Genomic DNA, 227,269 nt, shown 5'->3' on the forward strand with positions numbered 1-227,269 from the left:
ACGGCACCGACCGGGTTCGGTTTCTCGACGCCGACGGCGACACTATCGACGAGACCGACGCGAACGACGCCTACGACGCGCTCGAGGACCTCGAGTCGGCACCGACGACGATCATCCTCGATACGATCCTCAGCCAACGACTGCTCGATCTGGCGGCCGATCGGGGCGTCGATCGGATCGTCGCACGCTCGCTTGGACAGTTCACTAAGCGGCCGACGGCTGTCCGGATCCACGCGATCGACGACGTGGCGGCGGAACGTCCCGACTCGGAGTGAGCGGAGACTGGTTGACAGACCGATCGCGAGTCGTGGAGAGGCGGTTCCGCAGTGTCTTATTTGTTGCATGCGTGCGTTCCGCTCGCAAACGCGGCTCGGACCGAGATGTTGATATTCGGCTCCCCTTGAGTTCCGCTCGAGATGTCACCACCGCCAATGGCTGCGCTCGTCCTCCTCGGCGTCTGGGTGCTCGTGTTGTTCGCCGCGACCAACGCGGCGGCGTACAGCCAGTGGCGAGCGACCCGTGAGTACGGTGCTGTCGACTCGACGGCCCCCTCGTGTGACGACGCGGCGAATCGGTGGTCCGACGATTCGGTAAGTCGGAACCGTATCGACTCTCAACCCTCGGAGTCGACGGCGCGGGCTCGAGACGATCGATCGACGTGCGGGAGGCGGGACGATGTCGGTGCGGTCGCGGACGATTAGTCTAATTGTGAGATCGTGCTGAATACAGGGCGCGAATGAGGTATAGACTGAGACGGGATCTGCGAGAGGTCGTGACCGGTCAGTACAGGAGCATCATTCCGTAGCAATGTCATTTATCTCAGCATTTTCAAGTTAGTATAGGTGTGAAAAATACAGTAGGAGGCGAAACTTGTGACTGTTAATCCAATGAAACCAAGCAGAGTATCCGCGAGACCACTTCCTACAAAAACAACTCCAACTGCGAAATAGAGTCCAACAAGGCCCACTATCGCGAGTAGTGCGACAAGAATTCGATGGGTGGGAGAAAGAGATTTTCCTGTCTCAGAAGTGCCTTCAGCCATATGTAAAATACCCAACTCGAGGGTGCAAAAGTACTCTGGTGTAGTGAGCAGATAGTTCACCGTTTTCGGCGCGAAACAAACGGGGTCGTTGTGCTGCATTCATCCTCTGTATTCAACAGGCCGTTTCTGACGCCTATTCGGGGGGTGGGGTGGTCGCTCCGGTAACGCCTTCCTCTACGTACTGTCGTTCGTGATCTCTCTCACAACGCGGTCCAACAGCGACAGTTACCCGAATACTGTGAACGCCAGCACCACGAGGGCACAGAACAGCGCGCCCGAGAGGGTCGCCAGGAAGTTGACGCCCTGATTGCTGAGGATGTCGCCCTCGAGCGTCGCGCCAAGCAGGCTGTCGACGGTCATGCCGACGATGCCGGCGGCGACGATGATCGCCGCGCCGACGACGCCGACCTCCGGGAAGAGGACGTAGGAGATGCCGGCGACGACAGTCGCGCCCGCGATACCGGCGATCTCTCCCTGCCAGGTGACGCCGCCGTCGGTGCCGGGTTCGACTGGCTCTAAGGTGGTGATCAGCCGCGGCGTGTCGAAGACGCTCCCGATCTCGCTCGAGAGCGTGTCGCTCATCGCGGTCGAGACGGAGCCCGCGAAGGCGAACAGAAAGAGCCCCGGTTCGGGATCGCCGGGCAGTATCGTCGCCGAACTCGCCGCATAGCCTAACACGGCGACGATCGCGACGGCGGCGTTGCCGAGTACGTTGCCGCTGCCGCGGGCACCGTTGTTGTCCTCGGCAACCCCCAGTTCCGCTTTTTCCTCGTAGCGAAACTTCGAGGAGAGCCCGCCGATGGCGAAAAAGGAGATGAGGACGACGAACCAGCCGTAGCCGCCGAGGACGATGGTCAACAGCCCCAACAGGATGCCGGTGAGCATCCCCGCGATTGAGGCCGTCTCGAGCGCGTAGGAGGCGTAGCCGAGCGCGATGGTGACCCCGAGGGCGGCGACGATCTCCACGCCGTCGAGCGTCAGTGCCGGCTCGAGCTCCGCGAGCAGCCAGCCCAGCAGGCCGACCGAGAGCATGACGATGGGGTCGTCGCGGGCCAGCAGCACGTCCCGGAGCAAGGCGGCGAGTAACGCGGCGCTTGCGCCGAGGAAAATCATCGTCGGAACGGTCGATCCTATCGACTCGAGCGAGGCCGCCCCGTCGGTCAACGACTGCGTGAGCGCTTGGCCGCCGACGGCCGCGACAGTCGCGACCAGACAGAAGACGGCCACGAGGACGACGTCGTGGTCGGTCCGGCGGCGGGCGAGTTGCTCCGCGGCGTTTCCGTAGCCGACGAGGAGCACGGCGGCGACGAAGACGGCGACGGACATCGAGGCCGTGACTGCGATGAGACCGAGCGTGACGGCTGCGAGGACGAACGTGATGAGTCCGTAGAGGCGACCGTCCTCGTAGTCTCCCGGATACGCGAGGAGGTCGAAGAGCGGACCGTCGGTCACGGCGAACGCCCCTCCGATCACGACGGCCGCGATCGCGGCCCCGACCCAGGGGCCGCCGAGGGGCACGGCGAGGACGAGCGTACAGAGGAGCGCAAACGCTCCTGCTCGCCGAACGGGTGCTGTCACGATACTGAGTCCTTTCTGTGGCGTTTACTTGAAGGTTCGTGAACCGTCCCGCGGCCGTTCTCACCGTCGTCAACGCCGCTATCCGGAGAACATGTAACTGCAGAGAAAGACCATCAACTCCGTACGACCGACTGTCTCGGACCGAATACACTCACTGTAACCGGAAGGAAACGTAAGCGGTACCGGTCCCACCGAAGCGGGGCGATTCCGCTGACGCTTCGTAACCGGTATACCAACGCGTCGGAAACGCAAGGCTGTGGGTCTGTACGAACGGTACCTCGCGTTGCGAATCCGCCGCCACGACGGCACGCTGCCCGACCATATCGCCCTCGTCATCACCGAGCGGGACCTCCTCGAGCGCGGCGCCTACGAGACGCTCACGGAGTTTTTCGCGTGGGCGTTCGAGTACGCCTCGCAGGTGACGGTCTACGTGAGCGTCCTCGACGCCGCCGCAGTTCCTGCCTTGCGACGCGAACTCGAGACGATCGACGCGCCGCGAGCGGTGGCGGTTCGGGGACCGGACGATCAGACCCGTGCGGACGCGCCGATCCGGATCGGAATCGGACTCGGTGGCAAACACGAGTTCACCAGCGCCGTCCGAACGCTCGCGGAACGCGTCGACGACGGCGAACTCGAGCCCGACGAGATCGACGACGAGCGGGTCGAGGAACACCTCATCTTCCCGACCGAACCCGATCTCGTGATCAAAACCGGTGCCGAACGGCTCTCGGACTTTATGATTTGGCAGTCGGTCTACTCCGAACTCTACTTTACGGACGTCAACTGGCGGGATTTCCGCAGGCGAGACTTCCTGCGGGCGGTCCGAGAGTACTGCAACCGGTCGCGACGCTACGGTCAGTGAACTGCCACACCCCCCTTCTCCCGAACGCCGAATCTACGTTCCCGGTACGGCCACCGATAGCGGGACGGCGGGACGGCTACTCTTCTGGGTCGCGCGCGTCGATCGATCCGGGTCCGTCGTTCCCCGTCGTCGGCGTGCGAGTATCGGTCCTCGTCGTCGGTCCGCGACCGTCCTTACCCGTCGCGTCCGGAGCCGTGCCGATGGGCTCTTCGAGGCCGACGACCGGGCCGTCGAGGTGGACGGCCTCCTCTTCCAGTTCGTACTCGAGCACACCGTTCGCCTCGAGTTTCGGCAGGACGACGTGGACGAGCGAGATCCGGACCGATGTCGGCGACCCCTCGGGATCCAGTCGGGCGACCGATGTCGCCAGTCGCTCGAGAGATGGACGCGACCCGGCCGTCGATAGTACGTGCAGGGCAACCCGGGTACGGGTACTCGCGAGGAGCGCGTAGGCTGTCTCGGTCGGGACCTCGGCAACTTGCGTGAACCGATCGACGTCGACAGGGATGCGAGAGGGTGCCATACCAACTACACGTGTGGGAATGATCGATAAAATCCTTGCGGTGAACAAACATGTTCGGCCGACCCCGTTGCCGGAGACCAACGATCTCGTTCAGTCCGCGGCCTGCCCGCTCGAGTCGAGTTCCTCCACCTGGCCGCCGTCGACGCCCTCGAGGTCGTCCGGATCGGGCTGTTCGGCCGTCGGCAGCGAGTCGCGGAACCGCTCAACGATCGACTTGGCTTCGACGAGTTCGGGATCGCTGACGGCGCCGAGCAGGGCGATTGCGCGTCGAGCGCGGGTCCGTCGCCAGGACTCCTCGCGGTGTTCGTACGTTCGAATGCCCCGAAGGAAATCGGTCTTCGAGAACTCCGGCCAGTAGGGCGTACAGAAGAAGACGGCGGCCTCGTTGCCGTTAGCGTGCCACGGGAGGAAGTTCGAGGTCCGCTCGTCGCCGCCGGTTCGGATGATCAGGTCGACGTCCCGAACCGGCTGGTCGTAGAGTCGGTCCTCGATCGTCTCGACGTCGATTGCGTCCGGCTCGAGGGTGCCCGTTTCGACGTCGCTGGCGACGCCCTGAACCGCCTCGAGCAGCTGCGAACGCCCGCCGTAGGCGAGCGCGATGTTGAGGACGAACCGATCGTAGCCGCGGGTGCGGCGCTCGGCGTAGTCGACGGCGTCGCGCACCCGTTCGGGGAGTCGCTCGACCTCGCCGATCACCCGGATGCGGACCTCGTTCTCGTGGACGCGATCGGCGTCGGCGAACTCCCGAAGCTTCTCACACAGGAGGTCGAACAGCGCCTGATTCTCCTCGTCCGGGCGGTCGAAGTTCTCGGTCGAGAACGCATACAGCGTCAGCTCCTCGACGCCGATGTCCTGACACCACTCGAGGACGCGCTCGGTCGTCTGGGCCCCCTCGCGGTGGCCGTCGGTCGCGTCGTCTCCCTTGCGGCGAGCGTACCGTCGATTGCCGTCCTGGATCACCGCGACGTGCGTCGGTGCACCGGAAATCTCTCTCGAGAGCACCTCCTCGTAGACCGCGTCGACGCGCTGCCGGAGCCACCGCTTCATTGCTCGGTAAAAGGTCACCTATCCCTATGTGTCTTGTGTGGTGTGTACCAGCATGAGAATCCGAGTATCGCGCTACCAGAGTGGCGTTCGACCGGTCTCCCGGAAATCGTGACGGCTATCCGTTCGGACGCCGTCTGCTCGACCAATGGCAGACGCGATCGACGACGACCTCTATCAGCGGACCAAACGGCTCCTCGAACCGGGCGAGATCGAACTCAACGGCGCGATCGTCCACACCGATCACGACGGGCAGGAAGACGTACAGATGATGCAGGCCACGCTCGACGTCGGCGACATCATCGCCGAGCACTCGGGCCACGAGCCGGAGGACTGCTACGTCTACTCGGGCAACGACGACCCCGACTTCTCCTCGAACCAACACCAGGGGCTCACCCTCGAGGACGAATCGTTCGTCTGGGAGTGCCAGCAACTGCTGCGTCAGGGCAGTTTCGATATCGTCATCTACTACCGAGCGAGCGCCGACCACGAGGCGATTCTCGAGGGCGTCCGCGACCTCGGCTACGAGGTCACGGGCGTCGAGGGCGACTAACGAGCCTATCGAAGAACCGACCGTCCTTTTCGGCGATCGGTCGTTCGAACGGGCCCTCGAGCGGACCGTCCCGGTTCGCTTATGCCACGGGACTCCCGAACGACTAGTATGAGCACGGATGTCGACCTGTCGGAACGCGAACGGGCGGTCGTCAACGCCTTTCAGGGCGGCTTTCCCGTCGTGGAACGTCCCTTCGAACCCGCCGCCGCGGCCATGCGCGACCGCGGAGTCGACATCGACGGGACCGAACTCCTCGAGACGATTCGCGACGTAGACGAGCGGGGCGTCCTCTCGCGCTTTGGCCCGCTGGTCAACGCCCAGGAGATCGGCGGCGCGGCGACGTTAGTCGCCATGCACGCTCCCGAGAATCGGTTCGACGAGGTCGTCGACGCCGTCAACGCCCATCGGGAGGTCGCGCACAACTACGAGCGCGCCCATCCCCACCTGAACGTCTGGTTCGTCGTGAGCGTGGCCGACGAGGAGCGAGTCGAGGAAGTGCTGGCCGAAATCGAAGAGGAAACCGGCCAGGAGACGTACAATCTCCCCAAACAGCAGGAGTTTCGCGTCGAGGCGAAGTTCTACGTCGACGGCCCGTTCGACGGTTCCGGCGACGACGAAGCCGAGACCGCCGGCGTCGACTGCACCGACCTCGGTCCCAGCGTCACCCCGACCGACGAATCGACGCTGACGCCGGCCGAGCGGGATCTTGTCCTCGAGATCCAGGACGGTCTCCCGCTGACCGAAACCCCCTACGCGGACGTCGCTGACGCCATCGAGCAGGACCTCGAGTGGGTCCTCGAGACGATCAAGCGGTTCGAGCAGGAGGGCAAGATTCGGCGCATCGGCGTCGTGCCGAACCACTACGCGCTGGGGTATACAGAGAACGGGATGACAGTCTGGAACGTCCCGGACGACATCGTCAGCGAGGTCGGCCCTGAGGTCGCCGCCCTCCCCTTCGTCACGCACTGCTATCGGCGGCCGCGCCACGACGGCGTCTGGCCGTACAACTTCTTTGCGATGACCCACGGCCGCAGCGAGGAAGAGAGCCAGCGGCGGATCGAACAGGTTCGCGAGACGATGGCCGACTACTGGAACGTCGACGACGGCGACTGGGACTCGCTGTTCTCGACGCAAATACTGAAGAAAACGGGTATTCGTATGGCTGAACGCGCCGAAGCCAACACTGAATCCCGATAACGAACAGGGTTCACAATCCAATTCACAGGATGATTCCACTCTTGCACGATTTCACGGGTACGACGGTGCTCGTCTTCGGCGGCGGCCCGGTCGGGGCGCGGAAGGCCCGTCGCTTCGCCAGCGAAGCCGAGGTACTGGTCGTCAGTCCCGAGTTCGCCGATCGGGAGTTCGACGGTGCCGAACTGGTGCGGGCCGCTCCCGACCCCGCCGATATCGACGATTGGCTCGAGCGAACTGCCCCCGCGCTGGTCGTCGCCGCCACGAGCGACGAGGCGATCAACGAGGCCGTCGTGACGGCCGCTCGAGACCGCGGCGTCCTCGTCAATCGCGCGGATCGCTCCGGCAAGCGCGAACCGGGCAGCGTCGTCGTGCCGGCGACCGTCCGCGAGGATCCCGTCGTCGTCTCGATTTCCACGGGTGGGACCGCACCCGCACTAAGCAAGCATCTCCGGCAGGAACTCGAGGGGACACTCGCCGGAGCGGGCGAGATGGCACGTGTCTGTGGCGAACTTCGTACGGAGCTGAAATCACGGGACATCGATCCCGACCGACGACGCGAGATCGTCATCGATGTCGTCAATTCTCCGGCTGTTTGGACAGCTTTACGTACGGGTGCTTCTAACTGTGGTCAAGTGATTGAGGACGTGTTGGGCGAAGAGTTATATACGAAGGGTGATCGCCCATGATTCCGGCTGGAGTCGTCACTGCGGGACGCGTTACGCACGAAAGTGGTAGCGTCGACGATCTCGCAGCCGCGAGCCCCGAGAGCCAGCGGGCCGGCGTCGCCGACCTGCTCTCCGTTCCATCGGTCAAGGAGGCGTACGTCCTCTCGACGTGTAACCGAGTCGAGGCCTACGTCGTCGCGACCGACGCCGCCGTCGGCCGGGCCGCACTCGAAGAGTTCTTTCTCGACGTAGCTACCGATGCGGTCGTCGTTACCGACCACGATGAGAGTCTGCGCCACCTGCTGTCGGTCGCGAGCGGGCTCGAGTCAGTTGTCCTTGGTGAGGACCAGATCCTCGGACAGGTTCGGACTGCCTACGAGGACGCCCGGACCGCCGGCGGCATCGGCGAGATGCTCGAGGCCGCCGTCACGAAGGCGATTCACGTCGGCGAACGCGCCCGCACCGAGACCGAAATCAACGAGGGTATCGTCTCGCTGGGCTCGGCGGCGACGAAACTCGCTGCCGAGAGCGTCCCGCTCGAGAACGCGACGTCGCTCGTCGTCGGCGCCGGCGAGATGGGGCGACTCGCGGCTCGCAGCCTCGCCGACGCCGGCGTCGAGGAGGTCGTCGTCGCGAACCGAACCGTCTCGCGCGCTGAACACCTCGCGAGCGAACTCGAGACCGACACCAGCGCCGCACCGCTGTCGGCGCTCGACCAGTTCGCGAGCGACGCCGACGTGGTCGTCACGGCGACCGGCAGCGAGGACCCGATCCTCGAGGCGCAGCATTTCGAATCGGACGGCGGTGTCGACGCAGGCAGCCGTGGAGACGGAGATGATGGGACTGAGGATGGTTCCAGCCGAGTCGTCGTCGACCTCGGACAACCTCGCGACGTTGCGCCGACGGCAGCCTCGCTATCGACCGTGACCGTCTACGATCTGGACGACCTCGAGTCGATCACCGCGGAGACTCGCGAGCAACGCGCCGACGCGGCCCGCGAGGTCGAGTCGATGGTCGACCGCGAGTTCGACCTGCTCTGCGAGCAGTACAAGCGCGCCCGAGCGGACGAGGTGATCGCCGCGATGTACGAATCCGCCGAACAGATGAAGAAGCGAGAACTCGAGACGGCACTCTCCCGACTCGAGGGGGATGAGTTCTCGCGGGAACAGCGCGAGATCGTCGAGTCGATGGCCGACGCGCTGGTCAACCAGTTGCTCGCCCCGCCAACCAAGAGCCTGCGCGAGGCCGCCGCGGAGGACGACTGGAGTACGATCAACACTGCACTCCAGTTGTTCGATCCCGATTTCGGCGGCGACGACGGCCCGATCGCACCGCCACTTCCCATCGGCGGCGCGACGGCAACCGAAACCCACCTCGAGGCGACGGACGACGATTAATCGCCTCGGAAACGAGTACGTGTGGGACGCCGACCGTTTTTGACGACGCTCCTCGAGGAGTTGGTGATAGCGACGCCGTCAGTGCCAGAGCTTCGTCGCGTCGACGACCTCGAGATCGTCGTCGGCTTCGACTTCCCAGATCCGGACGACGAGATGAGCCTTACAGTAGTACTCGGTGGTCTCGATCCCGGTGTGCCCGTTTCTGAGGACGAGCTGGCAGGTATCGTCGTTCGAACAATCGCCTGTCCGATCACACATTACACTGCCAGCACGTACTCCGCTCGCCGATAAGTCCCTGTCGGTGGTGTGGGTCTGTGTTGCGGCCAGACGACCTCGCACGGCACAATCATTATTTGATTGGGTTGCGTTCGCCCCACTATGGCCGATCTGCTTTCCGACGACGAAATCGACGACCAGCTCCCCGACGAGTGGACCCAGGAGGGTGACAAGATCGTTCGCAAGTACGGATTTAGCGACTACCTGCGCGGCGTCAACTTCGCCCAGATGGTCGGCGAAATCGCCGAAGCGCAGTTTCACCACCCCGAGATCATCATCCGCTACGAGGAAGTCGAGATCCGGCTCACGTCCCACGAGGAAGGCGGCATCACGGACAAGGACACCGAGATGGCGGAGTTGATCGAGTCGGAAAAGAACGCCTGAGCGATGGAGAGACGGTGACCGATGGAGGCCCGATACGTCTTCCGCGCGGAGATCCGCCTCGAGCCCGACCAGCCGTCGGTTCGCCTCGACCCATCGACGGCCGAGACCACGGTCACCGTCTTTCACGAGGCCCCCGAGCCAGGGCACGAGGGCTGGCTGTTCTTCCGGGACACGCTCTGGCGCGGCGAGGTGGGCGATGCGGCCTACGGTCGCCGACTCGTCGAAGAGTGGCTCGGCGAGCCCGTCGAGTCGGCTTCGTTTCGCGAACTCCAGGTCGACCAGGAGTACTTCGCGGCGATGAAAGACGCGATTGCGGCCGACCTCGAGGCGTTCAACGCCGAGACCGTCTCGGAGGTGCTCTCGAAGTATCTGGGCTCGAGTATTCGCGTCACCGACAGGGAGTGAACCGGGGGATTCCGTGACCAACGAGCACGCAGCCGACACATCTTTAGCCGAGACGCACGTATATCAGCGTCCGATGGACGGCGAGATGGACGACGACGATTCGTACGATTTCTGGCTGCTCGACCTCGACGGGACGCTCGTCGACGTCGAGTGGTCGTACACCCGCGACGTGTTCGACCGGGTGGGCGACCGGGTTGGCCGCGAGTTTACCGACCGCGAAGCCGACATCATTTGGAGCGGTCTGACCGGCTCTCGAGACCGCCAACTCGAGGAGTGGGGGATCGACCCGCAGACGTTCTGGGATGCGTTCCACGAGGAGGAGGATCCGCTGGTGCGGGCCGAACAGACCTATCTGCACGAGGACGCCGAGTTCGTCACCGACCTCGACGTGCCGGTCGGTCTCGTCACGCACTGTCAGCAGTTCCTCTGTGAGCCGGTGCTCGACCACCTCGACATTCACGACTGGTTCGACGCGCGCCTGTGCTGTACCGAGCAGACGGGCTGGAAGCCCGATCCGGAGCCCGTCCAGTCCGTGATAGACGATCTCGGAGTCGGGGACAACGGCCATCAGGGGGTCCTCGCGGGCGACGGCGCCAACGACATCGGGGCGGCCTGGAACGCCGGACTCGACGCCATTCACGTCGAGCGCGTCGGCCACGACCGGCGCGGGCGCTGCGTTCTCGGCGACTACCGCGTTCAGTCGTTCGACGACCTGTTCTGACATCGCCGTCGACTCCTGTCCGTCTCGAATCGGCTCGAGTCCTGAGTAATGCAATACCAAAAAAGATTCAGGAGGCGACTCAAAGCTGGAAGCAGAGACGCGATGAAATACTGCCTCACCTGCGACTGGCACACGAGCGAGACCGACGAGCCCTCCAGCAGCGCTCGCTCGCGCCGAGCGATCGAACACTACGTCGAGACGGGGCACACGATCGACTCGAGCGACGGAGTCGTCCCGCCGCAGCTTCCCGACCTCCCCGACGAGGTCTTCGTCCGAGATCTGCTCCCTTCGCCCTCGAGCGACTGATCGACGGCTCGTCGGTCGCGCTATCTGATACGGTTTTTTTCGGTGACTACGAGGGAGGCCTGCCCTCGATGCGACAGGTCGATTTGCGACTATCTCGACGAGACGATTGACGACGATTACGACGACTTCCACTCCCGTAGTTCGCCGTCGACGACGACCTCGCTGCCGACGTCGTCGAACGTGACGCCGCCGTAGGCGACGCGACTGCCAGGACCCGTGTAGATACCGACAGTGCCACACTCCGCCGCGCGAGCGGTCGTGAGCGTCGCATCGACGTTCTCTCGGAATCGGAACGCTTGGTGTCTGGCTCCCGTCGCCGTGACGGTACTCATTTTCAGGTCGTCCATGTCGTCGAACACCATCGCGTTCGTAAACGCGCCGTCGACGATGACATTCGAGACCTTCGCGCCGTCGAACCCGCTCGCGTAGAGTCCCGATCCGGCGGCCAACCCGTTGTCATCGGTTCTGATCGTGACGTTGTCGATCGTCAACTCCCGCCGACCGCTCTCGACGCGACCCAGCGAGATCCCTCTCGCGTTCTCGATACAGGAGACGCGATCGATCGTCAGATCCGCGATCAGATCGCCGGTGTCGGCCCTGATCGCCGAGTGCTGGCAGCCGGTAACGTAGCCGTCGCTGACGGTGATCGACTCGTTTCCGTCGCGGTGGATGTGAACGCCGTAGTCGGGACCGTTCTCCGGATCGATCTCGAAATCCGTCAGGCGACAGTGTTTCGTCGGCGTGTCGTCGGCCGTCGCTGGGCTGTGGTCCTTGCCGTTCCAGACGCTGTTCCAGCCCGTCCCCGCGTTCTGGTTGTCGAACTGAATCGGGGCGTCCGAACTCCCCTCGCCGCCGCGGGTCGCCCAGTAGCCGTCGACGACGACGTTTTTCGACGAGACGATGTCGATGTGGTGGTAGTAGACCGCGTCGCCATAGATGTTCTCGAGCCGGACGTTTTCCGCGTGTGCAGGCATGATCCCGTTGGACTCCGGCGCGTCGATACGGACGTTGCGGACGCCCCAGTTCGACGCGCCGCCGTAGCCGGTTGCGTCGTACCCCCTGTTGGAGAGGAGCGCCCCTCCCTCCTCGCCGTCGGGGCGTGGCCCCTCGAGGACGGTCGATCGACCGGCACCCACGAGGAGCGTATCGTCACCCACTAGCGGCGTTCGCTCGAGGAGATACCGACCCGGCGGAACGTAGACGATCCCGCCGCCGGCGTCCGCGACGGTCTCGAGGAGTTCGTGGACGGCTTGGCCGACCTCAGTCGATCCGTCGCCCTCGATACCGTGTGCCTCGACGTTCCACACGGGAGTTTCCTCGGACCGCGCGTGGACGATATCCGCCGTGCCGACGCTCGCTGTGTCGACGTTTGCCGCTTCGATCGTTGCCGCGTCGACGCGCGTCTTCTCGAAGTGACTGGTTCCCGGCACCGGCTGATCGGCGCTGCCCCGGCCTCCGAAGTACACCCAGTCGTCGCTCGAGTCGTCCCAGCGCCAGGTGATCCCCTGGTCGGTCGCGTAGAACAGTTCGTCGTCGTACTCGCCCGCCGCCGGACGGTCGGCGATCGGGCCGCGGACGATCGCGTGCTCGTCGAGCGCCTCGACCGTGTCGGTGTGATCCCACTCGTCGCCCGGTTCGTAGGTCCCCAGTCCGAGCCGCGGCGTTTCGTCGGCCATGATCAGTCGGTTCCGTACCCGTAGCCGTAGGCCGTTCCGTATCCCGAGTTGGCGGTGCTGATCTCCGAACAGCCCGCGACCGTCGCGCACCCGGCCGATACTGCGACGAGGAGGTCCCGCCGTCGCAGCGCTGTTCCATTCATACCACCTGACTATCCCGATACGTTATAAAAATAGTCATGCAGCAAGCAGATCCACGAACCGTCGATCACTCCTCGTACCGGAGTATCCGTGCCGTACCGACCTTACGCGTATAGTGACAACTGAAACGATTTACACACTGATCGCACAGCCGTCGTGCGATCAGGTGTGCAGTGACGTTCAGTGGCTACTATAGTGCTCCTCGAGGTAGTCGACGATCTCCTCGCTCTCGTAGAGCGCCTCCTCGCGGTCGGTGTCGACGAGGAACGGAATCGAGTCCTCGCCGCCCAGTTCGGTCATCACCCGTCGGGCCTGTTCGTTGAGTACATCGCCGCCCTCGCCACCGGGCCGTCGCGGGTTGTGGATCACGTACGAGACGCCGAGGTCGGTCAGCTTCTCGCGAACGTCGGCGCTGTACGGACAGTCTTCCGCCTGGTACAGTTCGAGCATGCCACGAAGACCGTCGCCGCCGGCAGGGATAACCGTTGGCCGTGCACACTCAGCCGTCAATTTCGTTCGACGACTCGGCTCGCGGTTCGCGCTCACCGAACGTTCGACTGCTCGCTCGCCGGCTGTAGCTCGTCGTCGACCAGCGTCTCGTAGGCGCGTCGGAACCGTTCGGAGAGCGCCTGATGGGAGATTCCCAGCTCTTCGGCCAGCTCCTCCATCGAGATCCCGCGTGGAATCTCGAAGTAGCCGTGCTCGAGCGCCGCCTCGAGCGCCTCCTGTTGCTGGGGCGTCAGCCGCGTCTCCTCGCCCGTGACGCCGCTGACGTCGCTCACCCGGCGCAGATCGACGGAGATTCCGGACGCCTCGAGGCGGTCGTACGCCTCGACGAGCGTGTCCCGATCGGGAAACCGGACTCTGACCTGCCACCAGCCGTCGGTGCCCCACATCTCGAGGACGGAGCCGCCGTTCGCGAGCAGTTCGTCGCGGAGTCGCATCGTGCCCTCGACGAACGTCACGTCGAACAGCAGGCGCGACTTGGTTTCGACGAGCAGTTCGTACTCGGCGACGGAGGGATCCGTCTCGAAGGCCGCCACGGCCGTGTCACGGCCGACTTCGGAGACCCAAAGCGAGGGACACGTCTTCGAGACCGATGACTCGAGTTCGAACGTGGCTTCGGGCGCGTATTCGAGTGCCGTTCCCAGTGTCGTCTGCGCTGCAGGTAGCCGGAACTCGGCTATCGTCGACATCAAGACCTGTACACCACACTGCCGTAAAAAGCGCTGTTCTGTCAGTTCTGACTGTCTGTCGGGCTGATATCGCCCGGAATCGGTCGGCGGTCACCGACGGTCCGTCATCACGCCCCGGTTGCCGACGGTCAGCGTTCGCTCTCGGTTCGAGTTTCGTCCGCGAGAACTGCCTCGAGTTCGCGGACGCTCTCCTTGCCAGTTCGGTCGGGGTTCACGAGCACCCGCACGGGTTGTTCGCCGACGGAGACGAACGCGAGATCGAGCCGATCCGCGGTCTCGCGCAGTCCCAACCCGACGTCTGCGTCGCCCGCAATGACTTTTCGTGCGGGACTCTCGTGAGCCCGCAACCCCAGCTCGAAGCCGTCGATCGACTCGCGAAGATCGTGGGGAGCAACGTCGCGTTCTGCCGCGAGGTCGTCGACTGCGGCCTCGAGGCTCGAGCGCAGTCCCGAGTCCGTCGTGCGGTTGACGAACCGCAGATCGCGATCGACCAGCTCGGCGAGCTCCTCTACACCGTCGGGATTGCCGGGCCGGACGATCAGCCCCCACTCGCGGCTCCAGCCGCCGAGTTCGTCGGCCTCGAGCTCGCGATCGATTGGTCCCGCGACGACCGCGACGTCCGGCACGCCCTCGCGCAGTCGGCGCAGCCCCGGCCGGGAGCCAACCGACAGGTAGCGCGGGTTCTCGAGACCGTCGAGCAGCCGATTCAGCGTCGGATCGTCCTCGCCGACGCCGAGCAGCGTCGGTGGCCGAACGTCCGGCGAGAAGAGCTGGACGGTGACGGGCTCGCCGGCCTCGAGGTAGTCGGTTTCTGGTCCGACCTCGACGACGCCGTCGGCTTCGGCGAGACTGGTCGTCGCGCCGGAGCCCTTGTCGACAGGGTAGACGAGCGGGTCGTCGTCCGCGTTCTGCACCACTCCGACGGGCATGAGCCGAAGTCGTCCTTCCCCGTACCGTTCCTGACGAGCCATCCGGCCCGATATCGTTGCCGCCTTCGGCTCCGGCAGCCCCGCGGCCGCGCGGATCGCGGGCGCGACGAACGTCCGGAAGACCATCATCGCGGAGACGGGGTAGCCGGGGAGACCGATGTACGCGGAGCCCTGTAACCGGCCGACGAGCATCGGTTTTCCGGGTTTGACGCTGACGCCGTGGAGCAGCAGTTCGCCCTGTTCCTCGATCACCCGGTAGATCACGTCGACCGCACTCGCGCTGGTCGATCCCGAGGAGAGCACGAGGTCGCAGTCGTCGGCTGCCTCGCGGAGGACACGCTCCATTTCGTCCTGTTCGTCGCCGGCGTGGGGGTAGAGCACCGCCTCGCCGCCGGCGTCCTCGACCCCCGCGGCGATCGTGTAGCTGTTCACGTCGTAGATCTCGCCGCGCTCGCTCTCGAGGTCGCCGCCCGGACGGACGAGTTCGTCGCCAGTCGAGACGATCCCCACCGTGGGGCGGCCTCGGACGGGCACCTCGTCGATCCCGAGCGCCGAGAGCAGTCCGATGTCCCGCGGCGTGATCCGGGTTCCGAGACCGAGCGCCCGTTCGCCGGCCGCGACGTCGGCACCCGCGAACATGACGTTGTCACCGGGGGCGACCGAGGTGCGGACCAGCACGTCGTTCGCCCCACCGTCGTCGGTTTCGTCCATATCTGTGCGTTCGACGGGAACCATCGCGTCCGCGCCGTCGGGCATCACCGCACCGGTCGAGATTTCGGCGGCCTGCCCCTCTTCGAGTTCGATGTCGGGCTTCTCTCCCGCGTGGACCTCTCCGACGATCTCGAGTCGTGCCGGGTCGGCCTCGTCCGCGCCGAACGTATCCCGCGCTCGGAGGGCGTAGCCGTCCAGACTCGCCCGGTCGAACCCGGGGACGTCGAGTTCGGCGTCGAGTCGTGCCACGAGCACCCGGCCGCGGGCGTCCTCGAGCGAGACGCGGTCGATACCGCCCTCGAGCGAGAGCGAGTCGATCGCCTCGCGGGCCGCGGCGGGGGAGGCGAGGTCGCGAAACTCCTTGCGTTCCATACTCGCCGTTGGCGGGCCGGGGCTAAAAACGTCGGTCGACCGCGGCCGTGGTGTGTGACGCCCAGACACGACATCGAACGGATGGGTATCCAACGAACGATAATGCTGTAAAATCCTGGGAAAATGCGAACGTCTCCCGGTGCATTCTCCGATATCAAGCCCTTTACCGCCAGAACCCAAACCCGCGTTCGTGTCTTTTCGATGGAGTGATATCCCGAATCCGTTCCGGTGGCTGCTGCTCTCGGTCGGCTCGCTGCTCGCGCGATTCGGGGTGATCGAGCCTCGTCGCGTCGAGCGGACGACCGACCTCGCGTGGCCGCGGATCGTCACGGGACTCGCCCGGATGTCCAAGTCCGCGGCGGACGTCGCGATGGTCGGAATCGCCCTCGGGCCAGCAGCGATCGCTGGCATCGGACTCGCGGCCCCGTTCTGGGGGTTGGCGTTCGGAATCGGCGGCGGGATCGCCGGCGCGACGATCGGGCTGGTCTCCCAGCGCTACACCGGCGGCACCGCCGAGGAGGTTTCGCTGGCGGTGACGACGAGCGGACTCGTGGTCGTCGCGATCATGCTGCCGCTCGCAGCCCTGTACTGGCTGGTCCCCCACCAATTGATCGCCCTCGTCGGCAACGACGCCGCGTCGATCGCCTACGGCGCGGACTACCTCAAGGTTGTCGCGCTCGGAGTTCCCTTCGCGGCGCTGAACCTCATCGGGAGCCGGACGCTCGTCGGTGCCGACGACGCGTGGACGCCGATGATGCTCCGAGCGGGCGGTGCCGTCGTCAACGTCGCGCTCAACGCGGTGTTCATCTTCGCACTCGGGATGGGCGTCGTCGGCGCGGCGATGGGAACCGTCGTCGCGAACGTCGTCGTCCTGGCTGCGTTCGTCGTCGGATTCGCCGTCGGTCGACTGCCGCTGGTCGGCGAGTTCCCGGTCGCCCTCAGCCTCGGCTGGCCCCACACGACGCTCGAGGACGTCCGCGACGTCCTCACTATCGGGACCCCGCTGGTGTTTACGAACGTCGCCCGTCGGGGCGCACAGTTCCCGATGCTCGCCATCGTCGCGCTTTTCGGGCCGAACGTGCTTGCGGCCTACGTCGTCGCTCGACGGGTCCGGGACCTGATGGACACGCCCGGCTGGGGCTTCTCGCTGGCCTCGAGCAGCCTCGTCGGCCAGGAACTGGGCACCGGTGACGAACGGGCCGCGGACAGCTACGGCCGTCAGGTCCTCTGGTTCGGCGTCGGCGTCTACCTCGTCAGCGCGGCGCTCGTCTTCGTCTTCGCCGAACAGATCGGTCGCGTCTTCGTCGACGATCCGTCGATCCTCCCGCTCGTGACGACGTTCATCGTCGTCGCCTGCGTCAGCGTCGTCTTCCGCGGCGTCAGCGGCGGCGCGACTGGTCCGCTGCGCGCCAGCGGCGACACCCGCTGGCCGTTCTACGGCCAACTGCTCGGCCTCTACGTCTTCGCGCTCCCCGTCGCCCTCCTCGGTGCCGTCACCGTCCCGATCCCCGGCCTCGAGGCCGTTACCCCGCTCGGCATCGAAGCGCTGTACGCCGCACTGGTCATCGAGACGCTCGTCCCTGCCGTCGTCACCTACTACCGGTTCGAGACGGGGACGTGGAAGGCGATCAGTCGGTCCTACCGTCCCGACTCACAGCCGAGCGATTAACTCGAGGGACGACGAAAGCCGACCGGGTTTCGGTCGGATCTGTTTCGACCTTTCGATCGGATCTGCTTCGATCGCCATCGGAATCCCAGTTCCCTGACAAACCGTCGCTCGCCGGCTCGCAAAGACTTCGCGCGACTCCGAGTCGCGGTTTACCGTCCGTTCACCACAACTCAGCGCACGCCACCCGCAGTGGTTTGACCGGTCTAATCCGATTCGTCGTTCACTACATTGCACAGACAACAATACCTACAAGTCTGCCGCTGGAGGGTGATGGTATGTCACGACTTGCCGAATCCGATCGCGAGCGGATCGCCGCGCTGTTCGACCGTCACCTCGAGGTGGGTCTCCACCACGGTGCCCAGTTGAGTCTCTACGTCGATGGCGAGGCGGTGCTCGATCTCGCGGGCGGCGTGACGGGGCCGGACGGCGACGACGAGACGTCCGAGACGCGACACGTCCTGTTCTCGAGTACGAAACCGTACGCCGCCGTGACCCTCCACGCGCTCGTCGACGAGGGGGAACTCGCCTACGACGACCGCGTCGTCGACCACTGGCCCGAGTTCGCCGACGACGGAACCGAGAAGGCCGAGATCACCGTCCGGCAGGTGCTCAGTCACACGTCGGGACTCAACCGCGGCGAGATCGACGACCGGCCGGATCTCTGGAGCGACTGGGACGCCGTCGTCGAGCACCTCGAGTCGATGGAGCCGAACTTCCCACCGGGCGAGCAACCGGCCTACCACGCGCTGACCTTCGGCTGGCTGGTCGGCGAACTCGTCCGCCGGGTGTCGGGGACGGCCATCGAGGACGCCGCCGCCGAGCGCGTGTTCGATCCGCTGGACATGGACGATACGGGGATCGGCCTTCGGGAGGACGAGGACGACGATGTCGCGACGCTGGTCGGCTTTGAACCGTTCGACCGCTGTCGCGACCCGGGCGAGGGACTGGGGAAGAACGCCGACGTAGCGGCTCCGTTCAACTCCGAGGCGATCCACCGCGCCGTCATCCCCGCCGCCAACGGCATCGGGACCGCAGGCGACATGGCCCGCTTCTACGCCTGTCTCGCCAACGGGGGCGAACTCGAGGGCACCCGCATCCTCTCGGCCGAAACGGTCGAACGGATGACGACACTCGAGGCCGAGACGGAGGCAGACGGCACGCTCGGCCGCGAAGGCCGGTTCGCCCTCGGCTTCTGGAAGGGCGGGACGACGGTCGCACCGTACGGAACGCTTTCACCCGAGCGGGTGTTCGGCCACGCCGGACTGGGCAGTAGCGTCGGATGGGCCGACCCAGAGGAGAATATCGGCTTCTCGTACGTCACGAACGGGGTTCGAGACGGCTCCTACGAACACGTCGCTCGCGTGAACGCGCTCGCGGATGCGGTTCGACTCGCGCTCGAGTAGCATTCTACTCGAGTAGGGTCGACGGCCCTAGACGGCGAGCCAGAAGACGTCTCTGAGCGCCACGAGGAGTATCCCCGCCACGATTACCAACACCAGGAAGGTAAAGAAGATGATCGCGGCCTGTCGTCCGGTAAGTGACTCCCCTTCGAGGAGTTCGTTCAGTCCCATACGTGCAGAGTAACCAGACAGTGTTATTAATGATGGTGGTCGCGAGCGCGCCGTTCATACGGTCTGTTGTACGTCATTTCCGGTGCAACCGCGACCGTCCTGCGGTTACACCGGTAACTCGGTACAGCAGACCGTATCAGCCGTTCGGCTCCCAGTCCTGTACGGCGACCGTCTCACCAGCCGGGATCCCCTCGCGCTCGTCGTCGACGACCACCCAGCCGTCGGCCAGTGCGACGCTCGAGAGCACGCCCGACCCGCTCGCTCTGGTCGGCGTTGCGGTGTATCGCGGCTCGTTGGCCTCGAGTTCGTCCGTGTCTCCCTCCCGCGGCTCGAGTTGCACTCGCGCGAACGTTCGCGTCCCGGGCTCGCTCGGAATTTTGCGCCCGAGTCGGGCCAGCGTCGTGGGGTGGGGGTCGGGCTCGGTTCCCTCGAGCCAGCGCAGTACGGGACGTAAGAACTGGACGGCGTTGACAATACAGGCGACGGGGTAGCCGGGTAAGGCGAGGACGGGAGTGTCCTCGACGATCCCCAGGCAGACTGGGTGGCCGGGCTTGAGGCCGACGCCGTGGACGAGCACCTCGCCCAGGTCGTCGATCACTTCGGGCAGGAGGTCGCGCTGGCCGACCGAGGAGCCACCGGTCGTGACGACGACGTCTTTCGTCAGATCCCGCTGGATCGCCACGCGCAGTGACTCGGGGTCGTCGGTGACGACGTTTCGGTAGGTTGCGCGGCCGTCCCAACGTTCGACCAGTCGGGAGACGGTGAGTCCGTTCGTCTCGATGACCTCGCCCGGCCCCGGATCGTCCGCGACGAGTTCCTCTCCCGTCGGCACGACGCCGACCGTCGGCCGCTTTGCGACCGGCACCTTCGTGTAGCCCGCAGAGCGCAAGAGTCCGAGATCCGACGGCCGGAGCCGATGGCCCGCCTCGTAGAGCCGTTGGCCCTCCTCGACGTCCTCGCCGACCGGAGCGACGTTTTCCCCCTCCGCGACGGCGTCTTCGACCTCGAGTTCGCCCGCGGACTCGAGGGCCGTCACGCGTTCGATCATCACGACGGCGTCGGCGCCCTCTGGCAGGGCGCTGCCGGTGTGGACGCGGGCGGCGGTGTCGGGTCCGACGCTGGCGTCGCCGCCGGTTCCTTCGGCGATCTGAAGCACTTCAGCCGAGCGATCGCTGGCACCGAAGGTATCCGCGGCGCGGACGGCGTAGCCGTCCATCGCGGCCCGTTGGTAGTGTGGGACGTTCTGTGCGGAGACGACCGGCGTGGCCAGCACGCGGCCGTCCGCGCGCTCGACGTCGATCCGTTCGGTGCCCGTGCGAGGCGGATCGTCGCCACTGGAACCGGCCCCGTTGGCCTGCTCGCTCGCCACGACGGCGTCCCTGAGCGTCCGACGCGCCTCTGCTACCGGGGTCCGAACCTTGAACCCGGACTCCTTGCGCTCGCTGTCGGCTCCGTCCATACCCTGACTCGGGGTGCCGGGCGTCAAAAACGTAGGGTCCGCGACCCGCCCGACCTATCGTACATATTTATATTGAGTGTTGCGTTACTGTCACGACCGTAGATGGTCCTCCAACTCGAGCCGGTTTCGGCCGCGATCCTCGCAGTCGGCGCCGTGGTCGCGGTCGCGTTCTGCTGGTACGGCCTCGGTGAGCTCCGGCTCGCGAACCGAATCCTCCGCTCGCAGCCGGATTCGGTTCTCGATACGACGGACGGCGGCCGAGTCGAACTCCGCGGCACGGCCCGACCGGTCGACGACGGTCGTCTCTGTCGAGCACCGCTCTCCGACGCGCCGTGTCTCGCCTACGAGTACGAGATCGAACAGTACAGCAGTTCGAAAAACGGTTCGAACTGGTCGACGATCGACGCCGACGACGGGTACGTCCCGTTTCGGCTCGAGGACGACTCGGGAAACGTCCTGATCGAACCGCCGGGGGCCGACCTTCGGCTGGAGACCGACAACCGGGTCACCGTCGACGCCGGAACGGAGCCGCCGTCGACGATCGCCCATTTCATCGACGAAACCGAAGCGGTCGACGCTCAAGCGACGGGTTCGAATCGCGGGATCCTCGACCGGCTCACGGGGAGTGATCGTCGGTTCACGGAACGACTGCTTGTCCCCGACGAGGAGGTCCACGTCCTCGGAACGGCTCGATACGATACGGCCGTCTCGAGCGCGCCGGGACAGGTAAATGCCGCCGTCGGTGTCGACGAGGCGGCGTACGCGGACAGCCGTTGGCTCCGGCTTCGTCACGCACTGTTCGGCGATCCGTTCATCATCTCCGACAGCACCGAACGGCGACTCGGACTCCGTGCCGCCACACAGGGGCTCCTCACTGTCGGAATCGGCGCTCTCGCCGCGGTGATCGCCGTTTCGTGGGCATTTTGAGGAGTGTTCGACCGAACGTTCGCCGCCGTTTTTCGCTCGCGCCCGAATCGACCGCTACCGCGGCCTTTTTCGTATCGGCGTTCGAACCAGTAGCTATGTCAGCGCTTCGCGACGCACTGCGGGACCTCTCGGACGACGTCTTCTTCGATCTGCTCGAGAGCGAGGACGCCTACCTGCTCGTTCTCGACGTTCCGGGAGTCTCCGCCGACTCGCTCGAGCTGTCGGTCGACGACGGCCGTATCTCGATCGACGCCCACCGCGAGAAGGAACCCGAGGACGACTATCGCTATCTCGAGGAGAACCGCTCGCTCTTTCTGGACGTCGACCTCCCGATGCCCGCCGACGCCCTCGAGACGGAGGCCGAGGCGGCCGTCGAGCGCGGCGTCCTCGAGTTGACGCTGCCCAAAACGCGGGACGGGGAGATGACGATCGACGTCGTCGAAGAGGATGCCGACTAACGTGAGGTGACCGAGACTGGTCTCCCTCCGCGCCTACAAGCGGTTCGTGCTCGTCGCGTGGCAGTTCCTCCCACTGCTCGTCGCCTTCGCCCGTGACCGGCGACGATTCCTGCTGTTCGGCCGGTCGCGGCGCGTCGACCCCGAGACCCACCGCCACCGCGCGGAGGTCCTCCTCGAGTCGCTGTTGACCCTCGGGCCGACGTTCATCAAACTCGGCCAGTTGCTCTCGACGCGGCCGGACGTGTTGCCGCCGGCGTACATCGACGTGCTCTCGGCGCTGCAGGACGACGTGCCGCCCGCGGAGTGGGACGAGGCGAAGGTCGTGCTGGAAGACGAACTCGGCGGGCCGCTCGAGGATCACTTTACGGAATTCGAGACGGAGGCGATCAGCGGCGCGAGTCTGGGACAGGTGTACCGGGCGCGCGTCGATCCCGACGCTGTAGCGGCCGACGAAGCTGCCGACGGGAGCACCGAACGGACGAGCGACGTCGGTACCGCCGGTGACGCCGGCCGCGAGGTCGCCGTCAAGATCCGGCGGCCGAACATCGAGGAACTGGTGAACGCCGACCTGCGCGTGATCAAGTGGTCGCTCCCGATCCTGCTCACCTTCGTCGACGAGTCGCGGTCGTTCTCGCTCGAGAACCTCGCCGACGAGTTCTCGAAGACGATCCGCGAGGAGATGGACTACGAGCGCGAAGCCGAGATGCTCCAGGAGATCCGCGGAAACTTCGCCGGCGACGATCGGTTCGTCATCCCCGACGTGGTCGAGAGCCACTCGGGACCGCGCGTGCTCACGATGGAGTACGTCGAGGGGACGAAGGTCAACGACGTCGAGGAACTCGAGCGAAAGGGGATCGACCGAACGCGAGTCGCGGAGAACCTGGAGCGAGCGTACCTGCAGATGATCATCGAGGACGGCGTCTTTCACGCCGACCCGCACCCGGGGAACCTCGCGGTGACCGACGACGGCCAAATCGTCTTCTACGACTTCGGGATGTCCGGACGGGTCGACTCGTTCATCCAGGAGAAGATCGTCGACTTCTACGTCGCCGTCGCCAACCAGGACATCGACGGCATCCTCGACGCCCTAATCGAGATCGGGACGCTCAGCCCCGACGCCGATCGCGGGGTGATGGCCGAGGTGATGGAGATCGCGATCCAGGACGCCCGCGGCGAGGACGTCGAACAGTACCGGATCAACCAGATCGTCGGCCAGATCGAGGACTCGATCTACGTCTTCCCGTTCCGACTCCCGAAGAACCTCGCGCTGGTCCTCCGAGTCGCAACCGTCGTCGAGGGCGTCTGTGTCACCCTCGACTCCGACTTCGACTTCATCGACACGGCGACGGACTACCTCACCGAGGAGGGCTACCGCGAGGAGACCGCTCGCCAGTACGTCCGGGAGACCGGTCAGCAACTCCGTCGCAGCGGCGAGTCCCTCACTCGGTTGGCACCCAAAACGGAGCGCACGCTCGACCGACTGGACCGCGATGACCTCTTCGTCCGGATCGGTGTCGAGGACGAGGAGAAGGTGTTCGCCACGCTCGCCAAACGACTGATTTACGGCCTGTTACTGACCATGTCGCTGTTCTCGATGGGCGTCCTCTACGCCCTCGAGGCCCCTGAGGCCAGCGCCGTCGCCGCGATCTTCTCGCTCGTGGTGATGATCCAGCTCTACCGGTCGTTCCGCGAGCGGCGAACGACCCGCGTCAAACCGCAGTTCACCCGCCAGAACCTGCGCCAGCGACGCGACGAGAAGTGAATGTGTCCCCGTCTGCGAACGCGAGTCCCGTCTCGCCTGTGAACCGGGGCCCCGTCGCTGCAACTTTCATTCCCCTGGTCCACGACTAAACCGTATGGACTACCACCGGATCGCCGATCTGTCGCTGTCGATCGACGCGGTGTCGACCGAACGGCTGGAGCGGGAGACCTCGAGCGAGTTCACCCGCGTCTCAACCGAGTTCGCGCTGGCTGGGCCTGCCTCGAACGCCGACGGTGCTCACAATGCCCCCATCGTCGGCCGCGGCGAGGACGTCACCTACGAGACGGACGAACACGACGCGCTGGCCGAGTCGGGACTGCCCGATCTCACTGGAGAGTACACCATCGACTCCTTTTCTGCCCGCCTCGAGTCGGTCAACCTGTTCCCGGCTGGCCCACCCGACCGCGAGGTCTTTCGCAACTACCGCCGGTGGGGACTCGAGAGCGCCGCGTTGGACCTCGCCCTTCGACAGGCCGGAACTGACATCGCCAGCGCGCTCGGGCGCTCGCTCGACCCCGTTCGGTTCGTCGCCAGCACGCGACTGGGCGACCCGCCGACGACCGACCGACTCGAGCAGTTGCGCGAGCGAGTTCCCGGCCTCGAGTTCAAACTCGATCCGATCCCTGAGTGGGACGACGCCCTCGTGACCGAAATCGACGAGAGCGTCGGCGCCGATGCCGTCCGGATTCTCGATCTGAAGGGGCAGTACGAGGGGACCGAGGTCGACGTCCCGACGGATCCGGGGCTGTACCGGCGCGTTTTCGAGGCCTTCCCCGACGCCGTCCTCGAGGATCCATCCATGACCGATGAGACCGAGCCCCTGTTCGAGGACGATTCGGCTCGAAGCCGCGTCTCCTGGGACGCGCCGATCGACAGCCTCGAGGACGTCGAATCGCTCCCGTGGGAGCCCGACTGGCTCAACATCAAACCCTCGCGGTTCGGCTCGCTCGAGTCGCTGCTCGAGACGATCGCCCACTGCGAGGAGCGCGATATTCGACTGTACGGCGGCGGTCAGTTCGAGCTCGGCGTCGGTCGCGGCCACATCCAGACGCTCGCGTCGCTGTACTACCCAGACGGCCCCAACGACGTTGCGCCGCGGGCGTACAACGAGTCCGACGCCGGGACCGAACTCCCGTCGAGCCCGCTCGAGCCACCCGCTGTGCCGGTCGGCTTTCGGTGGGACGGCGACGCGTAGTCGGGCGGGTACCGGGCCGGCGTGAGCGGATGACTGCCGTCTGAAGACCGGCAGCAGCACTATACCCGTTGGCGTCGACTGTCAATTCGATGTCCGATACCGCCGCCGATCCGGTCTACTACGTGATTAGCGACCTCCACATGGGCGGCGACGACCAGTTGGGTGAGATCGACTTCCTCGAGGAGTTACTCGCGTTTCTCGAGCGTCTGGAGACGACCGACGAGAACGCCGAACTGATCATCAACGGCGACGCGTTCGGACTGTGGGAGTACACCGAGACTGAGGGGGTAGCGAAGTTCGACCGTCTCACCGAGCGCTATCCCGATCTGTTCGAGCAGTTGCGCGCGACTGGTGATTCGATACCGATCACGCTGTTGCCGGGCAATCACGACAGCGACCTCGCCGCCTACGACGAGTACGTGAGCCGGCTGGCCGACTACAACGTCGACCTCGTCCAGGAGATGTCGATCGTTCGACCGATCGGCGATCGAACGATCCACTTCGAACACGGGCATCAGCAGGATCCCAACAATCGATTCAGGGACTTCGGCAACCCCTTCGAAACGCCGCTGGGCTATTTTTACAACGCGCTCGTCACGAGCCGAGCCGGACAGCTCTCCGATCGAGGGCGGTTCAACTGGCTGAAAGACGTCCAGGCGGTCACGCCGACCGAGCGGGTTCCGAACTGGCTCCTCTCGAAGTACTTCTACCGCGAGATGAATCCCCTCTTGCGGTACGCCGTGATACCGTTCCTGTTGCTGTTCTACGTTAGCGCGATCGTTGCGGTGCTGGCGGGGCTGGACGTGGCCGGTATCTGGACGATGCCGGTCGAACGAACGGACGCGGTGCTCGACCAACTAGGGCTGGTCGGGGAGGCCGTACACTTTCTCCTCGTCGTCAACGCGGCGATTACTGGCATGATCCTCCTCGTGGGAATTCCTGTCTACTTCGTCTTCCGCGACGTCGGGAAGACCGTCGATCGGTTCGGCGTGTTCGAGACGGACCTCACCGTCGACCCCGAAGCGCCGTACGTCGAGGCCGCCCGCGAGGTGTTCGCCGACCGACCGGAGACGGCGATCTTCTGCTATGGCCACACCCACCGCGCGTCGGTGACCGAGATCGACGGCCGGCTGCTCGTCAACACCGGCACCTGGCTGAAACGTCTCCACCGTCGGGACGTCGTCGCGGGGCTGCTCCCGCCGGTGTTCTACCCGTCCTACCAGCTCTGTGCCGTCCGAATCTCGGACGCTCCCGACGGCGTGGCCGTCGAGTACGAAGAGATCGAGAAGGCAAACCCTAGTTCGGAGGAGATTACCCGCACCGAACGCCTCCTCACGCTGGGACGGGCACCGACGCCGACGCTGCCCGACCGAGCGGTCGTCACCGACGAGGTACCGAGCGCTCGGCACGACATGGATCGAGATGCGGATCGGCCGTGAGTACGTCCGCGCAGTCGGCTCGCAGTTGCGACCTGGCCGGTACGCGGTTCAGTACCGAAAATCGATCAGAAAAGCGGCGCGTCGAGCGTCATCCCTCGAGTCACTCGGAGTAGCCTTCCTGGAGGAACGCGCCGTCGGTCTCGTAGATCGAGACCAGTTCCTCGAGGAGTTCTTCGATGGTCTGGTCCTCCTCGCAGTGGCTGTCGAGTCGGTCCTTCAGGTCGTCGCTGATCTCGATGGTGTGTGTCATGGCTGGAACGAGGCGTCGTCGCTAGTCACGGCAGCCGTCGTCAAATAGTCCGGGGGCGCGTGTCAACAGCCTCGGGGTCAGGCCCCGTGGCATCCGCCTTGTCGATCTGTGAAGCGGGTCGCGCCGGCGGGCGGGATGTTCCTCGCTCTGGACGGCAGGACAGTAATTCGCCCCGGTCACGGACGGTCATTCGTCTGGACTGGCACGGGAAGAGCAGCCGTCCGGACCGGCACGGGACGGCCACGAAGTTATCCCGGCCGTCGTGATAGCCTTCGGTATGACAGCGACACTGTCCGACGACGAGGTCGGCAAGACGGTGATCGACGCGGAAGGGAAAGAGCTCGGAATCGTTGCGCAGGTCGACGGTGGCCGCGCGGCCGTCGATCCGAACCCCTCCGTCGCGGAGCACGTGCTCGCGAAGGTCGGCGTCGAGGGGGAAGACGAGGAGGACTACGTCGTCACGGAAGATATGCTCGAGACCGTCGGCGAGGATATCGTGCTGCGCGGCGAACTCTGACAGGGCAGTCGTCGACGACTGCGACTGTCGCGCGACGATCCGACCGCTGACGGGCTCGAGCCGTGAGACGGGTTCGCAACTCGTCGAACGGTCACGACAGCGATCTCGCCGCCTACGCCGAGTTCGTCACCAGCCGAGTGCTGAGCCCCGCTACCCGTGTCAGTCGTCGAGCGACTGTTCCCGCCAGGTCGTCCAATCGTAGAGGCGCTCGAGTTCGCCGCCCTGTTGTCGGATCGCAACGGCGGTGGTGAACAGGAAGGCGGCGACGAGCGTCGTGCCGACGATCCAGGCGGCGTCGGCGAGGGCGCCGTAGCCGGTGAGGTAGCCCGTTACCAGATCGACGCAGACGACGGCGACCACGACGACGATGGCCGGCAACAGGTGCCGGGTCAGCGCGGCCAGGGTGGTTCCCTCGTGGACGCGAACGGTCTGTACGCCGTAGAGGATCGCCCACGCGGAGGTAAGGATCCAGCCGGCCGCGACGACGGGTCGCGTCCAGTCGGTGTCGACGAGGAAGGTCCCCCACCACGCGGCGACGAAGACCGCGATGACGGCAACATCGGCCCACGCGGGGAGCACTCGAGAACGCCCTTCGCCCGGCCGTTCGGCGTGGTACATCGCTCGAATGCCCAGCGTGAGAAAGAGGATGAAAAACAGTACGGCACCCTCGACGAACAGGCCGAGCCAGTCGGACTCGAGCAGCAACGTACCGATACCGGCCGTGGCGTAGACGATCGCGGCACCGAGACCGACGAACAGGTACCACTGCGCCTCGTTCACATCGGCCGCGAGCACGTCGCGGACGTAGGCGGACGTGTAGTACAGCAGGACGAGCGCCGCGACACCGATCGCGAGGTAAGCGAACAGCTGGCCGATCGCGACCGTCGTTTCCGGGTCGCTGGCGTCGAGCGTGATCGACGGTGCGAAGACGAACATCATCGGGTGAACGGTGATGGCCAGACCGATAAAAGCCCACCTCCGGTTACTGCCATTCGGGAACCAACTGGAGGCGTACGGGACGACGACACGAGCACTGAACGGAGCCGCGTGAAAGCGAGGTGCTAACGCGACGAGCCGCGAACGACCCGTTCAGGTCCCTACTGGTGCTTTGCGAGACCGTTCCGGCCCTGGAGTCTGCCGTCTACCTGAACTGGGGAGCCGGCGGGCCGAGCCGGAGGCAACTGTCGAGCGGCTCTCGGAACTCGAAATCGTCGTTCGGTCGCTTCCCGGTCTCGAGGCGATTCGCGCGTCGGTCCACGCGTTCAACACTCGGGAGGACGTGGACGCGTTGCTCGAGGGTCTGTAGCCGACCGCTGTCGGAAGCCCGATCCGAACGACGGGACCGAGTACCCGTGCCGTCGAACGCCCGTTCGATACTTCCCGACCGGTTGGAACGAGAGATAGCTGTAAGGTGCACCGGGCTGACGAGTACGTATGTTCGACCGGATCCTCGTTCCGACTGATGGCAGTGGCCCAGCGAACGCGGCGCTCGAGTACGCCGGCGAAATCGCCGCCGTAGAGCAGGTAACCGTTCACATCTTATACGTGGTCGATCCGTCCGCGGACCCGGACGACGCGGACGATCCGATCGCCGACAGTCGCGATTGGGCAGGCGAAACCGGCTCCCCCATCATCGAGGAGGTCGAGACCGGCGAGCCGCGGGACGCGATCCTCGAGTCCGCCGTCGAGCACGATGTCGACGCAATCGTCATGGGGACGCGTGGCCGACGCGGTGTCGGTCGACTCCTGCTCGGCAGCGTGACCGAAGGGGTCATTCGCGACGCCGAGGTTCCCGTTCTCGTCGTTCGGGGGGACTCTGAGGTCAGACGGCCGTATCCGATCGAGACGATCGTGGTTCCAACCGACGGCAGCGCGCACGCCGAGGTCGCACTCGAGCGCGCACTGACGATAGCGAGCCACCACGACGCGACCGTTCATATCCTCTCGATCGTCGACGTAGCGCCGGCGGGGATCGAGGATCAGAACGATCTCAGACTCGATCGACTCGAGCGGTTCGCCCGTCGAGTCGTCGACGAGGGTGTCGAACGGGCGACAAACGCGGGCGTCGAGACGGAGGTGACGGTCACGTACGGCTCGACACACCAGAAGATTCGGACGTACACCGACGCCGTCGATGCGGATCTCCTCGTGATGGGGACGCACGGACGCAGTGGGCTCGATCGGCTCCTCCTGGGGAGCGTTACGGAACGGGTACTCCGGACGGCGACGACGCCGGTGCTGACGGTTCGAGCAGCGAGCAAAGAGTGAACGGCTGGCGAGGGGTCGATAATAACGGCGAACCGTGACGCTGGCGTCAGTCGCTGTCAGTCGACCTCGCCGTTCGTCGGGTACCAGCGTCAGTCGGGATCGGCCGCACTCGAGTCCGCCGCGGCTTCGACGAGCGTCTGTCGCTCCTCGAAGTACGCCGGGGCGTCGTGGTCCGCTTCGAACTGAACGACGCGTTCCAGCGCCGCCGTCCCGTCGTCGGCGTCGGACTGCAGTTCCGCGCCGAGATCGGTGTACGCCGCCGCAAGATCCTGAAACGCCTGCATGCGCGTTTGCTTGGCTTCGACGAGGAGCTGTTTCTCCTTGACGTCGTCCTCGAGCGCTTCTAAGGCGTCGATATCGACGTCGCCGGGTCCGGCCGGGGTCGACGGACCGCCGACGCCTTCGACCCCCGTCGCATGCTCCTCGAGTCGGGTCCGGAGTTCGGCCATCTCCTCGTCGATTTCGGAGAGCAGGTCGTCCGCTTCGTCGCGCATCGTCTCGACGCGGCCCGAGAGCAAACCGGCCTGCGTGTGACAGTAGTCGATGAACTCCTCGACGACCAGTTCCGGGCCGCTGTCGTCGCTCATAGCGGTCCGTTCGTGCTTCTACCCGAAGTCAGTTTGGACTGAGCGTCTCGCAACTCGAGGTGCGTTGGCGACTCCTGCGGTACCGATGCAGCAAGGACTTTACTGTGGCTCCAGAAGGTGGTGTCACGTGGCTGCTGACGCCGGCGATGCCGTCTATGCGTGGTCGGTGACCTACACACCGGTGACGATCACCTCGAGGGGCGTTTCCAGGCTGTTCGAACGCTCCGGACGAACGGCGAGAACGTCCTATCGATTGCTCCGGTTCTGTTGCATATTCATTTGCTAGCATAGGCCACGTTACGGCAGTTCCAGACCCGTTAAGTCCCTTCGGCCACTGACTCACTCACAGTGAATCGAGTAGCGAGTCGCGAACATCTGCAGCCACCAGTCACCACCTACACATGAGCAAAGACTACATCGAGGTGCGGGGGGCGGAGGAGCACAACCTCAAGGACCTCGACGTCACGGTCCCCCGCGAAGAGTTCACCGTCGTCACCGGCCTCTCCGGATCGGGGAAGTCGTCGCTGGCGTTCGAGACGATCTACGCCGAAGGCCAGCGCCGGTACATCGAGAGCCTCTCGGCGTACGCCCGAAACTTCCTCGGCCAGATGGACAAACCGCAGGTCGAGACCGTCGAAGGGCTCTCTCCGGCGATCTCGATCGACCAGAAGAACGCCGCGAACAATCCCCGATCGACGGTGGGGACCGTCACGGAGCTCCACGACTATCTCCGACTGCTCTACGCCCGCGTCGGCACCCCCCACTGCCCCGATTGCGGCCGCGAAGTCGGCGAGCAGAGCGCCCAGAACATGGTCGAACGCATCCTCGAGCTCCCCGAGGACACCAAGATTAAACTCGCGGCCCCGGTTGTCCGCGACCAGAAGGGAGCCTTCGAGGATCTGTTCGACGAACTCGTCTCCGAGGGCTACGCCCGCGTCGAAGTCGACGGCGAGGAACACGACCTTACGCTCGACAGACCCGAGTTAGACGAGAACTTCGACCACACGATCGACGTGGTCGTCGATCGCGTCAAGGTCAACACCGAAGCCCGCCCGCGGATCATCGATAGCGTCGAGACGGCACTCGAGGAGGCCGAAGGCGTCCTGAAGGTCATCCTCCCCGACGCGCCGAAAGACGTCGCGAGCGATCTGGGTGACGCGGCCCGTCGAACGGGCGCGCTGGGCGACGAGACCGAGGAGGACGACCGCTTCGTCGTCGAGTTCTCGAAGGACCTCGCGTGTACCCACTGCGGGATCGACGTCCCCGAGATCGAGACCCGATCGTTCTCCTTCAACTCACCCCACGGCGCCTGTCCCGAGTGTGAAGGGCTTGGCGAGACGAAGGAGATCGACGAGAGCCTCGTCATCCAGGACGAGTCCAAGTCGCTCAAGCACGTCTTCGAGCCCTGGAGCTACAATCGGTCGTACTACCAGACTCGCCTCGACGCCGTCGCCGAACACTTCGACGTCTCGCTGTCGACGCCGTTCGAGGAGATCGACGGCGAGATCCAGCAGGCGTTCCTCTACGGTACCAGCGAGAAGGTGACGTTCGAGCGCCACACGAAAAACGGCACTCGACGCAAACGAAAGCGCTTCGAGGGCGTTATCCCGAACCTCGAGCGGCGCTACCTCGAGACCGATTCGGACTCGACCCGCGATCACATCGAGGACTACATGTCGGCGACGGAGTGTCCGTCCTGTGACGGCACCCGTCTCAAGGCCGCGAGTCGAGCCGTGCTCGTCGACGACACTGCGATCACCGAGATCAACGGGTTGAGCATCGGCGACGCGCTCGAGCACTTCGAGTCGATGGAAGCCGACCTCACCGAGCGCGAGAAGGTGATCGCCGAGGAGATTTTAAAAGAGATCCGATCGCGACTCGGCTTCATGTGTGAGGTCGGCCTGGAGTATCTCACGCTCGACCGCGAGGCCGCCACGCTCTCCGGCGGCGAAAGCCAGCGGATTCGACTGGCGACACAGATCGGCTCCGGGCTGGTCGGCGTCCTCTACGTGCTCGACGAGCCCTCGATCGGGCTCCACCAGCGGGACAACGACCGACTGCTCGACACCCTAGAGGAGCTACGCGACATCGGCAACACCCTGATCGTCGTCGAACACGACGAGGAGACGATGCGCCGGGCCGACCAGGTCATCGATATGGGTCCCGGCCCCGGCAAGCGTGGCGGCGAAGTCGTCGCGAACGGACCCGTCGAGGAGGTCAAGACGACCGAGGGATCGATTACCGGCGAGTATCTCTCCGGCCAGCGGCAGATCCCCGTTCCCGACGAGCGACGCGATCCCGACGGCGCGCTGACGATCCGCGGGGCTCGCCAGCATAACCTGGACGATGTCGACGTCGACATTCCCCTGGGCAACTTCACTGCGATTACGGGCGTCTCGGGCTCCGGGAAGTCCACCCTGATGCACGAGGTGCTCTACAAGGGGCTGGCCCGCCAGATGAACGACAACACGAGCGTGATTCCGGGGGAGCACGACGCGCTCGAGGGCCTCGACGAGATCGAAACCGTGCGACTGATCGACCAGTCGCCGATCGGTCGAACGCCCCGATCCAACCCGGCGACGTACACCAACGTCTTCGACTACATTCGCGACCTGTTCGCCTCGACGAAACTCGCGAAACAGCGCGGCTACGAGAAAGGGCGCTTCTCCTTTAACGTCAAAGGCGGCCGTTGCGAGGAGTGTGGCGGACAGGGAACGGTCAAGATCGAGATGAACTTCCTCTCCGACGTGTATGTCCCCTGTGAGGAGTGTGACGGCGCTCGGTACAACGACGCCACCTTAGACGTGACGTACAAGGGCAAAACCATCGCCGACGTACTCGAGATGGAAGTCGAGGAGGCCTACGACTTTTTCGAGTCCTCGAGCCAGATCCGGCGGCGGCTTCAGCTCTTAAAAGACGTCGGGCTGGGCTACATGACGCTCGGCCAGCCCTCGACGACGCTCTCCGGCGGGGAGGCCCAGCGGGTCAAGCTGGCGGAGGAACTCGGGAAGAAGGACTCCGGCGAAACGCTGTATCTGCTCGACGAGCCGACGACCGGCCTCCACAGTGAGGACGAGCGCAAACTCATCGACGTCCTCCACCGGCTGACCGACAACGGCAACACCATCGTCGTCATCGAACACGAACTCGACCTCGTAAAGAACGCCGACCACGTCATCGATCTCGGTCCCGAAGGCGGCGAGAACGGCGGCGAAATCGTCGCGACGGGGACGCCCGAAGACGTCGCCCGACTCGAGGCGTCGCACACGGGACGGTATCTGCGTGATCTGCTGCCGAAGATCGACCTCGAGGGGCCACGCGGCGAGCGCGTCGAACCGGTGTCGGCACCGATGGACGACGACTGAGTTGCTTCGGTTTTCACCCCCACTCTCTCGTGTGGCGTGGCCGGTCGCTCCGAACCCGTCCATGGGGGAGACCGTATATATACCCGTTCGACTACTGACTGAATACTGTCGCCCGGAACCACTGGGGCGGCCATCACCAATGACCGATCGAAACGTACATGACGCGACCGGGTGTCTGAAGTGTAATACGACGATGACTGCGGTCGGCGGCCGACTCACGTGCCCAGCCTGTGGCTGGGGTGAGTGTGCGGGTGCTGACTGATACGGTCTGCTGTAACGTTTTACCGGAGCAACCGCCGGACGGCTCGCGGTTGCTCCGAGAACGATTTACAGTAGTCCGTATGACAGACTACTGTTCCATAGCCGTCTCCGACGGGTGCTCGAATGGACGACGTCAAACTCGTCGGGGCGTATTTTGAGCTAGCAGATATTCTGAAATCAAGAGCCTGCAGCATTCGCTCGAGAGGTTCGTTCTGCTCGATTCAATTACACAACTGTGGGCGCGGAAACGAAAACACAGGACGGATCGGCTACCGATGCCTATCGTTAGCCACCGAGATACAGCTTGGACACTTCTTCATTGTCCAGCAGCGCGTCGGCTTCGTCCTCGAATCGCACGGTTCCCTGATCGAGGACGTAGCCTCGATCGGAGATTCCTAGCCCCTTCTTCGCGTTCTGTTCGACCATCAGGATCGCCGTGTCCATGGCGTTGACCTCCTGAACGTCCCTGAACACGTCGTCAGCAGTGTTCGGTGCCAGTCCCGCGGAGGGTTCGTCGATCAGGAGCACGTCGGGTTCCATCACGAGCGCGCGGGCCAGTGCGAGCACCTGTCGCTGGCCGCCCGAGAGGTTCCGCGCCTTCGCCGAGCGCTTTTCGTCGAGCAGTGGGAACCGGTCGTACAATTTTTCGAGAACCGGCCCGAGGTCGTCATCGCGGGCGACACCGCCCATCCGCAGATTCTCCTCGATCGTCAGCGAGCCGAACACGTTCTCCGTTTGGGGGACGAACCCGATTCCCTCGCGGACGATGTCTTCGGGTGCCATGCCACCGATCTCATCGTTGTGATACCGAACGGCTCCCTCCCACGGCGTCAGCATGCCGAACGCGGTCTTGAGCACCGTCGACTTCCCAGCGCCGTTCGGACCGATCAGGCAGACGATCTCGTCCGTATCGAGGTGGAGCGTACAGTCGTCGAGCACCTGCACCTCGCCATAGCCGCTGTCGACAGCCTCGAGTGCGAGAACGTGATCGCTCATACGCCACCACCTCCGAGGTAGGCGTCGATGACCTGGGTGTCTGACTGGATTTGGTGTGGTTTTCCTTCAGTGAGCACGCTCCCCCGGTCGAGGACGACGATCGGATCGGCGAGTTCCATGACGAACTCCATGTCGTGTTCGATAAGCAGGAACGTCGTCCCCTGCTCGTTCAGCCGCCGAATCTGTTCGGCGAGCTTGTTTCTGAGTGTCGGATTGACGCCTGCAACCGGCTCGTCGAGCAGGAGGACTTCCGGTTCGGCGAGCATCGCACGGGCCAACTCGACCAGTTTCATCTGGCCACCGGAGATGTCCGTCGCGGCCTGGGTTGCGAGGTGATCGATCTCGAACTCCTCAAGAATACGCTCGACGTCCTCGAGGTTCTGCCGTTCGTGTTCGCCGACTGTCTCGGCGTCGGTGAACAGTTTGACGAACGACTCGCCGGGCTGGTTCCGCGGGCCGACGAGCATCGCCTCACGGACGGTCATCCCCTCGAGCTTACGCGGGGTCTGGAACGTTCGGATGAGGCCGTGTTCGGCCACCTCGTAGGGCTCGGTGCCCGTCACGTCGACGCCGTTGACCGTCACGGAACCGCCGTCGGGCTCGTAGAAGCCGGAAATGAGGTTGAACAGGGTCGACTTTCCGGCCCCGTTCGGTCCGATCAGCCCCGTAATCGTTCCACGTTCGACCTCGAAGGTGGCATGGTCGGTCGCGACGAGCGCGCCGAAGGATTTCTGGAGGTCCTCCACCCGAAGGACGACGTCGTTTTTCGCCATGTTGGCGTTCGTCCGAACTGTGCTCGCGTCCGTCTCTGTCGGTTCTTCGATCGCATCACTCATTCGAGTCACCTCCTTTAGCGTCGCGAACGCCCTGTGACGGTCGCGACGGGGCGGCGTTGTCGACCGCGCTCGACCAGATCAGTTCCCGCTGTGGTGGCAAGATCCCCTGTGGCCGGAACCGCATGACGAGGATGATCAACAGTCCGATCGCGAGCAGTCTGACCGGCGCGCCGCTGACCGGGATCCAGCTGAGATCGTTGACGAACCGGGAGCCTTCCCGGATTGCGACCACGACGAACCCGCCGAGCAGCGCCCCGCGGTTCGAGCCGCTGCCCCCGAGAATCACCGCGACCCACACGTAGAACGTCGTGATCGGGTCGAGGTCGCCGGGGTTGACAAAGAGGTTCAGATGCGCGTAGAACACCCCTGCAAGCGCCATAATAAGGCTGCCGAGGACGAACGACTGCATCTTATACGAGAAGGTGTTCTTCCCCAGCGCCTTCGCGAGGTCCTCGTCGGATCGGATCGTCCGGAGCAGTCGCCCCCACGGCGACCGCTGGGCTCGGCGCAACATCGCGAACGTCACCCCGAGAAAGATCAGCAGGAGTCCGACGTTGAGCAGCTGTTGCCAGAAGGCGAATCCGAGGACGACGGCCGACCCCGGGACGAGTTCGATCTCGAGGGCCGGCATGGCGTTCGGAAACGCGCCGAGCACCGGCCACCCTTCGAAGAACGTCGGAATGCCTCGGAGCCCGGCGCTCCCGTTCGTCCACTGGCGTTCGTTGAGCATGAACAGGCGGACGACTTCCGCCAGTCCGAGGGTCGCGATCGCGAGGTAGTCCGCACGCAGTCGCAACGTCGGGATCCCGATCGCGACCGCGACGACCGCCGCGAGCACCAGTGCGATGAGCAGGCCGAAGACGGGGTTGTAGCCGCCGGCGATCGGCGAGTTGCTCGCGGTCATCAGCGCCGCGCCGTACGCGCCGAGTCCGAAGAAGGCGGCGACACTGAAGTTGATCAGTCCGGTAAACCCCCATTGGGAGTTGAGCCCCAGCGAGAGGAGCGCGTACATCCCCGCTAGCCCGAACAGGAAGAGGAAGTACGACGCCCCGAGCAGGCCGGAGAGCAGTGCGAGCACCATCGCGAGAACGACCAGTCCGAGGGCAGCGGTAACCCACTGTTCCGTGGATGTCAGGTCGTCCCAGTAGCCTCGAGGGTCTGAGAGAGCCCCCATCTCACACCCCCTCCCCGTCGATAGCCTCGCCGGCGATACCCGTCGGTCGGACGAGTAACACGGCGACCATGATGAGGAACGCGACCGCGTTCGCGTACTCGATACCAACTGGAATCCCGATATCGCTCAACAGCGGCATCAGCTCGACGACCATCCCGATGAGGAAGCCACCGAGCATCGCGCCGTAGATGGAGCCGATCCCGCCGAGGATCACCGCAGCGAAGATGACCAGCAGGACGTTGAAGCCCATCCGTGGCAGCAGCTGGTTGAACAGGCCGAGGAACACTCCGCCAGCGCCGGCCAGTCCGGCACCGATGATCCACGACCAGAGCCTGATTCGATAGGTTCGAATGCCGCTCGCTCGAGCGAGATCCGGGTTATCGGCCATCGCGCGCATCTTTCGACCGAGGTCGGTGTGTTGTAAGAGGACGTGCAGGCCGGACACGAGCACGGCCGCCGAGAGAACGATCGCGACGTCGTGCTGGGTCAGCCGGATGCCATACGGCAGCAGCGTCTCGATCGGTTGGAGGGTGCCGATGTCGTACCGAATCGAGTCCGCGCCAAAGCCCATCTGGATGAGCGCGCGGTAGACGAACGCGACACCGATCGACGTGATCAGCAGGCCGATCGATCCGATGTCCAGCGGTTCGTAGACGAGTTTCTCCGTGATTACTGCGACAACGGCGGCGACGGCGATGCCGATCAGTAACGCGAGGAAAAAGCCCATCGGCAGTCCGAGGACGCTGAATCCGACGCCGCCGACGATGCCGAAGGCAACGAGCGACGTGTACGCGCCGACGGTCATCGTATCGCCGTGTGCGAAGTTTGCAAAGCCGTTGATACTGTAGATCAACGAGAGGCCGATGCTCCCGAGAACGATGATACTACTATACACCAGCCCGTTGGCAGCGTATTCGATAAGAGACATTGGTGGGAGTATCGATTACGATTCCCGGAACTCGATCGAGGCGTAGTCGTGGTCCTGGACTTCCATCACCACGAGACTGCCTCGCGGATCGCCGTTCTCGTCGAAGTCGATCGGACCGCTGACGCCCTGATAATCGATGTCGTCGGCAGTTCCATCGTCTGCAAGGATCTCGTGTGCTTCCTCGTAGGTGAAGACTTCTTCGCCCTCGGGTCGGGTGACGTCGCGGACGACCTCGCTGAGCGCCTCGCCGGTGAACTCGTCGGCGGCCTGAATCGAGAGCGCTGCGGTGACCACACAGTCGTAGGCGAACGCGGACCACGCCGTCGGCGACTCGCCGTACTCCTCTTCGAACGCCGCCGCGAACTCCTGATAGTTGTCCTGGTCTTCCGGTGCTGCGGGTTCGACGAGTTTCATGCCGTCCATGCTCCCCTCGGGCGTTCCCTCGAGGACGCTGTCGCCCCGGTTCGAGTCGGCGCCGTACAACTGTGGCTCGTAGCCGCCGGAGTACATGTCGTTGACCATCGTCGCGAACTCGCTCTGGTAGGTGATACAGAGCCACGCGTCCGCTCCGGAGCCGTCCATGCTGGAGACGAGGCTGCTGTACGATGACCCTTCTCCGTCGTGGGCGCTGTCGTAGACGATGTCGCCGTCGTACGCTTCCTCGAACGCGTCGAACAGGCTCACGCCGAAGTCGTCGTTGATGTAAGTTGCTGCAACCTCGTCGTAGCCGTCCTCGGCGATGATGTCCGCCAGCGCGATCGACTGCGTGCGCCCGCTGGGTGACATCCGGAGGAGGTCTGGTTGATCCGTCAGATCGAGTCCGGTCGAACTCTGGCTCAACTGGACGACGCCAGTCCCCTCGATGACGCTCTCGTAGATCGACATTGAGACTCCCGACCCCACGGCCCCGATAACGAACGGGACGTTGTCCTGATTGACGAGTTTCTGTGCCGCTGAGACGCCTTGTTGGGAGGTGCTTTCCGAGTCCTCGACGATGATCTCGAGGTCCTGGTCCTTGACGCCGATCTCGTTGATGTGCTCGAGAGCGAGCTCCTTGGCGTTCTGGTTTCGCTCACCGAAATCCGCCAGTGACCCGCTCAGTGAGTCGACCATCCCGATCGTGTAGGCATCGTCGCTCCCCTCTCCTTCCTCCGTCGTGCCGATACAGCCGGCCAGCGCCATTACTCCGAGTGCAGCCCCGCCGGTTAGCACTTCTCGCCGATTTCGTAGTGGTGTGTCATCAACCGTCATAGCTATCCGTTCGATTGGGAACTCCCCCGATTAGTACCACCCCCGACCATGGACGAGATCGCCCCTGAATGCCGGTTTTTGGCACTAATCGAACAAATCTGGCCGTGGACAGTCTCGCGGCGAATCGTCTATGGTCGGGTGGCCGTTTACCCCGATTCCGTTCGAGCATCCGATCATGCTCCTTCCAATTGCGAGAAAATTCGTCGCCGCCGAGGATCAAGCGGGGGCGCTATCGCACGTTGCGGATCTCAACAAGGACGGTATTAGCGGGATTCTGAACTTGCTCGGAGAACACTACGACAATACAGCTGAAGCCACTGCCGACGCCGACGCCTACATCGACATGATCGAGGCCATCGACGACGCCGACCTCGACTGCTGTGTCTCGGTCAAACCCTCCCAGATCGGCCTCGACCTCGGCGATGACGTCTTCCGGACCCACCTCGAGCGAATCGTCGATGCGGGTGTCGAGCACGATGTCTTCGTCTGGATCGATATGGAAGATTACACGACGACCGACGTGACTCTCGACGCGTTCGAACACCACGCACACGAGACAGACGGAAACGTCGGCATCTGCGTTCAGGCGAATTTAAAACGCACCCGGGAGGACGTCGAACGACTGGCCGACGTTCCTGGCAAGGTCCGGTTCGTCAAGGGTGCCTACGACGAACCCGCCGACGTTGCGTACAAACAAAAGGCACGAGTGAACGAGGCCTACCGCGAACTGCTCGCGTTCGCCTTCGAGACGTTCGACGACGGCATCGCCGTCGGCAGTCACGATCCAGAGATCATCGAGCACGTCGAAGGGCTCGCCGAAACCCACGGGACGCCCTTCGAGTTCCAGTTACTCATGGGCGTTCGCGAGGACGCCCAACGCGAGCTCGCGTCGGAGTACGAGGTCTACCAGTACGCGCCGTACGGGCCGAAATATCTCTCCTACTTCTACCGTCGCGTTCGCGAGCGAAAGGAGAACGCGCTGTTCGCGCTTCGGGCAGTGCTCGGGCGGTAGTAGCCACTGAAAGTCGATACACCCCCGATCGCGAAACCGTATGCGATCGGATGAGAATCGTTTCAGTGGCTACTGTAACTCAGTTACGCCCGAGGTCATCGGGATCCAACAGCTTCGATTCGGCTTTTCGAAGGTGGTCGAGCAATGTCGTCTTCGAGATATCGAGTTCGGCCGCGAGTTCCCGCGTTGAGACGCCGCGAGGCCACTGGTAATAGCCCTGGTTACGTGCGAGTTCGAACACTTCGCGCTGCGTGCTGGTGAGCGTATCCATTCGGTGCTTGCGCTCGGGTTCGCCCGTTGGGGTACTCGTGATGGACTCGACGGTGATCTCGGCGTCGCCGTCCTCACAGACGCGGTCGATTTCTGTCTGGACGCCCTCTCGCTCGCCGGCGAACCCGACTTCCCAGTACTCCTGTCCGTTCTCGATTCGAACCGGCGCGCTGTGGACGAATCCGTGCTCGAGCAGCGTCGGACAGATCATGTCCTGCGGATCGTACTCGAGGAAAAACTCCCGAACGACGTTGCCCGGAACCGACGAGGATTGCCGTCGTCCGAACCGCTCCTGCAATTCGAGTACTTCGCCGGCTAGGGGCGACTCGCGTATTTCCTCGATCAACCCTTCGACTTCGTCGACCGTCTGTCCGAAGGCAGTGAACAGTCCGTTGACTGATTCCCCTTCCGTCGTCGGTGCCGTGTAAATCGCGTGTGCCAGAATGCCTCCGCCAACTCGATCGGTCGATTCAATCGCCCAGCAGTTCGGATGCCACAGTTCGAGTGTCACCCGAGTGCCGTGTACTGACTGGCTCTCCCCCATTGTGCTCTCTACCATCGTCTGTGCCTATCACACCAAATAGTCGTCGTTGCACCAATCACCACCCTCCCATGGACGGGTCGCGTTATTCTATACCTGGCGACTGATCGATATCCATGAGTCAGCAAACCACAGAGCAGGTGTACGGCCACCACATCGGCGGCGACTGGACCGACGGCGACGGCACTGAGACCTTCGCGAGCGAAAATCCGGCGACGGGCGAGGAACTCGCCCGGTTCCACCAGGGAACCGAGTCCGACATCGACGCCGCCCTCGAGGCCGCCGAAGACGCGACCGACGAGTGGCGCGAACTCTCCTACATCGACCGCGCGGAGTATCTCTGGGACATCTACCACGAACTGCGCGAGCGCACCGACGAACTGGCCGAAATCGTTACGAAAGAGTGCGGGAAGGAGATCAGCGAAGGCCGCGCGGACGTTGTCGAAGCCTACCACATGGTCGAGTGGGCGGCGGGCAACGCTCGCCACCCCCACGGCGACGTCGTCCCGAGCGAAATCGGGAGCAAGGACGCCTCGATGCGCCGCAAGCCCCGCGGCGTCATCGGCTGTATCACGCCGTGGAACTTCCCCGTCGCGATCCCCTTCTGGCACATGGCCATCGCCCTCGTGGAAGGGAATACGGTCGTCTGGAAGCCCGCCGAACAGACGCCGTGGTGCGGACAGATCATCGCCGAGATGATGGACGACGCCGGCATTCCCGACGGCGTCTTCAACATGGTACAGGGCTTCGGTGACGCCGGCGCGAGCATCGTCGACGACGACCGGGTCGACACTGTCCTCTTTACCGGCTCCGCGGAGGTCGGCCACGAAATTGCGGGGAAAGTCGGCGGCCAGCCCGGAAAACTCGCGGCCTGCGAGATGGGTGGCAAGAACGGCATCGTCGTCACCGAGAAGGCGGACCTGGACATCGCCGTCCACTCCGCCGTGATGTCGAGTTTCAAGACGACGGGCCAGCGCTGCGTTTCCAGCGAGCGTCTGATCGTCCACGAGGACGTCTACGACGAGTTCAAGGAGCGATACGTCGCCGTTGCGGAGGATATCAGCGTCGGCGACCCGCTCGAGGAGTCGACGTTCATGGGGCCGGCGATCGAGCCTGAGCACGTCGAGAAGATCCACCGCGCCAATCAACTCGCTCGTGACGAGGGCGCCGAGGTGCTCGTCGACCGCGCGGAGCTCGACGCCGAGGAGATTCCCCGAGGAGATTCCCGAGGGTCACGACGAAGGCAACTGGGTCGGTCCGTTCGTCTACGAGATCGAGTACGACAGCGACCTGCGCTGTATCAACGAGGAAGTGTTCGGGCCACACGTGGCCCTCATGAGTTACTCGGGTGATATCGAAGACGCCGTCGAGATCCACAACGATACACCGTACGGACTCGCCGGCGCGATCATTTCCGAGGACTATCGCCAGATCCACCACTTCCGAGACCACGCGGAACTCGGACTCGCGTACGCGAACCTGCCGTGTATCGGCGCGGAGGTCCAGTTGCCCTTCGGCGGTGTCAAGAAGTCCGGCAACGGCTACCCGAGCGCCCGCGAGGCTATCGAAGCCGTCACGGAGCGGACTGCCTGGACGCTCAACAACTCCAAGGATATCGAGATGGCACAGGGGTTGTCGGCGGATATCGAGGTCTCGAGCGACGACTGATCGGCGAGGTCGCGCGGGGCGACCGAGCTGCGGTCTCGCTCGAGTAACGGCGACGACTGATCGGCAGACTCACAGAAATGCAAGGAGGATGCCCACGACTTTAGTCGTGAATGCAATCCGACACGACAGAGACGATCGTCCCGAAGACACATCGAAGCGATCCGAACGGTTAACCCCGACGGGTACCGAACGCCGCGCCTATGAACTCGAAGAAGGCCGTCGTCCGACAGGGTCTCGTCGGTGGCGGCTTCGTCACCCTGTTGCTGGCGGGAACGCTCGTTGTCGCGCTCGGCGTTCCGACGACCCCGTCGATGCTCGGCGTGGTGTCGTGGCTCGTTTTCGTCGGCGCAACGATGCTCGCCGCGGGGCGCCGGGAGCGCGTTAGAATCGGCTCGAGAACGGTCGGCTGGCCGCGCGTCGCCGCCGTTGCCATCGCGATGATCGCCGTCGGCTGGGGCGCGATCAGCCTTGGAAGCCTGCTCGCGGGCGACGGCATCACCGGGCTCGGCCCGATCGAAGCCGTCCTCACGGTTGGGATGGTGGGCTACTTCGCGTGGTTCGCCCGCGAGTGCTGGGTCGGCGGGGCACGAATCGACGCGGAGACGTTCGCAGTCGACTGAGCGAGCGACGAGAGACGGACTGTTCCGAGACGGGGAGGGTGTCTTAGTTGTCTCCACGAGGGCTCGAGTCACTACACCGCGTATCGGCTCGATTCGACGACGATTGACGCCGATCGGGCAGTCCACCGAGCGAGCCGTCTGCGTGCTTTTCGGGCTCTTTTCACCGAGGCGGTAGCCGTCCGGGAGTACAACCAAGGCGAATGCGGTTGAACCGACGAGTATGTCGGACGACACCACGACCGATCGGCTCGAGGACGCGGATCGAGAGCGCGAACAGGCACCGATCGACGAGAAACCGACGGATTCGATCGATCTCGAGCACGCGGACCGGGTTCAGGTGGGCGTCACGCGTGGTGAAACCGATCTCGAACTCGGCCCGCCACGGGACTATCCGGATCGGGCCGACGTTTCGGTCCGGCCCGAGTCGGCCGACGGTCATCATCTAATTCTGAGTATCGACGCGATGGCGGGCGATCACGGAACGGGCCACGCGGACGTCGAACTGACGCCGTCGGAGGCGCGTACGCTGTGTGAACAGCTCGACGAGACGGTCCGCTGGATGACCGAAGAGGACGGTCCGGAAGCCGATCGCTGAGCCGTTTCGTCGGGATCCGTTCAATGGCCAGCCCGGACCGACGGCCGACTCGATCGATTTCTCGAGACGTGCACCGCTGGTCGGCGGCAGCGGTAGTCGGTGAAAATCGGCGGCTGCGACTCGTCTACTCCGGACTCGCCTCCGCTGGAGTGTCTAGTCCGGGCTCGGCGTCTCTTCGCGCGAAAGGTATGCCGCCAGATCGGACGTCGTGACGATGCCGATAACGCCCTCGTCCTCGTCGACGACGGGGAGGTGGTGGAAGCCGTGTTCGACCATTAGATCCGCGGCGTCGCGGATGGTCTCCTGTGCCGTCGCCGTGGTGACGTTTCGGCTCATGTACGTCGAGACCGGCGTCTGATCTTTCGGCTTGCGTTCGGCGACGATCTGGACGAAGTCCGTGCTCGTCAGGATCCCCTCGAGTTGGTTGTCCTCGTTGACGACGATGACCGAGCCGATCTCGTTTGCGAGCATCTGTTGTGCTGCCTCCTCGACGAGCGTGTCAGCGCGGACCGTCTCGAGCGACGTGGACATGACCCGCGCGACGAAAATATCCTCCATACGCCTGTGTATTCTTTATACACTATAAGAATTGCCGAAGCGGATATCACCGTCCAGCTGGGGAGACAACGTGGCTATCGTAGCCACTGGAGCTGTTCACACACCGATCGCATAGCCGTCGTGCGATCTGGCGTGCACTGACTTCCAGTGGCTACTATCGGTTCCGAGTGGCCCGTATGGGCGTCCTCTCGACCCCGTCCAGCGCCGCAACCAACGACCAGCTTTGCACTTCGCCTCACATTTAAATACCAACCCGGCCATACTCCGTGACGTATCATCCGATGGCGTCCCCTCCATCAGGTCTCGACGGGACCTGCAAACTGCTCCCCCAACCTGTACCCAGCGACGAGCTATTCGACCGCGTTGCGGCGGAGTACGCCACCCTCGCCGACGAGTACGGTCCCCGGAACGTACTGGTTCTGAAACGCCACCCTGCCGGTCTCGACTCACTCACCGAGGCCCTCGCCGACATCGACGTGACGGACGGCTCGCCCCGGTCGCCGCGCGTCGAGTCCCTCCCGGAGCACGCCTCGAAGGTGCTCGAGGCGTTCGATCCGACGCTGGATCGACTCGAATACGAGGAGCGTATCGAACTCATCTCGCTGGTGATCGACGGTGCCAGCCGCGACGTTCCGGACTACCTCGAGCGGGCGGCAAACCACGAGAGTTTCGCCCGCGACGTCGGGCAACTCCTGCTCGAGGCGACGCGCCAGCAGTTGCGACTCGAGGACGTTGCAGACGACGACCCACACGACTGTCTCGCTTTCCTCTACGCGATGAACGATCGGTTCCACGCGGAACTCGAGTCGCGGGGGTACGTCGAACGAGCCGAGGTGATCCCGCGGACCGTCGAACTGCTCGAGTCGGATGTGGACGGCCTCCGAACGCGCATAACGGACTCGATCGACGCCGTCCTCGCCGTCGAGTTCGAGGAGTACCGCCGACTCGATCGACGCTACCTCGCGGCGCTCACCCGAGACGCGGAACTGGTCTGTTTCGGGGAGCGCCACGCCAGCGTCGAACGCACGCGCGTCGAACCGGGCCGTATCGAGGACCTCGTCGGGGACGGACTCGACGTGAAAGTCGTCGATTCGCGGCTCGAGCGGCCCGACGAAGACCGCCGTACGACACCACCACACCACGCGATTACGCGGCTGTTAGCGACGGGAGCGCCGCTGGAACCGGCAAAAACCGGCGGACAACAGTCGACCGGGACCGGAAACCGAGTCGGACCAGCGGAGCGCGGACGGGCCCGACGCATTCGGACCCGAACCGCCCGCGATCAGGTCGGTGCCGTCGCGAGCGAGATTCAGGCGCTTCGGGATCGCCACGACTGGCGCTTCGACGCGTTCGCCGTCGCCGTCCCGCGGATCGAACGCGTCCCCGAAACCAGACGACAGCTCCGCGAGGCCGGGATTCCGACGGCGACGATCGGCACTCCTTCGCTCGCCGAAGACCCGGTCGTCCACGAACTCTACGCGTTCGTGACTCTCCAGTGCGAACGCGAACGCGACCCCGACAGAATCGACGCCGAACTCGTCGACGCCGTCACCGATCACGCCGTTCGCGGTCGAGAGGGGACAGCGACGGCGGAACCGCGGGACGTCTCGCTCGAGCGACTTCGCGCCCGCGTCGACGACGTGACGCCCGAATTGCTCGCGTCGTGTACCGACTCGAGCGTCGCCCGGTCGCTCGAGCGCTGGATCCGGCTGACGGACCTGAAGGGGCGTATCGCCCGCGAGGAGGCGTGGGTCGACGCCCGCGAGCAGTACGCGAGCGTCCGTCGAGTGCTCGAGATCGCCCGGTTCGTCGAGGAGACGGACCTCGTCGGCCCGGACTGGCAGGGACTGCGGCGGATGCTCCGGCGAACCATCCAGTACGACGCGCCGTACGTCCACGCGGTTGAGGCCCAACCGCCGACTGGCGGCGTCACGGTCTGTGCCGTCGACGACTGCAAGTACGATTCCTGGGAGACCGTCTTCCTACTCGACCTGCTCGACGAGAACTATCCCGGCGAGCAGTTTCTCACACAACTGTTCCCGACGGCGTGGCTGCGCGGAATGGACAGCTATCCCGCGGTCACCGATCCGTCCGTAAGCGACGTTACGCGGACGTTCGCCACTGTCGATGGCGATCCCGGCGACGATTCCGTCGGGGACCCGTTCAAAACGTATCACGCCCAGCGATCCCGGCGACGGCTCGCCCTGGGCACCCGTGCCGCACGAACCCACCTCTACTGTTGTTCGTACGAACGCGGCTCCGGCGGCCTGCGACGGACGTACGACGAGTCACGCTATCTGCAGCTGATCGACGCGACCGACGGACTCGATCTGTCGAACGTCGAAACCGACACTGCGGCGGCGATCCACGGCGAGACGAACGCGCTCGAGGCGCTGCTCGCCCAGCCTCACGGCGAACTCGAGCGAATCCTCCGAGAAGCGAGCACCGGCGGGGAGGCCGACCTCGGCGCAACCGAGGAGCTATTCGAGGAGATCGCGGTCGTGCTCGAGGACGGCGATATCGACACGGAACTGGCCGAAGCCGTCCGTTCGCAGTTCGAGTTCGCCGCGGGGGAGGTGGTCCGCGATGACTGAGGAGCAAGTCGGCCCGGACTCGAGGATTGAGGAGTTCGGAACTGCCAGCCTCGACGTGGACGGTCTCGAAACCTATCTCCACTGTCCCCGGCGGTACGAGTTCGCTCACGTCGACGGGCTTGAGGGAAGCGACGACGAGACGACGATCGACGACCGAATCACCCTCCTGCGAACGGCGATCTGCGACGCGCTGCGACGCGGCGAGACGGGCCGCGAAGCGCTCGCCGATGCCGCACGGGAGCGACTCGAGGTGCTGTGGGCCGACCACGACGAGCGCTTCCACTCGAGGACGCAACGGCGACACGAACGACGGGTGCTCGAGGCGACGCTCGAGGCGTACGTCGAGACCGTCGGCGTCGACCACGCAGCGGGGATCGAACGGCTGGCGGCCGAGTCGACCGACGGCGAACTGATCGGTCCGGATCTCCCGCTCTCGAGTACGGTTTCGCTGCCGGAATTCGAGACGGGAGCGAGAGCGGCCGCGGAAACGAGCGCGGACTCGGGAACCGAAATCGACGTCGAATCGGTCACGATCGACGCCAGCGTTGACTACGTCTACGCCGACGGCCGGTCGATCGTCGGCGTCCAGTTCGTCTCGACCCTCAGGTCGCTCGGGCTCCTCCGATATCGGTCCGACTGGGATCGAGGGATCGCCGAACGGTTTACCGACCACTTCGATCCGGACGCGGACGTCTTCGATCCGTCGTTCGTCGCCTCGCTCTTCGAGACGGCCGTCGTCATCGACGGACTTCGAACCCGCTGTCAGCAGTTAGGACTCGAGGATCGAACCTGTCGGTACGTCCAGATCCCCCTCGCCGATCGCTCGCAGACCGATATCAACTGGGTTCGCGAGACGGTCGAGACGAGCCTCGAGACCAAGGATCTGACTGACGGCTACATCGATCACCACACCTACGGAATGACCCACAAACACCGAAACCGAACGGTCGACGACCGACTCGCAGATGTCGTGAGCGAGATCGCGGGTGGTGCGTTCGATCCGACCGATCGCTGGGACGACATCTCGAACGACGCCTGTCCGGACTGTGGCTACACGGTCTGCTGTCGGGACTACATCGCCGAGGAGGTGCGGTTCGATGGATAATCCGAATCGAGACCGGAATGTCGACACGGACGACGGTAATTCCGAGAGCGACTCGCTCGAGCCCCAGGGGAACCAGCCGGCCGTCATCGACAGCGACGCGGCCTGTACCTCCGTCGACGCCGGGGCAGGAACTGGAAAGACGACGACGATGCTCATGCGGATCGAGCGTGCGATCGAACGCGGCGACGCCGATCCCGAGGACGTGCTCGTCCTGACGTTCGCGAACGAGGCCGCGGGTAGCATTCGGGACGCGGTCGCCGATCGACTCGATCCCGAAGCCGCCGCGGCGATCGACGTCTACACCTACCACTCGTTCTGTTATCGGCTGGTCCGGGAGTACGCCTACTACCTCGGCTATTCGCCGGAGTTCGACGTCGTCACCGAGCGCAAGCGACGCCGGATCGTCGGTCGACTGCTCGCGACCAACGACTACGATTTCGCAACCGTCGGACAGGGCTCGCCGGACGATCTCGCCGCCGGCGTCGATCGATTCATCCAGGCCATGAGCCAGGAGGATATCACGCCCGAGCAGCTGGAAGCGCAGCTTCCGGCGGTACGAACCCTCGAGCTCTGTAACGAGTTCGTCCTCTGGCTCGAGCGGACCGCCGGCGACGAGCTCTCTTTCGACAACGAGGCGCTGCGCTACTTCAACGCGGACGACCACCTCGAGGCGTCGCGCCAGTCGCTGGTCGGCTACGGGAAGCTCATCACCTACTGTCGCGAGAAGATCGCGGAAGCCCCGGCGGAGTTCCGCGACGAAGACGTCGTCCGTGACGTCGACCGCTACCTCCGGGTGCTCCAGCAGTGTGTGACGAACACGATCGACGTGCTGTCGCTCGAGGAGCCGACGACCAAACAGCTACCCCGAGCGCTGTTCGGCAACGAGATCTGGCGCACCGCGACGAGTCGGATCGAGCAGAGCCCGTTCGGTCGCCTGAAACACTACGTCGAGTTCATGCGCCTCGCGCGCCACTACACCGCGGTCTACGCCGACTACCACGAGCATCTCGAGGAGGAGCGGACGCTGGACTTCGACGAACTGGTTCGGACGGCGACCGAGCTACTGACGGACGACGATATCGCGACCGAGATCACGGACCAGTGGACGCAGGTTTATTGCGACGAGTTTCAGGACACCGACGAGACGCAGTTCGCGCTGATCACCGAACTCACCGACGGTCCCGACCGGCCCGACCTGCTCGCCATCGGCGACAAGGATCAGGCGATCTACGGCTGGCGAGGTACCGATCGGGAGGGACTCGACGGGCTCGCCGACGCCTACGACGAGCACGAGGCGATCGAACTCGAACTCAACTTCCGCTCGCGCCAGGAGATTCTGGATCTCACCAACCACTGCGACTACGGGCCACAGTCGTCGAAGACGCTCCGCGAAGTCGGGAGAGCGTCGGGAGAGTACGGAAGCGGGGCGGACGGGGAAAACGAGAACGGAGACGACACCACGGACGAGAACGGAGACGGCGACGCGGAACGGCTCTCGGACCGCGTCGTCAAAGTCGAGAGCGACGAGATCGACCGATCAACTGCCGAACAGGTCGCGACGACCGTCTCGCGGCTGTTGAACGACGAAGCCGAGAACGTCCCCAAACGCTCGCTCGAGGATATCGCGGTCATCGTCCGGACGAACCGTCACGCGCAGGCGGTGGCCGACGAACTCCGCAACCGACAGATCCCCTACGAGATTTCGGGTTCGCCGCGGGGCGAAATATCGCCGGGCATGCAGACGCTCCTCTCGTACTTTCGCGTGCTCGTCGATCCGACGGCCGATGCGCACCTTCGGCGCGTGCTGCTCTACCGGTACCGGTTCACCGAGAGCGATCTGGCAACGCTTCAACAGCGGGACGGTTCGCTGTACGACGCGGTTCTGGACTGCGAGCAGGCCGAACTCGACCATCCTGATCGTCTCGAACGAGTGCGCGACCAGTTCATCGAACTGGAGACGCTGCGCGACGTCTACCCGCTTTCGGGCTTCGTTCGCCGGTTCCGCGAGGTGACTCGCCTCGAGTGGTTCCTCACGACCGACGAGCGCGAGGAGTTCCAGCGCATAGAGCGGTTCGTCGAGGCCTACACCGCCGATTCGGTTGTCCAGACGCTGACCCCGGCGTTCGTCGATGCGCTCGAGGGGACCCTCCGCGGGAGCGGGAGCGAACGGACCCGCGGCACCCAGTCGTCGGACTCGGTCGACGTGATGACCGTCCATCAGGCCAAGGGCCTCGAGTTCGACACCGTCCTCGTCCCGTACCTCTCCGACGAGGAGTGGTGCGTCGATCGCGATTACGCTGAACGCGCGCGCTACCGACTGCTTGCGGCGACGCTCGACGACGACGTTGACTCGCCGCTGCTCGCGGATCTCGCAGCCGAGACGGTCGGCGAGGAGTGGCGCGTGCTCCACGTCGCGCTCACGCGCGCCGAAAATCACCTGTTCATTTTCGGCGCCGAGTACGAGTACGACGGCGACGAGACCGAACTCGGCGTGTCGACCGCCGAGTCGTGTTTGTCGACCGAGATCGAGTGGTCCGTTGCCGGCCAGCGAATGACTCTCTGGACATCGCTGATCGAGAGCTTCCGGCGTGTACGGGAGACCTATCCCAAAACCGTCGTCGACCGGACGGCCGAGATCGGTCGCTCTGCCGGCAGTAGCCCGGGAACGATCACCTACTACGCCGGCTACGAGGATCGATTCGTCGAACCGCTCGAGACACGAGAGGCGATCGAGACGGTGCACCGCCTGGGGCGGCAGTTGCGCAGCGGGACGCTGTTGCCGGCGGCCGACGCGGCGAGCCACGGCGGATCCGCGACTGCCGGCTCTGTAGAGGGATCGACACGGCGGGTTCCGAGCGGCCGTCGGCCGTCGGCGCTTTCGACTGACACCGTCCGATTCCCCGTCGAGACGCTCTCGAACGCGACCGAGGTGCCGGCCGCGTTGCGTCACAGTTACACGGCAATGGAGACCCACGAGACCTGCGCGCGGAAACACTACCTCGATCACGTCGTGCGGGCGGTCGACGATGCGAACGGTTCGTCCGTGGCGTCGACGGACGAGGGGAACGAGGGTGACCACAGGACGGGATCGAGGACCGTCGGCACAGTCTTCCACGACGTCGCCGAAGAGGCCTTCTACCGCGACTATCGAAGCCGCGAGGAGTGGCGCGAGGCGGCCGTTCGGCAGCTGACGGCCCGAGATCTGCTCGAGCACCGCGAGGCCGTCCTCGCCTGTGTCGATCGCTACTTCGAGGCCACCGCACCCGCGTTCGACGAACGAGTTGCCGACTGGGAACAGCTCGCCGCGGAGCTCCCGTTCGCACTCGAGGATGTCTCCGGGGTAGACGGCGAGGTCGTCGGCTTCGTCGACTCCGTTCGGCGGACGCCCGAGGGCGATGTCGTGATTCTCGATTACAAGGCGACGGCCGATCGGATCGATCCCGGCGAGGCGACGCAGTTGGCGCTGTACGCTCGCGCCTGCGAGCGCCTGTTCGACGAATCGGTTGCTGCCGTCGGCTACGTCTACGTCGGCGCGGTCGATGGTCCCCGCGTCGACCTCGTCACACCAGCGGAACTCCCCGCCTGGTCGTCAGTACGCGAGACGCTCGAGGCGGTCGACGATCCGTCCTTCGACGAGACGACGCCCGGCGAACACTGTCGGTACTGTCCGCATCGGTCGCTGGGCTGTGGACCCGAAGCGGACACGGCTGATACGTTGGATATGTCAGGGAGCGATCCTGCTGCCGATGATTGAACGGCGTCGTCAGGCACGTCAGAGGGACATCAGAACCACCGCGAGTACGGCAAAGCCGATCCCCGACAGTTTTCTGAACGTTAGCGACTCCTCGAGTACGAGAACGCCGATGACCGAACTGACTGCGATGAATAGCCCGTAGAGCGGGACGACGACACTGACGGGACCGAGGGCGAGCGCTCGGTAGTACGCCAACAGACCGACGGCGAGCAACACGCCCCAGACGACGATATGTGGCAGTTTCGGATGCGAGAGATACTCCCGGGGGGACTGCCCCTGATGGACCAGCAGACCACCGAGGAGGACGAGCATAATCGTGTTCGACATGAAGACTGCCGTCGTACTCGGAATCGTCTCCATCGCGACCTTCAACAGCGGCGCGACCAGGCTGTACGCGACGAACGCGACGAACGAGAGCAGCAGATACCGTCGGCTCATTACCGATCACCCGCGCTGCAGACGATCGCGATCACAGCACAGACGATACCGGCTGCCCGGGTCGCCGACATCGCTTCGCCGAGAAAGAGGATTCCGAGCACCGAACTTCCGACGATGAACATCCCGAATACCGGGACGACGACGCTTACCGGGCCGTTCTCGAGGGCGGCCGTGTAGGCCAGAATACCGACCGTCAGAAAGGCGCCGGCGACGTAGACGTAGCCGGCTTCGACCGCCACCGCGTGAGCGGGATCGGCGGTTCCGGTCAGGACCATCACGCTGCCCCCGATCAGGAGAAAGACGCATGTCGAGAGAAACAGCCCGGGCGTCGCCGGGACGTCTTGCATGATAACGCTCGTGAGGGGTGCGACGAACGAGTAGGCGAGAAGCGCTATCAGCACCCACAACAGATACTCCATACTACGACGGTACTGGCGGTACGGGCTTAAACGCCACGAGAACGTCGCCAATCGATACTGACACTTTATTTTCCGTCGGCCGAACGAATTCGTATGATCGAAGCGACATTGTGTTTTCCGAGGCGCACGCGCGGTACCGAGAGCGACCCCACGGAGGAGGTACTCCTCATCGAAAAACGACGCGGACTCGGCGACGGCTGGTACAACGGTCCCGGCGGGAAACTCGAGGACGGCGAAACGCCTCGCGAATGTGCAGTTCGAGAGACTCGCGAGGAGGTGGGGCTCGAGATCGATCCCGAGACCCTCGAGAAGGCGGGCGAACTGACCTTCCTCCTCGACGGCGAGAGACACACGTTCTGTCACGTTTATCGGACGCGTTCGTTTTCGGGTGAGCCGACCACGACCGAGGAAGCCCGGCCGGAGTGGGTCCCCGTCGACGACGTGCCCTACGATCAGATGTGGGAGGACGACCAGTTCTGGTTACCCGGCGTCCTCGAGGGGGAGACGGTCGTCGGCGAGTTCCGCTTCGAGGGCGGCCAGCCGCTGGACGAAGCCGAGTTCGTGGGCCACGACCTCGAGTGGAACGAGCACCTCGAGACGACGGACACGTGAGGTGACAGATAATTCGTCACAGATGATCGGATAGAGCGCGTACAACATCGACGATCGGCTGATTCGCTCCGCCCAGTACAGGACGATTACTCTTTTACCCCTTCGTGGTAGCCCGGGTCGACACGATGACCGATATGACTCGTCGGCGGACGCTCGTCGCTGTGGGTACCGGAATTGTCGGCGCACTTGCGGGGTGTCAGGATCTGTCGGCCGACGGCGGTTCCGACGCCGAGACCGACACTGCGGAAGACATATTCTCGGACGAATCGGACGACGACGGCGTCGGGGACGGCGACATCACAGTGGCGGAAGATACCGACGGCGACATCTCGGTCGAGGGGACGGTCGAGGTCCTCGCCGATGTCGAGGTCGACGGTTCGGTCGAAGCCGCCGGCGTGGTTCTCGAAGAGGACGCCGAGATCGATGGCACGATCGACACCGGCGGTACCGTCGATCTCGGTGACGATAGTGAGGTCGACGGCGACATTACTGCAGGCGGTGACGTGAGGACTGCCGAAGACGTCGAGATCGATGGCACGATCGATACCGACGGCGCCGTCGTTCTCGGCGACGAAAGCGAAGTCGACGGTGACGTGACGGCGGGCGGATCGGTGACGACCCGTACGGACGTGGAGATCGACGGCTCGGTCGACGCCGGCGGAGAGGTATATCTCGGGAACGGCACCGAAGTCGACGGCGACGTGAGTGGCGAGTCGGTCGAGGAAGGTGACGACGTCGAAATCGGTGACGACGACGATAGCGGCGATGACGACGATGATGACGGGTTGGGATGGTTCAGCTTCGGCAGTGATGACGACGAGTAAGTCGAGCGGTCTCCTCGATTGGCCGTCGGAAACACCGTTCGAGAGGGGTTAGCAAACACACAAAACGGGGTGGGTACGTCCGTAGCGGACCATTGTTTCCACGCAGCGGGAGAGTCATTCGCCTGAGTACAGCACGAATACTCTTTTAACCCTTCGTGGTAGCCCGGCGGGAGAGCATGACCGATACGACTCGTCGTCGGTTGATCCTCGCAGCGGTAGGTGGAACCGTCGGCACACTCGCGGGGTGTCTGGACGAAACGTTCGACGAGGACCCCGGTGAGGACAGTGGCGACGAAGAGGAAGAGATGTTCGGCGACGACACGGAAAACGTCAGCGCCGACGAGAATGGCGACGACGAGGACGCCGGAGACGGTGACGACGATAGTGAAACTGAGGAGAGCGACGATGACGATACCGACGACGGTGAAGACGATGATGGAGACGATAGCGACGATAACGGGGACGCGGATGATGACGACGGAAATGGCGAAGACGACAGGGACGATGACGACGAGGACAACAATGACGAAGGCGATGAAGATGATGACGAAGACGACGAGGACGATGAAGATGATGACGAAGACGACGAGGACGATGAAGATGATGACGAAGACGACGAGGACGATGAAGGCGATGACGACGAGGACGACAATGACGAAGGCGATGAAGATGATGACGAAGACGACGAGGACGATGAAGACGAAGACGACGAGGACGACAACGACGAAGACGATTAGGAACCGACCGGTTACCGATCGGCGTCACTCGAGTCGGTCCGCGATCAGGGCTTCAGAACGATTTTCCCGGAACTCTTGCGATCCTCGATGTACTGGTGAGCCTCGGCAGCGTCCTCGAGCGCGAACGATTTGCCTAAAATAACCTCGAGGTCACCGCTCGTCAGTCCCTCGGTGAGTTCGGGGACGGCCTTCATCACCGTGCTCGGATCGTGATAGGAAGCCTGCCCGAGGTGGAACCCTTTGATCGTCTTGTTCTCGAAGAGGAGCCGTCGGTTCTCGATTTCGCCGGGGACGCCGCTGGCGACGCCGTAGGTGACCATCCGGCCGAAGTGTTTCATCGCGTCGAGGCTGCGCTCGAAGACGTCGTCGCCGACGCTCTCGAGGACGAGATCGACGCCCTCACCGTCGGTTTCCTCGTCGACGGTTTCGCGGAAGTCCGTTTCCGTGTAGTTGATCGGGTGGTCACAGCCCAGTTCCTCGGCGAGGTCGAGCTTTTCCTGCGTGCTCGCGGTGCCGAACACCTCTGCGCCGTGGTTAGCGGCGAGCTGAACCGCAGCCGTGCCGACCCCGCCCGCGGCGGCCTGGATCAGGACCGTCTCGTCTTCCTCGAGGCCGCCCCACTCGAACAGACAGCTGTGGGCGGTGAGAAACTGGACGGGGAAGCCGGCGGCTTCCTCGAAGCTCATCCCCTCCGGAATGGGAAAGAGCATCTGGGCGTTCGCGACGGCGTACTCGGCGTAGCCGCCGGTGTTGAGCATCGCGACGACGCGGTCGCCCTCGTCTAAGCCGACGCCCTCGCCGGTTGCGTCGATCGTTCCTGCGGCTTCCATGCCGGGGACGTAGCCCGCGTCGGGGCCGCCCGGATAGACCCCGCGGCGTTGCATGATGTCCGCGAAGTTGATCCCGGCCGCCTCGACCTCGATACGGACCTCGCCGGCGCCCGGTTCCGGGAGATCGGCGTCGGTGGCCTCGAGCTGATCGCTGTCGCCGTACTCTGTTACCTCGATGACTCGCATACGCTTCCATTTGTAACCCAGTCGCTTAAAGGTCAGAGAACGTGGAAGAACTGGTCGGCCGTTGTCGGCGGGCAATCCGATGGGGACGGCCGATACCGGTTCCGACGGATTCGGCTACTCGTCCCAGCCCTGGTGGGTGGGGTGGAGGTCGGTCTCGTCGTGATTTGCTCCGTGCTCCCAGACGTCGCCGGTTTCGTCGCTTGGCCCGCGACGAGTCTTCCACTCGAACTCGCCGGGATCGTCGACGGTGAGTTCCCAGACGTTGCCCTCCGTCCAGGTCCCTTCGACGCCGCCGCCCCAGTTCGTGAGTTCGTCGGTACTGCCGGTGAAGTAGACGGAGTCGCCGTGACCGACGTCGACCGTCATCTGCAACGTAATCTCGTCGGACTCGCCGTTGTCTTCGTTTTCATCGTCATCTTCGTCGTTTTCTCCGGGAACGTACATAACCCAGCCGTCGGCCGGAATCTCGATCGTGACCTGTCCACTGCCGTCGGCGGTGACGGCTTCACCGCTGCCGGTCTCGTCGACGAGGGTCTCGCCGCTCCAAGGGGTTTCAACGGTGTGTGCTGCCGCCGAATCGCCTTTGTTGATACCGGCCAGCAGATTGCCGTCGCGTTCGAAAATGTAGGTGTCGTAATCGACGTGGCGGTCGATCACGTCGCCGTGTGCGAACTCCTGCGAGACGGCGACGAGGTCTCGAAAGGCCTCGTCGTCGAGTTCGGTCCGGTCCTCGGGTCCGGAACGGTACACCATCGGCATCCCCGCGTACGCGAGGATGAACGCTTCCGCGAGTTCGACCGCCCGGCCCTCGGGTTCGTCCGCCTCGACACCCGGACCGACGGTATCGTGGTTCTGTGCGAAGGTGACCGCGGCGTTCGGATCGTGGTGTGCGACGCCGTTGGCCGCGTCCTGAGAGAGCCCCTCCATGCTGCCGCCTTCGAAGGCGTCGACGATGGCGTCGTACAGCGGGAAGTCGAAGACGGTCATTCCGGTGTCGGCGAACTCGAGCAGGCGACCGATATCGTAATCCCAAACTTCGCCGACGCGCCAGAGGTCGAGGTCGTCCGCGAGCGCGTTGATCTCGGACTCGAAGTACCACGGCCAGACGTGACCAGCAGCGTCGTACCGGAGCCCGTCGGCACCCAGGTCGGCGATCCGCTGGAGATAGTCCCGATGGACATCCTGGACGTACGAGAGTTCGACGTCGAACGACGGTAATCCGAGGAGATCACACTCGTACTCCGCGGCCTCGCCGTCCAGTTGGCAGTCCTCGCTCAGCGTGCCGTTGTCGTGGAAGTGTTCGTCGCGGTCGAACTGCGGTAACTCGACGTGGCCGTCGGGACCGTCCGCGGCTGCCATGTGGTTCACCACGACATCGACGATGACCTCGATGCCGTGGTCGTGGCAGGTCTCGATCAGCGACTCGAGTTCGCTTTCAGTCCCGAGCGTCGAGTCGAGATCCGTCAGGTCGACGGGCTGGTAGCCGACCGGCGGGTGCGGGTCGCGGAAGCCGAACGGCGACGTTTCGTCGTAGAAGCCGTACTCGCCGTCGTACGAGAGGTCGTCCCAGTCGAGTTTTCCCCGTGCCGGCTGCTGGATCCAGATCCCATCGACGCCGACTTCCTCGAGGCGGGGGACGTCGGCTTCGATGTCGGTCCATTCCGCGTGGAAGTACTGGTAGGCGACCGTTCCGTCCTCGGCCACCGGCTGATCCGGCAGCGAGTTCGCGTGGACTGCTCCCAGCGACGCGCCGGTGATCGCCAGCGTCCCGAGGGCTGCGCTGGTCTTCAACAGCGTTCGCCGTTCGATACCGTCCGCATGGGTATCCTCACCCCGTGTGTGGTTGTCTCCCATCGTAGCCAGCGATATAATGTGTGTTGTAATGAAACATAATACTTTTACCCCACATTCGAAACGGGATACTATTGGTGAACAATAGCCGTACAGAATAACGACTGGTGAATTCCCGCAGCCGATGGCTGGCGACGAGCGGGAGCGCCACTGAATACGAGGCTTGGGGCTGGGGGCTCGTTGCTGGGGACGGTAACCCGGACCGTGGGCGGGAGGAAGCCGTCGCCAAATCCGTACTGTTCACCGTTTGCGATACGCTCGGTCTCGAGACATCGATCGACGGCCAGATTCGCAACCGAACGTCGCGGGGTCGGCCACCGCACCTTCGTATCGTTTAAGCGTGCGGTGGCAGTGAGTCGATGTATGAGCGACGAGAGCCAGGAACTCGGGATCACCGAGTCGAAATCGCACAAACCCGGCGAGTGGTACGCCGAAGTCGTCCAGAAGGCCAATCTCGCGGACTACGCCCCGATGGGCGGCTTTATCGTCACGAAGCCGCGCGGCTACGCGCTGTGGGAGGCCATCCAAGACGCCCTCGACGGCTGGTTCAAAGAGACCGGCGTCGATAACGTCTACTTCCCGATGTTCATCCCCGAGAGCTTCTTAGAGCGCGAGAAGGACATCGTCGAAGGCTTCGACCCCGAGGTCGCGTGGGTAACCCACGGCGGCCACGAGGAACTCGAGGAGCGACTCGCCGTCCGGCCAACCAGCGAGTCGATCATCGCGCCCTTCATGGCCGACTGGACCCGCAGCCATCGCGACCTGCCGCTGCGGCTCAACCAGTGGTGTTCCGTCGTCCGGTGGGAAGCGACGGAGACGAAGCCGTTCTTCCGGACGAAGGAGTTCATGTGGCAGGAGGGCCACACGGCCCACGCGGACGACGCGGGAGCCTGGGAGGAGGTCTGGACCCGATTGAGCCAGTACGAGCGCGTCTACGAGGACGTGCTGGCGATTCCGGTCCTCCGCGGCAAGAAGCCCGAACACGACAAGTTCCCCGGCGCGGACACGACGACGACCGTCGAGGCGCTGATGCCCGATGGCAAGTCCGTCCAGGGCGCGACGAGCCACAACTTAGGCCAGAGCTTCGCGGAGGCGTTCGACATCACCTTCTCCGGCGAGGACGAGGAGGATCGAACCGCCTACACGACCTCCTGGGGGCTCTCGTGGCGGGCGATCGGGGCCTTGATCATGACTCACTCCGATGATCAGGGACTCGTGCTCCCGCCGACGGTCGCCCCCACACAGGTAGCGATCGTCCCCATCTGGCAAGAGGACACGAAGGAGGACGTCCTCGAGTACTCCGAAAACATCGCCGAAGAGCTCGAAGACGCCGGCTTCCGCGTCGAACTCGACGACCGTGACGAGCGCAATCCCGGCTTCAAGTTCAACGAACACGAACTCAACGGGGTCCCCCTCAGGCTCGAGATCGGCCCCTACGAGGTCGAAGACGAGGAGGTTACGCTCGTCCACCGCCCGGACAACGAAGAGGCAGTCGAGGATCGCGACGAGATCGTCGATGCCGTCGACGAGCATCTGGACGACATCTTCGACAAGTTGTACGACGCGGCCGAGGAGAACCTCGAGGAGAACGTACGCGAAGCCTACAGTCCCGAAGAGATCCTCGGCACGATCGGCAAACACGGTGGCTACGTGAAGACGTCGTGGTGCGGCGACGAGGCCTGCGAGGAGGCCATCAAGGAGAAGATCGCAGCCGAGATCGTCATGCAGCCGTTAGAGGACGAGGGCGGGACGACGGCCGCCGAGGTTCCCGAACCCGAGCATGACGAGTGTGGCGTCTGCGGCGAACCCGCAGATGAGATCGCGTACTTCGCAAAATCGTACTGAACGACGCGCCCCTCACGGGGGAACGCCCTCGATTTCGTCGGGTCCCAGTCTGACCCGCCGTAACTCGCCGCCATTTTCGAGTTTCGACGTCCGAACTCGGCCGGGGTTTGTGTACGGTTGACATACACAAACCTAACTCTTTAACCCAATACTGCTTAGGGCTGGGGGGAAATAGAACAGATGTGGTGTTCACTCTGGTGGGTGAGCACTACGTGCCTCTGACACTTCTGCCCTGGTCGGGCAGTTATTTGTTTCCCATAACTCGACAGCACCGACGCCATTCGGGATGAACGGTCGGCAGCGACGCTACTCTGGATCGGGACACACAGTAAGCGGCTGCTACGGATATGAGTCTTTATTGACCTTATATCCGACTATATGTGTATATAATACACTTAGTCATTATGGGACAACCTCTTATAGCAGTTTTTGCTACGAGTGTGTATGCCACAGCCACAGAGAGCGTCATCCACCGAGCGTTCGCGGGGGCTTGCAGACCCCACGGACGAACGGTCGAACTGCGGCGTCGGCGTCGTCATGGACCTCGATGGGGATGGGGGACACGATGTCGTCGCTGACGGATTGGAACTTCTCAAAAACCTCGAGCATCGGGGAACCACCGGCGCGGAGAAAAACACCGGCGACGGTGCGGGCATCATGTTACAGACGCCCGATTCGTTTTTCGATAGCGTTCTCGAGGCCGATCTCCCGGACACATACGCCGTCGGGTCGCTCTTTTTCCCGCAGGCGGAGACGGCGCGTACGGAACTCGTCTCGATACTCGAAGACGTCCTCGAAACGTACGACCTCGAGGTCCTCGAGTGGCGCGACGTGCCGACGAACAACGAGGATCTCGGCGCGACGGCCGTCGACTCCGAACCCGACGTCTGGCAGGTTGTCGTCACGCCCACCGAGGAAATCGACGACGAGACGTTCGACCGACGGCTCTACGTCGCCCGACGGGCCCTCGAAAACGCCGTTGAGCAACGCGCTCAACGAACCTCCGATCGCGATGCTCACGGAGATGCCGTCGAAGACGCTGACATCGACGGCGCGGAGCGCTTCTACGTCTGCTCGCTTGACTCTGACACGATCGTCTACAAGGGCCTGCTCAAGGGGGTGCAGGTTCCGTCTTACTACGAGGATCTGACCGACGAACGCATCGAGTCCACCTTCGCGATGGTCCACGAGCGGTTCTCGACGAACACGCTCGGTGCCTGGCATCTCGCCCATCCGTACCGAAACATCATCCACAACGGCGAGTTCAACACCATTCAGGGCAACATCAATTGGATGCGCGCCCGCGAGACGGACATCGAGAGCGAGGTACTCTCCGATCTCGAGGCGGTCAAGCCGATCATCGACGATCCTGACCAGTCCGACACTGCGAGCGTCGACAACGCGCTCGAACTGCTCATGCAGGACGGACGCGATCTCGAGCACGCCCTCCGGATGCTCGTTCCCGAGGCCTGGCGCGGCGACGACGCGATGGGCCAGGACCGCAAGGACTGGTACGACTTCCACGCCTCGCTCGTCGAGCCGTGGGACGGCCCCGCACTCGTTGCGGCGACCGACGGCGAACGCGTCGGCGCCGTCCTCGACCGCAACGGCCTGCGTCCCTGCCGATACGACGTCACCAAGGATAACCGGCTGATCGTGGCCAGCGAGTCCGGCGCACTCGAGCCCGCACCCGACGAGATCGAAGAGCGCGGCCGACTCCAGCCCGGCCAGCTGTTCCTCGCCGATCCGAACGAGGGCCGCGTCATTCCCGACGACGAAGTCTTCGAGGACCTCACCGACGACCGCTACGGCGAGTGGGTCGAGGCCGAGCAGGTCTCCCTCGACGACATCCGCACCGCCGGCGACAGTTCGCCGCGCCAGCCCGTCGACGGCCTACGCAACCAGCAGGCCGCCTTCGGCTACACGCACGACGAACTCGAGAACATGATCGAGCCGATGACCCAGAAGGGGAAAGACCCCGTCGGCTCGATGGGCGACGACACGCCGTTGTCCGTCCTCACCGAGTTCAACCGCCCGCTGTTCTCCTACTTCAAGCAGCTGTTCGCACAGGTCACCAACCCGCCGCTGGACTACATCCGCGAGGAGCTGGTGACCTCGATGGAGAGCCGACTCGGCTACCAGCGCAACCTGCTCACCGAGTCCCCTGAGCACGCCCGCCAGCTCGTGCTGGACTCGCCGATCCTTACCGATGCCGAACTCGAGTCCGTCCGCGACTGTGATGCGAACGGGATCACAACCGCCACGATCGACATCACCTACGAGGCGACGAGCGACGAAGCCGGTAGCGACCTCGAGGCGGCGATCGAACGCGTCCGGGAGGACGCCGTCGAAGCCATCGAGGCGGGTCACGACGTGCTCGTCCTCTCGGATCGCGGCGTCGACGCGGATCGCACGGCGATTCCGAGCCTGCTCGCGACCGGTGGCGTCCACCACCACCTCGTGCGCAACGGGCTGCGCAACCACGTCGGGCTCGTCGTCGAATCTGCGGATCCGCGCACCGTCCACCACTTCGCGACGCTGGTCGGCTACGGTGCCGGCGCGGTCAACCCGTATCTCGCCTACCAGACGATCGAGGACCTCACCGCCGGTCCGGACGGCGCTGACACCGAGGTCGCCATCGACGCCTACGTCGGCGCGGTCGAGGACGGCCTGCTGAAGATCATGGCCAAGATGGGGATCTCGACCGTCGAGAGCTACCAGGGCGCCCAGATCTTCGAGGCCGTCGGTCTCGACTCGGACCTCGTCGCGGAGTACTTCGAAGGAACCGAGAACCGCACCGAAGGGATCAGTCTCGCTGAAATCGAAGCGGACGTTCGCGAGCGCCACGAGTCGGCGTTCGGCGAGGAGGAGTCCACACTCGACCGGCAGGGCGAGTTCGAACACCGCTCGGACGGGATCTACCACCAGTGGAATCCACAAACCGTCGGCGCGCTCCAGCAGTCCGTCCGATCGAACGATTACGAGCGCTACCAGGAGTTCGCCGAGTTGATCAACGACCAACAGCAGAACCTCCAGACGCTTCGGGGGCTACTCGAGTTCGATTCGGACCGCGATCCGGTGCCGATCGAGGACGTCGAGCCGATCAAGGACATCGTCCAGCGGTTCTCGACGGCCGCGATGTCGCTGGGCAGCCTGTCGCCGGAGGCCCACGAGAACAACTCGATCGCGATGAACCGTATCGGCGCCAAGAGTAACTCGGGCGAGGGTGGCGAACCGCCGGAACGGTTCGACACCGAACGCGAGTGTAACGTCAAACAGGTCGCGTCGGGTCGTTTCGGCGTCACCTCGACGTACCTCTCTTCCGCCGACGAACTACAGATCAAGATGGCACAGGGCTCCAAGCCCGGCGAAGGCGGCCACCTGCCCGGCGAGAAGGTCAACGAGATGATCGCCCACGTCCGAAAGTCGACTCCCGGTGTGGGCCTCATCTCCCCGCCGCCGCTGCACGACATCTACTCCATCGAGGACCTCAAACAGCTGATCTTCGACCTGAAGGCGGCCAACGAGGAGGCAGACATCAACGTCAAACTCGTCTCCGAAGCCGGTATCGGCACGGTCGCCGCCGGCGTCGCGAAGGCCAACGCTGACGTGGTCCACATTTCGGGTCACTCCGGCGGCACGGGTGCCTCGCCGCGGACCTCGATCAAGAGCGCCGGACTCCCCTGGGAGCTCGGCCTCGCCGAAGCCAACCAGATGCTCTGTCAAACCGGCCTGCGAGACCGTATCCGCGTCTCCGCCGACGGCGGCATGAAAACGGGCCGCGACGTCGCCGTCGCCGCCTTACTCGGCGCCGAGGAGTACATCTTCGGCACCGCCTCGCTCGTCACCGGCGGCTGCGTGATGGCCCGGCAGTGTCACAAGAACACCTGTCCGGTCGGCGTCGCCACCCAGCGCGAGGACCTGCGCAAGCGGTTCCCCGGCGAACCCGAACACGTCATCAACTACATGACGTTCATCGCTCAGGAACTGCGCGAGATCATGGCCGAACTCGGCTTCGAAACGATCGACGAGATGATCGGACAGGTCGATGTTTTGGAGCAACGAACCGACGTCGACCACCCGAAGGCTCGCAACGTCGACCTCTCGGACGTCATCGCGGACCCCGGTAGCGATGTCCGCCGCAAGATCCGCGAGCAGGATCACGAACTCGAGGACCAGCTCGACCGCGACTTAATCGAGGCCGCGGCCGACGCCATCGAGGACCAGGAACCGGTCACGCTCGCGGCCGACGTCTCGAACGTCGATCGCACCGTCGGTGCGATGCTCTCGAACCGCATCACCAGCCGCTACGGCGAGCCCGGTCTCCCCGAGGATACCATTACGGCCGACCTCGAGGGAACTGCCGGACAGAGTTTCGGTGCGTTCCTCGCGAGCGGCGTCTCGATGCATCTCGATGGCAGTGCCAACGACTACGTCGGCAAGGGGCTCTCGGGCGGGAAGATCACGATCCGTACCCCGGAGACGGCGACCTACGACCCGACCGAGAACATCTCGATCGGCAACGTCGCGCTCTACGGCGCGACTGACGGCCAACTCTACGTCAACGGCGTCGCCGGCGAGCGCTTCGCCGTCCGCAACTCCGGTGCCAAGGCCGTCGTCGAGGGCGTCGGCGACCACGGTTGTGAGTACATGACCGGCGGCGTCGTCGCCGTCCTCGGCGAGACGGGCAAGAACTTCGCGGCCGGGATGTCCGGCGGCGTCGCCTACGTCTACGACCCCGACGACGAGTTCGCGGCGAAGGCCAACACCGGAATGGTGTCGCTGCACGACGAACTCGAGGAGAAAGACGAGGAGATGCTGCGCCGACTGGTCGAGAACCACGTCGCCTACACCGGCTCCGAGCGGGGCGAACTCTTACTCGAGAACTGGGAACGCGCGCTCGAGGCCTTCGTGAAGGTCATGCCCGAGGCCTACTACGAGGCGATCACCGAGCAGGGATCGGACGACGTCCGCAGCGAACTGCCGGGCACGCCCGAGGCGGCCGTCGAAGCCGATTCGGCCACCTTCGCGGCGAGCGACGACTGATCGGGGCGACGCGCGATTTCGACTGTTTTGCGGCCGGCGCTCACCGACCCAACGTGTGGAACTCGTCGTTCGGTCGCATCTCGGCGAACATCGCGAGTCGGTTGCTCAGGTTGTAGAAGGCCGTGACGGAGGCGATGTCCCAGAGCGCCTCCTCGCTGAAGCCGGCTTCGCGGAGGGCCTCGAGATCGCTCCGTTCGACCTCGGTCGGCCGTTCGGTGAGTTTCACGGCGACGTCGAGCATCGTCCGGTGGGCGTCGCCGATATCCGCGGTCCGATAGTTCGCCACGAGTTGGTCGGCCAGTTGGGGGTCGTCGGCGTAGATCCGGACGAGCGCCCCGTGGGCGACGTTGCAGTAGTAGCAGTGGTTGACGCCGGAGACGGCGACGACGATCATCTCGATCTCCTCTCGCTCGAGGGCGGTGTCCTCGACCAGCGCGTCGTGGTAGTCGAAGAAGGCCCGGAAGTGAGAGGGTCTGTACGCCATCGCCGCGAAGACGTTCGGCGTGAACCCCGCCTGTTCGGTCTCCTCGACGATGCGTTCGCGGAGGTCCTCGGGGAGGTCCTCGAGGTCGGGGACGGGGAATCGACCCATCGCGTCGTCGTTCAATGTCGGACCGTCGGCAGTCTCGTGTTCGGTCATAGCTACTCCTTCACGACGGTGGGTCATAACTCGTGGTGGGTGGGTCGTCGACCGACGACGGACCGTCTACTCGAACTCAAGGCGACCGCCTTCGGCCACGGCGGCGTCGCGAACCGTCACGAGTCCGGGTGCGTCGAGCAAATGGGCCGAACAGTCGCAGTCCGAGGCACCGAATCCGGCGACGCGCTCGCCGGGAAGTCGGTCGGCCAGTTCGCACTCCCGGTCAGCATCGGGGAACGTAATCGCGGCCTCGAGGCTTGTGTCGGGATGGCCGAGCAGGTAATCGACGTGCCAGTGGCGCGTGTCGCGATCGCCCGCGGAGAGTTCTCGATGTCGGTCGACGCGAGCGAAGCCGCCGGGACCGAACGCGCTGCCGACGTACGCGTAGGCTCCGGCGTCGAATTCGACCCAACCCAGCGCGCCGACCTCGATGGTCGTCGCTCGAGCGAGGTCGATACCGAGTACGTAGGTACCGCTCATAGCGGATGGGACGGCCACAGCGACAAAAACGGATGCGGTTCGTGCCTGGCGGAGCCGTGATCGCGATTCGACGCCGTCGACCGCTGGACCTTTCAGCCACAGCGACGAGGCTCAGGCATGGACACGGCACTCGTCATCGGCGGCACGCGCTTTATCGGTCGGCATCTCGTCGAGGACCTGCTCGAGCACGGCTACGACGTCACGATACTCAACCGCGGGAATCACGAGAATCCCTTCGAGGGGAACGACCGGGTCGAACGCGTCGAGGGCGACCGAACGAACGACTCGGTGCTCGAGGCGGCCGCGAGCACGGTCGACCCCGACGCCGTCTTCGACTGCGTCGCTTACTACCCGAAAGATGTCCGCGCGGCCACCGGCATCTTCGCGGACTGCGAGGCGTACGTCTACATCTCGAGCGGCGCGGCCTACGGTTCCGAGGAGATCCCCAAACGCGAGGGTGAGACGGCGCTCGAGGCCTGTACGTCAGAGCAGGCCGTCGACGAGGATGGCGAGACGTACGGCAATCGAAAAGCGGAGGGCGACCGCGCGGTCGTTGCGGCCGCAGACGAGGGGGTCAGGGCGATGAGCGTCCGTCCCTGTATCGTCTACGGCCCGCACGATTACACCGAGCGACTCGACTGGTGGATCGACCGGGTGAACCGGTTCGACCGCGTCGTCGTCCCCGGCGACGGGACGAACGTCTGGCACCGCGCGTACGTCGAAGACGTTGCGAGCGCGCTGCGGACCGTCGCCGAAGAGGGGACAGCCGGTGAGGCGTACAACGTCGGCGACCGACGGCTGGTAACGCTCGAGGAGATGGTGGAACTGATCGCGGCGGAGCTAGACGCGGACGTCGAGGTCGTCACCGCCGGCGCCCGCGAACTCGCGGCCGGCGACATCGCATCGGAGGACTACCTCATCTATCGGGAGTATCCGCACGTCCTCTCGACGGCGAAACTCGCCGCGCTGGGCTGGGAGTCGACGCCGCTCGAGGCGGCGATGGAACGGGCGGTCGACTCCCACCTCGAGAGCGACCGCGACGGCAGCGAGCACGGGCCGGACCGGAAGGCCGAAGAGCGGGTGCTGGGAATTCTGGATACCTTTTAAACCGCGGCGCTCGGGCGCTCGAGCCCGCGTCGGGCTTGACCGGCTCCGTCACTCAGTTCCGGCGGGCGATGGCGAGTCCGGCGACGGCCGCCACGAGGTTCAACGCCCCGATGAGGACGAACGCCAGCGTATACTCTCCCGTCACGTCGCGAACGTGGCCGGTGATCGCGGGCAGGGAAAGCGCGGCGACGTTCCCGACGGCGACGACGAACGCGACCGCCGTGCCGTCGCGACTCGAGGCCGTGGAGGCGGTCTTGAATATTGCGCCGAACGGCAGCGAGACGGCTGCGAGCGCCACGATCGGGAGGACGACGAGAACGAGTCCGTCGCCGACGAGCAGAACGAACAGGCTGGCCGCGCCGACGGTCGCTGCGCCCGCGATCACCCGGCCGTCCGGGAGATCGGGTCGGAGCACCGCGATACCGCCGCCTAACCGACCGAGCGAGGCGATTCCGAGCGCGACCGCGCTTATCGGTCCGGCGATTCCGAGATCGCCGAAGTACGCCGCCACGAACGTCGAGAGGGTGACGTACGCACCCAGCGTCGCGAAGTTGCAGGCCGCCGCCAGGAGGACGACCGGTGAGCGCAGGATCTCGAGGGCAGAGACCGGTTTCCCGCCGTCGGAGCGCTGCTGTGTCCCCGTGGGCTTCGAATCGGGACGGGTTCGATCGGCACGATTCCGGTCGATCCAGAGCACCAACAGGGCCGGGAGCGCGACGACCGCGCCCGCGGCGTGGACGCCGGCCCAGCCGCTGACCCCGACGAGCGTCGGCGTCACGAGGAAAGCGGCCGCTCCGCCGCCGGTGAACATCCCGCCGTTGAGGCCCTGGTGCCACGTCGCCTGCGCCCCCTCGTAGACTCGAGAGATGTGGGTCGCACACACGGTCACCGCGAGCCCGCCAGCCAGCCCCCAGAGTCCGCGGAGGGCGAGCAGCGTCGAAAACGAGGACGTGAGGTCCATGACCAGCGCGAGCGCGATGTTGGCCGAGACGACCGCGAGGAGGATAGAAACCGTTTCGCGTCCGTCGACGAGTCGACCGCCCAGCGGCTGGACGACCACGAACGCGGCGAGTGCCGCGCTCATCAGCAATCCGACCGCGGTGTAGCCGACGCCGAACCGATCGACGACCGCGCCGGGAACCGACGCGTACGAGAAGAGGACGTAGCCGACGCTGAACGCCGCGAGGTGCGGTCCGTACCTGATTCCGGTGCCCTGAATTGCCATCCGGATCGTCGTTCGCCCGGACGAACAGTGTCCCCAAGTACGTCACTATTCCCGATGGGTCGGTCTTCCTGGACCGGCGTCCGATCGACGAGAACGATTTTATGTGTTCCCTTCCGTGATCAGCAGTATGTTCGAGAAATCGACGTGGATTCGCCTGCCGCGAAACGTCGTCGTCGGCCACGGCGTCATCGATCAGGTGGTCGACGTCATCGACGACCTGCACCTTCAGGGCCGGCCGCTGTTCGTGACCAGTCCGACGCCGCGCGAGGTCGCCGCGGACCCCATCGCTGCTGATTTCGAGGCCGCGGGCATCGATCCCGCGATCGTCACCGTCGAGGAGGCGACGTTCGACGCTGTCGAGGACGTCATCGAGATCGCCGACGCGGAGGAGGTCTCTTACCTCGTCGGCATCGGCGGCGGGAAAGCCATCGACATCGCCAAGATGGCGAGTCACCACCTCGAGATGGGCTTTCTGTCCGTTCCGACGGCGGCCAGCCACGACGGCGTCATCAGCAACCGCGGCTCCGTTCCGGACGGCGACACCCGCCACAGCGTCGCGGCCGAACCGCCGCTCGCGGTCGTCGCCGACACCGAGGTGCTGGCGCAGGCGCCGTGGGAACTCACGACTGCGGGCTGTGCCGACATCATCTCGAACTACACCGCGGTGATGGACTGGCGGCTCGCGAATCGGCTCAAAAACGTCGAGTACTCCGAGTACGCCGCCGCGCTCTCGGAGATGACCGCCGAGATTCTGGTCGACAACGCGGATCTCGTCCGGCCGGGACTCGAGGAGTCGGCCTGGATCGTCAGCAAGGCGCTCATGTCCTCGGGCGTCGCGATGAGCATCGCGGACTCCTCGAGACCCGCAAGCGGTGCCGAACACCTCTTCTCGCACCAACTCGACCGGCTGGCACCGGGCGCGGCGCTCCACGGCCATCAGGTCGGCGTCGGCTCGATCATGACGGCCTACCTGCACGGCGGCGAGAAGGGGATCTGGCGCGATATCCGCGACGCCCTCGACAGCATCGACGCGCCGACGACCGCCGACGAACTCGGCATCGACGACGAAACCGTCCTCGAGTCGCTGACTACCTGCCACGCGATCCGTGATCGCTACACGATTCTTGGCGACGGGATGGACGAGCGGGCGGCCCAGGAGGTCGCGACGGTGACCGGCGTTATCGACTGATCCTAAAATCCGGACCAGCCGGCTACACTTACGTTCTCACACCCAGGCGCGTTCCGTTCCCGTGATCGTGAGGTAGACGGCGGCGAGTCCGCCGACGCCGAGGTGGAGCCAGTAGGTCGTCAGCCGGTAGAGGATCGCTCCCGCAGTGGCGGCGTCGCCGGCGATCCCCGCAGTCGCGACGAGCAAACTCGCGAGCACGACTTCGATACCGCCGGTGCCGCCGGGAAGCGGGACGATCCCGCCGAAGGAGGCAAGTGGCGCACACAGCAGCGCCAGCGCGAGCGGCGCGTCGACGCCGAGGGCGAGCAGGCAGAAGTAGAGGGGCAGTGCGTTGGCGACCCAGCCCGCGACCGCGATACCGGCTGCGGCCGCGAGCGTCCGCCGGGAGGCCTGAATCGTCTCGAGCGTCCCGAAGAAGCCGTCGATCCGTCCCGTGAGGGTTCCGTCGATGTCCGGCACTCGCGGGAGCTTCCCGACGACGGTTTCCACCCGAACGGCGAACTCAAGGGAGGCGGTTCGCGCCAGTCCGCGGTTGAAGACGACGAGGAGTGCACCCGCCGCGAGGAGCCCGCTACCGCCGACGATGGCGACGGTCGTATCGGCTACATCGATCGCCCCGGCGGCGATCGTGAGGGCGAGGAGTCCGACGGTAGCGACGACGAGGCTGGCGACGAGGTTGAACCCCTCCGCGACGGCGACGACCGCGAGGTTGTCCTCGAACTCCGAGTCGGAGTTCGCCGCGAGCAGGTAGGCCGTGATCGGCGTTCCCGTCGAGCGACCCCACGGAAGTGCACTTCGAGCGAAATAGCCCGACAGGAACGCCGTGAGGAACCCGCCACCGCGTGCAGCGCCGTCGATGGGGTGGAGGAGTCGCTTGACGAGCGCGCCTCGCAGGGCCAACATGGCGAGACCGGTGCCGGCAGCCGCGGCGAGCATCGCGGGATGTGCGCCTCGGGCGTGCTCGAGAACGTCCCTCCAGCCGACACCGTAGACGAACAGTGCGACTACGGCGACGGCAATGACGAGTCCGGCCACCGCTCGAAGGCGGCGCATACAGGCCGTACAGTGAGAGGACGGGTTAACGACTCTGAATCGGTAAGGCTGGCCGTTTGTTGAATTGTATACCTGTTGCTTATAGAAATATAACACGCAAGGTGTGTTCCGAGACCGTTTTTGTGGCGCTCTACGGTCGAACGTGGAAAGTTCGCTGTTGAGCGTGGATTCGTTGCTATTAAACGCGAACTCCCGGCGTTCGTCGCCTCTCGATTCGTTTCGGTGCTCGCTGGTTCGGTCGTCTGCCGTGCAGCGACCCAAACAGTTATCGGCGGCATCGTAGCCAGTGTCTTGTGGTAGCAATGTCCAAAGGCATCGCCGAGATACTCGAGAATGCACCGAGCAACTGGGGCAAATGGGGAGACGACGACGAACTGGGCGCATTGAACTATCTGACAGAAGAGGAGGTGCTTCGGGGCGTACAGGCCGTCGAAGCCGGGAAGACGTTTACCCTCGGCGTCCCGATCGGCCGTCCCGATGGCGACCCGGTCTGGCCGGGACGGTCGGCGGCGGACCATTACATGGAGGTCGACAAGGGTCACTTCGACTCCGGAAAGTTCGATTTGGAGGGCGCCGCGGGGCTTGAGTACGCCGACGACGTCATCTACATGTTCCTCCAGGGGTCGACCCAGTTCGACGCGCTCGGTCACGTCTGGTACGACGACCAGTTGTACAACGGCTTCGACGCGAAAACGACCATGGGCGGGCTCGAGAAGTGCAGTATCGAGCCGATGGCCGACAACGGTGTGGTCGGTCGCGGCGTCCTGCTCGATATCGCCCGCCACCGGGACAAAGACTGGCTCGTCAAGGGCGAGCGGATCGAACTCGACGACTTGCTCGACTGCGCCGACGAGCAGGGCGTGGAACTGCAGAAACGCGACATTCCGATCATCCGTACGGGCTGGATCGAACTCTACTACGAGGAGGGCGAGGAGGCGTTCTACGGCGACGAGTTCGACGAGCCGGGGATCACGTACTCCGAGGAGCTCGTCGAATGGTTCCACGAAATGGAGGTCCCCGCTTTCGGCACGGATACCATCGCTAACGAGCAGACGGTCTCCGACGAGACAGAGACGCTCCTTCCGCTCCACGGTGCGCTCCTGCGCGACCAGGGCGTGACGTTCAACGAGATCAACCGGCTGGACGAACTCGCCGACGACTGCGCCGAAGACGGGAAGTACGACTTCCTCTACGTCGGCGCGCCGCTGAAGATCGTCCACGGTAGCGGCTCGCCAGTCAATCCCATCGCGATCAAGTGATCCAAAGCAATGACCGAGACACCACGACTCGATGCGTACCACTTCGACGAGGCGACTTGGGAGGACTACGACCATTTGCGCGAGGAATTCGAGTGGGAGGTACCGGACCGGTTCAACATGGCCGCGTACGTCTGCGATCGGTGGGCGACGACGGACCCCGTGGACGGCGGCGAGCGCGGCGACGAACGCGTGGCGCTCTACACCGAAACGGCGGCCGGCGACCGTGAACAGTACACCTACGAAGAGTTCCACGAGGTGACGAACCGACTGGCGAACTGCCTCGCCCACGCCGGCATCGAGCGCGGCGACCGAATCGGCGTCAACGCACCGCAGACGGCCGAGACGGTGTTCACCCACGTCGCCGCCTGGAAGCTCGGCGCCGTCTCGATCCCGCTGTCGACCCTGTTCGGTCCCGACGCGATTTCGTATCGCCTCGACGACAGCGAGTCGCGCCTCTGCGTCGTCGACGAGTCCAACGTCGACGCGGTTCGCGAAGCCGCCGGTGAGGTCCCCTCGCTCGAGCGGATTTTGACGCTCGGTGATACCGACGTCCACGGCGAACTCGAACGCGGCTTCTGGGATGCGATCGAGGGCTGCTCGACCGAGTTCGAAACCGTCGACACCGAGGCCGAAGACGACGCGATCATCATGTACACGAGCGGGACGACGGGCGAACCGAAGGGCGTTCGCCACGCCCACCGGATGCTGCTCGGCCACCTGCCGTTATTTCTGACGACATTTTGTAACCTCGAGTTGGGCGACGACGACGTCTACTACACGCCTGCGGAGTGGGCGTGGATCGCCTCGCTGTTCGACGTCGTCGTGCCGGGACTGTACTACGGGAAGCCCGTCGTCGCCTACGACGGCGGCCAGTTCGATGCCGAGGAAGCGTTCGAGATCCTCGAGCGCTACGACGTGACGAACTTCTTCGCGCCGCCGACGGCGTTACGAATGATGATGCAGACCCCAGACCCGAGCGAGCGGTACGATATCGACTCGGTTCGCGTGATCCCCAGCGGCGGGGAGTCGCTCGGCCAGAGCATCGTCGACTGGGCCGAGGAGACGTTCGACGGCGCGGCGGTCCACGAGGGGTACGGCCAGACGGAAGCGAACCTGCTCGTCGGTGACTGTACGGCCCTCGCCGAGTTCCGGGAGGGGAAGATGGGGCTCGCTGCGCCGGGCCACGACGTCAGGATCGTCGACACCGAAACGGCGGAGCCGACCGTCGAGACGGGTGAGATCGGCGAGATCGCGGTCAGATACGAGGGGAACCCCGTCTGTTTCAAAGAGTACCTCAACAAGCCCGAACGCACCGAGCGGAAGGTCCGGAACGGCTGGCTGCTCACGGAGGACCTCGGAACGGTCGACGAGGACGGCTACTTCACGTTCAAGAGCCGCAAGGACGACGTGATTATCAGCGCGGGCTACCGTATCGGTCCCGAGGAGATCGAGGAGAGCCTGGCCGGCCACGAGGCCGTCGCCGACGCCGCCGTGATCGGGGTCCCGGACGACGAACGTGGTGAGGTACCGAAAGCGTACGTCGTCACCGCGACCGGAACCGATCTCGCGGACGGCGAGGGCGACGACGGAACCGGCTCGGCTTCGCTCGAGAACACCCTACAGGAGCACGTCAGAACCCGACTCGCCCAGTACGAGTACCCTCGAGAGATCGAGTTCGTCGAGGAACTACCGAAGACGGCGACCGGCAAGGTCCGACGGGCTGACCTTCGCGAGGAGGAGGGACTCGAGTAACGGTGGAACCGAACTCCGAGGCGACTGTCGGGACGATTAGACGTGCTCGTCGAGGAACGCCGCGATCGCGGAGTAGGCCTCGATGCGGTTCTCGAGTTTCGAGAAGCCATGACCCTCATCGTCGAAGATCAGCTTGCGGACTGGAACGCCCTGCGCTTTGGCCTTCTCAACGATCTGTTCGGCTTCGCCGACCGGGACGCGGGGATCGTTCTCGCCGTGAAGGACGAACAGCGGGGCCTCGATCTGCTCGATGTTGTTCGTCGGCGAAATTTTCTCGAGGAACTCGCGGTCCTCGGCGAGACTCCCGTACTCGGCCTCGCGGAGTTCGCGACGCCAGTCGCCGGTGTTCTCGAGGAACGTGACGAAGTTGGCGATGCCGACGATGTCGATCCCGGCGGCCCACAGATCGGGGTACTCGGTCAGCGCAGCGAGCACCATGAACCCGCCGTAGGAGCCGCCCTTGGCGACGATTCGGTCGGGGTCGACGGCCGGGTGGTCCTGTAACCACTCCACGCAGGCCTCGATGTCCGCGACCGAGTCCATGCGTTTCTCGACGTCGTCCAGCGCGGCGTAGTCGGCCCCGTAGCCCGCCGAGCCGCGGACGTTGGGTTCGAAGTAGGCGTAGCCGCGATCGGTGAAGTACTGCTTGACGCTCGAGAACGACGGCCGGCGCTGGCTCTCGGGCCCGCCGTGGATGTCGACGATGACGGGGACGTTCTCGCCCTCGTGATTTCCGTCGGCATAGCTGTCGGGCAGCGTAAAGAAGCCGGGCACTTCCAGTCCGTCGAAGCTCTCGACGTGAACCAGTTCGGACTCGTCGAACGTCTCGCGTGGGATGCCCGCCGTCGGCGCGCTCGTCCACTGCTCGGTCTCGCCCGTCTCGAGATCGACCACGAAGACGTTCGTGTTGACCGCATCGCCGGTGGTCGACAGCGCAAAGCACTCGGCGTCGGGATCGAAGCTTACGCCGCCGGAGATCCCGCCCGGAAGGTCGGGTTCGGGGAACGTTTCGAACGCGGTAGGGTCGTCGGCGTCGAACTCGCCGACCGTCAGTTCGGTGTACCCCTCGACGTTCCGGGAGAAGACGAACCGACCCGTTTCGTCGTCCAGCGCGATGCCGCCGACGTTCCAGCCGTCGCCGTCGGTGACGGTCTCGAGGTCGCCAGTTTCGAGGTCGAGGTACGCCAGATAGAGCGTGTCCGCGCTCCCCTCGTCCGTCGAGAGGTAGATTCCCTCGCCGTCCGGTGCCCAGCTTGCACTCTGATAGCGAACGTCGCCTTCGTGGGGTGTGAGGTGCTCGAGCGTAGAATCCTCGTCGTCGAGGTTGAGCACGTAGAGGTCCTGATCGAAGTTGGAGTACGCTTGCGAGACGAGCAGTCGGGAGTCGTCTGGACTCCAGCCCGATAGCGAAAGCCAGCCGTCGCCCTCGTAGACCAGTTCGGCCGCGTCGCCGGTCTCTGTTCGGTCCTGGACGTAGAGGTCGAAGACCGACTCGTCGCGGCGGTTCGAGGCGAACGCGAACCGCTCGCCGTCGTGGCTCCAGCCGCCCCAGCGGTGTTTTGCGTCCGGTTTAGTGGTCAGGTTCTCGATCCGTCCGGTCTCCGCGTCGAGTTTGAAGAGCTGTGCACGTTCGTTGCCGCCCTCGTCCATCCCGAAGATCAGTTCCGGCCGTTCCGGTGACCAGGAGGCGAACGACACCTGTTCGTCGTAGAACGTTCGTTGCTCGGGCCAAGATTGGGCCTCCTCGAGCGTCCAGAGCTGTGCGGTACCGGTCGTGTTCATCAGAAACGAGAGTCGGTCGCCGTCGGGACCGAACGACGTGCCGTACGCGCTTCGGATGTTGAGATAGCGTTCGATTTCGTAGCTGTCCATATTACAGCCTCTCGACTCGGCGCGGTAGTGGTTTTGGTTGCGGAACGGTTGTTTTTCCCGTGAAAGACGGACTACGTTTACACTCTCCTACAACTGAAAATCAGTATGACAGAAATATTATGGTAAGCGTACTGGACTAAACTACTCTTAAAGTGCCTCTCGATTACGATAGCTGAATACAGTATTCGAGATTGTCAGGACGTGTTTGAGATTCGCACATCGTCAGGAACTGTGTCATCATGTGGCACGAGACGGTTTGCTACGCGTAACAAAACATCTCGGGGCGAGTAGTCCCGGGTAATGCAAGATACGGGTGAAGACAGTGGTGACGAACAGGGCGTCGCCTCGAGCGCGGCGGTCCTGGTGACGGTGTTGGTCGTGCTCGTCGCGTTCGGCGTGACCCTTGCCGTCGTCGGCACCGGGCTCTCGCCTGGAGAGATGTCGCCCGCCAACGATAGCGAGATCGAGACGCCCACGAACCTCACTGAGGAGGACAACGAACCGGTCAACCTCGGCGAGGAACTCATCGGTAACGAATCGAACGAGAGCGACGATCCGGATGACTTCGGAGACGAAGGCAACGCTACTGACGAGAACGAGGACGAAAACGGCGAGGACGATGCAGACGATGAAGACGTAACCGAGGACGAAGAGGGAAATGAGAGCGACGGGACAGACGATGACGCGACGGACGACGACGCCGATTCGGTGACCGACGATACCGAGTCGGACGACGCTGCGGATGAGGGCCTGGAGGAAGGGAGCGATACGGACGACACGTCCGACGGTGACGACGATATCGAAGACGCAGATGATGGGACTGCCGGCGGAGACGATGATACCGGAGACGACGACGGCATCGTCGATCGGATCACCGGCTTTTTCAGCGATATGCTCAACTTCGGCGACGATGACTAACTGATCGGCTGGCGAGCACCAGCGTCTCTCGACTCCGTTCGTCCATTCGAGAAGCCCGGCACGACGGTCCTGTTTTCTGCCGCTGAAAGCCGATTTTGGATCCGAGGTGCGGTGGTAATACTCGATATCCTGTTCGGAAACGATAGAAACAGTCTGCCGATTCGGCGGGTGATTACGACACTCCATTGCCCTATCCTGACCCGCATTCGTCGTTTTCGCGGCTCTACAATGACTGAACGGTACTGAACTCGTGATAGTAACGCCCCGAAACCAAAGATTGCCTCCTCATTTATTTCCTATTATTCATAGGGGATTAAACCCTGCGAAAGAACGGCGCTATCGGCTCTGAGCCGCCTGCTGTCTGCTTGTCATAACAAAGGGGTCTTCTCGCGTCTGCTCTCACCGTACCGAAGTTATGAGAGACACGAGTACGAAACAAAACGGACGGATAGCGGGAGCTAAATCGAAACGAGTGTGGGGGGCGGTCTTGCTTGCCTTCCTGGTAGTAATTGGTCTCACGGTCGCGAGCGTTGGCGGCGTCGCCACCTCGCAGGAGACGGCGCACGATTCTCTGTTAATCGAGAGCGAGTGCGTGGACGACGCGGGAACGATCACGGTCACGAACCCGAATGACGCGGCAGCCGAGACGAACGTCATCTGGGAGGGTACGCAGTCTACGATTCAGGTGACTGCCGAAGCCGGATCACAGACTGACGGCACAGCGGATCGAGCGCTCGCAACCGAACTCGATCCCGAGTCGCTGAACGTGACGATCCCGGCCGACGAGACCGTCACGATCAGCGGACTCGAGGACGGCACCTACGAGTTCGCAGCGGTCATCGACGGGAAGGAGCTGACCCTCGACGGGAAGGAGCTGACCCTCGAGTGTGGCGCTGATCACGCAGATAAGACAACGACGACAACGACCGAAGAGGTCGACAAAGCAGTGGCGGAGAAAGATGACAAAGTAGTGGCGGAGAAAGACGACAAGAAGGACGCCGACGAGAAGGACGAAAAGGACGACAAGAAGGACGCTGACGAGAAGGACGAAAAGGACGTCGACGAGAAAGACGACAAGAAGGACGCTGACGAGAAGGACGTCGACGAGAAAGACGACAAGAAGGACGCTGACGAGAAGGACGTCGACGAGAAAGACGACAAGAAGGACGCTGACGAGAAGGACGAAAAGGACGTCGACGAGAAAGACGACAAGAAGGACGCTGACGAGAAGGACGTCGACGAGAAAGACGACAAGAAGGGACGCCGACGAGAAGGACGAAAAGGACGAGAAGGACGACAAGAAGGACGCTGACGAGAAGGACGAGAAAGACGACAAGAAGGACGCCGACGAGAAAGACGACAAGAAAGACGCCGACGAGAAGGACGAGAAGGACGAAAAGGACGACAAGAAGGACGCCGACGAGAAAGACGACAAGAAGGACGCCGACGAGAAAGACGACAAGAAAGACGCCGACGAGAAGGACGAGAAGGACGAAAAGGACGACAAGAAGGACGCTGACGCCGAAGACGATACGGAGAAGAAAGCTGCCCTGTAAGCTCTAACCGGCTAATCACTGACTCTTTAGATCCGATGCTGCACCCGTCGTTTCGGGAGTCAGTTTCCCACCGCAGCGTCGGTCCGAACGCCAACTGGCCGAAAGAAGTGACTTTTTATCCCGGCGCTACGTTCCGCGCCACATGCGCATCGCGTTCGTCTCGATCGACACGGTACACCACCGCGATACCGAGACGAACCAGCGGTTTCAGACAATTCTCGAGGTCCTCCGCGATCACGGCCACGACGTTCACTGCTTCTGTGCCAGGTTTTGGAACGACGAGTCGCCGACGCTCGAGCGAGACGAGATTACGTACCACGCGGTGACGGATGACGTCGACGCACGCCGCTCGTTCTGTCTGCGACTGCCGTTCGATCTGGCGGCCGCGGGGGCCGACGTCGTTCACGCGAACGCCCAGCCCGCGACGGCGGTGCTCGCGGCCGGGTGGGGCGCGACGCTCGCTCGTGCGCCGCTGCTCGTCGAGTGGTACGGGGACGGCGGCGTCGCCGACGATCGGTGGACGCGACGAGCGACGAAACGCGGTGCCCGGCTCGTCACTCCGTCGGAACTCGTCGCCACGTGGGTCCGCGAGCGCGGAGCCGACGGCGACGACGTCGAGACCGTGCCGAACCCGATCGATATCGACCGAATCCAGTCGGTGACACCGGGGGACCGAGTCGACGTGGTCTACGCCCGCCGACTCGACGAGGGGGCGAATCTCGAGAGTTTACTGCTCGGACTGGCGGAACTTCGCGGCCGAGACTGGTCCACGACCGTCGTCGGTGACGGCCCGGAACGGGCGGCCTACGAACGCCTCGCGAGCGATCTCCGGATCGAGGACCGAATCACGTTCGTCGGCGACCTGTCGCTCGAGGAGCGCATCGCGGTCTACCGCGGCGCGCACGTCTTTGCCCAGACGGCCGAACATTGTGTGTTCCCGACGGAGATGTGCTGGGCGCTGGCGTCGGGCTGTGTCGGCATCGTCGAGTACCACGCCGACTCGAGCGCCCACGAACTCGTCGAGGGCTGGGACCGAGGCTTCCGGACGACGAGCGAGGAGGAACTGGCCGACGCGATACTCGAGGCCGGAAATCTGGAGTACCGCGAGTTCGACGACCGGTTCGCCGACTACGACGAGTCGGTGGTCGCCGATCGATATCTCGAGCAGTACCGGACGCTGCAGGACGAGCACGGACTGTTGTAGACCGATGTTTCGAGGACGACTGGGCAGCGGACCGTTCGTACAGAGATACCTATATGTTCGTTCGCGAGCAGAACCGGATATGGACGACGACTGTGAGTTTTGCCGAATCGCCGCCGGTGACCAATCGGTGCACGTACTCTACGAGGATGACCGAACGATCGCGTTTCTCGACGCCAACCCGGCGGTCCGGGGCCACAGTCTCGTCATACCCCGCGTCCACGAGCCGGAGTTGTTGGCGCTCGAGGACGGAACGTCGACGGCTATCTTCGAATCGGTTCGGACAGTCGCGGCCGCGTTAGAAGCGGCACTCGATCCCGACGGCTTCAGCGTCTTCCACACCAGCGGTCCGCTGGTTGGGACCGTCGATCACGCACACGTCCACCTCCTGCCGCGGACCGCAGACGACGACGTCTCGCTCTCGCTACCGCGGGACCGGCTCGAGTCCGACGATGCGTCGGAGCTGGCGACTCGCGTGCAAGAATTACTCTAACTGCGACGTCGATCGTTGGTGGAGTGTCGTTTCTGGGGAGGAGTGACAGCGGTCGACCAATTACAGATCGAACTTCGATGCCGCGGTCCCCATGTCTTTGTCGCCGCGCCCGGAGAGATTCACGAGGATGGTGTCGTGGTCGCCCTTTTCGGCGAGTTGGATCGCCCGTGCAATGGCGTGGCTGGACTCGAGGGCCGGAATGATCCCCTCCGTTTCGCTCAACTCGCGGAACGCGGCGAGCGCTTCCTCGTCCGTAATACCGGTGTACTCACAGCGGCCCACAGCGCGGAACATGGCGTGTTCGGGGCCGACACCGGGGTAGTCAAGCCCGGCGGAGACGGAGTGCACCTCGACGTTGTCGTCGATCACTCGAGTACGCATCCCGTGGATGACGTCGTCTCGTCCCTGCGCGAGCGGGGCCGCGTGTCGACTCGAGTCGCTCCCCTCGCCGCCGCCTTCGGCACCGTAGAACTCGACCGGATCGTCCCGGAAGGCGTGGAAGAGCCCGATGGCGTTCGAGCCGCCGCCGACGCAGGCGACCGCGGCGTCGGGCAGGTCGCCCGTTCGGTCCTGAAACTGCTCGCGGGCCTCGCGGCCGATGACGCTCTGGAAGTCCCGGACCATCCGCGGGAACGGGTCGGGCCCGACGACGCTGCCCACGAGATAGTGCGTGTCGTCGACGTTCTGCGCGAAGTCCTCGAGCGCCGCGTCGACGGCGTCTGCCAGTCCTTCGTCCCCGCGGGTCACCTCGTTGACCTCGGCGCCCATCAGCCGCATCCGGAAGACGTTCATCTCCTGGCGGGCGACGTCTTTCGAGCCCATGTAGATCTCCGTCTCGAGGCCGAGCAGGGCTCCCACCATCGCTGTCGCGGTTCCGTGCTGGCCAGCGCCCGTCTCGGCGATGAGTCGATCCCGGCCGGCGTGTTTGGCGAGCAGCGCCTGCCCGAGACAGTTGTTGATCTTGTGTGCGCCGCCGTGAAGCAGATCCTCGCGCTTGAGGTAGATTTCAGCACCGTAGCGCTCGCTCAGATTCGCCGCGTGGTACAGCGGGGTCGGCCGGCCGGCGAACGTCTCGAGTACGTCGTCCAGTTCCGCCTGAAATGCGTCGCTTTCGGCGACGTCGTCGTGGGCCGCCGCGAGTTGTTCGAGCGGTTCCAGCAGCGGTTCCGGGACGTGTCGCCCGCCGTAGCCCTCGAATGCGCCGTCAGACATACGTCGAGAGTGGAACGCCGGTGACAAATACGTTCTGTACGATCGGGGCGACAATCGGCGTCTCCTGCCAGCTTCAGCCTTATCCGACCGTTCGTGGTAGGGGGCGACCTGCATTAGCCATGTCTCCAGCGAGTCCCGACGCGAGTCGACGAGTGAGCGAGGTGACGGCAACGTGAGAGTCTCGAGTCTCCTCGCGGGCGAGCGTTCAACGCCGCCCGCGCTGCCGAACTTCGATTCGACGACGGTGTTCGTCCGGGCCGCGGCCAGATACCTTCGGGGCGAGGAATTCCCGGGTCTCGGGATGATTCACCCCAAACTGACGCCGGTCGCGGCGCAGTTGAACCACCTGCCCCGGAAAGCGCGAACCGGAATCTACACCCGGGGCGGCGCGAACGAGGGCGTCTCGCCCGACGACCTCGGCGACGTCGACGTCGAGACGTTTCGGGAGTGGGTCGTCGACCAGTACCCCGAGAAGGGCTACCCCGCAGTCGTCGTCGGCTCGAGCAACGGCGCGGCGGTCTATCTGGCGGCCATGCTCGGCGTCCCGTACCTGCCCCAGACGTTCCTCGTCCCGGTTCGTCGGGACATGGACCCCGACGCGATCCGCGAGGACATTCACTGGGGGATCGAACACGCCAAGCCGTTCCTCGAGGCGAACCCCGACGTCTCCGTCCACCAGATGCACGATCCGAATCAGGATCGGCTGATGGTCCAGAAGCTGGCCTACTTCCGGACGAAATCCCGCACGTTGGGCGACGCCTACGAGGCGTTCATCGACACCGTGCTCTCGTCGGACGGGACGATCATCTCGCTCGAGTGCGAGTACGACTGGCCGAAGATCGAACTGGGCGACCGTCACAGCTTTCAGGTCGGCGGTCTCGGCGGCCTCGAGCCGGAGGAGTACTACGAGGGCAGCGAGAAAGTCGCTGGCTTCCTCGCACGACAGGACGCCGGGATCCGCGAGTGGGACGTTCCCGAGACCGACGGTCGACTGCCCGAAGCTGAGTGGGGGTTCGATACGGCACTCCGGGACGACCTCGAGCGAATCGCGGTCGAGCAGGGGTACGACCTGCGTCGGCTCTCGTTCGACGACCCGCGGGATCTGAGCCCGTTCGTCGCGGACTGGTACCGGGAGCGCTACGCCGAGCGGGACCGGCCGGTCGAACGCCTGTTGGTCCAGTCGTTCGCGTTAGTCGAGCCGTGGTGGACCATCCGAACCGGCTCGGTTCCCTACTGGGCCGCGTTCAACACCGAGTCCGACGCGGACTTTCTGGAGGAGTACCTCCACAACACCGACCCCTACGAGGAGGTCCGGGCGACGCTGTTCGGCCACGGTGTCGAGTCGGCCGGACTGGCCTCGACGGATCGTTGGTTGGAGGTCCTCTCGAACGCGCGGACCGACTACGGGTTCGTCGGCGTCGATACCGACGAGTTTCCCTACGACATCGAGACGCACGTTCGCTACCATCGGGATCTGCCCGAGGAGATCGAGGACAGACACCCACACTTGCCGCCGCTGTCGTTCGATCGTTTCGACTCGATCACGAGCGATATCGTCGACGAGTACGCGATCGAGTGGGACGAGAAATCGGAGTTCTGAGAAGCGGGCGCGCTATCGGTCGGCCGTCGCGGATTCCGTCGTCGACACACCGCCGGATTCGGTGTACTCGACGGCGGTGTGACCCTTGACAAACTCCCGTGTTCGTTCGTGTTGTGGGTTCTCGAAGAACGATCGGGTGTCGTTCGCCTCGACGAGTTCGCCGAGATAGAGGAAGACGACCTCGTCGGCGAGCCGTTTGGCCTGATCCATACTGTGAGTGACCATGATGATCGTGTACTCCTCCTTGAGCGACTCGAGTGTTTCCTCGACCGACTCGGCCGAGATGGGGTCGAGCGCGGAGGTGACCTCGTCACAGAGGAGGACGTCCGGCTCGACGGCCAGGGACCGAGCGAGACAGAGGCGCTGAATTTGGCCGGTCGATAACTCCGCCCCGGGGGTATCGAGTCGGTCCTTGACCTCCTCCCAGAGGTTCACTTTCCGCAAGTAGGTCTCGACGAGGTCGTCGAGTTCCTCCTTGGAGTCGTACTCGCCGTGGATCTTCACCCCGTAGGCGACGTTCTCGTAGATCGACAGCGGCAACGCCGTCGGCGTCTGTGGCACGTAGCCGATCTGTTTGCGGATCTCTGGCACCGGATCGTCGGTGTTGTAGACCGACTGCTCACCCAGATGTACGTCACCGGAGACCTCGGCGTGGGGCTGGATCTCGTGAAGCCGGTTCAGCGACTTCAACAGTGTCGATTTCCCACAGCCCGAGGGGCCGATGATGGCCGTCAGCTGGTTCATCGGGAACTCGAGGGAGACGCCCTTTAGCGCGTCTACTTCGCGATCTCCGACGTACGTTACGGCGAGGTTCTCCGTGGTGAGTGCAGCGTTCGTGGTCATGAGTGGCGACCTCCTGGGGCGTACCGTGCGTATCGCCCGGCGAGCAGTTTCGAGACGATGATCAGGCTCAATACGGCGACGATGAGGACGAACGACGCCGCGTAGGCATGCGACCGAACTTCGGCGTTGAACGACATCGCCTGATCGAAGATGAGAACCGGCAGCGTCGTCGCCCCCTGGAATGGGCCGCCCGGCATGTTCGTACTTCGACCGGCGGTGAACAGCACCGTCGCGGCGTCGCCGATGCCACGAGCGAAGCCCATGATGATTCCGGCGATGACGCCCGGCAGTGCCGCGCGGACGGTCATAACTGCGGTCTCGAATCGCGTCGCGCCGAGTCCGTACGTCGTTTCCCGGACGGCGTCCGGTGCGGATCGCAACGCCTCGTCGGTGTACCGAGTCATGATCGGGTACTGGAAGATCGCGATGGCGACGATCCCGAAGAACAGGCTCGTTCGGGCGCCGATCGCGATGATCACCGTCAGGACGAACACCCCGTAGACGATCGGTGGCGTCCCCCAGAGCACGTTCAGGAACATGTTCACCGCGTCCGAAAAGCGCTCGCTCGAGTAGTCGCTTTGGAGATACATCGCCGTCGAGACGGCGAGTACGGCCGAGACGACGGTCGCCGGGCCGACGATGAAGATGCTCCCGAGGACCGCATGGAGGAATCCGCCGTCACCCTCGAGCATGTATCGAGAGCCCGGCGGCGTGATCGCGATCGCCGGATCCGTGAGGAAGACGCGGCCGCCCCTGAAGATCGTCACGGCGACAACCAGTATCATCACGGCGACGACGAGCGCGGCGGCTCCGCGGGCGAGCGCACTGAAGAGCCGCTGCTCGGTGTAACGGTCCATTAGAACTGCCACCTCTGTTGGAGTCGTTGCCGGAGGAGCATTGCGCCAAAATTGAACAGCCAGACGACGATAACCAGCATGAGACCGACGAAGATCAGTGCCGACTGGGTGAGCGGCAGCGACATCAGTTCACCGAAGTCGTTGACGATCAGCGTCGGGAGCGTTTGTCCCGTCGCGAACGGCGAACTCGGCAAGTGGGTCTGCCCGCCGATGAGCATCGCCGGAACGATGGTCGCACCGAAGACGCGACCGAAACCCAACAGAACGGCCGAGAAGATACCGGGACCGGCGGCCCGCAGCAGGACGATTCTGATCGTCTCCCACTGCGTCGCGCCGACGCCGAGCGAGGACTCCCGGAGTTCGTCCGGCAGCGCCTCGAGTGACTCGACCGATAACGAGATCATAAACGGCGTGACGACGATCGCCATCACGAGACTGACGGTGAAGATGCCGAGCCCGGTCGCACTCGAGCCGACGGCCGGTGCGAGGTAGTCGCCGACGAAGGGGACGACCACGATCAGTGCGACCAGTCCGAAGATGACGCTGGGGATCGCTGCGAGGACGTCGATGAACGACGAGACGAGCGTCTTCGCCCGTCCCTCGGCGTATTCGGCGATGTAGATCGCTGCGAGGATCGCGATCGGCGTTCCCATGGCCATCGTGAGAATAGTCACGTATATCGTGCCGACGATCGCCGGCAGGAAGCCGAACTCGTTCTGTGCGGGGTCCCAGTTCGACGACGTCAGCATCTGGACCAGCGAGTACTCCGAGAGCAACGGCAGCGACTGGTAGAGCAGCGTCAGGACGATCAGGACGAACAGCCCGATAGCAAAGTATCCCGCACCCCGGAGCCAGTGGCTACTCAGCCGCTCCGTGAGCAGTCGCCGACCGAGGCGACCGTCGCTGCGTGATTCCGTCGTCTCCGCCATCGGTTAGCTTACGGCCCCTCGGCCAGGTTGTCCTGTGCCTCTTCGAGCCTGTCGTCCTCGAGCGGGACGTAGCCGTTGTCTCGAACGAACTCCTGTCCGTCCGAGAGGACCCACTCGACGAACTCGCGGGCGTCCTCGTCGAAGTCGCCGTTCGACGCGAGGAACATCTCACGGGCCGGTGGTGCGGGATACTGTCCCGCTTCGACGGCGGCGAGGAACTCGTCGCGGGTCTCGTAGAAGTCCTCCTCCTCGGAGAGTTCTCCGTCGCCGTCGCGGTCCAGCGGGATCGGACGAACGTCGCCCTCGAGTTCGCCGCTCTCGAGGTCGTAGACGTAGTTGATATTGTTCAGCGAGATCGCGTTCTCGTTGCCAGCGATGGCCTCGGCGACCTGCTGGTCGCCGTTGTGGTTTCCGTCCGAGAGGTTCTCGAGTTCGTTTTCGCTGTAGGCGTCGTCTTCGCCGCCGAGGAAATCGCCCCACTGTTTGTACGCGGCTGACGCATCGGAGCGACCGTAAACGGTGATCTCTTCATCGACATCGGCGTCGACGACCTCGCCCCAGGTATCCACTTCCTTGGTGAAGATGGCCTCCATATCCGCTCGGCTGAGCCCGTTCTCCTGCAGTTCGTCGATGACCGGGTTGTCGGCATTGACCGTTCCGACGACGGTGTCGATGAGCATCGGGACGGCGAACAGTCCTTGATCGACCTCTTCGCCTTCGGGTTCGCGCCCCATCATCGCAATGTCGACCTGGTTGTTGAAAACGTCCGAGACGCCGACACCGGTCCCCCCGCCGGAGATATCGAACGATGTGTCGGTTTCGTCTCCGTAGATGTCCGCCCATACTTCGACCATCGGTAGCGGCCCGACTCCGCCGGAGATACGGACGGTGTCGCCCCCATCGAGAAACGACGTACAGCCGGCGAGCGACGCTGCCGAGCCTGCTCCTGCAAGTTGCAATACAGAACGACGTGAATAGGTTCGTTCCACAGTTATCCGGGATTGCCGCTAGGGGCTTGTATGCCCTCGTTAGTCAGCAATTCTTCGGATTATCCCCCGAAGCCGGCAAAGCTCTCGATGTCGTGCGTGTGTAACTCACACAACCGAAATTACCACTCTTTTCAAACAGTAACCCGGGGATACAGACGCGTTATTCGCCGAATGACGGGGGCTCGCGAAGGGGACTAATCAATGCGCGAATGACTTCTCGAGGAGGTGATCGGCGAACGGCGTCCGGGAGGGTCGGCGAATCGTCGCTTTCGCCACCGTCGGCCCGATACGCCGACGTGGAAGATATTGCCGACACCTTCGACACAGTTGAACCGGTTCCGAAGTCACAGGCTATCGATCACCGATCGTCGCCCGAGACGAGAATTCGTCCCGCACACGATGCCGGTTTGCCACCTCGTCGTCTTGAACAGACGCCGATCGCCCCCTAAAATAGTACCAGTAACACCGCAAGCGAGAGGGAACTGGTGGCGATCAGCGCCAGTAGAACGACGAGAGCGGGAGTCATACCGGTGTTCCGGAGATCTGCGAGTCGAATTTCGGTCCCGAGGCCGACGAACGCGAGCATGAACAGCCAGTGGTAGGCGTTCTCGATCGAGGCCTGCTGTGCCGACGAGAGAACGCCCACACTCGCGACGAACGCCAGCGCGAGAAAGCCGAGGACGAACTTCGGAAACTCGTCCCAGAGCGTTCGGGCGGAGGGGCGGCCGCTTCCCTGGCTCCGAGCGTAATAACTCGCGTACACGAGCACGACAACGCCGATCAACGCGTTTCGGGAGAGCTTCGTTACCGTTGCCCACTGTCCAGCCAGGTCCGAATGGGCGAAACCGACGGCGACGACCGGGCCCGTCGAGAACATGCTGATGCCGGCCCAGATCCCGAACACCGTTCCGGACAGCCCCAACAGATCGCCAAGGAACGGATAGACGACGATCGTGATCGCGTCGAACAGCAACACCGTCCCCGCCGCGTACGCGATCTGTTCCTCTCGAGCGCGGATCGCTCCGGCGACCCCGACGACCGCCGAGACGCCGCAGATGCTCGCTCCGGCCGCGAGCAGCGAACCTAATCGGTCGGGTAACCCGAAGACGTTCCGCGCGAGCAGTTCGACGGCGACGAGGGAACCCCCGACCGCGGCGAGTAGCAAGACGAGGACGGGTGCGCCGACCTCGAGGACGGTTTCGACCGAGATCGACGCCCCCATGAGAACGATGCCGGCACCGAGCCACAGGTTGTGCGTCGCGATCCCTGCCTCGAGTCGCGCGGGAATACCGACGGCGTTTGCCGCGAGAACACCGAGCGCGATCGCGAAGAGCAGGTGGTTGACGCCCAGCGCCGTCGCGAGCGTTCGCGCCACCAGCGCGCCCAGACAGAGCGCGAACAGTCCCGGAAGGAGTCGTCGAACGGCCATCTCGTCACCAGGGGATCTGTAGCTCGAGCGCACCGATCAGCGCGACGATCACGCCACCGACGACGACACTCTTCCAGTCGCGCTCGAGCGCCGACCAGCGCGCTGTCAGCGAGTCGACGAACGACCGATAGTCATCGCTCGACATGTATTCGACCTGCACGGGCCGTCGCAGTTAACCGTTGTCTATCTCGTCGAAGATAGGAGCAAGCGTTTCTTCTTTCTGTGACGTGGCTCCCCGGATATTAATGAGGGATGCTGACAGGCACCAAGCATCGCGGCGATCTACAGACCCAGGGGGTGGGTTCCGGCTCGAGGCTGTTCGATCCAACGCTGCAGCCGATAGTGAACGGAATGGCGATGTCTCAGTTCGTTCGCCGGTGGTACTCCGTCCACAGCGCCGCGGCCACGGTGAAATCCTCGGCGCTCGCGTAGCCGCGCTTGACGTAGGGCTTGCCCTCGAGCGTACAGACCTCCAAAAAGTTCCCGTAGGGCTCGAGCAGCGCCTCGACGCGCTCGATCTCCTGCCGAGCGCGGTCGTCGTAGCCGTACCGTCGGAGCCCGACGGCGTACATGAGGCTGTTCCAGGGCCAGACGTGATAGTGGTAGTCCCGGTGGAGGACGAAGAAGGGGTGGACCGCCGCGTGCGAGAACGGTTCGGCGCGCATCGCCAGCCCGCGCGGCGTCTCGAGACGCTCGAGCGAGGAGACGATCGCGGCCGCGCGGTCGTCGTCGACGACGCCGAGATAGAGCGGGACGACGTTGGCGTCGCAGGCGAGGACCGACTGACCGCCGCTACGGTTATTGCCGTCGCCGGAACGGCGACCCGCGCCGCGACGTTCGTCGAAGTAGCGGCCGTTCCAGAGCTGCGAGTACAGCGCCGCTCGAATAGTCGACGACTCGCCCGTAAACGTCGTCTCGACGGATCGCTCCTCGAGTCGTTCGACTGCGGCGAGCAACATCGCGGTGTTGTACGCCTCCCGGGGGCCGGCGACCGAATCCCACCAGGAGCTTCCTGACCCGATGACGAGTCCATCGGTGACGAACCGCTCGCGGTGGACGGCCGCGAGGTCGGCGACGGCGTCGGCGTGCTCGCGAAGGCAGCCACACTCCGCGAGCAGTAAGACGAGCGCGGGGAACGTGTCGACGCCCTCCGCCGGCGACGCCGCGTGGAACCGATCGTGAAAGTCGGTGTAAAATACCGAGCTGTCGGAGAGCTGGTCGACGAGCCACCGTCCGGTTTCGGCGACGGCCTCCTCGTATCCCGCCGCGGAGAGCCCGCGAACGCCGAACGCAAGGTCTCGCGGCCAGACGCCGCGGAAGTGGCCGCCCGCTTCGAACCCCCGTTCGGCCCGGTCTGCGAGGATCGTCTCGGCCGCGCGCTCGAGCGAGCCGTAATCTCGAAACCCGTATCGGCGTTTCTCGACGTAGTGGGCGAGCCGTCGCTGGAGCTCTCGAGCGTAGTAGCGGCCGGTCCGAACGGTCTCCATGATCCGTCCAAGGGCATGCGTTCGGAAGTGCCACCCGGCTGCACAGGATGGCGGTCCGCGACTCGAGCACCCGTCGCGGGCGGTGCGGTCACCGCGAGTACCGACGAAATCTGCGTCTACTGGTCGTCTGCACGCATCGGCAAGCCGTCCCCGTAACCGAATCCCCTATCAACACGGCGAGCAATACCTCGGGGTATGACAAAGCGGTACGTCTCGCTTCCCGACGAGGCGGAAGCGGGAATGCGGGAGTTCATCGACGAGGTCGATCGACGGCTGTCGAGCGACGAGGACACGTGCGCCGTCGTCGAGGACGTCCTGATCGATCTCTCGGGGGATCGCGAGGCCTACGAACGCTGGCAGGCCGGCGAGTCGATGTCGGCCGCTGAGCGCGTTCGACTGCAGAGCTACGATCCCTGTAACACCACCCTCGAGAGCGAGTACTACGCGGAGAAGGACGAAGAACGGTTCCGTCGATCGAAACATCTCCAATGGCTCTGGCGACAGTTCGACAGCCTGCCGATCGCGGACAACGTCGAGTTTGCGCTGCGGTTCCGTCGGATGCTCGCGAACCACCTCTTCGAGGAGTGTGGGGACGACTGCCGGTTCTTCAAGGGAATCACGTTCACCTACGGCCACAACATTACGATCGGGGACAACACGGTCATTCACGACGAGGTCCACCTCGACGACCGCGGGAAACTCACCATCGGCGACCGCGTCTCGGTTTCGGACGGCGTCCACGTCTACAGCCACGATCACGACGTCGTCGACCAGACCGCGGTTCGCAACTACCACACGGTTGTCGAGGACGACGTCCGGCTCACCTACGACGCGATGATCCGTGCGGGCTGTAAAGTCGGCGAGAACGCCATCGTCGGCGCGCGCGCCATCGTCCAGCACGACGTTCCCGCCCATCACATCGCCATCGGCATGCCGGCCAAGAGCGTCAAGATCAAACCCGGTTGGGCGGACGCCGCGATCCCCATCGAGGACGCCGGCGTCAACCGTCAGGAGCAGCGACGCATCGAGTACGACCTCCCCGACGATCTCGAGGTCTTCGACGAGTTTGGTCGCGATCTGTAGCGAGGAAGTCGCTTCCGACCTCGACCTCGTTTTCCCCGCCACTGTCGTTGCACACCCACCAGCAGACAGTATATTCGTCCCGACACGACTCTCTCCTTGCGGTGATGCAGGGAATATCCAAGTGCCTTGAGAACTAATACCACGGTGATGGAGCTCTGGGGCTGGCTCATCGGCTACGTGGTGCTGTTCACCCTCTTACACCTGCTACTGTACTACGTGTATGCGAAAGGGGAGGACAGCGAGAACGCCGGCGCGCCCAGCGAGGGCACCGGATCGCCGTCGTTCGCGGATCCCGACCGCGCGAGCCCTCACAGCTCGCCCGGTCCCGACCGCTACCCCAACGCAGCGGACGACGTCGACGACCCCGAGGAGTTCGAGGAGAGACAGGACCTCGAGTTCGACGGCGAGACGATTCAGTGTCCACACTGCGGCGCGCGCAACGAGGCCGATCAGACGTTCACTTACTGCTGGAACTGCATCTCGACGCTTCGGCGGTGAGTCGTCGCTCGAGTTCGGGAACCCGCGGGTCCCCTCGGCGATAACCGACCGACGAATGGTCGTAAATAGTAATAGTCAGCAAAACAGATTCGAATACCGAGGGGATCTCTCCACGTTCGGCCGGTAATGAACGGTTACGCTTTTGGTCTCCGAAGGGTGAGAGTGACACGACGACGAACAGGTATGTACAGACAGAACTCCCCGCACGTCTCGCAGTCCCGCTCTCCACCGGTGTATCGCGCGATGCACGACCCGTCCGGTCCGGCGACGATCAGCACGACAGTCGTTCACGCGCTTTCCGACTGCCTGGGTGTCGATGTCACCGACAGCCGACTCTCGCTCTACGACAGCGTCGATCCCGACGCGCTCGATGCCCTCTTTCGGCCGCGCCACGACGGCCGCCCGCGACACGGCGGCACGCTCTCGTTTACCGTCCGCGACCACGCCGTCACGGTCGACAGCGACGGCGAAATTCTGATCGAACCGCCCGTACGACGGTAGCGGTCGGCGGTTCGAGTTCTCATACTCTTACGTAGAACCAATCTCGACGACCCCCACGGAGCCGCGGCCGCGATCAGTTCTCGAGTTCGTCCGCCAGTCGGGCGAGATGATCTACGCCGACGACGGCGACGACGTCGCCCTCGGTGGTCGCTTGGAGGTCCTCGAGGCGGTCGACCATACACCGCTCGCGGGTCTCGTCGCGGTAGGCGAGCGCGCTGTCGTCGGTTTGGACGCTGCTGAGCAGCGCCTGCACGCCGGCGACATGCGAGCGCTCGTGGTCGGCCTGTCGCTCCGGCGAGTCGTCGTGATCGCAGTCGTACTCGATCGGATCGTCGCAGGTGATCGTCATCGACGTCGCGTGGGTCAGTGTCGCGGCGACCCGGCAGGTTAGCGCCTCTCGCGTCGCGCCGCCGAGACTCGAGATGACGCGTTTGGCCGTCGACGTCGAGACGCGGTCGGCGACCAGGCGCGTTACGAGCCGGCGCAGGAACGACCAGTTCGGGGCGTCGATGCCGACGATGTCGGCGTCCGGCGCGGCGCGGATCGCCGCGCTCATTTCGCCGCCGAACCGCGGCGGCGCTTCGTCCGAGCCGTCGCGAGCGTAGGCCCGGTAGAGGGGAAGGGCGGCCGTCGGCAACTCGAGAGCGAGTGTGTCGGGCGCGACGGACTCGAGGACGCGCTCGACGCGAGCGATGCTTGCGGGGTGGTCGTGGACGACGCCGAGGAGGAGATAGTCACCCGACGGTCCGGTCACCCGCCGACAGAACTGGGGGGTGATCCGGGGGTCGTCGAACGACGCGGCGACGGAGGGAGATTCGTCCATTGATCGACTGGTAATACGTGACTACCGGCATAACCCTTCTGTTGTCGTCGACTACAGGCTGGCGTCAGACGCGCGTTCTCGGCAGTAAGGAGGACATACTCCTACGATCGTGGCGTGTTCCGGCGTAACTGTCGGATGGGAGACGGGAACGGTTTTGCCGCTTTATTGTTCGTGCATCCTTGCGACTGATATCCGGTTCGGCCACCGGCCTGCCGATCGTCGGCGGACTGCACTCGACTGCACGACGCCCGATCGGTTCGGCGCGTGGGCGGACCGCTGGCTAACCAATGACCAAGGAGACGCTCACCAAAACCGACGAGGGAAAACGGGTCCTGAACGCCGACGGGACCGAAATCGGCCGACTCGTGGACGTCCACGATAATCGCGGCTACGTCGAACCGGATCCGGGCATCGCGGTGACGATCAAGGCGAAACTCGGCTGGGCGACGAAGAGCGAGGACGCCCACCCGCTTGATGAGGGTAGTATCGAATCGATCACCGACGATGCGGTCTATCTTCGGGGCACGCTCACCCGCTGAGCGAGCGCCGTCTCCTCGCGAATCGGCTCGAGGATCGATCGCGGAGAACGAGTCGATAGTCAGGTTACGGAGAACGAGTCGACGACCAAGTCACGGAGTCACAGATCAGGAGGCTGATCGAGCTTTACACGCCGGTACTGTACCGCAGGATGCCGGCAAAGCCGCCGAAGGCGTTGTAGAGCTGTTCGCCCTTCTCGAAGTCCGTCGAAATGAACTTGGTTTCGGTACCGCGCTGTTCGGCAATCTCGATGAGGTGGTCGATGGCGTCCTCGCGGTCCTCCTCGGTCGCCTCGACGTCGGAGCCACAGTCGGTACAGGTGTGCGAGGGCGTATTCTTCCGGCGATCGACCACTTCGCGGTCGGTGTTGTCACACTCGCCGCAGTCGTAGGTGATGACGTCCTTCCGGAGGTCCTCGCTGATCAGAAGCCGATCGACCGCCCCCATCACGAGGTTTCGCCGAGTCTGCTCGAAGCCGTAGGTCGCGAGGTCGCCCGCGTTGAGTTGCTTGAAGAACTCCTCCATCTGCTTTTTGTCCTTCATCACCTCGGCGTCGGCCAGCGCCTCCTCGGCGTTGTCGACCAGATCCTTCAGGCCGGACTCGTCGGTGTAAGCGACGTCGAATTTACCGATCACGCTGTCCTGAATCTCGTGGTGGAGATAGTCGCCGTCGAGGAACTCGTCTTTCGTGGGTGAGGGACCGCCGACGAGGATGCCATCGATCTCGTGGCGTTTGGCGACGAACAGGTCGTTCGCCATGCCGGCCACCTCCTGATAGAAGTTGTCGATGGCCTCGAGTCGCAGACGAGCGAATCGCTGGGCAGACTGGCCACCCTTTCGCTGCTTGCCGGGGACGAGCGAGGAGGCGGATTTGACGGGTTCGATGCGTTTGCCCTTCAGCCAGCCGACGTTCGCCTCGCGTCGGTCGAGGACGATCAGGCCGTAGAGGCCCTGGTCCGCGAGCATGTGCTCGAGGGGCTCCGTCAGGAAGTCCGAATCGCAGTGATAGCGGAACGACTCGACGGGTTGTGGCGGACTCTCGAGGACTCGAGTGACCATCTCGGTTCGGCCGCCGCTGGAGTCGACCGCACCCGAAAACAGGACGAGTCCGTTCTCCGGCGGGTAGGTGTCGTAGTACCGGAGTCGGTCCTTGATACTCGTCAGCGCGTCCTGGACGGCCGTCCGGGTCTGCTTGGACTTGATGTTGGCCGCCTCGCTGTGTTCCTGCGTGACGTGCTGGACGACGTCACTGATCTGTCTATCGTCGGGCACGTAGATCGTTACGAGCTGTGTCCCGGAGCCGTCGAAGTCCTTGAGATCCTCGATGACCTTCCGGAACTCGTATTTTTTCCGGTCGGATTGCTCCTGCTCGCCCTCCTGGCTCATTGTCCGTACAAAACGGTGCTGTGGGTAAGAATCCTTTGACACACCTGTCGACGTGATACTGACTGGCGGGAAGCGAATCCGGGGCGATTGCGGTCAGGACTGTGTCACTATCGCATCGATAGCGGGACACAACTCGCGTGCCGACGTGACGATTTAAGGTGCTCCCGTTCTACAGTCCGTACAGTACTTGAGTATGTCTCACGAGACGGTCTATGCTATTGCGAGCGGGAAAGGTGGCGTCGGCAAAACGACGACGACGGTGAACCTCGGTACGGCCCTCGCGGAGGCCGGCGAGCGCGTCGCTGTCGTCGATGCCGACCTCGGAATGGCGAACCTCGCCGGGTTCGTCAGCCTGTCCCCCGACTCGACGACGCTTCACGACGTGTTGTCCGGTGGCGCATCGATCGACGACGCCACCTACAGAATCACAGAGAACATCGTTGCGGTACCGAGCGGTACCAGCCTCGACGAGTACGCAGACACCTCTCCCGAGGGGCTCAGCGATGTCGTCGCGGAGCTTCGGGATCAGTTCGACTACGTCTTTCTCGACGTCGGCGCGGGTGTCAGCCACGAAACCGTCCTCCCGCTCGGGCTAGCCGACGCGGTCATCCTCGTCTCGACGCCCGAGCCCGCGGCCATCCACGACTCGAAGAAGACCCTCGAGCTGACCGAACGCGCCGGGGGCGCGGTCGCCGGACTCGTCCTCACGCGAACCCGACCGGACAGCGACGTCTCCTACGACGAGATTGCCGCCCGACTGGAGACGCCGCTGCTCGGAACGATTCCCGAGGATCCGGGGGCCCGCGAGAGCGTCTACGCCGGCACGCCGCTGGTCGTCTACCGTCCCGACGGGCCGGCCGCCACCGCCTACAAACGGCTCGCGGCCGACCTGGCGGGAATCGAGATTCCGACCACTGCGACCGAACCGAGTGTGGAGTCCGACGGCGACCAGTCGCCCGGCGATATCGACCAGTCCGACGACGATATCGACCCCGACACGGACACTGTCGACTCGAGTGACGGTTCGACGGCCGACGACGACGACTCCGGCGGTCGAGAGGCGGCTCACGACGATGTCTCGAGTGCGATCACCGAGGCGGAGTCGGATAGCTAAGCGCAGAATCTGGATTTTCGCTCGGTTTCACGCTCACGAACGGTCCCGATCTCTCAGTAAGGGGCTCCTGTCCGATCGTATCACCGGGAAAACCGCTGGGAGACGGGCAACGGCGACCGTCTCGAAATCACGACATTCCGTCCAGTTAGTCTGTACAGAACGGAGTAATGACCGCCATCCGGAACGGTTTCTTCTTGATTCGACGGTGAGGCCACGTTACACCGGCTGTTCCGCCGTTTTCCGTTGGTATTCACCCACCATCACGCGCTGCAGACTATAACGAACTGATTACTAATCATATGCGTTATCGATGGTTCGGCCATGGAGCGACGAAAAATCCTCCTCGGCAGTGGCGCAGCGCTCGCAACCGCACTGGCTGGTTGTTCCGGTAGCGAAACAAGTGACGGATCGGATGACGATGACGACGGCTCCGATCCGGATCCCAACGGAAACGACAAAGAAAACGGCGACGACAACGGCGACCACGACACCGACGGAACCGACACGGACGACGTGCCCGGCTTCGACGGGAAGAAACTGGACGTCGACAGCGACGTGATATCGGTCAAAGCGATCGAGAAGAAAGGCGACAAACTCGAGGTCCTCGTCGAGACGGAGATCACCGACCACGAGAAACTGTACGCCGAACTGGAATCCATCGCGGACGACCACGACGACGCGGTCGTCGATCCCGAGGCGTTCGTGGCCGAAATCAAGACCGTCGAGTGGATCATCGAACACGACAAAACGACGGTCGCCGCGTTCTACGTTAGCGTCGACTGGATCATCAGCTACCTCCAGAACGAACTCTCGCAAGAGGAGTTCTACTACAAGGTCAAGCAGACGGCCGAGTGACGGAGCGCTCGAGCGACTCGCGGCCAGATACGGCGACTCGACTTTTTCGGACGATGACCCGACTAGCGGCGAGTACCGGCCGAGCCGGTCCGTCGACGGCCCGCGTGTACTCCATCGTGACGACTCGACGGCTGGTACCGGCGACCGACGTAGCGTTCTGATCGGTCGCGAGCGCTGTAGCCGCGATCGACGGCACGCAGTGTGGCGGCCGAACCCCGAGGCCCCCATCCGAACGGGGACTCCCGTGAGTACCGCGACCGATCCTCGAACTGCGAGGAAACTACTGTTACATCGAGCGCGGCGGTTCGACGCCGAGGATCGACAGCGCGTTCGCGACCGTGTGTTTCGAGGCGGCCACGAGCGCGAGTCGCGCCTCGCGGATCTCGGGATCGACATCGTCGGCCAGCACGGGACACTCCCGGTAGAAGCCGTTGAACCGGTCGGCGAACGTGCGCGTGTAGGTCGCGATCTGGTGGGGCTCGAGATCGTCGGCCGCCTCGTCGACGACCGCCGGGAATCGGGCGATCGTCTCGAGCAGGTCACGCTCGGCCTCGGTCGCGAGTAAGTCGGCCTCGAGCGACTCGAGTTCGATATCCTGCGTCGCGAGACCGGTTTCGGGATCGAGTCCGGCTTCCTCTAGAATACCACAGCAGCGCGCGTGGACGTACTGGACGTACGGCGCCGACTGGGCCTCGAAGTCGAGGGCCTGCTCCCACTCGAAGGTAATCGCTTTCGTCGGCTGTTTGGAGACGATGTCGTACCGGACGGCACCGATGCCGACCTGGTGGGCGATTCGCTCGATATCGTCCTCGTCCAGATCGTCGTCGCGAATGCGGTCGTCCAGGCGGTCCTCGACTTCCTGTCGCGCGCGGTCGATCGCCTCGTCGAGCAGGTCGTCGAGGTCGACGCCGGTGCCGCGACGCGTGCTCATCTTCCCCTCGGGGAGGTTGACGTAGGAGTAGAGCACCTGCCGGAGATCGCTCGTGTCGTTGTCGAGGAGTTCGAGCGTCGTTTTCAACTGGCGGGCCTGCAACTTGTGATCCTCACCGAGTACCGTGACGGCGCGGTCGTACTCCTCGAACTTCCACTCGTGGTGAGCCAGGTCGCGGGTCGCGTACAGCGAGGTACCATCCGACCGCAGGAAGACGAGATTCTTGTCGATGCCCTGGTCCTCGAGGTCGAGCTGCCAGGCGTCCTCCTCGTAGACGGCCTCGTCGAGTTCTTTCAGGCGCGCGACGAGGTCGTCGGTGTCGCCGTTGCGCATGAACCGCGTCTCCTTGACGAACTCGTCGAACTCGGCGGGAAGGCGCTCGAGACAGCCCTTCATCCCCGAGAGCACCTGATCGACGACCTCGCTGACGCGTTCGTAGGCCGACTCGTCACCGGCCTCGAGCCCCTGCATGATCGACTCGATTTCGGCTTCGGCGGCCTCGCGGTCGGCCTCCGAGGCGTTCTCGAGGTAGGCGTTGCCCTTCCGGTAGTAGCGCACGAGATCGTACTCGATGCGGTCGCGTTCCGGCTCACCGTCGAGATCCTCTTCGTCGAAGGTCTCGTAGGCCCACGTGAAGACGGCCATCTGCCGACCCGCGTCGTTGACGTAGTAGTGGCGGTCGACATCGTAGCCGGCGATATCGAGCAGATTCGCGACGGCGTCGCCAATGATCGGGTTTCGCGCGCGGCCGACGTGAACCGGCCCCGTCGGGTTCGCGCTGGTGTGCTCAACGACGACGCTCTCCTCGCGGTCGGAGAGCGCGCCGTAGGACTCGTCCGTGCCGGCCGTTAGCGTCTCGGCGAAGTAGGCGTCGCTCGGCAGGAAGTTGAGATACGGGCCCTGCGTCTGGATCTCGGCGACGTAGGTCAGCTCGTCGGCGTCGATCACGTCGGCAATCTGGCCGGCGACCTGCGGCGGCGGCGCGCCGGCCTCGCTGGCGAGTCGGAATGCCACGCTCGAGGCGAGCACGCTCTCGACGTCTTCCGGCGGTTCTTCGATCCCGAGGTCGTCAGTCGGGAACTCGAGTTCGGAGAGCGCCCCCTCGAGGGCGGCCTCGACCTCCACGCGTAAAGAGAGGAACATACCCGCTCGTATTCAGGGCTCGAGTAAAGGAATGTCGGGTTTCGCTCGCGTCGCGGGATCGTTCGTCTCCGTTTCGAGATGGACCGTCTCCGTTTCGAGGTCGCTCGTCACTCGCTTGCTGGATCGCCGGTCACTCCGTCCTCGATCCGTCGAACGAGAGTTCGGCGGGGAGTTCGGGCTCCGGTTTGGTCCCGTCGGTCACGAGTTCGGCCTGTACCTTCTCGATCAGCAGATCGACTGCCATCCGGTTCGCGCCCTCGGGAATAATAACGTCCGCGTTCTTCTTTGTCGGTTCGACGAACTGCTCGTGCATCGGTTTGACCGTCCCGAGATACTGTTCGATTACACCCTCCAGATCTCGCCCGCGATCGATGACGTCGCGTTCGATCCGTCGCAGAATCCGGACGTCCGCGTCGGTCATTACGTACACCCGCAGATCGAGCATCTCGAGGATGTCGTCGTCGTACAGCGAGAGAATGCCCTCGAGGACGATCACGTCGGTCGGCTCGACCGTGACGCGCTCGTCCTTGCGGTTGTGGATCTCGAAGTCGTACTGGGGCATCTCGACCGCCTGACCCATGAGCAGGCTGTTGAGGTGCTCCTGTAGGAGTTCCCACTCGAAGGCCGAGGGGTGATCGTAGTTGATGTCCGCTCGCTCTTCGAAGGCGAGATGCGAGAGGTCCTGATAGTAGTTGTCGAGCGGGATACGGGTGACCGCTTCGCCGACCGTTTCGGCGACGGTCCGCGAGACGGTCGTCTTCCCGGCCCCCGTCCCGCCGGCGATCCCGATGACGAACGACGGTATGCTCATCGTCCGATGCTGGGTCGGATCGCTATTGAATCCCCTGATCTCGAGTCGAGTCGGCTGAGACAGTGTCTTTTCGATGACACACTGCAGCCTCGCGCGATCGCTACCGAATCACGCCACAGCTTCGCTAACCGTCACTCGAACCACACCGCAGCGTTGCGAAACCGCTGCTCGTGGATCGGTCGGAACGTCTTCTCCGAGGCGTCGAACTCGGCTGGCGACCAGAACCGGGCCGCACTCGCGTCGCTGCCGGCCGTCGGTTCGCCCGTTGCGTCGGCCCGATCCGCGACGTAGTGAACCGTCAGCACGTGTTTGCCGTCCCGCGGTGGCATCGTCGTCGCGTCGAGGAGTTCGAGCGCACCGGGATCGACGACGACACCGGTCTCCTCCTCGAGTTCGCGAACCGCTGCGGTCTCTGGGTCTTCGCCGATCTCCATGTGGCCACCGGGGATCGTCCAGTCACCGACGCCCGGCGGGACGGCTCGCTCGACGCAGAGCACTGCAGGGGTTTCGCCCGACCGATCGACGACGGCAACGCTCGCACAGGGGACCGGGTTGTGCCAGACCACGTCCTCGCAGGTCGGACAGCGCTCGCGCTCGCGGCCGTCGAACGCGGTCGTCTCGAGAGACGTGCCACAGTGAGGACAGAACTCGGCTGGACGGCTGACCATCTACGATGGTGTCCGCACCGGGGGTATCAAAGCGTTTTCAATCCGAGACCAGTCAACGAACTGCTAGCTAGAGCGTCTTGAGTCCGCTTCCGGTCAGCGGCACGACGACGTCCGCGTCGTCCTCGAGGACACCCATCTCTCGGTACTTCTCCAGTGCTGCGGGCGCGACCGCACAGGTCGGTTCGACGTAGAATCCGCGGCGATGAAGGCGGTCGAGCGCGCTCTCGACGGGATCCGAGCCGAGCGCGATGGCGTCGCCGTCGGTCGCCTCGATGGCGCTGAGAATTTCGTCCTTGCGAGCGGGTTCGGTGATTTTGATACCGTCTGCGATGTCCGTACCCTCACCGTCCTCGTCGGTTGTCGCGCCGCCGAGTTCGTCGACGATCGGTGCGTAGCCCGCCGCCTGTGCACCGAGCAGTCGGGGCATACCGTCGGTAATTCCAGCTTCCTCGAGCAGCGAGAAGCCGCGATAGGCACCGAGGAAGAGCGTCCCGTGACCGATCGGGAGCACGACCGCGTCGGGGACGGTCCAGCCCTGCTGGGCGGCGATTTCGAACGCGAACGTCATCGTACCCGCATAGAAGGCGGGGTTCCAGGCGTGGCTGGCATACCAGCCCTCACCGGCCTCCACAGCGTCGATACAGGCGTCGGTCACGTCCTGTCGGCTTCCCTCGATCCGAACCGGACGCGCGTCAGCCCGCTGGATCGTCATCAGCTTCGACTGCTTGACGTCCGCCGGAACGTAGATGTCCGCCTCGATTCCGGCGCGGGCCGCGTAGGTCGCGATGGCGGCCCCGGCGTTCCCCGAGGAGTCCTCGATGACCTTGTCGACGCCGAGTTCGACCGCTCGCGAGAGCGTCGTCGTCGCCCCGCGGTCCTTGAACGATCCCGTCGGGAAGACGTACTCGAGTTTGAACTGGGCGTCCCACTCGGGGGCCTCGACGAGGGGTGTAAAGCCCTCGTGGAAGGTTACGTGTTTCTCGATCGGCAGGAACTCGAAGAACGTCCAGAGTCCGTCGGTGGTATCTAAGCTGTGCAGTGGGAGCGGGTCGCCTTGTGGATGCGGGCGTTCTGTGAACTCGAGGGCGTGGCCGCAGTTACAGCGCCACGGCTCGTTCGGTCCGGCTTCGTAGACGATGTCGCAGTTCGGACAGGTGAGATCTGCAGGCATGTTAGTAGTCGTCGATGTCAGTGGCGACGGAGCAGATGTACTCGCCCGTGGCGACCTGCGGGAGTCGTCGCGTGCGCCAGAGAATTCCGTCGCTGTCGGCTGTCACCTCGGCTTTCGGTTCGCCGAAGGGGGTTGTCACTTCGAACAGCGTCTCGCCGCTGCGGATCCGATCGCCCAGGTCCTTTCGGAACGAGACGAGTCCACCGCTCGGTGCGCCGTACTGTTCGAACCCGTGAGCGCGGGTCTGCGCTTCGATATCGACGCTCCCGTCGAGAAAGCCGTAGTGAGTGAGGACGTTGAAGACGCCGTCGACCCCCTTCTGGATGCTCGCCTCGTCCCAGCCGACGGCTCCGCCGAGTTCGGGGTCGACGGTCGGGATTCCCTCGTCCGGTGCCGCACGGGCGAGTTGGCCGTCCGGTCCCTTCTGATCTAAAATGTGGCCACAGCCGAACACCTTCGCCAGTTCGAGACAGTCCCTGTGGAGTCGATGGCGTTTGCCACAGCGAACTCGGACCTCGTCGATCATTCGGCTGGTCGATCCCTGGTGAAGATCGAGGATCAGATCGGCTCGCGTCGCCGCCTCGTACGTCGCGGCCGCGATCCGCTCGCTCGAGGTACCGGTGTCGTTGCCGGGATAGGCCCGGTTCATTTTCGTGTCGTCGATCGGGTTGCGGTGTTCCGCGATCTGAAAGGCGTGGTAGTTGACGATCCCGGTGATCAGGATCGTCCCCGCGAGTTCCGCGGGGTCGAGTTTCGGAACGACGCGCTGGATAACGCCGATCCCGTTGAGTTCGTCCCCGTCGCTCGCGGCCTGCATGTACAGCGTCTTTCCCGGCCGTTCACCGTTGATTACGGCGACCGGCAGACCGAACGGCGACCCGTCCCGAGTCTCCCCGACCTCGAGACGACCCGTGTCGATCTCGCCGGGAGCCGCGCTCGCCGTTCCGAGCGTCGTCGTCATGTGCCTGCAGACGGACCCGTTCGTCTTTATTGGTTCGGTGTCCACCAGCAAGCACTGGGTTCGAACGGCCGTCGTTCGGGATGGCTATCTGTCAGTTCACCTCGGCTCGGCCGACGACGAGAGCGGGCGGTCAGCGACGAGACGCGTTCGACGCTCTCAGAGGAACAATCGGAAGTAGTACGGACTCAGGAAGCCCTCGATGACCGCCGCGATCGCGAGCAGGATGCCGACGCCGACCAGGATCCAAAACGCGCGCTCGAGCGCGTCCGCGAACTCGGCTCGCGTCGCTCGGCCTCGGAACGCCCGCCAGCCGATACGTCCCAGCCAGATGCCGACCGCCGTCGCGATGAAGATGGCCGGAATCTCGAAGATGCCGTGGGGGATTACGAACGCGAGAAGCTCCATCGGTTCGGCCTCGGTTCGGCCGTAGACGCCCATGAACACGCCGTTGAACAGGAGCGAGGCGACGGCCGGGAGGACGAGCGCGACGCCCGAGAAGGCCGTCGTCAGCGCGACCATCCAGTTGTTCCCGAAGAACTCCAGCGCTGCCGCCGGCGGAATGTGACCCTCGAGGCGAGCAGAGATCGATGTCTCGAGGGTTCCTGCGATCGGTTCGGCGGCCTCCCAGCCGACCCAGAAGCTGGCGAACGCGAGGACGACGACGAGCGCGTGGGTTCCAGGCGTTGCGCGGACGAACGCGACCATCTCATCCCAGCCGCGGCGAGCGCCGGCTCGGAACTGTCCCCGAGCCGATCGTTCCGGTTTCGCTGGCGGTCGCAGGCGCTTGCGGTAGTCGTTGTAGAGAGCCGTCTTCAGGAGGTCGAGGAAGGGGAAGACGAGCAAGGCGGTGACGAGCGACGTGAACGTCATCACGTCGACGAGCAACAACACGCCCGAAACGGCCGAGATTGCGAGCACCGTTCCGAGCGAGACGGCGTAGTAGAACCCCGCGCCGATCGGTCGGGCGCGGACGAACGCGAGGGTGTTGGAGAGCGATTCGAGCGCAGTCGCGTCGTCGACGACGACGGCCACCGGTGCGAACGCGAACAGCGCTCGCACGGCTGCGAGCGCGACGAGCAAGACGAGTGCCGCCACGAGCGCGATCAGTCCGGCGATCACCCCTGCTCCGGTCGCCGCCAGTGCGATCACGGCCACGACGAACACCATCGTTCCGATCGTGAGCAATACCGCGATCCACGCCAAGAACTCGAGTACGTACAGACCGAGGAATCGCAGCCAGTAGCGGCGTGCACCAGCGATACCAGCCGTCAGGCCGCGCCTGTCGATCAGTCGGGCGCTACAGGCGGTGAGCTGTCCGGCGCTGACGATCGGGAAGATGATAAGAAACAGTAAGACCGAGAGCACGATCGTCACGAGGATGAGCGCGGCTATTCCCGGTGTGAGCACTTGCTCGAAGACGGGTTCGAAGCCGCTCATCCACTCGTCGAACGCCTCCTGGTCGGCCTCGGGATCCGGTGGCTGACTCTCGATTCCCTGTAAGTGGTCCTGAATCGTTGCGAGTCGGCCGGTGGTCTCGAGGTAGACGAATCCGATGGCGACCGCAAGAAACGGAACGAGACGGACGATCGCGGGAACGGCAGCCCCGAGTACGTACCACGGGAGGAGATCCGACGGCCGGCGACGGAGCGCGGCGATAGCGGCAGTGACCGAGTCAGAGAGGGACATACGGAGACATCGTTCGTCTATCAAATAAATGAACCTCTATCGGTCGGGAGCGGAGAACATCGCGTTACGGCACCGCCGAGAGGCCACTCGTCGACCCGCTGCTCAGTTGAACGTTCGGTCGTCGAACGTATCGCTCGAGTCGTCCTCCGAACTCCCACCCGAGAGCCGCGGAGTGAACCCCCCGGTGAGGATAACGGAGACGACGACCAGTGCGGCCGAGAGGACGACGAAATCCGCGCTCGGATCGTAGCCCGCGAGACCGGCACCGGTCGAAACGACGAAGATTGCGACGGTGAAGACGATGGTCGCAAGGAGTCCGATGACGACGATTCCGACGACGCTGGCCAGCAGCCCCCTCAGTATGCGGCGAATCGATGACATTCGTTGCAGCCGGATTATCCTCGAGCGAACGTAATCATTGTGACATCGGCCTCGAGTCGATACTACCGTATTTGTCCGCTTACGATCTGCCGAGGAGATCCCGCAGTTGCGGTACCCGCTCGACGATCGGGTGCTGTTCGATGCAGCGGTCCACGCCGAGGATCCGGCCGGCCGCCAGTGCGCCCAGCGTCAGGAAAGCGTCGGCGTACAGGCGCTGATGGTGCCACTGTATGGTGGGGTTTATATGTCGATTCGGTGACTCCGCCATGCTGAACCTTACGTCGCGCGGCGGCGTACGGACGAATATGGTTACGACGCTCTCTGCGGATCGACTCGCGGAACTCATCGACGACGACGCGGCGTTCACCCTCGTCGATACCCGTCCCGAAGACAGCTACGAGGCCTGGCACATCTCCGGGGCGCTGCACTTCCCGTTCGGTCCCGAGGAGGAACTGGACGGCCGCCTCGAGGAGTTCGAGGATCTGGTCGGCGACGCCGACCGCGTGATCACCATCTGCGCGAAGGCAATCTCTTCCGGGAATCTGGCGACCCAACTCGAGTCGGCCACCGACGCCTACGACGTTCATATCGTCGACGGCGGGATGAAGGGGTGGAGCGGCGTCTACAACCACGTCGAGATCGACGCCGGCGGCAACGCACCGACGATCGTCCAGATCCAGCGGCGCGCCAAGGGCTGTCTGGGATACGTTGTCGGCTGCGAGTCGACGGGTGAGGCCGTCGTCGTCGATCCGACCGGAGATGTCGACGAGTTCGAGATCGCCGCCGAAGAGGCCGGACTCTCGATTACGGGCGTGATCGACACGCACGTCCACGCCGATCATATCTCCGGCGGTCGCGACCTCGCCGATCGGCTCGAGGTGCCCTACTACCTCGGTGAGCGCGCCACGGAACGCGGCGTCGAGGTTTCGTTCACGCCGCTCGAGCGAAACGAGGTACTCCAGGTGGGCGAACGAGAGGTCAAGGCCGTCGTCACGCCGGGGCACACGAGCGAGATGCTCACCCTGCTCGTCGACGACGCGGCGCTGCTGACCGCCGATACGCTGCACACGGAGTCGGTGGGCCGGACGGAACTCGAATTCAGTGAAGACGAGGGCGAAAGGGGCGCTCGCATGCTCTACGAGTCGGTCCATCGAACCCTGCTGGCCGAACCGGAGGGAATCACCGTCCTGCCGGGTCACGTCACTGTCACTGCCGACGGCGAGTTCGAACACGGCACACCGGGCGAACCGATCGCGACGACCGTTCGCGACGCGCGGACGGGGATCGACCTGCTCGGACTCGAGGAGGACGCCTTTGTCGAACGCATGGCCGACGCCGGCGAGAAGCCCGCGAACTACGAGAAGATCATCGACCTGAACCGTGGGGTAACGGAGAGCCCGCCGGAAGAGCGGACGGAACTCGAGTTGGGGCCGAACAACTGCTCGGCCTGAGTTTTCATCGACCTGAGGCGTCGATGACGGCGATCAACGGCACCGAACGGTCGACTTTCCTGAGAACGGATTATATACGATAGTGACATAGTATATCACAGTGAACGATTCGTGCAGATAACCGCAATACGACAGGTCGAATGTCCGGTGTGTACGTCCCGGACGACCGTTTCAATCCGCCGCGACGATGTCGAAGCGATATCCAATCCTTCCGTCGCGGCGTTCGGTGAGCAGACGAAAGTGACCTGCTCGAACGGACACATCTACTGGGTACAACTCTCCAATGGTAGCCACTGAAACGATATCCACACCGATTGCAACGCCGTCCTGCGATCGCGGTGTCCAGTTCTTTCAGTGGCTACTACAGTTCCCCTTTTTCAGGTCCCCGTTGAAACGACACGAAGAGCGCCGCTGCATCACCGCGAGTAAGTCTCGAGTCTGACGATTTGGCCGTCCGCACACTCGAAGAAATCCGCGAACTCGAACAGCACTCGCTCGCCGTCGAGGACGCGTCCGTGGGCCGCGGCCCGTTCTCCGTCGGAGATCACCGCCTCGAGTTCGTGGCTGGTGTCGGGATTCGGCCGATCTTCGCGCATGAACTGGACAAACGATTCGCGGTCCTCGAACGTGCGGTCGGGCCGGCGCTGGACAAAATCGGCGGCGAGAACCTCCTCGAAGGCGTCGTACTCGTGGTCGTCGAGCGCGTCGTAGTACCGCCGGGCGAGGCTGGCCGGGTCCATGGTCGCATGGTTTCGGCGCGAGCGCCAAAAACGTGGTACTTCGGCCGTCCCGTTGCCGAATCGGCGCGCGAACGCGCTCGGGCGACCGCGATCAGCTCGAGTTATCAGACTTCATACTGGAACGTAGTTCAGCGAACGCTTACACCGCCTCGTGTCAACAACCTTCGCATGGCAACGACGGATGACTTTCGAGCGGCCGTAGCGCTGGACGAACTCGAGGAGACCGGACGCGAACTGGTGAGTATCGACGGCACGCCGCTAGCCCTGTTCTCCCACGAGGGCGAGGTGCGGGCCGTGAACAACCGCTGTCCGCACATGGGGTTCCCGCTGGTCGAGGGCACCGTCGACGACGGCATCCTCACCTGTCACTGGCACCACGCGCGGTTCGAACTCTCCTGTGGCGACACCTTCGACCCGTGGGCCGACGACGTCCGGACGTATCCCACCGAGATCCGGGACGGCACCGTCTACGTGAACCCGAACCCGCCCCGCGAGCTGCCGCCGGACGAACACTGGGCCGAGCGCCTCGAGACCGGTCTCGAGGAGACCCTCCGACTCGTCGTTGCGAAGTCGACGATCGGCCTGCTCGATGCGGGCGTGGGGTATCGAGAGCCGATGGGGACGACGCTCGAGTTCGGTACTCGATACCGGGAATCGGGCTGGGGATCCGGACTGACGATTCTGGGCTGCATGGCGAACGTAATCGACGACCTCCAACCCGAGGACCGAAAGCGAGCGCTGTACACCGGCGTCCGCCACGTCGCGAGTGACTGCGCGGGCGAACCGCCCCACTTCGACCAGCCGTCGTTTTCGACCGAGGATGTCGCCTTCGACCGCCTAAAATCGTGGTTTCGAGACTGCGTCGAGGTTCGGGACCGTGACGGGGCGGAACGCTGTCTTCGCACTGCGGTCGCGTCGGGCCGGTCCGAGGCCGAACTCGCCGAACTGATCGTCGCCGGCGCGACCGATCACCCCTACCTCTCGACCGGCCACGTCCTCGATTTCGCCAATACGGCCTTCGAGAGCCTCGAACACGCCGGCTGGGACCACGCCGACCAGGCGCTCGCGAGCCTCGTCGAACCGCTCGTCACCGCCAGCCGCAGCGACGAGCGGTCCTCCTGGCGACAGCCGGTGGATCTGGTCGCGCTGCTCGAGGACGTCTACGGCGGCGACGTGAGCGAGACGAGCGGTCTCGAGGAACTCGTGCAGGAAGGCGCGGACGAAACGTGGGCCGTTCCGGACGGCTTTCAGGACACCGTGCTCGGTGACGATCCCGAAGCCATTGTCGACGCGCTCGCCGACGCCGTCCGGGAGGGAGCGACGGGCGAAGCACTCGCCGCCGAAGTCGCCCACGCCGCGGCCACGCGCGTCGCCCAGTTCGGCACCGCGAACGAGTTCAGCGACTGGAACACCGTCCATCATACGTTCACGTACGCGAACGCGGCCCACCAGTTCGCCCGCCGGACGGACGCCGTCGAGTGCTATCGCAGTGTCTTCGACGCTGCACTCAACGTCTACCTCGATCGATTCCTCAACACCCCGCCCGCGCCGATTCCGGCGGTTGGCGAGAACGAGACTGGCCGCAAACCGGACGCGATCCGCGAGGATCTACTGGAGACGTTCGACACCGAAGGCGAGGTGAACGAGGCCGGACGACTCGTCGCCGAGTTCTTCGACTGCGACGGCGAGGCCGCGGCGCTGAAACGCACACTCGGTCACGGACTCCTGCGCGAAGATTCGGGCTTTCACACGTTACAGAACCTCGAGGCGGCGTTCCGGCAGTTCGATCTCGCAGATTCGGGCGAGGGTGACAACGGTTCCGGAACAGCCGTCGAAAGCGAGCGGCGGCGGCGCGTGCCGATGATCGCAACCGCTCGCTATATGGCGGCACACTTCCCGACGCGTCGGGAGGCCGAACAGACGTTCACCATCGCCTCGCGGCTCAACCGCGGCGAGACGATTCACGAAGCAAACGAGTAGTCGTCCAGGACCTCGGTCGCCCGGAAAATCGATCCGTCGGGACCTCAGTCGCTCCCGATCGATCCGCCGCCGTCGGGGCCGTATCGCGAGTCGTCGTCGTACCGGACGCACTTCGCGGTCTGATCCGGCTCGACCTGATAGGTCTCGACCGTCCCGCGCTCGCAGGGGGTCGCGAACTCGGTCTCGAGGCGCTCTCGAGCCGCTTTGCGGTCGCCCACGGTCGCCGTCTCGAGCACGTCCGCGAGGACTCGCTCGGCGTCGGGATCCGTTAGCTGGGAGGGGATATCGTAGGAGTCGCGGATCGCCTCGGGGGTCTCGTCGGCCGTGTCGTCGACTAGCGTCACGTCCTCGGCCAGCAGGTCGTGGCGGAAGTTCGCGACCGCCCGCCAGTGGTCCTGGTCCATCTCGTACCCCTCCGGCTGGACGAGTTTCGGACAGCGCGGGTGGAATCGACAGCCGCTCGGGACGTCGACGGGATCCGGAACCTCGCCGACGAGTTCGATTTTCTCGCGTTCCTCGGTGGGGTCGATCCGCGGCACCGAGGAGACCAGCGCCTGCGTGTAGGGGTGTTTCGGATCGTTGATAATTTGATCCGCCGGTCCGACCTCGACCAGTTCGCCCAGATACATGATGCCGATCCGGTCGCACATGTGCTTGAGCAAAGAGAGGTCGTGACTGATGTAGACCGCCGTCAGCCCCAGCTCCGTCTGCAGTTCCTTGAACAGATCGAGGATGCTCGCCCTGATCGAGACGTCGAGCATGCTCGCCGGTTCGTCGGCCAGCAGGAACGACGGCTCGAGGGCCAGCGCGCGAGCGATCCCGACGCGCTGTCGTTCGCCGCCGCTCAGTTCGTCCGGATACTCGTGGGCGTAGGCGTCGGCCGGGCGCAAGCCGGCCTGCTCGATCGTTTCGTAGACCCGCGCGTCGCGCTCTTCGGCAGTACCGATACCGTGGACGTCTAGGGGCTCTTTGACCCACTCGTAGACGGTGAACCGGGGATTGATCGACTTGTACGGGTCCTGGTGGATGATCTGCGCTTCCCGACGGAACTGGTTGAGTTCGCTGCCGGTCGCGTCGGTGATCTCCGTCCCGTCGAAGCGGATCTTCCCGCCCGTCGGCTCGATCAGCCTGATCGCGCTCTTGCCGAGCGTCGTCTTCCCGCAGCCGGACTCGCCGGCGAGACCGAACGCCTCTCCCTCGCGAATTCCGAGGGAAACGCCGTCGACGGCCTTGACCGCCTTGTTCGTCTCGCCGTGAAGGATACGCGAGACGAGACCGGTGTTGACGGGGAAGTGTTTCTCGAGATTCTCGACCTCGAGTTTGAACGTTTCGTCCGTCTCGGCCGCCGAGTCGTACTCGAGGGCGTCAGTCATCGGACTCCACCTCCGCGGCGGCTCGATCCGACTCGAACTCGTCCGGACGGCCGAGGTCCTGCTCGCGCCAGGTTTCTTTCTTGCCGGCCTCCGCCTGCAGATGTTCTATCTCGTCGGCGCGGTGGCACTCGACCTCGTGGCCGTTTCCGTACGATTCGGGCTCCGGTGTCACCTCCCAGCACGCCTCCTCTGCGAACGGGCAACGCGGAGCGAACCGGCAGCCCTCGCCCGGATCGACGAGCTCCGGGGGCGTGCCCGGGATGGAGATGAGTTCCTGATCGTCGTCGCTGATGTCCGGGAACGCGTTTCGGAGACCGAGCGTGTAGGGGTGTCGAGGATTCGTGATGATCGTCTCGGCGTCGGCGACTTCGATGACGCGACCGCCGTAGACCACGGCGATGCGGTCGCAGGTCTCGCTGACGACCGACATGTCGTGGGTGATCATGATCATCGCGCTGTTCAGCTCTTCTTGCATCTCCTTGATGGTTTCGAGGATGCGATCCTGGATCACCACGTCCAGCGCCGTCGTCGGCTCGTCCGCAAGCACGAGCGACGGCGAGAGCGCGAGCGCGAGCGCGATCATTGCCCGCTGGGCCATCCCGCCGGAGAACTGGTGGGGATAGTCGTCGACGCGATCGGGCTCGATCCCGAGGTCGTCGAACAGCGTCCGCGCCCGCTCTCGAGCCTCGGCTTTCGACGTGCCGTCCTCGTGATAGCGGATGACCTGTACGATCTGCTGGCCGACGGTGTAGACGGGATCGAAGCCGTTCATCGCGTTCTGCGGGATCATCGAAATTTCCGACCAGCGGATCTGTTTGCGCAGCTCCGAGTCAGTGAGATCCGTGATTTCGGTGCCGTCGAACTCGACGGAGCCGTCGACGATCTCGGCGTTGTCGGACAACAGGCGGATGATCGATTTGGCGAGCGTCGTCTTTCCGCTGCCGCTCTCGCCGACCAAACCGACGGTCTCGCCCCTGTCGATCGAAAGCGACACGTCGTCGGTCGCACGGACCCAGCCGTCCTCGGCCCGATAGTACGTCTTCAGATTGGTGATATCGAGTAGTGTCATTCTTGATGCCTGAGTTCGGGACTGACCACTTTCTCGAGGGTGCGGCCGATGAAGAACACCGACATCACGAACAGCATGATGCAGATGCCCGGTGGGAAGACCCACCACCACGCCTGACGGATCGCGTCGGCGTTGTACACCTCGTAGATCATCTCGCCCCACGAGAGCATGTTCGGATCACCGAAGCCGAGGAACGCGAGGCTGGCTTCGGCGATGACCGCCCATCCGACCGCGAAGGCCGCATAGAGGAACGCGAGTGGCAACACGTTCGGGAGGATGTGACGGTACATGATCCGACCGTGACCGGCGCCGATCGCCTGCGCGCTCTCGACGTACGGCCGTTGTTTGTGGCTCAATACCTGCGACCGAATCACCCGCGCCGTCGACCGCCACAGGATCAACACGATCGCGATGATGATGTTGACGATGCTGCTCCCGAGGATCGCCACGAGGACGATAGCGAAGGGCAGGAACGGAACGCCGTAGACGATGTCGGTAATCCGCATCAGCACGTCGTCGATCCAGCCGCCGAAGTAGGCGCTGATGAGCCCGACGTTCGTGCCGATGAACACCGCCATGAACGCGGCGATGCTGCCGACGATCAGCGTCACTCGCGTCCCGACCAGCAGCTGCGAGAGGACGTCGCGTCCCATGTTCGTCGTCCCGAGCGGGTGTGTCGTCGACGGCCCCTCGAGTCGCAGCGCGCTGTTGTCTGCGGCGCGGTTGATCTCGCCAGGATCGTGCGGTGCGAGCGAGAACGGCTGGACCGTAATCGTGTAGTTCAGGACGTCGACGGCGATCGGTCGCGCGAAGATGCCGATGAAGACGAACGTACACAGGATCAGGAGACCTGTCTGCCCGAGTCGATCGCCCTCGAAGACGGCGAATTTCTCGCGCAGGTAGTCGTAGCCACCCGCGATGCGGTTCGCGATTTCGTCCGTCGGACGGCGTGTTTTCGTACTCATTCGTATTCCACCCGCGGATCGAGATAGACGTACGCCAGGTCAGCGACGAAGTTCATGATGATCACGACCGATCCCATGAGGAAGAACGCCGCCATCGCGACCGGGTAGTCGTTGCTGTTTACCGCGCGAACCATCTCGCGGCCCATTCCGGGCCAGTTGAACACCGTCTCGATGATGATCGAGCCGCCCATTGCCGTCCCCGTCGCGATCGCCATGACCGTGACGAGCGGCAGGACCGAGTTCCGAGCGGCGTGCTTGTAGAGCACCGTCCGTTCGGGCAGTCCCTCCGCCTTCTTGATCTCGATGAAGTCCGCGTTGAGGACGTCCAGCATCGTGTTCCGCATCAGCAGCGCCGGGGTCGCCATGAAGTAGATCGCCCCCGTCAGCGCCGGCAGGAACATGTGCCGGAGGAAGTCGACCGAGCCGTACCGGGCGACGAAGCCGCCGCCGAGTTCGCCGCCGGTCGTGCGCATCCCGCTCGAGGGGAACCAGCCGAGCCAGAAGACGAAGACGGACAGGAGAACGATTCCGATCCAGAACTCCGGCGAGGATCGCGCGACGAGAGTCGCGACGATGCTCGTCCGCTCGAACCGAGAGCCGCGCCACCAGCCCATGAGGGCACCCAGCAGGATACCGATCAGGTAGGCGATGACGAGCGAGGTCCCCATCAGAACGATCGTGTTCATAAACCGGACGACGATGATGTCTATCACCGGTTCCCGGTAAATGAACGACTCGCCGAAGTCGCCGCTGAGCAGCTGCGTGATGTAGTCGACGTACTGGATATGCATCGGTTGATCCAGTCCGAGTTCGGCGATCCGTTGCTCGCGTTGCTCCGGCGTCATCCCGTCCATGAGGAACATCGCTGTCGGGTCGCCGGGCATCATTCGGAAGAGAACGAACAGCAGCGTAAAGAACGCCCAAAACGTCACGATAAGCTGGAGGAACCGCCTGACGACGTACGCTCTCAGTCCCATCGCTCACCCCCGGACCTGTCGGCCGCCGCTAGTGATCTCATATGTGCTCGTTGAAATATAATCATAGTCGGTCGCGTCAGTTCTGGTTACTGATCTGCACCGTAGTGGAGGCGGTTGCTGTCGTCCCAGCCGAAGCCGGCGTCGGCTAGCTCGTGGAATGCCGCGTCGGTGTCGAGGGTGAACTGCTCGACATCCGGGTTGTGCCACGCTTCGACGTGTTCCGAGATCGTCGAGTGAGTGACCGTCCCCATGCCGTCGCGAATGAGGTCGACGTAGTCCTGTTTCGGGACGCAGTAGGAGAGCGCTCGTCGGACGTGCGCCTGGTCGAACGGTTCTCGTCGCGTGTTGTACGCGATTTTCAGGTGCCCGATGTCCTGGAACTCCGCGAGACCGAAGTCGTCGTCGTCGTCGAACTCGTCGACGCGGTTCGGTTCCGGAACCGCGCCGACGAAGTCGATTTGCCCGGACTCGAGGTCGCCCATGAGCTGGGACTCGTCGGCGCCCGGAACGCGGATGAAGTAGTCGGCGTTTGGCGGTTCGAAGTGATCGTCGAAGGCGGAGAGCTGCAGTTCCGACTGGCGCTCCCAGTCCTCGAACTGGAACGGACCGCTGCCGACGTAGTCTTCGTCCTCGTAATCGACGGGATCGTCGACGTCACCCCAGATGTGTTCCGGGAAGAGGTAGACCTGTGCGAGAACGTTCGCCGTGAACGGCGCGAACGCTTCGGCCAGGTGGAACGTGATCTCGTTGCCGCTCGTATCGATCTCCTCGACGGAGTCGAGCAGTGCGCCGTACGTCGGCGAATCCGCAAACAGCTCGAACGAGAACTCGACGTCGTCGATCGTGACGTCCTCGCCGTCGTGCCAGGTCATACCGTCACGAATCTCGACGGTGATCGTCTGTCCGCCGTCCTCGATGACGGGATCGTCCGCCGCGGCCCACGCGGTCGGCGTCCCCTCGTCAGTGATCCGGAAGAGGCGATCGTAGATGAGTCGGACCATCTGTCGGTCCGGCGTCGCCATGTCCTGCATCGGGTTCAGCGAGATGATCTCCGAGGGGTAGCCCATTCGGACCGTGTCGTCCTCGGTTGGCTCCATCGACGTGATGTTCCAGAAGGAGTTGAGTCCCTCGCCGATCGTCGGCGTCGCGTTCGACACGCGAGCGCTGCTGTAGGGGTGGTAGCCGCCCTCGTTCGCGACCCACGTCCGCGGCTGCTCCTCCGAGAGGATTTGCTGGGCCTCGAACACCGTCTCGCGCCGTTCGTCTTCGTCGTACTGCGTGACCTGCAGTTCGGCGAGTTCGTCGTAGTCGGGGTTGTCGTATCCCGGCGTGTTGCGTCCACCCTCGACGCCGTTGCTCGAGTGGTGCATGTCGTAAATGAACGTGTGCGGATCGATCCGCTCCGGCGTTCCACCCCAGCCGAGAATCGAGGCGTCGAAATCCTGCTCGACGACCCCCTGCTGGACGTGCGGGTCGAACTCGAGTTCTTCCATGTCGACCTCGAATCCGACGTGTTCCCAGTTTTCGGCCACCATACCAGCCAGTTCGTTTCGGCTCGAGTTCACACCGGCCGTCGGTGCGAGGAACTGGATCGGTTCGACCTCGTCCGCGAGTTCGTCGGCTCCATCGACGGGACGGTCGACGTCGTCGTCGCTGCTGATACAGCCTGCCGTCGCCATAGTTGCCCCAACGACACCCGCTGTGCCGACTGATTTTAAAAAGTCACGCCGCCGTGTGTTTCCACCTAACATATACCCTTCGAGGTTAGATTAGGAATATATAAACTTTATGGAATGGCACTATTTTCACTATCAAGAAACGTATACCATCGACAGATCATTGCGGTAAAATTGTATTTGTGTCATTCTGTTCAACAATAGACCGGATAGTACAGGTATGTTAACTTAGTCATTTAACAGTTATCAGTGGCGACCGTTGGTGTGTGTACGGAGCACATCTCAGGGGCGGCGTCGCTCATCGACCGGTTTCGAGCCCCTTTTTTATACGCACGGCCACTCCAGAGGTGTGGAGTGCCACGTCTACTACGAGGGTGACGACGACCCGAAGAAGTGCACCGCGCGTCGCCTCGAGAAGTTCGATAAGGCCACCCTCTACCGACGGATGGAACAGGTGCCCTACGGCGTCGTTCTCAACCCCCACGCCGACCAGGCGCTCTCGCCGGCCGACGTCGAGGACGGACTCGGAACGGTCGTCGCGCTCGACTGCTCGTGGGAGTCCGCCGAAGCCGCCTCGTTCCGAATGAACGGCGTCCATCGGGCACTCCCCTTTCTCGTCGCCGCGAATCCGGTCAACTACGGCCGGCCGTTCCGGCTCACCACCGTCGAGGCGCTCGCCGCCGCCTGCTGCATCTTCGACGCGTACGAGCGCGCTGAAGACCTCCTCGAGCCGTTCCGCTGGGGCGAGACCTTCCTCACGCTCAACGAGGAACCCCTGCGCCGCTACAGCGAGTGTGCCGACTCGAGCGAGATCGTCGCGGTCCAAGACGACTATCTGGCCGACGAGGACGCCGATGGAGAGGAACTGACCGACGGGTAGTCTGTCGACGAACTGACCGACGAGGACGTCGATGGGAAGGTACTGTCCGACGAGTACCTGCCACCGACGGGAACGGTCGGAACGATGTCGACCGCACACTTCTCACGGCTGCGGTGCAGATGGTCTTCTACACGGGTTAGCCCTTATAGACGGGTTTTACGGCTGATTTCTCGTGTCCGTCCCACGCGAGCATCGGAGCTGTCGGCCGGTTTCGGGACCACGGGACCACAGCGGTTATATGTGCGACCAGCTAACGACCGATATGGCCAGTTTCGACGCCGCGGAAAAACGAACGCTCGAGAAGATGATCTGCATGCGCTGTAACGCCCGTAACTCTCAGAAAGCCAAGCGCTGTCGCAAGTGCGGCTACGCGAAGCTTCGACCGAAAGCGAAAGAGGCTCGCGCCGCATAATCAATCCGGTCGCAAACGAGTTCTCGAGCCGATCCAATATCGTCCAGCGAGGGCTTTAGTCGGTTGAAAACGGTGTTTCTTCGATTTCGGCACAGCTGTCGAGCAGCGTCGTGAGCCGGGTGGACGGCTGTCGATAGCGAACCGTCCCGCTTCGGCGGTCGTACTCGACGATATCCCTCGCCGTAAGCCTCGGCAGATCGACGTGCATCAGGGCCAGTCTCGTCTCTTCGATTCGCTCGTCGATATCCGTGGTGGGATCGGGTTCGTCGGTGACGAGCCTCGCCAACTCGTCGACGGTGGTGACCTCGAGTTCGCGTAAATAGTAGAGTGCGTGCCGTCGGCGGTGCGTAGCGAGGAGATTCAGCAGCTGATCCACCCCTTCTCGATCGCGACCGTCACTGGCACCACCATCGGTTCGGATTCTGCAGTCGGCTGTATCGCTCCCGTATGCGATATCCGAAACGACCCCCACGTCGTTAGACATACGACTAGACAATTACTATAGCAAATTAGCTGTTATGGCCGGCAGGCGACCACTCCACAAGCATATGAGATCAAACACCGCGGCACTCGAAAGAATGGCCGCCGTCCGCGTTGCTACTCGTCGGAATACTTCGGCTCCCGTTTCTCAGCCCGCCCGAGCGCCGTCTCAGACCCACCTTTTTCTCGTCGGGTTCGCGTCGCGATGCTCGCTCACCGCTTCTCGAAAAATCTGGACCAAAAATCCGCTCGCTCCCGTCGGTCGCTCGCGGCACGATTACCTAACCGTCGGAATACTTCGGCTCCCGTTTCTCAGCCCGCCCGAGCGCCGTTTCGACCACGTCCCTTACGTCGCCGTGGAAGACGTCGCCGTGGCCCGCGTACAGGTGTTCGATGTTCTCGGGCATGGCCTCGAGCAGGTCCCGAATGCTCTCGATGAGCCGGTCGCGGGATTGGCCGGCCATATCGGTGCGACCGAAGCTCCCGTAGTCGAATGCGCCATCGTCGTGGACGACGACGTCGCCCGAGAACAGCGCGCTTTCGGAGACGAACGAGACGTGGTCGTCAGCGTGTCCGGGCGTGTAGACCGCGTCGAACGACTCGCCGCCGATCGGAACCGCGTCGCCGTCCGCGATTTCGTGGGTCCGCGTGGGGTGGTCGTCGTAGGCGTACACGTCGGGATCGAACGCGTCGACGACGGCCTCGAGTTGGGCGACGTGATCGCCGTGTTGGTGGGTCATGACGACGGTGTCGACGTCGTCGGTGTGAGACCGAATTTCGTCGACGACGCCGTCCCAGGCACCGGCGTCGACCAGCGTGGTTTCCTCACCGACTACCAGGAACGCGTTGCAGGTGAACGTCTCCGCCGCCTCCGTGACGTGATGGACCTCCATAGACGACGACTCGAGGGCCGGCCCCAAAATGGTGCCGTCCGAGGAAGACCACGACACTATCCGGACCCCGTCGGAGTCACCACTGAACTCGTCTCGACGCGGTTTCGATCCGCTCGAGTGACCGTCCCGACTCGGATCCTCGCGAGAACTGAGCAACCACGAAATTTTTTAGCCGGAAGGTCGTAGATGACTCCGTATGGGATTCGGGAGCTACGACGAATCCGAGCAACAGGAAGTCGACGCTGATTTTGACGACGACACGGTACAATCCGGTGAGAACAGCCACGATGGATCGATCGAGTTCGAGAACGGCGCCTCCAGCGACGAGTTGCTCGATCGACTTCAGGAGATCAAAGACGAGGACTGATGAAGCCCGGGGTGCGGGCGCTGGGCGTTGCCGAATCGGTTCGCGGTGACGCGAATCGCGACCGAAGCACGCTTGCCGGTGCAGTCGTCCGCGCCGACCGCGTTATGGACGGACTCGCATACCGTTCGTGCACCGTCGGCGGCACCGACGCGACCGACGCCGTGGTGGCGCTCCTCGAGGACCTCGGTCGGCCCGACGTGCGGTACGTACTGCTCGGCGCCATCGCCCCCGCCTGGTACAATCTCCTCGATCTCGCTCGAATTCGGGAGGCTGCCGGCCGGCCAGTGATCGCCGTCACGTTCGAAGCGAGCGACGGTCTCGAGGGCGGTCTCCGCGACGCCTTCTCGGACGCTGCCCTCGAGCAGCGCCTCGAGACTTATCGGTCCCTGCCCGAGCGACGAGCGCTGTCGGTCAACGACGAGACCGTCTACGTGCGACACGTCGGCTGCGATGCCGAGACGGCCGACGAGGTCGTCCGGGCGTTCACGCCCGAGGGCGGCCGGCCGGAGCCGATTCGGGTCGCGAGGGTCGCGGCTCGAGCGGGGGATACGTATCTCGACTCACTCGAGTAACTCGCTTGGCGTCGCTCGACCGACCGTCGCGGACCGGTAGCAGCCTTATCGACCTATTGCCGAGCGAAAGCGGATTGTACCCTGTTGGGAGCTGTATATCCCGTGAGACCGATACCTCAGACCGATATCCCAGACCGATATCCCAGACCGATACCAACAACTGCGACCCGAAAGACGTAGTAGTCGCCCGTTTGATCCTCCGATATGGGAACGATGGACGAGTCAGGGCTCTGTGTCAGCGAGTGTTCGCGCTGTCCGGCGCTCGTGGACTCTCGCAGCCGGATCGTCAACGGAACCGGGCCCGAGGACGCCGACATGCTGTTCGTCGGCGAAGGGCCGGGGGCACAGGAGGACAGCGAGGGCGAACCCTTCGTCGGTCGAAGCGGCTCCGTTCTCGACGACGGGCTCCGGAGCGTCGGCCTGATTCGTGAGGACGTTCGAATCACCAACTGCGTTCGTTGTCGGCCGCCGGAGAACCGCGATCCAACGACCGAGGAACTCGAGAACTGCCGCGGCTACCTCGAGCGGGAGATCGACCTCCTCGACCCGGAGATTATCGTTACGCTGGGAAAAGTGCCCAGCGAGCACCTGCTGGGGCGGTCGGTGGCGGTGACGAAAGAAGCGGGCTCGATCGAGGAGGTTCGGATCGACGGGACGCCGCGGCGCGTGCTGCTCTGTGTCCATCCGGCGGCGACGCTGTACGATCGAAGCCAGGAGGACACGTTCACCGAGGCGCTCGAGCGAGCCGCGTCCCTCGCCGGCGTCGACGGGAGCGACGGCGGAAGCGGGCAAACCCGACTCGACGGCTTTTGAGACCGTGTTCGGATAGCAGCGGGCTATTCTCAGTGCTATCGAGACGAGTTGACGATCGACGCTGCCGACGAGATCGACGGTGCTATCGAGACGGAACCGCCGAGCTGTGGCGAACACTGCGCGGATGGAAACCCACTTGCCGCTCGGCTTCCCATCTCCAGCTATGAACGCGACCCAGCAATCTCTCGCGTCCGTCGTCATCGTCGACTACGGACTGGGGAACCTGCGCAGCGTCACCCGCGGTCTCGAGCGTGCGGGTGCCGACGTCGAAATCACCGACGATGTCGAGGCCTTTGCCGCGGCCGACGGAGTCGTCCTCCCCGGCGTCGGTGCGTTCCGCGAGGGCGTCGAGAACGCCGATCCGCTTCGGGAGGATCTCCTCGAGGTCGCCGAGTCCGGAACCCCGCTGTTCGGTATCTGCCTCGGCATGCAGATGCTGCTGACGACCAGTGAGGAGGGTGAGAACGACGGTGAGTCGGCCGTGCAGGGACTGGACCTGATTCCGGGCACCAACGTCCGATTCGCGGAGGGCCAGAAAGTGCCCCACATGGGCTGGAACGAACTGAACGTCGAGCGTGACCACCCCTTGGTCGAGGGCGTGGATGGAGAGTACGCCTACTTCGTCCACTCCTACTACGCCATGCCCGACGACGACGATGCGACGGTAGCGACGACCGACTACGAACGCGAGTTCCCGTCGATCGTCGCGAACGAGGCGGGGAACGTCTTCGGTACCCAGTTTCACCCCGAAAAGAGCGGCGAGACGGGCCTACAGATTCTGCGGAATTTCGTCGAAATCTGCGCTGAGGAGTGATTTTAGCCTCCGGTTTCAGCTTACGGGGCGGCTCGGATCCGTGAGGGACGTGTTTTCTCGAGGGTGATTGTCTCGAGAGCACGATTCATCGGGACGGATCCCGTCTGGAGACACACCCCACGGTGCCGCTGTATAGGTGCGAGAGATCGTTCCTGCGTCCCGTATTCGACGGGATCGGCGGAAACCGTCGGAACCGTTCTCGAACGTATACCCTTCTCAGAACGTCACTACTAAATACTAGTCCTGTGTCACCGACCACTGAGAGTATTGCACGCGGAGCGACGGCGTCGGTTTTGAACGCGGATTCGCCGCTCGAGTCGAACTGAACCGCTCTCTACTTCCGTTTGTATCCTGCCGTGACGAACGCTCCTCCCGGTTTTCCACGTTCCAGTGGGAAGTTCAACAACCCACAGTCCTCCGCACTGATACAGCGGCACTCCGGGGTGTGTGACCCACTATACAGCGGCATCGAGGGGTGTGAAACTATCGGCTCGGCTGCTATAGAACCCCACTCGTGCTTATACAGCGGAATTGTGGTTTCGCCGCGACCGTTTCCGACTTTCCTCGCATATCTCTCGTGGTTCGTCCGGGAGTCAGGGACGTTGAAACCAGTAGTACACCGGAATCGTCCCATCACGATACAGCGGCACTCCGGGGTTGTTCCTCCCACAATTTCGCCCTACCACGACTGCTATCGCGACGATACAGCGGCACTCCGGGGTTGTCGCCGAACCGATACAGCGGAACCGTGGGGTCCGATGCGGTCATTGGCAGACGGCTACTGTACAGCGGAATTGTGGGGTTGGATAGCACTGATACAGCGGAAACGAGGGGTTCGACAGAACTAATACAGCGGCATCGAGGGGTGTGCTTTACGGTCTTGAGGGGGGAAAGAGCATTGATTGCACGCTATACAGCGGCAACCAGGTTCCGAACAGTTAAGTCACGGCTATGTGATGTGCGTGATAGCTGAATGTCGGATTCGATGGACTACTTCGGAAGCGAGAACGAGATCTTTCAGAACAAAGAACTGCTGCAGGTCTCACACCTCCCCGACGGCGACCGCATCATCGGTCGCGAGGACGAACTGACGAACCTCGCGAACGCGATCAAGCCGGCGACGCGGGGTAACACGCCGAACAATGTCCTCGTCTACGGCAAGACGGGAACCGGGAAGTCGCTGTGCTCGAAGTTTATCACGAACCAGGCCGTCGAACGCGCGAAACGAGACGACGTGACGATCGGCGTCGCCTACGTCGATTGCTTGCAGGAGTCGACGGAGACGCAGGCCGTCCAGTCCGCCGGTCACCAACTCAACGAACAGGATGCGACGGGAATTTCGATCCCCCACTCGGGTCTGAGCACGGCCGAGTACTACCGCCGACTGTGGCAGATCGTCGACAACCGGTACGACGTCGCGCTCATCATCTTGGACGAGGTCGACAAGATCGAGGACGACGATATCCTGATGCAACTCTCGAGAGCGGTCGAGTCCGGGAAACTCACCGAGAGCACGGTCGGTGTCATCGGCATCTCGAACAAAGTTCGGTACAAGGACTCGCTGGACGAGCGCATCAAATCCAGCCTTTGCGAGCGCGAGTACGTCTTCTCGCCGTACGACGCGACCCAGATCCGAGAGATCCTGCGCTCGCGCGCCGACGCGTTCCACGAGGGCGTCCTCGAGGACGGCGTCGTTCCCCGGGTCGCCGCGCTCGCGGCCCGCGAACACGGCGACGCGCGGAAGGCGATCGACATCCTCCGCTTTGCCGGCGAGATCGCCGAGGAAAACGACCTCGAGCGCGTTACTGAGGACTGCGTCGATCAGGCACACGAGCGCGAGGAGACCAGCCGACTCGCCGAACTCATCTCAAAAAGTCCGAGCCACGCGAAACTCGTCCTCGAGGCCATGGCATTGCGCACCCAGCAGACGGGAAACGACGACGCGCCGGTGACGACCAACGAGGTGTACGACCTCTACAAACGGCTCTGCGAGCGAGACCAGTCCGAACACCTGAAGCTCCGCCGCGTCAGGGATATCCTCTCGGAACTCGAGTTCCTCTCGATCATCGACCAGGAGCGCAAGTGGGCCGGGAAGGGGAAGGGCAACTACATGGAAAACCGGCTGATCGACGATCCGGAGGTTATCATCGCGGCCTGTAACGAGTCCGATTAGCGCGATCGATACTGCCCACTGAAACGAGGTATAGTAGATCACAACGCTGTCCTGCGAACAGGCGTGCAGTGACGTTCAGTGGCTACTATCGTCGTCCGCCAGTCGTTTCGGAAGCGCACGGATCGTGGTCAAATACAGGTGCCAATTCCTACGGGCACGTCTCTAAACTCCCAATCGCAAAATGAACGTCATGCTGTTCAGGGATTACTGATGCCGAAAAACAATCACTGTCTCCCCAGTCTGAAAACATTTCATTGACATCATCAGAAGAAATACTGTTTTCCATTTCGCCATCGTTTATCGAAACTGAGACGACGTACTCAGCCACCTCGCCCATCCACTCTTTCCGGATTTCTATATTCCCTGCTGGTCCATTAGCAGTCCCACTGAGTTCATGCTTTTCACGATATACTCTGCTGTCGTCCTTCTCGACGGCAATCGTTGCCTCGAGTTCATCTTCAAGCATATTGGTCATTTTTACCTCCCCCAAAGGCACTTGAGAGGAACTCTGGAAAGAAATATCACCGATGCAGCCACTACTAGTTGAAATGATTACGGCTGATGAAGCGATGAGCGCACGTCGGTGCATAAGAACTAGGGTTCCCCTTTTGGTATAGGTTTTTCCAAGCGGAATCATGTGCTAAATAGATGGAGTTTCGCGGCCTGGTCGCGCCCACGAGTCGCCGACCGGTGAGTCTCCCCAACAGTGAGCTACCTACGAGCAACCTACAAGAAGATCGTACACCGTCAACGACACCAGAACATTCGTTCCAGTCCTCGAGGGTGCGGCCGGTTGTCAAAGTTGGAGGCTACAATAGCTCCCGAACCTCGGAGTACCACATATCGTGATAGTCGACGTGTCCAACCCGACGGGCGATGGCGACGGCCAGCGCGTGCCAGCACTGCTCGGTCGGATCGTCGGCGTCGAGATTGTACTCGCTGTCCTTGCAGGTACAGCCGCCGTCCTCGACGATGTACTCGTCGTCGTAGCCGACGACGATCGTGAAATCGCGGTAGGCCTTCACCCGGTTCTCCCCAACGGCTTCGATGGCGCGGACCCCACGGTCGCCGTGGATCTGGGAGATCTGCTCGACGACTTCGGGCGTCAACTCCCCCGTCTCCTCGAGGTCTGCCTGCCATCGCTCGACTGGGTTGGCCTCCGGCACGACCGGAACTGTGTCCCCAACTGTAAAGTCGGTTTGGTTGTTCGGCCGGTTCCCTCGGAAGATCGGCGCCTCGAGTGACAGTACTCGTGACCGTTCGACGAACGGGCGCGTCGATCGTCGACTCAGGACGACGGACTCGAGTCGACCGATGATTCGGCAGCCGACTCCGTCGTCGCGAGGTCGGCGTCGACGGTGGTCTCGATACCGGTATCGACGCCAGCAGTAACCCCGGCCTCGGTGGCTCCCTCGAGTCGAACGGTGCGCTGTTCGCGAACGTACTCGAGGAAGTTGTCGAAGAGCCGTTTGGCTTCGCAAGCGGCCTCGTAACTCTCGGCGTCGATCCCCTCGAGGACGGCCTCGATCCGTTCGGTCTCGAGGTCGCCTTCCTTCCCCTCCGTGACCTCTGTTGCCGTCGTCGTGTCGTACTCGGGGTGAAACTGAACCCCGTAGACGCGGTCTCGCTGGAAGCCGTGGATGCCGTACTCGTTTCTGGCGAACACGGTCGCGCCCGGCGGGGCCTCGGCGACGCGATCGGAGTGTGTGGTGAAGACGGTAAAGCGCTCGTCGACGCCGGTCAGCAGCCGGTTCGACCCGTCCTGTTCGACGGTTCGGTAGCCGATCTCGTACTCGCCCATTCCCTCGACGCGGCCGCCGAGGACGTCCGCGAGTAGCTGATGGCCGTAACAGACGCCCAGAAACGGCAGTCCGGCCTCGACGGCCTCACCGACCCACTCCTTCAGGGCACCGATCCACGGCTCGTCCCAGTAGACGGAGGCGCTCGAGCCGGTGACGACGCAGGCGTCGAACGCAAACGTCTCGGGGAGATCGCCCGAGGGACAGTGAAACTCGACGAGGTCGGCGTCGAGTTCGCGTTCGAAGTTTCGCTGGGTCGTTCCGCGTTTGTGTGCGGCGTTCAACAGGGCGATTCGCAATCGGCCCGTTCGCTCGTTCGAATCGGTTGGCTCGGCGGTTGACGGATCAGTCACGAGACACTCCGCTCCGTGAAATCGGGCGTGTTCGAGGAATCAAGCGTTCGTAGATCGTGGTATGTCAAAGGCACCCAAGGCATCGATATACGAACAGAAGGGCTGCCGGATACAAAGAGTTTTCTAACGAGTGAGTCTGTTAGGGACAGATTTCACCAACCATCCGAGTATTTCTGCGGCGCTCGCTGGACAGATGTCTCTCACCGATCCGGTCGAACCAACACCGCCAAACTGCAGGCATGTTGCCGTAAGCGCCGACTACTCCATGCGCGATGCAGTTCAAGGCGAATGGTGATAGTGGAAAAAACGGTTCCCAATCGAGAGCGGCAGTCTCTCGGAGCGTTATTCGTCTTCGCCGTCTTCGTCGTCGTCCGCCGTATCGGGCGTCGCACCGTCGAGAACGACCGAAACCGTCTCGTCGTCTTCCTCCAGCGTGACCGTCTCTTCGACGGTTTCGAACTCATCGTCGACGCTCTCGAGGGTGATCGTGTACTCACCCTCGTACATGAGGGATGCCATGAGCTGACCGTCATCGATGTCGTCGTGATAGTTCGAGGTGTAGTCCTCCTCCTCGCTTTCCATCGTCACTTCGACGCCGGAGGAGACGGGATCGCCGTCCTCGTTCTCCAGTTCAAGCGTGAGAGCACCGGGATCTTCCGGTTCGAACAGTTCCGAATCGTCGTCCGCTGAATCGTCGTCGGAACACCCTGCAAGACCGATCGTCACTGCACCTGTGAGAGCGACACCAAATCGACGGCGGCTAAGCGATTGTCGGACCATATCACCTCCGAGCCCTCAGGCACTGATAAATGTTCAGATATCCTGAACTATCGGGTATTGGTATCACGAATCGGGCGAGGAGTTACCACAGGGAATGAGGTCCACAGGCCACTCGCTCGAGGAAGCGGTCTCGGTCCACGGACGCGCGGAGACCACACCGTTTTTCGCAGTCGGCCGCCGACAGCCGGTATGCGCGTCACCGAGGGCGGGGTCGAACTCGAGGTCCCCGGCGAACAGACCGAGGGCGTCGAGGAGTCGGTGTTCTACAACCCGCGACAGGAGTTGAACCGGGATCTGACGATCGCCGCGCTGCGGGCCTTTCGCGAACGCGAGAACCGCGCCGAGTCGTATCTCGACGCGATGACTGCGAGCGGCATCCGCGGCGTTCGAGCGGCCGACGATGGCTGGCGGGCGACCTGCTGTGATATCGACGAGGACGCCGCCGACCTCGCGCGGGCGAATCTCGAGCGAAACGGCCTCGAGAACGGCTCGCGGGTCGAACACCGCAACGTCAACGCCCTCATGCACGAGTCGAAGTTCGACGTGATCGATCTCGATCCCTACGGGACGCCGATGCCCTTCGCCGACGCGGCCTTCGCACGCTGTCGGGATCTGGTTTGCGTGACGGCGACTGATACCGCGCCGCTCTGTGGGGCCCATTTCAACAGCGGCGTCCGCTCTTACTCCGCCGTTCCCAGAAACACCGACTACCACACCGAGATGGGCGTGCGGATCCTCCTCTCTGCGCTCGCCCGTAGCGCCGCCCGCTTCGATGTCGGCGTCGAACCGATCTTCACCCACGCGACGAGCCACTACGTCCGCACCTACCTCGAACTCGAGCGCAAGCCGACGGCGGCCGACGCTGCCCTCGAGCAGCTGGGTCACCTCTCGCACTGCGAGGACTGTCTCCACCGCGAGGCCGAGTACGGTATGACCGCGAATCCCCTCGAGACCTGCCCCAACTGCGGGAGCGAGCGAATCCTCGTCGCCGGTCCGATCTGGCTCGGTCCGTACCGCGACCGCGAGTTCACCGCCGAAATCCGCGAGCAGATCCCCGATGCGTTCGGGACCGCAGAAAAGGCCCGCGACCTCTGCGAGACGCTCGAGGCGGAACTCGACGTACCGACCTACTACGATCAGCACAAACTGGCCAAGAGCTGGGGGCTGCCGGCCAACGCGATGGACGACTTTTTGGCCGATCTTCGGGACGCTGGATACGAAGCCTCGTTCACCCACTACGGCGGCACGACGTTCAAATCGAACGCGAGCGTCGCTGAAATCTTCGAGGCGACCGAAGCCAATCTCGAGTGAACGAGCCGAGGTCGGCTACAGCCGATCGAGTCCGCACTCGGGCGACGGACTCTCGAGTTTCGACGTGTTCTTCATCCCGAGTTCCCCACAAAAGTGGCGGCACCTGAGGTCCCGGGCGGATATCGACACGATTCGATTGCCTTCAGTCTGCAGGCCTGTGCCACACCACCGCATATTGTGCTGGCCGCGGACAGTTCCGAGACGTGATCAACCGAAGACAGGGTCTCGAGTTCGCGACCGCCGTCGTGGGGCTCGCACAGAGCCAACAGCTGACGCTGTTGGCGGCTGGTGTCGCCTTCTACGGATTCATCTCGCTCGTCCCGCTGATGTTGCTCGGACTGGGGATCGCCGCCTCGATCGGCGGGGAAGCCCTCGCGAACCAGCTGACGGCCGCGGCCAGCGACGTCCTCACGCCGTCGGCCCAGGAGATACTCGCCGACACGGTCCTCGACGATACCGGGCGGCAGGGAGCCACCGTCTTCGGTGCGCTGGGACTGCTGTGGGGCTCGAGTCGGGTCCTCCGCGGGCTCGATCGAGCCTTTTCGCAGATTTACGGCACCGCGGCCTCGAAGTCGTTCGTCGACACCCTCTGGGACGCGATGATCGTCTTCCTCGTGATCACCCTCGGCCTCATGCTCGTCGCCGGACTCGAGTTGCTCATTCGGTTCGTCCCGTTTCTCGGCGTGAGCGTCGTCGGTCCGATCCTCGTCGTGCTCGGCTTGATGGTGACGTTTCTGCCGCTGTATATCGTCTTTCCGGACGCGAACGTCGGTCTTCGGGAGGCCATCCCCGGAACGATCGTCGCCGCGGTCGGCTGGTTCGTCCTGAGTCGCACGTTCGGACTGTACGCCGCTGTCGCCGGCGATTACGCCGTCTACGGGGCGCTCGGGGCTGTCTTTCTCGTGTTAATTTGGCTGTACGTCGGCGCGATCATCCTCGTCTTCGGGGCCGTCGTCAACGCGGTCCTCGCCGACCGTGAAGTGGATCGGCAGCTACAAAGTCCCGGCGCACGACAGTTTTCGACAGAAGCGATGACCGACGACGCCACGGGTGCCGACGAGGGGGCGACGGAGGACCAGGCAGGGACGGGTGCGCAAACGGCGACTACGGGCTCGAGTGCCCGACAGAGCGCCCGGACTCGAGACCGATCCGACGACCCCGAAGCGCTTCGCGAGGAGATCGAGCGCCTTCGCGATCGGGTCGAGTCGTTCGAGGAGGGCGTCGAACGCCGGACCGTCAAGAAGGAGTCCCTCGAGAGCGAACTCAAACGCTACGTCCGACGCAAGTACCGACGCGGCCACGCCCGCGACTGGGGGCCGTACCTCGTCCTACTGTACGGAACCGCGATGTCCATCGCGGCGTTTTACTTCCTCTCGGGCGGTTGGGCCATCCTGGCGATGTTCGTCGTCTGGACCTCCACGCTTGGCGTCTACGCCCTGATGGTGCTGTTCGGCTTCGGAATCTCGGTGTTCGGGATCCCTGGCCGGATTCGCGACGCGATCGGCGACCGACGCTCCTGAAACGGCCGACACCCGCACACCCGTTTTGCAATCTCGGCCACCTTTTGCCACCTCGTTCACCCTCGCTCGACCCCATCACGAGCCGCTGCTCGTGATCTCGAGCAGCAGTTCCTTACTGCGTCGGGACGACCCGCTGTTGGACGAAGTTTCGAACGCGAGACGTGTACGTCTCCGCGCGGTGGAGGTTACAGATGTGGCCGACGTCCGCGAGTACCTCGATGCGTCCGTCCGTGGCCGCGGCGGCGTGGTCGCGCTCGCCCCGGCGCATGATCTTGTCGTTTTCGCCGTTGAGGATCAGCGTTGGTCCGGGATAGGTCGAGAGTTTCGCGCGGAAGTCGACACCTGCGATGTCCGGCCCCGCGTCGCCGAACTATTTCGGGTAGATTCCGGCCTCGATGATCTCCCGTTTGACGTCCTCGGGGAGATCGCGATTGTTCACCCACCGTTGCCCGAGTCGTTCGACAATACGCTTACTGATATCGGGTTTCGTCGCGAGTCGAGAAATCGACCCGGTAGCGCGCGTGAGCGTCTCCATGCCGCCGATCGGGTTCGCGCTGGAACCCGAGAGCACTAGTCCGTCGACGTTGTCTGGCTGTCGGTAGGCGTACTCCGTCGCGACGTAGCCGCCCAGCGAGAGGCCGACCAGTACCGCACTCCCGTCTGTGTACTCCTCGATCACGTCCTCGAGGAGATCGATCGCGGGATCCATCCGGAACGTCTCGTTCGAGCGAACGCCGTGGCCCGGCAGGTCCGGGGCGACGACCCGGTACTCGTCGGAAAGTCCCCGAGTCTGGGGCAGCCACATCTTTCGCGTGAACATCGCGCCGTGGACGAACACGATCGATTGGCCGTCTTCGGGACCCGCAACGTCGATACCCGCGATTTCGTCGTCACCGCCGCGTCTGGACATAGCCGTCCTATCACGGGATGTAACTTAGTGTCCGCCCCGGAATCCACAGCGCTCGCGAGAGACGACTTCGAGCGCCCAACCTCGGGACTCGTCGGTACCAGAACCGGTATCCGTCGTGCGGTTTCGAGAACGCGTGACCGATCGAATACTGCGCGGTCTCGACGATGCGTGGTCGTCGTCAGGAACGCGGCGACGACCTCGTCCCCTCCCTCGATTCTTCGTACTATCTCACTCGCGGTCGTCGGTGTCCGACTCTTCGTCGCGACCGGACCGGCCCTCGCTGCGCCCCTCCTCGAGGTCGACGGCAGCGTCGGTCGACCGGTGATCGTCGTCCGGTTCGACGGCGGCGTCCGTCCGAGAACTGGTGTCACCGGGATTGAACTCGGCCTCCGGCTCCTGTCCCGCCAGCTCGGTCGGATCGGCCTCGAGACCGCGATCCGTTTTCGGCTCACCGACTGAGTCCGGCTCGTCTCGAAGCTCCTCGGCGTTGGCCGCGACGTCTTCCGTTGGGAGCCCACCCTCGAGTCGGACGGCGTCGTCGGTGATCTCGCGAACGGCGTCGCTGCTCAGCGGCTGGGTCTCTTCGGCGACGCTGTCCCACCCGATCGAGGATTTGACCGAGTCGACGACGCCCGTCTCTGGCCTGACGTGGGCGATATCGCCCTCGACCGACGTGACGACGCCGATCTCCTCGTCGGCGTCGTTTACGACGGGTTTGCTGACCTCGTCGTTCGTAAACAGACCACACATATCTGGTCTTACTTCCCGTCGAGATAAGCCGGTGGTGCCTGCAATCGTCAGGGAGTCGAGTGTTCGCGGAACGGGCCAAACCGTCCCGGTATTGCGGACGCTCGAGGCTGCTCGTAACGTCCGTTCGTCCTCGCAAACTGCGTCAAAAACGTGACCGATGGTGTTCGAGTCGGGCGTTCAGTGATCGAGACCGGGTTCCATGTAGACCGCCATGACGAGCGCGACGACTCCGAAGAACCCAACCAGCATGAGACCGGCCGCGCCGGAGATGATGTTCAGTTCCGGACCGACGGCGAGCAGGCTCGTCTCCTCGTACCCGGCCCAACCGAACGCAAGCGCAAGAAGGAACAGGACACCCGAGACGACCGCGGCGCCGATCTGGAAGCGAGTGTTGAACGGACCGATGCCGCCCGACTCGCCGGTTGACTCGGTCGCGGTGGCCGTCGATCCGGCCGCGGATTCGCTCCCGTCGCCGGCTCCGGCCGTCGATCCGTCAGCCGACTCAGTCGCCGTTGGGGTCGCCGACTCCGCCCTCGAGAACCCCTCTGCGAGGTGGACGCGCGTGTCGGAGATTTCTCGAACGTCGCTCTCGTCGAGGATGAACGGACCGCCGATCTCGCCCCAGTCGAAGCGGGCCTTGAGCTGGTCGACGACGTCGGGTGCCGGTTCGACGTGGGCGCCCTCCGATTCGATCGAGGCGACCGTTCCGATCACCTTTCCGTCGGTTCGTTCGACGGGCTTACCGACATCATCGTCGGTGAAAGTCGCACACATTAGTAATTCCACGGCCGGGAAAGCCCGTAAACCCTCTGATTCGTCCGCGCTGTTATCGGGCCACTGACGGTGAATTTCGACGCTACTGACGGGTAACGCCCGTGGCTGTACACTGCGCCACGAGCCGGTCGACGACGACCGAACTATCACTCGGTCGGGAACCGTAACAGCGCACCCATGCCGTCGAACGCTTCGTCGAAGCGGTTCCCATCGGGGAAATCGTCCGGGACGACGACGGTTTCCCCGCCCTGTTCTTCCGTTCGGTTGCCGAACTCCTGGAGGTCGGGTCCCTCGAGTGCTGTCGAGAGCAACAGCGTTTCGACGGCGTCGTACTCGAGCGCGTCGTCGACCTCGTCGTGACCGTAGGCGACGGGTTCGTCGTCGTTTCCGATCCGCTCGAAGAATTCGTCGAGCGTCTCTCGGACGCCCTCTCGGTCCCGTTCCTCGATCGCCTCCTGACCCTTCTCCGCGAGTTGCTGGAGCCCCTGCTGGCTCGAGTATTCGACGGCGAACTCGCCGACGATTCGGTCCTCGAGTCGGTGGTCCAGGTCGGCTTCCTCCTGGAAGGTTTCGATGGTGCCCGTCGTCCCGCCCAGGAGGACGCCGTCGACGGGGTCGTCGCCGAGGAACTGCCGCTCGGCGCGCTCGGCGACCTCGTCGAAGAACTCGCGTTTTTGGCGCTCGCGGTCGCGTTCGAACCGCTCGGCGGACTGACCCCCGGCGCTCGATTTCCCGGGGACCTCGCTCTCGAAGGTATCGATCGGTTCGACACCCTCGTCGTCGAGCAGCCCCAACGCGGCCCCGCCGCGTTCGACCACCAGCAGGCCGTGGATCGATTCGGGTTCGGTGATCGCCTCGAGCGGCTCGAGGTCGAACTCGTTGGCGTGGCGGTAGACCGAGTTGTCGATGGGAACCGGCAGGTCGTCGAAGACCGACGTGAGCAGGTCGCCGTCGGCGGCCCCGGCGTAGATCGCGAGGCCGTTTTCTGGAACCTCGTCGTACTTGTTCAATAGACTCCGAACGCTCTCTACGGCGTCGGTGAGCGGTTTCGGGAACGACTGCTCGTCGAGTTGGCTCGCTTCCGCGTAGTCGGTTTCGACGGGCTGGCGGGCTTCGCCGATCGATTCGTCGGGTGGAACGGCGAGCGTAATGAGGATGTCGCGGTCGGCCGAGGCCGAGGAGAGTCGATCGAGTCGGTCGTGGAGTTCGTAGTCCGAGAGTGACATTGATATCGTGTTCGTGAATTTGGAAGTGAGTGCCGGGCCTGCGGCGAAAGCGGTGCGTCGCAAGGCCGGCGAGCACGTCTGTTACGAGGAGTGTCCGGTTGAGCGACCGGCCGGCGCACTCAAGCAAAACGGGTGGCTCGAGTCGCGGTGTTCGTCGCCGGTAGCGATCACGTCGACGCTCGAGCGAGGATCAGTACGTCCGCGGCGGTCGCTCGAGAATTTCGAAGATCTCCCGCGCTCGATACTCCCGGTTGCGCTCCTTTCCGGTCGTCTCCTCGAGGATTCCGTCCTCCTCGAGTCGGTCGAGTGCCCGATAGGCGGTTGGACTGGCGACATCCAGTAACTCTTCGACGACGGCTGCAGTGAGATACGGTTGGTCGAAGAGTTTGCACGCGAGTCGCGCGTACGTGGCAGAGTCGTCGCCGTATTCGGCTTTGTACTCCCGTTGCAGGGTGTGCAACTCCTGTGATCGCAACAGCGTCTCCTCCGCCTGCTGGCGGATTCCCGTCACGAAAAAGTCGATCCAGGCCTCCCACTCGCCGTACTTGCGGACGGCGTCCATGCGGTCGACGTACGTCTGCTTGTAGCGATTGAAATACTCGCTGAGATAGAGTGTCGGCCGCTCGAGATAGCCGTCGTCGTACAACTGGAGCGTGACGAGCAGCCGTCCCAGGCGGCCGTTCCCGTCTCCGTACGGGTGAATCGTCTCAAACTGGTAGTGGGTGAGCGCGATATCGACGAGCGGATGATAGCTCCCGCCGGTTCGAACGTACGTCAGGAGGGCGTCCATGGGCCCGTCGACGGCGCTCGGAACGGGCGGAACGAACTCGCCTAAGTGATTCGGAACCGTCTTGAACGCGCCGATGGTGTCCGTCTCCCGTCGGTCGTCCGGAACGCCGCCGAGGAGCGTTTCGTGGAGGGTGTGGAGAAGATCGATCGAGATTCCGTCTCCGCGCTCGAGCGCCTCGATCCCGTCCTCGAGGGCCCGCTCGTAGTTGAGAACTTCCTGCACGTCTTTCGTTTCGTCCGCCGCCGGAGCCGTCTCAGCGTCCGATCCGCCAGCGTCGAGCGATCGGGTCTCGTAACTGTAGAGCGCGTTGTAGTCGATATCGGCTCCCTCGATCTCGGACGACTCCATCGCTTCCTTCCGGAGCAACGAGGTGTACAGAACGGGGGCGAAATCAGTTGTTAGACCGAATCCACTGAGCTTTCCGAGCCAGAAGGTCGCCTCCGAGAGCGTCTCGTAGAACTCTGTAGCGAGTTGCAATTCGGTACTCGGGGGGAGCGGATCCGGACTATAGTACGGCCGCTGTCCGTACGGGACGAGTCGACCCGGCGCATCGTCAGATAACTCTCGCAGCACCATTCGTAACTACGAACCTATACGAACTCTAAGTAGTTAAATCTATCTTACTGAATATAACTAAGGGGTGGTATAATCGGAGTCGCATTCATTTTGTACCATCTAACGAGAATACGTCCGTTCCGGATAGCAGACGGTTACGAACGAGTAGTCGCTTCGTAGCTGCGACGTTTCGATACGCGATCTGATGGATTCGAACCATTTCAAGGGTGAAAACAACTAGTGGGCGACCACTCTGCCAACGAGATTGACCCCTCATGGTAAGAGATAGACTAGGTGTCGATCAGTCGGATCGGTAGCCGCGCGGTTCCTCCCTCGCTGCCGACTCTTCGACAGCCGGCGTGCTGACGACCCACTCGGGCAGCAGCGACCGAACGTCGCTCGACTCGCTGCCGATGACGGCGAAGCCGGCGAAGATCGTCAGGAAGCCGACGACCGCGAGGGGAGCGATGGTCTCGCCGAGCAGCGCCCAGCCGCCGAGCGTCGAGACGACCGGGACGACGTAGAAGACCAGGTTGGCCTGGGTCGCGCCGGTCGACTCGAGCAGTCCGAAGTAGGCGATGTAGGCGAGGACGCCCGCGACGAGGCTGACGTAGGCGAGTGCGACGAGCGCTTCCGTCGTCCACGCGATCGATCCCATCGACTCGCCGGTCGACCAGGCGAGTCCGTGACTGAGCGCCGCGGCGATGGGCAGTCCCCACGCGATGCGGACGGTGCTCGAGAGCGTGGCGTTCGCACCGGAGCGCCGGATGAGCACAGCCCCCAGGGCGGCGCTTGCGGCACCCGCAAAGAGGATTGCGCGGCCGAGCGCGTCGCCGCCGACCAGCATCGCGGGGTCGGGGCTGACCACGAGCGCGACGCCGAAGAGACCGAGGACCATCCCGAACGCGCCGCGAGTCGAGAGGCGTTCGTTCGAGAGGAGCACGGCCGCAAAGACCGGCGTCAGAATCGGGTTGAGGCTGAAGACGATCGCCCCGACCGCACTGGTGGCGTACTGCTGGCCGACGAACAGGAGCGCGTTCGAGAGACCGATCACGAGCCCGCCGGTCGCGACGATGCCGACCACGTCGCCGCGCGTTCGGGGGCGAAGCTCCTCGAACGAGGCGGTGAGCGCGACGTAGCCCAGCATGACGAGGGCCGCGATGTCGAACCGGATCGCCACGAACAGCAGCGGCGGGAAGTACTCGAGTCCGGCTTTCGCGGCGACGAACGTCCCCCCGAAGAAGACACTCGAGAGGACGAAGAAGACGAGGGTGCGGCGGTCGATCACGGCCTCACCTCGGTTCGGCTTGCGCCCGACGAGTCCCCGGCGTGGGATCGACGGGGTGTGGAGGGATAGAACATCTTGTCTCGACAAAGGTGCCCGAGCCATATAGTTTAATTCAGAAAATATTTCACGGTAGGATAGGAAATCGTACCGAGAAACCCGAACTCACCGGGAAACCAGCTACCGTTCGTGCTATCCTGTCGTATCGTGAAATTATTTCATGGTGCGAAAGCACTATCAGGGACCGGCCGAACACACCCGTATGGAATCGGCACTCGAGGAGATCGAGTTCCTCGCGCTCTCGGCGAACCGCGTCGAGGTGTTGGGACTGCTCTCGGCGGGTGGGCACACCCGAAACGAACTGGCAGCGGAGACGGGGGCATCACAGGCCACGCTCGGACGGATTCTGAGCGACTTCCGAGAGCGGTCGTGGATCGACCGCGAGGGCAGCGAGTACGTCGCGACGGCGACCGGCCGACTCGTCGCGTCGGGCTTTACCGACCTCCGGGAGATCATCGAGACCGAACAGCGCCTCCGCGGGGTCGTCGAGTACCTGCCGACCGCCGAGATGACGTTCGACCTGAAGCGGCTCTCCGACGCGACCATCACGATGCCGACGCAGACGCGGCCGAACGCGCCGCTGTCGCGCCTGCTCGAGTTGCTCGAGACCGCCGACGAGGTGTGGACGGTCTCACACGCGTTCAACGAACAGACCCTGACGGTCGTTCAGGAACGCGCCGAAGCCGACGAGCAGACGTTTAGAGGCGTCTTTTCCCGGAGCGCGATCGACGCGCTCGCGGCCGACACGGAGCTTCGGGACCGACTCGAGACGCTGCTCGCGGCCGACGACGCCTCGGTTCGGGTCCGTGAGGGGACCGTGCCGCTCGCGGTCATGCTTCTCGACGAGGTCGTCTACATGCTCGTTCGGGACGAGCAGGGCGTCTTGCGCGCTTCGATCGACACCGACGACGAGGTCGTTCGCTCGTGGGCGCGGGAGACGGTCGAGGACTACTGGGAGCGCGCCGAGGCGCTCGAGGACGCCGGCGTGTCCCTCGAGTGAACCCGGTGCAAGTCGAAAATACGATATGATCGATCAGCGTCGGTCCGCTCGAATGTAGTCGACCGCTTTCTCGGCGATCATCGTCGTCGGCGCGTCCGTGTTTCCGCTCGTGATCGTCGGCATGATCGAGGCGTCGACGACGCGCAGACGTTCGAGCCCGCGGACCCGCAGGCGGTCGTCCACGACGGCCATCTCGTCGTCACCCATCTTGCAGGTTCCGACGGGGTGATAGAGAGTTTCGGCGGTTTCGCGGATGTACTCGGTCAGTTCCGCATCGGTCTCTACGTCCGACCCCGGCAACACCTCCTCGCCGCGATAGTCGTCGAACGGCTCGGCCTGCAGGATCTCTCGGACCAGTTTGATCCCCTCGAGCAGAACCTCGAGGTCGTCGCCCTCGGTCAGATACTGGGGGTCGATGGCAGGCTCGCCGAAGGGGTCGGCCGAGCGGAGGGAGATTCGGCCGCGGCTGTCGGGCCGCAGGCGGAGCGCGCCGAGCGAAAATCCGTGACCCTCTGGGTTGTCGAACCCGTGTTCGACGAAGTATGTCGGCCCAAAGTGGAACTGGATCTGGGGTACCTCGGCGTCCTCGGAAACGGTCGTGAATCCACCGGCCTCCGCGATGTTCGAGGTCAGTGGGCCGTTTTTCCGGAGCAGATATCTGAGCGTGTTCCACAGCGAGTCCGCGTCGGCCAGCGTAACCGGCTTCGTCGACTCGAAGTTGACGCCGACCTGCAGGTGATCCTGGAGGTTTCGGCCGACGCCAGGGAGGTCCGCGACGACGGGGATATCGTGCTCGCCAAGGTGGCCGGCCGGACCGACGCCGGAGCACAGGAGGAGGTGGGGCGAGTTGATCGCACCGGCTGACAGGATGACCTCCTCGGTCGCGTCGACCGTCGCGGAACGACCGGTGGCGTCGTCGCGGGCGTAGTCGACGCCGACGGCTTCGCGGCCGTCGAACCGAACGTTGGTCACTCGCGCACCGGTCACTGCGGTCAGATTCGGTCGCTCGAGAACCGGTTTCAGGTACGCGTCCGCCGCGCTGTGTCGTTTTCCGTCCTTCTGTGTCACCTGGTAGTAGCCGACGCCAGCCTGGTCGTCGGCGTTGAAGTTCTCGTTGTACGGGAGTCCGACCGACTGCCCGGCTTCGAGAAACGCTTCGGTGAGTTCGTTCGGCGACCGGAGGTCGGTCACGTTTCGCGGGCCGCCGATCGCGTGGTAGTCCGATGGACCGCGCTCGTTGTGTTCGGCGCGTTTGAAGTACGGCAGCACGTCCTCGTACGTCCAGCCCTCGTTACCCAGTTCGGTCCAGTGGTCGTAGTCCTCGGGCTGGCCGCGCACGTAGATCATCGCGTTGATCGAACTCGAGCCGCCCAGTGTCTTCCCGCGGGGCCAGTACAGTTCCCGGTCGTGCAGTTCCGACTGGGGCTCCGTGTAGTACGCCCAGTCGACCGCCGACTCGAACAGTTCCGAGAACGCCGCCGGAACGCCGATCTCTCGGTTCTCGTCGGGGTCGCCGGCCTCGAGCAACAGCACCTCGGCGTCGCCGCCGGCCGACAATCTGTTCGCGAGCACGCAGCCGGCCGGTCCCGCGCCGACGATCACGTAGTCGTAGGATCTCCCGTCCTCGGACATGTTGGGTTATCACATAGCACGGGGGTGGTATAGTCGTGTCCCCGAATCGCGCGAACGGATAGCGGTTCTCCGCGCACGTTGGCGTTACGTTCACGCTGGCCGACTCGAAAACCCAGCAATTGGAAAGTCTAGGCTGTCATCGGTATTTTCCGAAACAGCTATTCACGGTCGCTAACAGGTTTCGGTATCGATGGCCGTTTTTCCACACGGCACCAGCCCGCGCGTCGCGGTCGTTCCGATCGGTGATCCACCAGCTACCGCGTGTGACGCCGTCGCCGAAACGCTCCGCGAAACGTTCGAGTTGGCGGTTCCGATCCGGCGGACGATCGAGGCCCCACCCGTAGCGGAGTCGGACGACGCCAACGCGGAGCCGTTCCTCGAGTACGTCCGAGACGAGACCGAAGACATCGACCTCGCTGTCGGCGTGACCGACGCCGCGCTCCGACAACACGCCTACGAACCGCCGCTGTTCGGCGTCGGTCTCGAGTTCGGCACTGTCGGCGTCGTCTCGACGGCTCGCTTGCTCGAGGGGGACGAGCCGTCCGCACTCGAATGCGACCGGCTGGCGAAGGAGACGCTCTCGGTCGCCGGGACGACGTTCGGGTTACGAACGTACCTGCACGACGGCAGCGATACCGATGACTACGGTGAGGCCAAGAGCGGCGGGAACGACGAGGAGCCGTGCGTCGTCGCACCCGGAGACGCGCTTTTCCAGCTCGACGGGACGCCGGCGACCTACTGCGACGACTGCTGGGACGCGCTTGCAAACGAGTCCCCGTTTTTCGAACCGCCCCGACCCGACGCCTGGGCCATCCGGCCGCGCGGCGAGGAGACGTTGACGGTCGCAGACCGGTGGGCAAACGGCGAGCGGCGGTGGCGAGAGTATCCGCTGATGGCGGTCGGACTCGTCGTGGTCGCGGCCAGACCGATCGGAACACGAATCCGATCGGTTCTCGGGTGGCTGCCACGTCCCGGCACGATTTCGGCCCGTCGAGTCCCCCAGCCCGTTCACACGATCTATCGGATCGTTCGGTTCTGGACGAACGTGTTCTACTATCTGAGCTGTGTCCTCGTCTGGCTGTACGCGCTCGTGACTGTCCACGACTGGCTCCTCGGTCCGGAGTACTCGACGCCCGCTCTCGTCGCCGTACTGGGAGGCGGTCTTGTCGCCGGAATCGTCACGGCCCTCTTCCTCAAAGCGATTGCAGCGGGTTTCTACGACGGTATTCGAGGCGTTCCCGCCGAGGACGCGCACTGACTGGGTGCCGAGAAGCTGTACTGACTCAGGCACCGAGAACGAACTGGGCGATCCCGGTCAGCCAGAGGAAGGCCGCGAGGCCGATCGTGGCCTTCACGACACCGAGTGAGGCGTGTCTGGTCAGCGCGCGCCGGCGCTCCTCGAGCAGCGTGTCCGGCGATTTGTCCGAGAGAAACCCGTTGCCGTTCTCGTCGGCGGTAACGAGAACCGTCTTGCCCTCGCGGGAGTCGGCCCGCTCCGCATCCGGGACGGCTCGTCCGTAGACGAACACCTCGTCGTCTGGTGCGAGGTACTCGTAGGCGAACTCCCGGTCGCGATCCATCCCCTGATTGGGTAGATCGTTCGCCGCTGCAAAGTCCGCGAGGTCGGGTGGAAGGTGTTCGTGACTGGCGATCTCCACGGACCACCGACGGCTATCGGAGAGATCCAGTCGCAGGCTCGAGGCGTCGACGCGAACGTGGTAGTCGTCGACGCCCTCGGTGTCGCGCTCCAGAACGAACGGGGGTGCGACCCGCCGGTCCACGTGAGCAGGTTCGATCTTGTTGGTGTCGTCGACCGACAGTTCGTAGACGAGTGCCCGCTCTCGGCCGCCGAACGGGAGCCGATCCAGCCGATGATCGGGACGCGCCGTCCCGGCGATGGCGGTCTTTCCGAGCGCGATCGAATCGGGAGCCGAGGTGGGTCGATCGGCGATGACGGTGCGCTCTTCGTATCGATCGAAGCCGGACTGGACGCTCGAGAGCCCGGACACGACCAGTCCCGCCGACCCGATTACCAGCGCGGCGTAGACGATGAGCCCGCCCAGCATGGCTCAGGCCGACCGAACGCCGAGCCGCTCGCCGACCTCGACTCCCTCGTGAGCACGGTAGGACGCCACGAACGGCTCTCTCCGGGTGAGACCGTGATAGTTCGCGAAGACGGACTCCGGGAACGTATAGCACAACGTGTTGTAGGTCGCAACGGCCTCGTTGTACTGTTCGCGCCGATCCTCCAGTCGCTGCTCGAGACGCGTGATCGACGTCGAGAGTTCGTCGAACCGCTCGTTCGACGCCAGCTCCGGGTGTTCGTCCGAGAGCGTGTAAACTTCCTGTGTCGTTTCTCGCAGCGAGACCGCTACGGTGGCGACCTCCTCGGGCGACTGGGCCTCGACGATCCCTTCGCGCGCGTCGACGATACCGGCGAGCAGGTCTCGTTCGTGGGAGACGTGTTCGTTCGTCAGATCGATCAGCTGCTCGAGTTCGGCCTGTCGCCGCTCGAGGAGCACCTCGATATCGGCCCAGGTTTTCTCACAGTTCTCGTGGGCTTCCATGAGTCGCGCCTGCGACCGTCCGAGATATCGGACGACACTGTAGGCCACGACGAGGGCCGCGAACCCGACGATTACCAGCCAGAACAGACTCATGCCTTTCCCGATAGTTCTTCTGTGGTGAATTATACGTTTCGTCACCAGGCTGGAAGCCCGTCCTGAGAGGCCCGGAGATACGAGCGTCCGACGATCGGTTCGTCTCGTCGTCCGATATCGCTGTCCCGGCCCGAAACCGCCACAAGCATCGCTGCCTCGGCTCGGAACCGCCACAGGCGTGGTGGTGTTTTTGCTTCGTGGATCGATCAACCGTCGCTCGGTGTCTCGAAGTGGCCGCGACCGCGCTCGACGAACTCCTCGCGAGAGATCTCGCCCTCGAGCAGCGCCTCGAGGTCCTCGCCGACGCGCTCGGCGGCGATCGTATCGGGATAGATAACCCCCGCAGCACCCCGATCGAGGAACTCGTCGGCGGTCTCGGTCGAGTCGACGCGGACGACCCGCGGAACGTCCGCGTCGAGGTCGATGACCGCCTCGCTCCGGTCGTGTTCCGGCGTCAGCGAGACGACGAGCGCGGCGTCTTCGAGCCGCGCCAGCTCCCAGACGTCTTCGTTCGACACGTCGCCGTAGACGTAGTTGTCACACTCGTCGCGGATCTCCTCGAACAGGACGGGGTTGTCCTCGACGACGAGCGTCGGCCGATCGAGGAACGAGCACGCGTCGAGGACCTGCCGACCGCCGTGTTCGAAGTCGACGATGATGACGTGGCCCTCGAGGCCCTCGGAGACGCTCGTTCGATCGCCGAGGGACTCTCCGAGCAGTCGAACGGCCCCATTGTCGCGCAGCCAGCGATTGATCGCGCCCGCGTGACGACCCGTGTACGTCGCGACGATCATCGTGATGGCGGCCGCGAGGACGATTGCGTCGAAGACCGGGGGTGTGATCTGACCGGCCGCGAACGCCTCGAGCGCGATGAAGAGGCTGAAGATACTCACCTGATCGAGCGTGAGACCGGTCATGACCGCCGTTCGACCGTCGAACCCGCTTCTGAGCAGGATGAACGCGACGAGCAGCGGGTTGAGGATCAGGACCGCGACGACCAACGTGAGGGTGTACCCGATCGTCTCGAGCGTCGGAATCGTCAGCAACGCGCCGAGCGTGACGAAGAAGATCGGCGAGAAGAAGTCCTCTAAGTCGTCGACGGTATCGACTAACTCGAGCGAGTGAGGGTAGTCGTCGGCGATGGCGATGCCGGCGGCGAACGCGCCGACGACAATCGAGAGGTCGGCCGCCTCGGCGAGCGCGATGAACCCGACGACGAAGGAGATGCCGAGCAGCATCATCACCTCCGGGTCGCCCTGGAGTCGGGCGGTCAGCCGGTGGAAGAGGAGATAGCGAATCCCGAGTGCCAGGACGAACAGCCCGCCACCGACCGCGACCTGCTCCCAGGCGGGAGCCGCCGCGTAGACGAACGCGCTCAGCCCGAGTACGACCAGCACGCCGAGGAGGTCCTCCGTGAAGTGGATCGACTCCGCCAGCCGTTCGTACGTCGGCCGGGCGCCGTTCTCGTCGTCCAGATAGCTGGTCGCCACGAGGGACGAACTCAACGCGGCGGCGATGCCCAGGTAGCCGGCGTTCAACGGGTCGAGCCCGAACGCGAGGCCGAGACTGAACGTTAGTGCACCCACGATCGACGCCTGCAGGAGGCCGACGGTGACGCTGATCCGTCCGGTCGACCGGAACGCCTCCACGTCGACGTGGATCCCGAAGAGGAAGACGAGGAAGGCGATCCCCCACTGTGCGAGGTCGAGCAGCTGTGTTTCGTCTATCACCGCCCCAGCCAGCGCTCCCGCGAGCAGGTAAAACGGGATCACCGACAGCCCCTTCTGGGCGGCAACGAGCAGCAAGACAGCTGCGAGGACGAAGATGAGCGTCAGCGCGAACAGGATCTCATACATCGGTATCACCTCCGGTCGCGTCGGCGTCGTCCGATCGGTTCGAGCCACCGGACCCGGCCGCGTCGCCGGGGTCGTACCGTACGTCTTGGCTACCGAGGTCGACCGTCTCGTCCGCCCGCTGCGAGCGGTCGCGAGCCCGTGCGTTCAATTCCTCGAGCCGGCGTTCGAACGCCTCGCGGTCGTCGATCGTCTCGAGTAAGTTCGCGAGTTCGTCGCCGACGATCCCCCGTTCGAGGACGACGTAGTCGGCCCCGTGCTCGAGGAGCGCCGCCGCCTCGTCCTCGGTCGTTGCGGTGACGATCGAGAGCGCGTCGGGGCTGTCCTCGACTAGACGGAGGGTGACGTCTGCTCGCTGCGCGACGCTGACGAGCACCTCGGCCCCGGAGAGGTTCGCCTCCTGTCGGATATCGCCGTGTCTGGCGTTGCCGAAGATGAAGCCGTGTTCGCCGTCCATCAGTTCCCCGACGTACTCGGCGCGGTCCTCGACGAAGACGACCTCGTCGACGTCGTCCTCGAGAACCGCCGCGAGTCCGCCCGAGAGCCGGCTGTAGCCGACGATCACCGCGTGATCAGCGTACTCGACCGGCTGCGCCTCGACGGTGTCCTCGCGCTCGAGTCGCTCGAGATACGGTCTGACATACGCGTAGATCTGGCGGTTGTAAATGACATAGTACGTCGAGATGGGCATCGTGATCAGCGCCATCAGGCTGAGGAAGCCGAGGATCCCCTCCTCGATGAATCCCTGATCGACCGCGAGCGCGCCAAGTACCAGCGAGAACTCGCTGACCTGGAGCATCGAGATCGTGCCGAGGAAGGAGGTCTCGATATCGAAGCGCTGGCTGTAGAACAGCCCGAAGACGATGCAGAAGTTGATCACGATCAGGAGGAACGCCGCGGCGACCGCCTCTTGCCAGTAGGCCAGCAGCTGGCCGACTTCCATCTGGAGGGCGATGCTCGCGAAGAAGATCGCGATGAAGAAGTTCGTCGCCGGGCGCATTCGCTCCTTGAGCTCCGTGCTGTAGGGAAGCTGTGCGAGCGCGAGGCCCGCGAGGAACGCACCGATCTCGATAGAGAGATCGAGGCTCTCGGCGGCGAAAATGAAGAGAAACGCCCAGGCGATGCCGACGGTGAAGAGGGTGCTCTTGTTGGCGGCGCTGGCCCGGAGCAACGCCGGAAGGAGGTAGTTGCTCGCGAGGTAGGCGACGACGCCGATGACGCCCATCAGGAGGAGGACGCGACCGATGCTAAACGCGATCTCGCCGACGTTGTCGACGGCGCCGACGGCGAGAATCGCGAGCGCCATGACGAGGTAGATGTCCTGAAAGATGAGGATCCCGACGTCGACCTTCCCGTACAGTTCTTTCAGGTCGTCCTTGTCCCCGAGCACTTTGACGATGATCGGCGTCGCACCGAACGTCGTCGCGAGCGCGATCATCAGCGACTGATAGAGCGTGAAGCCGAGCAAGAGGGCGACGCCCGTCGACGCGATCGCCTGCAACACGGCCTGTCCGAGCGCGATCGCCCCGACGGGGCGCATGATCTCTCGAATGTCGTCGAATCGCATCTCGATGCCCAGCAAGAAGAGGAGAAAGCCGAGACCGAGTTCGGCGACGATCTCGATCAACTGGTCCTCGGCCACGATCCCGAGGCCGATCGGCCCGACGATGACTCCTGTCAGGACGTAGGCGACGATCGTCGGCTGCTTGGTCAGTCTGGCGGCGTAGCTGAGGACGGCCGCAGCCACGATGAGCAACGCGAAATCCGTTGCCAGTGCGATTCCCCCGAGAGACATTGTCCAACTGATATCGTACTTGCGACGACTCGACGCCGTTCAAAACGGGATACCCGATACTGTCGGAAAAGCGTTGGCGCTGCACATATCTCGCGTGAAAACTGGAATACAGTAGCCCGTATCCCGCTGCCGCGGCGTCTACGCCGCGCGCGGGAAGTTGTCGATCGTCTCCGCGCGGAACGCCTCCTCGTCGAACTCGTACTCACCGTCGAGGAACTCGAGGACCTGCTGTGTGTCCTGAAGCGCGTTTTTCAGACACGTCGACGCGCCGGGCGACGGCGTGATGTTGAAGATGATGTCGTCGCCGACGAGTTTCGCCTCGCCCATATCGAGGGACTTCGTCTTCGTGTCGACGATCTGGGGACGGACGCCACCGTACCCTTTGGCGCGCTGAATATCCTCGAGTTCGACGCTCGGGACGACCTTCTGGACGTGGGGAAGGAACTGCCGCGGGCCGACCTCCGGGACGTCGTAGATGAGGTTTCGCAGCACGTACGGCAGGAGGATCCGATCGGAGAGAATGTTCCCGTAGCTGAGAAACGCCGACGCGTTCAGCCCGAACACGTCGAGGAAGTCCTTCACGGTCGAGATTCGGCCGCGCTCGAGCGTCGGAACGAGTTTCGCGGTCGGTCCGAACCGGGTAACGCTGGGGTCGTGAACGTCGGCATCGCCGTGAACCGCGGCGAACGGCAGTTTCTTCATCTGTAGCGTGTAGACCTTCCCGTTCAGGAGATCGTCCGCGAGGAAGAAGCTCCCGGCGATGGGGAGCAACACCTTGTCCTGCCCGTAGCCGAGTTCCTTCGCGATCTGGAGGCTGTGCGAGCCGGCCGCGACGACGGTCGTGTCACAGTCGAACCGTCCGTTGTTCGTCTCGATCGTGTAGCCGTCAAGCGTAGGCGTGATATCTTTGACTTCGGTTCCGGTGAAGACGTCGACGTTCGGTTCCTCGTCAGCCTGCTCGACGAGCGAGCGCGTCGTCTCGCCGTAGTCGACGACGTAGCCGTCCGCGGTCTGCAGCGCGAGCATCTCCTTTGCGGGATCGCGGCCCTCGACGACCTTCGGTTCGATCTCCGCGATCTCTTCGCGGCCGATCGCTCGAAGTTTCGGGAAGAGGTCGCCGAACCCTTCTTCCTCGTACCGGCGCTCGAGTTGGTCGACCTCCTCGTCGCCGACCCCGAGCACCATCTTGCTCCGTTTGTCGTGCATCTCCCGGTCGGGGTCGTGATTCTCCAGGTAGCCCGCGAGGAGCTCCGCTCCTTCTTTGACGTCTTCGGCCTTCTCGAGCGTGTAGTTCGTCTCGATATCTCCGAAGTGGAGCGTCTGGGAGTTGTTCGTGTGATCCGTGTTGATCGCTGCGACCGACGGCTCCTTTTCGACCAACGCGATGGAGTCAATATCGGAGAACTTTGCCGTCGTGTACAGAAGGGAGGCCCCACTGATCCCGCCACCGACGATAACGAGGTCGTATTTGCCAGACATGATTGGTTCTACTATATACCCTACCCGAACCTCACGACTCCGCACAGATAACTCATATTTTTTCGAGCGGGTTTTCGATAATCGACGAACGGGGTATCGACAGCACTCTTTTCGACAATTCGAGTCGGGCAAAATAGCCCCGGTAGATAGGTCGGAGGACGGGGTGTTGGCCGCGTTCGCGCTCGTCGATCAGCGAACGTCCGAACTCGAGGCGCGAGAGAGCAGATAGACGGCCACTCCGCCGAACGCGACGCCCAGTCCCGCGAGGACGGCGACGGCGGGGACGATCGTGTTGAACGCGCCGTCGAACGCCGTCACGTCGAGGACGGTCGTCACGTCTTCGTCGAGCATGATCGCACGCGCCGCGTCGACGCCGTACGTGACGGGATTGATCCGGGCGAACGTCTGGATCCAGTTCGGCAGCACCTCAAGCGGGAGAAAGGCACTCGAGAGGAACAACAGCGGGAACTGTAACAGGTTCGCGCCGATGATCGTCGACTCCTGATCCCGGGTCAAGACGGCGAGGGTGTTCGAGAACGCGATAAACCAGAGCGAAAACACGATTCCGACGGCGATGATTCCGAGGGCACCGACGACTCCCGTCGTAATCTCCGCGCCCAGAAGGACACCCAGACCGAGAATGATTGCTATCTGCAGGGCGATACGGAACACTTCGGCGAGCGTCTTTCCGACGAAAACCGCGGTTCGGTTCATCGGCGAGACGAGCACCTTCTCGAACATGCCGTTCTCGATGTCGTTGACAAGCCCGATCCCGGAGGTGACCGCCGACGCGAGCGCGACCTGGATCGCGATGGCCGGCACGAGGAAGGTGGTGTAGTCGACGCCCGGGCCCAGCCCCTCACTTACCGCACCGCCGGCCACATTGCCGAACACCTCCGTGAACAATACGAGGAAGATGAACGGCTGTGCGAGCGAGACGACGAGGACGAACGGGTTTCGGACGGCCTTCAGGTTCCAGCGCTTGAAGTTGACCCAGACGTCCCCGGCGAACGTGTTGGACGAGCGCGGAACCGAATCCCGCTCCGACCGCGGAGTTGTCGGAGCGCTCACGACGCGTCCTCCCTTCCAGCGGCAGCTTCCGTCCCGACGGTCCCGGCAGTATCGACGCCACCGGCTGTCGACTCGGTATCGACACGTTCGCCGGTGATCGCGAGGAACACGTCGTCCAGCGTCGGCGCGCGAACGTTGAATCCGGTGACTGTCAGTCCCGCGTCCCGAAGCGCAACGAGGAGATCCGTTCCCGACTCACGGGCCGTTTCTGCGGTGACGCTGATCCCTGTTTCGGTCTCCTCGACGGTCGCGTCGTCGAAGGCCTCGAACTCTCCGGCGATCTCGACGGCCCGCGTTTTGGCATCCTCGCCGTCTTGTAACTCGATATCGAGCACGTCGCCGCCGACCTGCCGTTTCAACTCGTCCGGCGAGCCGTCGGCGACGATCCCGCCGTCGAGGATCACCGCCAGCCGCTCGCAGAGCTGATCGGCTTCCTCTAGGTACTGCGTCGTCAGGAACACAGTCGTTCCACGCTCGTTGATTCGCCGAAAGTACTCCCACAGTCGATTGCGCGCCTTCGGATCGAGCCCGGTGGTCGGCTCGTCGAGAAAGACGAGCGGCGGCCGGTGAACCAGCGCCGTCGCGGCGTCGAGGCGCTTTTTCATCCCGCCGGAGAACCCCTCCGAGCGTTTGTCGGCGACGGCCGTGAGGTCGACGAGATCGAGCAGTTCGGCGGTTCGGTCGTCGCGTTCGCCGCGCGGAACGCCGTAGGCCTCACACGCGAACCGGATATTTTCCTCGGCGGTAAGTTCCGGATCGATACTCGTCTCCTGGGCCATGTAGCCGATCGACTCGCGGATCTTCCGCGGCTCCGTTCGGACGTCGAATCCGTTGACTCGCACCTCGCCGGCCGTCGGCGAGAGGAGCGTCGCGAGAACCTTGATCGCCGTCGTCTTGCCCGCGCCGTTAGGTCCTAAAAACCCGAAGAACTCGCCGTCGTCGACCGTCAGATCGACGCCGTCGACCGCCGTCGTCCCGTCGCCGTAGGTCAACTCGAGTTCGTCGATCTCGATGGATGGGGCCGTCGGCGGCGTCGTTCGGTCCATCGCTCCCTGTTGTGACTGCTCGCACTGGGTTTCAGCATCCGCTACTGATCGGTCGTTCGACATAGCGTCGGTACGGGATCTGACCTGAAATACGCCCCCCTTCGAAATCGGGGAGTCGCTACGAAAATCGAAGCGTTAGAGTTCGTACGTTATCGCCCATCGATGGAGGTGGCCGAACACCGGGAAGATCGATCGGGCTTTTTCGGTCGGCGCGTACTCGACTCGCGGCGGCACCTCGTCGTACGCGGTTCGCTCGACCAACACGGTCCCGTTTCACGACGACCGAGTGCGAGTCGTTGCGGGCAATGTCTACACTGGCGACGGCGTTCTCGACGCGGTCCGGGGCGCGGACGCGGTCGTGAGCGTCCTCGGACAGGGAGAGGACTCGCCGACCGATCTCCTGTCCGTCGCCGGCGAGAACATCAGTCGCGCGATGGCCGAGACCGGCGTCTCGAGATTCGTGACGCTCGTCGGTGCAGGGGTCCGTGAGGACGGCGAATCGGTCTCGCTCGGCGGCAAAATGATGGGGGTCCTGCTGAAGTTACTCGCTCGAGTCGTCCTCGAGGACGCTGAATCTCACGTCGAACACGTCCGGGCGACGGACCTGGACTGGACGGTCGTCCGCGTCCCTCGACTCGGCGAGGGCGACCCGTCGGGGGAGTACCGGGCCGGCGACGTCGACCTCGGATTCGAGGCGATCGACCGAGCCGACGTCGCCCGGTTTATCCTCGATAGCCTCGAGAACGACGAGTACAGCCGACGAATGCCGAAGGTGGGGCCTGCGTAGCACGCCCCCTCGGCCCATCGTCTCCTCGAGTCGCCGGGAGGCCCCTTTCACGCTCGAGTCGTCGGTAACGCCACGAAGAACGTCGATCCCTCTCCGGACGCTGAGTCGACCCGGATCTTACCGTCGCGTCGGTCGACGACGAGTACACAGCGGTTGGCATCAGCGACGCGCTCGCTGCGACACGAGTCGAGACCCCAGTCTCAGCATCCGGATGGGTCCGACGAGCGTTTACGTGTTCGCCGATGATGTGAAACGTGGATTCGAAGGTAGTTAGTCGACGATGGGCGGAACGGTCCGGAGAGTACTCGCCAGAATATTACGCCTACTACGGGCCGAACGAGACGAGCGAGACCATCTGTGACACGCTCGAGCAGTTCGTCGACCGAGACGCGTCTATCCTCGAACTCGGCTGCAGTTCCGGTCGCCATCTCGCCCACCTGTACGAACACGGCTTCGAATCTCTCTCGGGAATCGACGTCAACAACGACGCGTTCGACGTGATGAGGGAGACGTACCCCGAACTCGCCGCCGAGGGAACGTTCTACCACGACCGGATCGAAGACGTCGTCGACGATTTCGAGGAGAACCAGTTCGACGTCGTCTACTCGGTTGAGACGCTTCAGCACCTGCATCCGGACGTCGAGTGGGTCTTCGAGGACCTCGCACGCATCACCGACGACCTCCTCATCACGGTCGAGAACGAAGGGGAAAACGAGAGCGAGCCGGCGCAGTCGGCCGACCCCGACGTGACCTACGTCAACGACGAGTTCCCCCTGTATCACCGCAACTGGAACCAGGTGTTCACCGAGTTCGCGTTCGACGAGGTCGACGCGGAATCGGGCAAGCGGGATACCGTCCGAACGTTCCGCTCGACGGCGGAGTGAGCTAACCGCGTTCGGCGTAGTCGTCCGCGCCGAACGGGGTCTCTGACTCGTGAGGCGTCCGCCTTCAACTTGTGACGCGTCTGTCCGCCGGCTGACCGGTGTGGCCGGTTCCACCCGCGATAGTCGGATGGGGCGTCTACTCCGCGTACGGCTCCCAGCGGGTGAACTTATTCGGCTGCCGTGCGAACGAACGATTATGACTGAGTACCGCGGAACCTGGGACGCAGACGAGGTCGAGGGGTTTCTCCGCGAGGCGACGATCCCGATTCGACTCGCCACCCATCGGCCGGACGGCTCGCTGTGGCTCGTAACGCTATGGTATCGCTATCGAGACGGCGTACTCGAGTGTGCGACGCAGTCGACCGCGGACGTGGTGGGCTTTCTCCGCAACGATCCGGATGTCGCGTTCGACATCTCGACGAATCAGATCCCCTACCGCGGAATCAGGGGGAACGGTACCGTCACGATCTCGGCCGACGACGGCACGCCCGTTCTGCGCGACCTCGTCGATCGCTATCTCGAGAGCGATGACTCCTCGCTCGCCAGGTGGTTGCTCTCGGACGAGCGCGAGGAGGTCTGTCTTCGACTCGAGCCGCGGGAGATCTACAGCTGGGACTTCAGCGATCGGATGGGTGGGACCACCGACGAGTAGGTCGAATTCGTCGGCTCGGTTTCGGAGACGTGTTCCCCGATTGTGGTGTACGCAGTGATTTCCAGCCGCTGCGATATCGAGATGCGGGTCGATGCGAGTAGCGCTCGTCGGTGCCTCGACTTTTTGCGGTTGCATTCGAGTCGGTAGCGCCTCGATAACAACGGTTGTGCGGGTACTCCGATGTGGGTGTGCAGTGCGCGCGGCGGATTCCGTGTCCTTTGGTAAAATGACCCAAACAGCTACGTTCGAAACTCACCTATCTCTACAGCAGGGAAATGCCACGCCAGCCGTACGCGATGGCCGGCACGCACCGGTCGGAAAGCCGACGTTAGAGCCTATTGCCTGGTAGATGATTCGAACCATACTCGTTCTCTTCGCGGCGCTCTCGACCCGCGTTCGAGAGCGGTTGCGGAATCCTACCTACATCGACCCGGAATGGGTCCGGATCGATACGCGATCACTGGCCGTCTTTCGTATCGTCGCGGGAGCGCTCATCATCGCGGATATCTTGCTCCGCTCGCGAAACTTCGGGTTCTTCTACACCGAAGACGGCGTCGTTCCGCAGTCGCTGGCGATGGAGCTATCAGCCGACAACGCCTTTTCCGTCTACTACCTCACGACTGATTCGACGATCATCGCGGCCCTGTTCGTCGTGCAAGTCCTGGTCGCGCTCCAACTCATCGTCGGCTACAAGACGACGCTCGCGACTATCTTCTCCTTCCTGCTCGTCATCTCGCTGGACCACCACAACCCGTTAGTGCTCAGCTACGCGGACGTGCTTTTCCGGCTGTTGTTGTTCTGGGCTATCTTCCTCCCGCTCGGGGAACGGTGGTCCGTCGACGCCCTCCACGCCGAATCGGACGCGCGCGCCGGCATCACGAGTCTCGCCTCCGCCGCGATACTGGCCCAGATCGTCTACATGTACTTCCACAACGGCTACCACAAGACGGAGTCCGAACTGTGGACCGGCGGGGAGGCGACCCCCCTGATCATGGGGCTCGACAACACGACGTTCCTCCTCGGCGAGTTCACGCGGAACGTCCCAACGCTCCTCCAGTACGGCGGACTGACGTGGTATTACATGCTGCTCTTCTCGTGGCTCCTCTTGCTCCTCCGCGGACGGGCCCGAACGCTTCTCGTCGCGATGTTCATCGGCGGCCACGCCTCGTTCGCCATCACGGTCCGGATCGGCGCGTTTCCGTACGTCTCGATGATGGGGCTGGTACTCTTCTTACAGATGTCGTTTTGGGACGATTTGTCCGCCGTACGTCGTTCCGTCCCCGTCGACAGCGGCCGGTTCGCGTCGCCTCGAGGCGAACTCGAGCGACTCGGCTCTCGGTTCCCGAAGGTCGAATTCGACTCCAAAACCCGGAGACGGATCACGTCGGGTCTCTCGACGCTCGTGCTGGCGCTCGCGATCGTGTCGGTCCTGGTGATTCCGGTGGTGTCACATCTGCCAATCGCCGGCTTTGTCGACGACGAGGACGGTCCCAAGGAGCGAGTCGACGACACCGCGGCGATCATCGGCGTCGATCAGCCGGAGTGGAGTGTCTTCGCCCCCCATCCGCGAACCTCCGACCGGTACTACGTCTTCCCGGCGGCGACCGCAGACGGCGATTCGATCGACGTTTACAACGATCGGGCGGTCACGTACGAACGGCCGTACGAAGAACTCCAGCAACAGTTCGGGACGTACCGGGAACGGTTCTACATGAACAGCGTCAGGAGCGGCGGTCCCGACGACGTCGTCTCGGCGACGCTCGCGGACCATCTCTGTGAGACGTGGCAGGACGACCACGGCGAGGAACTCACGCAGGTCAACATGTACGTCGTCGTCGAGGACGTGACGCTCGAAACGATCGACGAGCCGGCGGATCGCGACAGGGAAATATACCCGATCTACGCCCACGGCTGCGGCGACAACAAGCCGCGTGAGATCGCGCCGCCTGAGTGATGGGTATCGGCGATCGCTGCTCGAGGATTAGGGTCGACACGCTTGCTCCCGGCTGGTACGTGGACTCGATCTCGCTCTCGACGAGCCCCCAGAAACGGACCGATTCTTGTGCGTTCGCAGACCAACGTGCGTATGGACGCGCCATCACTCGAGTTCCCGCCGGTCGGCCTCGGAACCATGGGTATCGACGATCCCGCGGTAATCGAGACCGCACTCGAACTGGGCTATCGCCACCTCGACACCGCACAGATCTACGAGAACGAGTCCGTCGTCGGCGAGGGGCTTGCCCGCGCGCTCGAGTCGAACGCCGTCGACCGGGACGATGTCACCGTCGCGACGAAAGTCTGGGCCGACAGCCTCGCACCCGAGGACGTCCGCCGGACGACGCGCGAGAGCCGCGAGCGACTGGGCCTCGAGACCGTCGACCTCATCTACGTCCACCGCCCGATCGACACCTACGATCCCGAAAGGACGCTTCCCGCCTTCGACGACCTCGTCGCCGATGGATTCACCCGTCACGTCGGGGTGAGCAACTTCACCGTAGACGAACTCGAGCGGGCGCGAGAGATCCTCGACGAACCGATCGCGGCCCATCAGGTCGAGTACCATCCGCTGTTCCAGCCCGAGGGCCTGCTCGAGCACGCCCGCGAGCACGGCTACCCACTGGTCGGGTACGCGCCGCTCTCCGGTGGCCGCGTTCGCGACGTTGAGGCGGTCGCTGAGGTCGCGGCAAAACACGACACGACGCCCGAAGCGGTCGCGCTCGCATGGCTAGCGTCGAAGGAGGGGCTCGTGACGATTCCGAAGGCGAGCAGTCGGGCTCATCTCGAGGCGAATCTCGAGGCAGTCGAGTTGGAACTCGAATCCGCGGATATTGGGCGGATTGACGGTCTCGAGCGGGAAGAGGAGCTGTTTCCGGAGTGAATTCGTTCTCGAGGCCGGTGGCCGTGTCTGGTCGGTCTCGGCGAACGCCGACTCCGAACCGGGTCGAGCCAGTAGAGAGACGAACGGAAGATACTGATCGGTCGCAACCAATCGATAGACCAGGCCCACGGCGAGATTCGGATTCGCCTTCGACCAGGGTGGAGTTGCCGTGCTGCGTCGATCCGTCGGGACGGACGGCTGTTCGACGGTGAATGTCGACTTCCCGCAGCAGTATCGATCTATTTGGATTCGGACTTCTTCTCGCCACTACACATCGTTGCTCAGACTGGCAAGTACGACATCGAGAGCAGCTAGAAGGCGGTCTGCGTGTTCCTTCTCGAACACGAGCGGAGGGCGGATCTTCAACACGTTATCGTGCTTCCCGGACGTACCGACGAGGATTCGACGTTGCCGAAGTCGATTGACGACTTCCGTCGCTTCGTCAGTTGCTGGCGTCCACGTCTCTCGGTCGGAGACGAGTTCCACACCGACCATGAGTCCGCTCCGTCGAATCTCGCCGATACGTTCGTACTTCGTAGCCAACTCCGATAGGCCGGAGTGGAGATACTCGCCGACTTCGGCGGCCTGTCTCAGAACCTGTTCGTTTTCGAGAACGTCGAGGACTGTGAGGGCCGCGACGGACGATACCGGATTTCCGCCGAACGTGCTGAATATGCCGGAGCCATCACGGAGCGTCGACAGGATCTCAGATCGCGTCACGACGGCGGCAACGGGGTAGCCGTTCCCCATCGGTTTGCCCATCGTGACGATGTCCGGAACGATGTCTGCCTCCTGAAATCCCCACGTGTTCGAAGCGGTTCGCCCGAACCCTGCCTGTACCTCGTCGGCGATGATCAAGCCGTCCCTCTCGCGCACGCGATCGGTCATCTCGGTTAGGTGCTCGCCATTCGGAGGAAAAATCCCGGTGCTCGTAAACAGCGGATCGAACATGAACGCAGCGGCCCCTACGTTTCGGCTTTCGAGCGCATCCAGCGCACCGATCATCGGTTCTGAACGTTCGGTCGTTTCGATCCAGTGGTGACTTGATCGCTGGACTGGCGGTGCGACAGTTTCGACGTGGGCCGGCCGGTTGCCGTCCGGCCAGTACTTCGGCGACAGCGACGCCGTCGATTCCGTAATGCCGTGGTATGCGTGATCAGCGACGATAGCCCCGTCGCGTCCCGTCGCAGCGGTCGCCAGTCGCCAGGCGATATCGTTCGCCTCGCTTCCCGAGTTGACTAACAACACCCGGTCGAGCTCGTCGGGCATCGTCTCCAACAGTCGTTCGGAAAGCGTGGTAACTGCTTCGTGCAAGTACCGCGTGTTCGTCGTCAACGTCCGAGTTTGTCCGGCAACGGCCGCCGCGACGTCGCGGTTTCCGTGGCCGAGGACCTGTACGTTGTTGTACGCGTCGAGGTAGCGGCGACCGTCCTGATCGAACAGCCAGACACCGTCGCCAGCGGCGAAGTGTACGGGATCGCGATAAAAAAGCGGTGCCGGCCCGAGAACCTCGCGGCGACGCGAGCGCAGGTCGGACGTATCGGCCCGCTGGTACGGAACGTCTCCTTCCAGGGCGGCGGCTCGCAGCAGTCGCCCGATCACATCCGGACCGGTTTCATCGAGCGCGATCAACGAATCCCACACTTCGGCGACGTCGGTGGTGTTGTGTTCGTAATTCGCACCTTCCCGTACGTGCATGATCCCCCTGACGGCGAGTCGTCCCAATACGAGATCGGGCAGCAGCCGAAGTTCGTCCTCCTCGAGCGGCGTAACGGTCACGTATCCTCTGACTATGGACTGGGCCGCCGACAGCGGATCGTCCCGGCGGGGCAGGACGTTCGCAAGCACGACGGCGAGGTCGCAGACGAGCGCCGTGTAGGTGAGATCACCGAAGTCCGTGATTCCACTCACTCGGTTGTCGTCGTCGAACAGCACGTTGTTCAGCCCGAGGTCGTTGTGCACGACCTGGGCCCGAAGTGAATCGAAGACCGGGTCTACGTTCGCTTCGAAACGGTCGAGAACGCGTTCGGCGGTGGCGCGTCGCCGCTCGTCGTCGATCTGCTCGAGCATCGCGTGGAAATCGGAGGCGTACCGAAGATCCCAGAGTACGTCGTACCTCGCGTCCGGATGGAAAAAGCCCCGTAGCGCCTTCCCCATCGTTGCGACGCACTCACCGTACGCGAACAGCGCGTCGCGTGAAAGCTCCCCGGGCGAGGGACTCCGCCCTGGAACGAACGAGTACAGTTGCACAAAGTAGCTGTCGCCGTCCTCGGTGACCGTGGTCCACGGCTCTCCATCAGTTGTCGGAATGGGTTCCATTACCGGCAGGTCGAGATCGGCCCGATGTACGTGCTGAATTGCCTGCGTTCGGAGGTCGATCACGCCACGGTCGTCCGCTGAATTGAATATTTTGAGGACGAATGCGTCATCGCTATCCGTATCGATACGGAAGTTCTGATCCCGCTCACCGCCCAGTTTCGTCGCCGTTCCGGATTCTCCGAAGGCACGATCGGCGATCTTCGACGCTTTGGCGGCATCGATTGGCGGCGGGTCAGTCACGATCGGTTCGGAGCCGCGTATTTCGTCGATCATCTCACGGCCACCTTTCGACCGGAATTCATACACCGAACTGCTCCGAGTGGGCTGTTAAACATTTCGTGCAGCAGAACATCCAGTGTCCTCGAGATGTCGCTGCTGTCCGTCTCGTCGACGGCGACCCGCAACGGCTCAGTCGTCGATGGGACGTAATTCCAGCGGAAGCCGTCGACGAATCGACTCCTGCTAGCCGAGTCGCAGCGGGATCGATCTCAGCACTACTGGATTACGTCCACTCTTGTGATGAGTTCGTTATCGCATGCATTTTTATGTTGTTCACCAACAGGACGAGGGTTCCGACCGCTCTTGATCAACCGTATAGAATCACGTATTAGAATGAGGCCTCGGCACTCGAACAGGAACGACTTACATATACCGCGATATCATACCCAAAGAACCGCCACCAGAGAGCAACTTCCAGCTGTCATTATACTCTGGTATAACGTCTATCTATATGCTGCTTTCGCATGTCCGAAGTACCACTAGCACCACGGCGAGCAAGTGACGAAGTCAGAAACCTATCCGAAGACACGGCGGGTCTCGAGGTGTAGTGCTATCGTCAACGTACGGGTGAATGGATGAAAGAAGCTGAAGAACAGGGCTGTAGTCTCAGCCAGTACATCGACGATCTAACCCAAGAAGCTCGAGGGCACCGCCAAGATTGTGATATTTCAGTTGAGATAGAGTACTAAGCCCCTGATTCTATCAGCTCGCGTCTTCCAGCTCTTTACCCGGAATCTCTTCGGTAGGAACGACTGCTAACTTCGAATCGTCTTCCTGTACCGTTTTATAATGGGACGGGAGTGGGGACGGATTTAACCGGCGGTGTCGGGTAGTTCGAAATCAGTCTCTTCTGTACCTCGTCGCGGATTCGATTCGTAGAGATCAACTACGATTCCATGGCGAACTCGTCGAGGACGGTATCGTCGCTGGATTTCGGTTTCGCCCTGTCGAGGGGCGTCGGTCGCGGCCAGAGGTAGCGCCACATGAGGCCCGCAACGATCCCGCCGAGCGTCGAGGCGACAATGAACATGACGGCGTCGAACGGCTGGATTCCCGCGATGCCCGAAGTGAAGATGCGGGCGAGGGCGACCTGTGGGTTCAGAAACGCCGTCGAGGCCGTTCCGATGATCCCCATGCCGACAGTAAAGCCCACCGCGAGACCGATCCACTCGCTGTTCTGGCGAATCATGGAGATGACGACCGACGCGAGCAACACAGTCCCGAGGAACTCGGCAACCCAGGTGGACGCGGGCCGTTCAACGGCGGAGATGGCGAACACCTCCCATCCGATCGTGCTCACGAACGTAAGTCCCGCGAGACCGGCGCCGACGAGGCCGCCAAGGAACTGAACTGGAATGTACTGCCGCGCGGTCTTCTGGTCCACGTCCCCGGTCACCAGTAGGGCGATGGTGACCGCCGGGTTCACGTGAGCACCGCTGATCGGCTTGAGCATCTGCACGACGACGAACAGCCAGCCAGCCGTCGCCAGCCCGATGAACAACACGCCGATACTCGGACTCGCCCCCAGCATTCCGTCGGCGAGCAGTCCTGACGACACGAGGACGAAAACGAGCGTCGCAGATCCGAAAAGCTCCGCGACGAGTTTCTGTTTGGTAGTGAAATCGTTGCTAGTCATCAGCTATCATGGAGGCCTCGATTGTATATATTCACATCCCCTAACCGCCGGACAGCGGCACTATCCACCTTTTTGGACGCTCCTCAAATCGAATTATCGGACTGGAGAACGTCACGCTCTCGAGAACGGATACGCGGTGGCTGTTCCGGCGGCTGGTCGCTGTCGTGCTCGACGACGGAATTCGGTATGATCCTGTTTCTCCCACCGTCTACGTCGAGGACAGCAGATATGGCATCTCTTCGCGTAGACGCACAGAACTTTGCACCGACTTGTCGAGACGTTAGGCCGAACAGAACGGAATGGGCGTGTTAATCGATGGCCTCGGCACTCATAGGGCTCGTCACCACCGGGTGCCGAGTCCGGCTCGGAGCGAGTGAATCGTCATCGGCCACTCGAGCATAGCGCACTCTCTCAAAAGACGGTTTGGATTGCTCGAGCGGGGTCGGATACCGGTGTAGCTGATTCGTTACGACCCGTTTGCGAACGCGGCGTTGAACTCGTCGATCAGGTTCTCGAGTCGAGCTCGATTCTGATTCGAAAACGTTTGCGGGGCGCGGTCGGTGGCCGTCCGCGGGTCCGTCGTAGGGGTCGTCGTTTCGGCGGGGGTCGCTCGAGTTCGATTCGTTGGTCGGTCGTGCTGTCGTTCGGTCCGGGTTTGTAAGTGTTGTGTGCTCATGTCGGTCGGATGGGGTTGTGTCGTCGGAAGGCGGTACTGGGGACTCGTCGGAGAGAGGGGGCGAGTTTACGCTACTACGTGTACGACCGACATCTGTACTCACCCCTACAGGCTCCTCCGTTATAAAAGTTCATGATAGATAATTCTGCCACCGGAACTCGCATGAAAGCAAGCCCAGAGGTAGCAATTGGCACAGTCGGCTCGAGACGACGATCCGGATGACGTGACGGCCACGGTACCGAACCGGAGACGCGAGCCTCCCCGTCTCGAGAGTCGAGGCAGCCTCACGGGCGCTCGGATGCACACACGACTTGAGACGGTACGGGTGAGAGTACTCGAGGTACCGACACCTCGGCACCCTCATGGCAATCGCTTTTGTCGGTCGCCGTCGCCGTACTCGTCGTGACGGTTCCTCCAGAGGCTGAACGACTGCTCGAGAGCGAGCCGCTGATGGCTCACCTCGGGACCAGCGTCGACGAGCGGCCACACGTCGCTCCCGTCTGGTACCGCTACGCGGACGACGACACCGTCGAGATCGTGACGACGGGTCGGAAACTGGCGAACATCCGTGAAAACCCCCGCGTCGCCCTCTCCGTGCAGGCCGACGACGCGGGCCGGACGCGCTGGATGGTGACGCTGCTCGGGACGGCAACGGTCGTCGACGACGAGGACGAAACGGCCGGCGCACGCAGACGAATCAACGAGAAGTACGACGCCGAACCGGGAGCCTACGCGGAGAACACCCTCGTTCGAATCGACGTGGGTTCGGCGAGTTACCAGACGTATTAACGAGCGGAGCGAGTCGCCTCGAACTGGCTTCAGGTGTACGCTGGCATCGCGAACGGCCACTCCCGCGATTCCTACCGGTCCACTTCTTCGAGAACCGACTCGCCCGTGCCGGGTTTCGACTCCCACTCCCACTCGTCTTCGACTCTGAGACGCCCATCGCCGAGTCGTTCGACGGTACCGACTGAGTGGCCGGTGGCCGTTTCGCCGTCCTCGTTCAGTTGTACGTACCGAACGTCCCACTGTGTACCGTCGAACGTCCCGACCAAATGCCCGTCCACGATGTCGCCACCGGAGTAGGCGGCGTACACTCGCTTCCCCTCCTGTTCGAACTGGAACGTCGTCTCCGCGCTCACTTCTCCCGCGTCGTCGTTTGCGACTCCGACGAGCGTCCGTCCGTCCAGTGACAGTTCGTCTGCCATACACTCCCTGACTCGAGCGAGCGAATAGCAGTTACGGTCAACAACTTCGACCTCAGGGTTCGGGGTATCCGCCTCGATCGCCGATGAACTGGTCTCCCAGCGGTAGGCAACCGTCTCAACCAGCGTCGGCCACTCTCGACCGGGACAGTTCACGAAGTCCCGGATGGACCGTATCGATCGGATGGCCCTCGAGTCGTTCGTCTCGTCCCCCACTCCGGTTCCCGGTCGTCCACTGAGGGGGCGTGGGTGAACTGACACCCCGTCGTCGCGACGTGGGCCGCATTCTCCGTGTGTGCGAAGACGAATCCAGACCCACGGTCGTGATCGTATCCTCGAAATGTCACTATCGCTCTCGAAATACGACAGTCGACGCCAGTAGGGGGAGGATACCAACTGCAACCGTCGCTACTGCGTCCTGTGCTGTGATCCGCCCGTCCGTATGTGCTGGATTACGAATACCGCGTTCGTCCTGTGAGTAGTCGAGTAACAGACAATGGACGATCTGACCGGATTCCAACGAGACCTCCTGTACGTGATCGCCGGCGCCGACCAGCCCTCCGGGCAAACTGTAAAGGCCGAGATAGAATCGTACTATCGTTCGGATATCAATCACGGTCGGTTGTATCCGAACCTGGACACGCTCGTCAACAAGGGCCTCGTCGACAAGGGCCAGCACGACAGACGAACGAATTACTACGAGATTTCCGACGACGGCCGTCGATCGATCGACGAACGCCAGCAGTGGGAACAACAGTATGTCTGATCGGTAACGCGTCCGTCGACCCGACCGCACGTCCAGCGTCGCCGCACACTACTGGTTTTCGAGTCGTTCGAGCGCAGCAGCGACCACGAGCGGCAGCGTGATCGTCGCGTCGGCGTAAACCGAGACGTTCTCGGCGTCTTTCTCGAGTTTTCCCCACGACCGGGCTTCGTCGAGCGTCGCGCCGGAAAGCCCGCCCGTTTGTTTGGGGTCCATCGTCAACTGCACGCCGTAATCGTACGCCCCAGGGGTGACGAGCATCGTCTGCAGGGTGAAGTTCTTGGGCACGCCGCCGCCGACGACGAACGCGCCGGCCTCGTCGGTGTCGAACGCGATGTCGGTAAGCGGCGTCATATCCGAAAGCGCGTCGAGCGAGAACGGGCCGGTCTGGGAGTACATCCAGGCCTGCAGGCCGAGCACCGAGTCCTGGACGGCGGGACAGTAGATCGGGACGTCGTTCTCGTAGGCCGCCGCGGCGATGCCCGGCGCTTCGTCGACATCGTCCCGTTCGTTCACCTCGGCGTTGGCTCGCCCCAACTCTTCGGTGAGCCGCTGGATCGAAACCGGCCCTGACTCGTCGCATTCGGCCTCGAGAACCGGAAACACCTCCTCGCGCAGGTGACTCTCGAAGTCGGCGAAGAACTCCTGTGGGAGGTAGACGTTGTAGATCCGATCGACTCCTTCGTCGCGCAGCGTTTCGTCGTGTTCGCGCTCCGTTTTCCCCTCCGCGTGGACCGCGCCGTGGTGGTGTTTGCCGCCGATGGCCTCGATAGCGTCGTGGGTGAGGTTCGCCCCGGTCGTGACGAGGACGTCGATGTGCCCCTCGCGGATCAGGTCGGCGACGATCCGACGCATCCCAGTGGGAACCATCGCGCCCGCAAGCGAGAAGAAGACGGTCACGTCGTCGTCGAACATCGACTCGGTGATGGCGACGGCCTCGTGAAGATCCGCCGCGCCGACGCCGGCGGTCCCGTACTCGTCGGCGAGTTCGCCGACCGTCATTCCGGCGCGAGCCTCGGCGTGGCCGATCGGATCGTGGGAAAACGTCTCGCGTTCGGGCTCGTGGTGTCCGTCCTCGGAATCGGTCGCATGGTCGTCACTCATGTCCTCGAGTCGGCCGGCCAGCGGTTTGAACGCCGCGATTTTGTGTGCCCACTTCGACTCGAACCGCACACAACGTCGGCGATAGACGGAGCTGCGGTCGCCGAACCTGAATCGAAAAAGCGAAGCGATCTCTCCGGCGCGTTCCGGCGGGAGTGGACCCGTTCGACGGGTAGCGATCGACTCCGAGGGGGCGCAAACGTCGATCGGGTTGTTCGTCCGAAACGCGATCCGACGGCCGCAGTCGTCCACCGACCACCGTCTCGAGAAGCCGCTCGATAGTAAACGGCCGGGTATGTACGCGGATCGTACCGTTCGTACACGGTCGTTTCTACGACGAACGGAGTCGCAGGCGGGGATAACAGCCGCGAGAAAGACGGCTACAGTCCGGTCGGTTCCTCGAAGTAACTCGTCTCGAGGCCCCACCCTTCGACCAGATCCTGTAGCGCGCGGACGCCGAACGTCTCGGTGGCGTAGTGACCCGCGAGGAAGACGTGAATACCGGCCTCCCGAGCCTCATGATAGGCTTTTTGCTTCCCCTCGCCGGTGATCAGCGCGTCCGCGCCGACCGCTTCGGCTTCGGCCAGCCAGTCGGTGCCGCTGCCGGTGACGATGGCCACTTCCTCAATCTCGTCGGGGCCGAACTCGAGCACCCGAACGGGTCGACCGCCGGTCTCGAGGCCCGACTGCAGCCGTTCGCGGAGTCCGTCGACGGTGTCGGGCTCGACTGCAGTACCGCGCTGGCCGATGTACTCCGGCCCGAGCTCCCCAAAGGGGGCGCGGTCCTCGAGGTCGAGCACGTCGGCGACGCCGGCGGCGTTGCCCAGTTCTTGGTGGCCGTCCAGTGGGAGGTGCGAGACGTACAGCGCAAGGTCGTTCGAGAGCAGGGGCTCGATTCGGTCGTACGTTCGGCCGGTCACCCGGTCGAAGCCGCCCCACGAGAGGCCGTGGTGGGTGACGAGCGCGTCCGCGTCGGCCTCAACCGCACGCTCGAACGTCGCCCGGACGCCGTCGACGGCGAAGGCGACGTGCTCGACTTCGCCCTCGTCGGGGCCGACCTGCAGCCCGTTCGCGCTGGCGTCGAGGTCGGCGTAGTCGTCGGTGCGCAGTTCCTCGTCGAGTCGGTCGACGAACGTAGCGAGCTCCATGTCCCGGGGTTGTCCGGCAAGGTTCTTGTATTCGACTGGTTCCGCGTCGGCTCCGTATTCGACTGGTTCCGCACCGAGTTCGTCGTATCGAGTCCCGAGCGAGCACATGCGACCGGCACGGCAGACAACGGGGGGACCGAAACGGACCCGTTCCCTACATCAGGTAGAACAACGGGAACAGGAACACCCAGACGATGTCGACGAAGTGCCAGTAGAGTCCGAAGAACTCGACCGGCCGACTATCCTCGAGATAGGCGTCGACGCTTGCGATCCGGTAGAGCATGAAGACGGCGATGAGCAGGCCGAAGAGCACGTGTAAGGCGTGCAGCCCCGTCGTGACGAAGTAGATCGTGTACTCGAGTCCGTACCACCAGTACTCGCCGTCGGCGAACTTCACGTTGTACTCGTACGCTTTGACGCCCATGAACGTCAGCCCGAGGAGGAGCGTCGCGCCCATCGCACCGAGGAGCCCGCTCTTGTGCTGGCGCTCGGCGAAGACGAGCGCGAGGACGACCGTGAAACTCGAGGTGAGCAACACGTAGGTGTTGAGCAGGCCGGGCCAGGCGGCGAACGGCACGGTCACCCAGTCGTTCCAGCCCATGTGCAGTCGCATGAAGACGTACGCACCGATCACGGCCCCGAAGACGACGACGTCCGACGCCAGGAAGAACCAGACGCCCAGTTTCGTGTTGCCGACGCCCTCGAACGGCCAGCGCTCGGCGATTGCCATCTCGGGCGCGTTGAACTCCTCGCGTCCGTACTCGAAGAGCGTGTACGCGAGAATCGCCAGACCGAGTACGGTGAGGATCGGATACAGCACGGTCGGCTCGGCGGCGGTGCTGGCGTCCTCGAGCCCGCGCGCCTGGGCGAACTCGAGCACGTACGGCGTCAGTCCCGACAGCCCGAGGAAGAACACGAACATGCCGAGCCCGATGCCGAGCGGCCAGATGCTCGCGTGATCCGCGTGTTCGACCTGCCTCGTCTCCTCGGTTACCACGCCGCCGTCGGTCGTCGCCGACGCGTCGTCGACGAACTCGAGTCGGCCGCTGGCGTAGCTCGGTCGGCCGCCCCAGTTCTCGAGCGGTGGGGGCGAGGGAATCGTCCACTCGGCGGTGCGGGAGAACTCCCACGGGTTGTCGGGCGCCTCGGGACCCGAAAACCAACTCTTCGCGAACGTGTAGAACATGATCAGGAACGACGCGCCCAGGACGAACGCCCCGACGGTCGCCAGCTGGTGGTAGAACTGCATCCCTCCGCCGTAGTCGAAGACGCGCCGCGGGGTCTCCCACGCGAGGAACATCGGGAAGTAAAGCAGGTTGAAGCCGATGAAGTAGACCGCGAAGTTGAGCTTGCCGAGCGTCTCGGAGTACATCTTCCCAGAGAGCTTCGGCCACCAGTAGTAGAGCCCGGCGATCAGCGCGGTGACCCCCGAAACCATCACGTAGTGGAAGTGCGCGACGACCCAGTAGGTGCCGCGGAACTCGTAGTCCAGTACGACCGCGCCGAGGAAGACCCCGGTGATGCCGCCGAGAATAAAGAGGACGAGCGCTCCCAGCGAGAAGAGAAACGGCGTCGTAAACCGAACCCGTCCCTTGACCATCGTGTAGATCAGCGCGAAGACCATCAGGTCGAAGGGCAGTGAGATCCCGATCGTCGTCGCCATGAACAGCGTCTTGATCTCGAGGTTGATCGTCGTCAGGAACATGTGGTGCATCCAGACCAGGAACGACTGAATGGCCACCAGCACCATCGAGATGATGACCCACTTCCGACCGACGAGTCGACGGCCAGTGAACGTCTGGAACGTCTCGAACATGATCCCCAGCGCGGGGAAGAAGACGATGTACACCTCCGGATGCCCGAAGAACCAGAACAGGTGCGCCCACAGCAGACTCGAGCCCTGATCGGTCGCCATGTACTGCGTGAGTAGGATTCGATCGCTCGCCTGCAACAGGAGGGCGGCGAGCAGCGCGGCGAACGCGAACAGCATCATCCAGACCGTCAGCAGCCACGACCAGGTGAACAGCGGCATGTTCCAGAGGCCGAGCCCCTCCGCCCGCGACCGATGAATCGTCGTGAGGAAGTTCACCGTTCCGATGGTGATCGAGAAGACGAACAGGATCAACGCGAGAATCGCCGCGTTGCCGCCGGTCGCCGCCTCCATCGCGGGCGTGTACATCGGCACGTTCAGCGGGGCGTACATCGTCCAGCCGCCCGCGAACGTCCGGCCCTGAAAGAACGACAGCCCGAACAGTAGCCCCGAAAAGAGGTAGAACCAGTAACTCATCGCGTTCAGCCGCGGGAACGCGAGATCTTTCGCCCCGATCTGCAGCGGGACGAAGTAGTTCGCGAACCCGGTCGCAATCGGGGAGAGGAACCAGAACACCATCAACAGCCCGTGGGCGGAGACGGCCTGATTGTACTCGCTGCCCGTGAGCAGCCCCGTTCCGCCCGGAACCCACAGCTGAATGCGGAATATCAGCGCGAGGACGCCGCCGAGCAGGAGGAAGAACATGGCCGTCGCCAGATAGAGAAGGCCGACGTCCTTGTGGTTCGTCGTGACGAGCCAGCGCTTGACTGATGTCATCGGGGGCAGGTCGCTCATCGGAACCCCCCGTCGCGAGGACCGTTCGGGTCGTTTGGCAGTCGTCTCGCCGATAGACGAATCAAGGAACCCATATCGACGGTTTCCACACCTGAGTTCCGTATCAATGTGTGTGGCGCACACGCAAGGGGAACGACAACCCCAGACGGCCGACGCAGAGCGTCCTCGAGGGATCGATTTACCACCCTGCCGGCAGATAGCTTCGTGTATGTCACGCGAGACGATCTCCCACGACGACGGAGCGATCTACGAGTTCACCCCCGATCTCGAGGCACTCGCGACGGTCGCCTCGGGTGCGGAACTGACGATCGAAACGAGAGATAGCTTGGACGGCGCAGTGTCCGCCGAATCGGACGTGATCGAGTCGGTCCCCGAGGAGGTCAACGCCGCAACGGGACCGATCGCGCTCGAGGATGCCGAACCCGGCGACGTGCTCCGGGTCGAGATCGAGGAGATACGAATCGCCGAGGAACACGGTCGCGTGATCACCATTGACGGTTTCGGCCTGCTCGACGGCCACGACGATATCGAGGCGCCGCGCACGCGGATGACACCGGTTTCGGCGGACGGCGAAACTCTCGAGTTCGACGACCTCGAGGTCCCGATCGACCCCGTCATCGGAACCATCGGCGTCGCACCCGCCTCGGAGTCGTACACGACGCTCGTCCCCCACGACCACGGCGGCAACCTCGATACGACCGATATGACGGCGGGTAACGTCGCCTACTTCCCCGTCTTTCAGGAGGGCGCGATGCTCGCGATGGGCGACTGCAAGGCCGCGATGGCCGACGGCGAGATGTGCGGCACCGGAGCCGAAATCGCGACCGAGATCGACGTGACGCTCGAAGTGATCGACGGCGACGCGACCGACATCGACCTCGAGCGCCCGTTGGTCGAGACGGACGACGCCTGGAAGACCATCGCGAGCGCGGAAACGCTCGAGGCGGCCTGCGAACTCGCGAACCGGGACGCGATCGAGTTGCTCGCAGCCGAACACGGTTTTGATCCGACGGACGCCTACCTGTTCTCGAGTCTGGTGGGTGGTCTCGAGATCAGTCAGGTCGTCGATCCGCTGGTGACGGTGCGCAACGCGGTGCCGAAGGCGTACCTGTCGTCGCCGTTTTGAGCGAACGTCTCCGGGTGTAAGTGGCGCTACGTCCCCTCGTCGCCAGCCCGGTCAGCGTGTGAAAAGACGAACTCCCGAACCAGTTTCGCTGCCAGCGATGCGGCCTGCCCGTCGTCGCGGTCGTTGACCTCCACGACGTCGAACCCGCTTGCATGTGGGGCGACCTCGCGGACGATATCGCGCATCTCGCGGGACTCGAGTCCGAACGGCTCTGTCGTTCCCGTCCCCGGCGCGTACGCGGGATCGCCGGCGTCGATATCGACGCTCAGGTAGACGTCCCGGTCATCGCGCTCATCGAACGACCAGTCCGCGACGTCCTCTGGCGGGACGACGGTCACGTCGTCCTCGCTCGCACGGTTCCACTCCGGTTCGCTGCCCGTTCGGATACCGAGGAGGACGACCTCCTCGACCGACTCGACCTCGAGGATTCGCCGCATCACGGCGGCGTGGGATAGCTCGTTCCCGTCGTAGGCTTCGTAGAGGTCGAGGTGGGCGTCGAGACAGACCACGATCTCGGGCTCGACTGCGCGTACGCCCGCGAGCGAGACGGTGTGCTCGCCGCCCAGCATCAGCGGGACGGCGTCGTCCCAGACGATATCGCGCAGGGTTCCGGTGAGGTACTCGAGATACGCTTCGGCATCGTCCCAGGCGCGGACATCACCATGGTCTTCGACGCCGAGGTCCGAGAAGTGCTGGCCCGTCCGGTGGTCGTAGTCGTCGAACGGTTCCGCAAAAGTCCGAATGCGACGGGGACCGAAGCGGGTCCCCGGTTGAAAGGTCGTCGAAACGTCCAGGGGCGCACCGACGACCACGAAGTTCGCGCCGCCACGGTCGGACGTACGTCCTCGCGCGTGGGAGTCCTCGCGTCCGTCGGTCGCCCCGGGAAACATTAGACGATCTTTCGCTGGTCTTCCATCTCGAGGTACTCGATGTTCTCGTCGGGGGAGACGTCGATGTCCTCGGGGATGCGCATCGTGAGCGTCTCGTACGTCTCGAGGTCCATGACCTGCATGTCGTTGCCGTCGACGGAGACGACCTGTCCGTTCTTCCGTTCGATGATCGGGACCCAGATCTTCGCGTCGACGGGCTGGGAGAGCGAGCGCTTCTTGCCGTCGAAGACGCCTGCGGCCTCGACTCGAGCCTTCGCGCTGCCGTGTTTGCCCGGCTTGGCCGTCGAGTAGGCGTTGATCTTACAGGCTGCGTCGTCGATCATGACGTAACTTCCTTCCTGGAGTTCGCGAACTTCGGTCTGCTGTTTCGCCATGTCCCGGCGTAATCAACCGACGGCCATAAACCGTTTGGAATGGACCCTGACCCGTGTTCAGTGTGCTAACACGTCCGAACCGTTCGATACGGCCGGCATTTTGGGGGTGAGTTCTCTATGGCCGGTGTCGGGAGGGAACCGTTCGCAGGCAGCGGCCCTCGAGCGAAATCACTACTAGCTGGACGACGAAGGCACGATCGATGCCCGGCAGCCTCGTCGCCGTCCTCGGTGTCGTCGCCGCGCTCCTCTCCGGTCTCAGCATCGCCATGGTCGTTCGACACCGCAGGCGTCGGCACGCCCGACCCGAACTCGCGAACGCCCTCGACGACCGACTGGCCGACGCGATGGGTCCGGGAACCGGCTCTCACCTCGAGCGCTCGCCGGCCGTCCGTCGAATCGCCGTCGTTGATGTGGATGACGGGAGCCGCGACGAGTATCCGGGGGACGGCGATCGACAGGCGATCGTCCCGACTGTCCGCGTCGACTTCGAGACTACCGACGCGCCGGGGATGAAGCTCGTTCTGGAGTACGTCGCGGACGTGCTCGAGGCGATTCAGCCCGAACTCGAGGCGCGCAACGAGCGCGTCCACCGCTACGACATCGAGTTCACCTTCGGTCCCGGCGGGTTGATCGTCTCGGGGGAGTGTCGTCGTGTCTCCGTTGCACCGGAACTGGCCGATCGATTGCTCGAGGACGAGCGCTACGGCGCGTTCGAACTCCTGCGCGATGTCGAGCGTGCCGACCGAGACGACGATAGTCCAACCGTTCTGTGGGACGACTGCCGATCGTCGGCCGATCGTCACTGATCGAGCGTGCTCGAGCCGAATTATCCCCGTGAGACTCCGACTGGCTCGTCGCTCAGTCGTATTTTCCCGTGAGGCCTGGGCTCACTCGTCGCTTCAGTCGTCTCTCTGTCGGTGACGGAACCGACCCGTCGCCCTAACTGTGACAAGAGCTAACACACTCCGGCGCGTAACGGTCGTGAGTGTTCTTCGGTCTCGAGTGCGAGACACGCGTCTCTCGAAGCGACGGACGCTCGGAGAGGTCCAGAGATGGCAACGATTCACGAATCCGCGGAGATCGAGACAGCAACGAAGGCCGAAGAGCAACAGGTCATCAATACCCTCGTGCTGGCGTTCAGTTCGGATCCGATGATGCGGTGGTTCTACCCGTCTACGAACGACTATATGGAGTATTTCCCGGAGTTCGTCAGGCTCTACGGCGGGAAGGCGTTCGACCACGGGACCGCCCACACCCTGCACGATTTCGCAGCGGCAGCCCTCTGGCTCCCGCCGGACGTGGACCCGGACGAAGATGCGTTGGTCGCGCTGTTTCAGGAAGCCCTGCCAGAAGAGCGCCTGGCGCACACATTTTCGGTCATGGAGCAACTCGACGGCTACCATCCCACCGAGCCGTACTGGCACTTGCCGGTCATCGGCGTCGGCCCAACCCAACAGCGTCGGGGGTACGGATCGACACTGATGCAGTACGCACTCGAGACGTGCGACCGAGAGGGGGAAATCGCGTACCTCGAGTCGAGCAATCCCCTGAATATCTCGCTCTACGTCCGTCACGGATTCGAGATACTCGGCGTGATACAGGAGGAGACGATGCCGCCGCTCATTCCGATGGTGCGCACGCCACGGGAGTGAGAATCGTCGGATCGGCTGCCGACGAACGAGAAGCGAGCCGAGGCGATCAGTCGTCGTGGGTCGCCGGGTCGTGCTCTCGGTCGTGGTGGTGTTTCTCCTGGAGGTGCTCGATCGCGTGGAGTTCGACGACGGGGACGACCTTGGCGACGGTCAGGAAGATCAACACCACCATCCCGATGGTGCCGATGACCGATGCGATTTCGATGAAACTCGGGAAGTAGTCGCCGGGCGTCGCCGCGTAGATGTTCATCGTCGGGTACATCAGTCCCTCGACGACGAAGAGGATCTTCTCGAGGAGCGTCGCAGTGAGAACCGCGACCCCGCAGGCGACGGCTCGCAGTTTGGTGAACAGCGACGGACGGATGGTTTGTGCGAAGATGAACGCCAGCACTCCCGCGACGAGCCCCATCGAGAGGATGTAGATCGGGTGCGAGAGCGTCGCGAGCGTGACGGTCCCCGTGTCGATCGGCGCGGTGAACCCGCCGGTGACCATCTGCTGGAGCTGGAGCCAGAGAAATAGCAGGGAGAAGAAGCCGAGCCACAGGAGCAGCCCGCGGAAGATGTCGTCGGTGATGATGTGATCCCAGTCGTAGGCCCAGCGGAAGGCGTAGGAGAGGAGGATCACGCCGCTGATCGCGGAGGTCAGCGCGATGGTGAGGAACTGGGGCCCCTGCACCGCGCCGAACCAGCCGGGCATGCTCGGGATCAGGGCGAATAGCCACGGAATCACGCCGCCGTGGAGCAAGAGCGGGGCCATGATGATGATCGCGAGCGCGAGCCACCAGACCATCCGCTGGACGATCTCGTCTTCCTTCTCGCTGTAGCCGACGGTCAACAGCTTGTAGATGGGGCCGAAATGATCCGGTAGGTCGCCGCGCAATCGGGTGACGTCGTACCGGAGTGTGAGTGCGAGGTAGGTCGCCGTCAGTACGAAGTAGGCTGTGATGACGGTCACGTCCCAGACCAGCGGCGAGGCGTGGATCGTGATGTGGTAGTGGGTGATGATGCTCGTGACCATCCGGTCTGGCCGTCCCAGGTGGACGACGATGTAGAAGCCGGCCGCGGAGAGCCCGGCGATGGTCAGCAGTTCGGCCAGCCGGGCGACCGGCATGTAGCGTTCCATCCCCAGCAGGCGGACCGCAGCGGAGAGGATAATCCCCCCGTGGGCGATCCCGACCCACCAGATGAACGCGCCGATGTACAGCCCCCAGGTAACCCCGCCGCCGGTCCCCCAGTCGGAGAGCCCGGTGACCACCATCCCCTCGTAGAGCTGGTAGAGCCAGCCGATCAGAAAGAGGGTGAACGCGAGACCGGCGACTCCGGCCAGGACGAAGTATTTCGTCGACGTATTCTGTATCGGCCGAAGGATGTCGGCCTTCTGTGGCGTTTTTGTACTCATCTTGCGAGAGTCTCACAAACATACTGTCGCCACACCCGTCATTGCATCCGTTGGCCTTGCAAGCACCGCTCTCTACACCGGCGTTCGTCCCACACCGCTGGGTCGTTCGACGACATCGGTGACGGCTGCAAGCGTGTGACCGGGCGACGCCCGATTGCGATTCGTTCGTCGCCGACGGATCCGCACCCTCGCTCGCCGTCGTCTACTCGTGACCCGTGTTGTCGAGGGCATCACTCAAGTGTCCACGGACCGAACGTTTAGACATGGCGCTGCTGGTGGCTCTCGACGAGTCGGAACCGGGCTGGGCGGCCCTCGAGTACGCCCTCGAGGAACACGCCGACGACGGGATCATCGTCGCCCACGTCGCCGATCCGAACCGGAGCGGCTACGGCGAGTTCGCCCATCTCGGCGCGGAGGCGATGCGCGAACGGATGCGCGAAGCGGCGGCCGACCTGTTCGACGCGGCCCACGCTCGAGCGGCCGATCAGGGGTACGAGATCACGACGGAACTACTGGTCGGCCAGCCTGCGCCGGCGATCGTCGAGTACGCGTTGGATCACGATGTCGATCGGATCGCGGTCGGCAGTCACGGGCGGTCCGGGGTCTCGCGCGTCTTACTCGGGAGTGTGGCGGAGCGTATCGCCCGACGGGCACCCGTTCCCGTGACGATCGTTCGCTGACCGCTCGCCGTACCGACCGCCGGTAAGCACGTGATTACCGCGATCGTCGATCTGCGGCCTCGTGTCTCACTGGGTAAGTATAAATTGTGGAACGTGTGAACTTCCGGTCACTCCGTCGCAACTGAATAAACTAATGAGGCTCCGAAATAGTCTCGCGATATGAACAACCGCTACGATGTGGTTATCGCAGGCGCTGGCCCAGCCGGTGGCCAGTGCGCACGCGACCTCGCAGCCCGTGGATACGACGTTGTCGTCCTCGAAACCGAGTCCGAGGACGAGTTCCCGCGCCAGAGCAACAAGTCCACCGCGGGGACGTTCCCCTCGATGATGGCCTCGTTCGGAATTCCAGACGATGTCGTCATGCAGTACACCGACAGTGTCGTCCTCGAGTCCCCGACCGAACACTACGTCCGCGAACAGCCCGGTGCGGTCCTCGAGTTCGCCGAGTTCAAGCGATACCTCGTCGAGGACAGCCGCGCGGACGGCGCGGAATACCGATTCGACGCGCGCGTCACCGCGCCAATCATGGAGAACGACGAGATCGTCGGCGTCCGGTACAACGGCGATGAGGAGGTCTACGGCGAGATCGTCATCGACGCGACGGGCCCGGCCGCGCCGCTCGCGAAGAAGCTCGGCGTCGTCGATCTCAAGCGAGAGAACCACGCGATCGGCATCGAGTACGAGTTCGAGGGTATCGATATCGACCGCCCCGGATTCGCCGACCTCCACGACGCGATGATGCTCCGACTGGACCACGAACTCGCGCCCGGCGGCTACTCGTGGATCTTCCACACCGGTGGGGATACTGCCAAGGTCGGCCTCTGTTACATTCAGAACGGAAGCCACGAGCAGTACGCGCGCGACGGCTACTCGATCGACGACTATCTGAACCACTGGCTCGAGACCGACCCCCGCTTCGCGAACGCCGAGCGACTCGAGGGGAAACAACACCGCGGCTCTGCACACATCCAACTGCCGGGCCAGATGCACACCGATCGGTTCATCGCTATCGGCGACACCGTCCCGACGGTCGACCCGCTCTGGGGCGAGGGAATCAACAAGTGCATGCAGTCCGGCCGGATGGCCGCTATTGCGGCTGACTCCTGTCTCAAACACAGCGACGTGAAGCCGACCGCCGAGAATCTCGAGGTGTACGACACTCTCTGGCACCGCGACGTCGCACCGAACGTCAAGACCCGCCAGCACATGACGCAACTGCTCTATCTCGCGTCCAACGAGCGCTACGACAAGCTCATGCGAGACCTGAACCGGTTCGACGAAGAGACGCTGGCGGAGGCAAACCGCGGGAACATCCGGGCCGTGCTGAAGCTGCTCGGCCCCAGCGACGCCTCCCTGCTCGCCCGATTCGCGAAACAGCAGTACGGATTCTGAATCGTCCGATACCGACGCGAGTACTCGCTTCTCGCCGTCGCGATATTCTGGACCCCCGCTGATCGGAACCGCGGTCACCGAACAGTTAATGGTTCTCGCCTTCGAGACGTGCCAATATGTTGACTCCCCGTTCGGACGCCGTCGACGCTCTCCCCCTCTCGAGGCGAGCGCTGCTCGCCGCCTCTGGTGCGCTGGTCTCCGCGACGGCCGGCTGTGCCGGTTTTCTGGACGACGACGATTCTCAGTCGAACGGCGACCTTGCGGACAACGCGCCAGCAGACACGTCCGTCCTCGCTCACCTCGATATCGATGCGGTCGCGGACGCGGGTGTGCTCGACGCGGACGAGACGGATTCGGGCGGCGACACGGCCGATACGGACGGTGATACGCCCGGTGCGGACGACGGTGCAACCGGCGCGGACGGCGACGCTCTCGAGGACGACGGTTCCGTCGACCCGGGGTACGTTGCCGATCTCGCGGCGGCGGTCGAGGCCCGGACCGGGCTCGACCCGCTCGCGGCGAACGAGGCGATGCTGTTCGGGGACGGCGATGCCGAACTGAACGAGACGAGCCTCGGGGACACCGAGTCCGACGGCTGGGAACGGGTCGACGCCATCGTCGACGGTACCTGGAGCGACGACGATGTCGTCGACTCGCTCGAGGCGACCACCGGCCTCGCATACGAGGCAACGACGCACGCGGACGAGTCGGTCCTGTACGAGCCGAAAACGGGTACGGACGACCCGGACACCCCTTCGCTCGGCGTCCTCGGCGACGGGCGATTCGTCGTCGGCGACGAGGCTGCCGTCCGGGCCGCACTCGACGTCCGGTACGGCGACGCCGCTCCCGTCTCCGGGTTGGTTCGCGACGCGTACGAGGACGCCCGCGGCGCGCAGTTGACCGTCGCCTCCGAGACCGACGGCCTCTCGGTTCCCGAGACGATCGAGCTGTTCGTCGACCTCGAGTTCGATATCCTCGACGAAGTCGATGCCGTCGGCCGGAGCTACGCCCTCGTCGACGCCGGGCTCGAGTTCGAGATCGACCTCCACGTCGGCGACGACGACGATGCGACGGAACTCGAGACGCTGCTTCGCGGCGCGCTTCCCTATCTTGGGAGCATCGACGAGGAGTTCGACGAGGTGCGCGAGGATATCGACCTCGATCGAAACGGAGCGGTGGTAACGGCCGGCTACGAGGGCGAGGCCGACGCTGTCCTCACCCTGCTCTCCGTGCTCGACGGGGTGTAACGTCGCGTGGATCTGCTGGCCTTGATGCGAAAGGAGGCGATCACCGTCAGGCGAAATTGGGGATTGATCCTTGTCCTCCTCGTCTTGCTCCCCGGTGGACTCGTCGCGGGGACCGCCATCTTCGAGCAGACGATCCCCCGCGACGTGCCCGTCGGCGTCGTCGCCGAGGAGGGGACGACCGAGGATGATATCGCGATCGCCGAAGCGGGGATGATCGCGTTCGCGACGCCGGTCGAGTACGAGTCGGCGGCCGAGGCGCGCGAGGGGCTTCAGCGCGAGGAAGTGTATCTCGCCGTCCACGTACCGGGCGACGTGATGAACGAGAGCGGCGAGGCGAACGTGACGATCGTCTCCGACCGTGCATTCGTCCCGTTCGAAGAGCCGGTCAACGAGACCGTCGGCGTCGCAGAGTCCGAGATCGACGCGCTCGTACAGGCCGACATCACCGTCGATCACGAGCAGGTCGGCGCGGAGCGGAGCCTCTCGGAGTTCCTCGTCCCCACCGGCCTGTTCGCCTTCGTCACGCTCTACGCGCTGGTCTTTCTCCCCTATCAGGTCCGCTCCGAGCGGTTGGTGCTCGACCGGCTCCAGACCGAGTCGCGACTGGATACCGTCGTCGCGAGCAAACTGCTGTTCTACGGCGCCGCGCTCGTGATTCCCGCGGCCGTCGTCGCGGCCATGGGGGGCTGGTTCGGCTACGAGGTGACCGTCCTCTCACCGCTGTCGGTCGCCGTCTTCGGACTCACGTTCGTCTATCTGGCCGCGATCGGACTCGCCGTCCTCTTCGCGCTCGGGCTCCGACAGACCGCCCTGTTCGTCAACATCGGACTCGCGTTGGCCGTCTTCGGACTCTCGAGTCTGGTCTACCCGACCGGCTTTTTCTCCTCGACGCAGGGAACCATCTCTCGAGCGCTGCCGACCTACTACTCGGTGGTCACGACCCGAAGCGCGATGTTGCGCGACGCGCCGGCGTCGCTGTACGCCGACTACCTCTGGTGGCTCGTCGCGACGACGCTCGCCTCGCTCGTCGCCCTGAAACTGGCCTTGGTCGTCTACGAACGGAGGCGCTGAGATGACGGAAACTGACTCGACCCACGACGCCGGCTCTGATTCCGCGAGCCGAGACGGCTCCGACGGCGATGACAGTGCACTCGCGCTCGTCGACGTGACGAAACGCTACGGCGAGACGACGGCGCTCAAGGACCTCTCCATCGAGTTCCGTCCGGGCACGTTCCACGGCCTTGTCGGGCCGAACGGCTCCGGGAAGACGACGTTATTCGCGCTTCTCGCCGGCCTCACGCGGCCGACGAGCGGCCGGATCGAGCGCACAGGCGCGACCGCGACCGTCGGCTACAGTTTCCAGGAGCCCCGATTCTACCCGTCGCTCACCGTCCGCGAGAACCTCGAAATCTTCCGCGGGTTCGCCGACGACCCGCCGCCGGACGCCTGGACCGAGACCCTGCTCGAGGAGCTTCGACTCGAGCCCGCCGCGGATCGCCGGGCCGACGAACTGTCGGGCGGCTTTCGGAAGAAACTCGACCTCGGGCTCGCGCTGATCAAGCGTCCGCAGTACCTGCTGCTCGACGAGCCACTGGCTGACGTCGATGACTACTCGAGGCGTCGCATTACGGCCTTCCTCGACTCGTATCGCGAGGCCGACCGGACGGTCGTCGTCTCGACGCACAACGTGACAGCCTTCGCCGACCAGCTCGATCGGCTCTCCGTCGTCGTCGACGGCGACCTCCGGTACGACGGCCCGCCCGCGGACGATGTCGTTGCACAGTACCGGGCGCTGCTGGACTGACGGCGCTCTTCCGCGAACGTGTATCGATTTCGAGGGGTCCGAGAGAATTTCACCCCTGTCGTCGTACGCGTTGGTATGTTCGAGACGATTCTGCTCCCGACCGACGGCAGCCAGCACGCCGAAGCCGCGGCCGAAACCGGCCTCGAGCTCGCGGGCGTCCACGACGCGGCGGTTCACGTCGTCTGCGTGGCCGATACGGGCCCGCTGAGCGATCTTCGTCTTCCCGGCGACGCTGCGAGTGCCGAAGACGCAATGCGCCAGCGCGCCCAGGAGTCCGTCGACACGATCGTCGAGCGGGCCGAAGACGCTGGTCTCGAGGTGACCGGCACCGTTCTGGAGGGGCCGCCCGAGCACGAACTGCTCGAGTACGTCGACGAGGTCGGCGCCGACCTCGTCGTGCTGTCCACCCGCGGCCGCGGCGGCGTCCACCGGATGGCGCTGGGGAGCGTCACCGACCACGTGATCCGGTTCGGCGACGTTCCCGTTTTCGTGGCGAACTCGGGTTCGCGCTCGGCGTGAGAAATGGCAGTCTCATCGGTGGTCAACTCTGTCCACCGCTCACTAGCTGGGCAAACTGAACACCGAGTTGACTCGTAGGAGAAAACACTTATTCAGCTATTTAATTTAATCTGATATGAATCGGAGAACGGCCCTGACGCTGATTGGTACCGGGGCAGCGACGTGGGGCGCAGGGTGTCTTTCAGTCGAGGAAGCGGGCCCTATCAATTTTGAACTCCTGAATTTTACCTATGACACACATCAAGTTGAGACCACCATCACCGATGAAGATGAGAATAACGTGCTCGAAGAGACCTACGAAATTAAGGAACGACAGGATGGATCGAGGGTAATTCGAGAAGAAGGATTTACCGAAGCTACCAATGGAGACACCTTCAATATTATCGTGGCGCTCTCTGACGAAGAGCCAGAGGAGGGAGAATTCCGAATGACGTGCAATGAGAGTAATAGAACCGAGGACGTGTTCTTCGCCGAAATACGCGAAACCCACGATGGAGACCATACATACTTTGAATTTCAACAATCAACCTGCAGTAGCGGACTCTAACGATACTATTGCACCTGCTATTTCCTATCTTTCACTAACGGAACGTGGTATGTATATCACCTGTACTGTACGACACAATATCGAACCATTCGTTCACTGCACCCCTTCGATTTTCGGAATAAGCAATAGCGCGGCGGTTGGCACCGCTTTCGACGGCTCCCTCAAAAGCTGAAGAGGTCGACGCCGCCCGTGACACCGATCACCTGCCCGGTCACGTACGACGCCTGCTCCGAGCAGAGGTAGGTGACCATGTTGGCGACATCCTCCTCGGTCCCGAGGTGGCGCATCGGTGTCGCTTCGGCGATGCGCGCGTAGTACTCGTCGACGTTCTCGCGGAGTTCGTCTGGATCCATGTCGGCCCAGTCGCCGACGACGATGTTCGGCGCGATGACGTTCGAGGTGACGCCCGATTGGGCCCCTTCGAGTGCCATCGTCCGCCCCAGTCCGATCATCGCAGCTTTCGTCGCCGAGTAGGAGAGCTGACCGAAGCCGCCGTACCAGCCGGCCATCGAGGACATGTTGACGACGCGGCCCCAGCCGCGCTCGCACATCTCCGGGAAGACTTCCTTGCTGATATTGTACGTCCCGGTGAGATTGATCTCGACATCACGGCTCCAGACATCGTCGTCGTAGTCGCCGACGCGCGAGCGGGCGTCGACCATCGCAGCGTTGTTGACGAGGATATCGACGCCGCCGAACTCGTCGCGTACGTCGGCCATCGAGTGCTGAACGTCGTCCACGTCGGTCAGGTCGCACTCGAGGGCCATCGCGTCGCCCGCGCCCGCCGTCCCGTCGATCTCGTCGGCGACCTCGCTCGCCCCGTCGGCGTCGACGTCGAGGACGACGACGTTCGCGCCCTCGTTCGCGAGCAGTCGGCAGTCGGCGCTTCCGATTCGTCCGGCACCGCCGGTGACGACGGCGGTCCTGTTCTGGAGTCCGAAGTCCATAGATCGCTGCATATTCCGCCGACGGAGGTAATTCTTTGGGAGAGAACAACACGCACACCACCGGTCGGTAATCGAACCCACCCCATACGATAAAGTATCGGTACATCGAGAACTCGGTTATGAGACTCGACGGCGTTCGCGTGCTCGATCTCTCGCGGCTGTTGCCCGGCCCGTACGCGACCCAGTTACTGGCCGACTCAGGTGCCGAAGTCGTGAAGGTAGAGGACACCGGCGCGGGTGACTACGCCCGGTTCATGGGACCGGAGACGGATCGCGGCTTCGGCGCGATTTTCGATATGGTCAACCGAGGGAAACGCAGCGTCGCGATCGACCTGAAAAACGAGGACGGCAGAAATGCGTTCTACCGACTCGTCGAGGACGCAGACATCGTCTTCGAGGGCTTTCGTCCCGGCGTCGTGGACCGACTGGGGATCGACTACGAGACGCTCACCGAGTACAACGACGAACTGATCTACTGTTCGCTCACGGGGTACGGACAGGAGGGTCCCTGGGCGGACCGCGCCGGCCACGACCTCAACTACGTCGCGCTGGCCGGCTTACTCGATATGACTCGAGAGTCGCCAGACGAAAAACCACAGATGCCCGGCTATCCGATCGGCGATATGGCCGGCGGCCTGTTCACTGCGTTCGCCATCGTCGAGGCGGTACTCGCGCGCGAACTCGGCAACAGCGACGGCGAGTACATCGACATCGCGATGGCCGATGTCGTGGCGTCGTTCGCCCAACCGGTCGCCTACCAGGCACTCACGGGCGACCCCGCCGAACCGCGACCCGGCGCGACGTCGCTTACGGGCGGTGTGCCGTGGTACGATAGCTACGAAACCGCAGACGGAAAGTGGGTGACCCTGGCCGCCCTCGAGCCCCAGTTTTGGGACGCCTTCTGCGACGCCGTCGACCGGAACGATCTCGTCGACGAACACGGGTCCGAAGATCCGAACGTGCTGGCGGCGCTCGGGGACGAACTCCGTGACCTCTTCCGCGAGCGCACGCGAGACGAGTGGGAGACCCAGCTCGCGGACGTCGACGCGGCGTTCGCGGGCGTCTACTCGCCCGCCGAGACGGTTGACCATCCTCAGATTCGGGCTCGAGGGATCCTGAACGGGGCGGATGACGCACCGCCGCGGATCGGCTACCCTGCACGCCACGCCACCGGGCCGACGGCGACCGTCGAGAGCGTTCCGACACAGGGCGAACACACTCGCGAGTATCTCGCTGACGCGGGGTACGACGAAGCGGAGATCGAGGCGTTGCTCGAGTCCGGTAGCGTTCGGTGACCCGCCACCTTCGTCACGTCGTGGGACGGTCGGACACCGAAACAGTATCGAGAACGCGACTTTATCCAGAGAAAGAGCCAATATGTGCCATATTGCCCTACAACATGGTGAATCTCAAATGGACCGGTGCAAGAATCACTACGAGTGTGGGAAATTTTCAACCGAGGTCCACCCCGGTCTCCTACCGTGCGAACTGTCCCGACTGCGGTGGCTCGCTTCGTTCGACGACCACGGCGGTCGAACTGGCCCTTGACGCCGTTGGAGGCCCCGGTTAGTTACGCTTCCTCCCGCCGAGTCAGTTGTTGTACGCCTGGTTCGTTCGTCAGTGCGTCTCCAGCATCGACGGTGGCGTCCGAACCGATGCAAAAATTGGCTGTTTGTATTATTATACCGGCTCAAAACTCCATTCAACAATTCTACTAGGCCATATAGTGTGTATGTCCGCAGAGATTATGTAGTGCAATTCGGTACCATTATCCAAGCGATGATCGAAATTCCAATCGAACACGCGCTGACTCGTTCCGCTCGAACACTCCGTCCGGAGACGCCCGTGAGCGAGGCCGCCCAGCGACTGCGCGATCCGGATGTCCCGGCGCTGGTCGTCCTCGAGGATGAAACCGTCGTGGGGATCGTCACCGAATCGGACATCGTCGCGTTCGTGGCCGAAACCCTCGAATCCTACCCAGTCGAGACCATCATGTCCGCACCCGTGACTACGATCTCCCCGAGCGAATCGATCACGGCCGCCGCCGAGACGATGCGGACGGACGGCGTGAAACACCTGCCCGTCGTCGAGGGAGAGACCTACTGTGGCCTCGTCTCGATTTCGACGCTTGCGCCGTACCTCTCGCGGCGCCGACTCGACATCGACTGGCAAGACGACCCGATCCGAATCGGTGCCGACGACGGTTCCGGCATTCCCGTCAGCGAATAGCGAGCGCATCAGCTTCTCGTCCACATCTCCTCGCCTTCTCGACGTTCTCTCGTTGACTTCGTCCGCGAAACATCTCGAGTGTGACCCGTTTCGCGCGTGTTCCGTCTCGAGCACTCACTCGAACAGTTCTGTGTGTCGTCCGGCGAGATTCGTGTACTCGCCCGACGCGAACTCCTCGAATATCGCTTCCGCGTCGGTCCCCGTCTCCTCAAGCGGCGTGCTCCTGGCTGGGACGCCGCGAGCGAACGATTCCGGCGGGATGTCGTACTCGTCGGGGATCACCGTACCGGCGGCGACAACGCTGCCCGCTCCGACCGTCGCTCCGGTATTGACCGTCGCGTTGAACCCGACCAGCGCTCGCTCCTCGACGGTCGCCTCGTTGAGGACCGCGCCGTGTCCGACCATGACGCGCTCTTCTAGGGTCGACGCGTGGATCGTGGCATTGTCGCCGACGTGTGCCTGCTGACCGACGCGAACGGGACCGATATCGCCGCGGAGGACGACACCCGGCCAGACGCTCGCCTCGCTCTCGATGCGGACGTCGCCGACCAGAATCGCATCTCGACTCACCGACGCGCCGTCGTCGATCGTCGGTCGTTCCCCCTCGAACTCGTAGGTTCGGCTATCGACCATAGGTGATCGGACCACAATTACACCTATAATACCGAATCAGGATCGTCCTGACAGTCAGTATCGAATGAGGCTCGATCCGGAGGAGAGCAGCCTCACTGACAGGTCTGAATCCCCACCTAATGCCATTTAGATACATTTGAGGGTGTGCAAGCCCGCTATTTATCCCCCGTCGGACCCCATCTCCACTCGAGAACATGAGTCAATCACAATCCCCGATCCGAGCGATGTTCGACGTGCAGCGAACCGCAGTCAAACAGAGCCAACAGCTGTTCAAGCAGGGACTGGCCGCCCAGCGCACCGTCGATACGATAGCGCTTACCGGTCTCAAAGGCCAGCAGTCGCTCCAGCGCCAGCAACTCGAACTCGCGCAGGCGGCCACCCACGGCTACGTCAACACGACGGCCGCACTGTTCCCCAGCGACGAGCCCTCGGACGCCCACCGAACCATCGACGAGACGTTCGCACAGCTGAAAACGACCCACGCCGAGTTCTACGACGCCATCGAGGCCGAACTCGAGCGAGACGTCGATTCCGCGACCGAGCTCTCCAGCGAGTTCGTCGACGCCCTCGACGAGCAGACCGAACAGCTCCTCGAGATGTCCCACTCGATCGAAGACCAGACGGTCGAGAACGTAAGCGAACTCTCGGGACAGCTCCACGAGCAACTCGAGCAGACCCAGCAGCTCCAGGACGAACTCGAGGACCAACTCGAGCGCCAGACCGGCGATGTCGCGGACCTGCTCGAACGGCAGGCCGAACAGGTCGAGGAGTTCCAACAGCAACTCGAGGAGCAGGCCGAGGACGTCACCCAACAGCTCCAGAGTCAGCAGGTCGAGTCCCAGACGAAGATCGATACCGACGCAGAGCACACGCTCGAGTCGATCGAGGGTATCGACGTCGAAACCCGCGAGCAACTCTCGGACGCCGGTATCGCGACGATCGACGACCTCGTGCGCGCCGACGCCGAATCCGTTTCCGAGGCTGCCGAGGTCTCGACCAGCGACGCCGAGGAGTGGATCGAACAGGCGGAAGCCTAACGCGACCTGATCGACGTATACCGGTTCTCTCTTCGATAGATCTAGCTACGTCGACCGTTGTCCGTTGACTGTCGACCGATGACCGTCGACCGTTGACTGTCTACCGATGTCCGTCGACCGGTGTCCGTCGACTGTCGACCGTCGACCGTTGTCCGTTGATCGGCTCATCTCCCGTTTTCCACTGCCGCTCTTGTTGACTATATTATAAACCGACACGTATAACGTCCCGTTAATCAAATGACAGTACCGATGTGGTTCGAGTCGGCACAGGTCGAACTCGTTCGGGATACGTTTCCGGAGTGGGCGGCGTTTCTGTTCGCCGTCCTCTCCTATCTCGGGAGCGTCTGGTTCGTCGCGCCGGCGGTCGTGCTGGCCTACTGGTTTCGAGATCGGCATCGGTTCGCCTCGTGGCTGGGAATCGTCATCGGCGGCTACGCTGTCATGCTCGGACTGAAGGGAATTTTCGAGACGCCGCGGCCGGGCGTCGGTCCCGCCATTACCCCTGAATCATTGCCAACAGTCGTCGCGTTGCTCTACGCACCAGCCGTCGAGGTCTCCTCGACGAGTTTTCCGAGCGGTCACGCCGTCGCTGCAACGGTCGTCTGGACGATGTTCGCCCTCGAGTCCGACGTCGGAACGCAACGACAGCGACTTTTCGGGGCCGCCACGATGGTCGCCCTCGTCGGATTCGCTCGAGTCGGGGCCGGCGTCCACTTTCCGATCGACGTCCTCGTCGGAACGGTCGCCGGCGTCTGCTACCTACTGTTCGTGCTGACGGTTCGGCACCGAGTACGCGCTCGAAGCGGTGACCACGCTGCGGCGAATGCGACGTTTACAATCGCCGCGGTGCTTGCACTCGCGGCTTTCTGGACCAGCGGCCGACCGGATACGATGGCGCTGTTCGGCGGCTGTCTCGGGTGCCTGCTCGCCTGGCAGTACGCGACGCCCTCGCGGGAGCCGTGGCCGCTGACGCTGCAGGTTGGGATCCGCGCGACGGTCGGTATCGCTGCGCTTGCACTCGTCGCGCTCGTGTTGCTCGTCGTCGAGAGTCTCCTCGTCTGGCTGGCCGTCGGTCTCGGGGGCGGCCTGCTCGTCGTCGGGCTCCCACGGTTGGCCAGCCGAACCGCCGTTTCGCGGGCACAGACGGAACTCGTCAGTTGACGATCGGTTGGCAGTCTCGAGTTCGGGCACGACTAACGAACGATAGATTTGGACGACAGTCGATACGACTGTAGCTGCTACAGAACATCGAACGGAAAAGCGGAAAGAGAAACCATCAGTGAGTGCGTAACGGCGTCGAACGCCGTCGGCCGTACGTACGTACTTAGAACGTCTCGAGGTAGCGGTCGAGTTCCCAGTCGGAGACGTCGACGAGGTACTCTTCGAACTCCTGGCGCTTGGCTTCGACGAACTTCGACGCGATGTGTTCGCCGAGTGCGTTGTAGATCGCCTCGTCTTTCTCGAGTGCGTCGACGGCCTCGCCGAGGTTCGCCGGCAGGGTATCGATGCCGTACTCGTCGCGTTTCGCCTCGTCGAACTCGTAGATGTTCTCGCGAACCGGATCGGGTGCTTCGAGATCCTGTTCGATGCCGTCAAGACCGGCGTGGATCATGACGGCGATGGCGAGATAGGGGTTACACGATGGATCCGGCGAGCGCAGTTCGACACGCGAAGCGGCCGGGACGCGGGCCGCCGGTTTGCGGATCAGGGCCGAGCGGTTGCGGTCGGACCAAGCGACATAGACGGGTGCCTCGTAGCCAGGGACGAGTCGTTTGTAGCTGTTGACCGTCGGGTTCGCGATAGCCGTAATTGCGGGCGCGTGCTCGAGGATGCCCGCGAGGAACGAGTGAGCGGTGTCGCTGAGGTTGAACTCGTCGTCGTCGTCGTGGAACGCGTTCTCACCGTCCTCGAACAGAGAGAGATGCGTGTGCATGCCCGAGCCGTTGATCTTCGGGATCGGCTTCGGCATGAACGTCGCGTGCTGGTCGTGCTGTGCGGCGATCGCCCGAACGACAGTACGGAAGGTGCCGACGTTGTCCGCCGTCGTCAACGCGTCGTCGTACTCGAAATTGATCTCGTGTTGGCCCTTGGCGACTTCGTGGTGACTGGCTTCGATCTCGAAGTCCATGCTCTCGAGGCCGTAGATGATGTCGCGGCGGACGTCGCTGGCGAGGTCTTTCGGGGCGAGGTCGAAGTAGCCGCCCTGGTCGCCGGTTTTGGTCGTCGCGCGACCGTCCTCGTCCTCCTCGAAGAGGAAGAACTCCGGTTCCGGCGCGGCGTTGACCTCGTAGCCCATCTCGTCGGCGCGGTCGAGCGCGTTCTTGAGAACGCGTCGTGGGTCGCCCTCGAACGGTTCGCCGGTCGACGTGTTATACACGTCACAGATCATTCGGGCCGCGGCGCTTTCTTCCTTCTGGCGCCACGGGAGGATGGCGAACGTGTCCGGGTCTGGAACCAGACGCATGTCCGATTCCTGAATGCGGACGAACCCCTCGATCGAGGAGCCGTCGAAGTAGATCCCATCGGTAAACGCCTTCTCCGCCTGACGTGCCGGGACGGAGACGTTCTTTACGGTGCCAAGAATGTCAGTAAACTGGAGACGAAGGAAGTCTACGTCTTCCGCTTCGATCTCGTCTAATACGGCCTGTTCGGATTCAGTGATGTTTCCGCTTGTCATCTTCTCGTCGTTCTACCCAAGTAACTCTGCTACTAAAACCCTACTGCTCCAAGCAAATCTTCTCTCCTCCGCAGGAAACTGCATATTCGTAAAGTTCTAAAGGCTACAGTGAGAGGGTGGATGTGATGACGTACGAAAATCTCGATGCAAAACTAGTGAATGCACTTCTCGGCGACGGTCGGGCGAGTCTCCGGAGTCTCGCCGAGGAACTCGACGTCTCCGTCACTACCGTTTCGAACCACCTCTCTGATCTCGAGGAAGAGGGGGTCATCGAAGGCTACACGCCGCGAGTCGATTACGATGCGGTCGGCTACGACGTGACAGCCGTCATCCAGTTGCAGGTCGAAGGAAACGCGCTGCCCGACGTTACCGACACCTTGCGAGATCACCGTCAGATGATCAGCGTTTACGAGGTTACCGGCGACTACGACGTGATCGCCATCGGCAAATTCAAAGACACCGACGGCATGAACGACCAGATCAAGGCCCTCCTCACGGACCCCGATATCAAGGCCTCGAACACGAGCGTCGTCCTGAACGCAGTCTCCGAGAACGAGCAGTTCGAACTCGATATCGACGACGCCTGAGTGCGTTTGCCACCCGATAGCCGACTGTTTTCTGCGGCATCGTGGCGTCAGTGGCGATCGCTGTGAGAGAACACACCTGACGAGCAGACGAGAGCGACGATCAGTCGTCGCCGTCGATGAGCGTCCCGGCCGCCGTCTCTCGATCGCCAGCCTGTGCCGCCCACAGCGTCGCGTACCGACCGTTTGCCGCCAGCAGGTCCTCGTGCGTTCCCCGTTCGACGATCTCGCCGTCCTCGAGCACCAGAATCGTCTCCGCGTCTTTGACCGTCGAGAGTCGGTGAGCGATCGTTAGCGTCGTGCGATTTTCGGTGAGCCGGTCGATCGACCGCTGGATCCGCAACTCGGTTTTCGTGTCGACGGCGCTTGTCGCCTCGTCCAGAATGAGGATTTCGGGGTCGGCGAGCACCGCTCGAGCGAGCGCGATCCGCTGGCGCTGGCCGCCCGAGAGCTTGACGCCGCGCTCGCCGACGCGGGTGTCGTACCCGTCCGGAAGGTCGACGATGAACTCGTGGGCCTGGGCCGCTTCGGCGGCCTCGCGGACCGTCTCGTCGGCGGCCTCGAAGTGACCGTAGCGGATGTTGTCCGCGATGGTGCCGTCGAAGAGGAACGTGTCCTGACTGACGTAGCCGACGGCCGATCGGAGATCCGCGAGTGCGACCTCCCGGACATCGTGGCCGTCGATTCGGACCGAACCGTCCTGGGCGTCGTACAATCGAAGCAGTAACTTGAGAACCGTCGATTTTCCGGCACCGGTCGGCCCGACGAACGCGACCGTCTCGCCCGGAGCGGCCTCGAAGGAGATATCCTCGAGGACGGTCTCCTCGAACGCCGTCTCGGTGGCCGCCGCGTTCCGGCGGGCCGCGGTGTCGTCGTAGCTAAACGTCACGTCGTCGTACGTGACGCGACCCTCGACCGGGATGATGTCGACGGGATCGTCGGGATTGTCGACGTGGACGGGGATGTCCATCAGCCCGAAGACGCGCTCGCTCGAGGCCTTGGCGTTCTGGTACTGGTCGACGATATTCGAGACCTCCGCGAGCGGGTCGACGATCCGCTGGGTGAGCATCAGGAAGACGACGAAGTCGCCGACAGAGAGGCTGCCGGTGAGCGGCCCCGGCGCGCTGTCGGTCGCGAGCCAGAGCCCGCCGACGAGGAAGGTCGCGGCGAAAGCGAGACCCGCGAGCAGCTCCATCCCCGGCCGGTAGAGGTAGCTCAATTTCAGGACGGCCATCGTCCGCTCGAAGAGGTTCCGCGAGGAGTCACGGACCCGCTCGGTCTCGTAGGACTCGCTCGAGGTAGTCTTGGTGAGCCCGATACCCGAGATGGCGTTCTCGAGCCGGGTGTTCATCCGACCGACGGCGGAGCGCTGGCGAACGTACCGCGGTTCGACGACGCGCATGAACCAGAGGGTGAAAAGGACCATCGCCGGCACGGCAAAGAGCGTCACGAACGCTAGCTGCCAGTTGAGATAGAAGAGGACGGCCGTAATCCCCCCGACCATCACCAACAGCCGCGCCGAGTTCATCAACGCGTTGTCGAGGAACATCTCGAGGTTCTGCGTGTCGTTGTTGAGGACGGCCATGACTTCGCCGGTCTGTTTCTCGTCAAAAAAGGCCGTGTCCAGCCGTTGCATCTTCTGGAAACAGTCGACCCGAACCGCGTGCATCACGTCGTGAGCGAACAGATTGGCGGTGACGCCGTAGATCCAGGTGAAGAGAGCCACAACGAGAAACGAGACGGCGATTGCAGTGACGGTAAACCAGAACTGCGCCATCGGTTCGGTCGGCAGCCACGCGTTGGGCACGAGCGGGAGTTCGAACGCGCCCGCCTCCTGCGTGAAGATCGCGTCGATCGCAACACCGAGCAACAGCGGCGGCACGAGACTCGCCATCCGGGCGACGAAGTTCGCGAGCATGCCGGCCGAAAACCAGCCTAATCGGCCGGGTGCGTACTCGCGAAAGAGCCTCGAGAGCGGTCGGTCGACGTCCTCGCGGTAGACGTCGAACGGTGTCTCGTCGTCGTGGGAACTCACTGGTGGACGTGTTTCGGTTCGAAATATAAACTCGTCTCGGTTCCGGATAGTAAGGAGGTGGTCGGGGAGCCTCGAGTCCGAGGCGTGCGCCGAATCGGCTACCGGTAGTATAGCAACGCGAGCCCGAGCCCGAGGAGCAACAGCCCCCACCACAGCGAATCGCCGGGGAGAACGATCAGAAACAGCGTGACGACGCCGGAGGAGAACAGCGACCAGCCGAGAGTCGTTTGTGAGCTCATACGCGCCGTACGTGATCCAGCACAATAGGTCGACGGGTTGCCAAGAGAAAGTACTGTGTGGCAGGTGAACTGTGGGTGAACAGTCGCCCGAAAATCACATACTACGGTACCGCAAGTAAGGCAGACGACTGATGGCTAAACACCCTATCCTGTTATCGGCAAGCGAGCGGTTCGAAGAACCCGAGTGACGCCGTTCACCGAGCGCGGAGCGCTCGGGCCGACGAGCGACCATCGGGAGCGAGGAGTGCTTTTGCACTAAATTTTGCCGAGGGCCGGCGAAGCCGGCCCGTGGTTCGAAAGGCGCGAAGCGCCTTTCGTCATCACGAGAGAGCTTCGCTCTCTCGAACGACAGAGCAAAATTTAGTTCTACATCATGCCGCCCATACCGCCGCCCATACCGCCCATGCCGCCGGCACCGCCGGGTGCGCCTTCCTCGTCGCCGCCCTTGTCGGTCGACAGATCGCCGGCGGAGATGATGTCGTCGATTTTGAGCACGAGGTTGGCTGCTTCGGAGGCCGAGGTGACGGCCTGCTCTTTGGCGTGGGCCGGTTCGACAACGCCGGCCTCGAAGGTGTCCTCGACGTCGCCCGAGAAGACGTTCAGGCCAGCCGTGACGTCGCCGTCGTCGTGGGCTGCACGCAGGTCGACGAGCGTGTCGATGGAGTCGAGACCCGCGTTCTCGGCGAGCACGCGCGGAACGAGCTCGAGCGAGTCGGCAAAGGCCTCGACGGCGAGCTGTTCGCGGCCGGAGACGGAGTCGGCGTAGTCACGCAGACGCGAGGCGAGTTCGACTTCGGTCGCACCGCCGCCCGCGAGGACGCGGCCGTCGGAGACGGTCTGTGCGACGACGTCGAGTGCGTCGTTGACGCCGCGCTCGAGTTCGTCGACGACGTGGTCGGTCGAGCCGCGAAGCAAGAGCGTGACGCCGTGTGCGTCGTCGCCTTCGACGTAGAACAGTTCGTCATCGTCGTCGCGGGTGACGTCACCGAAGCCGAGGTCGTCCTCGGTGACGCTCTCGAGGTCGGAGACGACGTTCGCGTTGACGACTTCCGAGAGGAACTCGAGGTCGGACTTCTTGGCGCGTCGGACGGCCAGAATGTCCTCCTTTGCGAGGTAGTGCTGGGCGAGGTCGTCGATGCCCTTCTGGCAGAAGACGACGTCGGCACCGGTGTCGACGATGCGCTGGACCTTGTCCTTGAGCTGTTTCTCCTCACGGTCGAGGAACTTCTGGAGCTGGTCGGGGTCGGTGACGGAGACTTCGGTGTCGACGTCGGTCTCCTCGACCTCGATCGGCTCGTTCAGCAGCAGGATGTCGGAGTCCGTCGCCTCGGTGGGCATGTTGTCGTGGACGGGGTCCTTGTCGATGATGCCACCGACGAGGAGGTCGGATTCGCCGACTGCGCGGCCGGTCTGGGTCTCGATGTTGAGGAACTCGAGGTCGACGACGTTGTCGCCCTCTTCCGTTTCGACGGTGACCTGACGGACGGCGTCGACGATCAGCTGGGCGAGGTGCTCCTTGTTGACCTCGGTGCCCTTGCCGGTCATCGAGGTTTCGGCGGTCTTCCGGAGGAGTTCCTCGTCGGTCGTGTCGATCTCGGTCGCGATGTCGTCGATCTCGTCACGAGCCTGCTCTGCGGCCATGTGGAAGCCCTTGATGATCGCCGTTGGGTGAATGTCCTGCTCGAGGAGGTCCTCGGCGTTCTTGAGGAGTTCGCCGGCGATCGCGACGGCCGTCGTGGTACCGTCGCCAGCCTCGTCTTCCTGTGTCTCGGCGACCTCGATGATCATCTCGGCCGTCGGGTTGTCGATGTCCATCTCCTGGAGGATGGTCACGCCGTCGTTGGTGATCGTTACCGATCCCATCGAGTCGACGAGCATCTTGTCCATCCCTTTCGGACCGAGCGTCGAGCGGACGGCCTCGGCGACTGCACGGGCCGCGCTGATGTTGTAGTCCTGCGCGTCCTTGTCCTTGACGCGCTGGGAATCCTCGCTCATCACGATCATCGGCTGCCCTTGCTGCATTCGCTGGCTCATAGTCAGCTGATTCATTGTTTGCCCTTCTATATAAAGATGGTGTTTTTCGCCATTCGTGATGGTCAGCGACTGCCGAACGTGAGGCGGAGAAACCACCGGATGGCGACGGGTCGTGTGCCCGTATTTGACATGCGTTACCAATCAGCTCGTCGCTCGAGACGACGACTGTATCCGCCACATTTATACAGTGTTGAGCATCGATCGCGAATCGAAGGGGCTCGCCTTCGCTCGAGAGCGTCGATACCTATAGTAGCCACTGACAGTCAGTGCACACCTGATCGCACGACGGCTGTGCGATCAGTGTGTAACTCGTTTCAGTTGTTACTATAGGACTCAACCGGTTCGACCAGCGACGCCTCGTCGATCGACGGATCGTTAACCGCACGCGAGACTGGGTACGCGCGGAGTTCCTCGGCCGGATAGGGCTCGAGAAGCGATTTCGGATCGTCGACAGTCAGCCACTCGCGTTCGCGATCGGGCTCGAGGATGACCGCCATTCGGTGGTGAAGCTCCGAGACGAGGTCGTTCGGCTCCGTTGTGACGATGGTAAACGTTTCGAGCGGTCCGTCTTCGCTATCGTCGTCCGCGACGCCGCCACCGAAGGCGTCGAGACCAGCCTGGGTTGTCTCGTCGTCGGGCTCCCAGCGTTCCCAGAGCCCGGCCATCGCGAAGACGCGATCGTCCTCGAAGGCGACTCTGTAGGGCTGTTTTCCGTTCTCGGTCTCGACCCACTCGTAGAAGCCGTCCGCGGGAACGATACATCTCCGTCGTTCGTACGCCGCCCGAAAGCTCGGCTTCTCGTCTACCGTCTCCGCACGCGCGTTGATGAGACCGTTTTTGTCGTCGTCGGCCCACGATGGCACCAGTCCCCACTCGAGGCGCTGGATCGTCTCGGGCGCGTCGTTCGTGATCACCGGGAGCCGCTGGCCCGGCGTCATGTTGTACCGCGGCGTGAACTCCTCGCTCGAGTCCGCGAATCGGGCGTCGAATCGCTCCTCGAGTGCCGCCTGCTCGACCATCAGTGTGTAGCGACCGCACATACTAGCGTCGTCGGCCGCCGCGGATATATGGTTGTCCGGTAGTCGCTCGCTCGGTATTCGGCGGCTACTCGGGCAGTATCGAGGGCGTACCCGTGGCCGGTAAGGCAGTAGGTGGCGTGTTACCATACACGGTTCCGTCGGAGCTCTCCACGAGAGTACAATGACGGATCGATACGAGATGCTGCTCTGCAAAGACGGCCTGCTAGAGATTCGGAACCCGGAGAACGAGGACCGGTGGATCACAACCGACTCGCCGGCGGAGCTTAGGCGGTAGTCGGTTCGGCTCCGTGACAGCAGGTGCTGTTCTGCCACTGTGGTGTGGAAACAAATCGCCGCAGCTTCCCACTGCTCATGACGCGTGTAGATCATCGTTCGGAAAACGCCAAGACTGGGATATCAACTGCCCCGCACAGGACACGGGGCTTGTCAGTGAACTCGGCCGTTATCCCGATAGCGGGGTCGGTACGAAACCTTGGTTCGGCCTCACCGTTCCTGACTTCAGGGCGAGTTGACCGTCGCCCGTCCGCCGAGACGACTGTAGGCCTCGACGGACGAACCGTAATCCGACGTTCTTTGCACCGACGTAATCAGCGTTGGCAGTAGTTCCACACTCGCGACACTCGAACGCTGCCTGTCGAATGCGGTTCTTTTCGCTCGTATATCCACATTCCGGACACTGTCGGCTCGTATTCTCTGGTGAAACGAACTCGATACGAATTCCCGCAGCCGTAGCTTTGTATTCGACCAGATCGACGAGTTGGCGGTGTGCCCACTGGTGAAATTCTTTGACAGGGGGTGCACGCTCCCGAATATGTTTGAGATTTTCGAATGCGATATAATCGCAGTCGTGGGTTACTGCTTCCTCGAGAATATCGTTGGCGACGTGATGCAACATCTCGCGCACATAGCGTGACTCTCGTCCGCTCATCCGCTGAATGGTGCGATGTGCTGACTGCGTTCCGGCTTCTTGAAGGCTGGAGCGTATTCGTTCGAATTGGCGGTGTCTGTGGCGTAGTTCTCCCCCCGAAGCGAAGTAGGCCGTACTGGTAGTGGCAATGTTGACGATGCCGAGATCGACACCGAGAACTGTCCTGTCCCCAGTGTCGTCCTGCCTCTCGGTCGTCGGTTCGGGCTTTGGCTTACGGAAACCCAGATGCAAATACCAGTCACCGTCCCGCTTCGATATCGTCGATTCGGTCAGTTCCCACTCGTCGTCCTCGAGATACTGTCGCTGGTAACCCGTTTCGTCGTCGGGAAGTGCGAGATTACAGCGAATCCGATCGGTGAGCGTTGCTAGCGAGACGGAACCGTCGGAAAACAGCGTCATCGATCGCGCGTCGTAAACGAGCGTATCGCTCGTGAAGGTCGGCCGAGACGTCTTGTAATTCTCGTCCAAGTCGTCGATCTCCTCGATACCAGAGAGTGCGGCTGCAGCTTTGTGCGTAGCGAGAATCGCGTGTTGGCTTCCGAGACGCGTTTGCTCACGTATCTCGTCGTACGCGAGTTGTTGCAGTTGCGTTTTCCGTGTCTCCCCAACTGTCCAGCCGATACGAGTACTGATGTTACAGGCGTATTGCCATTCGTCAAGTGTCTCATCGAGCGCTCGCCGTTGCTCGGGAGTAAGGATAGGGCGGGTGATCGCAGTCCGTCTCAGGTAGTCACCTGCCACGGAAAGAAGTTGATAGTAGACATACATTAGTTAATCGGTTTTAATTGACAGTTCCCTAGGGTCGACGCGCTTCGGTAGAGAATCGAGATATAACGAAGACGAAATCAGGCAGTGTTCTCGTCACGGACGGGGATCGAGCGTTTTCGATCAGGCTCGAGGGTTCTGACAGGGTATCTGCTCGGATTTCACTATCTGAATGTTAATACCCCTAATAGAACACATTTGTGCTCTTTTCTTTCAAAAAAGCGCCAGGACAGGGATTTGAACCCTGAATCCCAAAGGGAACACGCTTTCCAGGCGTGCGCCTTACCGTTCGGCCATCCTGGCTCGAGTCAACCTAACGGGGTCCGTCGTTTAACTCTTACTTTTACCGTCGCCGCCGTGTGACTCGGTTTCACCCGTCACGCGACGGGCCGACCACGCGGCGACCCGGTGCTCGAGCAGGTACGCACCGGTCATCGCCCCGGTCCCAACGATCACGGCCACGAACGCAGCCTGCGTGATTGGGAGTAGCGACTCGACGAACAGCGCGTAGCCCTGCACGAGCACCAGGAAGGCCATGAAACCGACGGCACCCCAGAGCAGGGCGGAGACGACGCGGCGATCGAGTCCGAACACGCCTCGAGTCACCTCACTCGAGGCTCGCTACGGCTTCGATTTCGACGCCGACGCCCTTGGGGAGGGCGGCGACTTCGACGGCGCTGCGGGCCGGCGGCTCGTCGTCGAAGTAGTCGGCGTAGGTCTCGTTCATCGCCTCGAAGTCGTCGATGTCGTCGAGGAAGACGGTGACTTTGAGGACGTCCGCCGACGTCGCACCGGCCTCGTCGAGGACGCCGTCGAGGTTGTAGAGGGCCTGTTCGGTCTGGGATTCGATGGATTCGTCCGCGAGCAGTTCCCCTTCGGTCGTCAGCGGGATCTGGCCGGCGGTGAACAGCAGCGAGCCGTTGCTGGTCGCCTGACTGTACGCGCCGACCGCAGCGGGTGCGTCGTCGGTTTCGATGATCCGTTTCATACGGTAGCACTCTATGCGGGTGGACTTAAAAGAAGGCGAAATCGGTTCCAGGCAGACTCGAGGGCGCGCGACGGACTGGCTCGCCCCAGTTTCGATTTCGATAACGATGGTAACAATCGAGTTGAATGACGCGACGATCACACGGCAGTCGTGCGAACAGGTGTGCGGTTATCTTCAGTGGCTACTACAATCGGCGGCGGGCTTATGCGACTCGATGGCTTTTTCGCCGTATGAGCGAGCGAGTAGGGGAAACCAACTGGACGTTCTGGGAGGGGGACGATACCGAAACCCACCGGCGGTGTCGGGCACTGATAACCGCGGTTGGCGACGGGATTGCGGTCGTAAACGCCGAGGGCGAACTGACGTTTGCAAACGAGCGCGCCGCGGAACTTCTCGGACGGCCGCTCGATGACCTCGCTGGACGCTCTGCCGACGGCGCTTACTGGGACTACGTCGACGACGCCGGAGACCCGCTTGAGACGGGTAAAACTCCGTTCGATCGCGTTATCGGTCGTGGCAGGTCGATCGCCGATCAGGTTGTCGGGCTTCGCCGTCCCTCCGGCGAGCGCGTGTGGCTGTCGGTCGACGGCGCGCCACAGCGGGACGAAACCGGCGATATCGACGGTGGCGTCTTCGTGTTCGAAGACGTGACCGAGCGACAGCAGGCCGAACGCGAACTCGAGGAGATCCTCGGTCGGGTGAGCGACGCCTTCTACGCGCTCGACGAGGAGTTTCGCTTCACGCACGTCAACGAGCGCGCCGAAGAGCTCCTCCAACGCTCCGAGCCGGAACTGCTCGGCAACTGTCTCTGGGACGTGTTTCCGTCCGCTGCGGAGATCGACGAGGTCTGGGACGCGTTCCAGACGGCGATGGACGAACAGGAGGCGACCAGCTACGAACTTTACTACGACACGCTCGAGTTCTGGGTCGAGGCGAATATCTACCCCTCCGAAACCGGCGTGTCGGTCTACTTTCGGGATGTCACCGAGCGCAAGGAGCGCGAGTCCGACCGCACCGAATTACTGCAGGACTTACGCGAGAGCGAGGAGCGACTCCGACTCGCACTCGAGGCCGGCGGCATGGGCACGTGGGAACTCGATCTACAGTCCGAGGAATCGCCGGTCAGGTCGCCACAGCACGACCGAATCTTCGGGTACGAGTCCCCGGTCGAAGACTGGGGGTTGGAACGCTTTCTCGATCACGTCCACCCGGACGACGGAGAGGAGGTGAAACGGCGGTTCGAAGCCGCAACGGAGACCGGAACGTGGGAGTTCGAGTGTCGAATCGTTCGAGCCGACGGCGAGAAACGGTGGATCGCAGCCCAGGGAGAGTTCCACTTCGACGACGGGGGAACACCGGTTCGGGCAGTGGGGGTCGTTCGGGACATCACCGAGCGCAAGGAGCGCGAACAGGCGCTCGAGGAGTCCGAGCGACGGTACCGGACGCTCGCGGAGTACTTCCCGAACGGTCTCGTCACGTTGTTCGATCACGATCTCGAGTACACGCTGGCGGCCGGGAAGGGGTTCGACCGGATCCCCGTTGATCCCCAGGATCTCGATGGGAAACCGTTTCACGAGGTCTGGCCCGACGACGCCGTTGCCGATCTCGAGCCGGTGTTTCAGTCGGCACTCGAGGGCGAGGAAGCCTCGGTGGAACTCGAGTATGCCGGCCGAGAGTGGGTTATCCACGCGGTGCCGATCACCGACGAACAGGGTGATATCTTCGCCGGAATGACGATGGCCCAGGACATCACCGAGCAAAAAGCGCACGAGCAGTACCTGGAGGAGGCAAAAGCGCAGCTCGAGGCGGCGACTGAGGCCGGTGCGATCGGGACCTGGGAGTGGCACATCCCCGACGATCAGTTCGTGACCGGCGAATCGTTCGCCGACACGTTCGATGTCGAGCCCGACGCCGCTCGGGAGGGTGTCCCGCTCGATCGGTTCCTATCGTCGATCCACGAGGACGACCGCGACCGGGTCGCCAGAGAGATCGAAGAGACGGTCGAACGCTGCGACGAGTGCGAACTCGAGTACCGCGTCTGGAACGCCGACGGCGAACTCCGGTGGGTCGTCGCCCGGGGCCACGTCGAGTGTGACGAGGATGGAAACGCCGTCAGATTCCCGGGCGCACTCACCGATATCACCGAACGCAAACGAGCGGAACTCGAACTCGAGAAACAATCGCGGCAACTCGAGACGCTGTTTCAGGTCTTACCCGTCGGTGCCGTGGTTGCGAACGCGGACGGTTCACTGCGCAGGGCGAACGAGACGGCGAAGAATATCTGGGGCGGTGACGTCTTCGATTCGGACTCCGTCGAGGAGTACGACAAGTTCTCGGCGACGTGGGCGGACTCCGGTGAGCCCGTCGGCCCCGAAGACTGGACGATGTCGCAGGTGCTTCAGGGCGAAGAGGTCAGGGAACCAAACATCTACGAGATCGAGGCCTTCGACGGTGAACACCGCATCATCATGGAGCACGGCAAACCGGTCCGAGACGAGCGCGGGAACGTGAGTCGTGCGGTAGTGACGCTGACCGACATCACCGACCGCCGGGCATATCAGCGACAGCTCGAGGAGTCGAACGACCGACTCGAGCAGTTCGCGTACGCCGCCTCCCACGATTTGCAGGAGCCGCTTCGGATGGTCACGAGCTATCTCCAGTTGCTCGAGCAGCGATACGGCGACGCCTTCGACGACGACGGCGAGGAGTTCCTCGCGTTCGCGATCGACGGGGCCGAGCGGATGCGCGAGATGATCGACGCGCTCCTCGAGTACTCGCGAGTCGACACGCAGGGTGATCCGTTCGAGCCGGTCGAGTTGGACGCCGTTCTCGAAGACGTCCGCGAGGACCTACAGATGCGGATCGAGGAAACCGACGCTGACATCACGACCGACGAACTCCCGCGTATCGATGGCGACGCGAGCCAGTTGCGTCAACTCTTCCAGAACCTCCTGCAAAACGCCATCGAGTACAGCGGCGACGAGCCACCGCGAATCGAGATCTCCGCCGAGCGAGACGGCAGAGACTGGATCCTCTCCGTTCGTGACGAGGGCGTCGGGATTGATCCGGACGATACCGAGCGGATTTTCGAGGTGTTCCAGCGGTTGCACAGCTACGAGGAGCACAACGGAACCGGCATCGGTCTCGCGCTCTGTCGACGCATCGTCGAACGCCACGGCGGGGAAATCTGGGTGGAGTCGACGCCCGAGGACGGAACGACGTTTTCGTTTACGCTACCGACCGCGTGATAGTGGAGACTTCGCTGGCTCCCTGTCGAGTGACGCAACCGCTCGAGTTAGGCCAAAATGTCGACCTCGTACCCCGCGTCTCGCAGCGCGGCGAGGAAGGCGTCGACGTGGTCGGGACCGCGCATCTCGAGTTCGATCTCGACTTCCGTATCGCTCATCTCGACGTCCCGGGAGGTGCGGTCGTGGTGGATGGCGTAAATGTTCGCGCGGTGAGCGGTGAAGATGTCGAGCAGGTCCTCGAGCGCGCCGGGACGATCCTTCAATACGGTTCGAATCTTCAGATACCGGCCGGTCTCGACGAGCCCGCGGACGACGACGTTGGTCAGCGTGTTGAGGTCGATGTTCCCGCCACAAAGCGTGGGGACGATGACCTCGTCCTCGTCGTAGTCGAACGCCTCGAAGAGCACCGCGGCCAGCGGCACCGCACCCGCGCCCTCGACGAGGGTCTTCGAGCGCTCGAGCAGGTAAACCAGCGCGACCGCGATCTCGGGGTCCGAGACGGTGACGACCTCGTCGACGTACTTCTGGATGTGCGGAAAGGTCCGCTCGCCGACGCTTCGGGTCGCGATCCCGTCCGCGATGGTGTCGACGCCGTCGAGGGCGATCCGCTCGCCTTTCTCGAGCGAGGCGGCGGCGCTCGAGGCCCCGTCGGCCTGCACCCCGATCACGCGCGTGTCGGGTTTCTGTTCTTTGATCGCGGTCGCGATACCGCTGATGAGGCCGCCGCCCCCGATCGGAACGACGACGGTCTCGACATCGGGGCAGTCCTCCAGAATTTCGAGCCCGATGGTGCCCTGGCCGGCCATGATGTCCTCGTCGTCGAAGGCGTGGACGTAGGTTCGATCCTCCTCGCGTTCGATCTCGTGGGCACGCTCGGCGGCTTCGTTGTAGTCTCGACCGGAGAGGACGATCTCCGCGCCGTAGTTTTTCGTCGCCTTGACCTTCGAAATGGGCGCGTGCTCGGGCATCACGATCTTCGAGTCGACGCCGGACCGCGTCGCCGCGAGCGCGACACCCTGGGCGTGGTTGCCCGCGCTCGCGGTGACGACGCCGGCGTCTTTCTGTGCCTCCGAGAGCGTCGCGATTCGGTTCGTCGCCCCGCGGATCTTGAACGCACCCGTTCGCTGGAAGTTCTCCAGTTTCAGCCGAATATCGGCTCCGGTCATCGACGAATAGGTGTGTGAGTGCTCGAGCGGAGTGTGTCTGGACGTTTCGCGGACGCGCTCGTGTGCCTCGAGAATATCTGAAAGTTCGAGCATACGCTCGACTACTCGGCGTGTGTTGTAAGACTGTCGGGGTCGGTCGGCCGGTCGAACCAGCCTCGCATCGATCCCGACACGAATGTGCTGCCGTACTGGCAACACGACAGGGAATACAGGGAATGCACGGCGTGTGACGTGCGAGTAAAGAAGAGAACGCAGTGCATATAAAGCTCATGGCTCCGCAGTGAAAGTAAAATCGCAAGAGGGAGCGGCGGAAACGGCAGTGTCAGACGTTCGTCTGCCGACCGTCATTCGTGATTTTGTACCACGGTATCTTCTCGCACAATATGGCGTCGAACGGCATCACCGAACGGGCGTTCGTCAGTCCACACGGCGTCGGCTGCGACGCCGAGTTTGTCCGGGTCGCCGACGTAGAGCTGGGTTGACCCGCTGTCCGCTCTCGGTACCGTAACCCGAACGTACAGCCCCCGATCGACGCCCTCGTACCGATCGAGTCGCTCGAGCGCGAGGTTGTCGACCGCGAGCAACTCACCGTCGGCGGTGCCACCCGGAAGCAAGGTCGGGTACGCGCCGTCGACGCGGTGGAACCCCTCGAGCGTCGCCGGGCCGAGGCTCTCGTACGTTCCGGGGCTGTCGCCGAGAAGTGACTCGACCTGCTCCGAATCGGTCAGCGTTCCGTAGACGAAAACCTGCACGACCGGACGTACGGGCTCTTCGCCCTTGTTCGTGGCGCTCGACACCGTACTCGGAAGCCGTTCGTCGGCCCGGAACTGTCGTCCGAACGGGCGGAGCCTTACGTTCAGCAAACTCGATATTGTTCGATCACTGACCACACAAAGCACTTATATGACTGCTCAAAAGCCGCTGCCATGAACCGCGAGTACGTGTTGGCTATCGCCGCGCTCGTGGTCGTAGTTGGAGCCCTCTCGACGCTCGCCCTCACCGGTGCAGTGTCCGATCCCGACGACTCCGAGACGGCCACAGACGTGGAAACCGATGGTGACGTATCGTTGGCAGAGATCACGATTAGTTCCGAGGACGTGACCGGCGGAACCGCCACGATCGCCGTCGACAGTCACCTCGAGCACCGGGGTGATCCGGTCGACAACGTCACCGTGGTCCATCGCGTGACCGACACGAACAGCGGACTCGTCGAGAACACGACCGAACGCGAGGTCGACGTGCTGGGCGAGGGCTCGAGTGACAGATCGGAAACCGTCGTCACGGATTCGGTCGCCGTCCCGCGAGAGAGTAGCTACGAGATCGAGACGTTCGTCTACCGGGACGGCGCGCGACTCGAGTCAGCCAGCCACTCGATCGAGGGCGTCGACGCGTTGACGCCCGCATACGCCGATACCGACGTCGAGTTCCACCGCTTTGGTGGCGGGAGCTTCGCGGACGTGCCCGCGATCGAGTACGCCATCGAGTCGACGACCGACGATCGGGCGACGCTCGAGGTCGCAAGCTACCTCACGAACACCGGTGACGACGCCGAGGACGACCTCGAACTCGAGGTGAAAGCCCGCCAGTCCGGCTCCGAGGTCGTCGCCGACTCCGCGACCGTCGATCTGTCGACGGTCGACCCCGGCGAGACCGCGTCGCCGACGGTCGATCTCGAGGTCCCAACGGAGTACGACTACTACCTCGACGCGGTGCTCTGGCGGGACGGCACCATTGTCGAAACCGACCGCGCCGTCGCCAACCTCGGCGAGGGATCGCTATCGGTCGACGAGACGGACGGCGAGGGCGGGCTCGAGGTAAGCGACTTCACCGGCGGCTCCGGCGTCGGAACGGACGACGCCGACGCCGCCGACGACGATCACGACGACGATCGCGACGGCGACGGAACGCCCGGCTTCGGCGCGGCGATCGCCGTTGCCGCACTGCTCGCGACGATCGCACTCGCACGGAGGTTCCAATGACTGATACACCAACGAAACCCGAAACGCAGCTCGAGACCGAGACCGAACAGGTGACCGACCAGCCTGACCAGTGGACGGATGCACGCACGCCGAGCCCCGACTCAGCAGCCGGGACCGACGCGGTGCTCGAATCGGATTCGGACCGAATTAAACGCTACCTCGCCTGGGGTGCACTCGGCGTCTGTTCGCTGCTCGCCGTCTTCGCGCTGATCCAGTTCTACGGCAGTGCCACCGATGCGATCGAACTCTGGGTCGATCCGAACTACCAGCCGCTGATGCACGCCGCGTTCAACCTCATCGTCCTGCTCGCTTCATTGATCGGCGTCTCGCTGCTGGTCACGGAGCTATCAGAGGGCTAATCATTCAGTGCGAAATCGGGCCGATTGCGGCGACAGTAGCTCTTATCCTACACGAACGCCGTGACAGTCTACGTTCCGTCGACGGTTGACAATCGACGGTTGACAATCGACGGTACGACCGGTGGCTGGGACGTCGAGTGCTAAAAACGAACCGAACGGCGACGCGTCGTTATCGGTCCTCGAGCGGGACGAACTCCTGATCCTCCGGCCCGGTGTACCGCGAGAGCGGGCGGATGAGTCGGTTATCCTCCTGGTACTCGAGGACGTGACCGACCCAGCCGCCGGCGCGGCTCATGGCGAAGATGGGCGTGTACATGTCGATCGGGATACCGAGCTGGTAGTAGACGGAGCCGGAGTAGAAGTCGACGTTCGGGGCGATCCCCTTCTCGGCGAGTCCCTGCTCCTCGGAAAGGTACTGCTCGATGGTCGTGGTGTAGTTGTACCACTTGTCGTCGCCTTCCTCGGCGAGTTCCTCGCTGCGCTCTTGCAGAATCTTGGCGCGTGGGTCCTTGACGTTGTAGACGCGGTGTCCGAAGCCGGGGATCCGCCGGCCTTCCTCGTTCGCTTGCTCGACCCACTCGCGGTGGTCGAGGTCGCTCTCGTCGATCTCGAAGAGGACTTCCATGACGTCCTGATTCGCACCACCGTGGAGTGGGCCAGAGAGGGCGCTCACGCCGCCGGTCACGGCGCTGTAGATGTCGGCCATCGTCGAGCCGATCACCATCGACGTGAACGTGGAGGCGTTCAGGCCGTGGTCCGCGTGCAAGATCAGCGCCTGATCGAAGGTTTCGGCGTGGGTGTCGCTCGGCTCCTCGCCGGTCAGCATGTAGAGGAAGTTCGCGGCGAGCCCCAGGTCAGGGTGGGGGTCGAGCGGCTCCTCGTCCAGCCGGTAGCGCTCGAACGCCGCGAGCGCGGTCGGGATCTTGGCCGTGATGCGACGACCCTTTCGGAGCGTGGCCTCGAGATCCTCGGGCTCGGCGTTGCCTTCGGGTTCGGAGGCCGAAAACATCGAAACCGCAGTCCGGAGTGCGGCCATCGGCTGCTCGTCGGCTGCCGCGAGGCGTTCCATGGTCTCGAGTACATCCTCGGAGACGTCGCGCTCCTCGTTGAGCGCCACGGTGAACTCCTCGAGCTCGTCCGCGTTCGGGAGGTGACCGTGCCAGAGGAGATAGACGACTTCCTCGTAGCTCGCTCCGCGGGCGAGATCCTCGATCGGGTACCCTCGATAGATCAGTCGACCTTCGTCACCGTCGATCGAGCTGAGTCCGGACTCTGCAACAAGGACTCCCTCCAGCCCTTTCTTGAGATCGTCAGCCATAGTGGAGGTTTCGCACCCTGATGGAAAAGTATTGTCGTTCGTCTGCTGTCGGGCCCGTTCGACGACTGTTTGTGCGTTTATTAGTGTTTGGAAGATTGCCAGTAGCGAATCGACAATCGGAAAGTCGACGTTCGTGACCGATACCGTTGGTTTTTGTTGATTATTCATTCGGAATGGCCACTCCGATTCTCGAGACTGCACACCCACTCTTATCGGAGACGGATCAAAGCCCGGCCCGTGGTCGTCCCGAACTACGCACGAGAAGCGGATCGATCCGCCACCAGGGGTGTGTGCCTCCGTGTTCGATCGGGGTGCGGTCCGATTCAGATTTCAGCCAGACGTTGTCTTCGCCGAACGTGCAGGGTTCGTCCCGTGATCGTCGGTTCTGTGATTTCGAATCGTACCGTATGAAGGGCGATGATTAGGGTTTCAACGACGAAACGATCATCAAATGGAGGCGGCTCACGACCGGTACGCCCCTGCCAATCAGCCCCGAAAATAAGCGTCGGTCATTCCTCGAGAAGCGCGTCGAGAAGCTTCGTCTGTGCGGCCGCCAGATGCTCGGTAAACGTCGACCGAGCGATATCGAGTTCCTCGGCGACGTCCGTCGCGTTTGCGCCCTTCGGATACTCGAAGTAGCCCAGTTTGTGGGCCGTCTCGAGGATCTCTCGCTGTCGTGTCGTGAGCAGGTCCCGATCGACGATGACCCGGTCCGACGAGTCGTCCTCGTGGTCTTGCGTGAGTTCCTCGACGAGGACGCCGTCGAACCGGGCGCGGAGACCGTCGACGATGTCGGCGATCTCTTCGAGATCGAGGGTTCGGAACGTCAACAGCAACGCCCCGTCATGGGCCCGGACCGACGAGATCGGTGTGCCGGTACGTTCGATGATCTCACACGCGCAGTCGGCGGTTGACTCGCGCTCGAATCGGTAGATCTCCTCTCGGTCGGTGGCCTGGACGGGCGTCATCTCGGCGGCCGTGCTCGCGTCGACCGTCTCCGCGGACGCGTCGGCGGCGACGCCGAACTCCTCGACAACCGTCCCGTCGATCGCGGCTCGAGAGCGCGTGACGCTCGTGATCGGATCGTCGGTGGCCGCCGAGACGTCCGCGATCGGACAGTCCGCGGGCTCCTGGACGACGACTGTTGCTCGGAATCCAGTCATGCGAACGATTTCCACCCCGCGCATAATAACCCGACACTGGAATTCCCGCCGGATGAAAACAGCGTCAACGAATCGTGCGATCCCACCGCGATGTTCGACTGGTCCTCGGTCGGTACCACTCCACGTACCGTCGAACTCGAGCCTCGGCAGTCTGGCCCGCGGCTCACGGAACGGAGAATCCGCAGAACCGAACGGCTCCGTTCAGGCCCGCTGGCCCAACTTCTCGCGGCTGATTCGGACGCCGGTCGGCGTGATGATCATCTGGTCGTCACCCTTCCGGACGATGTCGCCGTCGACCTCCTGGGCGACCTGTCGGAGTTCGTCGACGATGTGTTCGACCGTGCTGTCGTTGGTTCGCAGACGCGTGATATCCGCGATAACGATGTCGCCGTCGTAGACGGTATCTTTGATGTCGATGGCGTCGGCCTGACCGCTGACCTCGGCGATGTGTACCTGCATTGCTGCGTCGGCCGAATCCGCCGATACATCGTCGAGATCCAGTTCGACGTAATCCTCGGCCGCTCGGGAACCGCCGCCACCGAGAATTTTGCTCATAAGTCCCATTGGGGTAACCCACCGCCGCCGTCAGTATAGTTCTTACGTCAGACACAGTTTCCGGCAATCGGCGGTCCGTTGGGGCACGAAGGTGACATCCCCTTTAACATTATACTCTGTTAATTATAACTGTGCTATACTTTAACGTATTTTTATATATTGGCCTGTACGAGATTGGTTGTGGTTTGAATTACCATGACAAAAGATAATATCTCACGTCGAACGATTTTACGAGGCGTCGGTACCGGTGTCGCAGGTACTGCGCTGGCAGGACAGGTAACAGCGGGAACCAGTGGATCCGACAGCTACATCGTCGGGATTGCGCCGGGCCGCGGCCTCGAGACGGTTCGCGAGGCGGCGGACTCGATCCGTCGCGAACTCGACTTCGGATCTATCGGGCAGGCGGTCGCCGGTCAGTTCTCCGAGACAGCACGCGAGGCGTTAGCGAACAATCCCAACGTCCGGTATATCGAGGAGAACGGGCTGATGCACGCGCTCGAGCAGGAGACGCCGTACGGAATCGAGCAGGTCGACGCGGACGTCGCTATCGACGACGGCGAGACGGGCGACGGCGTCAGCATCGCGATTCTCGATACGGGGATCGACGCCCAGCACGAGACGCTCGAGGAGAACCTCGGTGAGGGGTACGCGGCAGCGGACGCCGCGTGTACGACCGACTGCGACGGCGGTCCCTTCGGCGGCGGTGGCAACGATATCGACGAGTGTCTTGCTGAATGGGACGACGACAACGATCATGGCACACACGTCGCCGGCAGTGCCGGCGCGGCCGACAACGGTGTCGGTGTCCTCGGCGTCGCACCAGACGCAACCCTGCACGCTGTGAAGGTGTTGCAGTGTGACGGCGGCGGTTCGCTCGACGATATCGCGGCGGGGATCCAGTGGTCCGCCGATCAGGGCCACGACGTCCAGAACATGAGTCTCGGCTCGGACACCGACTCGGACGTCATCCGGGACGCGGTCCAGTACGCCGATTCTGAGGGCGTTGTCATGGTCGCCGCGGCCGGTAACGACGGCCCCTGTTCCGACTGCGTCGGCTATCCGGCCGCCTACGAGGAGGTCATCGCGGTCTCGGCGGCCGACGAGGACGACGCCCTCGCGGACTTCTCCTCGACCGGTCCCGAGGTCGATCTCGCGGCTCCCGGGGTCGACGTCAACTCGGCGGTCCCACGGGACGACTACGACGAGTTCTCTGGCACTTCGATGTCCTCGCCACACGTCGCGGGCGCGGCCGCGACGCTCATCGCCGCCGGTACCGCTCCCGGAGACGTTCGGGCGGAACTCGAGGCCGCAGCGGACGACATCGGTCTCGACGAGAACGAACAGGGCTCCGGGCGATTGAACGTCGCCAACGCGCTCGACCTCGAGGACGACGGCGACGACGATGGCGACGACGATGACGACGATGATGGTGGCGACGATGACGACGACGAGTCAACCGACAGCGAACCGGTTATCGACGAGTTCTCTGTCACCGAACGGACCAGCGGACCGTGGACCCGCGCCGACGTCGACTGGGCCGTCTCCGACGAGGACGGCACCCTCGAGTCCGTGACCAGCGAACTGCTCGACGGTGAAAGCGTCGTCGACAGCGAGACGACCGCAGTCAGCGGCTCGAGCGCGTCGGGTGAACACGAACTACGGACCCGCGACAGCGCTGACGCGGTTCGCCTGACGGTCACCGACGAGGCGGGCAACGAGATCAGCGACACACGGACGCTCTGAAGTCGGGACCACGCGACCGACCTCGACGACGACCTTTTTTACCCGCCGGATCGTCGCCCCGATCGAATGACGTTCAGCATCTGCGTCCGCGAGTCCTACACGAACGAGGACGGAGAAGACCACGACCGATTCGGCGTCGCCGTCACGACGCGCCTGCCCGGCGTCGGCACGCTCTGTCCGTTCGTCAGCGAACACGGTGCGATCGCGACCCAGAGCCTCGTCAACGTCGAACTCGGCGAACGCGGACTCGAGTACGTCGAGGACGGGCTGGCGGTCGACGACGCGCTCGAGGCCCTGCTCAACACTGACGACGGCGCGCCGCAGCGACAGCTCCACGGCGTCGATCGCGAGGGCACCTTCGCTTTCTCCGGGGAGGAGTGTGTCGACTGGTTCGGCCACCTCGAACGCGAGACGTTCACCGTTGCAGGAAACATGCTGACCGGGGAGGATGTTCTCGAAACCACCGCGGCGAACTACGAAGCCAACGCCGTCCACAAGACGACGGATCGGTCGACCGGCCCCGGTGCCGTGGTCGAAGACGCCGACACCGACCCCCTCTCGAAGCGGTTGATCGATGCGCTCGCCGCGGGCGACCGCGAGGGCGGCGACAAGCGCGAGGAGCTGGCGGTCCAGAGCGCGGCCGTGGTCGTCGACTCGACGGAATCCCACGAGTGGGAGCCGCCGTACACTGATCTGCGAGTCGACGCAACCGAGACGCCGATCGCGGACCTGCGCGAGACCTACGACCTCGCGATGGCCGGCTACGAGGACACCCTCGAGCGCTACAGCGACGTCTTCGAGGCGGATTCGCTGGCCGAAGCTGACGAGTGACGTGGGGTGCTCGAGTCGGGTATCAATACCGTGTTACCGAACGGATCAACGCCTGCCGACTTCGCCACGTGCGGTGGCGCGCGCTGTGTCACGGCGAGCGGCGAGCGAGACGTGACAGGGACTTCGTGTGAGGTCGTCGCGAGTAATACGAGCGACTGCGTGGAAGACGCGAAGCGTCTTCCTGTGGATGAGCGAGTGAGTAGAGCGAACGAGCGAATCGGCTGGGGAGGACGTGGAATTCATCGCCGCCAGCGAGAGCAGCCTACTTGCCCTCACAGTGCTCACTACGCGAACGGATCCAGTATATTGACTGTGTGAAAAAACAGTCTGACGACGCCAAGACGTCGTCTACACGCAACGACTAGCCGCTGAACTCGTAGAGATCGTCGCCGACGTGGTGCAGCGAATCGATGACCTTCCCCTCGCTTCCGACCATATCCGAGCCCTCGACGCGGGCGCGGCCGACAGCCAGCACCTTTCCGTGGGACTCCTCGGCGATGACGACCAGATCGTCGGGTTCGATATCGTCCGTGGCCTCCGTGATCCCCGGCCGCATCACGTCCGCGCCGTCGCTGACGAACGAGATCGCGCCGGAGTCGACCGTCACCAACTGCTTCTCGGGCTCGTAGACGTTTGCCCCACGAACCGTCAGAAACGGTTCGTCGTCGAAGTAGGCGACCTGTGGCTCGCCGTCGATGAGGACGACCTCCCAGTCGGTCTCTTCGAACTCGACGCGTTCGTAGGCGTCACCGTCGGGCGAGACGCCGAGTTGCTCCTCGAGCGTGGTCTCTACGTCCGAGACCGCGTCACTCCGGAGGTGGTGTCGGGACTTGACCTGCATACTCGCCCTTCCGCCCGTGTGCATTTAATAGGTTAGATTCTGCGTCACAGGTCGAGCGAGGGTCCGAGATACGCTCGAGCGGAGCGTCGATCGCCAGCGAAACGCCGATTTGCTGCGGAGCGTCGGTCTCGCGCGAACCCGAGTCCGCGCGCACCCGAGCCCTCACCGCGAGCGAATCGGGGCAGCGTATTCGTCGCCTCGAGTAGACACTCCCGTATGGTACGGACGCTCGGCGGCCCGGACACGGATCGAATGGAGGCGTTGAGCGACGGCGTGTTTGCCATCGTGCTCACGTTGTTGGTGTTGCAGTTCGAGGTGCCGGATGTTTCCGCCTCGGAGCTACCAGCGGCGGTAGCCGATCAGGAGACGCTGCTCGTCAGCTACCTCCTGAGTTTCGTCGTCGTCGGACTCTATTGGATCATCCACCACAATCTCTTTCGGTACATCGAGGCCCACGATCGGATCCTGCTGTGGCTGAACCTGCTGTTCCTGCTCTCGATCTCGTTTCTTCCGTACCCGACGGAGCTGATGGGCGTCTACGGAACGCAGTTCGCCTGGACGCTGTACGCGGTCAATTTCATCCTCGTCGGCCTGCTCCTCACCGCGGTCTGGACCTACGCGGCTCGAGCCGACTTTACAGCCGACGAGATCAGCGACGGAACCGCGCGTCTGATCACGATTCGAGGGCTGATCTCGCCGGCCGTCTTCGCCCTCTCGGTCGTCGTCGCCACCGTGAGCCTCTCGGTGGCGTACTTCGTCCCGATACTGATCGCGCCGGCCCAGATGGTCTGGAATCGGCACTATCAGGAGGTGACCGACTCCCGCCGGTCGTCGTGAAAGGGCAAACCACTATCCTCCCGGGGCTGGTAGCTCGCCAGAGCAAACTCGATGGCCACTGAGTACGTCTTTATCAGCGACCTCCATATGGGCGGCGACGAGCAGCTCACGACGCTCGATTTCGAGGCCGAACTCCTCGAGTTTCTCGCGGACCTCGAAGCGCGCGGCGGCGACGTCGAACTGATCATCAACGGCGACGCCTTCGGGCTGTGGGAGTACGCCGAAGTGACGGGGCCGGCGAAACTCGAGTGCGTGATCGAGGACCATCCGCGGGTGTTCGAGCAACTCCGTGCGACCGGCGCGGAGATCGACATCACGCTTATTCCGGGCAACCACGACTACGATCTCGCTTGCTACCCCGAACACGCCGATCGACTCGCGGCGTTCAACGTCGCGCTCGAGCCCGAAATCGCGATCACTCGCGAGGTAGATGTCGATGACGACACCGCGGACGAGAACCCGTTGATCTGGATCGAACACGGCCAGCAACACGACGCGAACAATCGGCTGCCCGACTGGGGCAACCCCGACGCGCTCCCGGTCGGCTACTTCATTGTCCAGCGGATCGTCGATACGGCCGGCCGCTACTCGGGACGGGCTAGCGGCGACTGGCTGCGCGATATCCAGTCGGTGGCCCCGATGGAGGAGACCCCGCGCTGGCTCCTCTCGAACTACTTGTACCGGGAGATGAGTCCGTACCTGCGAGCGATCGTCGTCCCGCTGCTGTTGTTCTTCAACATCACGCTCGTCTACCTCTTCGGGACCGTTCTCGAGGTCGCGGGGATTCTCCCGGCACGACTGTTCACCGACAATCCCGTCGTCCACGCGCTCGGCATCGCCGATATCGTCCTCGAGATCATCGTCACGATCAACCTCGTGATCATCGCCGTCCTCCTGTTGCTCGCGGTCCCGCTGTGGTTCTTCAGACGCGATCTCGGGCACACGCTCGAGCGCTTCGGCGTCGCGCTCTCGGGGATTCATGTCGGACAGGGCGACGAGCCGTTCCTGAACGCGGCCCGGGAAACGCTCGAGGCGAACCGCGACGTCTGCGTCTACGTCTACGGTCACACCCACCGCGCGTCGCTCACGCGGTGGGGCGACCGGGTCGTCGTTAACACTGGCACCTGGCTGAAGAAACTCCAGCACGTCGAGACGCGGTTCTCCCGGCTGCCGGGCGTCTACGTGCCCTCGTTCCGGCTGAACTACGTCCGAATATTCGCCGAGGGTGATCGGGTCGTCGTCGAGTACGAGGAGGTCGAGACCGACCAGCCGCGGGACCTCACCCGCTTCCAGCGACTGATCGCGCGTCGTCCGCCGCCGAAAGAACCGATTCCCGCGCGAACGGTGATCGATCCGGACGGGTCTCTCGAGGTTCCCGACGCTGACGCCGCTCTCGAGGACGGGGGCGAGCGAAAACCGGCGTCCAACGGTGGCGACAGCGATTTGGGCACGGTCGACGGCGATCGATCCGGACGGAACGGGCGACAACCGTGATTCACTGTGGCCAATCTACCGTAACCGGCGGGGAAACGTGCGACGAGAGCGACTTGCCAAACCGATCGAGAACCGATCCGCTGGAGAACTTCCGCTTCGAGGATTGATCGATCACCCGGACAGTCCGGCCACCGAGATCGTGTGAGAATTGCTAAGTAATAGCACGATATTGGAAGACATATGTGGCCCTCCCGGACCCACACTGAGACGGTGACGTGTCTCGCCTGCGGCGAGCAGGTGCCCCGGTCGAAGGCGCGCGAATACGACAAACACGGCGATCGCTGGGACCGCGACGACAAGTCGTTCGAACACCTCTGCAAATCCTGTCACGACGACCTCTGTCACTATCCGCGGGACGAACTCGAGGCGTTGTTGATCGAACTCGAAGCGGGCGAAGCGACACGGGAGCGTTTTCTCTCGAGCTACCTCGAGACCGTCGAGGAGCGATACGGAACGCTCGAGGAGGAGTCCTGACGCGAGGATCCGTCTCTAAGACGGGTGGGGTCAGTCGAGCCCTGTCGCGGGCCTCGGAACGAAGCGACTCCGCTATCCCGCCCGCAGTCGAGCAGATCGAGGGTTCTCGAGGGGACTCTCCTCACGCGTCGTCGACGGCGGTCGGGTCCCGAGTTGCAGTTGGCGGTCGGGACGTGCCCGCAGTGTCGAACTCGAATCGAGCGCCCCCGTCGGCGCTCTCTGTAATCCGAATCGTCCAGCCGTGGCCCTCAGCGATCTCGTCGACGATCGCGAGCCCGAACCCGGTTCCGGACGGCGACGACGTTTCGCCGTACTCGAGGACACGCTTGCGCTCGTCGGCTGGAATGCCCGGCCCGTCGTCTTCGACGAAGAACCCGTTAGGAGTGGTGCCGACCCTGACGTGGACGGTCTCGTCACCGTGCTCAACGGCGTCCTCGGGAGTTTGCGACCGAGGGCTCGTTGAGCCGTGCTCAACGGCGTTCCGAAACAGGTTCTCGAGCAGGCGCACCAGTCGGTCCTCGTCGGCGACGATCGACCGATCGCTCGCGACCGATCGGGTCGCCCCGTCGGTGTCGACGTTCGCCCAGGCACGATCGACGACGCGGGGGAGGTCGACCAGCTCGGTGTCGTCGATCGGTTGCCCCTCTCGAGCCAGGCGTAACATGTCCTCGATGATCGCCGCCATTCGGCCGTGAGCGAGTTCGATGTCCTCGTGATACGCACAGTCGACGTCGTCGCTGGCCGCTTCGAGGTAGCCCTGGGCGACGTTCAGCGGATTGCGCAGGTCGTGGCTGACGACATCCGCGAACCGTTCGAGTTGCTCGTTCGAGCGACGGATCTCGCGTTCGCGTTGCTTGCGGTCGGTGATATCCCGCGTGTTCAGGACGACACCCTCGACGAACGGATCCTCGAGTAAGTTGCTGCCGATCGTCTCGACGTCTCGCCACTCACCGTCGGCGGTCCGGAGGCGATACTCCGCCCGATCGACGGCAATCTCAGCGTCGAGTCCGCTCCGAAACTGCTCGAGAAGCGCCGCTCGGTCGTCGGGATGTACCAGTTCGAACGCGGATCGTCCCTCCAGTTCGGAGGGTGTGAATCCCAGGACGGTCGTACACGAGGGACTCTGGTAGCGAATGATCCCGTCCTCGTCGACCATCGTGATGAGGTCGGAGGCGTTCTCGATAAACGACTGGTAGCGCTGTTCGACGGCGTGTTGCTCGGTAACGTCGCGAAGGAGGAGCAGTCGAATCTCGTCGGCGCTCGAGAGCTGCTGAACCTGAACGTCGAAGAAACGACGGCCGTCGTCGCCGTCGACGATGATTTCGGTCTGATGAGTCGACGCCCCGTCGCGAACGATCGGAGCGATATCGGGGAAAATCGCGGTCACGTCCCGACCGACGAACGAGTCGGTCCCGCGCATACCCCGAACGGCCGCGTTGGCGTCTCGGATACGGTCCGTGTCGTCGATCACGAGAAAGCCGTCGCGCATATCTTCGACGATTGCAGTGCGGGCGACGGGAGCGATATCCAGCAGGTGATGGCGATAGATGGCGACGGCGAACACGATGCCGGAGACGGTGAACGCGACGGGCGTCAGATCGAGGTTCCCCATCGGACCCAAATCGAGCGCCCATACGATATTGGGGACGAAGGGAACGAGAATCGCGATCAGGACGGCGACGGACTGCAGGCGGTAGACGCGGTGTGATTCGTACACCGTTTTGAGCAAGAATCCCGCGGCGACGACGACGAGCCCGTACATGAACAGGAGGGTGACGGTCGCCGCTAGCCCCAGGGTTCGATCGAGAACGACGATGCCGTCGACGACGGTGGTGTCGAGTGGTCGTTCGTACAGGTTCCGGTACTGAGTCGCGTGTAGGACGAATCCCGCGACGGGGACGACAGTCACCGCGAGGAGCGTCCGCCGGGTGAGCCACCGTTCGTGATCCGAGTACGCGACGGCGAAGGCGAACAGCGAGACCACGACCAGAATAGAGGCGACGAAGGCGATGCTCAACCAGAACCGTTTCGCTGGCAGGTCGACGCTCAGTATCTGCAGCGCGTACGCACCCGACCAGATCGCACAGCCGGCGTTCAGGCCGACGAACGCGCTGACGCTCGGGTCGTCCATCGCGTCCGATCGGACCACGACGGTGTAGATGGCCAACGCCGCCGAGACCACCATCGCCAGGAGGAGAACGCCGATGTAGGGAACGAGTTGCGTCGTGTACTGCCAGGCCATAGCCGAATTAGTCGTCTATTAGCCTCGGCCCGTATACCGGTTCTGGCTGGGCAATATGTTCGAATTTGATAGGTTCCTGTGATCGTTTCGGCGATCGAACGACTCTTCGACGACGTTCTCATCCCGACACGACTTTCACCCTTTCGTCCGTACGCCACCGTATGAGTGACGACGCACAGGCCGAAGCCGGCACGGCCGAAGGGCAGGGCCCCGTCGAGATTAGCGAAGACCTGGCACGCCACCTCGAGAACAAACGCGAGGACCTCTTCGAGAAGTTCGAGATCCCCGACGGCTTCCCGCCCGAGGTTCTCGAGGAAGCCAAAGAACGGACCGACGGCGTCGAAGCCGAGATTCAAGACGAGATCGACGACCGAAAAGACCTCCGTGAGTTAACGACCTGGACGACCGATCCCATCGACGCCCAGGACTTCGACGACGCCATCTCGATCGAAGAGCGCGAGGACGAGTACGTCCTCTGGGTTCACATCGCCGACGTCACCCACTACGTCAACCCCGACACCGCGATGTGGGACTCGGCCGTCGAGCGGGCCAACACGGTCTATCTCCCCGGCTACACGATCCACATGCTGCCGCCGGTGCTGGCCGAGACGGTCTGTTCACTGGTTCCCAACGAGGATCGACTGGCCCACACCGTCGAGATGCACCTCGACAAGGAGACGCTCTCCTACGATAACATCGAGATCTACAAGTCCGTCATCGAATCGGACGAGCGCCTGACCTACTCGCAGGCAGAGAACCGACTCGAGGATCCCGACGCGCCGCTGCACGAGGAGAACAAACTGGTCCACCAGGTCGCCGACCGGATGCACGAAATCCGCAAGGAGGACGGCTCGCTCGTCCTGAACCCCGCCCGCGACCGCGCCCACACGATCATCGAGGAGTGCATGCTAAAGGCCAACAAGGCCGTCACGCACGAACTCATGTGGAATCGCGGCGTCTCCGCGATGTACCGGGTCCACCCACAGCCCAGCCCCGACGAGTGGTCCGAGGCCCTCCGGGAGATTCAGGACCTGGACGGCGTCTCGATCCCCGGCAGCACGTGGGACGACCCCCGTAAAGCCGTCAACGCGACGCTCGAGGAAGCGCCGGCCCGCCAGCTCGACAAGATCCAGTGGGCGGTTATGAAGGTCATGCCGCGCGCGAAGTACATGGATGACCCGTTCGGCGGTCACCACGCGCTGAACTTCGAGATTTACGGCCACTTCACGAGTCCCATTCGCCGCCTCTCGGACCTGATCAACCACTGGATCGTCTATCAGAACGACGTTCCGGTGAACCTCGTCAAACTCTGTGATCGCGCCAGCGACAAACAGAAAGACGCCGAACAGTGCGAACGGGAGTACAAGAACTTCCTGCAGGAGGTCGGTCTCGACCCGATGGCGGTCAACAACCGCGGGATCGAAGTCGTCGACGACGAAGCAGCCGAGAAGACACTGTAAGAACACTCGACAGTAGATTGCCACTTCAGAGCGATTTTTCGTAGACGTACTCCTCGAGTCCCGCCGCCAGACCGGTCTCGCGGGTTCCGACGCGCTCGAACCCTCGAGACTCGTAGAACGAGACCCCGATTTCGTTGTCCGCGAGCACGGCCAGACGAATCCGGTCGAACGAGGACTCGAGGTCGGCCTCGAGTCGCTCGAGCAGTCTGGTACCCGCGCCGGAGCCCCAGCGCTCGGGGCGGACGTAGAGCCGTACCAGATAGGCGACGCTTGAGTCCTCCGGCCACGGGACGGCGTGGACAAAGCCCAGACAGTCGCGCTCGAAGTCGGAGTCGGTCTCCGACTCGTACTCTGTCGGGGTCGGTTCGACGACGAAGAAGGCGGCGTCGTCGCGGTCGGTGGCGTCGCTAATCGACGACTCGAGGTCGCCGATCGCGTACCAGTCGTCGACGACGTCGTCGACCGTCTCCGCGCCGATAAGCTCGTCGTAGGCGGCGTGCCAACTCTCGCGGGCCGTCTCGTGGACGGCCCAGACATCGTCGGTGGTCGCCTGACGAACGACTCGAGTCACGTGTACAACTATCACGCCGAGGGGGAAAAGTACGCGGCCAGCCGGTGATTGGTTGTACGGCTTCTGATATTTATTCCGAGTGTTTCTCGAAACTGTGATGCTGAAGGGATAAGGACGTGTAGATTACGAAAGCAGTTCTCGATAGCGTAGGTCTGTATACTGAAACATCCTCGGGATATCGAACGCAGATCGTGGTCAGTGATAGCCGACAATTCGCACTCACAAACGGAATACTGGCCACAAAGCATGATAGAGGTCCGGTATGGGGCGATTCGGTTGGGTGAGTATCGGGACCCCCTCGCGAATCACTCGATCTCGATGTGGTGTCCGTCGTCTTCGTGGTCGCCCTCGACCGGGAGGTCGACCTCGAGGACGCCGTTGTGGTAGCTCGCCGCGATCTCGTCGGCGATGATCGCGCTGGAGATGGGAACCCGTCGACCGACCCGTCGCGAACGGACGGATCGGTAGGAGTCGGAGCCATCCTCGACGTTGGTATGTGCCTGAATCGACAGCACGCCGTCGTCGAAGGTCAGGTCGATGTCGTCCTTCTCGAAGCCCGGGAGGTCCATCACGTAGACGTAGCCGTCATCCGTTTCCTCGAGCGTCGCTCCCGCCTCGGTGTCGAAAGCGGAGTTGGCGGCCCACTCGCCGCCGACTACGGGTCGATCGGCGGACTCGAGTGCGGGCCGCTCGTCGGTCTCGAGTCCGGAACTGAATCCGGGTGCCTGAAACTCACGCATCCAGGTCGAACGAAGTTGGTCGAAGCTGCGATTCATCTCGCGGAACAGGCGGTCCATATCGTCGAAGGATCTCATGGATGATCGGCACAGTATAGGTCACGTTTAATAATAACGTTTCCTAGACGGCGGGTAGCACGTGTCTCGGCCCCAGAATCGGCCGCACCGAGTAGCGTTTCAGAGATCGGGTGACACGATACTGTTTCAAAACACAGCTACAACCGGCGTGCAAGCGGCGTGAAACGGCACACCGGGAAACAGGTGACGTTACCGCGACAGCGCCGTTCCGCCGTCCTTGACGACGGCGTCGACCTCGTCCTTGGAGAGGAGCGCCACGTCGCCGGGGATCGTCCGCTTGATCGCCGCCGTCGCCGCCGCGTATTCGAGCGCCGTGGGGACGTCCTCGCCGTGCAGGCGGCGGGCGATGAACGCGCCGGTGAAGGCGTCGCCGGTACCGATCGGGGAGACGGTCTCGGTCTCGTAGGCCTCCTGGTCGTGGACCACGCTATCGTGCCAGCCGATCGCCCCCTCCGAGCCGCGGGTGACGATGACGGTGGTGAAGTCGTACTGTGAACCGAGTTTGTGCGCGAGTTGGCGCGGGTCGCCCTCGAAGCCGAGGACGGTCCGGGCGTCGCGGGCGGCGATGACGAGGACGTCGATCCCGGGGAACAGGCGCGTCAGCGTCTCTCGAGCATCATCGGGCGACCAGAGCTTGTTTCGGTAGTTGAAGTCGAAGGCGGTGGTCGTCCCGCCCTGTCGGGCCGCCTTGAGCATGTTTGCTGTCGTCTCGCGCAGCGTCGAGGAGAGCGCGGGCGTGATTCCCGTCGTAAAGAAGACGCGGGCGTTCTGAATTCGCTCGATGTCGAACTCTCGAGCTTCCGCCGTCGAGATGGCGGTGTTCTCGCGGTCGTAGATCACGTTCGTCCCGCGGGGCTCGCCCGCCTGCTCGAGGTAGTACGTTCCCTGTCGGCCGCGGTGGCTCCAGACGACGTCGGTTTCGATCCCGTGCCGACGGATCTCGCCGACGACGCGCCGGCCCAGCGGCGTCTCCGGAACTTTCGACAGCCAGGTCGCCGTCGCGCCCAGTCGATCCGCCGCGATGGCGACGTTACTCTCCGCACCGCCCGCGTGAACCTCGAACTCGGTCGCGCTCTCGAGTCGCTCGCTGTCCGGCGGCGACAGTCGGAGCATCGTCTCGCCGAAGGTAACGATATCGCTCACGGCTCGGCCCCCCAGACCGGACCACGTCTGTGTTCGTCGACCATGCGGGGACCAACGGACGGCGCTGTCATAAGTTGTGGCGTTCTGTTGGACGCCTGTTACGCTGACGGCGAGCGTCGTCGCCGACCGCTATAGATCGACGGGAGACTCGACCGAGACGAGGGCTGTTTCGCCGTCCACAGTCTCTGTAACCTGTTCCACGTCGACCGTCGCACCGAACTCGGCGAGCAACTCACAGCTCGAGACGACGTGCCCGGTCGCTTCCGGAACCCGAACGCGGCCGCCCTCGAGGGCAAGGTAGACGAGCAGCTGGTCGGCCAGGTGGCGGTCGACCGGAGCCGGGCGAGGACCTCCTTCTTCGAGGAACCGATTCAGGGCATCCGCTGCATCCTCGCCGACGCGTTCGGCCGGCTTGCCTCGTTCGCCGAGCGCGGCGAAACCGGCGACGCCCGTTCCGTGATCGAGTCGGAGCACGATGGCCGTGCCGGGAGACGGGCTCGCGACCGTCGTCTCCCGGCGCTCGAGGACCTCGAGTCCGAACTCGTCGAGCGCCAGCCGCTCGAGCGCGCCTTCGGCCTGCCGGAACGCCACGTTGCGATCCGCGAGCGACGCCGACTCGGTCGAGTAGAGCCGGACGCCCTCGAGGTCCCCGCGTTCGGTGAGGTCGACCGGCTCGAGGGTCGAGGGGGCGAGCTGTAGCGTCACCTGCCCGCCGCCGTCGGGATAAAACCCGCGGCGATCGACCTCGTAGTCCGCGGTCAGTCCGAGTTGCCCCAAGAGCGGGAGCTTGACGTATCGGGAGTAATCCAGCGGCGGCGAGAACGGCACGTCGGTGCCGCCCGTGACCGTCACCGAGAGCTGGGAGTCGAGCACCGTCGCGAGCGGTAGCAGGCTGTCGAACAGCAGTATCGCGCTCCCCGCCGTGCCGATATCGATGTCGTACTCGCCGCCCGGGAGGCGGCCCGGTCCCCGACCGCGCCAGTCGGTGGCCCCGTCGGTCGACTCGAGACCGGGATCGAACGAGACGGTCTCCGCGCCGAGTTCTGCCCCCGAGATGTCGGCATCGCAGAGCTCGCCCATCGTCTCGAGGACCGCCAGGTGCTGATGGCGGAGTCCGGGCGTCGATCGGTCGCCGCGAACGTTGTCGATGCGGATAGGCTTGTTTGTGAGCACGGACAGGGTGAGCGCGGTCCGGACGAATTGTCCGCCAGCGTTCGCACCGTCGAGTTCGCGTACAGTGGGCATGAGAGGGAGTTCGGCCTCGAGTCTCCTACCGATGACGATGGCGGCCGATCTGCTCCACGTCGAGTCAACGGCCCTAACGTGCCGCTTTCTGAACCTTTTCGGTGCTGCGTGATAGGATATCGACGAATGCGAGTCTGGGCAGACCCCCTCAAACGACGGTGGCTCCTCTGGGCGACGCTCGGGGTCGTCTTCCTGCTCGTCAATGTCAATCGACTCTCGTCGGCGGTGCTCGCGGAGGACCTCATGCGCGCGTTCGAAACGACGGGCGCACAGCTGGGGACGCTCCACGCCGTCTTTTTCTGGGTATACGCGTGCATGCAGATTCCGACGGGGATCCTCGCGGATCGTGTCGGGCCCCGACGGACGGCGACGGCCGGTGCGGCGGTGATGAACGTCGGCGCAATCTGGTTTGCGCTGACGGACAGCTACCTCGCCGCGCTCGGGGCTCGCGGATTGGTCGGTCTCGGCGGGAGCGTCGTCTTCGTCTGCATTCTGCGATTCTGTGCGAACTGGTACCGCGCCGACGAGTTCGCGACGATGAGCGGCCTCACATTCGCCGTCTCCGGGATCGGCGGCGTCCTCGCGACCACGCCGCTCGCTATCGCCGTCGACAGCGTCGGCTGGCGAACGGCCGTCGGCGGACTGGGCGTCCTCGGACTCGTCTTCACTGTCGTCGTCTTCGCCGTCGTCCGCGACACGCCGAGCCGGGCCGGTTTCGAGCCGCTCGAGGGCGTTCCCGGCCAACCTACGCTGACGAACGCCGAACTCAGACATCACTTGTCGAACGTCCTCCGAGACCCCCTGATCTGGGTCGTCGGCGTCATGCTCTTTTGTGCGAGCGGCGTGAACCTCACCCTTTTCGGGCTCTGGGGTGTCCCCTACGTCGTGCAGGTGTACGACGTCTCGGTCACGTACGCCTCCGTCCTCACCCTGCTCGGCGGCATCGGCGTGATGGTCGGGCCGCCGGCGATCGGCTGGCTCTCGGATCGACTCGAGCGACGGGGCGAGTTGATGGTCGCCGGCGGGGCGTTGTTCGTCGCCAGTCTGGGACTGATCGCCGTCCTCGGCGACCCGCCGCTTTATGTCGTCGGAATCGTCTTTTTCCTGAGTGGCGTCCTGTTGGGCTCGTTCCTGCTCGGCTATGCGGTCGTCAAGGATCGACACCCCGACAGCGCAAGCGGTATCTCGACGGGGACGGTCAACGGGGCGGGCTTCTTCGGCGCGGCGGTCCTTCCGACAGTGATGGGCTGGGCGTTAGACGACTACTGGGCGGGCGACCTCGTCGGCGGCACCCGCGTCTACACCGAGACGGGCTACCGGATCGCGTTCGGCATCGCTACGCTCGCCGGTGTGATCGCCCTCTGTTGTGCGATCTGGCTCTATCGCCACGAGCAGCGGAACCGTCGGCGAAGTAAGGGAAACCACTCGGTAGAATAGCGGCCGGCTCAGTCGCTTCGGACCGTTTCGTCGTCCATTCTGGAAAACAGGTACCAGAAGCTCAGCAGGATCAGGAAGAAGATGGCACCGATCGCCACCCGTAGCCCGACCTCCGCTATGCCCGTGGCTTCGGCGTGGACCAGCGCGGCGGCCCAGCCGCCACCGACGACCGCGAAGCCGGTCGCGACCACGAGCATGATCAGTAAGCGATCGACGGGAACGTTGATATTCACATCGCCTGCTCCGTTCGAGACGGGTGTAAGCGCACGGCTTGTATTGGCCAGACGCGCCGCTCAGGCACTCTATGGCGGAATACCCGGTTCCTACTCGCGTTCGAACGGATCGGCTCAGCCCTGATGGCCCGGATAATCCCGTTCGAACCGATCCTCGATCTCCCGTGCGTCGAACTGCACGATCACCGGCCGTCCGTGTGGGCAGGCGTAGGGATTCTCGCAGTCGTCTAACGCCGCGAGCAGGTCCACAACCGAGCCCTCCGTTAGCGAGGTGTTCCCCGTGATCGAGGGATAGCAGGCCAGATCGCCGAGGAACTCGTCGGCCAGCGCGTCGATCGTTTCCGCGCCCGACTCGCGGTCGCCCTCGAGAAACGACGCCAACACGTCCCGAACCCGTTCGGGCTCGAGCGTCTCCTCTAACACCGCCGGGACGGTCGTCACGGCCACCGTCCGGTCGTCGGTCCGGTCGGCGTAGAACCCCAGTCGCGAGAGCGCCTCACGGTAGCTCTCGAAGGCTTCGGCCTCGACGGCGGTCAACTCGAGTTCGACGGGCGACGCGAGTGCCTGGGCAGCGGGGTCGTCCGCGAACGCCCGTTGCAGGCGTTCGTAGTTGACCCGCTCGTCGGCGGCGTGCTGGTCGATCAGGGCGAGTCCGTCCTCCGTCTCGCAGACGAGGTAGGTGTCGTCGAGTTGGCCGAGGACGCGCAGCGTGGGCAGCGAGTCGAACTCGGTTTCGTCACCGGTCGCGGGCTCGCCGGTGAGCGTGCGCTGTTCGGTCGCGGCGGCGAACTTGCGCGCCGGGTCGGGGTCCGGACTCGAGGTTCGGGTTGCCGTAGACGTCTCGGTAGACGCCGCCCCGGCCGAATCAGCCGTCGCCTCTGACTCGCCTTCCGTCGAGCCAGTTTCCGAGAGAGTGTTGCTCTGATCGGTCGTCGACGAACGGGGCGCGGGTTCGGCACTCGAGTTGCCAGCGACAGCCGACGCACTCGAAGGAGACGTCGAACCTGCGCCTGCAGAATCCCCAGCGGAAGACGACGCGGAGGATCTAGGGCCAGCGGCCGTTGGTTCGGCAGACGTGGCGTCCGTCGCGCCGTCGGCAGCCGAACCGTCGGCTGATGGAGCAGTGGCCGACACCCCTTCGCCAGCCACCCCGTCCGCGGACGACGCGGACTCACTGTCGGCCTCCGCAGCGGAACCGGTCTCGCTCGCCGTCCGCTTGGTCGTCTCCGCCGAGCCGGGATCGACTCGCGCCTCCGCAGGGGCGGACCGACCCCGCGGGGCGTGCGATCGGAGCAGTCCGTGCTCGAGCAGGGCTGACTCCACGGCGGCGTCGACCTGCCGACGGACCGCGTCATCGTCGTCGAAGCGGACCTCCCGCTTTCGGGGGTGGACGTTCACGTCGACGGCGTCGCCGGGCACCTCGAGGAAGAGCGTGACGAATGGATACCGGTCGCCGCCGAGCTGGGTGCCGTAGGCCCCCATGATCCCCTCGCGGATGGCGTCGGCGGTGACCGCCCGGCCGTTGACATAGGTGGCGAGATACTCGCGACTCGAGCGGTTGGTCTCGGGGTGGGAGACGAGTCCGTTGACGGACTCGAGCGGGCCGGGCGGGAGTTCATCCCCGTCGGCCTCGAGAGAAATCATCGCCGAGGCGACTTCGCGGCCGTAGACGGCCATCACGGCGGCCTGCAGGTCGCCCTGGCCCGTCGTCGCGAACACCTCGCGACCGTCGTGGGTCAGCGAGACGGCGACGTCCGGGTTGGCGAGGGCGTAGCGCGTAACGATACGGTTGACGTGGGCGAACTCCGTCGCCGTGGTCTTCAGGAACTTCCGGCGTGCGGGCGTATTGTAGAAGAGGTCGTCGACCTCGACGATCGTTCCTGCCGGGCAACCGGTCGGCTCGACGGTCGTCACCTCGCCACCCTCGTAGACGAGTTCCGTCCCTGCGTCGCCGGCTGCGTCTCCGTCTCGCGGGCGCGACTTGATCGTCACTCGCGAGACGGAGCCGATCGTGTGCAGCGCCTCGCCCCGGAAGCCGAGAGTGGCGACGCCGGACTCTAAGTCCTCGAGGCCGTCGATCTTGCTCGTCGTATGTTCGCGGACGGCCGCGCGGACGTCGGCCTCGCGCATTCCGCGACCGTCGTCGGCGACCCGGATCAGTTCGGTGCCGCCCTCCTCGACGGTGACGTCGACGGTGTCCGCGTCGGCGTCTAAGCTGTTCTCGAGGAGTTCCTTCACCGCGCTGGCGGGGCGTTCGACGACCTCGCCGGCGGCGATACGGGCGACGGTGTTCTCGTCTAACTGGCGGATGTCGGTGTCCGGTGGTGTCTCTGTCATGGCTCGAGCCCTGGGTGAGTGGCGGTGTCCGTGGCCGGTCTCAGTCGCCGTCTCCGGTCGAGACCGATTCCGCGCACTCGGTTCATGGCGTTCGCTCTCGCTCGAACGTGGTTAAACTGTGGGTTGGCGAGGAGCACGGTCCCACGCCTCGAGCGCCCGCAGGACGCCCTTGAGGTCGTCGATGTTCGACCGATCACAACGGATGTCGGGTCGAAAACGGCGCTCGAGCACCAGCTTCTCCTCGGTCAGTCTCACGCCGGTGATCCGATCCGAGGGGACGAACCGCCGGTAGGACGGGATCAGCTTCGGTTGGAAGACCAGACCCGCCTCGTAGGCGCGGAGTTCGCCCCGCTCGTACTCCATGCCAGGGAGCGGTGAGAGCGTGATCGCATCACCGCCGAGTTTCGGGATCGAGACGGTCGGATCCCAGCCCAACGCGACAGAGAGCGACGCGGCGAAGAGCATTCGGACCGGGGGGTGGCCCCGGTAAACGGTGAAGAACGCCGCGACCGCCAGCAGTCCCAGCCCGAGTCCGATCATGCCGACGTGGGTCCCCGACTGGTACCACGTCCAGCCTGCGGTCGCCGTCCGCTCGCGATCGATGGCCGTACCGATGTACGTATCGCGGGCGACCAGCGCGAGGAGTCGCCCCGATAGTCCGATCCCGAGCAACGCGGCGGCAACGATTGGGAGGTGCCAGTTCCCCGGGACGCGACCGACCGTGGAGAGGACGATGACGCCGCCCGCAACGGCCACCGCCGGGAGACAGAGCGCGACGGTGCGCCAGCGCCAGACACCGAGTCGAAGCGCGAGTCTGGGGGTCGCTCCGGCGACGATCGCCCCGCAGAGGATGCCGCCCGTAAACGCGGTCGGCACCAGCCCGAGGATCACGTCGCTCGAACCACCGGCTGCGACCCCGGTCACGCCGACGATCACAGCCGCGGCGGCCGCGACGTAGAGGGCGAGTGCGGCGGGCCAGTCGACGCCGGTTTCGGGCTCGAGATCGTCGACGGAGGCGGGATCGGGAGCGCGAGCGGGGTCGGAATCGGAATCGCGGGTCATCCCGCCGTCCGCATCACCTTCGATGACGGTCATCACCCCATTGTTCGATCCCGAGACCTATTAGTTTCCTGACTCGAGCAGCCCGTCGACGGCCTCGCCGATCGCCGCTCGACCCTCGTCGGGTACTTCGACCAGCGGCGGCCGAACCGCGTCCGAGGGGATCACACCGCGATACTCGAGTGCGGTCTTCGTCGCCGGACCGAACCCGTAGCTCGCACAGGCGGCGAACAGCGGCGAGATGGCGTCCTGAATTGCCGCGCCGCGTTCCTCGTCGTCACTCTCGTACAGGTCGGCGTACTGTGCGGGGACGACGTTCGACAGCGCGTTCAGCCCGCCGTCAGCACCCATTCGCAGTGCGGGCACGAGCAGGTTGTCGTACCCCTGCAGGACGACGAACTCCTCGGGCGTCTCACGGATAATAGAGAGGAGATACTCGAGATCGCCGCTCGAGTCCTTGATTCCGAGGACGTTCTCGTGCTCGGCGAGTGTTGTGATCGTCTCGAGGGCGATCGAGCCACCTGTGCAGGGCGGGATGTTGTAGAGCAAAACCGGAATGGGGGAGCGGTCGGCAACTGCCTCGAAGAACCGTTGATTTCCGGCGGGGGCGTTCGGCCCGTGGAAGTACGGTTCCGTGACGACGGCGGCGTCCGCACCGATCTCAGCGGCGTGATCGGCGTACTCGACGGCCTCATCGACCGTGGTGGCGGCTGCGCCCGCGAGGACGGGGACTTCGCCGTCGACGTGCTCGACCGTGAGTTCGTGGACCCGTTTGCGTTCTTCGGGGGAGAGACTGGCAAACTCGCCCGTCGTTCCGCAGGGGAAGACCCCGTCGATGCCGTTCTCGAGAAGGTGGTCAATCAAGTCGGCGAGTGCGTCGTCGTCGATCTGGCTCGAGTCGTCCTCGAACGGCGTCACGAGGGGTGTGGTGATTCCGGAAAGTGCCTCGGTAAGATCCATACCGGGAGTATTTCTCGGTGAGCGCAAAAACGTACCTGCTCTCAGTTGTACCTGCTGTTCGTATCACGGATCGCACGACTGCTGTGCGATCGGGTGTGCATCGACTGCCGGTGGCTACGATAGATTTGCCACGGCATCCAGCGAATTCGATCACTACGCTCGTTCATTCGTTCATAGAAAGACGCGAAGCGTCTTCCACGCTGGCACTAGCCTCGTGTCGCGCGGCATCGCCGCGCGACCAGTTCGCGGGATCAAAGGTCCCACGCAGTTCGTGACAACCTCGTGTGGCTTCGAACCGCCGTTCACTGCGCTCCAGTATACACCACAGCAGACGAGCCGATTCGAGCCGTCGGTTCCGATCTTCGCGACTCACTCGCAGACAGCCTCTGATCTGATCCGTTCGCCGGGTCTGATATCGAAAGCAAACACCATCGATTCATATTCCTGGCAGCGTTCGATCGTACTCTCGTCGACTCTGTCTGCGAGATCAAACCATTCCGTCCCGATATCTTCGACGTTCACACCGATCTGGTACGTCTCGACCGGTTCGCCGAGTTTGGCCGCCGGAATTAGCTCCGAATAGATGGTTTGTCCATCCTTTCCGTCGATGCTGAACGACCGCCAGAGATCGATCCCATCGTCCCGAACGACGATCAGTTCGCCAGCACGGTCGGCTTCTGTTCCGTTCCTGACATCTATCTGACCGAGTGGTGCCGTTGGATCCGACCCGAACTGATCTCGAACCGACCCGAGACACCCCGCAGTAGTCGACATTGCGGTGGTACTCGCGATACCGAGTACCATCCGTCTAGAGGGCATACTGGTGGTTTCTTCCATCAGCCAGATAAAATCAGCTACTTCTAGAAGCGGTAAAAGAGCTACTCGAGCCCCAGATCCTGCGCCATCGAGTTGCCGGCCCGCGGGACGCCCTTCACCGTCACCGTCTCGCCGTTCATAAAGGAGGCGGCGGGACTCGAGAGGAACTGGGCAACGTCGGCGATCTCCTCGGGGTGGCCGATGCGTCGGTCGGTCTTCTCGCGGGGCGGCATCGCCTCGCTGTCAATACCGAGCGTCTCGGCGACGCCTGGGGTCTGGATCAGGCCAGGGGCAATACAGTTGACGCGAATGCCGTCGTCGGCCCACTCCGTCGCCAGCGTCTCCGTCAGGCGGATGATCGCCGCTTTCGACGCGCCGTAGTGGCTCTCGCCGGGTGCCGAGTGTTGGCCGTTGACGGAAGAGAGGTTGATGATGACGCCACCGTCGCCCTCGCGCATGACCTCGCCGGCGAGTTGCGTGCAGTGGACGGTGCTGTTTAGGTTCAGGTCGATGATGGTTTCCCAGCCGTTGGCCGAGATATCCTCGAAGTTCGCGACGAACTCTCCGCCGGCGTTGTTGACCAGCACGTCGATGTCGCCGAACTCGTCGACGGTCTCGTCGACCAGATTTTGGACCTGGTCGCGCTCGCGGACGTTACACTCGACGGCGAGGGCGTCGCCCGCGTCCGCAGCCTCGTTGATCCCGTCGGCGACCGGCCCGACGCGGTCCATCGAGCGCGAACAGATCGCCACGTTCGCCCCGCTCGCGGCGAGCGTCTCCGCGATTGCCTGTCCGATTCCCTGACTGGCTCCCGTGACGATCGCGGTCTTCCCTGCGACATCGAAATCCGGTTCGTGCATCGTGCTAACTCGTAACCCATTAAGACATAGTTGTACCGATATGTGGCCCCGCAGTCGGGTGATCTCGTATTTCAATAGCCACCGCGAGCAGTGGCGACTAGTCGTCGTCCTCGAGTCGCTCCTGTAACCGCTGTACTTTCGAGACGAGTTCGATCGGTGGCGTCGTGTTGACGTCGAGCGTTTCGAGGTCCTCGAGTACTCGTTCGGTCTCGGGGTCGAGAGTCTCGCTTCCCGCGTCTGGCTCTCCGCCGTCGGCGTTCGCCGGTCCGCGGAACTGGCCGTCGCCGAGGTCGAACACCGTCTGGACGGGCTCGCTCGAGCCGCCTCCCTTCGCCTCGATGGCCTTCTCCTCGCGCAGGCGCTCGAGCACGTCCCTCGAGCGCTCGACGACCGGGTCGGGGACCCCAGCCAGATCGGCGACGTGGATCCCGTAGGAACGGTCGGTGGGACCGTCTCGGACCGTCCGAAGGAAGGTCACGTCGCCGTCGCGTTCGTCCGCCGCGACGTGGACGTTGGCGACCCGCGGGAGCTTCTCGGCCAGCCCGGTCAGTTCGTGGTAGTGGGTGGCGAATAGGGTCTTCGCCTGCACCTCGTTGTGCAGATACTCGGTCGCAGCCCACGCGATGGAAATCCCGTCGTAGGTCGCGGTTCCCCGCCCAACCTCGTCTAAAATGACCAGCGACTCCTCGGTCGCCGTGTGAAGGATGTTCGAGAGCTCGCTCATCTCGACCATGAACGTCGAACGGCCCTGCGCGAGTTCGTCGAGCGCGCCAACGCGGGTGAAGATGCCGTCGACCAGCCCGACCTCGGCCTCCTTGGCGGGGACAAAACTCCCGACCTGTGCGAGCAGGACGATACAGGCGACCTGTCGCATGTAGGTCGACTTCCCGGACATGTTGGGACCCGTGACGACGAGGAAGTTTCGGTTCTCGTTCATCCCCACGTCATTGGGGACGAACTCCGTCGTCTGCTCGACCACCGGGTGGCGACCCTGTTCGATCTCGAGGCGGTCCCCCCGATGGAGGTCGGGCTTTACCCACCGATTTTCCGCCGCGTGCGTTGCCAGACTCGAGAGCGCGTCGACGGTCGCCAGCGTTCGGCCGACGTCTTGCAGCAACTCCGCATGGCTGGCCACGTCCTCGCGCAGTTCCTCGAAGAGTTCGTACTCGAGGTCGCCGCGTCGTTCCTCCAGACGCAGGACTTCGCGCTCTTTTTCCTCCAGTTCGTCGGTCGTAAACCGTTTCGAGTTCTTGAGCGTCTTGATCTCCTCGTAGTGGTCCGGGACGCCGTCGGCCGCCGACTTGCCGACCTGGATGTAGTAGCCGTCGGTCTTGTTCCGATCGACGGTGACGTGGCTCAGCCCGTACTGGCGCTTCTCGCGGTCGGCGAGGCCGTCGAGCCATCCCTCGACCTCCTCGTGACGGTCGATCACCTCGTCGAGTTCGTCGTCGTAGCCTCGCTGGAGAAGCCCGCCCTGGGTCACGGTCGACGGCGGATCGTCGGCGATGGTCTCCTCGAGCGTTCCCCGCAGTGCTGCGGCAGCCTCGCGATCCGGGCGATTCACGATCTCGGTCAACGGCGAGTCGGCGAGATCCGGAGCGGAATCGATGGTCCCGGCCAACGCCGGAAGGACGGCCAGCGTCTCCCCTACGGCGAGCAGGTCGCGAGCGTCCGCGCTGCCGTGGCTCGCCTTCGAGGCCAGCCGCGCCAGGTCGTAGGCGTCGCCGAGTGCATCCTGTAACTCGTCGCGCGCCAGCGCCGCCGACGAGAGCGCGGCGATGCTCTTCTGGCGTCGCTCGAGGGTCTCGAGGGACCGCCGCGGCCGCTGCAACCACTCCTTCAACAGCCGACCGCCGGCGCTGGTTTCGGTGTGATCGATCGTGTCGAACAGCGACCCATCGGCGTCGCCCTGCATGGTCTCGGTTAACTCGAGATTTCGCTGCGTGGTCGCGTCCAGCGTGACGTGGTCGTCGCCGTGGTGGGCCTGAATGCGGGTCATCGAGGCGAGCACCCCCGTGCCGGTCTCCTCGACGTAGGCCAGAATCGCTCCGGCGGCCGCGAGGGTCGACTCGTCGACCGAGAGTCGCTCGACGGTCTCCCGCCCGAACTGCTCGCGAACGGTGTGGGCCGCCCGTTTCGGCGCGAAGCTCTCGGTTTCGTGGAGCGTGAGTGCTGCGTCGACCCGCTCACGGACTTGATTCAGTAGTTCGTCGTCGCCTCGAGCCGCGGGTCCGGGCAACACCTCGACGGGAGCGAACCGGTACAGTTCCGTCAGCGCGTCGTCGGCGTCCTCGGCGTCGGCCACGAGGAATCGGCCCGTCGTCACGTCGGCGAACGCGAGGCCGTAGCCGTCGCCAGCCGCGCTCGAGCCCCGACTGTCGAACCCGTTCGTGCCGCCGTCGACGATGGCCGCGAGATACTGGGCGTCGGCGTCGCTGGTCTCGAGCAGCGTTCCCGGGGTCACGACGCGGACGACTTCGCGGGCGTGGCCCGATTCCGTCTCGTACTGATCGGCGACGGCGACCCGGTAGCCGCGTTCGACGAGCGCCTTGAGATAGGGTGTGAGGTCTTTCAGCGGGACGCCGGCCATGGGATACGACGAGCCGTGAGAGGATTTCTGGGAGACTTTCAAATCGAGTTCGTCGCTAACGAGTTCGGCGTCGTCGCCAAAAAACTCGTAGAAGTCGCCACACTGCATCGCCAGCACGTCGGCGTCGGTCTCCTCCTTGAGCGAGAAGAACTCCCCGACGATACCCGTCGCCTCGGTCATGGTGGGTGACTGTTCGGCCACCGCTAAAATCCTGCGGGTTCCGCGGTGATACCGAATGCGGCGTCGCAATAGTCGTGGCGTCGCGACAGTCACGAAGCTACTACATACACGATCCGCTGGCGGGGCTATATGATGCCCTCTATGGTAGACCCCCACATCACCACTCATGGCTTCGCCCAGTGATCATCGCGTGCTGGTTCCGATCGACGTGCTTGAAGGACAGTCCGTCCCGTCGACGGTCGTCGAGGCCTTCGGGTCGGTCCCGGTCGTCCTGCTCGGCTACCGCGAGGTCCCCGACCAGACCGCTCCCGAACAGGCCCGCGACCAGTACGGCGACCGCGTCCGTAGCGAACTTGAGGCGCTCCGGTCGGTGTTCGAGACGGCCGGCTGTGACGTGACGACGCGACTCGCCTTTACTCACGATCGGTTGAAGACGTTTGAGCGGGTCACAGTCGACGAATCCTGTGACGCCGTCTTGTTGTGCAACCCAGCGCCCGTCCTCGAGTCGGTCCTCGTCGCGATCAGAAGCGATGTCAACGTCGACCACATCGTCCGACTGGTCGGCACCGTCCTCGAGGGGACCGACCTCGAAGTGACCCTGTTGCACGTCGCAAGCGAAGAGTCGCGTCGTGATGCGGGAACGGAACTGCTCGAGACGGCGGCGACCGCACTGGCCGGCGAGGGAGTCGACGCGAGTCGCGTCGACCGCCGGTTGGTCGTCGACGGCTCGCCGACGGATGCCATCCTCGAGGCCGCGGACGACCACGACCTGCTGGTCGTCGGCGAGAGTCGGCCGTCGATCCGTCGGTACGTGTTCCGAGACCGTGCGGAACGGCTCGCAAAGCGGACGGTCGATCCGGTGCTCGTGATTCGCGGGGAGTACCTCGAGCCGGCGGCCGATGAGGGGGACGACGGGATACCAGCGAACGACCGTTCGGCCAGCGTCTCTGTGACCGACGTGGTCGAGTCGGTCGAAGAAGGCGACCAGCGCGACGGAGCGTCTTAGACGTCCTCGTCCGCAGACCCGTCAGCCGTCGCCGTTTCATCACTATCGACGTTCCGGACGACGAGCACCGGCGCAACGGACTCGACGGCGATACGTTCGGCCTCCTCGCCGAAGAGCAGCGAGCGAAGCGACGGGGCGCGTTCGCCGACGACGATGGCGTCGTGGTCGACTCCGGCCTCGAGCAACGCCTCGAACGGCGGCCTGTCGACAGCGAGTTCAGTTTTGACGTCGATTTCGCGCGCCGAGAGCGTTTCGGCGGCCGTCTCGAGCAGTTCCCGCCCGGACGCCTCGTCTTTGGTCGCCAGAAAGAGCGTCACGCCGATCTCTCGCGGGCCGACCAGGTCGCCGACGAACGAGCAGATCCGGTCGACGGCGACGTCACCCGTCAACGTGACGAGGACTCGTTCGATCTGCCCGCTCGCGCCTGGTATGGTGTAGGCGTCCGCTCGCGTTTCGGTCGCGATGCGGTCGATCGTCTGCTCGCGGTCGTGGGTGAACACGAGCCGGTGATCGGCCTCGCTGCCGCCGACCCGGAACGTTTCAACGAGGTCCTCGAGGGCGTCGGTTGCCCGGTCTTCGTACTGCACTCGAGCCTGGTCGGGCGGCGTCTGTTCGGGGAGTTCGTGATAGCCGAGGACGGTCACGTCGACAGGCTCGAGCAGTGCCGTCAGCCCGGGGGAAACCGATTCTCCCTCGAGAATCGCCAGCGGAACGAGAACGCGGGTCATAGCTCACCTCGTAGGTTCACGTCTCGAGCGTAATAGACGTACCACCCGGCGGTCATGAGCATGATGGCGATGCCGACGATCTGTGACGCGAGTTCCATGAAGCCGATCAGCGCGAAACTACAGATCGCCCCGAGCGCCGGGACGAGCGGGTAGCCGGGAACCCGGAACGCAGGATCGTACCACTCCGGCTCATCCCGGCGCAACGCGATCAACGCGACGCAGATGAGCCCGTACATGATGAGATGCAGGAACGAGGCGACCTCGGCGAGGAGTTCGACGCTGCCCGTCGCGGTCAGCACGAGAATCGGGCCGCCAGCTAGCCCGAGCGCGACGTGTGGCGTCCCGTAGCGGAGGTTGATCCGACTCGCTCCTTTCGGGAGCAGGGCGTCCCTCGAGACGGCGTAGATCGCCCGGGAGGTGCTGAGGATCGAGGCGTTGGCGCTGGACATCGTCGCGAGCAGACCCCCGAAGACGATGGCGAACGCGCCGGCGGCGCCGAGGTAGTGGCGACCGACCTCGACCATCGCGGTTTCACCGAAGCCGGCGAGCGCCTCGCTGCCGAACGCGCTCGTCGCGACGAAGATCGTTACGACGTAGAGCACACCGACGGCGACGACCGAGCCGACCATCGCCAGCGGCAGATTCCGACCGGGATCTTTCATCTCGCCGGCGACGGTCGCCACCTGTGCGAAGCCGAGATACGAGGTGAAGACGAGCGCAGCGGTCGTCAGAATCGGCATCGCGCCGAAGGGGGCGAACTGCTCGGGCGCCGCCGATTCGCCGATCAGCCCGGCCGCGTCGAGGCTACCGTAGCCGAGAAAGGCGACGAGGATCGACAGCAGGAGGGCGACGATCCCGTTCTGGAGCTTTGCGGCGTTTTCGGTCCCCGTGACGTTCAGGACGGTAAAGCCCGCGCCGAACAACAAGGCGATGGGGATGACCAGCCCGTCGCCGACCGCGACGCCGAGTTCGGCGAGCGTGTCGACGGCGTAGTAGCCGAAGCCGACGAGGTAGAAGGCCGTCGCGAACACCAGCCCGAACCACAGCGAGAGACCGACGACGGCGCCCGGGAGCGTTCCGAGCGCTCGCGAGATGAAGTAGTAGCCGCCGCCGCTTTTCGGCATCGCCGTCGCCAGTTCGGAGGTCGGTAAGGCGACGAGCAGGGCGACGACGGCTCCGATGGCGAACGATGCCGCGGCGGCGGGGCCGGCCTGTCCGGCTGCGAGGCCCGGAAAGACGAAGATTCCGGCGCCGATCATCGTCCCGATCCCGATCGCGAGCCCGCCCGAAAGCCCGAGCGTTCGCTCGAGTTCGGCGTCGTCGGTGATCGTCGCGTCGTCCGTCTCGACCGTTGGTTCGGTGTCGGGCGATTCGCCCTCGATGTTGGTGCCCTCGGCCGGCGGCGGTTCGCCACTCATAGTGGCGACAACTCATGCCGAACGGATAATTTTTCAGGTGTATACTACAGGTTGAGTATTCTCCCGCGAGAAGGTGACGGGCGGGTGGCCACTGACGCTACCGTCCGTCGCCGATCAAAACAGTAGCCCGCCCAGCGGGACG

At 63.7% G+C, this 227,269-nt stretch carries 210 protein-coding genes, 1 tRNA gene and 4 pseudogenes (2 of these 215 cut by a window edge); 97 read left to right on the forward strand and 118 right to left on the reverse strand.

The window, feature by feature from the left end:
• Both dnaG and NATTI_RS0112655 read left to right on the forward strand, forming a co-directional pair.
• Window positions 1-275, forward strand: the 3' end of a protein-coding gene (dnaG, locus tag NATTI_RS0112650) for a DNA primase DnaG (protein WP_006089831.1). Its footprint begins 1,153 nt before the window's first position; only the last 275 of its 1,428 coding nucleotides appear in the window; its start codon lies off the left edge, out of view; it ends in the stop codon at window positions 273-275.
• Window positions 276-416: 141 nt separating this feature from the next.
• Window positions 417-701, forward strand: a complete 285-nt coding sequence (locus tag NATTI_RS0112655; RefSeq protein WP_241434320.1) for a hypothetical protein — start codon at window positions 417-419, stop codon at window positions 699-701.
• Between the two features lie 113 nt (window positions 702-814).
• On the opposite strand, the gene NATTI_RS26090 is transcribed toward NATTI_RS0112655, so the two are convergent.
• Together NATTI_RS26090 and NATTI_RS0112660 are read right to left on the reverse strand one after the other, a co-directional pair.
• The gene (locus tag NATTI_RS26090) at window positions 815-1,042 is read right to left on the reverse strand and encodes a hypothetical protein (protein WP_152423940.1); all 228 of its coding nucleotides are present in this window, start codon (window positions 1,040-1,042) and stop codon (window positions 815-817) included.
• 225 nt (window positions 1,043-1,267) lie between these two features.
• Window positions 1,268-2,620, reverse strand: a complete 1,353-nt coding sequence (locus NATTI_RS0112660; RefSeq protein WP_006089833.1) for a DUF92 domain-containing protein — start codon at window positions 2,618-2,620, stop codon at window positions 1,268-1,270.
• 256 nt (window positions 2,621-2,876) lie between these two features.
• Between NATTI_RS0112660 and NATTI_RS0112665 the strand changes: the two genes are divergently transcribed.
• Window positions 2,877-3,482 (forward strand): undecaprenyl diphosphate synthase family protein, encoded by a 606-nt coding sequence (locus tag NATTI_RS0112665; protein ID WP_006089834.1) that lies wholly within the window; start codon window positions 2,877-2,879, stop codon window positions 3,480-3,482.
• Window positions 3,483-3,558: 76 nt separating this feature from the next.
• On the opposite strand, the gene NATTI_RS0112670 is transcribed toward NATTI_RS0112665, so the two are convergent.
• Window positions 3,559-4,005, reverse strand: coding sequence for a DUF7344 domain-containing protein (locus tag NATTI_RS0112670; RefSeq protein WP_006089835.1), 447 nt, complete (start codon window positions 4,003-4,005; stop codon window positions 3,559-3,561).
• 90 nt (window positions 4,006-4,095) lie between these two features.
• Complete coding sequence (gene uppS / locus NATTI_RS0112675; protein WP_006089836.1) at window positions 4,096-5,052, reverse strand: polyprenyl diphosphate synthase; 957 nt, start codon at window positions 5,050-5,052, stop codon at window positions 4,096-4,098.
• A 145-nt stretch (window positions 5,053-5,197) separates the two neighbouring features.
• On the opposite strand from uppS, the gene NATTI_RS0112680 reads away from it, so the two are divergent.
• The 4 genes from NATTI_RS0112680 (at window position 5,198) to hemA (ending at window position 8,861) form a co-directional block, all read left to right on the forward strand.
• Window positions 5,198-5,602 (forward strand): DUF5778 family protein, encoded by a 405-nt coding sequence (locus tag NATTI_RS0112680; RefSeq protein WP_006089837.1) that lies wholly within the window; start codon window positions 5,198-5,200, stop codon window positions 5,600-5,602.
• A gap of 108 nt (window positions 5,603-5,710) precedes the next feature.
• Complete coding sequence (ahbB, locus tag NATTI_RS0112685; RefSeq protein WP_019991860.1) at window positions 5,711-6,799, forward strand: siroheme decarboxylase subunit beta; 1,089 nt, start codon at window positions 5,711-5,713, stop codon at window positions 6,797-6,799.
• A 29-nt stretch (window positions 6,800-6,828) separates the two neighbouring features.
• The gene (locus NATTI_RS0112690) at window positions 6,829-7,485 is read left to right on the forward strand and encodes a precorrin-2 dehydrogenase/sirohydrochlorin ferrochelatase family protein (protein WP_006089838.1); all 657 of its coding nucleotides are present in this window, start codon (window positions 6,829-6,831) and stop codon (window positions 7,483-7,485) included.
• Complete coding sequence (gene hemA / locus NATTI_RS0112695) at window positions 7,482-8,861, forward strand: glutamyl-tRNA reductase (protein WP_006089839.1); 1,380 nt, start codon at window positions 7,482-7,484, stop codon at window positions 8,859-8,861. The genes NATTI_RS0112690 and hemA overlap by 4 nt, the downstream gene beginning before the upstream one ends.
• 78 nt (window positions 8,862-8,939) lie before the next feature.
• On the opposite strand, the gene NATTI_RS0112700 is transcribed toward hemA, so the two are convergent.
• Window positions 8,940-9,119, reverse strand: coding sequence for a hypothetical protein (locus tag NATTI_RS0112700; protein WP_006089840.1), 180 nt, complete (start codon window positions 9,117-9,119; stop codon window positions 8,940-8,942).
• Between the two features lie 120 nt (window positions 9,120-9,239).
• Here NATTI_RS0112700 and NATTI_RS0112705 point away from each other — a divergent pair, with 120 nt between their 5' ends.
• The 4 genes from NATTI_RS0112705 to NATTI_RS0112720 all read left to right on the forward strand — a co-directional run bounded on the left by NATTI_RS0112705 (window position 9,240) and on the right by NATTI_RS0112720 (window position 10,953).
• Window positions 9,240-9,521, forward strand: coding sequence for a 4a-hydroxytetrahydrobiopterin dehydratase (locus tag NATTI_RS0112705; protein WP_006089841.1), 282 nt, complete (start codon window positions 9,240-9,242; stop codon window positions 9,519-9,521).
• Between the two features lie 21 nt (window positions 9,522-9,542).
• Window positions 9,543-9,926 (forward strand): LWR-salt protein, encoded by a 384-nt coding sequence (gene lwrS, locus NATTI_RS0112710; RefSeq protein WP_006089842.1) that lies wholly within the window; start codon window positions 9,543-9,545, stop codon window positions 9,924-9,926.
• A 73-nt stretch (window positions 9,927-9,999) separates the two neighbouring features.
• Window positions 10,000-10,647, forward strand: coding sequence for an HAD family hydrolase (locus NATTI_RS0112715; RefSeq protein WP_006089843.1), 648 nt, complete (start codon window positions 10,000-10,002; stop codon window positions 10,645-10,647).
• A 102-nt stretch (window positions 10,648-10,749) separates the two neighbouring features.
• Window positions 10,750-10,953 carry a hypothetical protein gene (locus tag NATTI_RS0112720; protein ID WP_006089844.1) on the forward strand — a complete coding sequence of 68 codons (204 nt, stop codon included), beginning with the start codon at window positions 10,750-10,752 and terminating at the stop codon, window positions 10,951-10,953.
• Between the two features lie 116 nt (window positions 10,954-11,069).
• Here the strand turns inward: NATTI_RS0112720 and NATTI_RS0112725 are convergent, their stop codons facing one another.
• The 5 genes from NATTI_RS0112725 to NATTI_RS0112745 form a co-directional block, all read right to left on the reverse strand.
• Window positions 11,070-12,629, reverse strand: a complete 1,560-nt coding sequence (locus tag NATTI_RS0112725; RefSeq protein WP_006089845.1) for a glycosyl hydrolase family 28-related protein — start codon at window positions 12,627-12,629, stop codon at window positions 11,070-11,072.
• A 2-nt stretch (window positions 12,630-12,631) separates the two neighbouring features.
• Window positions 12,632-12,772, reverse strand: a complete 141-nt coding sequence (locus tag NATTI_RS26095) for a hypothetical protein (protein ID WP_019991861.1) — start codon at window positions 12,770-12,772, stop codon at window positions 12,632-12,634.
• A gap of 178 nt (window positions 12,773-12,950) precedes the next feature.
• Window positions 12,951-13,220: a glutathione S-transferase N-terminal domain-containing protein gene (locus NATTI_RS0112735; RefSeq protein WP_027119144.1), complete on the reverse strand. Its 270-nt coding sequence runs from the start codon at window positions 13,218-13,220 to the stop codon at window positions 12,951-12,953.
• A 92-nt stretch (window positions 13,221-13,312) separates the two neighbouring features.
• Window positions 13,313-13,966: a helix-turn-helix domain-containing protein gene (locus tag NATTI_RS0112740; RefSeq protein ID WP_006089847.1), complete on the reverse strand. Its 654-nt coding sequence runs from the start codon at window positions 13,964-13,966 to the stop codon at window positions 13,313-13,315.
• A 128-nt stretch (window positions 13,967-14,094) separates the two neighbouring features.
• Entirely contained in the window at window positions 14,095-15,978 is a 1,884-nt protein-coding gene (locus NATTI_RS0112745) for a molybdopterin biosynthesis protein (protein ID WP_006089848.1), read from the reverse strand.
• A gap of 190 nt (window positions 15,979-16,168) precedes the next feature.
• Here NATTI_RS0112745 and NATTI_RS0112750 point away from each other — a divergent pair, with 190 nt between their 5' ends.
• Window positions 16,169-17,647, forward strand: a complete 1,479-nt coding sequence (locus NATTI_RS0112750; RefSeq protein WP_006089849.1) for an MATE family efflux transporter — start codon at window positions 16,169-16,171, stop codon at window positions 17,645-17,647.
• 275 nt (window positions 17,648-17,922) lie between these two features.
• A complete protein-coding gene (locus tag NATTI_RS0112755; RefSeq protein ID WP_006089850.1) occupies window positions 17,923-19,050 on the forward strand; it encodes an EstA family serine hydrolase in 1,128 nt (375 codons plus the stop codon).
• A 27-nt stretch (window positions 19,051-19,077) separates the two neighbouring features.
• Here NATTI_RS0112755 and NATTI_RS26540 read toward each other — a convergent pair whose 3' ends face one another.
• Window positions 19,078-19,218, reverse strand: a complete 141-nt coding sequence (locus tag NATTI_RS26540) for a hypothetical protein (protein WP_006089851.1) — start codon at window positions 19,216-19,218, stop codon at window positions 19,078-19,080.
• A gap of 136 nt (window positions 19,219-19,354) precedes the next feature.
• The gene (locus NATTI_RS0112765; protein WP_006089852.1) at window positions 19,355-20,677 is read right to left on the reverse strand and encodes a molybdopterin molybdotransferase MoeA; all 1,323 of its coding nucleotides are present in this window, start codon (window positions 20,675-20,677) and stop codon (window positions 19,355-19,357) included.
• Between the two features lie 102 nt (window positions 20,678-20,779).
• Between NATTI_RS0112765 and NATTI_RS0112770 the strand changes: the two genes are divergently transcribed.
• The 5 genes from NATTI_RS0112770 to NATTI_RS0112790 all read left to right on the forward strand — a co-directional run bounded on the left by NATTI_RS0112770 (window position 20,780) and on the right by NATTI_RS0112790 (window position 26,458).
• Complete coding sequence (locus NATTI_RS0112770) at window positions 20,780-21,604, forward strand: GIDE domain-containing protein (RefSeq protein WP_006089853.1); 825 nt, start codon at window positions 20,780-20,782, stop codon at window positions 21,602-21,604.
• A gap of 95 nt (window positions 21,605-21,699) precedes the next feature.
• Window positions 21,700-22,062, forward strand: a complete 363-nt coding sequence (locus NATTI_RS0112775; RefSeq protein WP_006089854.1) for an Hsp20/alpha crystallin family protein — start codon at window positions 21,700-21,702, stop codon at window positions 22,060-22,062.
• A gap of 46 nt (window positions 22,063-22,108) precedes the next feature.
• Complete coding sequence (locus NATTI_RS0112780) at window positions 22,109-23,824, forward strand: ABC1 kinase family protein (RefSeq protein WP_006089855.1); 1,716 nt, start codon at window positions 22,109-22,111, stop codon at window positions 23,822-23,824.
• A 94-nt stretch (window positions 23,825-23,918) separates the two neighbouring features.
• Window positions 23,919-25,019, forward strand: a complete 1,101-nt coding sequence (locus NATTI_RS0112785; RefSeq protein WP_006089856.1) for an enolase-like domain-containing protein — start codon at window positions 23,919-23,921, stop codon at window positions 25,017-25,019.
• Between the two features lie 89 nt (window positions 25,020-25,108).
• Window positions 25,109-26,458, forward strand: a complete 1,350-nt coding sequence (locus NATTI_RS0112790; protein WP_006089857.1) for a metallophosphoesterase — start codon at window positions 25,109-25,111, stop codon at window positions 26,456-26,458.
• A 100-nt stretch (window positions 26,459-26,558) separates the two neighbouring features.
• On the opposite strand, the gene NATTI_RS26545 is transcribed toward NATTI_RS0112790, so the two are convergent.
• On the reverse strand, window positions 26,559-26,708 hold the full coding sequence (locus NATTI_RS26545) for a DUF7557 family protein (RefSeq protein ID WP_006089858.1): 150 nt from the start codon (window positions 26,706-26,708) through the stop codon (window positions 26,559-26,561).
• A 277-nt stretch (window positions 26,709-26,985) separates the two neighbouring features.
• Here NATTI_RS26545 and NATTI_RS0112800 point away from each other — a divergent pair, with 277 nt between their 5' ends.
• Window positions 26,986-27,225: a hypothetical protein gene (locus NATTI_RS0112800; protein WP_006089859.1), complete on the forward strand. Its 240-nt coding sequence runs from the start codon at window positions 26,986-26,988 to the stop codon at window positions 27,223-27,225.
• A gap of 159 nt (window positions 27,226-27,384) precedes the next feature.
• Here NATTI_RS0112800 and NATTI_RS0112805 read toward each other — a convergent pair whose 3' ends face one another.
• Entirely contained in the window at window positions 27,385-28,164 is a 780-nt protein-coding gene (locus NATTI_RS0112805) for a hypothetical protein (protein ID WP_006089860.1), read from the reverse strand.
• A gap of 229 nt (window positions 28,165-28,393) precedes the next feature.
• Between NATTI_RS0112805 and NATTI_RS0112810 the strand changes: the two are divergent.
• Both NATTI_RS0112810 and NATTI_RS0112815 read left to right on the forward strand, forming a co-directional pair.
• Window positions 28,394-28,531, forward strand: a pseudogene (locus NATTI_RS0112810) (class V aminotransferase); the annotation flags it as partial.
• 128 nt (window positions 28,532-28,659) lie between these two features.
• Complete coding sequence (locus NATTI_RS0112815; protein ID WP_006089862.1) at window positions 28,660-29,493, forward strand: universal stress protein; 834 nt, start codon at window positions 28,660-28,662, stop codon at window positions 29,491-29,493.
• Window positions 29,494-29,582: 89 nt separating this feature from the next.
• On the opposite strand, the gene NATTI_RS0112820 is transcribed toward NATTI_RS0112815, so the two are convergent.
• Complete coding sequence (locus NATTI_RS0112820) at window positions 29,583-30,080, reverse strand: hypothetical protein (RefSeq protein WP_006089863.1); 498 nt, start codon at window positions 30,078-30,080, stop codon at window positions 29,583-29,585.
• Between the two features lie 401 nt (window positions 30,081-30,481).
• On the opposite strand from NATTI_RS0112820, the gene uvrA reads away from it, so the two are divergent.
• On the forward strand, window positions 30,482-33,445 hold the full coding sequence (uvrA, locus tag NATTI_RS0112825; protein ID WP_006089864.1) for an excinuclease ABC subunit UvrA: 2,964 nt from the start codon (window positions 30,482-30,484) through the stop codon (window positions 33,443-33,445).
• 546 nt (window positions 33,446-33,991) lie between these two features.
• Here the strand turns inward: uvrA and NATTI_RS0112830 are convergent.
• The 6 genes and pseudogenes from NATTI_RS0112830 to NATTI_RS0112850 form a co-directional block, all read right to left on the reverse strand.
• On the reverse strand, window positions 33,992-34,702 hold the full coding sequence (locus NATTI_RS0112830; RefSeq protein ID WP_006089865.1) for an ABC transporter ATP-binding protein: 711 nt from the start codon (window positions 34,700-34,702) through the stop codon (window positions 33,992-33,994).
• Window positions 34,699-34,833, reverse strand: coding sequence for an ABC transporter ATP-binding protein C-terminal domain-containing protein (locus tag NATTI_RS27650; RefSeq protein WP_449289290.1), 135 nt, complete (start codon window positions 34,831-34,833; stop codon window positions 34,699-34,701). The genes NATTI_RS0112830 and NATTI_RS27650 overlap by 4 nt, the downstream gene beginning before the upstream one ends.
• 102 nt (window positions 34,834-34,935) lie before the next feature.
• Window positions 34,936-35,538, reverse strand: a pseudogene (locus tag NATTI_RS0112835) (ABC transporter ATP-binding protein); the annotation flags it as partial.
• Entirely contained in the window at window positions 35,531-36,712 is a 1,182-nt protein-coding gene (locus tag NATTI_RS0112840; RefSeq protein WP_006089867.1) for a branched-chain amino acid ABC transporter permease, read from the reverse strand. The pseudogene NATTI_RS0112835 and the gene NATTI_RS0112840, both read right to left, overlap by 8 nt.
• Before the next feature lies 1 nt (window position 36,713).
• Window positions 36,714-37,640: a branched-chain amino acid ABC transporter permease gene (locus NATTI_RS0112845; RefSeq protein ID WP_006089868.1), complete on the reverse strand. Its 927-nt coding sequence runs from the start codon at window positions 37,638-37,640 to the stop codon at window positions 36,714-36,716.
• Window positions 37,641-37,655: 15 nt separating this feature from the next.
• Window positions 37,656-38,891 (reverse strand): ABC transporter substrate-binding protein, encoded by a 1,236-nt coding sequence (locus NATTI_RS0112850; RefSeq protein WP_027119146.1) that lies wholly within the window; start codon window positions 38,889-38,891, stop codon window positions 37,656-37,658.
• 175 nt (window positions 38,892-39,066) lie between these two features.
• On the opposite strand from NATTI_RS0112850, the gene NATTI_RS0112855 reads away from it, so the two are divergent.
• Window positions 39,067-39,903: a proline dehydrogenase family protein gene (locus NATTI_RS0112855; protein ID WP_006089870.1), complete on the forward strand. Its 837-nt coding sequence runs from the start codon at window positions 39,067-39,069 to the stop codon at window positions 39,901-39,903.
• 79 nt (window positions 39,904-39,982) lie between these two features.
• On the opposite strand, the gene NATTI_RS0112860 is transcribed toward NATTI_RS0112855, so the two are convergent.
• Window positions 39,983-40,717: a helix-turn-helix domain-containing protein gene (locus NATTI_RS0112860; protein ID WP_006089871.1), complete on the reverse strand. Its 735-nt coding sequence runs from the start codon at window positions 40,715-40,717 to the stop codon at window positions 39,983-39,985.
• A gap of 113 nt (window positions 40,718-40,830) precedes the next feature.
• Between NATTI_RS0112860 and NATTI_RS0112865 the strand changes: the two are divergent.
• The 3 genes and pseudogenes from NATTI_RS0112865 to NATTI_RS0112875 all read left to right on the forward strand — a co-directional run bounded on the left by NATTI_RS0112865 (window position 40,831) and on the right by NATTI_RS0112875 (window position 43,597).
• Window positions 40,831-42,382, forward strand: a pseudogene (locus NATTI_RS0112865) (aldehyde dehydrogenase family protein).
• A gap of 200 nt (window positions 42,383-42,582) precedes the next feature.
• The gene (locus tag NATTI_RS0112870; protein ID WP_006089873.1) at window positions 42,583-43,002 is read left to right on the forward strand and encodes a hypothetical protein; all 420 of its coding nucleotides are present in this window, start codon (window positions 42,583-42,585) and stop codon (window positions 43,000-43,002) included.
• A gap of 220 nt (window positions 43,003-43,222) precedes the next feature.
• Complete coding sequence (locus NATTI_RS0112875; protein ID WP_006089874.1) at window positions 43,223-43,597, forward strand: hypothetical protein; 375 nt, start codon at window positions 43,223-43,225, stop codon at window positions 43,595-43,597.
• Window positions 43,598-43,750: 153 nt separating this feature from the next.
• Here the strand turns inward: NATTI_RS0112875 and NATTI_RS0112880 are convergent, their stop codons facing one another.
• Window positions 43,751-44,155 carry a CBS domain-containing protein gene (locus tag NATTI_RS0112880; RefSeq protein ID WP_006089875.1) on the reverse strand — a complete coding sequence of 135 codons (405 nt, stop codon included), beginning with the start codon at window positions 44,153-44,155 and terminating at the stop codon, window positions 43,751-43,753.
• 281 nt (window positions 44,156-44,436) lie between these two features.
• On the opposite strand from NATTI_RS0112880, the gene NATTI_RS0112885 reads away from it, so the two are divergent.
• Genes NATTI_RS0112885 through NATTI_RS0112895 form a run of 3 tightly spaced genes read left to right on the forward strand, consistent with a single transcriptional unit; the run spans window position 44,437 to window position 51,608 of the window.
• Window positions 44,437-46,749: a hypothetical protein gene (locus NATTI_RS0112885; RefSeq protein ID WP_006089876.1), complete on the forward strand. Its 2,313-nt coding sequence runs from the start codon at window positions 44,437-44,439 to the stop codon at window positions 46,747-46,749.
• Window positions 46,742-47,854 carry a PD-(D/E)XK nuclease family protein gene (locus NATTI_RS0112890; protein ID WP_006089877.1) on the forward strand — a complete coding sequence of 371 codons (1,113 nt, stop codon included), beginning with the start codon at window positions 46,742-46,744 and terminating at the stop codon, window positions 47,852-47,854. The genes NATTI_RS0112885 and NATTI_RS0112890 overlap by 8 nt, the downstream gene beginning before the upstream one ends.
• Window positions 47,847-51,608 (forward strand): UvrD-helicase domain-containing protein, encoded by a 3,762-nt coding sequence (locus NATTI_RS0112895; RefSeq protein ID WP_006089878.1) that lies wholly within the window; start codon window positions 47,847-47,849, stop codon window positions 51,606-51,608. The genes NATTI_RS0112890 and NATTI_RS0112895 overlap by 8 nt, the downstream gene beginning before the upstream one ends.
• 18 nt (window positions 51,609-51,626) lie before the next feature.
• Here the strand turns inward: NATTI_RS0112895 and NATTI_RS0112900 are convergent, their stop codons facing one another.
• Both NATTI_RS0112900 and NATTI_RS0112905 read right to left on the reverse strand, forming a co-directional pair.
• Window positions 51,627-52,046, reverse strand: a complete 420-nt coding sequence (locus tag NATTI_RS0112900) for an EamA family transporter (RefSeq protein WP_006089879.1) — start codon at window positions 52,044-52,046, stop codon at window positions 51,627-51,629.
• Complete coding sequence (locus NATTI_RS0112905) at window positions 52,046-52,465, reverse strand: EamA family transporter (protein ID WP_006089880.1); 420 nt, start codon at window positions 52,463-52,465, stop codon at window positions 52,046-52,048. Before NATTI_RS0112905 ends, NATTI_RS0112900 begins: the two co-directional genes overlap by 1 nt.
• A 93-nt stretch (window positions 52,466-52,558) precedes the next feature.
• On the opposite strand from NATTI_RS0112905, the gene NATTI_RS0112910 reads away from it, so the two are divergent.
• The 3 genes from NATTI_RS0112910 to NATTI_RS0112920 all read left to right on the forward strand — a co-directional run bounded on the left by NATTI_RS0112910 (window position 52,559) and on the right by NATTI_RS0112920 (window position 54,638).
• Window positions 52,559-53,077, forward strand: coding sequence for an 8-oxo-dGTP diphosphatase (locus NATTI_RS0112910; RefSeq protein WP_006089881.1), 519 nt, complete (start codon window positions 52,559-52,561; stop codon window positions 53,075-53,077).
• Window positions 53,078-53,202: 125 nt separating this feature from the next.
• Window positions 53,203-53,901, forward strand: coding sequence for a polymer-forming cytoskeletal protein (locus NATTI_RS0112915; protein ID WP_006089882.1), 699 nt, complete (start codon window positions 53,203-53,205; stop codon window positions 53,899-53,901).
• Window positions 53,902-54,077: 176 nt separating this feature from the next.
• On the forward strand, window positions 54,078-54,638 hold the full coding sequence (locus NATTI_RS0112920) for a hypothetical protein (protein WP_020657241.1): 561 nt from the start codon (window positions 54,078-54,080) through the stop codon (window positions 54,636-54,638).
• Between the two features lie 44 nt (window positions 54,639-54,682).
• Here the strand turns inward: NATTI_RS0112920 and NATTI_RS0112925 are convergent, their stop codons facing one another.
• Together NATTI_RS0112925 and NATTI_RS0112930 are read right to left on the reverse strand one after the other, a co-directional pair.
• On the reverse strand, window positions 54,683-55,654 hold the full coding sequence (locus NATTI_RS0112925; protein ID WP_006089884.1) for a quinone oxidoreductase family protein: 972 nt from the start codon (window positions 55,652-55,654) through the stop codon (window positions 54,683-54,685).
• Window positions 55,655-55,768: 114 nt separating this feature from the next.
• On the reverse strand, window positions 55,769-57,508 hold the full coding sequence (locus NATTI_RS0112930) for an alpha-amylase family glycosyl hydrolase (RefSeq protein ID WP_006089885.1): 1,740 nt from the start codon (window positions 57,506-57,508) through the stop codon (window positions 55,769-55,771).
• A gap of 360 nt (window positions 57,509-57,868) precedes the next feature.
• On the opposite strand from NATTI_RS0112930, the gene proS reads away from it, so the two are divergent.
• A complete protein-coding gene (gene proS / locus NATTI_RS0112935; RefSeq protein WP_006089886.1) occupies window positions 57,869-59,350 on the forward strand; it encodes a proline--tRNA ligase in 1,482 nt (493 codons plus the stop codon).
• Between the two features lie 444 nt (window positions 59,351-59,794).
• A complete protein-coding gene (gene gltB / locus NATTI_RS0112940; RefSeq protein WP_081603652.1) occupies window positions 59,795-64,396 on the forward strand; it encodes a glutamate synthase large subunit in 4,602 nt (1,533 codons plus the stop codon).
• A 40-nt stretch (window positions 64,397-64,436) separates the two neighbouring features.
• Here gltB and NATTI_RS0112945 read toward each other — a convergent pair whose 3' ends face one another.
• Both NATTI_RS0112945 and NATTI_RS0112950 read right to left on the reverse strand, forming a co-directional pair.
• Complete coding sequence (locus NATTI_RS0112945) at window positions 64,437-65,036, reverse strand: peroxidase-related enzyme (RefSeq protein WP_006089888.1); 600 nt, start codon at window positions 65,034-65,036, stop codon at window positions 64,437-64,439.
• Between the two features lie 66 nt (window positions 65,037-65,102).
• Window positions 65,103-65,516: a GIY-YIG nuclease family protein gene (locus NATTI_RS0112950; protein WP_006089889.1), complete on the reverse strand. Its 414-nt coding sequence runs from the start codon at window positions 65,514-65,516 to the stop codon at window positions 65,103-65,105.
• Between the two features lie 117 nt (window positions 65,517-65,633).
• Here NATTI_RS0112950 and NATTI_RS0112955 point away from each other — a divergent pair, with 117 nt between their 5' ends.
• Entirely contained in the window at window positions 65,634-66,623 is a 990-nt protein-coding gene (locus tag NATTI_RS0112955) for an NAD-dependent epimerase/dehydratase family protein (RefSeq protein WP_006089890.1), read from the forward strand.
• 52 nt (window positions 66,624-66,675) lie between these two features.
• Here the strand turns inward: NATTI_RS0112955 and NATTI_RS0112960 are convergent, their stop codons facing one another.
• The gene (locus NATTI_RS0112960) at window positions 66,676-67,848 is read right to left on the reverse strand and encodes an MFS transporter (protein ID WP_006089891.1); all 1,173 of its coding nucleotides are present in this window, start codon (window positions 67,846-67,848) and stop codon (window positions 66,676-66,678) included.
• 127 nt (window positions 67,849-67,975) lie between these two features.
• Between NATTI_RS0112960 and NATTI_RS0112965 the strand changes: the two genes are divergently transcribed.
• Complete coding sequence (locus NATTI_RS0112965; RefSeq protein ID WP_006089892.1) at window positions 67,976-69,037, forward strand: NAD(P)-dependent glycerol-1-phosphate dehydrogenase; 1,062 nt, start codon at window positions 67,976-67,978, stop codon at window positions 69,035-69,037.
• Between the two features lie 36 nt (window positions 69,038-69,073).
• On the opposite strand, the gene NATTI_RS0112970 is transcribed toward NATTI_RS0112965, so the two are convergent.
• A complete protein-coding gene (locus tag NATTI_RS0112970) occupies window positions 69,074-70,090 on the reverse strand; it encodes a lysylphosphatidylglycerol synthase transmembrane domain-containing protein (RefSeq protein WP_027119148.1) in 1,017 nt (338 codons plus the stop codon).
• 302 nt (window positions 70,091-70,392) lie between these two features.
• Here NATTI_RS0112970 and NATTI_RS0112975 point away from each other — a divergent pair, with 302 nt between their 5' ends.
• A complete protein-coding gene (locus NATTI_RS0112975) occupies window positions 70,393-71,349 on the forward strand; it encodes a cyclase family protein (RefSeq protein WP_006089894.1) in 957 nt (318 codons plus the stop codon).
• Between the two features lie 9 nt (window positions 71,350-71,358).
• A complete protein-coding gene (locus NATTI_RS0112980; RefSeq protein ID WP_006089895.1) occupies window positions 71,359-73,101 on the forward strand; it encodes an acyl-CoA synthetase in 1,743 nt (580 codons plus the stop codon).
• Window positions 73,102-73,137: 36 nt separating this feature from the next.
• Here the strand turns inward: NATTI_RS0112980 and NATTI_RS0112985 are convergent, their stop codons facing one another.
• Window positions 73,138-74,973, reverse strand: a complete 1,836-nt coding sequence (locus tag NATTI_RS0112985; protein ID WP_006089896.1) for a S9 family peptidase — start codon at window positions 74,971-74,973, stop codon at window positions 73,138-73,140.
• Window positions 74,974-75,273: 300 nt separating this feature from the next.
• Between NATTI_RS0112985 and NATTI_RS0112990 the strand changes: the two genes are divergently transcribed.
• From NATTI_RS0112990 to NATTI_RS0113005, 4 genes are all read left to right on the forward strand, one after another.
• A complete protein-coding gene (locus NATTI_RS0112990) occupies window positions 75,274-75,891 on the forward strand; it encodes a hypothetical protein (protein WP_006089897.1) in 618 nt (205 codons plus the stop codon).
• A 472-nt stretch (window positions 75,892-76,363) separates the two neighbouring features.
• Window positions 76,364-77,203 (forward strand): hypothetical protein, encoded by an 840-nt coding sequence (locus NATTI_RS26105; RefSeq protein ID WP_027119149.1) that lies wholly within the window; start codon window positions 76,364-76,366, stop codon window positions 77,201-77,203.
• 386 nt (window positions 77,204-77,589) lie between these two features.
• Window positions 77,590-78,651, forward strand: coding sequence for a glycosyltransferase family 4 protein (locus tag NATTI_RS0113000; RefSeq protein ID WP_006089899.1), 1,062 nt, complete (start codon window positions 77,590-77,592; stop codon window positions 78,649-78,651).
• A gap of 79 nt (window positions 78,652-78,730) precedes the next feature.
• The gene (locus NATTI_RS0113005; protein WP_006089900.1) at window positions 78,731-79,141 is read left to right on the forward strand and encodes an HIT family protein; all 411 of its coding nucleotides are present in this window, start codon (window positions 78,731-78,733) and stop codon (window positions 79,139-79,141) included.
• Between the two features lie 60 nt (window positions 79,142-79,201).
• Here the strand turns inward: NATTI_RS0113005 and trpB are convergent, their stop codons facing one another.
• Window positions 79,202-80,353, reverse strand: coding sequence for a tryptophan synthase subunit beta (gene trpB, locus NATTI_RS0113010; protein WP_006089901.1), 1,152 nt, complete (start codon window positions 80,351-80,353; stop codon window positions 79,202-79,204).
• A 172-nt stretch (window positions 80,354-80,525) separates the two neighbouring features.
• On the opposite strand from trpB, the gene NATTI_RS0113015 reads away from it, so the two are divergent.
• Window positions 80,526-81,953, forward strand: coding sequence for a hypothetical protein (locus tag NATTI_RS0113015; RefSeq protein WP_006089902.1), 1,428 nt, complete (start codon window positions 80,526-80,528; stop codon window positions 81,951-81,953).
• 12 nt (window positions 81,954-81,965) lie between these two features.
• Here NATTI_RS0113015 and NATTI_RS0113020 read toward each other — a convergent pair whose 3' ends face one another.
• The 7 genes from NATTI_RS0113020 to NATTI_RS0113050 form a co-directional block, all read right to left on the reverse strand.
• Complete coding sequence (locus NATTI_RS0113020; protein WP_006089903.1) at window positions 81,966-82,796, reverse strand: phosphate ABC transporter ATP-binding protein; 831 nt, start codon at window positions 82,794-82,796, stop codon at window positions 81,966-81,968.
• Window positions 82,793-83,653, reverse strand: a complete 861-nt coding sequence (locus NATTI_RS0113025; protein ID WP_006089904.1) for a PstA family ABC transporter permease — start codon at window positions 83,651-83,653, stop codon at window positions 82,793-82,795. Before NATTI_RS0113025 ends, NATTI_RS0113020 begins: the two co-directional genes overlap by 4 nt.
• Window positions 83,653-84,582 (reverse strand): phosphate ABC transporter permease subunit PstC, encoded by a 930-nt coding sequence (pstC, locus tag NATTI_RS0113030; protein WP_006089905.1) that lies wholly within the window; start codon window positions 84,580-84,582, stop codon window positions 83,653-83,655. The genes NATTI_RS0113025 and pstC overlap by 1 nt, the downstream gene beginning before the upstream one ends.
• Before the next feature lie 8 nt (window positions 84,583-84,590).
• On the reverse strand, window positions 84,591-85,571 hold the full coding sequence (locus NATTI_RS0113035) for a PstS family phosphate ABC transporter substrate-binding protein (protein ID WP_027119150.1): 981 nt from the start codon (window positions 85,569-85,571) through the stop codon (window positions 84,591-84,593).
• Between the two features lie 445 nt (window positions 85,572-86,016).
• On the reverse strand, window positions 86,017-87,000 hold the full coding sequence (locus NATTI_RS0113040) for a YeiH family protein (protein WP_006089907.1): 984 nt from the start codon (window positions 86,998-87,000) through the stop codon (window positions 86,017-86,019).
• A gap of 4 nt (window positions 87,001-87,004) precedes the next feature.
• Window positions 87,005-87,145: a hypothetical protein gene (locus NATTI_RS26550; protein ID WP_006089908.1), complete on the reverse strand. Its 141-nt coding sequence runs from the start codon at window positions 87,143-87,145 to the stop codon at window positions 87,005-87,007.
• Between the two features lie 217 nt (window positions 87,146-87,362).
• The gene (locus NATTI_RS0113050; protein WP_006089909.1) at window positions 87,363-88,487 is read right to left on the reverse strand and encodes an MGH1-like glycoside hydrolase domain-containing protein; all 1,125 of its coding nucleotides are present in this window, start codon (window positions 88,485-88,487) and stop codon (window positions 87,363-87,365) included.
• A 195-nt stretch (window positions 88,488-88,682) separates the two neighbouring features.
• On the opposite strand from NATTI_RS0113050, the gene NATTI_RS0113055 reads away from it, so the two are divergent.
• From NATTI_RS0113055 to NATTI_RS0113065, 3 genes are all read left to right on the forward strand, one after another.
• The gene (locus tag NATTI_RS0113055) at window positions 88,683-89,570 is read left to right on the forward strand and encodes an acyltransferase (protein WP_006089910.1); all 888 of its coding nucleotides are present in this window, start codon (window positions 88,683-88,685) and stop codon (window positions 89,568-89,570) included.
• Window positions 89,571-89,717: 147 nt separating this feature from the next.
• A complete protein-coding gene (locus tag NATTI_RS0113060; protein WP_006089911.1) occupies window positions 89,718-90,068 on the forward strand; it encodes a DUF7577 domain-containing protein in 351 nt (116 codons plus the stop codon).
• Between the two features lie 183 nt (window positions 90,069-90,251).
• Complete coding sequence (locus tag NATTI_RS0113065; RefSeq protein ID WP_027119151.1) at window positions 90,252-90,569, forward strand: HalOD1 output domain-containing protein; 318 nt, start codon at window positions 90,252-90,254, stop codon at window positions 90,567-90,569.
• A 73-nt stretch (window positions 90,570-90,642) separates the two neighbouring features.
• On the opposite strand, the gene NATTI_RS0113070 is transcribed toward NATTI_RS0113065, so the two are convergent.
• Window positions 90,643-91,392 (reverse strand): TraB/GumN family protein, encoded by a 750-nt coding sequence (locus NATTI_RS0113070; RefSeq protein WP_006089913.1) that lies wholly within the window; start codon window positions 91,390-91,392, stop codon window positions 90,643-90,645.
• Between the two features lie 287 nt (window positions 91,393-91,679).
• Here NATTI_RS0113070 and NATTI_RS0113075 point away from each other — a divergent pair, with 287 nt between their 5' ends.
• Entirely contained in the window at window positions 91,680-91,931 is a 252-nt protein-coding gene (locus tag NATTI_RS0113075; RefSeq protein ID WP_006089914.1) for a hypothetical protein, read from the forward strand.
• Window positions 91,932-92,055: 124 nt separating this feature from the next.
• Here the strand turns inward: NATTI_RS0113075 and prf1 are convergent, their stop codons facing one another.
• Entirely contained in the window at window positions 92,056-93,315 is a 1,260-nt protein-coding gene (gene prf1, locus NATTI_RS0113080; protein ID WP_006089915.1) for a peptide chain release factor aRF-1, read from the reverse strand.
• 193 nt (window positions 93,316-93,508) lie between these two features.
• On the opposite strand from prf1, the gene minD reads away from it, so the two are divergent.
• Together minD and NATTI_RS0113090 are read left to right on the forward strand one after the other, a co-directional pair.
• Window positions 93,509-94,429, forward strand: a complete 921-nt coding sequence (minD, locus tag NATTI_RS0113085) for a cell division ATPase MinD (RefSeq protein WP_006089916.1) — start codon at window positions 93,509-93,511, stop codon at window positions 94,427-94,429.
• 321 nt (window positions 94,430-94,750) lie between these two features.
• The gene (locus NATTI_RS0113090; RefSeq protein ID WP_006089917.1) at window positions 94,751-95,284 is read left to right on the forward strand and encodes a hypothetical protein; all 534 of its coding nucleotides are present in this window, start codon (window positions 94,751-94,753) and stop codon (window positions 95,282-95,284) included.
• A 286-nt stretch (window positions 95,285-95,570) separates the two neighbouring features.
• Here the strand turns inward: NATTI_RS0113090 and argS are convergent, their stop codons facing one another.
• From argS to NATTI_RS0113135, 7 genes are all read right to left on the reverse strand, one after another.
• Entirely contained in the window at window positions 95,571-97,358 is a 1,788-nt protein-coding gene (gene argS, locus NATTI_RS0113100) for an arginine--tRNA ligase (protein ID WP_006089919.1), read from the reverse strand.
• Between the two features lie 130 nt (window positions 97,359-97,488).
• The gene (udk, locus tag NATTI_RS0113110; RefSeq protein ID WP_006089920.1) at window positions 97,489-98,169 is read right to left on the reverse strand and encodes a uridine kinase; all 681 of its coding nucleotides are present in this window, start codon (window positions 98,167-98,169) and stop codon (window positions 97,489-97,491) included.
• 131 nt (window positions 98,170-98,300) lie between these two features.
• Entirely contained in the window at window positions 98,301-98,837 is a 537-nt protein-coding gene (locus NATTI_RS0113115; RefSeq protein ID WP_006089921.1) for an NUDIX domain-containing protein, read from the reverse strand.
• A 67-nt stretch (window positions 98,838-98,904) separates the two neighbouring features.
• Window positions 98,905-100,008 (reverse strand): pyridoxal-phosphate dependent enzyme, encoded by a 1,104-nt coding sequence (locus NATTI_RS0113120; protein ID WP_006089922.1) that lies wholly within the window; start codon window positions 100,006-100,008, stop codon window positions 98,905-98,907.
• 1 nt (window position 100,009) lies between these two features.
• A complete protein-coding gene (locus NATTI_RS0113125) occupies window positions 100,010-100,969 on the reverse strand; it encodes a succinylglutamate desuccinylase/aspartoacylase family protein (RefSeq protein ID WP_006089923.1) in 960 nt (319 codons plus the stop codon).
• Window positions 100,970-101,125: 156 nt separating this feature from the next.
• A complete protein-coding gene (locus NATTI_RS0113130) occupies window positions 101,126-102,655 on the reverse strand; it encodes a stage II sporulation protein M (RefSeq protein WP_006089924.1) in 1,530 nt (509 codons plus the stop codon).
• A 102-nt stretch (window positions 102,656-102,757) separates the two neighbouring features.
• A complete protein-coding gene (locus NATTI_RS0113135; RefSeq protein WP_006089925.1) occupies window positions 102,758-103,036 on the reverse strand; it encodes a hypothetical protein in 279 nt (92 codons plus the stop codon).
• A gap of 106 nt (window positions 103,037-103,142) precedes the next feature.
• Here NATTI_RS0113135 and NATTI_RS26785 point away from each other — a divergent pair, with 106 nt between their 5' ends.
• From NATTI_RS26785 to NATTI_RS27655, 3 genes are all read left to right on the forward strand, one after another.
• The gene (locus NATTI_RS26785) at window positions 103,143-103,295 is read left to right on the forward strand and encodes a hypothetical protein (RefSeq protein ID WP_193787786.1); all 153 of its coding nucleotides are present in this window, start codon (window positions 103,143-103,145) and stop codon (window positions 103,293-103,295) included.
• A 46-nt stretch (window positions 103,296-103,341) separates the two neighbouring features.
• On the forward strand, window positions 103,342-104,487 hold the full coding sequence (locus tag NATTI_RS0113145) for an MBL fold metallo-hydrolase (RefSeq protein ID WP_027119152.1): 1,146 nt from the start codon (window positions 103,342-103,344) through the stop codon (window positions 104,485-104,487).
• Window positions 104,488-104,598: 111 nt separating this feature from the next.
• A complete protein-coding gene (locus NATTI_RS27655) occupies window positions 104,599-104,784 on the forward strand; it encodes a hypothetical protein (protein WP_081603653.1) in 186 nt (61 codons plus the stop codon).
• 119 nt (window positions 104,785-104,903) lie between these two features.
• On the opposite strand, the gene NATTI_RS0113150 is transcribed toward NATTI_RS27655, so the two are convergent.
• On the reverse strand, window positions 104,904-105,227 hold the full coding sequence (locus NATTI_RS0113150) for a nuclear transport factor 2 family protein (RefSeq protein ID WP_006089928.1): 324 nt from the start codon (window positions 105,225-105,227) through the stop codon (window positions 104,904-104,906).
• Between the two features lie 168 nt (window positions 105,228-105,395).
• Between NATTI_RS0113150 and NATTI_RS0113155 the strand changes: the two genes are divergently transcribed.
• On the forward strand, window positions 105,396-107,207 hold the full coding sequence (locus NATTI_RS0113155; RefSeq protein WP_006089929.1) for a Rieske (2Fe-2S) protein: 1,812 nt from the start codon (window positions 105,396-105,398) through the stop codon (window positions 107,205-107,207).
• 44 nt (window positions 107,208-107,251) lie between these two features.
• Here NATTI_RS0113155 and NATTI_RS0113160 read toward each other — a convergent pair whose 3' ends face one another.
• The 5 genes from NATTI_RS0113160 to NATTI_RS0113180 form a co-directional block, all read right to left on the reverse strand.
• Window positions 107,252-108,580, reverse strand: coding sequence for an ABC transporter ATP-binding protein (locus NATTI_RS0113160; protein ID WP_006089930.1), 1,329 nt, complete (start codon window positions 108,578-108,580; stop codon window positions 107,252-107,254).
• A complete protein-coding gene (locus NATTI_RS0113165) occupies window positions 108,573-109,649 on the reverse strand; it encodes an ABC transporter ATP-binding protein (protein WP_006089931.1) in 1,077 nt (358 codons plus the stop codon). Before NATTI_RS0113165 ends, NATTI_RS0113160 begins: the two co-directional genes overlap by 8 nt.
• Window positions 109,646-110,614 carry an ABC transporter permease gene (locus tag NATTI_RS0113170; protein WP_006089932.1) on the reverse strand — a complete coding sequence of 323 codons (969 nt, stop codon included), beginning with the start codon at window positions 110,612-110,614 and terminating at the stop codon, window positions 109,646-109,648. The genes NATTI_RS0113165 and NATTI_RS0113170 overlap by 4 nt, the downstream gene beginning before the upstream one ends.
• Window positions 110,611-111,591, reverse strand: a complete 981-nt coding sequence (locus tag NATTI_RS0113175) for an ABC transporter permease (RefSeq protein WP_006089933.1) — start codon at window positions 111,589-111,591, stop codon at window positions 110,611-110,613. Before NATTI_RS0113175 ends, NATTI_RS0113170 begins: the two co-directional genes overlap by 4 nt.
• A gap of 86 nt (window positions 111,592-111,677) precedes the next feature.
• Complete coding sequence (locus NATTI_RS0113180; RefSeq protein ID WP_006089934.1) at window positions 111,678-113,270, reverse strand: ABC transporter substrate-binding protein; 1,593 nt, start codon at window positions 113,268-113,270, stop codon at window positions 111,678-111,680.
• 346 nt (window positions 113,271-113,616) lie between these two features.
• On the opposite strand from NATTI_RS0113180, the gene NATTI_RS0113185 reads away from it, so the two are divergent.
• Entirely contained in the window at window positions 113,617-114,147 is a 531-nt protein-coding gene (locus tag NATTI_RS0113185; protein ID WP_006089935.1) for a DUF367 family protein, read from the forward strand.
• A gap of 262 nt (window positions 114,148-114,409) precedes the next feature.
• A complete protein-coding gene (locus NATTI_RS0113190) occupies window positions 114,410-114,559 on the forward strand; it encodes a 50S ribosomal protein L40e (RefSeq protein ID WP_019991865.1) in 150 nt (49 codons plus the stop codon).
• 55 nt (window positions 114,560-114,614) lie between these two features.
• On the opposite strand, the gene NATTI_RS0113195 is transcribed toward NATTI_RS0113190, so the two are convergent.
• Together NATTI_RS0113195 and NATTI_RS0113200 are read right to left on the reverse strand one after the other, a co-directional pair.
• Complete coding sequence (locus NATTI_RS0113195) at window positions 114,615-115,043, reverse strand: DUF7344 domain-containing protein (protein ID WP_006089937.1); 429 nt, start codon at window positions 115,041-115,043, stop codon at window positions 114,615-114,617.
• A gap of 277 nt (window positions 115,044-115,320) precedes the next feature.
• The gene (locus NATTI_RS0113200) at window positions 115,321-115,932 is read right to left on the reverse strand and encodes an MBL fold metallo-hydrolase (protein WP_006089938.1); all 612 of its coding nucleotides are present in this window, start codon (window positions 115,930-115,932) and stop codon (window positions 115,321-115,323) included.
• A gap of 196 nt (window positions 115,933-116,128) precedes the next feature.
• Here NATTI_RS0113200 and NATTI_RS0113210 point away from each other — a divergent pair, with 196 nt between their 5' ends.
• From NATTI_RS0113210 to NATTI_RS0113230, 5 genes are all read left to right on the forward strand, one after another.
• A complete protein-coding gene (locus NATTI_RS0113210) occupies window positions 116,129-116,299 on the forward strand; it encodes a DUF5786 family protein (RefSeq protein WP_006089939.1) in 171 nt (56 codons plus the stop codon).
• Window positions 116,299-116,871, forward strand: coding sequence for an endonuclease dU (locus NATTI_RS0113215; protein WP_006089940.1), 573 nt, complete (start codon window positions 116,299-116,301; stop codon window positions 116,869-116,871). Before NATTI_RS0113210 ends, NATTI_RS0113215 begins: the two co-directional genes overlap by 1 nt.
• 204 nt (window positions 116,872-117,075) lie before the next feature.
• Window positions 117,076-117,684 (forward strand): uracil-DNA glycosylase, encoded by a 609-nt coding sequence (locus tag NATTI_RS0113220; RefSeq protein WP_006089941.1) that lies wholly within the window; start codon window positions 117,076-117,078, stop codon window positions 117,682-117,684.
• Between the two features lie 163 nt (window positions 117,685-117,847).
• Window positions 117,848-118,498: an imidazole glycerol phosphate synthase subunit HisH gene (hisH, locus tag NATTI_RS0113225; RefSeq protein WP_006089942.1), complete on the forward strand. Its 651-nt coding sequence runs from the start codon at window positions 117,848-117,850 to the stop codon at window positions 118,496-118,498.
• A 973-nt stretch (window positions 118,499-119,471) separates the two neighbouring features.
• Window positions 119,472-120,671, forward strand: a complete 1,200-nt coding sequence (locus NATTI_RS0113230; protein ID WP_027119153.1) for a Cdc6/Cdc18 family protein — start codon at window positions 119,472-119,474, stop codon at window positions 120,669-120,671.
• A gap of 148 nt (window positions 120,672-120,819) precedes the next feature.
• On the opposite strand, the gene NATTI_RS25400 is transcribed toward NATTI_RS0113230, so the two are convergent.
• The 4 genes from NATTI_RS25400 to NATTI_RS0113250 form a co-directional block, all read right to left on the reverse strand.
• Window positions 120,820-121,260, reverse strand: a complete 441-nt coding sequence (locus tag NATTI_RS25400; RefSeq protein ID WP_152423942.1) for a hypothetical protein — start codon at window positions 121,258-121,260, stop codon at window positions 120,820-120,822.
• Between the two features lie 220 nt (window positions 121,261-121,480).
• Window positions 121,481-121,837, reverse strand: a complete 357-nt coding sequence (locus tag NATTI_RS0113240) for a zinc finger SWIM domain-containing protein (protein ID WP_006089945.1) — start codon at window positions 121,835-121,837, stop codon at window positions 121,481-121,483.
• Between the two features lie 122 nt (window positions 121,838-121,959).
• Window positions 121,960-122,823 (reverse strand): type 1 glutamine amidotransferase, encoded by an 864-nt coding sequence (locus NATTI_RS0113245; RefSeq protein WP_006089946.1) that lies wholly within the window; start codon window positions 122,821-122,823, stop codon window positions 121,960-121,962.
• Between the two features lie 342 nt (window positions 122,824-123,165).
• Window positions 123,166-123,603 (reverse strand): S-layer protein, encoded by a 438-nt coding sequence (locus NATTI_RS0113250; RefSeq protein ID WP_241434321.1) that lies wholly within the window; start codon window positions 123,601-123,603, stop codon window positions 123,166-123,168.
• Between the two features lie 189 nt (window positions 123,604-123,792).
• On the opposite strand from NATTI_RS0113250, the gene NATTI_RS0113255 reads away from it, so the two are divergent.
• On the forward strand, window positions 123,793-124,914 hold the full coding sequence (locus tag NATTI_RS0113255; protein WP_006089948.1) for a tRNA (guanine(26)-N(2))-dimethyltransferase: 1,122 nt from the start codon (window positions 123,793-123,795) through the stop codon (window positions 124,912-124,914).
• Between the two features lie 203 nt (window positions 124,915-125,117).
• Entirely contained in the window at window positions 125,118-126,434 is a 1,317-nt protein-coding gene (locus NATTI_RS0113260) for a YihY/virulence factor BrkB family protein (RefSeq protein ID WP_006089949.1), read from the forward strand.
• 112 nt (window positions 126,435-126,546) lie between these two features.
• Here the strand turns inward: NATTI_RS0113260 and NATTI_RS0113265 are convergent.
• The 6 genes and pseudogenes from NATTI_RS0113265 to NATTI_RS0113290 form a co-directional block, all read right to left on the reverse strand.
• Window positions 126,547-127,344: pseudogene (locus tag NATTI_RS0113265) on the reverse strand (alpha/beta fold hydrolase).
• Window positions 127,345-127,572: 228 nt separating this feature from the next.
• Window positions 127,573-128,094: a hypothetical protein gene (locus NATTI_RS0113270; RefSeq protein WP_006089950.1), complete on the reverse strand. Its 522-nt coding sequence runs from the start codon at window positions 128,092-128,094 to the stop codon at window positions 127,573-127,575.
• A gap of 177 nt (window positions 128,095-128,271) precedes the next feature.
• Window positions 128,272-128,868: a hypothetical protein gene (locus tag NATTI_RS0113275; protein WP_006089951.1), complete on the reverse strand. Its 597-nt coding sequence runs from the start codon at window positions 128,866-128,868 to the stop codon at window positions 128,272-128,274.
• Between the two features lie 146 nt (window positions 128,869-129,014).
• Window positions 129,015-130,094: a Vms1/Ankzf1 family peptidyl-tRNA hydrolase gene (locus NATTI_RS0113280; protein WP_006089952.1), complete on the reverse strand. Its 1,080-nt coding sequence runs from the start codon at window positions 130,092-130,094 to the stop codon at window positions 129,015-129,017.
• 190 nt (window positions 130,095-130,284) lie between these two features.
• Window positions 130,285-131,460, reverse strand: a complete 1,176-nt coding sequence (locus NATTI_RS0113285) for a Fic family protein (RefSeq protein ID WP_006089953.1) — start codon at window positions 131,458-131,460, stop codon at window positions 130,285-130,287.
• 280 nt (window positions 131,461-131,740) lie between these two features.
• Window positions 131,741-132,727 carry a DMT family transporter gene (locus tag NATTI_RS0113290; protein WP_006089954.1) on the reverse strand — a complete coding sequence of 329 codons (987 nt, stop codon included), beginning with the start codon at window positions 132,725-132,727 and terminating at the stop codon, window positions 131,741-131,743.
• A gap of 259 nt (window positions 132,728-132,986) precedes the next feature.
• Between NATTI_RS0113290 and NATTI_RS0113295 the strand changes: the two genes are divergently transcribed.
• Window positions 132,987-133,784: a helix-turn-helix transcriptional regulator gene (locus tag NATTI_RS0113295; RefSeq protein WP_006089955.1), complete on the forward strand. Its 798-nt coding sequence runs from the start codon at window positions 132,987-132,989 to the stop codon at window positions 133,782-133,784.
• Window positions 133,785-133,817: 33 nt separating this feature from the next.
• Here NATTI_RS0113295 and NATTI_RS0113300 read toward each other — a convergent pair whose 3' ends face one another.
• Entirely contained in the window at window positions 133,818-135,416 is a 1,599-nt protein-coding gene (locus tag NATTI_RS0113300; protein WP_006089956.1) for a GMC family oxidoreductase, read from the reverse strand.
• A gap of 190 nt (window positions 135,417-135,606) precedes the next feature.
• Between NATTI_RS0113300 and NATTI_RS0113305 the strand changes: the two genes are divergently transcribed.
• Window positions 135,607-136,674, forward strand: coding sequence for a zinc metalloprotease (locus NATTI_RS0113305; RefSeq protein ID WP_006089957.1), 1,068 nt, complete (start codon window positions 135,607-135,609; stop codon window positions 136,672-136,674).
• Between the two features lie 25 nt (window positions 136,675-136,699).
• Here the strand turns inward: NATTI_RS0113305 and NATTI_RS0113310 are convergent, their stop codons facing one another.
• The 8 genes from NATTI_RS0113310 to NATTI_RS0113345 form a co-directional block, all read right to left on the reverse strand.
• Window positions 136,700-137,482, reverse strand: a complete 783-nt coding sequence (locus tag NATTI_RS0113310; RefSeq protein WP_006089958.1) for a hypothetical protein — start codon at window positions 137,480-137,482, stop codon at window positions 136,700-136,702.
• A 3-nt stretch (window positions 137,483-137,485) separates the two neighbouring features.
• Window positions 137,486-138,076, reverse strand: coding sequence for a LemA family protein (locus tag NATTI_RS0113315; RefSeq protein WP_006089959.1), 591 nt, complete (start codon window positions 138,074-138,076; stop codon window positions 137,486-137,488).
• 206 nt (window positions 138,077-138,282) lie between these two features.
• A complete protein-coding gene (locus NATTI_RS0113320; protein WP_027119154.1) occupies window positions 138,283-139,932 on the reverse strand; it encodes a cation:proton antiporter domain-containing protein in 1,650 nt (549 codons plus the stop codon).
• Complete coding sequence (locus NATTI_RS0113325; protein ID WP_019991871.1) at window positions 139,925-141,724, reverse strand: cation:proton antiporter; 1,800 nt, start codon at window positions 141,722-141,724, stop codon at window positions 139,925-139,927. Before NATTI_RS0113325 ends, NATTI_RS0113320 begins: the two co-directional genes overlap by 8 nt.
• A 138-nt stretch (window positions 141,725-141,862) precedes the next feature.
• Window positions 141,863-143,203, reverse strand: coding sequence for an FAD-dependent oxidoreductase (locus tag NATTI_RS0113330; RefSeq protein WP_006089963.1), 1,341 nt, complete (start codon window positions 143,201-143,203; stop codon window positions 141,863-141,865).
• Between the two features lie 189 nt (window positions 143,204-143,392).
• Window positions 143,393-144,274 carry an ABC transporter permease gene (locus NATTI_RS0113335; RefSeq protein WP_006089964.1) on the reverse strand — a complete coding sequence of 294 codons (882 nt, stop codon included), beginning with the start codon at window positions 144,272-144,274 and terminating at the stop codon, window positions 143,393-143,395.
• Complete coding sequence (locus NATTI_RS0113340) at window positions 144,271-145,383, reverse strand: ABC transporter ATP-binding protein (RefSeq protein WP_019991872.1); 1,113 nt, start codon at window positions 145,381-145,383, stop codon at window positions 144,271-144,273. Before NATTI_RS0113340 ends, NATTI_RS0113335 begins: the two co-directional genes overlap by 4 nt.
• A 72-nt stretch (window positions 145,384-145,455) precedes the next feature.
• Window positions 145,456-145,584: a winged helix-turn-helix transcriptional regulator gene (locus NATTI_RS0113345; protein WP_006089966.1), complete on the reverse strand. Its 129-nt coding sequence runs from the start codon at window positions 145,582-145,584 to the stop codon at window positions 145,456-145,458.
• Window positions 145,585-145,606: 22 nt separating this feature from the next.
• Between NATTI_RS0113345 and NATTI_RS0113350 the strand changes: the two genes are divergently transcribed.
• The 5 genes from NATTI_RS0113350 (at window position 145,607) to NATTI_RS0113370 (ending at window position 150,521) form a co-directional block, all read left to right on the forward strand.
• Window positions 145,607-146,107 (forward strand): NAD(P)-dependent oxidoreductase, encoded by a 501-nt coding sequence (locus tag NATTI_RS0113350; protein ID WP_006089967.1) that lies wholly within the window; start codon window positions 145,607-145,609, stop codon window positions 146,105-146,107.
• A 254-nt stretch (window positions 146,108-146,361) separates the two neighbouring features.
• A complete protein-coding gene (locus NATTI_RS0113355) occupies window positions 146,362-146,991 on the forward strand; it encodes a class I SAM-dependent methyltransferase (RefSeq protein ID WP_006089968.1) in 630 nt (209 codons plus the stop codon).
• 196 nt (window positions 146,992-147,187) lie between these two features.
• Window positions 147,188-147,643 (forward strand): pyridoxamine 5'-phosphate oxidase family protein, encoded by a 456-nt coding sequence (locus tag NATTI_RS0113360; RefSeq protein ID WP_006089969.1) that lies wholly within the window; start codon window positions 147,188-147,190, stop codon window positions 147,641-147,643.
• 349 nt (window positions 147,644-147,992) lie between these two features.
• Window positions 147,993-149,597 carry an HTTM domain-containing protein gene (locus NATTI_RS0113365; protein WP_006089970.1) on the forward strand — a complete coding sequence of 535 codons (1,605 nt, stop codon included), beginning with the start codon at window positions 147,993-147,995 and terminating at the stop codon, window positions 149,595-149,597.
• A 132-nt stretch (window positions 149,598-149,729) separates the two neighbouring features.
• Window positions 149,730-150,521 (forward strand): aldo/keto reductase, encoded by a 792-nt coding sequence (locus NATTI_RS0113370; protein ID WP_006089971.1) that lies wholly within the window; start codon window positions 149,730-149,732, stop codon window positions 150,519-150,521.
• Between the two features lie 267 nt (window positions 150,522-150,788).
• On the opposite strand, the gene NATTI_RS0113375 is transcribed toward NATTI_RS0113370, so the two are convergent.
• From NATTI_RS0113375 to NATTI_RS27005, 3 genes are all read right to left on the reverse strand, one after another.
• The gene (locus NATTI_RS0113375; protein ID WP_006089972.1) at window positions 150,789-153,113 is read right to left on the reverse strand and encodes an aminotransferase class III-fold pyridoxal phosphate-dependent enzyme; all 2,325 of its coding nucleotides are present in this window, start codon (window positions 153,111-153,113) and stop codon (window positions 150,789-150,791) included.
• An 892-nt stretch (window positions 153,114-154,005) separates the two neighbouring features.
• Window positions 154,006-154,755, reverse strand: a complete 750-nt coding sequence (locus NATTI_RS0113380; RefSeq protein ID WP_006089973.1) for an aquaporin — start codon at window positions 154,753-154,755, stop codon at window positions 154,006-154,008.
• Between the two features lie 466 nt (window positions 154,756-155,221).
• Complete coding sequence (locus NATTI_RS27005) at window positions 155,222-155,431, reverse strand: hypothetical protein (protein ID WP_006089974.1); 210 nt, start codon at window positions 155,429-155,431, stop codon at window positions 155,222-155,224.
• A 402-nt stretch (window positions 155,432-155,833) separates the two neighbouring features.
• On the opposite strand from NATTI_RS27005, the gene NATTI_RS0113390 reads away from it, so the two are divergent.
• Window positions 155,834-156,220 carry a pyridoxamine 5'-phosphate oxidase family protein gene (locus NATTI_RS0113390; RefSeq protein ID WP_027119155.1) on the forward strand — a complete coding sequence of 129 codons (387 nt, stop codon included), beginning with the start codon at window positions 155,834-155,836 and terminating at the stop codon, window positions 156,218-156,220.
• A gap of 71 nt (window positions 156,221-156,291) precedes the next feature.
• Here NATTI_RS0113390 and NATTI_RS27010 read toward each other — a convergent pair whose 3' ends face one another.
• Window positions 156,292-156,639 carry a hypothetical protein gene (locus NATTI_RS27010; protein WP_027119156.1) on the reverse strand — a complete coding sequence of 116 codons (348 nt, stop codon included), beginning with the start codon at window positions 156,637-156,639 and terminating at the stop codon, window positions 156,292-156,294.
• A 493-nt stretch (window positions 156,640-157,132) separates the two neighbouring features.
• On the opposite strand from NATTI_RS27010, the gene NATTI_RS0113400 reads away from it, so the two are divergent.
• Window positions 157,133-157,402 (forward strand): PadR family transcriptional regulator, encoded by a 270-nt coding sequence (locus tag NATTI_RS0113400; protein WP_006089977.1) that lies wholly within the window; start codon window positions 157,133-157,135, stop codon window positions 157,400-157,402.
• A 48-nt stretch (window positions 157,403-157,450) separates the two neighbouring features.
• Here the strand turns inward: NATTI_RS0113400 and NATTI_RS0113405 are convergent, their stop codons facing one another.
• The 3 genes from NATTI_RS0113405 to NATTI_RS0113415 form a co-directional block, all read right to left on the reverse strand.
• Entirely contained in the window at window positions 157,451-158,503 is a 1,053-nt protein-coding gene (locus NATTI_RS0113405; RefSeq protein ID WP_027119157.1) for a deoxyhypusine synthase, read from the reverse strand.
• A gap of 377 nt (window positions 158,504-158,880) precedes the next feature.
• Window positions 158,881-159,648 carry a Nif3-like dinuclear metal center hexameric protein gene (locus tag NATTI_RS0113410; RefSeq protein ID WP_006089979.1) on the reverse strand — a complete coding sequence of 256 codons (768 nt, stop codon included), beginning with the start codon at window positions 159,646-159,648 and terminating at the stop codon, window positions 158,881-158,883.
• A gap of 154 nt (window positions 159,649-159,802) precedes the next feature.
• Window positions 159,803-162,253, reverse strand: coding sequence for a cbb3-type cytochrome c oxidase subunit I (locus NATTI_RS0113415; RefSeq protein ID WP_006089980.1), 2,451 nt, complete (start codon window positions 162,251-162,253; stop codon window positions 159,803-159,805).
• Between the two features lie 208 nt (window positions 162,254-162,461).
• Here NATTI_RS0113415 and NATTI_RS0113420 point away from each other — a divergent pair, with 208 nt between their 5' ends.
• Window positions 162,462-163,379, forward strand: coding sequence for an acetamidase/formamidase family protein (locus tag NATTI_RS0113420; RefSeq protein WP_006089981.1), 918 nt, complete (start codon window positions 162,462-162,464; stop codon window positions 163,377-163,379).
• A gap of 26 nt (window positions 163,380-163,405) precedes the next feature.
• Here the strand turns inward: NATTI_RS0113420 and speB are convergent, their stop codons facing one another.
• Window positions 163,406-164,269, reverse strand: coding sequence for an agmatinase (gene speB / locus NATTI_RS0113425; protein ID WP_006089982.1), 864 nt, complete (start codon window positions 164,267-164,269; stop codon window positions 163,406-163,408).
• The gene (locus NATTI_RS0113430; RefSeq protein WP_006089983.1) at window positions 164,269-164,643 is read right to left on the reverse strand and encodes a translation initiation factor IF-5A; all 375 of its coding nucleotides are present in this window, start codon (window positions 164,641-164,643) and stop codon (window positions 164,269-164,271) included. The genes speB and NATTI_RS0113430 overlap by 1 nt, the downstream gene beginning before the upstream one ends.
• 200 nt (window positions 164,644-164,843) lie before the next feature.
• Between NATTI_RS0113430 and NATTI_RS0113435 the strand changes: the two genes are divergently transcribed.
• Both NATTI_RS0113435 and NATTI_RS0113440 read left to right on the forward strand, forming a co-directional pair.
• The gene (locus tag NATTI_RS0113435) at window positions 164,844-165,449 is read left to right on the forward strand and encodes a hypothetical protein (RefSeq protein WP_006089984.1); all 606 of its coding nucleotides are present in this window, start codon (window positions 164,844-164,846) and stop codon (window positions 165,447-165,449) included.
• 246 nt (window positions 165,450-165,695) lie between these two features.
• Window positions 165,696-166,295, forward strand: a complete 600-nt coding sequence (locus NATTI_RS0113440) for a GNAT family N-acetyltransferase (protein WP_006089985.1) — start codon at window positions 165,696-165,698, stop codon at window positions 166,293-166,295.
• Window positions 166,296-166,341: 46 nt separating this feature from the next.
• Here NATTI_RS0113440 and nrfD read toward each other — a convergent pair whose 3' ends face one another.
• The gene (gene nrfD, locus NATTI_RS0113445; protein ID WP_006089986.1) at window positions 166,342-167,694 is read right to left on the reverse strand and encodes an NrfD/PsrC family molybdoenzyme membrane anchor subunit; all 1,353 of its coding nucleotides are present in this window, start codon (window positions 167,692-167,694) and stop codon (window positions 166,342-166,344) included.
• 263 nt (window positions 167,695-167,957) lie between these two features.
• On the opposite strand from nrfD, the gene NATTI_RS0113450 reads away from it, so the two are divergent.
• The 7 genes from NATTI_RS0113450 (at window position 167,958) to NATTI_RS26790 (ending at window position 173,883) form a co-directional block, all read left to right on the forward strand.
• Window positions 167,958-168,374: a universal stress protein gene (locus tag NATTI_RS0113450; protein ID WP_006089987.1), complete on the forward strand. Its 417-nt coding sequence runs from the start codon at window positions 167,958-167,960 to the stop codon at window positions 168,372-168,374.
• A gap of 159 nt (window positions 168,375-168,533) precedes the next feature.
• Window positions 168,534-169,766 (forward strand): digeranylgeranylglycerophospholipid reductase, encoded by a 1,233-nt coding sequence (locus NATTI_RS0113455; RefSeq protein ID WP_006089988.1) that lies wholly within the window; start codon window positions 168,534-168,536, stop codon window positions 169,764-169,766.
• Window positions 169,767-169,882: 116 nt separating this feature from the next.
• A complete protein-coding gene (locus NATTI_RS0113460) occupies window positions 169,883-171,013 on the forward strand; it encodes a hypothetical protein (RefSeq protein WP_006089989.1) in 1,131 nt (376 codons plus the stop codon).
• Between the two features lie 6 nt (window positions 171,014-171,019).
• Window positions 171,020-172,084: an ABC transporter permease gene (locus tag NATTI_RS0113465; RefSeq protein ID WP_006089990.1), complete on the forward strand. Its 1,065-nt coding sequence runs from the start codon at window positions 171,020-171,022 to the stop codon at window positions 172,082-172,084.
• A 1-nt stretch (window position 172,085) separates the two neighbouring features.
• Window positions 172,086-172,817: an ABC transporter ATP-binding protein gene (locus NATTI_RS0113470; RefSeq protein ID WP_006089991.1), complete on the forward strand. Its 732-nt coding sequence runs from the start codon at window positions 172,086-172,088 to the stop codon at window positions 172,815-172,817.
• A gap of 75 nt (window positions 172,818-172,892) precedes the next feature.
• Window positions 172,893-173,336, forward strand: a complete 444-nt coding sequence (locus NATTI_RS0113475; protein ID WP_006089992.1) for a universal stress protein — start codon at window positions 172,893-172,895, stop codon at window positions 173,334-173,336.
• A gap of 115 nt (window positions 173,337-173,451) precedes the next feature.
• On the forward strand, window positions 173,452-173,883 hold the full coding sequence (locus NATTI_RS26790; RefSeq protein WP_193787787.1) for a hypothetical protein: 432 nt from the start codon (window positions 173,452-173,454) through the stop codon (window positions 173,881-173,883).
• 161 nt (window positions 173,884-174,044) lie between these two features.
• Here the strand turns inward: NATTI_RS26790 and NATTI_RS0113485 are convergent, their stop codons facing one another.
• Complete coding sequence (locus NATTI_RS0113485) at window positions 174,045-174,830, reverse strand: SDR family NAD(P)-dependent oxidoreductase (RefSeq protein ID WP_006089994.1); 786 nt, start codon at window positions 174,828-174,830, stop codon at window positions 174,045-174,047.
• Between the two features lie 119 nt (window positions 174,831-174,949).
• On the opposite strand from NATTI_RS0113485, the gene NATTI_RS0113490 reads away from it, so the two are divergent.
• Both NATTI_RS0113490 and NATTI_RS0113495 read left to right on the forward strand, forming a co-directional pair.
• Window positions 174,950-176,125, forward strand: coding sequence for a CaiB/BaiF CoA transferase family protein (locus NATTI_RS0113490; protein WP_006089995.1), 1,176 nt, complete (start codon window positions 174,950-174,952; stop codon window positions 176,123-176,125).
• A 484-nt stretch (window positions 176,126-176,609) separates the two neighbouring features.
• Window positions 176,610-177,059 (forward strand): CBS domain-containing protein, encoded by a 450-nt coding sequence (locus tag NATTI_RS0113495; protein ID WP_006089996.1) that lies wholly within the window; start codon window positions 176,610-176,612, stop codon window positions 177,057-177,059.
• A gap of 114 nt (window positions 177,060-177,173) precedes the next feature.
• Here the strand turns inward: NATTI_RS0113495 and NATTI_RS0113500 are convergent, their stop codons facing one another.
• Complete coding sequence (locus NATTI_RS0113500; protein ID WP_006089997.1) at window positions 177,174-177,692, reverse strand: gamma carbonic anhydrase family protein; 519 nt, start codon at window positions 177,690-177,692, stop codon at window positions 177,174-177,176.
• Window positions 177,693-177,916: 224 nt separating this feature from the next.
• Here NATTI_RS0113500 and NATTI_RS0113505 point away from each other — a divergent pair, with 224 nt between their 5' ends.
• A complete protein-coding gene (locus tag NATTI_RS0113505) occupies window positions 177,917-178,729 on the forward strand; it encodes a helix-hairpin-helix domain-containing protein (protein WP_006089998.1) in 813 nt (270 codons plus the stop codon).
• 249 nt (window positions 178,730-178,978) lie between these two features.
• Complete coding sequence (locus tag NATTI_RS0113510) at window positions 178,979-179,890, forward strand: phosphatase PAP2 family protein (RefSeq protein ID WP_006089999.1); 912 nt, start codon at window positions 178,979-178,981, stop codon at window positions 179,888-179,890.
• Between the two features lie 163 nt (window positions 179,891-180,053).
• On the opposite strand, the gene glnA is transcribed toward NATTI_RS0113510, so the two are convergent.
• Window positions 180,054-181,406 (reverse strand): type I glutamate--ammonia ligase, encoded by a 1,353-nt coding sequence (gene glnA / locus NATTI_RS0113515; protein ID WP_006090000.1) that lies wholly within the window; start codon window positions 181,404-181,406, stop codon window positions 180,054-180,056.
• Window positions 181,407-181,531: 125 nt separating this feature from the next.
• Between glnA and lrp the strand changes: the two genes are divergently transcribed.
• Window positions 181,532-181,993, forward strand: coding sequence for an HTH-type transcriptional regulator Lrp (gene lrp / locus NATTI_RS0113520; protein WP_006090001.1), 462 nt, complete (start codon window positions 181,532-181,534; stop codon window positions 181,991-181,993).
• A 100-nt stretch (window positions 181,994-182,093) separates the two neighbouring features.
• On the opposite strand, the gene NATTI_RS0113525 is transcribed toward lrp, so the two are convergent.
• The 8 genes from NATTI_RS0113525 to NATTI_RS0113565 form a co-directional block, all read right to left on the reverse strand.
• Window positions 182,094-184,025 (reverse strand): ABC transporter ATP-binding protein, encoded by a 1,932-nt coding sequence (locus NATTI_RS0113525; protein ID WP_006090002.1) that lies wholly within the window; start codon window positions 184,023-184,025, stop codon window positions 182,094-182,096.
• Window positions 184,026-184,123: 98 nt separating this feature from the next.
• A complete protein-coding gene (locus tag NATTI_RS26555; RefSeq protein WP_006090003.1) occupies window positions 184,124-184,264 on the reverse strand; it encodes a hypothetical protein in 141 nt (46 codons plus the stop codon).
• A gap of 366 nt (window positions 184,265-184,630) precedes the next feature.
• On the reverse strand, window positions 184,631-186,298 hold the full coding sequence (gene thsB, locus NATTI_RS0113535; protein ID WP_049806267.1) for a thermosome subunit beta: 1,668 nt from the start codon (window positions 186,296-186,298) through the stop codon (window positions 184,631-184,633).
• A gap of 314 nt (window positions 186,299-186,612) precedes the next feature.
• Window positions 186,613-187,338: an SOS response-associated peptidase gene (locus NATTI_RS0113540; protein WP_006090005.1), complete on the reverse strand. Its 726-nt coding sequence runs from the start codon at window positions 187,336-187,338 to the stop codon at window positions 186,613-186,615.
• Window positions 187,339-187,780: 442 nt separating this feature from the next.
• Entirely contained in the window at window positions 187,781-189,034 is a 1,254-nt protein-coding gene (locus NATTI_RS0113550; protein ID WP_006090007.1) for an RNA-guided endonuclease InsQ/TnpB family protein, read from the reverse strand.
• 219 nt (window positions 189,035-189,253) lie between these two features.
• A tRNA-Ser gene (locus NATTI_RS0113555) sits at window positions 189,254-189,334 on the reverse strand.
• 27 nt (window positions 189,335-189,361) lie between these two features.
• Entirely contained in the window at window positions 189,362-189,568 is a 207-nt protein-coding gene (locus NATTI_RS0113560; protein ID WP_049806286.1) for a hypothetical protein, read from the reverse strand.
• A 70-nt stretch (window positions 189,569-189,638) separates the two neighbouring features.
• On the reverse strand, window positions 189,639-190,019 hold the full coding sequence (locus NATTI_RS0113565; RefSeq protein ID WP_006090009.1) for a Rid family detoxifying hydrolase: 381 nt from the start codon (window positions 190,017-190,019) through the stop codon (window positions 189,639-189,641).
• A 230-nt stretch (window positions 190,020-190,249) separates the two neighbouring features.
• On the opposite strand from NATTI_RS0113565, the gene NATTI_RS0113570 reads away from it, so the two are divergent.
• Complete coding sequence (locus NATTI_RS0113570; RefSeq protein ID WP_006090010.1) at window positions 190,250-193,267, forward strand: PAS domain-containing sensor histidine kinase; 3,018 nt, start codon at window positions 190,250-190,252, stop codon at window positions 193,265-193,267.
• A 47-nt stretch (window positions 193,268-193,314) separates the two neighbouring features.
• Here the strand turns inward: NATTI_RS0113570 and ilvA are convergent, their stop codons facing one another.
• Window positions 193,315-194,526, reverse strand: a complete 1,212-nt coding sequence (gene ilvA, locus NATTI_RS0113575; protein WP_006090011.1) for a threonine ammonia-lyase — start codon at window positions 194,524-194,526, stop codon at window positions 193,315-193,317.
• A 251-nt stretch (window positions 194,527-194,777) separates the two neighbouring features.
• Window positions 194,778-195,296 carry a gamma-glutamylcyclotransferase family protein gene (locus NATTI_RS0113580; protein WP_006090012.1) on the reverse strand — a complete coding sequence of 173 codons (519 nt, stop codon included), beginning with the start codon at window positions 195,294-195,296 and terminating at the stop codon, window positions 194,778-194,780.
• A gap of 63 nt (window positions 195,297-195,359) precedes the next feature.
• On the opposite strand from NATTI_RS0113580, the gene NATTI_RS0113585 reads away from it, so the two are divergent.
• Together NATTI_RS0113585 and NATTI_RS0113590 are read left to right on the forward strand one after the other, a co-directional pair.
• The gene (locus tag NATTI_RS0113585; RefSeq protein WP_006090013.1) at window positions 195,360-196,412 is read left to right on the forward strand and encodes a DUF7490 domain-containing protein; all 1,053 of its coding nucleotides are present in this window, start codon (window positions 195,360-195,362) and stop codon (window positions 196,410-196,412) included.
• Window positions 196,409-196,771: a hypothetical protein gene (locus tag NATTI_RS0113590; protein WP_006090014.1), complete on the forward strand. Its 363-nt coding sequence runs from the start codon at window positions 196,409-196,411 to the stop codon at window positions 196,769-196,771. The genes NATTI_RS0113585 and NATTI_RS0113590 overlap by 4 nt, the downstream gene beginning before the upstream one ends.
• A gap of 169 nt (window positions 196,772-196,940) precedes the next feature.
• Here NATTI_RS0113590 and citZ read toward each other — a convergent pair whose 3' ends face one another.
• From citZ to NATTI_RS0113610, 3 genes are all read right to left on the reverse strand, one after another.
• Entirely contained in the window at window positions 196,941-198,089 is a 1,149-nt protein-coding gene (gene citZ, locus NATTI_RS0113600; protein WP_006090015.1) for a citrate synthase, read from the reverse strand.
• Window positions 198,090-198,598: 509 nt separating this feature from the next.
• Complete coding sequence (locus tag NATTI_RS0113605; RefSeq protein ID WP_019991876.1) at window positions 198,599-199,252, reverse strand: helix-turn-helix domain-containing protein; 654 nt, start codon at window positions 199,250-199,252, stop codon at window positions 198,599-198,601.
• 201 nt (window positions 199,253-199,453) lie between these two features.
• Window positions 199,454-199,816 (reverse strand): cell division protein SepF, encoded by a 363-nt coding sequence (locus NATTI_RS0113610; protein ID WP_006090017.1) that lies wholly within the window; start codon window positions 199,814-199,816, stop codon window positions 199,454-199,456.
• Window positions 199,817-200,002: 186 nt separating this feature from the next.
• On the opposite strand from NATTI_RS0113610, the gene NATTI_RS0113615 reads away from it, so the two are divergent.
• Complete coding sequence (locus NATTI_RS0113615; protein WP_019991877.1) at window positions 200,003-201,550, forward strand: S8 family serine peptidase; 1,548 nt, start codon at window positions 200,003-200,005, stop codon at window positions 201,548-201,550.
• Window positions 201,551-201,616: 66 nt separating this feature from the next.
• Window positions 201,617-202,381 (forward strand): DUF1028 domain-containing protein, encoded by a 765-nt coding sequence (locus NATTI_RS0113620; RefSeq protein WP_006090019.1) that lies wholly within the window; start codon window positions 201,617-201,619, stop codon window positions 202,379-202,381.
• Window positions 202,382-202,742: 361 nt separating this feature from the next.
• Here NATTI_RS0113620 and NATTI_RS0113625 read toward each other — a convergent pair whose 3' ends face one another.
• The gene (locus tag NATTI_RS0113625) at window positions 202,743-203,222 is read right to left on the reverse strand and encodes an RNA-binding protein (protein WP_006090020.1); all 480 of its coding nucleotides are present in this window, start codon (window positions 203,220-203,222) and stop codon (window positions 202,743-202,745) included.
• A 216-nt stretch (window positions 203,223-203,438) separates the two neighbouring features.
• Between NATTI_RS0113625 and NATTI_RS0113630 the strand changes: the two genes are divergently transcribed.
• The 3 genes from NATTI_RS0113630 (at window position 203,439) to NATTI_RS0113640 (ending at window position 206,027) form a co-directional block, all read left to right on the forward strand.
• Window positions 203,439-204,059, forward strand: coding sequence for a TMEM175 family protein (locus tag NATTI_RS0113630; RefSeq protein ID WP_006090021.1), 621 nt, complete (start codon window positions 203,439-203,441; stop codon window positions 204,057-204,059).
• A 51-nt stretch (window positions 204,060-204,110) separates the two neighbouring features.
• A complete protein-coding gene (locus tag NATTI_RS0113635) occupies window positions 204,111-205,553 on the forward strand; it encodes a metallophosphoesterase (RefSeq protein ID WP_006090022.1) in 1,443 nt (480 codons plus the stop codon).
• Window positions 205,554-205,733: 180 nt separating this feature from the next.
• Entirely contained in the window at window positions 205,734-206,027 is a 294-nt protein-coding gene (locus NATTI_RS0113640) for a DUF7562 family protein (protein ID WP_006090023.1), read from the forward strand.
• Window positions 206,028-206,148: 121 nt separating this feature from the next.
• On the opposite strand, the gene NATTI_RS0113645 is transcribed toward NATTI_RS0113640, so the two are convergent.
• A complete protein-coding gene (locus tag NATTI_RS0113645; RefSeq protein WP_006090024.1) occupies window positions 206,149-208,269 on the reverse strand; it encodes a histidine kinase N-terminal 7TM domain-containing protein in 2,121 nt (706 codons plus the stop codon).
• A 161-nt stretch (window positions 208,270-208,430) separates the two neighbouring features.
• On the opposite strand from NATTI_RS0113645, the gene NATTI_RS0113655 reads away from it, so the two are divergent.
• Window positions 208,431-209,729, forward strand: coding sequence for an RNB domain-containing ribonuclease (locus NATTI_RS0113655; RefSeq protein ID WP_006090025.1), 1,299 nt, complete (start codon window positions 208,431-208,433; stop codon window positions 209,727-209,729).
• 25 nt (window positions 209,730-209,754) lie between these two features.
• Here the strand turns inward: NATTI_RS0113655 and NATTI_RS0113660 are convergent, their stop codons facing one another.
• The 4 genes from NATTI_RS0113660 to rtcA form a co-directional block, all read right to left on the reverse strand.
• Window positions 209,755-210,300: a GNAT family N-acetyltransferase gene (locus NATTI_RS0113660; RefSeq protein WP_006090026.1), complete on the reverse strand. Its 546-nt coding sequence runs from the start codon at window positions 210,298-210,300 to the stop codon at window positions 209,755-209,757.
• Between the two features lie 305 nt (window positions 210,301-210,605).
• The gene (locus NATTI_RS0113665; protein ID WP_006090027.1) at window positions 210,606-211,115 is read right to left on the reverse strand and encodes an Hsp20/alpha crystallin family protein; all 510 of its coding nucleotides are present in this window, start codon (window positions 211,113-211,115) and stop codon (window positions 210,606-210,608) included.
• 189 nt (window positions 211,116-211,304) lie between these two features.
• Window positions 211,305-212,258, reverse strand: coding sequence for a bifunctional 2-dehydro-3-deoxygluconokinase/2-dehydro-3-deoxygalactonokinase (gene kdgK1, locus NATTI_RS0113670; protein ID WP_019991880.1), 954 nt, complete (start codon window positions 212,256-212,258; stop codon window positions 211,305-211,307).
• Between the two features lie 129 nt (window positions 212,259-212,387).
• Window positions 212,388-213,503 carry an RNA 3'-terminal phosphate cyclase gene (rtcA, locus tag NATTI_RS0113675; protein WP_006090029.1) on the reverse strand — a complete coding sequence of 372 codons (1,116 nt, stop codon included), beginning with the start codon at window positions 213,501-213,503 and terminating at the stop codon, window positions 212,388-212,390.
• 126 nt (window positions 213,504-213,629) lie between these two features.
• Between rtcA and NATTI_RS0113680 the strand changes: the two genes are divergently transcribed.
• A complete protein-coding gene (locus NATTI_RS0113680) occupies window positions 213,630-214,940 on the forward strand; it encodes an MFS transporter (protein WP_006090030.1) in 1,311 nt (436 codons plus the stop codon).
• A gap of 8 nt (window positions 214,941-214,948) precedes the next feature.
• Here the strand turns inward: NATTI_RS0113680 and NATTI_RS0113685 are convergent, their stop codons facing one another.
• The 7 genes from NATTI_RS0113685 to mutS form a co-directional block, all read right to left on the reverse strand.
• Entirely contained in the window at window positions 214,949-215,167 is a 219-nt protein-coding gene (locus tag NATTI_RS0113685) for a hypothetical protein (RefSeq protein WP_027119161.1), read from the reverse strand.
• 120 nt (window positions 215,168-215,287) lie between these two features.
• A complete protein-coding gene (gene mutL, locus NATTI_RS0113690; RefSeq protein ID WP_006090032.1) occupies window positions 215,288-217,510 on the reverse strand; it encodes a DNA mismatch repair endonuclease MutL in 2,223 nt (740 codons plus the stop codon).
• A gap of 111 nt (window positions 217,511-217,621) precedes the next feature.
• The gene (locus NATTI_RS0113695; RefSeq protein ID WP_006090033.1) at window positions 217,622-218,605 is read right to left on the reverse strand and encodes a hypothetical protein; all 984 of its coding nucleotides are present in this window, start codon (window positions 218,603-218,605) and stop codon (window positions 217,622-217,624) included.
• Window positions 218,606-218,632: 27 nt separating this feature from the next.
• Window positions 218,633-219,529, reverse strand: a complete 897-nt coding sequence (gene dapA / locus NATTI_RS0113700) for a 4-hydroxy-tetrahydrodipicolinate synthase (protein ID WP_006090034.1) — start codon at window positions 219,527-219,529, stop codon at window positions 218,633-218,635.
• Window positions 219,530-219,898: 369 nt separating this feature from the next.
• The gene (locus NATTI_RS0113705) at window positions 219,899-220,303 is read right to left on the reverse strand and encodes a hypothetical protein (protein WP_019991881.1); all 405 of its coding nucleotides are present in this window, start codon (window positions 220,301-220,303) and stop codon (window positions 219,899-219,901) included.
• A gap of 104 nt (window positions 220,304-220,407) precedes the next feature.
• On the reverse strand, window positions 220,408-221,205 hold the full coding sequence (locus NATTI_RS0113710) for an SDR family NAD(P)-dependent oxidoreductase (protein ID WP_006090036.1): 798 nt from the start codon (window positions 221,203-221,205) through the stop codon (window positions 220,408-220,410).
• A gap of 97 nt (window positions 221,206-221,302) precedes the next feature.
• Entirely contained in the window at window positions 221,303-223,975 is a 2,673-nt protein-coding gene (gene mutS, locus NATTI_RS0113715; RefSeq protein WP_006090037.1) for a DNA mismatch repair protein MutS, read from the reverse strand.
• A gap of 166 nt (window positions 223,976-224,141) precedes the next feature.
• On the opposite strand from mutS, the gene NATTI_RS0113720 reads away from it, so the two are divergent.
• Window positions 224,142-224,981 carry a universal stress protein gene (locus NATTI_RS0113720; RefSeq protein WP_027119162.1) on the forward strand — a complete coding sequence of 280 codons (840 nt, stop codon included), beginning with the start codon at window positions 224,142-224,144 and terminating at the stop codon, window positions 224,979-224,981.
• Here NATTI_RS0113720 and NATTI_RS0113725 read toward each other — a convergent pair.
• The 3 genes from NATTI_RS0113725 to NATTI_RS0113735 all read right to left on the reverse strand — a co-directional run.
• A complete protein-coding gene (locus NATTI_RS0113725) occupies window positions 224,978-225,709 on the reverse strand; it encodes a universal stress protein (RefSeq protein ID WP_006090039.1) in 732 nt (243 codons plus the stop codon). The genes NATTI_RS0113720 and NATTI_RS0113725 overlap by 4 nt on opposite strands.
• Entirely contained in the window at window positions 225,706-227,127 is a 1,422-nt protein-coding gene (locus NATTI_RS0113730; RefSeq protein WP_006090040.1) for an APC family permease, read from the reverse strand. The genes NATTI_RS0113725 and NATTI_RS0113730 overlap by 4 nt, the downstream gene beginning before the upstream one ends.
• Window positions 227,128-227,241: 114 nt before the next feature.
• Window positions 227,242-227,269, reverse strand: partial view of a hypothetical protein gene (locus NATTI_RS0113735; RefSeq protein ID WP_006090041.1) — the end only. It continues 302 nt past the right edge of the window; 28 of the gene's 330 nt are visible here — the last part of the coding sequence; the start codon falls outside the window, past its right edge — the gene reads right to left on this strand; the stop codon is at window positions 227,242-227,244.

The sequence above is a fragment of the Natronorubrum tibetense GA33 genome (assembly GCF_000383975.1).
GTDB classification, from domain to species: domain Archaea; phylum Halobacteriota; class Halobacteria; order Halobacteriales; family Natrialbaceae; genus Natronorubrum; species Natronorubrum tibetense.

Coding starts and splice junctions, on each gene's coding strand:
- NATTI_RS0112655 (WP_241434320.1), top strand. CDS start 417: ATGTCACCACCGCCAATGGCTGCGCTCGTCCTCCTCGGCGTCTGGGTG.
- NATTI_RS26090 (WP_152423940.1), bottom strand. CDS start 1,042: ATGGCTGAAGGCACTTCTGAGACAGGAAAATCTCTTTCTCCCACCCAT.
- NATTI_RS0112670 (WP_006089835.1), bottom strand. CDS start 4,005: ATGGCACCCTCTCGCATCCCTGTCGACGTCGATCGGTTCACGCAAGTT.
- uppS (WP_006089836.1), bottom strand. CDS start 5,052: ATGAAGCGGTGGCTCCGGCAGCGCGTCGACGCGGTCTACGAGGAGGTG.
- NATTI_RS0112680 (WP_006089837.1), top strand. CDS start 5,198: ATGGCAGACGCGATCGACGACGACCTCTATCAGCGGACCAAACGGCTC.
- ahbB (WP_019991860.1), top strand. CDS start 5,711: ATGAGCACGGATGTCGACCTGTCGGAACGCGAACGGGCGGTCGTCAAC.
- NATTI_RS0112690 (WP_006089838.1), top strand. CDS start 6,829: ATGATTCCACTCTTGCACGATTTCACGGGTACGACGGTGCTCGTCTTC.
- hemA (WP_006089839.1), top strand. CDS start 7,482: ATGATTCCGGCTGGAGTCGTCACTGCGGGACGCGTTACGCACGAAAGT.
- NATTI_RS0112700 (WP_006089840.1), bottom strand. CDS start 9,119: ATGTGTGATCGGACAGGCGATTGTTCGAACGACGATACCTGCCAGCTC.
- NATTI_RS0112705 (WP_006089841.1), top strand. CDS start 9,240: ATGGCCGATCTGCTTTCCGACGACGAAATCGACGACCAGCTCCCCGAC.
- lwrS (WP_006089842.1), top strand. CDS start 9,543: ATGGAGGCCCGATACGTCTTCCGCGCGGAGATCCGCCTCGAGCCCGAC.
- NATTI_RS0112715 (WP_006089843.1), top strand. CDS start 10,000: ATGGACGGCGAGATGGACGACGACGATTCGTACGATTTCTGGCTGCTC.
- NATTI_RS0112720 (WP_006089844.1), top strand. CDS start 10,750: ATGAAATACTGCCTCACCTGCGACTGGCACACGAGCGAGACCGACGAG.
- NATTI_RS0112725 (WP_006089845.1), bottom strand. CDS start 12,629: ATGGCCGACGAAACGCCGCGGCTCGGACTGGGGACCTACGAACCGGGC.
- NATTI_RS26095 (WP_019991861.1), bottom strand. CDS start 12,772: ATGAATGGAACAGCGCTGCGACGGCGGGACCTCCTCGTCGCAGTATCG.
- NATTI_RS0112735 (WP_027119144.1), bottom strand. CDS start 13,220: ATGCTCGAACTGTACCAGGCGGAAGACTGTCCGTACAGCGCCGACGTT.
- NATTI_RS0112740 (WP_006089847.1), bottom strand. CDS start 13,966: ATGTCGACGATAGCCGAGTTCCGGCTACCTGCAGCGCAGACGACACTG.
- NATTI_RS0112745 (WP_006089848.1), bottom strand. CDS start 15,978: ATGGAACGCAAGGAGTTTCGCGACCTCGCCTCCCCCGCCGCGGCCCGC.
- NATTI_RS0112755 (WP_006089850.1), top strand. CDS start 17,923: ATGTCACGACTTGCCGAATCCGATCGCGAGCGGATCGCCGCGCTGTTC.
- NATTI_RS26540 (WP_006089851.1), bottom strand. CDS start 19,218: ATGGGACTGAACGAACTCCTCGAAGGGGAGTCACTTACCGGACGACAG.
- NATTI_RS0112765 (WP_006089852.1), bottom strand. CDS start 20,677: ATGGACGGAGCCGACAGCGAGCGCAAGGAGTCCGGGTTCAAGGTTCGG.
- NATTI_RS0112770 (WP_006089853.1), top strand. CDS start 20,780: ATGGTCCTCCAACTCGAGCCGGTTTCGGCCGCGATCCTCGCAGTCGGC.
- NATTI_RS0112775 (WP_006089854.1), top strand. CDS start 21,700: ATGTCAGCGCTTCGCGACGCACTGCGGGACCTCTCGGACGACGTCTTC.
- NATTI_RS0112785 (WP_006089856.1), top strand. CDS start 23,919: ATGGACTACCACCGGATCGCCGATCTGTCGCTGTCGATCGACGCGGTG.
- NATTI_RS0112790 (WP_006089857.1), top strand. CDS start 25,109: ATGTCCGATACCGCCGCCGATCCGGTCTACTACGTGATTAGCGACCTC.
- NATTI_RS26545 (WP_006089858.1), bottom strand. CDS start 26,708: ATGACACACACCATCGAGATCAGCGACGACCTGAAGGACCGACTCGAC.
- NATTI_RS0112800 (WP_006089859.1), top strand. CDS start 26,986: ATGACAGCGACACTGTCCGACGACGAGGTCGGCAAGACGGTGATCGAC.
- NATTI_RS0112805 (WP_006089860.1), bottom strand. CDS start 28,164: ATGATGTTCGTCTTCGCACCGTCGATCACGCTCGACGCCAGCGACCCG.
- NATTI_RS0112815 (WP_006089862.1), top strand. CDS start 28,660: ATGTTCGACCGGATCCTCGTTCCGACTGATGGCAGTGGCCCAGCGAAC.
- NATTI_RS0112820 (WP_006089863.1), bottom strand. CDS start 30,080: ATGAGCGACGACAGCGGCCCGGAACTGGTCGTCGAGGAGTTCATCGAC.
- uvrA (WP_006089864.1), top strand. CDS start 30,482: ATGAGCAAAGACTACATCGAGGTGCGGGGGGCGGAGGAGCACAACCTC.
- NATTI_RS0112830 (WP_006089865.1), bottom strand. CDS start 34,702: ATGAGCGATCACGTTCTCGCACTCGAGGCTGTCGACAGCGGCTATGGC.
- NATTI_RS27650 (WP_449289290.1), bottom strand. CDS start 34,833: ATGGAGTTCGTCATGGAACTCGCCGATCCGATCGTCGTCCTCGACCGG.
- NATTI_RS0112840 (WP_006089867.1), bottom strand. CDS start 36,712: ATGGGGGCTCTCTCAGACCCTCGAGGCTACTGGGACGACCTGACATCC.
- NATTI_RS0112845 (WP_006089868.1), bottom strand. CDS start 37,640: ATGTCTCTTATCGAATACGCTGCCAACGGGCTGGTGTATAGTAGTATC.
- NATTI_RS0112850 (WP_027119146.1), bottom strand. CDS start 38,891: ATGACGGTTGATGACACACCACTACGAAATCGGCGAGAAGTGCTAACC.
- NATTI_RS0112855 (WP_006089870.1), top strand. CDS start 39,067: ATGCTCCTTCCAATTGCGAGAAAATTCGTCGCCGCCGAGGATCAAGCG.
- NATTI_RS0112860 (WP_006089871.1), bottom strand. CDS start 40,717: ATGGGGGAGAGCCAGTCAGTACACGGCACTCGGGTGACACTCGAACTG.
- NATTI_RS0112870 (WP_006089873.1), top strand. CDS start 42,583: ATGAACTCGAAGAAGGCCGTCGTCCGACAGGGTCTCGTCGGTGGCGGC.
- NATTI_RS0112875 (WP_006089874.1), top strand. CDS start 43,223: ATGTCGGACGACACCACGACCGATCGGCTCGAGGACGCGGATCGAGAG.
- NATTI_RS0112880 (WP_006089875.1), bottom strand. CDS start 44,155: ATGGAGGATATTTTCGTCGCGCGGGTCATGTCCACGTCGCTCGAGACG.
- NATTI_RS0112885 (WP_006089876.1), top strand. CDS start 44,437: ATGGCGTCCCCTCCATCAGGTCTCGACGGGACCTGCAAACTGCTCCCC.
- NATTI_RS0112890 (WP_006089877.1), top strand. CDS start 46,742: ATGACTGAGGAGCAAGTCGGCCCGGACTCGAGGATTGAGGAGTTCGGA.
- NATTI_RS0112895 (WP_006089878.1), top strand. CDS start 47,847: ATGGATAATCCGAATCGAGACCGGAATGTCGACACGGACGACGGTAAT.
- NATTI_RS0112900 (WP_006089879.1), bottom strand. CDS start 52,046: ATGAGCCGACGGTATCTGCTGCTCTCGTTCGTCGCGTTCGTCGCGTAC.
- NATTI_RS0112905 (WP_006089880.1), bottom strand. CDS start 52,465: ATGGAGTATCTGTTGTGGGTGCTGATAGCGCTTCTCGCCTACTCGTTC.
- NATTI_RS0112910 (WP_006089881.1), top strand. CDS start 52,559: ATGATCGAAGCGACATTGTGTTTTCCGAGGCGCACGCGCGGTACCGAG.
- NATTI_RS0112915 (WP_006089882.1), top strand. CDS start 53,203: ATGACCGATATGACTCGTCGGCGGACGCTCGTCGCTGTGGGTACCGGA.
- NATTI_RS0112920 (WP_020657241.1), top strand. CDS start 54,078: ATGACCGATACGACTCGTCGTCGGTTGATCCTCGCAGCGGTAGGTGGA.
- NATTI_RS0112925 (WP_006089884.1), bottom strand. CDS start 55,654: ATGCGAGTCATCGAGGTAACAGAGTACGGCGACAGCGATCAGCTCGAG.
- NATTI_RS0112930 (WP_006089885.1), bottom strand. CDS start 57,508: ATGGGAGACAACCACACACGGGGTGAGGATACCCATGCGGACGGTATC.
- proS (WP_006089886.1), top strand. CDS start 57,869: ATGAGCGACGAGAGCCAGGAACTCGGGATCACCGAGTCGAAATCGCAC.
- gltB (WP_081603652.1), top strand. CDS start 59,795: ATGCCACAGCCACAGAGAGCGTCATCCACCGAGCGTTCGCGGGGGCTT.
- NATTI_RS0112945 (WP_006089888.1), bottom strand. CDS start 65,036: ATGACCGAACACGAGACTGCCGACGGTCCGACATTGAACGACGACGCG.
- NATTI_RS0112950 (WP_006089889.1), bottom strand. CDS start 65,516: ATGAGCGGTACCTACGTACTCGGTATCGACCTCGCTCGAGCGACGACC.
- NATTI_RS0112955 (WP_006089890.1), top strand. CDS start 65,634: ATGGACACGGCACTCGTCATCGGCGGCACGCGCTTTATCGGTCGGCAT.
- NATTI_RS0112960 (WP_006089891.1), bottom strand. CDS start 67,848: ATGGCAATTCAGGGCACCGGAATCAGGTACGGACCGCACCTCGCGGCG.
- NATTI_RS0112965 (WP_006089892.1), top strand. CDS start 67,976: ATGTTCGAGAAATCGACGTGGATTCGCCTGCCGCGAAACGTCGTCGTC.
- NATTI_RS0112970 (WP_027119148.1), bottom strand. CDS start 70,090: ATGCGCCGCCTTCGAGCGGTGGCCGGACTCGTCATTGCCGTCGCCGTA.
- NATTI_RS0112975 (WP_006089894.1), top strand. CDS start 70,393: ATGTCCAAAGGCATCGCCGAGATACTCGAGAATGCACCGAGCAACTGG.
- NATTI_RS0112980 (WP_006089895.1), top strand. CDS start 71,359: ATGACCGAGACACCACGACTCGATGCGTACCACTTCGACGAGGCGACT.
- NATTI_RS0112985 (WP_006089896.1), bottom strand. CDS start 74,973: ATGGACAGCTACGAAATCGAACGCTATCTCAACATCCGAAGCGCGTAC.
- NATTI_RS0112990 (WP_006089897.1), top strand. CDS start 75,274: ATGCAAGATACGGGTGAAGACAGTGGTGACGAACAGGGCGTCGCCTCG.
- NATTI_RS0113000 (WP_006089899.1), top strand. CDS start 77,590: ATGCGCATCGCGTTCGTCTCGATCGACACGGTACACCACCGCGATACC.
- NATTI_RS0113005 (WP_006089900.1), top strand. CDS start 78,731: ATGGACGACGACTGTGAGTTTTGCCGAATCGCCGCCGGTGACCAATCG.
- trpB (WP_006089901.1), bottom strand. CDS start 80,353: ATGTCTGACGGCGCATTCGAGGGCTACGGCGGGCGACACGTCCCGGAA.
- NATTI_RS0113020 (WP_006089903.1), bottom strand. CDS start 82,796: ATGACCACGAACGCTGCACTCACCACGGAGAACCTCGCCGTAACGTAC.
- NATTI_RS0113025 (WP_006089904.1), bottom strand. CDS start 83,653: ATGGACCGTTACACCGAGCAGCGGCTCTTCAGTGCGCTCGCCCGCGGA.
- pstC (WP_006089905.1), bottom strand. CDS start 84,582: ATGGCGGAGACGACGGAATCACGCAGCGACGGTCGCCTCGGTCGGCGA.
- NATTI_RS0113040 (WP_006089907.1), bottom strand. CDS start 87,000: ATGGCCGTTCGACGACTCCTTCCGGGACTGTTCGCGCTCTGTCTGGGC.
- NATTI_RS26550 (WP_006089908.1), bottom strand. CDS start 87,145: ATGTCGAGCGATGACTATCGGTCGTTCGTCGACTCGCTGACAGCGCGC.
- NATTI_RS0113050 (WP_006089909.1), bottom strand. CDS start 88,487: ATGGAGACCGTTCGGACCGGCCGCTACTACGCTCGAGAGCTCCAGCGA.
- NATTI_RS0113055 (WP_006089910.1), top strand. CDS start 88,683: ATGACAAAGCGGTACGTCTCGCTTCCCGACGAGGCGGAAGCGGGAATG.
- NATTI_RS0113060 (WP_006089911.1), top strand. CDS start 89,718: ATGGAGCTCTGGGGCTGGCTCATCGGCTACGTGGTGCTGTTCACCCTC.
- NATTI_RS0113065 (WP_027119151.1), top strand. CDS start 90,252: ATGTACAGACAGAACTCCCCGCACGTCTCGCAGTCCCGCTCTCCACCG.
- NATTI_RS0113070 (WP_006089913.1), bottom strand. CDS start 91,392: ATGGACGAATCTCCCTCCGTCGCCGCGTCGTTCGACGACCCCCGGATC.
- NATTI_RS0113075 (WP_006089914.1), top strand. CDS start 91,680: ATGACCAAGGAGACGCTCACCAAAACCGACGAGGGAAAACGGGTCCTG.
- prf1 (WP_006089915.1), bottom strand. CDS start 93,315: ATGAGCCAGGAGGGCGAGCAGGAGCAATCCGACCGGAAAAAATACGAG.
- minD (WP_006089916.1), top strand. CDS start 93,509: ATGTCTCACGAGACGGTCTATGCTATTGCGAGCGGGAAAGGTGGCGTC.
- NATTI_RS0113090 (WP_006089917.1), top strand. CDS start 94,751: ATGGAGCGACGAAAAATCCTCCTCGGCAGTGGCGCAGCGCTCGCAACC.
- argS (WP_006089919.1), bottom strand. CDS start 97,358: ATGTTCCTCTCTTTACGCGTGGAGGTCGAGGCCGCCCTCGAGGGGGCG.
- udk (WP_006089920.1), bottom strand. CDS start 98,169: ATGAGCATACCGTCGTTCGTCATCGGGATCGCCGGCGGGACGGGGGCC.
- NATTI_RS0113115 (WP_006089921.1), bottom strand. CDS start 98,837: ATGGTCAGCCGTCCAGCCGAGTTCTGTCCTCACTGTGGCACGTCTCTC.
- NATTI_RS0113120 (WP_006089922.1), bottom strand. CDS start 100,008: ATGCCTGCAGATCTCACCTGTCCGAACTGCGACATCGTCTACGAAGCC.
- NATTI_RS0113125 (WP_006089923.1), bottom strand. CDS start 100,969: ATGACGACGACGCTCGGAACGGCGAGCGCGGCTCCCGGCGAGATCGAC.
- NATTI_RS0113130 (WP_006089924.1), bottom strand. CDS start 102,655: ATGTCCCTCTCTGACTCGGTCACTGCCGCTATCGCCGCGCTCCGTCGC.
- NATTI_RS0113135 (WP_006089925.1), bottom strand. CDS start 103,036: ATGTCATCGATTCGCCGCATACTGAGGGGGCTGCTGGCCAGCGTCGTC.
- NATTI_RS0113145 (WP_027119152.1), top strand. CDS start 103,342: ATGGTTACGACGCTCTCTGCGGATCGACTCGCGGAACTCATCGACGAC.
- NATTI_RS0113150 (WP_006089928.1), bottom strand. CDS start 105,227: ATGGACCCGGCCAGCCTCGCCCGGCGGTACTACGACGCGCTCGACGAC.
- NATTI_RS0113155 (WP_006089929.1), top strand. CDS start 105,396: ATGGCAACGACGGATGACTTTCGAGCGGCCGTAGCGCTGGACGAACTC.
- NATTI_RS0113160 (WP_006089930.1), bottom strand. CDS start 108,580: ATGACTGACGCCCTCGAGTACGACTCGGCGGCCGAGACGGACGAAACG.
- NATTI_RS0113165 (WP_006089931.1), bottom strand. CDS start 109,649: ATGACACTACTCGATATCACCAATCTGAAGACGTACTATCGGGCCGAG.
- NATTI_RS0113170 (WP_006089932.1), bottom strand. CDS start 110,614: ATGAGTACGAAAACACGCCGTCCGACGGACGAAATCGCGAACCGCATC.
- NATTI_RS0113175 (WP_006089933.1), bottom strand. CDS start 111,591: ATGGGACTGAGAGCGTACGTCGTCAGGCGGTTCCTCCAGCTTATCGTG.
- NATTI_RS0113180 (WP_006089934.1), bottom strand. CDS start 113,270: ATGGCGACGGCAGGCTGTATCAGCAGCGACGACGACGTCGACCGTCCC.
- NATTI_RS0113190 (WP_019991865.1), top strand. CDS start 114,410: ATGGCCAGTTTCGACGCCGCGGAAAAACGAACGCTCGAGAAGATGATC.
- NATTI_RS0113195 (WP_006089937.1), bottom strand. CDS start 115,043: ATGTCTAACGACGTGGGGGTCGTTTCGGATATCGCATACGGGAGCGAT.
- NATTI_RS0113200 (WP_006089938.1), bottom strand. CDS start 115,932: ATGGAGGTCCATCACGTCACGGAGGCGGCGGAGACGTTCACCTGCAAC.
- NATTI_RS0113210 (WP_006089939.1), top strand. CDS start 116,129: ATGGGATTCGGGAGCTACGACGAATCCGAGCAACAGGAAGTCGACGCT.
- NATTI_RS0113215 (WP_006089940.1), top strand. CDS start 116,299: ATGAAGCCCGGGGTGCGGGCGCTGGGCGTTGCCGAATCGGTTCGCGGT.
- NATTI_RS0113220 (WP_006089941.1), top strand. CDS start 117,076: ATGGGAACGATGGACGAGTCAGGGCTCTGTGTCAGCGAGTGTTCGCGC.
- hisH (WP_006089942.1), top strand. CDS start 117,848: ATGAACGCGACCCAGCAATCTCTCGCGTCCGTCGTCATCGTCGACTAC.
- NATTI_RS0113230 (WP_027119153.1), top strand. CDS start 119,472: ATGTCGGATTCGATGGACTACTTCGGAAGCGAGAACGAGATCTTTCAG.
- NATTI_RS25400 (WP_152423942.1), bottom strand. CDS start 121,260: ATGCACCGACGTGCGCTCATCGCTTCATCAGCCGTAATCATTTCAACT.
- NATTI_RS0113250 (WP_241434321.1), bottom strand. CDS start 123,603: ATGGTCCGACAATCGCTTAGCCGCCGTCGATTTGGTGTCGCTCTCACA.
- NATTI_RS0113255 (WP_006089948.1), top strand. CDS start 123,793: ATGCGCGTCACCGAGGGCGGGGTCGAACTCGAGGTCCCCGGCGAACAG.
- NATTI_RS0113270 (WP_006089950.1), bottom strand. CDS start 128,094: ATGTGTGGTCTGTTTACGAACGACGAGGTCAGCAAACCCGTCGTAAAC.
- NATTI_RS0113275 (WP_006089951.1), bottom strand. CDS start 128,868: ATGTGTGCGACTTTCACCGACGATGATGTCGGTAAGCCCGTCGAACGA.
- NATTI_RS0113280 (WP_006089952.1), bottom strand. CDS start 130,094: ATGTCACTCTCGGACTACGAACTCCACGACCGACTCGATCGACTCTCC.
- NATTI_RS0113285 (WP_006089953.1), bottom strand. CDS start 131,460: ATGGTGCTGCGAGAGTTATCTGACGATGCGCCGGGTCGACTCGTCCCG.
- NATTI_RS0113295 (WP_006089955.1), top strand. CDS start 132,987: ATGGAATCGGCACTCGAGGAGATCGAGTTCCTCGCGCTCTCGGCGAAC.
- NATTI_RS0113300 (WP_006089956.1), bottom strand. CDS start 135,416: ATGTCCGAGGACGGGAGATCCTACGACTACGTGATCGTCGGCGCGGGA.
- NATTI_RS0113305 (WP_006089957.1), top strand. CDS start 135,607: ATGGCCGTTTTTCCACACGGCACCAGCCCGCGCGTCGCGGTCGTTCCG.
- NATTI_RS0113310 (WP_006089958.1), bottom strand. CDS start 137,482: ATGCTGGGCGGGCTCATCGTCTACGCCGCGCTGGTAATCGGGTCGGCG.
- NATTI_RS0113315 (WP_006089959.1), bottom strand. CDS start 138,076: ATGAGTCTGTTCTGGCTGGTAATCGTCGGGTTCGCGGCCCTCGTCGTG.
- NATTI_RS0113320 (WP_027119154.1), bottom strand. CDS start 139,932: ATGTATGAGATCCTGTTCGCGCTGACGCTCATCTTCGTCCTCGCAGCT.
- NATTI_RS0113325 (WP_019991871.1), bottom strand. CDS start 141,724: ATGTCTCTCGGGGGAATCGCACTGGCAACGGATTTCGCGTTGCTCATC.
- NATTI_RS0113330 (WP_006089963.1), bottom strand. CDS start 143,203: ATGTCTGGCAAATACGACCTCGTTATCGTCGGTGGCGGGATCAGTGGG.
- NATTI_RS0113340 (WP_019991872.1), bottom strand. CDS start 145,383: ATGTCGAACGACCGATCAGTAGCGGATGCTGAAACCCAGTGCGAGCAG.
- NATTI_RS0113360 (WP_006089969.1), top strand. CDS start 147,188: ATGACTGAGTACCGCGGAACCTGGGACGCAGACGAGGTCGAGGGGTTT.
- NATTI_RS0113365 (WP_006089970.1), top strand. CDS start 147,993: ATGATTCGAACCATACTCGTTCTCTTCGCGGCGCTCTCGACCCGCGTT.
- NATTI_RS0113370 (WP_006089971.1), top strand. CDS start 149,730: ATGGACGCGCCATCACTCGAGTTCCCGCCGGTCGGCCTCGGAACCATG.
- NATTI_RS0113375 (WP_006089972.1), bottom strand. CDS start 153,113: ATGATCGACGAAATACGCGGCTCCGAACCGATCGTGACTGACCCGCCG.
- NATTI_RS0113380 (WP_006089973.1), bottom strand. CDS start 154,755: ATGACTAGCAACGATTTCACTACCAAACAGAAACTCGTCGCGGAGCTT.
- NATTI_RS27005 (WP_006089974.1), bottom strand. CDS start 155,431: ATGAGCACACAACACTTACAAACCCGGACCGAACGACAGCACGACCGA.
- NATTI_RS27010 (WP_027119156.1), bottom strand. CDS start 156,639: ATGGCAGACGAACTGTCACTGGACGGACGGACGCTCGTCGGAGTCGCA.
- NATTI_RS0113400 (WP_006089977.1), top strand. CDS start 157,133: ATGGACGATCTGACCGGATTCCAACGAGACCTCCTGTACGTGATCGCC.
- NATTI_RS0113405 (WP_027119157.1), bottom strand. CDS start 158,503: ATGAGTGACGACCATGCGACCGATTCCGAGGACGGACACCACGAGCCC.
- NATTI_RS0113410 (WP_006089979.1), bottom strand. CDS start 159,648: ATGGAGCTCGCTACGTTCGTCGACCGACTCGACGAGGAACTGCGCACC.
- NATTI_RS0113415 (WP_006089980.1), bottom strand. CDS start 162,253: ATGAGCGACCTGCCCCCGATGACATCAGTCAAGCGCTGGCTCGTCACG.
- NATTI_RS0113420 (WP_006089981.1), top strand. CDS start 162,462: ATGTCACGCGAGACGATCTCCCACGACGACGGAGCGATCTACGAGTTC.
- speB (WP_006089982.1), bottom strand. CDS start 164,269: ATGTTTCCCGGGGCGACCGACGGACGCGAGGACTCCCACGCGCGAGGA.
- NATTI_RS0113430 (WP_006089983.1), bottom strand. CDS start 164,643: ATGGCGAAACAGCAGACCGAAGTTCGCGAACTCCAGGAAGGAAGTTAC.
- NATTI_RS0113435 (WP_006089984.1), top strand. CDS start 164,844: ATGCCCGGCAGCCTCGTCGCCGTCCTCGGTGTCGTCGCCGCGCTCCTC.
- NATTI_RS0113440 (WP_006089985.1), top strand. CDS start 165,696: ATGGCAACGATTCACGAATCCGCGGAGATCGAGACAGCAACGAAGGCC.
- nrfD (WP_006089986.1), bottom strand. CDS start 167,694: ATGAGTACAAAAACGCCACAGAAGGCCGACATCCTTCGGCCGATACAG.
- NATTI_RS0113450 (WP_006089987.1), top strand. CDS start 167,958: ATGGCGCTGCTGGTGGCTCTCGACGAGTCGGAACCGGGCTGGGCGGCC.
- NATTI_RS0113455 (WP_006089988.1), top strand. CDS start 168,534: ATGAACAACCGCTACGATGTGGTTATCGCAGGCGCTGGCCCAGCCGGT.
- NATTI_RS0113460 (WP_006089989.1), top strand. CDS start 169,883: ATGTTGACTCCCCGTTCGGACGCCGTCGACGCTCTCCCCCTCTCGAGG.
- NATTI_RS0113470 (WP_006089991.1), top strand. CDS start 172,086: ATGACGGAAACTGACTCGACCCACGACGCCGGCTCTGATTCCGCGAGC.
- NATTI_RS0113475 (WP_006089992.1), top strand. CDS start 172,893: ATGTTCGAGACGATTCTGCTCCCGACCGACGGCAGCCAGCACGCCGAA.
- NATTI_RS26790 (WP_193787787.1), top strand. CDS start 173,452: ATGAATCGGAGAACGGCCCTGACGCTGATTGGTACCGGGGCAGCGACG.
- NATTI_RS0113485 (WP_006089994.1), bottom strand. CDS start 174,830: ATGGACTTCGGACTCCAGAACAGGACCGCCGTCGTCACCGGCGGTGCC.
- NATTI_RS0113490 (WP_006089995.1), top strand. CDS start 174,950: ATGAGACTCGACGGCGTTCGCGTGCTCGATCTCTCGCGGCTGTTGCCC.
- NATTI_RS0113495 (WP_006089996.1), top strand. CDS start 176,610: ATGATCGAAATTCCAATCGAACACGCGCTGACTCGTTCCGCTCGAACA.
- NATTI_RS0113500 (WP_006089997.1), bottom strand. CDS start 177,692: ATGGTCGATAGCCGAACCTACGAGTTCGAGGGGGAACGACCGACGATC.
- NATTI_RS0113505 (WP_006089998.1), top strand. CDS start 177,917: ATGTTCGACGTGCAGCGAACCGCAGTCAAACAGAGCCAACAGCTGTTC.
- NATTI_RS0113510 (WP_006089999.1), top strand. CDS start 178,979: ATGTGGTTCGAGTCGGCACAGGTCGAACTCGTTCGGGATACGTTTCCG.
- glnA (WP_006090000.1), bottom strand. CDS start 181,406: ATGACAAGCGGAAACATCACTGAATCCGAACAGGCCGTATTAGACGAG.
- lrp (WP_006090001.1), top strand. CDS start 181,532: ATGACGTACGAAAATCTCGATGCAAAACTAGTGAATGCACTTCTCGGC.
- NATTI_RS26555 (WP_006090003.1), bottom strand. CDS start 184,264: ATGAGCTCACAAACGACTCTCGGCTGGTCGCTGTTCTCCTCCGGCGTC.
- thsB (WP_049806267.1), bottom strand. CDS start 186,298: ATGAGCCAGCGAATGCAGCAAGGGCAGCCGATGATCGTGATGAGCGAG.
- NATTI_RS0113540 (WP_006090005.1), bottom strand. CDS start 187,338: ATGTGCGGTCGCTACACACTGATGGTCGAGCAGGCGGCACTCGAGGAG.
- NATTI_RS0113550 (WP_006090007.1), bottom strand. CDS start 189,034: ATGTATGTCTACTATCAACTTCTTTCCGTGGCAGGTGACTACCTGAGA.
- NATTI_RS0113560 (WP_049806286.1), bottom strand. CDS start 189,568: ATGGCCTTCCTGGTGCTCGTGCAGGGCTACGCGCTGTTCGTCGAGTCG.
- NATTI_RS0113565 (WP_006090009.1), bottom strand. CDS start 190,019: ATGAAACGGATCATCGAAACCGACGACGCACCCGCTGCGGTCGGCGCG.
- NATTI_RS0113570 (WP_006090010.1), top strand. CDS start 190,250: ATGAGCGAGCGAGTAGGGGAAACCAACTGGACGTTCTGGGAGGGGGAC.
- ilvA (WP_006090011.1), bottom strand. CDS start 194,526: ATGCTCGAACTTTCAGATATTCTCGAGGCACACGAGCGCGTCCGCGAA.
- NATTI_RS0113585 (WP_006090013.1), top strand. CDS start 195,360: ATGAACCGCGAGTACGTGTTGGCTATCGCCGCGCTCGTGGTCGTAGTT.
- NATTI_RS0113590 (WP_006090014.1), top strand. CDS start 196,409: ATGACTGATACACCAACGAAACCCGAAACGCAGCTCGAGACCGAGACC.
- citZ (WP_006090015.1), bottom strand. CDS start 198,089: ATGGCTGACGATCTCAAGAAAGGGCTGGAGGGAGTCCTTGTTGCAGAG.
- NATTI_RS0113605 (WP_019991876.1), bottom strand. CDS start 199,252: ATGACTGGATTCCGAGCAACAGTCGTCGTCCAGGAGCCCGCGGACTGT.
- NATTI_RS0113610 (WP_006090017.1), bottom strand. CDS start 199,816: ATGGGACTTATGAGCAAAATTCTCGGTGGCGGCGGTTCCCGAGCGGCC.
- NATTI_RS0113615 (WP_019991877.1), top strand. CDS start 200,003: ATGACAAAAGATAATATCTCACGTCGAACGATTTTACGAGGCGTCGGT.
- NATTI_RS0113620 (WP_006090019.1), top strand. CDS start 201,617: ATGACGTTCAGCATCTGCGTCCGCGAGTCCTACACGAACGAGGACGGA.
- NATTI_RS0113625 (WP_006090020.1), bottom strand. CDS start 203,222: ATGCAGGTCAAGTCCCGACACCACCTCCGGAGTGACGCGGTCTCGGAC.
- NATTI_RS0113630 (WP_006090021.1), top strand. CDS start 203,439: ATGGTACGGACGCTCGGCGGCCCGGACACGGATCGAATGGAGGCGTTG.
- NATTI_RS0113635 (WP_006090022.1), top strand. CDS start 204,111: ATGGCCACTGAGTACGTCTTTATCAGCGACCTCCATATGGGCGGCGAC.
- NATTI_RS0113640 (WP_006090023.1), top strand. CDS start 205,734: ATGTGGCCCTCCCGGACCCACACTGAGACGGTGACGTGTCTCGCCTGC.
- NATTI_RS0113645 (WP_006090024.1), bottom strand. CDS start 208,269: ATGGCCTGGCAGTACACGACGCAACTCGTTCCCTACATCGGCGTTCTC.
- NATTI_RS0113655 (WP_006090025.1), top strand. CDS start 208,431: ATGAGTGACGACGCACAGGCCGAAGCCGGCACGGCCGAAGGGCAGGGC.
- NATTI_RS0113665 (WP_006090027.1), bottom strand. CDS start 211,115: ATGAGATCCTTCGACGATATGGACCGCCTGTTCCGCGAGATGAATCGC.
- rtcA (WP_006090029.1), bottom strand. CDS start 213,503: ATGCCCACTGTACGCGAACTCGACGGTGCGAACGCTGGCGGACAATTC.
- NATTI_RS0113680 (WP_006090030.1), top strand. CDS start 213,630: ATGCGAGTCTGGGCAGACCCCCTCAAACGACGGTGGCTCCTCTGGGCG.
- mutL (WP_006090032.1), bottom strand. CDS start 217,510: ATGACAGAGACACCACCGGACACCGACATCCGCCAGTTAGACGAGAAC.
- NATTI_RS0113695 (WP_006090033.1), bottom strand. CDS start 218,605: ATGACCGTCATCGAAGGTGATGCGGACGGCGGGATGACCCGCGATTCC.
- dapA (WP_006090034.1), bottom strand. CDS start 219,529: ATGGATCTTACCGAGGCACTTTCCGGAATCACCACACCCCTCGTGACG.
- NATTI_RS0113705 (WP_019991881.1), bottom strand. CDS start 220,303: ATGTCGACTACTGCGGGGTGTCTCGGGTCGGTTCGAGATCAGTTCGGG.
- NATTI_RS0113710 (WP_006090036.1), bottom strand. CDS start 221,205: ATGCACGAACCGGATTTCGATGTCGCAGGGAAGACCGCGATCGTCACG.
- mutS (WP_006090037.1), bottom strand. CDS start 223,975: ATGACCGAGGCGACGGGTATCGTCGGGGAGTTCTTCTCGCTCAAGGAG.
- NATTI_RS0113720 (WP_027119162.1), top strand. CDS start 224,142: ATGGCTTCGCCCAGTGATCATCGCGTGCTGGTTCCGATCGACGTGCTT.
- NATTI_RS0113725 (WP_006090039.1), bottom strand. CDS start 225,709: ATGACCCGCGTTCTCGTTCCGCTGGCGATTCTCGAGGGAGAATCGGTT.
- NATTI_RS0113730 (WP_006090040.1), bottom strand. CDS start 227,127: ATGAGTGGCGAACCGCCGCCGGCCGAGGGCACCAACATCGAGGGCGAA.